This is a genomic window from Siccirubricoccus sp. G192 (assembly GCF_019084075.1).
GTDB lineage: Bacteria > Pseudomonadota > Alphaproteobacteria > Acetobacterales > Acetobacteraceae > G192.
Genome location: NZ_JAHREN010000001.1, coordinates 3,258,982 through 3,482,103, shown reverse-complemented (window position 1 = coordinate 3,482,103; position 223,122 = coordinate 3,258,982). Strand labels below are relative to the sequence as shown.

The following is a 223,122-nucleotide window of genomic DNA, read 5'->3' as shown; positions in this document are numbered from 1 at the left end:
CCGGTCAATACCGCAATCAAGCGTTGGCCCTGCGCCGCCATGGCGCCGGCCATGCGGACCGGGAAGGCGCCATGACCAGGCCGCCCCGGTGATGTAGCCTTGCCGCCGCAGGGCGCGGCTCCCGGACCCGCCGCGAGAGGAAACGATGATGCAGACCACGCGCCGCGGCCTGGCCGCTTTCGGGCTTTCTCTTGCCGCCATGCCGGCCAGGGCCGAGACATTCCCTGACCGGACCGTGCGGCTGGTGGTGCCCTTCCCGCCGGGCGGGCCGGTGGATACCGCGGCCCGCATCATGGCGCAGGCGCTGGCCGGGCCGCTCGGCCAGGCCGTGGTGGTGGAGAACCGCTCCGGCGCCGGCGGCAATATCGGCGTGGATGCGGTGGCGAAGGCATCGCCGGATGGCTATACCCTGGCCTTCGCCAGCACCGGCGCGGTGGCGGTGAATACCAGCCTGGTGCCGAACATGCCCTATGATCCCGTGCGGGACTTCGCGCCGGTCGGCATTCTGGTGGCGACCCCCCTCGGTGCTGGTGGTGCGGCCGGGCGGGCCGGCGACGCTGGAAGCGCTGCTGGCCGAGGCGCGACGCCGGCCGGGGCGGCTGAGCTTCGCCTCCACCGGCCCCGGTGGCACGCCGCACTTGGCCGCGGAATTGCTGAAGCTGCGCGCCGGGGTGGACATCACCCATGTCGCCTATCGTGGCGCCGCGCCCACCATCACCGCCATGCTGGCCGGCGAGATCGACATGACCTTCCTGGATGTGCCGGTGCTGCTGCCGCATATCCGCGACGGCAAGCTGCGCCCGCTCTGCGTCACCGCGCGGGAGCGTGCCGCCGTGCTGCCGGAGGTGCCGACCACGGCGGAGGCGGGGCTGCCCGGCGTCGAGGTGGAGAACTGGTACAGCATGCTCGCCCCCGCCGGCACGCCGACGGGCAGGGTCACGCGGCTGGCCTGGGCGGTGCGCGACGTGCTGGCCCCCGAAAGCGAGACGGCGCGCCGCTTCGTCGAAATGGGTTCCCGCATCGTCAATGCCGGGCCGGAGGAGGCGGGTGCCTTCATCCAGGCCGAGATCGCCAAATGGGCCGAGGTGATCCGGGTCGCCAATATCAGGCCGGATTAGGGTCGGGGTCGGTTCCGCCGGCCGTCACCCCATGATCCGCCGGACGATGGGCGGAAAGTGGATGGCAATTATCCGGCAACCCGCCCCATGCAGTGCGCGACGTCACCGGCCAGCGGATGCAAGGGCCTCGACGGCGGTGACCAGCATTGTCGGGTCGAAGGGCTTGTACAGGATCGGCGCCGCTGGATGGCCCCCCGTATCGCAGCCCTCCATGTAGCCCGTGGCGAACAGGAACGGCACGCCAAGCGCGGCCAGCCTGTCGGCGACTGGCGCCACCGCTTCGCCATTCAGATTGATATCGAGCACGGCGGCACTCAGCCCGCCATCGGAGGCCGCCCGCTCGATGAGTTGCAGTGCCTCACCAACCGAGGAAGCGGGCCCCAGGACCTTGGCTCCCGCATCGAGCAGGCCGTCCTCAACCAGCATGGCCACGATGGCCTCGTCCTCAACGACGAGAATCCGCTTGTCCCGGAGCGTGGTTTGACAACCCGGGAACATCCCCAAGCCCATGATGACGGCGCTCCTATGATGCATTGATGCCCAAAACCGATCCGGCATCCCTGAAAAAGCTCGTATTAGGAAGCGTCCTACATCAAGCACGGCCGGAGCGCCCTTGTCGGTTTGATTCCGAACGGCAGGCGCGAGAAACCCGAAGCCTAGCCGGGCGGCGTCGCCGCGCCGGGACCGAGCAGCCGCGCGAATTCGTGCCGGACAATGTGGTAGCATTCGCAGGAGGCGGCTTCGAGGCCCGGTTGGTCGAGAATTTCCATCCGGCCCCGCGCGTAATGGATCAGGCCGGCCTTGTGCAGGATGCCGGCAGCGATGGTCACGCTGGGACGGCGCACGCCGAGCATCATCGAGATGAACTCATGGGTCATGGGGAACTCGTCCTGCCCGGCGCGGTCATGCGCGATGAGCAGCCAGCGGGCGAGGCGGTTCTCCACCGCGTGTCGCGCATTGCAGGCGGCGGTCAGCGACACCTGGGCGTGGAAGGCCAGGGCGTAGCGCAGCAGCGGCGCCCGGAACGCGGCGCTGCGGTCCATCTCGGCGCGGAACGCCGCAGCCTCGATCCGGAGCGCGGTGCCCTCCATCTGCACCCGGGCGTCGGTGACGGAATGGCTGTTCCCATAGACGAGGGGAAGACCCACCAGGCCCTCCGATCCGGCGACCCCGGCTTCGACCTGCTCCCCGTCCTCCAGCGTGACGATCAGGGACACCATGCCGGTCTCGACGAAGAACACCGCATCAACGGGGCCACCGGCCGCATGGATCGTCTGGTCGAAGGGGAGTTCAACGCGTTCCAGATGCGGCTCCAGGTGAGCCCAATCCTCGGGTGACAGGGCCGCGAGGAGGCCATTGCGGACGGAAGGGCGGTGCTGGGTGGGATGGGCCATTCGGCTCTCCTGCGCGTAATGCGGCGGGAGCACTGACCTCTCTCTGTCGCCTACGGCCTGGGTCCGTTGCGGGCGATTGACCGAGGATGGGCCTTGCCGGGGGCCTTAACAAGCAGGAGGCACCGGCTTTGCGCTGATATCCTTCCCGGTCTTGGGCGGTCGAAATCCGCAGCGGCAAGATCTCGGCCGGCCTTTGTTCGATTTCGAACGCACGAATACCTCGCTGCCGCGTTGTCCGCACTTCCCCCTGAATGCGTCAGTGGGCAGCACGGGGCGCGTCCGATGCGGATTCTGATTGTCGAGGACGAGGCATTGATCGCCATGCTGCTGACCGAGAGCCTGGAGAGCGCGGGGCATCAGGTGATGGGGCCTGCCGCCACGGCAACGGAAGCCCTGGCGCTGTGCGAGGCGGCGCGACCGGACCTGGCGTTGCTCGACATCAACCTCCGGGACGGCAGCAGCGGCCTGGATGTGGCGCGCGCGCTCCTTCCGCGGTGGGGTGTGCTGGCGATTTTCACCAGTGCGCAGATCATGGAGGCGTGCCAGGCACGGGACATCGCGCTCGGCTACATCCGCAAGCACTACCAGCCCGAGACGGTGCTGAGCAGCATCGAGGTGGCGCGCGTGGTGATGGACGGCGGAAAGCCAGGCAATATCCCGGCGGGATTCAGGCCGTTCTTCGCAACGGAATAGGCTGGTGCCACAAACCCCCGCCCACGGGCCGGGGGATAGCGACCCTGGCATTCTGGCTACAGGACAAGCGGAAAGCGGATGGTGATGCTGGTGCCGCGCTCCGGTGTCCCCTGCTCGATGTCGCCGCCGAGTTGCCGGGCCAGGTGCCGCAGCAGTTCGAAACCCTGCCCGCCACCGGCGCGGCGTGCCGCCACCTTGGCGGGATCGGTGCCCCGGCCCTCATCGGCGACAGTGAGTGCCGCCTCGGCCCGAAGCTCGTCGGTCTGGAGCGCGACCCGCACGATGCCCTCCTCGCCCTCCGGATAGGCATGCTTGGCGGCGTTGGTGACCAGTTCGTTCACCACGAGGCCCGCCGCGACGGCCTTGTCGAATGGCAGCACGCAGCTATCCAGTTCGACCTCGAACACCACCCTGCCGCCGAGGCTGAGATCGAGGCTGCCGAGGAGGGCACGCAGATAGCCCGCAAGATCGGTGCCGGTGCCGTCCGCAGTGCCGCCGCCCTCCACGCCGGAGAGGCGATCCTGCGCCAGGGCGACGGCGGTGACCCGCTGCATCAGCCTGCCGAGCCGCTCGGCCGCCCGCGTATCCTGCTCCGTGGTGGCGGTGCGGCGCTCGCGCGCGAGCATGGCGGCTACCAGGGCCAGGTTGTTCTTGGCCCGGTGCTGCAACTCGCGGAGCAGCACCCCCCGCCGCTCGGCGCGCACCGCCACCTCGGCGGCGGCGGCTTCGGCCCGGGCAACCGCATCGCGGCGCTGCAAGGCACCTGCGACAAGGGCCGCCATCGCTTCGAGGAACTAGACGTCAAGCTCGTCGAAATGGCCGGGCTGTTCACTGTCCGCCTCCAGCGTGCCCCAGATGATCCCGTCGAACCGGATGGGAACATTCAGGAGCGAGACGAGGCCGTGTTCGGCGATGACCGGTTCGAGGCGGAACTCGGGATGGTCGCGGATATCGTCGATCATCACCGGCTGCCCGATTTGCAGGGCACGCCCCGCAGGTGAAGCGGCATCGATCCCGAACCGAGCCTTGCCGATCAGGCCCGGCCGCCAGCCGAAGCCGGCCTCGGCCAGCAGGTCGCCCTGCTCGGTCCGGTAGCGCATGATCTTGGTGTGGCGGACGCCGGTGGCGCGGGCGGCCTGCGCCACGGCGCGCTGGAGCAGCGGCCCGATCTCCAGGTCTTCCAACGCGATCCGGCCGAAATCCCGCAGGATGCGCTGGTGGAGACGCAGGCGCTGCGCCTCCTTCACTGGATCGGGGCTGGCAGGGTCGTCTCGGGAGGTCCGGAATGGCATGGGGGTTCAACGGGCTCGGCCGCCGAATGTTCAATCGTCAAGTGGGGCGGCTGGTGCCCCCGGGCCGCGCCACCGGCCCGGGGGTGGCCAGACCCTCAATCCGGCTTCACCCCGGCGCGGCGGATCACCTCGCCCCAGCGGGCCGTCTCGCTGCGGATGAAGGCGGTGAATTCCTGGCGGCTGGTCGGGCTCGGGATGGCGCCCTGCTCGCGCAGCAGCCGGGCCGTCTCGGGGTCCTGCAAGGCGGCGACCGCGGCGCGGTGCAGCAGGGCCAGCGCCGGCTCCGGCGTGCGGGCCGGCGCCACCAGCCCGTGCCAATTGTTGGTCAGCACTCCCGGCAGGCCAGCCTCCGCCATGGTCGGCACCTCCGGCAGCAGCGGGTAGCGTTCCTCGGCGCCGATCGCCAGGGCCCGCAGGGTCCCGGCGCGCAGATGCGGCAGCAGGATCGGCAGGTCGGCCAGCCCCATCTGGATCTCCCCCGCGAGCAGCGCCGTGGTGAGCGGCGCGCCGCCGCGATAGGGCACATGGGTGATGTCCACCCCGGCGGTGAGCTTGATGAGCTCGCCCGCCAGATGCGGCATGCTGCCCGGCCCGGTGGAGCCGTATTCAGCCGCCCCGGCTCCGCCTTCGCCGCCGCCAGGAATTCCGCCAGCGTGCGGTAGGGCAGGTTGGCCGGCACCACCACCGGTTCATGCACGATCACCGCCAGCGTCAGCGGCGCCAGGTCGCGCAGCGTGTCATAGGGCATGTTGGGTTGCAGCCCGGGCGAGATCGCCAGGCCTCCGGCGCTGCCGATCGCGATGGTATGGCCATCCGGCGCCGCCTTGGCCGCGGCATCGACGCCGGTGACGCCGCCGGCACCCGGCCGCGATTCCACCACCACTGTCTGGCCGAGCACCTGCGACATGCGGGGCGCCATCAGGCGGGCCACGATGTCGCTGGGGCCGCCAGTGGCGAAGGGCACGATCAGCCGCACCGGCCGGTTGGGAAAGGGCTCCTGCGCCGCGGCGGGCCGAATGGCCGGCAGGGCGGCGATGAGGGCGGCGAGCAGCGCGCCCGGCAGGCTGCGGATCATGGCGGCATCTCCTCCGATTTGGCCGGGGCTTTTGCCGCCCGGCCTTGCCTGCGAGTATCACCCATGCCCCGCCGCCCTCCAAGCGGCCCGGGGGCTGGATCGGGAGGCACCATGCGCATCACCGCCGTCACCACGCATATCCTGAGCAGCGCCTTCAGTTACGGCAATCCGGCGGCGGCGCATGGCAGCGGCGGCGGCAACCTGCACCTGCGCAACATGGACACATTGCTGCTGCGGGTGGAGACCGATGCCGGCCTCGTCGGCTGGGGCGAGGGCTTCGGCTTCACCCTGGCGGAGACCACCCGCGACGCGGTGGACCGGCTGATCGCGCCGGCCTGCATCGGCCAGGAGGCGGGCGACATCGCCGGGCTGATGCGCAGCTTGCAGCGGCGCTTCCATAATTTCGGCCGCAACGGCGCCCTGACCTTCGGGCTTTCGGGGCTCGACATCGCGCTCTGGGACCTCGCCGGCAAGGCGGCGGGCAAGCCGCTGCATGCGCTGCTCGGCGGGGCGAAGCGCAGGCGCGTGCCGGCCTATGCCAGCCTGCTGCGCTACGGCGCGCCGGAATTGGTGGCGAGCAATACTGCGGCGGCGGTGGCGCAGGGCTATCGCCGGATCAAGCTGCATGAGGTGAGCCTCGACTGCATCCGCGCGGCGCGCGAGGCCGCGCCGGCCGAGGTGCCGCTGATGCTCGACATCAACTGTCACTGGGATACGGTGGCGCAGGCGGTGGGCTTCGCCGAGGCGGTGGCCGGCCAGGGCATCGGCTGGATCGAGGAGCCGGTCTGGCCACCGGAGGATTTCGCCTCCATCGCCGAGGTGCGGAAGGAGGCCGGCCTGCCGATCGCGGCCGGGGAGAATTGCGGCGGCGTCGAGGAATTCCGGCGCATGGTCGAGGCCGGCGCGGTGGATGTCCTGCAGCCCAGCGTCACCAAGGTCGGCGGCATCAGCGCCATGCGGGAGGTGCTGGCGCTGGCCGCGGCGGCCGGGCTCCGCCTGGTGCCGCATTCACCCTATTACGGCCCGGGCCTGCTGGCGACGCTGCACCTGCTCGCTGCCTGCGAGACGGAGGAGCCGCTGGAATACTACTTCGCCGAACTCGACCAGACGCCCTTCCCGGCGCTGATCCCGCAGGGCGGTTTCGTCGCGGTGCCTGACGGGCCGGGCCTCGGGCTGGAGCCGGACCCGGCCTTGCTGGCGGCGCCGTAGCGGCACCGCCCCCGGCGGTTGCGCCGGGAGCCACGCTGTTGCAGGCCATGCTCCCGGGCATTGCCGGGATGACCAACCTCTCCGCCGCAACCGGAAGCGTCAGGGTTTCCCGTCAGGGCGGTGTTGGACCAGCGGCCTTGCGCGGCGGCTCAGGGGCCGCCGCTCTTGCCGCGCTGGCGATGATCGGGATCGGCGCCGAGGTAATAATTCGTGTTCTGCGCGCGGCCATCACCGGCCGATGTGCCCTGGTATGCGGCACCTCGGGGCGTCGGCGTGGGGTTGCACCCGGCCAGTGCAAGAGGGGTTGCGAGCATGACGAAGACAAGCAGGGGCCGACCGATATTCATCGAAGCCTCCTCAATGGTCATGACGATCCTGGCGCGAGGCCATGGCCGCTTCAGCATCATGCGCCGAAACGCATGTTAATACATGCAAAATTGCAAACGGCAGCCTGCAAATTCTACGTAAATTTCAGCATCGGTTCCGGCTGCCGCTAATCCTGGTGCGCCACGCCATCCACCAGGCCGCAGAAATGCAGCAGGGTCCGGGCGCAGGCGGCCGGCATCAGCACCTGGATGGCGTGGTAGGGTGTCGGCAGATGCACCAGGCGGAGATGCGGAATCCCCCGGCGCAAGGCGGCCTCATGCGGGCCGGTGACCAGGCCGGCGCTGGGATAGAGGCCAAGCGCCGGCACCGTCACCCCGGCCAAGTCGCCCGTGACATCGAGGCTTGAGGCGAATTCCGCCACCGCGACCATCGCCTCCACATCCGCCTTGCCGGATTCCTCGGCATACCAGCGCAGCAGGGCGGGATCGGTGCCGGGCGGGAAGCGCGTCGCCGCGCCGACCCGCTCCGCCCAGCCACGGCTGCCGAGGCTGCGCAGGGCCGCCGTCCAGCTCGGGAAGCCGCAGGCGAAGACCTCCCGCGTCGGCGCCGGGAAGGAGAGGGGGGAGGAGAGCAGGGCCAGGCTGCGCAGCCGCTCCGGCCGGCGGCCGGCGAAGCGGATGCCGATCATGCCGGCCAGGGATTCGCCGAGGTAATGCACCGGCTCGCCCAGCATGGCGGTGATGGCGTCGAGGTCATCGAGCAGACCCTCGGGATGCAGCCCTGCATGCGGGTCGAAATCCAGCGGCGACTGGCCGAAGCCGCGCAGATCCGGCCGGATCACCCGGTAGTGGCGCGAGAGGTAGGGCACCCAGGCGCGGAAGAACCGGCCGGAGCGCGCATAGCCGTGCTGCAGCACCAGCCAGGGCGCCTGGCGCCAGGGATCGGTATGGTCGTCCACCACATAGTGCAGCCGCGGCTGGCCGGGGCGGTCGAGGAAGGGCATGCGCGGCTAATCCGTCCTGATGCCGGCGCTCTCCGCGATGCGCCGCCACTTCTCCGACTCGCGGGCGACCAGCGCCGTGAATTCCGCCGGGGTGGTGAAGACCGCCTCGGCACCCTGGGCCTGGAAGGCGGCGCGCAGGGCCGGGTCCTGGCTGGCCTGCCGCAGGACCGCCGAAAGCCGCGCCACCACCGGCTCCGGCAGCCGCGCCGGGCCGACCACCGCATACCAGTTGTCGGCCAGCAGATCGGGGTAGCCCGCCTCGCCGGTCGTAGACACCTCGGGCAGGGAGGGGCTGCGCTGGCCGCTTGCCATCGCCAGCGCCACCATCGCGCCGCCGCGGAGCTGCGGCAGCAGCACCGGCAGATCGGCGAAGAGCAGGTCGATATTGCCGGCCACCAGGTCCGTCACCGCCGGGGCGGCGCCGCGATAGGGCACCACCACGATCTCCACCCCCGCCTGCACCCGCAGCAATTCCGCCGCGAGATGCGAGATCCCGGCGGCCCCGGCGGTGCCGATATTCAGCTTCCCCGGTTCCCGCTTCGCCCGCGCCACCAGCTCGGGCAGGGTCCGCAGGCCGAGCCGCGGATGCGCGACCAGCGCCTCCGGCACGCGGGAGACCACGCTCAGCAGCGTGAAATCCTCCGGCACGCGATAGGGCACGTTGCCGCTGACATGCGGGCTGATGACCAGCGAGCCGCCATTGGTGATCGCCAGGACATACCCGTCCGGCGTCGCCTTGGCCGCGGCATCGGTGCCGGTGACGCCGCCGCCGCCGGCACGGTTCTCCACCACCACGGGCTGGTGCAGCGCGGCGGAATAGAGCGGCGCGAGAAGGCGGGCGAAGATGTCGCTCGGCCCGCCAGGCGGGAAGGGGACGATCAGCCGCACCGGCCGGTTCGGCCACTCCGCGGTCTGCGCCCGGGCGCGGGGTGCCGTGGCGGCAAGGCTGGCGGTGGCCAGCAGCAGGCTGCGGCGCTGCATCGGCGTCTCCTTCCTCCCCTGCGGCGCGGGCCGCGTCATTCCAGCGAGATGTTCAGCCGGCGCAGCAGCGGCGGCCAGGTGGCGGTGTCACGGGCAAGCTGCTCGCGGAAGCCCGCCGTGCCGGTGCCGCCCTGCAGGCCCGCCGTGGCGAGGCGCTCCGCCACCTCCGGCCGGGCCATGCTGGCCAGGATGGCGCCTTCCAGCGCCGCCCGCCGCGCCGTCGGCACGCCGGAGGGGGCCAGCACGCCATACCAGTTCTCCATCACCAGGCCGGGCTGGCCGAGTTCCGGCGCGGTCGGCACCTCAGGCAGCAATGGCGTGCGGGCATTGCCGAAGACCGCCAGCGCCCGCATTCGCACGGCCCGCACCTGCGGCACCAGCACCGGGGTATCGGCGATCATCAGGTCGACATTGCCGGCGAGCATGTCCGTCACCGCCGGGCCGGCGCCGCGATAGGGCACATGCGTCATCTCGAGCCCGGTCGCCAGCCGCACCATCTCGCCCGCGATATGCATGGTGGTGCCGGGCCCGGCCGAGGCATAGGTCAGCGGCCGGCCCAGCTTCCGCGCCGCTTCCGCCAGCCCGGCCAGGCTCTCCGCCAGGTCAGGCCGCACCACCAGCAGGGAGGGGACGCGGCCGAACAGCGCCACCGGCTCGAAGTCGCGCTGTGGGTCATAGGGCAGGCGGGGTTGCAGGGTGGCGCCCAGCACCACCACGCCGAGGCTGCCGAGCAGCAGGGTCTGGCCGTCCGGCGCGGATTTGGCGACGATCTCGCTGGCCAGCACGCCGCCGGCGCCGCCGCGATTGTCCACCACGACAGGCTGGCCCAGCACCTGCGCCATTCCCGGCGCCACCAGCCGCGCGAGCTGGTCGGCCGGGCCGCCGGCGGCAAAGGGGATCACCAGCCGCACCCCCTGCGCCTGCGCCCGGGCTGGCCCGGTGGCGCGCGCCGTGGCGGCGAGCAGCAGTAGGGCCAGCGGCCTGCGCGGCAAGCCTTGCATGACGTTTCCTCTCCTTCTCCCCGGCGCGCATCATGGCGCCGCTTGCGGCTGCCGGCAAAGCCGGGGCGTGCGGCCAGGGGAAAGCGGGAATTCCGACACCGACCGAATCGTGGTCGCGGGCGGGTTGCGCGGCAGCTGAACCCTGGCGCGCCGACGCGCTGGCCGGAAGCACGGCAGCCAGGGTCAGCCCGGCCGGGAGGGGGCCCCGTCTTCGTGCCCGGGCGCAGGTGCGGCGAGGGTGGTTCCCGCTCAATACCGGTAATCGGTTGGCGGATAGGCCGGGTAGGCCGGTGGCGCATGGTATTGGGGCGCATAGCTTGGCGGTGCATAGCCCTGGGGCGCATAGGCCGGCGGCGGTTGGTACCCGTAGCCCTGTGCTGCCGCCGCGGCCGCCGCATTGTTCTGATCGACCGCGCCGCCGATCAGTCCGCCCACCAGCGCCCCGGCCGCCGCGCCGCCCACCGCGCCGAGGCCGCGGTCATAGGGCCCCGAGGCCGCCGCGCCCAGCAATCCACCGGCCACTCCGCCTGCCACCACCCCGGCGCCCGCATTCGGGCCGATCGGCGCAGCCGGGGCGTAATAGCCGTAATAGGGAACCGGCTGCACCTGCACGCAACCTGCCGCCGGCAGGGCGAGCAGCGCCAGCAAGCCGAGCCGCAAACCCCTGGAACCCCTTTGCCGCATGATGCCGGTCTCCGTGCTTCGCCATTGTAACGCGCGGCGGCGCCGATCCGTCGCCAGCGTATCATTTCCAGGCGGTGAGCGCGTCCATTGCATGGCTCCGGCGTGGCGGCGGCAAGGCGGCCTGCCCTCGACAGCGCCGGGCCTTTGCCGGAAAACCCGGGGCAGGCGAGGGGCAGCGGCGGCGTGATGGTGGCGGAAGGCGGCAGGCCGCAGCCTGGGCTCGGCGAGATCCTGGGCGTATTCGCCCGGCTCGGCATGGCCAGCTTCGGCGGTGGCCTTTCCGGCTGGATGCACCGGGAGGTGGTGCGCCGGCGGCAATGGATGACGGAGGAGGGGTTCCTCGCCGGCATCGCCCTCGGCCAGGTGCTGCCGGGGCCGAACAGCGTCAACCTCGCGCTCTATATCGGGCAGCACCTGCGCGGCTGGCAGGGCGCGGCGGCGGCCTTCGCCGGCATCCTCGGCCCGCCCTTCCTCTTCATTCTGCTGTTGGCGCTGCTCTATGCCGGGGCGGCGGGGATCGCCTGGCTGGGCCCGGTGCTGGTGGGCGTGGCCGCGGCGGGGCTGGCGAACAGTTGCACGGTCGGGCTGCGCACCGCGCGGCGGCTGCGGGGCCTTGGCCCCTGGGCCGTGCTGGTGGCCACCTTCCTGGCGATCGGCGTGCTGCGGCTGCCGATGATCCCGGTGGTGCTGGTGCTGGCGCCGGTGAGCGTCGGGCTGGCCTGGTGGGCGGGGCGGCGCGATGCTGCCTGACCGGCTTTTCGCCCTGGTGCTGGTCTTCGCGCCGCTGTCGCTGGTTTCGCTCGGCGGCGGCCCCTCGATCTTCGCGGAGATGCAGCGCCAGGCGGTGGAGGTGCATGGCTGGCTGACCGATGCGGAATTCGTGGAGCTCTTCGCGATCTCCCGCGCCGCGCCGGGGCCGGGCTCGCTGATCTCGGCGCTGGTCGGCTGGCGGGCGGCCGGCTTCGCCGGCGCGCTGGTGGCGGCACTGGCGCTCTATGTGCCCTCCTCGCTGCTGCTGCTCGGCGTCGGCCATTGGTGGCGGCGGCGCGGCGACAGCCCGGTGCGGCGGATGATCGAGCTTGGCCTGGCGCCGATCGCCGCCGGGTTGATCTTCGCCGGCGTGCTGACGCTGTTGCAGGCGGATGGCGCCGGCTGGCTGGAAGTGGCGACGATGGCGCTCTGCACCCTGGCGCTGCTCCGCGATGCCAGCCCTTATCTGGTCATGCTGCTGGTGGCCCTGGCCTATGGCGGCATGCAGTGGGCGGGCTGGATCGGCGGCTGATTCGGCGCCCGGCAAGGGCCGGCTGCCGCGGTTGACACGGCATGGAACCCGGCCGAAGGATGCCCCCCGATGGCGCCCCAAGCGTCGCCCAGGCACCGGAGAGGACCGTCCATGGCCAATGAGCCGCGCTATGTCGAGCACGATCGCGATGGGGACGTGCATGTCCTCCGAATCGCCAATGCCCCGGTCAATACGCTGCGCACCGAGGTGCGTGCCGGGCTTCTCGAAGGATTGAAGGCGGCCGCGGCGGCGGGGGCGCGCGCCATCGTGCTGATCGGCTCCGGCCGCAATTTCAGCGCTGGCGCCGAGATGACCGAATTCGGCAAGCCGCGGAAGCCGCCCTCGCTGCCCGAGGTCTTCGACGCCATCGAGCAGTCCAAGGTCCCGGTCGTGGCCGCGATCCACGGCAATGCGCTGGGCGGCGGGCTGGAACTGGCGCTGGCCTGCCATGCCCGCGTCGCCTCCCCCGGCGCGCAGGTGGGGCTGCCCGAGGTGAAGCGCGGCTTCGTGCCCGGCGCCGGCGGCACCCAGCGGCTGCCGCGGCTGATCGGGCTGGAGGCGCTGCGCATCATCGTCAGCGGTGAGCCGGTCCCGGCCGAGGAGGCGGTGCGGCTCGGCTTCATCGATGCCGTGCTGCCGGGAGAGCTGGAGAAGGCCGCCGTGGCCTGGGCGCGGGAGAATGCCGGCCGGCAATTCACCCTGGCGCGCAACCGCACGGACAAGATCCAAGGCCAGGACATGGCCGCTTTCGACGAGGCGGCGAAGAAGCTGACCGCGCGCTCGCGCGGCCAGGAAAGCCCCAAGGGCTGCGTCGAGGCGGTGCGCGCCGCCTTCACCAGGCCCTTCGAGGAGGGGCTGCAGGTGGAGCGCGAGCAGTTCCAGCGCCTGGTTGCCGGCGAGCAGAGCCAGGCGCTGCGGCACATCTTCTTCGGCGAGCGCGAGGCGCAGCGCATCCCCGGCATGCCGGCGGAGACCAAGCCCCTGCCGGTGAACAAGGTGGTGGTGATCGGCGGCGGCACGATGGGCGGCGGCATCGCCATGAGCTGCGCCAATTTCGGCATGCCGGTGACCATCGTGGAAACCAGCGAGGAGGCGCTGCAGAAGGGCCTTGCCCGCTGCCAGGCGAATTGGAAGCGCACGGTGGACAGCGGCCGCCTTTCCCAGGCGGAGATGGACAAGCGCGCCGCGCGGCTCAAGGGCACCACGGATTTCGACGCCGCGGTACGCGAGGCCGACCTGGTGATCGAGGCGGTCTTCGAGGATATGGGCGTGAAGAAGGAGATCTTCGCCCGTCTCGACAAGGTGGCGCGGCCGGGGATCGTGCTCGCTTCCAATACCTCGACGCTGGATATCGACCAGATCGCCAGCGCGACGAAGCGGCCGGAACTGGTCTGCGGCATGCACTTCTTCAGCCCGGCCAATGTCATGCGGCTGCTGGAGATCGTGCGCGGCAAGGCCACCAGCTTCCAGACCATCGCGACCGCCATGGATGTCGGCCGGCGCATCGGCAAGCTGAACGTCGTGGTCGGCAATTGCGATGGCTTCGTCGGCAACCGCATGACCGGCAAGCGCGGCCCGCAGATCGAGAAGCTGCTGCTGGAGGGTTGCCTGCCGCAGGATATCGACCGGGTGATGGAGGGCTATGGCATGGCCATGGGCCCGCTCGCCACCGGCGACCTGGCGGGGCTCGACATCGGTGCCGCGGTGCGCAAGGCGCGCGGCACGGTGGCGCCGATCGCCGATGCCATCGTCGCCGCCGGGCGCTTCGGCCAGAAGACCGGCAAGGGCTATTACCTGTATGACGAGAACCGCAAGCGCCAGCCCGACCCGGAGGTGGAGCGGATCATCCTGGAAACCGCGGAGAAGATGCAGGTGCGCCGCCGCAAGATCCCGGATGAGGAAATCCTGGAACGGCTGCTGCTGCCCATGGTGAACGAGGGTGCCCGCATCCTGGAGGAGGGCGTTGCCTCCCGCCCCGTCGATATCGACGTGATCTTCGCCAATGGCTTCGGCTGGCCGGCCTGGCGCGGCGGTCCGATGTTCTGGGCCGACCGCATGGGTCTGCCGGCGGTGCGCGACAAGCTGACCCAATACGCCGAGGCGACGGGCGACCAGAACCTGCGGCCCGCCTCGCTGATCGTGCGGCTGGCCGAGACCGGCGGCAGCTTCGCCACCATGAAGTCGCCGGACAAGGCGGCCTGACCGAACATACGGAGAGAGACAGATGGAACTCCGCTTTTCCGAGGCCGAGCGCGCCTTCCGCCAGGAGGTCCGCGACTTCATCGCAAAGGAACTGCCGGCCGAGACGCGCGAGCGCATGGTTGCCGGCAAGTCGCCGACCAAGGACCAGGTCGTGGACTGGCAGCGCAAGCTGAACGCCCGCGGCTGGGCCGCGCCGGAATGGTCCAAGGAATATGGCGGCCCCGGCTGGTCACTGGCGCAGCGCTACATCTTCCGCGAGGAGTTGCAGCAGGCGCCCGCGCCTTCGCCGCTCGGCTTCAACATCAACATGTGCGGGCCGGTCATCATCGAATTCGGCACCGAGGAGCAGAAGAGGCGGTTCCTGCCGCGCATGCTCAACCTCGACGACTGGTGGTGCCAGGGCTTCTCCGAGCCTGGCGCGGGCTCCGACCTCGCCGGCCTCAAGACCCGCGCGGTGCGCGAAGGCGACCACTATGTCGTCAATGGCCAGAAGACCTGGACGACGCTGGCGCAGCATGCCGACTGGATCTTTCTGCTGGTCCGCACCGACCCGAACGCCAAGAAGCAGGAGGGGATCAGCTTCCTGCTCTGCGACATGAAGACTCCGGGGATCACCGTCCGCCCGATCATCACCATCGAGGGCGGGCACGAGGTGAACGAGGTCTTCTTCGACGACGTGAAGGTGCCGGCGGAGAACCTGGTCGGCCAGGAGAACCGCGGCTGGGACTGCGCCAAATTCCTGCTCGGCAACGAGCGTTTCGGCCAGGCGCGCGTGGGCGCCTCGCGCGAGCGCATCCGCCGGCTGAAGGTCATCGCCTCCACGGAAGCGATGGATGGCGGCAAGCCGCTGATGGAGGACCCCGACTTCCGCCGCAAGGTCACGGAGATCGAGGTGGGATTGCAGGCGCTGGAGATGACCGTGATGCGCGTCATCGCCACCGAGACCAAGCGGAAGGACAAGAAGCCCGACCCCGCGACCTCCGTGCTCAAGATCAAGGGCACCGAGATCCAGCAGATGTGCTCCGAACTGCTGATGCAGGCGGCCGGGCCCTATGCCTGGGTGGATGGCGACCCGGACGAGGAAGGCGCGAACGAGGTGGATGTGGCGCCCGACTGGGCCTTCGGCCTTGCCGGCGTCTATTTCAACTGGCGCAAGCAGTCGATCTACGGTGGGTCCAACGAGATCCAGCGGAACATCATGGCCAAGGCCTTTCTGGGACTCTGACGCAACATGGATTTCGACCTGACGGAGGAGCAACGGCTCCTCCAGGACAGCCTGGCCCGGCTGCTCGGCGACAAATACGGCTTCGAGCAGCGCAAGGCCTATATGAACACGCCGGAGGGCTGGAGCCGCGAGGTCTGGTCGCAATATGCCGAGCTTGGCCTGCTCGGCCTGCCCTTCGCCGAGGATGAGGGCGGCTTCGGCGGCGGCCCGGTGGAGACCATGCTGGTCGCCGAGCAGATGGGCCGCGCCATCACCCTGGAACCCTGGCTCACCACCGTGGTGCTGGGCGGCGGCTTCCTCCGCCACGGCGCCACGGCGGCGCAGCGGAGCGAACTGGTGCCGCAGGTGGCCGCCGGCGAATTGCTGCTCGCCTTCGCGCATACCGAGCGCCAGTCCCGCTACGACCTGAACGACGTGGCGAGCACGGCGAAGCGCGACGGCAGCGGCTGGGTGATCGAGGGCCGCAAGGGCATGGTGGTGCATGGCGACAGCGCCGACCGGCTGATCGTCACCGCCCGCGTGGCCGGCGGCCAGCGCGACCGCAAGGGGATCGGCGTCTTCCTGGTGGATGCGAAATCGCCCGGCGTCACCCGGCGCGGCTATCGCACGGTGGATGGCCAGCGCGCGGCGGAGGTGGAGTTCTCCGGCGTGCGGGTCGGCGGCGATGCGGTGCTCGGCAATGCCGAGGACGGGCTGCCGCTGGTCGACCAGGTGGTGGACGAGGCCATCGCGGCGCTGGCCGCGGAGGCGGTGGGCGCCATGCAGGTCGCGCATGACATGACGCTCGACTACATGAAGACGCGGCAGCAATTCGGCCGGCCGATCGGCAGCTTCCAGGCGCTGCAGCACCGCGCCGCGGATATGCTGGTGCAGTTGGAACAGGCGCGCAGCATGTCCTATTTCGCCGCGATGGCGGTGGAGGAGCGCGACCCGGCGGCGCGGCGCAAATCCATGGCCTCGGTCAAGGTGCAGATCGGCCGTTCCGGGCGCTTCGTCGGCCAGCAATCGATCCAGCTGCATGGCGGCATCGCCATGACGATGGAATATGCCTGCGGCCATTACTTCAAGCGGCTGACGGTGAACAACAGCATGTTCGGTGATGCCGACCACCACATCCGCAACCTGGCGGATACGGGCGGCCTGGTCGCGGCGGCATGATCCAAGGGCCCCGCCATGAAAGTGACGGGGCCTTTCCACATCAGGATTGACCGGGCGCTGCATGGCATGATTCCCTGCGCGCATCAAAACCGAGGGAGGAACACATGATCCAGCTTGGCCAGGTTGCGCCGGATTTCGAGGCTGAGACGACGCAGGGCCGCATCCGCTTCCATGACTGGCTGGGCGGGTCCTGGGGCGTGCTGTTCAGCCACCCCAAGGACTTCACCCCGGTCTGCACCACGGAACTCGGCGAGACGGCCCGCCTCAAGCCCGAATTCGACCGGCGCGGGGTGAAGGTGATCGGCCTCTCGGTTGACCCGGTGGCCAGCCACCAGGGCTGGGAGGCGGATATCGCCGAGACCCAGGGCCATGCCGTGAACTTCCCGATGATCGCCGACCCGGAGAAGAAGGTTTCCAACCTCTACGGCATGGTGCACCCCGAGGCCGATCCGGCGATCACGGTGCGCACCGTCTATGTGATCGACCCGCAGAAGAAGGTGCGGCTGATGCTGGTCTATCCGCCGAGCACCGGGCGGAACTTCCAGGAGATCCTGCGGGTGATCGACAGCCTGCAACTGACGGATCGCGCCAAGGTGGCGACGCCGGTGAACTGGCAGCCCGGCGAGCGCGCCATCATCCCGCCCTCGATCCCGGACGAGCAGGCCAAGGGGATGTTCCCGCAGGGTTGGGAAGCCAAGAAGCCCTATCTGCGCTATGTCGAGGTGAAGTAGCGCCGGGCCCGCGCCGCGGCGGCCACGCTTTTCGTTTGCGCGTGCCGCCGCGTTGCGGTTCCATCCCCCGGCGATATCAGCAAGCGTGACCGGGGACGATATGACGGAACAGGCGATCAGGCGCCGCCAGCTTCTGGCGGGCGCCGGCGTTTCGGTTTTGGCGGCGCCATGGATCGCCAGCGCCCAAGGGAACGCGAACCAGGGTGACGCGATCCGCATCGGCGAGATCAACAGCTACACCGCGCAGCCGGCCTTCCTGCAACCCTACCGCAATGCCTGGCTGCTGGCGCAGGAACAGGTGAATGCCGCCGGCGGCATCAACGGGCGCCGCATCGAAACCATTTTCCGCGACGATGGCGGCCGCCCGGAAGACGCGGTCCGCATGGCGGGCGAGCTGGTGAATGCCGAGCGCGTGGCGCTGCTGTCCGGCGGCTATCTCTCCAATGTCGGCCTCGCCATCGCCGATTTCGCCAACCAGAACCGGCGGCTCTTCGTGGCGAGCGAGCCGCTCACCGATGCGCTGGTCTGGTCGCGCGGCAACCGCTTCACCTTCCGGCTGCGCGCCAGCACCTACATGCAATCGGCGATGCTGGTGGAGGAGGCGGCGAAGCTGCCTGCCAAGCGCTGGGCGACCGTCGCGCCCAATTACGAATACGGCCAGTCCGCCGTCCGCTGGTTCAAGGAATTGCTGCAAAGGGCCCGGCCCGATGTGCAATTCGTGGCCGAGCAATTCCCCGCCCTCGGCCGGATCGATGCCGGCGCCACGGTGCAGGCGCTTGCCGCCGCCAATCCGGAGGCGATCTTCAATGTCACCTTCGCCGCCGATCTCACCAATTTCGTCCGCCAGGGCCTGACCCGCGGGCTGTTCGAGCGCCGCCGTGTCGTCTCCCTCCTGACCGGCGAGCCGGAATACCTCGAACCGCTGCAGGACGAGGCGCCGGAGGACTGGATCGTCACCGGCTATCCCTGGGACCAGATCAACACCCCGGAACACACGGCCTTCCGCGATGCCTATCAGCAGCGCTGGAACGCGCATCCCTATCTCGGCAGCGTGGTGGGCTACAGCACTGTCCAGGCGATCGTCGCCATGCTGAAGAAGGCCGCCGCGGTCGAGACGGAGCCGATGCTGGAGGCAATGCGCGGCCTGCAATTCCCCACGCCCTTTGGCCAGGTGGAGTTCCGCGCCATCGACCAGCAATCCACCATGGGCGCCTTTATCGGCCGCACCGTGCTGCGCGGCGGCAAGGGCGCCATGGCCGATTGGCGCTATGCCGATGGCCGCGACTACCTGCCGCCGGATGACGTGGTGCGACAACTTCGCCCGCAGACCTGACCGCGCCCTGCCTTGGAGAACCTGACCCTCCAGGCCCTGAGCGGCCTGGCCAGCGCCTCCTCGCTGTTCCTGGTGGCTTCCGGCCTGACGGTGATCTTCGGCGTCAGCCGCATCGTGAATTTCGCGCATGGCTCGCTCTACATGCTGGGCGCCTATCTCGCCTGGACGCTGGTGACGACCCTGCCGCGCGGGTATCTCGGCTTCTGGGGCGGCGTGCTGGGCGCCGCGCTGCTGGTCGGGCTGATCGGCGTGGTGGTGGAGGTGCTGCTGCTCCGGCGCATCTACCGCGCGCCGGAATTGTTCCACTGCTGGCCACCTTCGGCGTGCTGCTCATCGTGCAGGACCTGGCCCTGCTGGCCTGGGGGCCGCAGGACCTGCTCGGGCCACGGGCGCCGGGCCTGCGCGGCAGCATCGAGATCCTGGGGATGCGCTTCCCGCTCTATGAGCTGTTCCTGATCGGGGTCGGGCCGGTCGTGCTCGGCCTGCTCTGGCTGCTCTTCCAGCGGACCCACTGGGGCAGGCTGGTGCGGGCGGCGACGCAGGACCGTGAGATGCTGGGTGCCCTTGGCGTCGACCAGCGTCGCCTCTTCACCAGCGTGTTCTTCCTCGGCAGCCTGCTCGCCGGCCTCGGCGGCGCGCTGCAATTGCCGCGGGAGAGCGTGAACCTGCACATGGACCTCGCCATCATCGCCGAGGCTTTCGTGGTGGTGGTGGTGGGCGGCCTCGGCAGCCTTGGCGGCGCTGCCCTCGCGGCGCTGCTGATCGGCGAGCTGCACGCCTTCGGTATCCTGATCGCGCCGCGCATCACCCTGGTGCTGGCCTTCCTGGTGATGGCGGTGGTGCTGGTGCTGCGCCCGCACGGGCTGCTCGGCCGGCCCGCGGAGCCTGCGCGCGGCGGCCTGGCGGAGACGCCCATTGGCCCGGCGCCGCCGGCGCTGAAGTGGCTGGGCCTCGCCGCCCTGGCCGCCGCCATCATGCTGCCGCCCTTCGCTGGCGACTACACCCTGACGGTGCTGACCGATCTCGCGGTCTTCGTGCTGTTTGCCGCCAGCCTGCATTTCATCATGGGGCCGGGCGGCATGGCGAGTTTCGGCCATGCCGCCTATTTCGGCCTTGGCGCCTATGGCGCGGCGCTGGCGGCGAAGTGGCTGGGCGGCTCGATGGCGCTCGGCCTGGTGCTGGCGCCCTTCGCCGCCGGGCTGTTCGGCCTGGTCTTCGGCTGGTTCTGCGTGCGCCTCTCCGGCGTCTATGCGGCGATGCTGACCCTGGCCTTCGCGCAGATCGCCTGGTCCGTCGCCTTCCAATGGGTGGAGGTGACGGGGGGCGACAACGGCATCCTCGGCGTCTGGCCGGACCCTTGGGCGGCGGGAAAGCTCACCTACTACTACCTGGCGCTCGCCTTCTGCCTCGGCGCCACGCTGCTGCTGCGGCGGATCATCCACGCGCCCTTCGGCCATGCGCTGCGGGCCCAGCGCGACAGCCCGCTGCGGGCGGAGGCGATCGGCATCGATGGCTTCCGCGTCCGCTGGCTCGCCTTCGCGCTCGCCGCCGGCATGGCGGGCATTGCGGGCGGCTTCTTCGCCTATGGCAAGGGCAGCGTCTTCCCGACCTTCATGGCCATCCCGCGCAGCGTGGACGTGCTGCTGATGGTGCTGCTGGGCGGCGTGCAGACCCTCTCCGGCCCGATCATCGGCGCGCTCGCCTTCGCCGGGTTGCAGGAGCAATTGGCGCGCTTCACCGAATACTGGCGGCTGGTGCTCGGCTGCGTCATCGTCGCGCTGGTGCTGTTCTTCCCGCAGGGCCTGGCTGGCGCCGCGCGGCGATGGTGGGAGGATCGCCATGGCAGCGCCGGTGCTTGAGGTCGAGGGCCTGCGCAAATCCTTCGGCGGGGTCGAGGCGGTGGCGGGCGTCTCCTTCGCGGTGCATCCCGGCGAGATGCTGGCGCTGATCGGCCCCAACGGCGCCGGCAAGAGCACCTGCTTCAACATGCTGAACGGCCAGCTCCGGCCGGATGCGGGCCGGGTGCGGCTGGCGGGCCGCGACATCACCGGCCTGCCGCCGCGCCGAGTGTGGCGGATGGGGGTCGGCCGCACCTTCCAGGTCACCGCCACCTTCGGCTCCATGACGGTGCGGGAGAACGTGCAGATGGCGCTGCTTTCGCACCGGCGCCGGCTCGGCGGGCTGTGGCGGCCGGTGGCGGGGCTGGAGGCGGGGGAGGCGGAGGCGCTGCTCGCGCGGCTCGGCATGGCGGAGCAGGCGGGTCGCCCCTGTGGCATCCTCGCCTATGGCGACCTGAAGCGGGTGGAACTGGCGGTGGCGCTGGCCAACGACCCGCGGCTGCTGCTGATGGACGAACCCACCGCCGGCATGGCGCCGCCGGAGCGGGTGGCGCTGATGGCGCTCGCCGCCGGCATCGCCCGCGAACGCGGCATCGCCGTGCTGTTCACCGAGCATGACATGGATGTGGTCTTCGGCCATGCCAGCCGCATCCTGGTGCTCGACCGCGGCCGGCTGATCGCCGCGGGGACGCCGGAGGCGGTGCGCGCCGACCCGCGGGTGCAGGCGGTCTATCTGGGAAGCGAATTGCCGTCTGACACTGGGGGCATCATTCCTGATTGAACTATGCAGACATAGCGCAGCACGAGCCATAAGCCAGGAGGAGCAATGACGACCGCCATCTACATCGACAGCAACGTCTGGAACTGGCTCTTTGAGAGTAATATTGACTTGTGGGAAGAATTTCCGGCGGATAGCTATGAGGTTTGCATAACTAATGAAATAATATTGGAGGTAGACAGCATACCGGAAGATAAGAACCTGCTGCGGGAGTTTGCTGAGCGTACAATCAAAAATGCTGGCGCCGTCAACCGACCGTACTTTGGTTTCTGCAATCCTGATTATCAATTAGGGCAGCAGAGAGCAGGAGGGTTCGGCTCCGGTGTCCTTGCCAAGGCTGATGAGGTCGCTTTCAAGCACATGAGGAGTCACCCCGCTGGAGCTGCCAGACCCACAGGATTGGAAAAACACGAAGCTGATGACGCACTTTGTATGCGCTCCCTGCACAATGTCGTACTCACTCTTAACATGAAGAACCCCTTCAAGGCGGCATATGAGAAAGGCGGAAATGTCGTGTTCCTCAACGGCTTCGAATCCTGCAACATATCCTTGAGAGAATTTGTCGAAGCACATCTCAAATCGAGGCCGCAGATAGGTATGCCTCCGACCTGATCCGGCACAACGAAATCACTGTGCTCTCCGTCACCGGCCTGCACGCGCATTATGGCCGCGCGCATATCCTGGCCGATGTGGCGCTGGAGGTGGCGGCGGGGGAGGTGCTGGTGCTGCTCGGCCGCAACGGCGCCGGCAAGAGCACGACCCTGAAGGCCATCATGGGTCTGGTCCCGCCGAGCGCCGGGCGCGTGGCATTCCTCGGCCGGGACATTACCGGCCGCGAACCCTTCGAGATCGCCCGGCTCGGCCTCGGCTATGTGCCGGAGGAGCGGCGGATCTTCACCGAACTGACCGTGCTGGAGAATCTGGAGGTCGGCCGCCGGCCCGCCCCCGCCGGCGCCCGGGCCTGGACGCCGGAGCGGCTGTTCGAGCTTTTCCCCGGCCTCGCCCCGCTGCGCGACCGGCCGGCCGGGCGGATGAGCGGCGGCGAGCAGCAGATGCTCACCATCGCCCGCACCCTGATGGGCAATCCCCGGCTGGTGCTGCTGGACGAGCCGAGCGAGGGGCTGGCGCCGGTGGTGGTGAGCCGCATGGCGGCGGCGATCGGCGTGCTGAAGGCGGAGGGGCTCTCGATCCTGCTCTCCGAGCAGAACCTGCGTTTCGCGGAACAGGTCGCCGACCGCGCCGCCATCATCGAGCGCGGCCGCATCCGCTGGCAGGGCGACATGGTGGCGCTGATGCGGGATGCGGCCAGCCGCATGAAATACCTCTCGATCTGACCATATTCGCCGCTGGCGCCGCCGCATGGTAACCGAGGGCATGGATACCCGGACTTTACCCATCGCGACCGAGGACCCCGCCGCGCTGGCGCGGGCGCCCTGGTGGCGGCGCGGCCTGCGGAACGGCGTGCTGATGGGGCTGCTGGCCCTGGCGGCGATCCTGCTGCTGGCCCAGGGGGGAGTTGCCCGGCCTCGGCCGCGTGCTGGCGGACCTGCCATCCGGGGTGGCGATCTCGGTGGCGGTGCACCTGCCGCAGATCCTGCTGACCGCCATGGCCTGGCGGGTGCTGCTGCCCCCTGGCCGGCGCCCCGGCCTGGCGGCCATGGCGCAGCTTCGCTGGTTCCGGGAATCCGCCAATGCGCTGCTGCCGGCCGGCGCGCTGGTCGGCCAGGCGGCGGCGGCAAGGCTGCTGGCGCGGCGCGGCGTTCCAGGGGAGATGGCCGGCGCGACGGCGACGGTGGACCTGACCCTGGAGGCGGTCTCGCAGCTGGTCTTCACCCTGGCCGGGATCGGGCTCCTGCTGGCCGGTGGCGCCGACCGCGCCATGGCCAGCCTCGCCGTGGCCGGGCTCGGGGTGGCGGCGCTCGGGGCCTTCGCCATGGTGCTGGCGCAGCGGCATCTCGGGCCGCTGGAGGCGCTGCTCCGGCTGCTGGCGCGGCGCTGGCCGGCGCTCAGGCCGGAATGGATCGGGGAATTGCAGCAGGCGGTGCGGCGGCTGCACACGGACCGCGGAGCGCTGGTGGCGGCGCTGCTCTGGCATGGCGCCGCCTGGGTGCTGGGGGCGGTCGAGATCATGGGCGTGCTCGGGCTGCTCGGGCATCCCGTTTCGCTGGCCGATGCGCTGGTCATCGAGAGCCTGGCGCAGGCGCTGCGGAATGTCGGTTTCATGCTGCCCGGCGCCCTGGCGGTGCAGGAGGGGGCGATCATCGGCGCCGCCGCCCTGGTTGGCGTCCCGCCGGCCGCGGCGCTGGCGGCGGCCCTGATTCGCCGAACCCGTGAAGTGGCTTTCGGCCTGCCGGGGCTGGTGGCCTGGCACCGATCCGAGGTAACGGGGGCGCGGGCACGGATTGCCCGAAGGGGACCCGGATGACCAAGCCACGCTCGGGCGCGCTCGATCTGCTGCGGCTGCTGCCCAAGGGCGGGCCGGCGATCTGTAACGTCTCCGTCACGAATGCCTGCAACGCCACCTGCGATTTCTGCAATTTCGCGCATGACAAGGGCTTCGTCACGCACCGGACCTGGCTGGATGCCGGCCGCTTCGTGGAGGCGCTGTCCCTGCTGCGGGCGCGGGCGGGGGTGCGCTTCGTCACCTTCATGGGCGGCGAACCGCTGCTGCACCCGCGCATCGCCGAGATGGCGCGGGCGGCGACCGACATGGGCGTCCAGCCGACCCTGGTGACCAATGGCTGGCTGCTGCCCGGCAAGCTGGACGCGCTGGCGGAGACCGGCATCACCACGCTCTTCGTCTCGATCGATTCCGCCGATCCCGCGCTGCATGAGAAGAACCGCGGCCTGAAGGGCGTCTGCGAGCGCATCCGCGGCGCCAATGCGCGGATGGCGGAACGCGGCATGACCCCGATCGCCTCGGTGGCGATGAGCCGGCTGGTCACCGACTACCCGGCGCTGGGCCGCTTCCTGCGGGAACTCGGCTTCGCCGCCGTGACCTTCTCCTATCCGCGCAAGGCGCCGCTCGGCTCCTCCTCCATGGTCTGGTCGGAGGACAGCGACCTGGTCGATCTCTCGCCGGCGGAGCTGCTGGCGGCCTTCGATGCGGTGGACCAGGTGCGCGAGATCATTCCCGTGCATAATCCGCGCGCCTCCATCGCCGATATGCGGCGGCGGCTGCGCGGCGAGGCGGAGCGGTTCCATTGCCTCGCCGGCTACAAGTATTTCTATCTCGACTGGAATTACGACCTCTGGCGCTGCGAGGACTGGAAGGAGCCACTCTGCCCGGTCTGGGAGTTCGAGCCGGGCAGGACGGTGCGCGACGGCTGCCAGGCCTGCACCACGGATTGCTACCGGGATGCCAGCGTGATGCTGCATTTCGCGGTGGCGCTCGGCGATGCCTTCGCCCGCCTCTCGGAGGGCCGGCCCGGGGCCGCCGCGGCGGCGCTGGCGGATGGGCGGAACGCCGCCTCGCTCGGCGCGGTCATGGCGCATGGCAGCCGCCTGGCGCGGCTCGCCGGTATCGGCTGAGCCGCCCGGTCGTCCGGAGGCGCAGCCGGAGCGCGTGAACCGGCCGGCAGGATACAAGCCGGGCCGCACGCGGAGGTTTGCTGCGGTCTCCCTTGCATCCGGCCGGAGGCCCGGCCATACCTAGTCGCAACGACAGTTCCGGATACGGGGCTGCAGGGACGGCAAGGACGGGAGAGCGTTCCGGGTGACAGACACCATCCTGGAGACGGAAGGTCTGACGAAGGAATTCCGGGGCTTCGTCGCGGTCAGCGACGTGGCCCTGAAGGTCCGGCGCGGTACCATCCATGGGCTGATCGGGCCGAATGGCGCCGGCAAGACCACCTGCTTCAACCTTCTCACCAAATTCCTGCCGCCGACGCGCGGCACGATCCGATCTGACGGGCGCGACATCACCGGCCGGAAGCCGGCGGAGGTGGCGCGCCTCGGCCTGGTGCGGAGCTTCCAGATCTCGGCGGTCTTCCCGCATCTGAGCCTGCTGGAGAATGTGCGGGTGGCGCTGCAGCGGCAGCGGGGCGGCAGCTATGATTTCTGGCGTTCCGACTCGCTCCTGCGGCGCTATGACGACCGCGCCATGGCCCTGCTCGAGGACGTGGGCCTCACGCCCTATGCCCAGCTTACCGCAGGCGAGCTTCCCTATGGCCGCAAGCGGGCACTGGAGATCGCCACCACCCTGGCGCTCGACCCCGTCATGATGCTGCTCGATGAGCCCACCGCGGGCATGGCGCATGAGGATGTGGACCGCATCGTGGCGCTGGTGCGGCGCGCCTCCTCCGGGCGGACGGTGCTGCTGGTGGAGCACAACCTGAAGGTGGTAGCCGGGCTCTGCGACACCATTACCGTGCTGGCGCGCGGCAGCGTGCTCGCCGAGGGCGATTATGCCAGCGTCTCCCGCAATCCCGAGGTTGTCGCCGCCTATCTCGGCACCGAGGCGGGCGAGCAGCAACAAAGCACCGAGGGAGTGCCGGCGCATGGCTGAGGCGATGGTGGCGGCACGGCCGGCGGCACCGGGGGCGGCGGGCACGGCCCTGCTGGAGGTGCGCGGGCTCGAAGCCTGGTATGGCGAGAGCCATGTCCTGCACGGCGTCGACCTGGAGGTGCGGCAGGGCGAAGTGGTGACCCTGCTCGGCCGCAACGGCGTCGGCAAGACCACGACGCTCCGCTCGATCATGAGCCTGGTGGGGCGCCGCGCCGGCAGCATCCGCTTCGAGGGGCGCGAGATCATCCATGACCGCTCCGACCGCATCGCCCGCGCCGGCATCGCCTATTGCCCGGAGGAGCGCGGCATCTTCGCCAGCCTGAACGTCACCGAGAACCTGATGCTGCCGCCGGTGGTGCAGGATGGCGGGCTGGACCTGGATACGATCTACGCGCTGTTTCCCAACCTGAAGGAACGCGCCGGCAGCCAGGGCACCAAGCTTTCCGGTGGCGAGCAGCAGATGCTGGCCATCGCGCGCATCCTGCGCACCGGCGCCAAGCTGCTGCTGCTGGATGAGCCAACCGAGGGCCTGGCCCCGGTGATCGTGCAGCAGATCGGCCGCACCATCCGGGAGATCAAGGCGCGCGGCTTCACCGTGTTGCTGGTGGAGCAGAATTTCCGCTTCGCCCAGACCGTCGCCGACCGGCACTACGTGATGGAGCACGGGCGGGTGGTGGACATGGTGCCGAACGACCAGATGACCGCCTCGCTGGACCGGCTGCACCAGTATCTCGGCGTCTAGCACGATGGCGGCGCGGCCGCCGCGGAAAGAGAGAAAGACCATGACCCTCGATCGCCGCAGCCTTCTGACCGGCGCCGCCGCCGCGGCCGCGCTGCCCATGCTCGGCGGCCTGCCGCGCCCCGCCCGTGCCCAGGGCAATACGCTGAAGATCGGCGTGCTGACGGATATGTCCGGCCTCTACCGCGACCTCGCCGGGCCCGGCTCGGTCGCCTGCGCGCGCCAGGCGGTGCAGGATTTCGGCAACCAGGCCGGGCTGACGGTGGAGATCCTCTCGGCCGACCACCAGAACAAGCCCGATGTCGGCTCCAACATCGCCCGGCAATGGATCGACCGGGACGGGGTGGACGTGATCCTGGACGTGCCGACCTCCTCGGTGGCGCTCGCGGTCAATGGCGTGGTGCGGGAGAAGAACAAGGTCTTCCTGGATTCCGGCGCCGCCACCACGGACCTGACCGGCCCGCAATGCTCGCCGAACACGGTGCACTGGACCTATGACACCTTCATGCTGTCGCGCTCCACCGGCGGCGCCATGGTGAAGGCGGGCGGCGATACCTGGTTCTTCATCACCGCCGACTACGCCTTCGGGCATGCGCTGGAACGCGACACCGGCAACTTCGTGAAGGCCCAGGGCGGGCGGGTGCTGGGCCAGGTGCGTACGCCCTTCCCAGGCACCTCGGACTTCTCCTCCTACCTCGTGCAGGCGCAGGCGAGCCGCGCCAAGGTGATCGGCCTGGCCAATGCCGGGGGCGACACCATCAACTGCGTGAAGCAGGCGGCGGAATTCGGCATTACCCGGCGTGGCACCAAGCTGGCGGCGCTGCTGATGTTCATCTCGGATGTGCATGCGCTCGGCTTGCAGACGGCGCAGGGGCTGGTCTGCACCGAGAGCTTCTACTGGGACCTGAACGATCGCACGCGCGCCCTCACCGATCGCGTCCGGCCGCAGATGAACGGCGCCATGCCGACCATGGTGCAGGCTGGCTGCTACAGCGCCGTGCTGCACTACCTGAAGACGGCGCGCGACATGGGCGTGGCGGCGGCCAAGGCGGATGGCGCCGCGACGGTCGCCCGCATGAAGGCGATGCCGACCGACGATGATGCCTTCGGCCAGGGCAGCATCCGCGCGGATGGGCGGAAGATCCACCCCTCCTACCTCTTCGAGGTCAAGGCGCCGGCCGAGAGCCACGCCCCCTGGGACTACTACAAGCTGCTGCAGACCACCCCGGCGGAAGAGGCCTTCCGGCCGCTGAACGAGGGGGGCTGCCCGCTGGTCCGCAGCTAGAAGGGATACCGCATGGGCCGGGCGGCGCCGTGCCGGCCCCAATCATCGCAACTGGGAGACGGATGGGATGGAACTGGGACGACGCTCATTGCTGGCCACGGGTGCGGCCGCTGCCGCGGCCACCTCGCTGCCGCGCCCCTTGCGCGCCCAGGCCGCCAATACCATCCGCATTGGCGTGCTGAACGACCAGTCCGGGCTCTACCGCGACATCACGGGCCCCACCGCGGTCGCCTGCACGCGGCAGGCGGTCCAGGATTTCGGCCCGCGCGGCATGCAGGTGGAGATCCTGGTCGCCGACCACCAGAACCGGCCAGATGTCGGCGTGGCGGTGGCGCGGCAATGGTTCGACCGTGAAGGCGTCGACATGATCGTGGATGTGCCGAACAGCGCGGTGGCGCTGGCGGTCTCCGGCGTGGCGCGGGAGAAGAACAAGGTCTGCCTGAACACCTCCGCCGCGACCGCGGACCTGACGGGGCCGCAATGCAGCCCGAATACGGTGCATTGGACCTTCGACACCTGGATGCTGGCCCAGTCCACCGGCGGCGCCATGGTGAAGGCGGGCGGCGACACCTGGTTCTTCATCACCGCCGATTACGCCTTCGGCCATGCGCTGGAGCGGGACACGACGAATTTCGTCAAGGCGAATGGCGGCCGGGTGCTCGGCAGCGTGCGCACGCCCTTCCCGGGCACCACCGACTTCTCCTCCTTCCTGCTGCAGGCGCAGGCGAGCCGGGCCAAGGTGATCGGCCTGGCGAATGCCGGCGGTGACACCATCAACACCATCAAGCAGGCGGCCGAATCGGCCTGACCCGGCGCGGCGTGAAGCTGGCGGCGCTGCTGATGTTCATCAACGACGTGCATGGGCTGGGTTTGGGGACGGCGCAGGGCCTGATCTGCACCGAGACCTTCTACTGGGACCTCAATGACCGCACCCGCGCCTTCACCAACCGCGTCCGGCCAAAGACGCCGGACAACCTGCCCTGTATGAACCAGGCCGGCAATTACTCGGCGACGCTGCACTATCTGAAGGCGGTGGCCGAGATGGGCGTCGCGGCCGCCAAGGCCTCGGGCGCCGAGACGGTGGCCCGGATGAAGGCGATGCCGACGGATGACGATGCCTTCGGCCCGGGCCGCATTCGGGAGGATGGCCGCAAGCTCCACCCCGCCTATCTCTTCGAGGTGAAATCGCCGGAGGAGAGCAAGGGAGCCTGGGACTACTACAAGCTGTTGCAGACCACCCCGGCGGAGGAAGCCTTCCGGCCTCTCAGCGAAGGCAATTGCCCGCTGGTGCGGAGCTAGCACATGCATGGGCCGGGCGGCGGCGCCGCGCCGGCCCCAAGCATCCATAGGGAGACGCGCAAGATGGAACTGGGTCGCCGTTCACTGCTCGCCAGCGGGGCCGCTGCCGCCGCCGTCACTTCGCTGCCGCGCCTCTCGCGCGCCCAGGCCGCGAATACCATCCGCATCGGCGTGCTGAACGACCAGTCCGGCACCTACAAGGACAATACCGGGCCGGGATCGGTGGCCTGCGCGCAGCAGGCCATCACCGAATTCGGCAACCGCGGCTTCAATGTCGAGCTGATCTTCGCCGACCACCAGAACCGGCCGGATATCGGCGTGAACCTGGCGCGGCAATGGTACGACCAGGGCGTCGACATGATCCTGGACGTGCCGACCTCCTCCGTCGGGCTCGCGGTGAACAATGTCGCGCGGGAGAAGAACCGGGCCTGCATCAATGTCGGCTCCGCCACCTCGGACCTGACCGGGGCGCAATGCGCGCCGACCATGATCCATTGGGCCTATGACACCTACATGCTGGCGCGGTCCACTGGCGGCGCCATGGTGAAGGCGGGCGGCGATACCTGGTTCTTCATCACCGCGGACTACGCCTTCGGCCATGCCCTGGAACGCGACACCGGGAATTTCGTGAAGGCGGCCGGCGGCCGGGTGCTCGGCCAGGTGCGCACGCCCTTCCCGGCGACCACGGATTTCTCGGCCTTCCTGGTGCAGGCCCAGGCCAGCCGGGCCAAGGTGATCGGCTTCGCCAATGCCGGTTCCGACACCATCAATTGCGTGAAGCAGGCAGCGGAGTTCGGCATCACCCGGCGCGGCGTGAAGCTGGCGGCGCTGCTGATGTTCATCACCGACGTGCATTCCATCGGGCTGGAGACCGGCCAGGGCCTGGTCTGCACCGAGAGCTTCTACTGGAACCTCAATGACAGGACCCGCGCCTTCACCCGCCGGGTGCTGCCGCGGATGCCGAACCTCTATCCGAACCAGATCCATGCCGGCTGCTATTCCGCCACGCTGCACTACCTGAAGGCGGTGGCGGATATGGGGGTCGCGGCCTCCAAGGCTTCCGGCACCGAGGTCATCAACCGGATGAAGGCGATGCCGACCGAGGATGACGCCTTCGGCGCCGGCAGCATCCGCGCGGATGGGCGCAAGCTCTGCCCCTCCTACCTGCTCGAAGTGAAGTCTCCGGCGGAGAGCACCGCCCCCCTGGGATTACTACAAGGTGCTGCAGACCACCGCGGCCGAGGAGGCGTTCCGGCCGCTGAACGAGGGCGGCTGCCCGCTGGTGCGGAGCTAGCCCGGAAGGCGCAGGGGCGGGGGGATTCCCCGCCCGAAATTAGGACAGGGACAATTCCATGCAGACCACCCGCCGCACCCTGATGACCGCCAGCCTCGGCACCGCCCTGGCCCCGATGCTGCCGCGGCTTTCGCGCGCCCAGGCCGCCAATACCATCCGCATCGGCGTGCTGAACGACCAGTCCGGGCCCTATCGCGACATCAGCGGACCCTACGGGGTCACCTGCACGCAGCAGGCGGTGCAGGAATCCGGCAACAAGGGCTTCACCGTCGAGGTGGTCTCCGCCGACCACCAGAACAAGCCGGATGTCGGCGCCAATATCGCCCGGCAGTGGTATGACCGCGACGGCGTGGACATGATCCTGGACGTGCCGACCTCCTCGGTCGGGCTGGCGGTCAACCAGGTCGCGAAGGAGAAGAACAAGGCCTACATCAACTGCGGCGCCGCGACCTCCGACCTGACGGGGCCGCAATGCACGCCGGTCACCATCTGCTGGATGTACGACACCTACATGCTGGCGAAGTCCACCGGCGGCGCCATGGTGAAGGCGGGCGGCGACAGCTGGTTCTTCATCACCGCCGACTACGCCTTCGGTCATGCGCTGGAACGCGACACGACCACCTTCGTGAAGGCGCAGGGCGGCAAGGTGCTGGGCAGTGTGAAGTATCCCTTCCCCTCGACCAGCGACTTCTCCTCCTTCCTGCTGCAGGCCCAGGCCAGCCGCGCCAAGGTGATCGGCATGGCCAATGCCGGCGCGGATACCATCAACTGCATCAAGCAGGCGGCCGAGTTCGGCATCACCAAGCGCGACGTGAAGCTGGCGGCGCTGCTGATGTTCCTCTCCGATGTCCATGCCCTTGGCCTGGAAACCGCGCAGGGGCTGGTGCTGACCGAGAGCTTCTACTGGGACCTCAACGACCGCACCCGCGCCTTCACCCAGCGCGTCCTGCCGAAGCTCAACGGCACCTATCCCAACATGAACTCCGCCGCGAACTATTCCGCGACGCTGCATTTCCTGAAGGTGGTGGCCGATATGGGCGTGCCGGCGGCGAAGGCTTCCGGTGTCGCGATCATCGACCGCATGAAGGCCATGCCGACCGATGACGACGCCTTCGGCCCCGGCACGATCCGGGCCGATGGGCGCAAGCTCTGCCCCGCCTACCTGTTCCAGGTGAAGACGCCTGCCGAGAGCCGCGCGCCCTGGGACTACTACAAGCTGCTGCAGACGACGCCGGCCGATGAGGCTTTCCGGCCGATGAGCGAGGGCGGCTGCCCGCTGGTGCGGAGCTAGCGGCGGGCTCCAGGACAAGGCGGGGGCGCGATCCCCGCCCGGGAATCGATAAGGGAGTGCCTCCATGCAGATCACCCGCCGCAGCCTGATGGCCGCCAGCGCCGGCGCCGCGCTGATGCCGATGGCGCCGCGCCTGAGCCGCGCGCAGGCCGCCGATACCATCCGCATCGGGGTACTCAACGACCAGTCCGGGCTCTACAGCTATATCGGCGGCCTGAACGGCGTGGCGCTGGCCCAGGCGGCGGCGCAGGAATTCGGCAATCGCGGCTTCCAGGTGGAGGTGCTGCGCGCCGACCACCAGAACCGGCCCGATGTGGGGTCGAACATCGCGCGGCAATGGATCGACCGCGACGGCGTGGACATGATCCTGGACGTGCCCACCTCCTCCGTGGGGCTGGCGGTGGCCGGGGTCTGCCGCGAGAAGAACAAGGCCTATATCAATGTGGGCTCCGCCACATCGGACCTCACGGGCGCGCAATGCGCACCGACGACAGCGCATTGGGTCTACGACACCTATATGCTGGCGAAATCCACCGGCGGGGCGACGGTGAAGGCGGGCGGCGACACCTGGTTCTTCATCACCGCCGACTACGCCTTCGGCCATGCGCTGGAACGCGACACCTCGGGCTTCGTCCGTGCCGCGGGCGGCCGCGTCCTGGGCGGCGTGCGCACGCCCTTCCCGGGCACGAGCGATTTCTCCTCCTTCCTGGTGCAGGCGCAGGCCAGCCGCGCCAAGGTGGTCGGCCTGGCGAATGCCGGGCAGGACACGACCAATTGCATCAAGCAGGCGGCGGAATTCGGCCTCACCCGGCGCGGCGTGAAGCTGGCGGCCCTGCTGATGTTCGTGGATGACGTGCATGCGCTCGGCCTGCCCACCGCGCAGGGCCTGGTGATGACGGAGAGCTTCTACTGGGACCTCAACGACCGCACCCGCGCCTTCACCCAGCGGGTCCGCTCGCGCCTCAGCAACAACCAGGTGCCCAATATGGTCACGGCCGGCAACTACTCGGCGGTGACGCATTATCTCAAGGCCGTGGCGGATATGGGCGTGCCGGCGGCCAAGGCTTCCGGCACCGAGGTCATCAACCGGATGAAGGCGATGCCGACCGAGGATGATGCCTTCGGCAAGGGCACCCTGCGCGCGGATGGCCGGCACATCATCCCCTCCTACCTCTTCGAGGTGAAGACGCCGGAGGAGAGCAAGGGCGCCTGGGACTACCTGAAGCTGCTGCAGACCACTCCGGCGGAAGAGGCCTGGCGCCCGCTGAGCGAGGGCAACTGCCCCCTGGTGCGAAGCTGAGCCGGGGGGAGGGGAGAAGCCATGACCATCAAGCGCCGCGCAATCCTCGCCGCCGGGGCGGCCACCGCGGCTCTCGGTGGGTTGCCGCCGGCACGGGCGCAGCAGGCCACGATCCGGCTCGGCGTGCTGACGGACATGTCCGGCCCCTATCGGGATTCGACAGGGCCGAGCAGCCTCGCCTGCACCCAGCAGGCGGCGGCCGAATTCGCCAATCGCGGCTTCGCCATCGAGGTGCTGCAGGCCGACCACCAGAACAAGCCGGATGTCGGCGCCAATATCGCCCGGCAGTGGTACGACCAGGGCGTGGACGTGGTGGTGGACGTGCCAACCTCCTCCGTCGCCCTCGCCATCGCCGGCATCGCGCGGGAGAAGAACAAGGTCTTCCTGAATTCGGGCGCCGCGACCTCGGACCTCACCGGGCCGCAATGCAGCCCGAATACGGTGCACTGGACCTACGACACCTACATGCTCGCCAAGGGCACCGGCGCGGCGGTGGTGCGCAATGGCGGCGACACCTGGTTCTTCCTCACCGCCGATTATGCCTTCGGCCATGCGTTGCAGCGCGACGTCACCCGTTTCGTCGAGGAGGCAGGGGGCAAGGTGCTGGGCGCCGCCCGCTATCCCTTCCCGGCGACCACCGACTTCTCCGCCTTCCTGCTCCAGGCCCAGGCCAGCCGCGCCAAGGTGCTCGGGCTCGCCAATGCCTCTGCCGATACGGTGAACAGCATCAAGCAGGCGCGCGAATCGGCCTGCACCGCAGCATGAAATTCGCCGCCCTGCTGATGGGGCTGGTGGATGTGCATGCCCTCGGCCTCGAAACCGGGCAGGGGCTGCTGCTGACCGAGAGCTTCTACTGGAACCTGAACGACCGCACCCGTGCCTTCACCGAACGCATCCGGCCGAGGAATGGCGGGCGGCCGGTCGGCATGGTGCCGGCCGGCTGCTATGGCGCCACCGTCCACTACCTGAAGGCGGTGGCGGATATGGGTGCCGCGGCGGCCAAGGCGGATGGCGCCGCAGCGGTCGCCCGCATGAAGGCGATGCCGACCGATGACGACGCCTTCGGCAAGAACCGCATCCGGGAGGATGGCCGCAATCTCTGCCCCGTCTACCTCTTCGAGGTGAAGACGCCCCAGGAATCCAGCGGCCCCTGGGACTACTACAAGGTGGCGGCCACCACGCCGGGGGAGGAGGCCTTCCGCCCCCTGGCGGAGGGCGGCTGCCCGCTGGTGCGCAGCTGATGCGCTCGTTCTAAGGATAGCAGGACCGCATGTTCGACATCCTCGGCATCCCCGCGCCGCTGCTCTTTGGGCAGTTGCTGCTCGGCCTCATCAACGGCGCCTTCTACGCGATGCTGTCGCTCGGCCTCGCGGTGATCTTCGGCCTGCTGAACATCATCAACTTCGCCCATGGCGCCCAGTTCATGATGGGCGCCTTCGCGGCCTGGATGCTGCTGGAATGGCTGGGCCTCGGCTATTGGTGGGCGCTGCTGCTGGCGCCCATCATCGTGGGCTTCACCGGCGTGGTGCTGGAACGCACGATGATCCGGCAGCTCTACAAGCTCGACCATCTCTATGGCCTGCTGCTGACCTTCGGCCTCGGCCTCATCATCGAGGGCGTCTTCCGCAACGAATTCGGCTCCTCCGGCCTGCCCTACCGCATCCCGCCGGAGCTTTCGGGCGCCTGGGACCTCGGCTTCATGTTCCTGCCGGTCTATCGCGGCTGGGTGGTGGTGGCGGCGCTGATCCTCTGCCTGGCCACCTGGCTGCTGATCGAGAAGACCCGGCTTGGCGCCTATCTCCGCGCCGCCACCGAGAACGCGGCGCTGGTCCAGGCCTTCGGCGTGAACGTGCCGCGGATGGTGACGCTGACCTATGGCGCCGGCGTCGCCCTGGCGGCGATCGGCGGCGTGCTGGCGGCGCCGATCTATTCGGTGAACCCGCAGATGGGCACCAACCTCATCATCGTGGTCTTCGCGGTGGTGGTGATCGGCGGCATGGGCTCGATCCTGGGTTCGATCGTCACCGGCTTCGGCCTCGGCATCATCGAGGGGCTGACCAAGGTCTTCTGGCCGGAAGCCTCCGCCACCGTGATCTTCGTCATCATGGCCATCGTGCTGCTCGCGCGGCCCGCCGGCCTGTTCGGGAGGGCCTGACCATGGCCGATACTGCCATCACCGCCGGCACCCTGCAGGGCGAGCCGGCCGCTGCGGCGGGTTTCTGGGGCTTCTCCCGCGCCCAGCTCGCGGCGCTGCTGGTGATGATCGTCTTCCTGGCGGTCGCGCCCTTCTTCCTCTACCCCGTCTTCCTGATGAAGCTGCTCTGCTTCGCCCTGTTTGCCTGCGCCTTCAACCTGCTGATCGGCTATGTCGGGCTGCTGAGCTTCGGCCATGCCGCCTATTTCGGCATGGGCGGGTATCTTGCCGGGCATGCCGCCAAGGTCTGGGGGCTGAGCCCGGAACTCGCCATCATCACCGGCGGGCTGGTGGCGGCGGCACTCGGCGTGGTGGCCGGCTGGATCGCCATCCGCCGCCAGGGCATCTATTTCGCCATGATTACCCTGGCCCTGGCGCAGATGATCTATTTCTTCTGCGTCCAGGCCCCCTTCACCGGCGGCGAGGACGGCATCCAGGCCATCCCGCGCGGCAGCCTCTTCGGCCTGATCCCGCTCGACCGCGACATGTCGATGTACTGGCTCGTGGCCGGCGTCTTCCTGGCCGGCTTCCTGATGATCCAGCGCGTGGTGCATTCGCCCTTCGGCCAGGTGATGAAGGCGATCCGTGAGAACGAGCCGCGCGCCACCTCGCTCGGCTACCGGACGGACGACTACAAGCTGGTGACCTTCATTCTCTCCGCCGGCCTCTCGGGCGTGGCGGGGGCGACCAAATCCCTGGTCTTCGGCATCGCCACCCTGACCGACGTGCATTGGTCCATGAGCGGCGAGGTGGTGCTGATGACCCTGGTAGGCGGCCTCGGCACCCTCTTCGGCCCGGTGGTGGGGGCGGCAGTGGTCGTGACGATGCAGAACTACCTGGCCGAGATGGGCGCCTGGGTCACGGTGATCCAGGGCGGGATCTTCGTCGTGGTGGTGCTGGCCTTCCGGCGCGGCATCCTGGGCGAGATCGCCAACCTGCTCAGGGTGAAGCTGTAGGGCGGGGCGGGTCGGCCCAGGGGCCGGGAGGGCATGGCTTCCCTCCGGAAGGAGGAAGGGCCGATGCCCATCCCCGGCCACCGCTTCCGGGCCCTTCGCCCGAACTGGCCCGTCCTCCTCCTCGCCATGGCCGCGGCGCTGCCCGCGCGGGCACGATACAGCCCGGATGCCTCGGCCTCGCTCGGCGCGGGCTACGGCGCCATGGCGCTGGGGCGGAGCCATCATGGATGGCACGCGCAGCCTGGACCGCTCCGGGACGGGTGCGCAGGAGAGCCTCTCGCCGACCATGCGCCGCTACTGCGCCCAATGGCCATTGGAGGGCGTCTGCCGCGCTGACCGCGCGCGGCGCGGCGCCAGCCAGCCGGACCCGGCGGCCAGGGACGCGGCCTTCAGGCAAATTGCCCTCGAATATCGCCGGCGGGTAGCCCAGGACGGCAAGGCGAGCGCCGATGCCTGGTAGCAGCGCAGGGCGCGCGCCATGGGCGAGCGTGCCGGCCGGGAGGCAAGGCGTGCCCAGCCGTAACGGCATCAGGCAAGGAGCGCCTGCCACCCCGCCGCGCGGCCGGGCCGGAAACCTGCGGCAGCCGGGGCAGGGGGCTGCGCAGACCATGGCGCATTGCTCCCGTGCAGCCGCCCCATCGCGGATGGCCCCGGGCGTCTCCAGTGCCGCCTCGGCGCAACCCGCAACCCGGCTTGCAGAACGCTTGATTTCTTCATAACGTTCCTGATATGTTCCTGGCTGCTGTCCACCACCAGGAGGCCCCGGCATGCCGCACTTCACCCCTCGCCGCGCCTGGGCGCCGCTCGGCGATACGGAATGGGCGGTGCTGGCGCCCTTCCTGCGGCGGGAGGGCAGCGCCGGACGGCCGCTCGGCGATGCAGGGCGAAGCCGCCTCGACGCCATGCTGTGGATCGCCGTCTCCGGCCAGCCCTGGCATGCCCTGCCGGAGCAGTTCGGCAAGCCCGATACCGTCAGCCGCCACTTCCGCCGCCTCGCCCATGCCGGGCTCTGGTCCCGCCTGCTGGTGGCGCTCACCCTGCCGCAGTGCCCGCCGGCGCTGCGCGGCATCGAATACTGGCTCTGCCGGGCCGCGCGGCGGGCCATGCGGCTCTTGCGCATGGGCGGGCTGATGCTGGCCCGCCGCCTCGGCCTCTACAGCGCGCTGCCGATGCTGCCCTGCTACATGCCGAACCGGGATTTGTCCGAAGCGCTGCACCGCTTCCAGGCCAGGCTGCTGGATCGGCTGTTTTCCGACCCGCCATCGCCCGGCACCCTCACCCGGCTCGGCCGCCTGCTCGCCTATGCCGGCGGCCGCAGGGTCTGGTCGAAGAAATTCGCACCGCCATGAGGGCGGCCTGACCCCGCCGAGCCTCAGGCCGCCAGCATCTCCTGGCTGCGGTCCCAGAGATTGGGCACGGTGCTATTGGTATAGCCCGAGATGAAGCGCCGCTGCGCGCCCGTCTCCGGGGCGAAGACGCTACGGGCGATGGCGCCGATATTGCCGCCATAGACATGGATGCTGATGCTCGTGCGGTCGCGATAGGCATTCTCGACCACGTGGATGTCATAGGTATTGGCGCTCACCGCCACGACCTCGCCAGGATGCAGCCGGTCCACCTGGCCGGGCAGCATCGGCCCGCCGGCGGGGCTGGGTCGCATCTCGGTGGAGATTTCCTCGCCCCTGAGCATCCCGACCAGGCCCCAGACGGTATGGTTGTGCACCGGGGTGCGCTGGCCCGGGCCCCAGACGAAGCTCACCAGGCAGAAGCGTTCCGTCGGGTCGCAATGCAGCAGGTATTGCCGATAGGTCGGCCCGGCGACGGCGCATTCCTCCGGCAGCCAGTCATCCTGCGCGATCAGGCCGCGCAGCAGCCCGGCACCCTCGGTGAGCCAGCGCGGCTCCGTCGCCCCCCGCATCCGCCAGCCTGGTCATGTCCCGCACGAATTCGCGCAGACGCCGGATTCCTGACATGTCGCTGCCTCCCTCAAGAAATGGCAGCCTAGCGCGCCCGCGGGCCGAATGGGAACGGCCAAGGACGCGCCCCGTTAAGGGGCATGGCCATGACGGAACCCGAAACCCTGGCCTTCGCCGATGACGGCGAGGTGCCGAACAACCCGCGGCTGCCGGCGCTGCTGTTCCGCGGCGTGCTGCCCGCCGATGATCCGGCGGCGGCGGAGGCGCTGTTTGCGCGCAATGCCTGGCCGCCGGCCTGGCGGAACGGCATCCACCCCTGGCACCACTACCATCCGAATGCGCATGAGGCGCTGGCCATCGCCCGCGGCACGGCTCGCGTGCAGCTCGGGGGCGAGGGCGGCCAAGCGCTTGATCTCACGGCGGGCGATGTGGTGGTGCTGCCGGCCGGCACCGGCCACAGGAAGCTCGGCGCCAGCCCGGACCTGCTGGTGGTCGGCGCCTATCCCGCTGGCCCGGCGCCCGAGCAATGCCGCGCCGGCCGCGCCGGGCACGACCAGGCCCTGGCCCGCATCGCCGCGACGCCCGACCCGCCGGGCGACCCGGTGCGCGGCCTGCCCTGGCCGATCCGGCCGCGCTAGGGCGCTTTCCCTTCGCCCTGGTTCACGGGAGCGCCGCACGCTCCCGCTCTCCCTTGCGCGGCCCGGGACCTCACCCCCGGCGGCGCTGCGCGGAATCGAGATAGACGATCGTCGCGTTGTCGCTGCCGCCGAGCAGCATGGCGTCCCGGCCATGGGCGCCCAGCGGCAGGGGGTCGAGGTAGATGATCTCGGTCTCGCCACCCACTCCCGCCAGCCGCGCCGCGCGTCCGGCCTGCACCGGCCCGCCTGGCTCATGCTGCACGAGGCTGTTGTCGCCGCCGCCGAGCAGGCGTGCCGCGCTGCCGCCCACCACATTGCCGATCCCGGGCGGCAGGTAGGCCGTCGCATCGGCCTCGGGCATGGATTGCGCCCCGGCCGTTCCGGCGATGCCGAACACCAGCAGCGAGGCGAGGATCGTGGTCCGTGTCATAGCGTCCTGTCCCTTGCATTCTCCGGGCGGGGCCCGATGCCCCGTCCGACGGATGCCAGGTCTAGGACCACCCTGTTTCCGGCCGATGCCGCGGCACGCGAAAACCGGTTCCGCCTGTTGCGGCCGGATGTCGCGCGTTGCGCGGCGCCGGCCTTGTATCTTCGGCCCGATTCAGACCTTCGGGCCATGCGGCCCTGCGGTCATCGGGCCGCCTTGCATCTTCGGCCCGATTCAGACCTTCGGGCCATGCGGCCCTGCGGTCATCGGGCCGAGTCAGGCCGTGTCGGAGGTCAGCACCACGCGGCCGACGATCTTGCCCTCGCGCAGCCGGTTCAGCACCGCATCCGCATTGCGCAGCGGCTCCCTGGCCACCGGGATGCCCGGGATCTTGCCCGCCTTGGCGATGTCGATGAGCGAGCGCAGCTCCTTCACATTTCCCACATAGCTGCCCTGCACCGTCAGCGCCCGGATCGGCATCAGCGGCAGCGGGATCGACATCTCGCCGCCGAAGAGCCCGACCTGCACCAGCTTGCCGCCCTTGCGCAGCGCGTCGAAGGCGAAGCGCGCGGTCTGGGTGCCGTTCACCAGGTCGACCACCCCGGCCACCGGGCCGCCGCAGGCCTCGATGATGCGCTGCGTCGTGCCCTCGGCGCTGGCCAGCACCGTCTCGGTCGCGCCCTGTTCGCGCGCCGCCGCCAGCTTGTCCTCCGCGACGTCCACCACGCAGATCCGCCGGTGGCCGAGCGCCTTCAGCACCGCGATGGCGTTGAGCCCGAGCCCGCCGGCGCCCACCACCACGATGGCTTCGTCGGGATCGAGCGGCAGCAGCTTGTTGATGGCCGAATAGACCGTGACGCCGGAACAGGCATAGGTGGCGGCCAGCGCCGGATCGACGCCCTCGATATCGATCAGGTGCTTCACATGCGTGGCCAGCACATGCGTGGCATAGCCGCCATTCTGGTAGACACCAAGCGAGCGCGGCGTGAGGCACATGTTCTCTTCATCCGCCTGGCAGGCCTTGCACTTGCCGCAGCCGACCCAGGGATAGACCAGGCGCAGGTCGCCGACCTTGGAGCCCTGGCCCGCGGCATCCGGCCCCAGCTTCACGACGCGGCCGACGATCTCATGCCCCATCGCCAGCGGCAGCACCACGCCGCGGTCGGTCAGCCGCATCTTGCCGCGGCTACCGAGGTCGTATTCGCCCTCCCAGATATGCAGGTCGGAATGGCAGACGCCGGCATGGGTGACTTCCAGCAGCACCTCGGCGCCCTTCGGCTCCGGCGTCGGCAGTTCGATCTCCTTGAGCGGCTTTCCCGTCTCGATCACGGCCCAGGCGCGCATGTCCGTCCTCCCCGATTGGATGCTGTGGCGGCGATGGGACAGCGGGCGCGGGCTGCGGTCAAGGCGGGGCATCGGCCCCTGCCATCGCCCCTTGGCAAAGGTGCCTCGCCGGCGGCGTTCCAGCCGGGAACCGGAGGGGGCAGCGATGAGCGAATTCCTGTCGCGGCTCGGCGACGCCAGCCCGCCGGGGCTGAACTCCGCGCCGCGTGGCCGGCGGCCTCAATCCGCCCGGATGTTCCGCTCCCGCACGACCCGGCCCCATTGCTCCATCTGCCGGTCGAGGAAGGCACCGAATTCCTCGGGGGAGGAGGCGACGATATCCACCCCCTGGCCCTCCACCAGGCGCTGGCGCAGCGTGGCCTCGCGGAGTGCCGCCACCAGCGCGGCATGGAAGCGCCGGATCACCGGCTGCGGCACGCCGGCCGGGCCCAGCATCCCCCAGAAAGCCTCGGCGGCCACGCCGGGGAAGCCGGCCTCCTGCATGGTCGGCAGATCCGGCAGGGCGGGGGAGCGTCGGGCGCCGCTCTGCGCCAGGGCCCGCAGCCGATGCCCGACCTGGCCGCCCAGTCCGACGCGCGAGGCGATGGCGAGGTCGATCTCGCCCGCCGCCGCGGCGGTGGCGAGCGGCCCGCCGCCGCGATAGGGCACATGCACCAGGCGGAAATCGCCGCGCTGCTGCAACACCTCCATGGTGAGGTGGCTCAGGCTGCCGGCGCCGACCGTGCCATAGGTGAGCGTCTCCGGCCTCGCCCGCGCGGCCGCGACCACCTGCTCCAGGCTCTGCCAGGGGCGGGAGAGCGGCGTGGTCAGCAGCATGGGCGCGGTCGCCACCAGCATCACCGGGGCGAAGTCCCGCCGCGGATCGAAGCCGAGATTGGGATTCAGCGCCGCCATGGTGGCGTGGCTGTCGAAGACCAGCACCCAGCTCTGGCCATCCGGCGCCGCCCGCGCCACCGCCGCGGTGCCCAGCGCGCCGGCGGCGCCGGAGCGGTTCTCCACCACGACAGGCACCCCGAGCGCCTGTTGCAGCGAGGGCGCCATCAGCCGCGCGATGGTATCCACGCTGCCGCCGGGCGGGAAGGGCGCCATGATGCGGATGGGGCCGTTCGGCCAAGCGGGCTGGGCGCGCGCTGCCAGGGGCGCGGCCAGGGCGGCGGTGAGCGCCGTGCGACGTGTCAGCATGGGAATTCCCCCGGTTCAGCGCCTTGCCTCACATAGGCCGGCGCACCTCCGTCCGGGAAGCCCTGGTCGCGGTGAGCGCGCGGCGGATCTCGGCCTCGGCCTTCTCCAACTCCTTGGAGGCCGCAGCGCGTTGCACCTGGGCGTCCTGGGCGATGCGGAGGCTGTCCTCGATGGTTGCCACCAGCGAGGCATTGGCCTTCTTCACCGCCTCGATGTCGAAGACGCCGCGCTCAAGCTGGGTGCGGGCCTCCAGGTTGCCCTCGCGCAGCCGCTCGGCATTGGCGGTGAGGAGTTCGTTGGTGAGGTCGGTCGCCTCCTTCAGCGTCCGCCCGGCCTCGCGCATGTTCTGGATGGCCAGCGCCTGGGCAAGCTGCTGCCGCCAGAGCGGCACGGTATTGGCGATCACGCTCTGGATCTTGGAGGCGAGCGCCTTGTCATTCTCCTGGATCAGCCGGATCGAGGGCAGGGCCTGCATCGCCACCTGACGGGTGAGCTTGAGGTCATGCACGCGCCGCTCCAGCTCGTCCCGCGCGGCGCGGAGGTCGCGCAGCCGCTGCGCCGCCACCGCGTCGCCGCCCTCGACTTCCCGCGTCACCGCCGGGATGGCCTCGGTATCGACGCGCCGCAGCACCACGTCGCCGGCGGCGATATGGTCACCGAGGGCATGGAACCAGTCGAGCGTCGCGCCATAGAGGCGCTCCAGCTTCTCGACATCCTCCAGCAGCCGGGTGCGGTGGCTATCGAGCCGGTCGCCCACCTCCTCGACCTGGCCCTTGATGGTTTCGTAGCGTTGCAGCACCCGCGCCGCATCGGCCCCGGCGCGGTTGAAGATGCGGGCGAAGAATCCGCGCTTCGCCGCCAGCCCGCTCATGTCGAAGCCGCGGAGCGTGCCGAGCAGGCTGGAGAGGGTCTGCCCGGCCTCGCCGGCCTCGCGGTTGCGGGCGCCTTCCAGCATGGCATCGGCGGCGGCGGTGGCGCGGCTCTGCGCCTCCTGGCCGAAGCGCAGGATGCTGCCGGGATCGGCGATGTCGAGCTGCGCGGCAAGCTGTTCCACCTGCGGATCATGCTCGGCGGGGGGGCGAGGCGACCGCCGCCTGCAGCGCCGCGGCGGTGGCATCGCGCACCGAGACGGCCTGCTGGCTGGCCGGGGTCTCGTTCAGGCTCTGGCTCATCGATAACCCTCCTCGCGCAGCCGGTCGGACAGGACCTTCACCTGGATGTCCAGGGCTTCGGTTTCCTCACGCCGCAACCGCTCCCGCAGTTCCCCGGCGGTGCGGCTGAGTTCCTCCAGCAGGGCCGGCAGTTTCTCGGGCGGGGCGGCGCCGGCTTCCAGCCTGGTGGTGATCCGCTCCAGCCCATCGAGATGCACGGCCAGGAAGCGCCGCGCCAGGGGCAGACGGTCCGGCCGGGCGGTGAGGTCGTCCAGCACCTCCTCCATGGCCTGGGCCACGCCCATGACGCGGGGGTCGGCCAGCCGGTCCGCCACGCCCTCGATCCGGGCCAGGCGGGCACGGGCCTCCTCGATCGGGCCGGGGGGCGGGGGTGGTGGGGGAGGCGGCGGCGGTGGCGCGGCCTCGGGGAGGGCCTGGTACATCATGCGGGTGCCGAGCTGGGCGCCGCCGGCCATCAGGAAGGGCAGGACATGGCCCATATCCGCTGCCAGCCAGGCGGTCAGCCCGGTCGCCACGGCCATGATCCAGGCGGCGCGGTTCGCATCGCCCCGCCGGCCGCGCCGCAGCACCCGCGCCGCCAACAGGCTGAGGCCGAAGCCCAGCGCGCAGCCGAGCACGATCCGGTCATCCCGGCCGATCGCCGCGATCAGGGCCGCCGGCAGGAGGGGCCAGGCGAAGAAGGGCAGGCCAAGCCCGCGCGCCCGGGCGCGCAGCCCGATCCAGCCGCCGAGGAACCGGTCCAGCATCAGTGGAACAGGCTGGCGAGGGCGCGGAACAGCCCGATCATGCTGCTGAGCCACAGGGTCAGGGTCAGCAGCAGCCCGCCCCCGGCCCAGACCAGGGGGGGTCGAGAGCGCGGGGGGCGGTTCGGGGGTGGCGTCGTTGCGCGGATTCATGGGCGGCCGTTAGATCGCCCCCTGGCCGCCCGCGATCAAGCGGCGGCGTGGTAACATTGCATCACAGGGAAGGGCGCGGGATGAGCCAGGCAGGGGAACGCATCGCGGTGGTGGGGGCGGGGCTGATCGGCCGGGCCTGGGCCATGGTCTTCGCCCGGGCGGGGCTTACGGTCTCGCTCTGGGACAAGATGCCGGGCGTGGCGGAGGCGGCGATGGGCCGGATCGCCGAAAGCCTAGCCGACCTCCAGGCCGCCGGGCTGGTGCGCGAGGCACCGGAAGTAATCGCCGCGCGCATCACCCCCGCCGCCACCCTGGCGGACTGCGTCGCCGGCGCCACTCATGTGCAGGAGAACGGGCCGGAGCGGCTGGAGCCCAAGCGCGATCTCTTCGCCGAACTCGACCGGCTCTGCCCGCCCGGGGTGGTGCTGGCCTCCTCCACCAGCGGCATCCCGGCCAGCGACTTCACCGGGAATCTTGCCGGGCGCGGCCGCTGCCTGGTCGCCCATCCCGTGAACCCGCCCTATCTGGTGCCGCTGGTGGAACTGGTCGGCGCGCCCTGGACCGATCCCGCCGTGGTGGAACGGACCCGGGCGCTGATGCGGCGGGTGGGGCAGGTGCCGGTGACGGCGCTGAAGGAGACGCGCGGCTTCGTGCTGAACCGGTTGCAGGCGGCGCTGGTGGCCGAGGCCTTCCGGCTGGTGCGCGACGGAGTGATGAGCGTCGAGGATGTGGATGCCTGCGTGAAGGACGGCCTCGGCCTCCGCTGGTCCTTCATGGGGCCCTTCGAGACCATCGACCTCAATGCCCCCGGCGGCGTCGCGGATTATGCCGAACGCTTCGGCCCGCTGATGGGCGGCATCACCGAGGAGCAGGCGCCCTATGACTATGATGCGCCGACGGTCGGCCGGGTGGCCGCGGAACGCCGCGCGGCGCTGCCGCTGGAGCGCATCGAGGAGCGCAGCGCCTGGCGCGACCGGCGGCTGATGGCGCTGGTGGCGCATAAGCGGGGGCAGGCGGGGTAGGGCGCCGGCCGGCCTTGCATCTTCGGCCCGATTCAGACCTCCGGGCCATGCGGCCATGCGGCCATGCGGCCATGCGGCCCTGCGGTCATCGGGCTGCCTCAGCGCCGCTCGCTTCGCGGATCGAGCGCATCCCGCAGCCCGTCACCCACCAGGTTGAAGGCCAGCACCACCAGGAAGATCGCAAGGCCCGGAAAAACCGCCAGCCAGGGCGCCTGGGTCAGGAAGCGCTGCGCGCTGTTCAGCATGGAGCCCCAGGAGGGGGCGGGCGGCTGCTGGCCGAGACCCAGGAAGCTCAGCGACGCCTCGGCGATGATGGCCTCGGCGATGGCGAGGGTCGCCTGCACCAGCAGCGGTGGGACGATGTTCGGCAGCACATGCAGCAGGCCGAGCCGCCAGGGCGGATTGCCGAGCGCCCGCGCCGCCTCCACCCAGTCCGTCGCCCGCGCATCCAGCGCCATGCCGCGCGAGAGGCGCACGAAGATGGGGCTGGCGGTGATGGCGATGGCGAGCATCGCGTTCTCCAGCGCCGGGCCGAGGAAGGCGGCCAGCGCGATCGCCAGGATCAGGAAGGGCACGGAGAGCATCGCATCGGCAATGCGGGAGATGACGGTATCCGTCCACCCCCCGGTCAGCCCCGCCAGCAGCCCGACCGGCACGCCGATCAGCAGCGCCACCAGCACGGAGATGACGCCGGCCAGCAGCGAGGCCCGCGCGCCCCAGATGACGCGGGAGAGCACGTCCCGCCCGTTCTCATCCGTGCCGAACCAATGCGCGGCCGAGGGCGCACGGCGGATGGCGGTCCAGGAGGTCTGCACCGGGTCGGCCGGCGCGACGAAGGGCGCCAGCGCCGCCACCAGCACGAAGAGCACCACCACCGCCAGGCCGAAGACCGCCAGCCGGTGCCGCAGGAAGCGGCGCAGCGCGCGGCGGGCGGGGCTTTGGCCGCGCGCGACGGGGAGGGCGGCCGCGGTGCTGCTCATGCCTGGCGCAGCCTCGGGTTGATCGCCATGTAGAGCATATCGGCCACCAGGGAGAGGGAGACGAAGATGAGCGCCGTCGCCAGCACCACGCCCTGCACCACCGGGTAGTCGCGGTTGAACACCGCATCCACGATCAGCTTGCCGAAGCCGGGGATGGTGAAGATCTGCTCGGTCAGCACCGCGCCGGCCAGCAGCCGGCCGAATCCGATGGTGCCGAGCGTCACCACCGGGATCAGCGCATTGCGCAGCGCATGCTTCGTCACCACCACCCGTTCCGGCAGCCCCTTGGCGCGGGCCGTGCGGACGTAGTCCTGGCTGAGCGCCGTCAGCATCGCCGCCCTGGTGTGGCGCATCAGCACGCCGGCGATGCCGCTGCCGAGCACGAAGGCGGGCATGATGGTGGTGGCCAGCGACTGCACGGGGTCCTCGGTCAGCGGCACGTAGCCGGAGGGCGGCAGCCAGCCGAGTTGCACGCTGAACAGCAGGATCATCATGATCCCGAGCCAGAAATTCGGCATCGAGATGCCAAACAGCGCCACCGCATTGGCCGCCCAGTCCACCGGCCGGTCCCGCCGCATGGCGGAAATGACGCCGGCCGGCACGCCGATCAGCACCGCGATGACGAAGCTCATGCTGGCAAGCTGGAAGGTGACGGGCAGCTTCTGCAGGATCAGTTCCGAGACCGGCATGCGGATGCGCCAGGAGAAGCCGAAATCGCCCTGCACCACATGCGAGATCCAGCGCAGGTATTGCTGCCAGAGCGGCCGGTCGAGGAAGAGTTCCGCCCGGATCTGCGCCAGCACCTCCGGGTCGCCGCGCTCCTCGCCGGCCAGGATCAGCGCCGGGTCGCCCGGCATGAGCTGCTGCAGGCCGAAGATCAGCACCGAGAGAATGAGCAGCGTGGGCAGGATCTGCCCGAGCCGCCGCAGCAGCCAGATCGCCATTATTGCAGCCGCATGTCCTGGAGCCGGATCAGCCCGTCCGGCACCGGCCGGTAGCCGCTGAGCCGCGCCACATGCCCCATGATGTTCTTCCGGTGCCAGAGATAGATCCGCGCGTGGTCCTGGCCGAAGGCAAGGCGCATCGCCTGCTCATAGAGGTCGCGGCGCTTCTCGAAATCGGTTTCCGCCCGCGCGGCGTCGAGCAGGCGGTCCACCTCGGGATTGGAATAGCGGCCGTCATTCTGCGCGCCGCCGGTGCGGGTGAAGCTGTAGATATTGCCGTCCGGGTCGGTGCGGCCGGACCAGCCGACCAGGAAGGTCTCGAATTCCCCCCGGGTCGCCGCCTGGAGGGAGGAGGCGACTCGGTGGCGCGCAGGCGCAGATCGAAGCCGGCCTCCTGCACCATGGCCTGGATCACCTCGCCCACCTGGCGGAGATCGGGGTTGTTCGGCACCGTCATTTCCACGGTGAGCGGCGTGGTGACGCCGGCCTCGCGGAGCAGGGCACGGGCGCGCGCCACATCGCGCGGCTCCGGCTGGAAGTCGCGGGCATGGTAGGGGCTGGCAGGCGGGATGGGCTGGCGCGTCGGCGTGTATTTGCCCTCATAGACCACCTGGTTGATCGCGGCGCGGTCGATCGCCAGTTCGAAGGCGGCGCGCACCCGGGCATCGCGGCCGAAGGGCGTATCGGCGCGCGGGCCATTGTTGATGTTGATGGTGATGCCCTGGTAGCCAAGCTCATCCACGGCCACCACGCGGAGGTTGCGGTTGCCCTGGATGGCCTGCATGTCGTCGGGTTCCATGCGCTCGGCGAATTCCACCGCGCCGGATTGCAGGTTGGCGAGCCGCACCGTGTTGTCGGGAATCGGCAGGTAGGTCACGCGGTTCAGATGCACCCGGCCGGCATCCCAGTAGTCCGGGAAGCGTTCCACCACGATGCGCTCCTGCGCCACCCGCTCGACGAAGCGGAAGGGGCCGGCGCAGACCGGATGGGTGCCGAAGTTGCGGCCCGCGGCCTCGGCCGCCTTGGGGCTCAGGATCATCCCGGCGCGGTCGGTCAGCGCCGCCAGGAAGGCGCCGGAGGGGCCCTTCAGCCGGATGCGGACGGTACGGGGGTCCACCACCTCCACCGCCTGCACATCGCCCATCTCGCTGCGGCGGAAGCTGCCCGGCAGGGTGAGGTGGCGGTTGAGCGAATAGCGCACCGCCTCCGCATCCATCACCTCGCCGTCATGGAAGCGCACGCCGTCGCGCAGCGTGATGAGCAGCGTCTTCGGGTCTTCCCAGCGATGCGCCGTGGCAAGCTGCGGCACGATCTCCAGCTTCTCGTTGATGTCGAAGAGCTTGTCGCAGATCGCGGCATAGACGATGCGGCCGACATAGGTGCGCGACAGGGTCGGGTCCAGGATGTCCGGGTCTTCCCGCAGCGCCAGGCGGAGGTGCTGCGCCTGGGCCGAGGCGCCGATGGCGCAGGCGGCGAGCAGCGCGGCGAACACGGTCTTGCGGATCATGCGGAGGCTCCGGTCGGTTCGTGTTGCGGGTCGGGCACATGAGGCGTGCCGAAATAGGCTTGCAGGCGGCGGAGCCGCAGCCCGCCGGGGTCATGCTCGCGCAATGTTGCCGGTGGCGGCAGGCGGTCCTGCAGGTGGCAGGCGGCGAGATGCGTGCTGCCCAGCAGCTCCGGCACCTGCTCCCGGCAGATCGCTTCGGCATAGGGGCAGCGGGTGTGGAAGCGGCAGCCGGGGGGGCGGCGCGATCGGACTCGGCACATCGCCTTCCAGCGGCGGCGCCTTGGCGCCGGTGCCGGGCACGGCGGCGAGCAGCGCGCGGGTATAGGGATGCCGCGGCCTGCCGAAGACCGCGGCCGCCGGCCCATCCTCGACGATGCGGCCGAGATACATCACCGCCACCCGGTCGGCGATATGGCGCACCACGCCGAGGTCATGGCTGATCAGCACGAAGGTCAGGCCGAGGTCGCGGATCAGGTCGGCCAGCAGGTTCACCACCTGCGCCTGCACCGAGACATCCAGCGCGCTCACCGGCTCGTCGCCGATGATAAGGCGCGGTTCGCTGGCCAGCGCCCGGGCGATGGCGATGCGCTGGCGCTGCCCGCCGCTGAACTCATGCGGCCAGCGCCGCGCCGCCTCCGGCCGCAGCCCGACCCGTTCCAGCAGGGCCGCCACCCGGCCCCGTTCCTGCGCGCGCGGCACGATGCCGTGCAGGCGCAGCGGCTCCGCCACCGCCTGCTCCACGGTCATGCGCGGGTCGAGGCTGGCGAAGGGGTCCTGGAAGATCAGTTGCATGTCCCGGCGGCGGGCGCGAAGCGCGGCGGCGGAGAGGGCGCCGAGATCCTCGCCGGCGAAATGCACGCTGCCGGCATCGGGCTCGATCAGGCGCAGCGCCAGGCGGCCCAGGGTGGACTTGCCGCAGCCGCTCTCGCCCACGATCGCCAGCACCGAGCCCTGCGGCACCGCGAGCGAAACTCCGTCCACCGCCCGCACCGCGCCGCGGCGCCGGCCGAGCGCATCCCGCACCGGGAAATGCTTCACGACATCGCGCAATTCCAGCAGCGACGCGGTCATGCCGCCGCCTCCAGCACGCCATCCAGCGGCGCCCGCCAGCAGGCGGCGGCATGGCCGGGGGCAAGCTCCGCCAACGGCGGCTGGGTTTCGCAGGCGGCGATGCGGAAGGGGCAGCGGGGTGCGAAGCGGCAGCCCGGGGGCGGGTGCAGCAGGTCCGGCACCGTGCCCTCGATGCTGGCCAGCCGTTGCGCGCCGCCCTCCAGCCGCGGCGCGGCGCCGAGCAGCCCGACGGTATAGGGATGCTCCGGCCGGGCAAAGAGCGCGGCGGCGGGCGCCCGTTCCGCCACCCTGCCGGCATACATCACCACCACCGCATCGGCATGGTCGGCGACCACGCCGAGATCGTGGGTGATGAGCACCACCGCCGTCCCCGTCTCCCGCTTCATCTCGTCCAGCAGCCCCAGGATCTGCGCCTGCACGGTGACATCGAGCGCGGTTGTGGGCTCATCGGCAATCAGCAGCCGCGGCTTGCAGGCGAGCGCCATGGCGATCATCACCCGCTGCCGCATGCCGCCGGAAAGCTGGTGCGGATATTGCCGGGCGCGGCGCGCGGCTTCGGGGATGCGGACGCGGTCCAGCATCTCCACCGCGCGCGCGGCGGCGCGGGCATGGTCGAGGCCCTCATGCAGGCGCAGCGCCTCCGCCACCTGCTCGCCGGCGGTGAAGGCGGGGTTCAGGCTGGTCATCGGCTCCTGGAAGACCATCGCCAGGTCGCGCCCGCGGCGGCCGCGCCATTCCTCCGGCGTCAGCGTCGACATCTCCCGCCCGAGCAGGTGGATCGAGCCGGAGAGCCGCACCTCCGGCGGCAGCAGCCCCATCACCGCCAAAGCCGTGACGGACTTGCCGCAGCCGCTCTCGCCCACGATCGCCAGGGTGCGCCCGGGCGCCACCTGGAAGGAGATGCCGTCCACCGCACGGAGCCTGCCGCGGTCGGTGGCGAATTCCCACGGCCAGATCGCGCACTTCGAGGACCGGCAGGCTCATGCCGCCGCGGCCCGGGAAGGTGCCCCGCCGGGAGCCGGGTGGGCGATGCGGCGATGGCCGCTGCCGGCCAGGCCGGCTGCCGCTGCGTCACTCCCCTCGACATTGCGGGCCAGGACCAACCATGCCATCCAACATAACTGCCATGCTGCTTGCGCAATGCAGGCTGCCACGCGTCACCGGCTGCATGCAAATCGCGCCGCCCGGCCAGTCGGGTCATCACCACGGTCGGTTGCGACAGAGGCCGGGCAATGCGCGACCGGATCAGCCAGAGGGCGCCGAGCAGCACGAGCGCCGCGCCGCCGCCGTTGGCGGCCGGCAGGGTGGTCGCCAGCACCGCTCCCCTTTCACGCACCGCGGCGGCACCGCTGTCGGCGGCCACCATCGAAGCCGCGGAAACCGCGAGCAGCGCCTGGTTCAGGGCGGCTTGCCGCTTGGCGCGGCTGGCCTCGTTGTTGCCCATCGCATCGGCGGCGGCGGCACCCTGCTCGACGCCGGCGCGCGCCAGCTCGGCACGGAAGCGCAGGAAGTCGGCAATCGCTCGGGACAGTTCCGCGGCGGCCGGATCACCGGCCGGCACCAGGATGCCGTGGCTTTCGCTCACCGTGGCATGGACCAGGCCATTCATGCGCTCGGCGAGGCGGGCCTGCTCCTGCAGGCTGGCCAGCATCGCCACTTCCTTGTTGTAGCCGCGTGGCGCCTGCACCGTGGCCAGGGCACCTCCGCGAGCCAGCGTCGCCATGCCGGCGACGATGATCTGGATGCAGAAGGTGATCGAGAGGGGGGACTCACGGCATGTGCGGGAGCCCGGCCTTGTTGCGTCCGGGCTTGCTTGCACCGCCTCGGGTAACGGACCGTCAGGCCCCGCGCGGCGCCGGGCCGTTCAGCGGCGGGAAGAGGCCGCCCGCTGCCGCGCCGGGCTCTCCTCGGGGAAGGGGACCGGCCGCCCGCCCGCCGGCATCTCGGCCACCTGCTCCAGGCGCATGCTCCGGCGCAGCGGCAGGCCGGCGAAGGCGGTGCCGCCGGCGGGGGAATCGTCGGGCCGGTTGTAGATGAAGCCGTAGGTCGGATAGGTGCGGCCGAAGGTTCCGGGATCATGGCCGACCTGCACGCGGACCGCGGTCCAGTCATTCTCCGGCGAGACATCGACCACGCTGACATTCCGCATCACCGAGCCGCGGCGGATGCCGGGGCCGGCCCAATTGGCATGGTCGATCAGCACATGCCTGGAGCCCAGGACGCGGCTCACCACCGCGACATGGCCGCGTGCCATGCCGCCCGAGGAGCGGAAGTTGAGGACCGAGCCGGGTTCCGGCCGCTGGCCGCGGGAATAGAGGCCGGCGGCATTGCGCCACCACTGCCAGCCATCGCCGGTGATCGCCATGCCGGTGACCATGCGGGCATAGGGCACGCAGGAAATGCCGCGGCTGATGCTCACGGCGTTGTGGCGATACAGGCTGGCGCGGTCAGGTGCCGGTTCGCCGTTCTCCACCGCACCCGGTCGGTGCAGGATCGCCTGCTGCTGGCCGGCCTGGCTGGCCTCATCCGCGGATTTGCCCGGGGATCGCTGCCGGTGCCGTTCCACCTGCGTCGCGGCCGAGTCAGACGCGGCCCCCACCGCGCCGAACAGGACACAACAAGCCAGCATCGCCCCCGTAACCCGCATGCCGCCCCCGTTTTGGTTGATAGGCCGAAAGCCCCCTCGCGAGGCAGTGACGCCCCGCGACCGGGTCTGGCCTATCAACGGAGGATGCGGAGCGGCAACCCGGCCTGGCGAAACAAATCGAAACCTGGGGTGATTTGTCGGATGGGGCTGTCTTAACGGCGCCGTGAACGGAACATCATCCTAGAGAAAGTCTCTGAACTGAGACACGCCACAGTGTGGCGGCAGAAATGCAACGGCGGCGCCTCCTTTCGGAAGCGCCGCCGACGGATCGAAATCTGCCGAATCAGCGACAGGCGTTGATCATGATTTCAACCAGATGGCGCGGATCGGCCATATTGGCTTGCACACAGGCGCGCGCCGGGGCGCCGCCCTCTGGCAGCCAGGCCGTCCAGAGCTTGTTCATGGCGTCGCGGTCGCGGATGTCCTTCAGCCAGATCTGGGCATTCAGCAGCCGGGTCTTGTCGGTGCCGTTGGCCTCCAGCGCCGCATCGATCTTGGCCAGGACCTGCCGGGTCTGCCCGGTGATGTCCTGGGACAGGTCGTCGGCGGTCATGCCCGCCAGGAAGACGAAGTTATGGTACTCGACCGAATTCGAAAGGATGGCATTGCTGCCCATCCGGGTGATCTTCGCCATTGGACCAGGTCCCTCCGTTGCAGGAAGCCGCGCTTCTAGACCAAGCGTGGCCTGACGGGAACCGCGCAGGCGGTCCTCGGCCGGGCGCGGCAGCCTGCCCGCCGGGGAAATCCTGGCCCAGCCGGCCTCAGGGCACGGCGTAGCGGCTGCCCGAGGCGGCGGCGCCGATCATCGTCTCGAAGACCGAAACCCCGTGGACCGCCTCCTCCAGCGGCAGCGGATAGGCTGGCCCGCCGGCGGCGGCCACGGCGAATGCCTGCAACTCGGCATGTTCGATATCGGTCTTCGGGAAATCCCGCGTCCAGGCTTCGCCTTCGATCGGCGCGAAGCCCAGCCGCTCCTGCCCCTGCATCTCCAGCAGGCCCTTGGTGCCGAACAGCGCCACCCGCCAGTAGCGGGGCGCCAGCGACAGCGTGGCAAAGGTGCCGGTGGCGCCGGAGGCGAAGCGCGCCAGCATCGCCGTGGTGTCATCGACATGCGCCGAGACGCGGGGGAAGGAACTGACCGTCACCTCGGCGATCGGGCCCATCAGGTGGATCAGCATGTCCACCATGTGGATGCCCATGCCGCCCATGCCGCCGAGCGGGCTCTCCTCCCGGTCCGCCCGCCACATCCCCTCCCGCCAGGCTGCGGCGGCGGGGCCGCTCATCTGGCCCTCCGCGTGCAGCACGGTGCCGAGCGCGCCCTCGGCCAGCAGCCGCCGCATCTCGATCACCGCCGGGAGGAAGCGCCGGTTGTGGCCGAGCGCCAGCACCACGCCGGCCCTGCGGCAGGCCGCGACGGCCGCCTCGGCGCTGGCCTTGCTGAGGGTGAAGGGCTTCTCGACGAAGACATGCTTGCCGTGCCCGGCGGCCGCGATCACCTGCTCTGCATGCTGGCTGTGCGGCGTGGCCAGCACCACCGCCTGCACCGCCGGGTCCGCCAGCACGGCCTGGTAGTCCGGCAGCAGCCGGATGCCCCGCTCTGCCGCCCAGCCCGCCGCCTTCCCGGGCGTGCGGGTGCTGCCAGCGACGAAGCGGAGCCCCGCATCGTTCCGCCCTTGCACGCCCTCCACCAGGGTCTGGCCCCAGCGCCCCATGCCTATGATCGCCGCGTTCAGCATCCTGTCCGTCCCTTGAAATCTAGCGCCTGCTCAGCGCCGGTTCCGTGCTGCCTTCCAGCGCCGCGGCCATGCGCGGCAGCCGCCGCAGGCCCCAGGCCACCACCAGCAGCGAGAGCAGCATCGCCACGAAGGTCGGCAGCCGCAGCCCGAAAATCTCCCCCGCCGTGCCCAGCACCAGCGCGCCACTGGCGGGGCAGGCGCGGGTGATCATGCCCCAGAGGCTCAGCACCCGCCCGCGCATGGCGGGGTCGGAGGCATTCTGCACCAGGGTCTGCACCGAGATCCCATGCACCGACCCCGCCGCCCCCATCAGCGCGGCACAGACCAGGGCCAGCGGAAAGAAGCCGGTGGCGATGAAGCCGATGGTGAAGATCGCCTGGCACCCCACCGCCCCCACCGCCAGCGCCACCGCCCCCGTCAGCCGCCCTCGGCTTGCGACCCAGAGCCCGGAGATCAGGGCACCGATGCCGATGCTGGCGGTGAGCATGGCCAGCCCATCCGGGCCGCGGTCGAAGAGCCGCTCCACGAAGGGCGGCAGGATCTCCTGCACGCCGCGCATCAGCACCGAGGCGATGGCCGCGAAGAGCAGGAGTGGCCCGATCCCCGGATGCCGGCCGGCATAGCGGAACCCGGCCGCCGTCTCGGCCCAGACGCCGGCCTCCGGCGCATGGCCACGCCGCTCCGCATCGTCCAGGCGGAGCAGCGGCATGGTCAACGTCGCCATGACATAGGCGAGGCAATTGAAGCCCACCGCCGGCACCACCCCCAGGTGGCGATCAGCGGCCCGGCGATGGCCGGCCCGACGAAGCGCGCCACGTTGAAGCACAACGAATTGCAGGCCACCGCCGCCGGCAGGTCGGCGCGCGGCACCAGCGCCGGTATCAGGCTCTGCCGGGCGGGCTGGGAGAAGCTGGCGGCGATGCCGCTCGCCACCTCCAGCACCAGCAGCAGACCGATGGTGAGGTTGCCGGTGGCGATCAGCACCGCGACCGTCCCGGCCTGCACCGCGATGGCGGCCTGCGAGAGCATGGTCAGCCGCACCCGGTCCATGCGGTCCGCGACGGCGCCGGCGATCGGGCTGAACACCACCGCCGGCGCCAGGTCGCAGAAGGCGACCATGCCCACCCAGAAGGCGCTGCGGGTCATTTCCCAGGCCAGCCAGGTCACTGCGATGCGATGCACCCAGAGACCGGTCCAGGACACCACGGAGGCAAAGAAGAACAGCCGCGCATCGCGATGCGACAGGGCACGGCCAAGCGCGCCGAAGGAGGCGAGGCCAAGACGGGCCAGGGAAGCCTCCCGGCGCTAGAGCAGATCCCCTTCGGGCGGATGCGCCCGAAGGGGTGGGGACATCCGTGGGACCATGCCGCCGGCCCTAGCGCGGCAGCGGCGCGCTGTGGGTGTTCTGCTGCACGCAGTCCGCGGCGATCCGGTCGCGCTCGAAGATGCGGCCGAGCCGGTCGGTTTCCATGCGGCGGGCGTAGATGCTTGCATCGGTGCCGACCCGCGAGTCGCGCTCATCCTCCCGCATCAATTGGCCGCGGTCGCGGTAGAGCACGATGCGGTCGGCATCCTGGCGGCAGGCGGCGGCGACCGCGGCCTGCTCGCGCGCCGCCTGGCCGGGGGCCGGGGCGCTGAAGACCTGGCCGGGACCGGGGGCCGCGGGGGGCACCGGCGGCGGCAGCGGCGTGCCGCCGCGGGCGGTGGCGCGGGGTAGGGCTGCGGGCAGCCCGGGCGAGCCTGGCAAGGCGAGCGGCGGCCGCGCCGTTGCGATGGGCGAGGGCGGCGCCACCGCCGGGTCCGGCCCGGTGCAGGCGATCAGGCCGATGGCGAGGCTGCCGAGCAAGGGAAGCGCCAATGCCGGGAACAGGGGGCGGGTCATGCGGGTCTCGATCACTCTGTGCGGCTCAGGCGGAGAGGCGCGACTCGCCGCCGGGCGGCGGCAGGCGGGACAATAGCCGACGAAGGCCAGCTTCGTCGAACCGGGCGCCGGCGTCGAGCGGCATGCTGGCCGCGGCATCGAGCAGGGAGGGATGCAGGTCGATCCCGCCCGGGGTCACGTCGAACAGGGGGCCGAGCCAGCTTGCCCGCGCCAGCACCTCGACCAGCGCCAGCAGCCGCAGGCAGAGGGCCAGGCCGCCCAGCGTGTCCAGCCCGATGGCGGCATCGATCGCCTCGGCCCAGGCACCGGCATCGCGGTCGGCGATGGCGATCCGGGTCGCCTCGCCATCCTGCCGGGGGAAGAGCAGGACCCGGGGCGGGCCCCAAAGGCGGCGGGCCGCTGCCTGTCGCGCCAGGGCCCAGGCGGCCATGAGCTCGCCCGGCGGCACCGCAGGCAGGCCCTCGGGCGGGATCGGCACGGCATAGGTGAGCGCGCCATCGGGCGCGCGGGCAACGCGGATGGTGTCCGGCATCGGCGCAATCTGGGGTGTGGGCGGCGCTGCGACCAGCGGCTTCGCAAATCGATCTTGACCGGCCTAAGCTTCCCAGCATGACCGACCCCTCCCTCCTCCCCGCCACCGAGGCCGCCCGCCGCCTGCGCGCCGGCAGCCTTTCCGCAACCGCGCTGATGGAGGCGCTGCTGGCCCGGATCGCGGCGCGGGAGGGGGAGATCCGGGCCTTCACCTGGTTCGACCCGGCCGCCGCGCTGCGGGCGGCGGCACGGGCCGATGCGGCGGCGAAGGCCGGGCGGGCGCAAGGCGCGCTGCACGGCCTCAGCCTCGGCGTGAAGGACGTGCTCGATACCGCTGACATGCCTTCGCAATATGGCTCACCGATCTGGGCCGGGCACCGGCCGCGCGTGGATGCCTCGGCGGTGGCGCTGGCGCGGCGCGCGGGGGCCATCGTCCTCGGCAAGACGGTGACGACGGAATCCGCGACGCGGCATCCCGGCCCCACTGCGAATCCGCATAATCAGGGACATACGCCGGGCGGTTCATCCTCTGGATCTGCCGCTGGGGCGGCGGCGGGGTTCTTCCATGCCGGGTTCGGCACCCAGACGGCGGGCAGCGTGATCCGGCCGGCAGCCTATTGCGGGGCGGTTGGCTTCAAGCCGAGCTTCGGCAGATTCCACAGGGCTGGCATGAAAGTCATGTCGGAATCACTTGATACGATTGGATTCATCGCCCGCACGACCGGCGATTGCGGGCTCTTCATGGCCGCCGCCACCGGCCGCGACCATGGCGACCCGGAGGCGAAGCCCGGCCGTGCGCCGCACCTCGCCCTCTGCATGGGGCCGACCGCCGACCAGGCGGCGCCGGAGACCCGGGCACTGCTGGACCGGGCCGCCGCGGCAGCTGCGCGGGCCGGCGCCAAGGTGACGGCGCTGGACCTGCCGCCCGCCATGGCGGCGGCGGTGGAGGCGCATCCCTTCGTCATGAACATGGAAAGCGCCGAGGCCCTGGCCTGGGAGATCGACCATGCCGCGGCCCTGCTCTCGCCGGTGCTGCGGGAGCGGATGGAATGGGCCGCCGCGCAGCCGCCCGCCAGGCTGGCCGAGGCGCGCGCCGCCTTCGCCACTGCCCGCGCCGCCTTCGCCGATGCCATCGCCCCCTTCGACGCGATCCTGACCCCGAGCGCGCCGGGCGAGGCGCCGGAGGGATTGGGCTGGACCGGCGACCCGGCCTTCAACACGCTCTGGACCCTGCTGCATGTGCCCTGCGTGACGGTGCCGGCGGGCACCGGGCCGAAGGGCCTGCCGCTCGGCGTGCAGGTCGTCACGGCGGCCGGGCGGGACCGGGAGGCGCTGGCCTGGGCGGAATGGGTGCGGCAGGCGGTGGGATAGAGCGGATCGCGGGCGGACGTGAACGTCCGGGAGCGTGAATCTGCTCTGCAAAAAAAAGCTACAGCGGATTGGCGTTCAGGAATGAACGCCAATCCACTGTAGAGGGGGCTTACCGCACCCCCGCGAAGCCCGGCGCCTTCTTCAGGGCTTCCGCGGTATCGAAGTCGCGCAGCACGGCGTCATCCGCCATCTCCACTTCCGCCACCCGGTCCGCGTGCTGCCCGGCCAGGTGGCGGGCGCCGACATCGCCGGTGATCTGCATCATCTCCGGCAGGAACTCCTTCGCCCAAAGCATTGGATTTCCCTGCTTTCCTCGGAAGGTCGGCATGACGATGGAACGGCCCTCCTCGGGGTCGAAGGCGGCGATCAGCCGGTCCACCATGGGGCCGGCCACCAGCGGCATGTCGCCGAGGCAGATCACCACCCCCTCGATATCTGGCGGCAGGGCTGCTAGCCCGGCCTTGAGGCTGGCCGAGAGCCCCTCCGCGTAATCCTCGGCATGGGCGAACAAAACCGGGCGGCTGCCCAGCGCGGCCTCCACCCGCTCCCGCTCATAGCCGGTGACGACCACCACCGGCCTGGCATGGGAGGCGAGGACATTCTCCACCACGCGCGCCACCATGGGCAGGCCCTTGTCATCCGGCACCAGCAGCTTGTTCAGCGGCGCCATGCGGCGGGACCGGCCCGCCGCCAGCACCAGCGCCGCCACCTTCCGGCCGCGTCGCGGCACCTGTGCGGGGGCGGGGGCGCTGGCCGCCTGCTCGCGCGGCAGGGGGCGGGCCTCTATCTCCTTCAGCAGCCCGCCGACGCCCATGCGCATCACGTCCTGCGGGCCCACCTTCAGCCCGGCGAAGAGGCGCTGCAGCACCCAGTCGATGCCGTTCAGCCTCGGGGATTTGGCGCAGCCGGGCAGCACCAGGGCCGGGATGCCGTCGATATGGCCGAGGCAGATGAGGTTGCCCGGGTCCACCGGCATGCCGAAATGGTCGATGGCGCCACCGGCCCGGACGATGGCGGCCGGCCCGACATCCCGCCGGTCCACCACCGCGGAGGCGCCGGCCACCAGCAGCACCTGCGCGCCCGCGCGGCGCAGGCGGCCCAGCGCATCGGCCACCGCCGGCGTCTCATGGCGCACCCGTTCATGCGGCAGCAGCGTGCCGCAGAGCGCCTCGACTCGGTCCCGCGTCGCTTCCACGGCGCCTTCCATGACGCCTTCCTTCACCCCGGGCAGTTCAGTCAGCACCAAGCCGACCTTCAGCGGACGGAAGGAATGGATGGAGAGCGGCGGCGGCCCCTGCCGCGCCAGGGCCTCGGCCACCTGCAGCACGCTGCCGGGCACCGAGAAGGGGATGACCTTGATCGTCGCCACCATCTCCTTGGCGGAAACCGGCACATAGCCGGGCAGGGTGGCGACGGTGAGGGATTCGTCGAGCAGGTTCAGCCCGTCGATGGCGCCGGGATTCACCACCAGCAGCCCGGCGGCATCGGCCAGCAGGTTCACCCGCCCGGTCGAGGCCCGGCTACGGGCCAGCAGCGGCCCCATCAGCGCATTCGCCAGCCGGTCCGCCGCCTCGTTCTCCGGCACGTCGCCGGGCTCCAGCCGCGCGGCCACCACTTCCCGATGGCCGCCGGCCTGCAAGGCGGCGATCGCCGCCTGGTCCAGCACCGTGCCCTTCTTCAGCACCCGGCCGGTGAGGCGCATGGTATGGGCGAGAATGGCGCCCTGCGCCTCCTCCAGCGGGGTCGGGCCGAAGATCATGCCGTCGCCGGCTCGGCCGCCGGGACACGGCGGGCCAGGGCGGCGCCGCGCCGGGCGGCCACGATCTCGGCCAGGATGGAGAGCGCGATCTCGGGCGCCGTCACCGCCTCGATATCGAGGCCGATCGGCGCGCGGATGCGGGCGATGGCAGCCTCGCCATGCCCCATTTCCTTGAGGCGCGCCACCCGCTTGCCATGGGTGCGCCGGCTGCCGAGGGCGCCGATATAGAAGCAGGGCGCTTTCAGGGCGACATCCAGCGCCGGGTCGTCCAGCTTCGGGTCATGCGTCAGGGTGACGACCGCGGTGCGGCCATCCGGCCGGAGCGCCGCCATGGCCTCGTCCGGCCATTCGCCGATGAGGGTGACGCCGGTGAAGCGCTCCTCCGTGGCGAAGGCGCGGCGCGGGTCGATGACCGTGACCGCGAAGCCGAGCGGCAGCGCCATCGGCACCAGCGACTGCGCGACATGCACCGCGCCCACCACGATCAGCCGCAGCGGCGGGTTCTGCGGATGCACGAACCAGGCCTCGCCATCCAGGGTCACGGTGCGGGCGGCATCGTCGCGGAGCGCGGTCTCTGCCGCCTCGGCGAGCGCGCCCGGCGCGGAATCCTCGGGCCAGAGGCACTGGTGGCCATCCGAAAGCCGGGTCAGCAATGCCACCGGCTGCAACGCGGCGCGCGCCGATTGCAGCCGGGCGAGCAGATCGGGCGTCACGAGAGCGCCTCCACGAAGACCTTGAGCTTGCCTCCGCAGGCCAGCCCCACCTCCCAGGCGCGCTCATCCGAAATGCCGAAATCGAGCAATTGCGGCGTGCCGCTGGCCATGGTCTGCTTCGCCGCATCGGCGACCGCGCCCTCGATGCAGCCGCCCGAGACGCTGCCGGCCATCCGGCCGGAGGCGGTGACGGCCAATCGTGATCCGGCGGGCCGGGGCGAACTGCCCCAGGTTTCCACCACGGTCGCCAGCGCCACCGTCTCGCCGGCCGCGCGCCAGCTTGCGGCAGTGGCCAGGACGTCTTCGGAATCGCTCATGCGGCCATCCTCCTTGCGGGCTGCGGGCCGCTCAGCGTCGCGATGAGCGACCGCAGGCTTGCCAGATTATGCACCGGGCGGAACTCGTCGACCTGCGGCAGCATCGCCCGGATACCCTGGGATCTGGGCTGGAAGCCATCGAAGCGCAACAGGGGGTTCAGCCAGATCAGCCGGCGGCAGGACCGGCGCAGGCGGCCGGTGGCCTCGGCCAGGCCCCTGGCGCCTTCGCGGTCCAGCCCGTCGGTGATGAGCAGCACCACGGCGCCCTGGCCCAGCACGCGGCGTGCCCAGAGCCGGTTGAACAATTCCAGCGACTCGCCGATGCGGGTGCCGCCGGACCAGTCCGGCACGACATGCGAGACCAGCTCGAAGGCCACTTCCGCATCGCGATGGCGAAGCTGGCGCGTGACATTGGTGAGGCGGGTGCCGAAGAGGAAGCTGTGCACGCGGTCCCGGTCATTGGTGACGGCATGCAGGAAATGCAGCAGCACCTGCGCATAGCGGGACATGCTGCCGGAGATGTCGCAGAGTGCCACCAGGGGCGGGGGCCGCGTCACCCGGCGGCGGCGCTCCAGGCTCAACACCTCGCCGCCGGTGCGCAGGCTCTGCCGCAGGGTGGCGCGCAGGTCGGTGCCGGGGCCGGAGGGGTCGTGGCGGAAGCGGCGGGTCGGGCGTGCATCCAGCGGCAGGACCAGGCGGCGGATCTCCTGCTTGGCGGCGGCGATCTCGGTGGCGGACATCGCCTCGAAATCCATGGTCTGGAGGCGCTCGCGCTCGCTGACCGTGAGGGTCATGTCCTGCGGCGGGCGCTCCGCCTCCGGCCTTGGCGGCGGCTGGGGGGCGGGGGAGGCCAGCGCCTCGGCGACGCGGCGGCTGGCGGGCGGCGCCTTCGCCTGCTCCTTCATGCCGTCCATCATGGCCATGGCGGCGGCGTTCCGGCCGGCCTCGGGGTCGTGCCAGAACAGCAGGAAAGCCTGGTCGAAGATCTCGAAATGCTCGCGCCGGTGCACCATCACGGCGCGCAAGGCAGCATGCACCTGGCGGCGGTCGCCGATATCGACCTGACTCAGGGCCTCCAGCGCCGGCAGCGTCTCCGAGGTGCCGACCGGCAACCCCGCCCGCCGCAAGAGCCGCCCGAAGGCCAGCACATTCGCCGCCAGCGCGCCACCAGGGGAGGCGGAGGACAGGGCCGCAAGGCCGGCCATGGCGGTGAGGTCGCTCACCGAAGGCCGGCAGGGGGCGCTGCCCCCCTGCACCCCCGCCGGAGGACAGGGTGTCCCCCGGACCCCGCCATTCCATGATCCGGCGGCAGGTCCCGCAAGGGGACCTGCCGCCGGATCATATAACGGGTTCCAAGGGCCTTGTTGCTCTTGGCAGGGTGCAGGGGCAGAGCCCCTGCGGCCTCTGACGGCCAGCCCCGCCGTCACGCCGCCGCGGCCTGTTTCGCCTCGGCGACCAGCTTCGCCGCCTCGGCGCCGCGCAGCCTGGCGATGTCGTCCTGGTATTTCAGCAGCACGCCGAGGGTTTCGTCGACCGAGCCCGGTTCCAGCTCCTTGGCATCGAGTGCCGAGAGCGCCGCGGCCCAGTCGATGGTCTCGGCGACGCCGGGCAGCTTGAAATAGTCGCCGCCGCGCAGGCGCTGCACGAAGGCCACCACCTCGGCCGAGAGGCGTTCCGGCACGCCGGGCGCGCGGATCTTCAGGATGGCGCGCTCGCGGGCCGCATCCGGGTAGTCGACCCAGTGATAGAGGCAGCGGCGGCGGATCGCGTCATGCACCTCCCGTGTGCGGTTGGAGGTGATGACCACCACCGGCGGCACCCTGGCCGCGATGGTGCCGAGCTCCGGCACGGTGATCTGGAAATCCGCCAGGATCTCCAGCAGGAAGGCCTCGAAAGGCTCGTCCGCGCGGTCGAGCTCGTCGATCAGCAGCACCGCCGGCCCGCCCTCGGGCGAAAGCGCCTGCAATAGTGGCCGCTCCTGCAGGAAGCGGCGGTCGTAGATGCCGCGTTCCAGCGCCTCGCGGTCGGTTTCACCGCTCGCCTCGGCCAGCCGGATCGCCATTAACTGCCGCGCATGGTTCCACTCATAGGCCGCGGCGGAGAGATCGAGCCCGTCATAGCATTGCAGCCGCACCAGGCGGCGCGGCAGTTCCCTGGCGAGCACCTTGGCGATCTCGGTCTTGCCGGTGCCGGGCTCGCCCTCCAGGAAGAGCGGCCGGCCCATCCTGAGGGCCAGGTGCACCGTGGTCGCCAGCGCCCGGTCCGCCACATAGCCGCCGCGGGCGAGCAGGCGCTGCGTCGCCTCGACGGTGTCCGGCAAAGGCGCGTCCATGCCTTCCGCCTGCGGCGTGACGCTGCCTTGCTCCACGGCGGGACCGCTCACAGGAACATCAGCGCCAGGATGATGAGCATCAGCACGCAGCCGATCCAGAATTGCAGCGGCAGGCCGAAGGGCTCGATCATGGTGATGAGGCGCAGCGGGCGGAAATCCTCCGGCCGCGAAGGCGGCGGGCTGATTTCGCCGCCATGGGCGGCATCGGTGCGCCCGGTCACCGGCGGCACGCCATGATGCGTGACGGGGCTGGTCCTCAGCCGCTCCGGGTCGCCGAGATACTCGGTATCGGTGCCAGGCACCGGGGTGACGCCAGGGATGGGTTGGGCCATGTCGGCGGCTCCTGTCATGGAGCCATTGTCAACCGGCGCGGCAGGGGTCAGTTGCGCGGCGAAGCGGTCGAAGAACTGGTCGGCCATCTGCTTCGCGGTGCTATCGATCAGGCGGGCGCCCAATTGCGCCATCTTGCCGCCGACCTGCGCCTTCACCTGGTAGCGCAGGATGGTCTCGGCCGGGCCGGCTTCCTCCAGCGCCACATCGGCGCCGCCCTTGGCGAAGCCCATGGCGCCGCCATTGCCCTCTCCCGAGATCGTGTAGCTGGCCGGTGGGTTCAGGTTCTCCAGCTTCACCTTGCCGCCAAGTTGGCCGCCATCGGGCCGAGCTTCACCGCGACCCTGGCCTGGAACTGGTCCTCGCCCACCCGCTCGACTGACTCGCAGCCGGGAATGGCGGTGCGCAGCGCCTCCGGGTCGTTCAGCGCTTCCCAGACCTGCTGGCGCGGCGCGGGGATGCGCCGCTCGCCTGACATCTCCATGGCATGCTCCCGAATTCGATCCGGACCTTACGGGCGGGGGGCGGGGAGGGGAACCCCCGGGCGGCCGGCAGCCGCGAGCGCCGGTGCCTCGCGGCCTCGTGACGGCGCTGGTCTTCCTGTAGAACGACGGCGACTGGGCGGAGGGAAATGCCGTTGGCGGAATGGAAGGAAACCCTGCGGGCCGCGCCGCTCGCCTTGCCTGCCATCCTTGCCGCGGGACCGGCAACGGCGGCCGGCCTGATGGACCCGCGGCAGATCTCGCTGCTCTGGGGGCTGCCCTTCGCCGGCCTGCTGCTGTCGATCGCGCTGCTGCCGCTGCTGGCTGGGCGCCTCTGGCACCATCACTACGGCAAGATCGCCGCCGGCTGGGTGGTGGCGCTGCTGCTGCCCCTCGCCGCGGTTTTCGGGCCGGAGATGGCGGCGCGGGAGGCCTGGCATATCCTTGCACAGGAATATATCCCTTTCACCGCCCTGCTGCTGGCGCTCTATACCACCGGGGGCGGGGTGCTGCTGCGCGGCTCGCTGGTGGGGACGCCCGCGACCAATACGGCGCTGCTGGCGGTGGGCACCATGATTGCCAGCATCATGGGTACCACGGGGGCCTCGATGCTGCTGATCCGGCCGGTGCTGCGGGCCAATGCCTTCCGCCGCCGGAAGGTCCATACCTTCGTCTTCTTCATCTTCCTGGTGAGCAATATCGGCGGCAGCCTGACGCCGCTGGGCGATCCGCCGCTCTATCTCGGCTTCCTGAAGGGGGTATCCTTCTTCTGGACCACCAGCCATCTGTTCCTGGAATTCGCCTTCTGCGCCGTGCTGCTGCTGCTGGCCTACTGGCTGCTGGACAGTTGGATCTGGGCGAAGGAGCAACCAAGCCCGCCCGTGCTCGCGGTGCGGGAACGGCCGGGCATCGAGGGTGGGGTGAACGTGGCGCTGCTCGGCGCCGTGCTGGGCTGCGTGCTGCTGCAGGGCGTCTGGCAGCCGGGCGAGGTCGTGATCCTGGGCGAGCATCTGGGGATCGAGCGGCTCTGCGCCGTCGGCGCCTTCCTGGCCGTCACCCTGGCCTCCATCCGCCTCACCTCGCCCCAGTTGCGGGAGGCCAATGGCTTCGCCTGGGGTGCGATGGCGGAGGTGGCCAAGCTCTTTGCCGCCATCTTCGTCTGCATGGCGCCGCTGCTGGCCATCCTGAGGGCGGGACCGGAGGGGGCGGCGGCGGCGCTGGTCGGGCTTACCTCGGATGCAGCGGGGCAGCCGATCCCCTGGGTCTATTTCTGGCTGACCGGGGCGCTCTCCTCCTTCCTCGACAATGCACCGACCTATCTGGTCTTCTTCAACCTGGCGGGCGGCGATGCCGGGGTGCTGATGCGGGAGGGAGCGCTGACGCTGGCCGCCATCTCCTGCGGCGCGGTCTTCATGGGCGCCAATAGCTATATCGGCAATGCGCCCAATTTCATGGTCAAGGCGATCGTGGAGGAGCAGGGGGTGCGCATGCCGGGCTTCTTCGGCTATTGCGGCTGGGCCCTTGCCATCCTGATCCCGCTTTTCATCCTGCTGACCCTCGTCTTCTTCCGCTGAGGCTTGCAGCCGCACCGAACAGGAGCCCCCCGATGCCCTATGTGATCGCCGCCGATGTGCCGGATGAGCCCGCGGGGCTCCGCTTCCGCCGCCTGCTGGACCGGCCGGAAATCCTGCAGATGCCGGGCGCGCATCTCGGCATCTCCGCCCTGCTGGCGAAGCGGGCGGGGTTCGAGGCGCTCTATCTCTCGGGCGCGGCGATGACCGCGACCATGGGCCTGCCCGATCTCGGCATGATCACGGTGGACGAGGTCTGCTTCTACATCCGCCAAGTCTCCCGCGCCGCCGGGCTGCCCATGCTGGTGGATGGCGATACCGGCTATGGCGAGGCGCTGAACGTCATGCACATGGTCCGCGCCTTCGAGGAGGCCGGGGCCGGCGCCGTGCACCTGGAAGACCAGTTGCTGCCCAAGAAATGCGGCCATCTCAACGACAAGAAGCTGGCCGATGCGCATGACATGGCGGCCAAGGTGGCGGCGGCGCGCAAGGCGCGGAAGCACCTCTATATCATCGCGCGCACCGATGCGGCGGCGAGCGAGGGGATGGACGGTGCGGTGGCCCGGGCGAAGCTTTATCTGGAGGCCGGCGCCGATGCGATCTTCCCGGAAGCGCTGAACACCGCCGAGATGTTCACCGAATTCGCCCGCCGGATGCCGGGGGTGAAGCTGCTGGCCAACATGACCGAATTCGGCCGCACGCCCTTCTTCACCGCAGCCGAGTTCCAGGCGATGGGCTATGCCATGGTAATCTGGCCGGTCTCGCATCTGCGGGTGGCGGCCCGCGCGATGGAGGAGCTCTATGCCGTCATCCGCCGCGACGGCGGCACCCATGGCATGGTGGACCGCATGCAGACCCGCGCCGAACTCTACGAGACCATCGGCTATCACGCCTATGAGTCGCTCGACGCCACGCTGGTGAAGACGGTGGTGCCGGAGGCGATGCCGCAGCGCGGGTAGGGCCGCACCCCGGCAGGATCGGCATGCCCTTCGTCGAACGGCTTGTTTCCTGCCGGCCGGCTCACGTCTCCCGGCTACGCCTCCGGACGACTCAGACGGTCCAGCGCTGGTGTGAGATGAGGCCGAGGGCGCGCCCCAGGAGAAGAAGGTCGGTTCGCAGCGACGGGCTGTGCCCATAGGCGGCATCCAACCCGATACGGGCCCTGTCGCTGAGTCCGGCGTCGCTGATCTGCGCGGGCCCCACCAGGCCCGGGCGCACCGCGATGTAGTCCTGAACCAGGCCAAGCGGGGCATGGAACCGGTCCAGCTCCTCCCTCGTCGCCGGCCGCGGCCCAACCAGGCTCATGTCGCCCCGCAGCACATTGAGCAACTGCGGCAATTCATCCAGCCGGAGCATGCACAACAACTCGCCCAGCCCTGTGGTCTCCGGCCGGGGATGGGGCGCCGCCGGTTGGCTGGCCCGAAGCGTGGTGCGGAACCGCAGGCGATTGAACTCGCGACCGCCGCAGCCGACGTGGCGCAGCCGGCAGAACACGGGTCCACCGTCAAGGACGACAGCCAGGGCAACCAGGAGGAATGTCGGCGCCACGAGAATCAGCAGCATCGTCGCGACTGCCACATCGATGGACCGCTTGGCTTTGGGCCGCAGCGCTTCCCAGCTGGGCCTGCGCCAGCGAGGTGCCAGGGGAGGACCGGGGACGCCATTCGAACCGCGAGCGATCAGACCAGACATCGTATTCGGCCCATGGCGAGTGGAGCCACTGCGAATACATCCGTTGACATAGTGCGGCGAAGTAAATTGAAGTTCAGAGGGTCCGCGGGCGCGATAACCTTACCGTGCCCTTATTGAGCCCGCAATGATTGCCACAGGCTTCTTCGCACTTCTTCAACCAGTGGGCGCAAAATACAGCCAGCGGTGGTATTGTGGCGCAGTCGGAACAAGGGCGCGGCGCATCCCCCGAAGAAGCGCCCGTAACGCGCGAGGCGAAGCGAAGCGATCTCGCTCCCTTTCAGGGCGTTGCCGTGGCTATCGTGGTGTCGATCTTGCTGTGGTGCCTTGTGGGGCTCCTCCTCTGGTTGTTCTGGTGAGCACGCCCTGATCCTGCTCTGGCCCCGCCTCAACCGCGGATCACGCTGCGGATGGCGAAGCTGGACTGGATGCGCGCGACGCCGGGCATCCGCGAGAGCTGCTCCTTGTGGATGCGCTCATAATCCGCGGCGTCGCGCGCCTCCACCCGCAGCAGGTAGTCGGCGATACCGGTCATCAGGTAGCATTCGCGCACCTCGGGGCAGCGGCGCACCGCATCCTCGAAGCGGCGGAGATGCTCGTCGGTCTGGCGTTCCAGGGTGATCTGCACGATCACCACCACCAGATCGCGCGGCGCCGGCTCATCCAGGATGACGGTATAGCCGCGGATCACCCCGCGCCGTTCCAGCAGCCGCAGCCGGCGCAGGCAGGCGGAGGGCGAGAGGCCCACCGCCTCCGCCAGCGCGGCATTGCTCATGCGGCCATCGGCGCGCAGCAGGCGAATGATGGCGCGGTCGGGCTCGTCCAAGGCGTGCACGCAATTTCCTGCGAATTGACGCTGGATCATGCGAATAAACCATGCCGGACCGCAAGGAATTCAAGCATGCGGCGTGAAATGCGCAGGCCCAGCCGATTAGCCTGATGGTCGGAACGGGACGGCGAGGGAGGCTTCCATGCGGGTGATCGTGCTGGGCAGCGGCGTGGTCGGCGTGACCAGCGCCTGGTATCTGGCCCGCGCTGGCCATGAGGTCACGGTGCTGGACCGCCAGCCCGCCGCCGGCATGGAGACCAGCTTCGCCAATGCCGGCCAGGTCTCGCCCGGCTATTCCGCCCCCTGGGCCGGACCGGGCATTCCGGTGAAGGCGCTGAAATGGCTGATGATGCGCCACCGGCCGCTGGTGCTCTGGCCGCAGGCGGATGGCGGGCTCTATCGCTGGCTGGCGCAGATGCTGGCCAATTGCACCGAGGCCGCCTATGCGCTGAACAAGTCGCGCATGGTGCGGCTCGCCGAATACAGCCGCGACTGCCTGCGCGACCTGCGCACCGAGACCGGCATCGCCTATGACCAGCGCAGCAAGGGCACCCTGCAGCTCTTCCGCACCCAGAAGCAGTTGGATGCGGTCGGCGGCGATACCGCCGTGCTGGATGCCTTCCGGGTGCCCTACGAACTGCTCGACCCTGCCGGCTGCGTGGCGGCGGAGCCGGCGCTTGGGCTGGTGCCGGGCAAGTTCGTGGGGGGCCTGCGCCTGCCGGGCGACGAGACCGGCGACGCGCATCTCTTCACCCAGCGCCTGGCCGCCTTGGCCACGGCCGCCGGGGTGCGCTTCCGCTACGGCGTGACGGTGCAGGGGCTGGAGGCAGAGGGCGACCGCATCACCGGCGTCGTCACCGACCAGGGGCGCCTCAGCGCCGACAGCTACGTGGTGGCGATGGGCAGCTATTCCCCGGCGCTGCTGCGGCCACTCGGGGTGAAGGTGCCGGTCTATCCGGTGAAGGGCTATTCCCTGACCCTGCCGGTGACGGATGCGAAGGCCGCGCCCGTCTCCACCGTGATGGACGAGACCTATAAAGTGGCCATCACCCGGCTCGGCGACCGCATCCGCGTCGGTGGCACGGCGGAGCTGGCCGGCTTCTCGCTCCGCCTGCGGGCGCCGCGGCGGGAGACGCTGGCGCATTCCGTGCGCGACCTTTTCCCGCGCGGCGGCGACCTGGCGCAGGCCACCTTCTGGACCGGGCTCCGGCCGATGACGCCGGATGGCACGCCGGTGGTGGGGCCGACGCGGCTCCGCAACCTGCATCTCAATACCGGGCATGGCACCCTGGGCTGGACCATGGCCTGCGGCTCCGGGCGGCTGCTCGCGGATCTCGTCACTGGCCGGAAGCCGGAGATCGACCACCAGGACCTGGCGCTCTCCCGCTACGCCGCGGTCTGAGCCTCCGGCACGAGGTTGCTCCGGGCATCGACGCCTGCCGCGCCGGGACGGGGCTACAAGCCCGGGCCTCCGGGTGCTACCCCTTCGCCGAGGGTTGCCGGGCAGGGGAGAGAGGCATGGAATACCGCGTATTGGGCCGCAGCGGGCTGCAGGTCAGCCGGCTCTGCCTGGGGACCATGATGTTCGGCGGCGCCACCGATGCCGCCACCAGCCAACGCCTGATCGCCCGTGCAGCCGAGGCCGGCTTCAATTTCCTCGACACCGCCGATGCCTATAATGGCGGCCGGTCCGAGGAGGTGGTGGGGGAAGCCATCGCCCCGCAGCGCAACGCCTGGGTGCTGGCGACGAAGATTGCCAACCCGATGGGGCGCGGCCCGAATGAGCGCGGCCTGTCGCGGAAATGGGTCATCCAGGGCGCCGAGGCCAGCCTGCGCCGGCTGCGGACCGATTTCATCGATATCCTCTACCTGCACAAGGAGGATCACGAGACGCCGCTGGAAGTGACGGTGCGGGCGCTTGGCGACCTGGTGCGCGCCGGCAAGATCCGGCATTTCGGCGTCTCCAACTACCGCTCCTGGCGGATCGCGGAGATCTGCAACCTCTGCGACCGGATGGGGATCGACCGGCCGGTGGTCTCGCAGCCCTACTACAACGCCATGAACCGCCAGCCGGAGGTGGAGCAGATCCCGGCCGCGGTGCATTACGGCCTCGGCCTCGTGCCCTATAGCCCGCTGGCGCGCGGCGTGCTGACGGCGAAATACGCGCCGGGCGCGGCGCCGCCGGCGGAAAGCCGCGCTGCGCGTGGTGACAGGCGCATGCTGGAGACGGAGCTTCGCGCCGAATCGCTGGAGATCGCCCAGACCATCCGCGCCCATGCCGAGGCTGCCGGCACCAGCCCGGCGCATTTCGCCATCGCCTGGGTGCTGAACAATGCGCTGATCACCGGCACCATCGTCGGCCCGCGCACCGAGGCGCATCTGGAGGACTACATCGCCGCGCTCGGCACCCGCTTCACCGCGGCGGATGAGGCGCTGGTGAACCGCCTGGTCTCGCCCGGGCATCCCTCCACACCCGGCTACAACGACCCGCAATATCCGATCGAGGGGCGCGTTCCCGTCACCGGCTAGGCCAACGCCGCCTTGGCTGGAAACGTCAGGCGCTTCCGGCCAGGGCGGCGAAGTTGGCCGCATGAGGAAAACCTGGATCACAGTCCGGAAGACCGTGATCTAGTGGTGCGTGCCAGACGGTTGTTACCGCCTGGCACGCACCACTAGCCGTTGATTTTGTGGGCCGATTCACCTGACACTTGGGAACCAAGTGTCAGGATCGGACCACTAGGGCGCGGCGAGTCCGGCGGTGAGGAAGGGCAGGATCTCCGCCACCGCGCGGTCGAAGTCGCCGCTGTCGCAGGCGCCGCCGGACATCGCCTCCAGCCGCCCGGTGCGGAGCAGCGTGTAGCGATAGGCGCCCATCATGAAATACAGGCGCCAGCAGAGCGTCTCGTGACTCAGATGCGGCAGGCTGCGCCGGAAGGCCGCGACATAGGCAAGCGTGGTCTCGTCATAGACCAGGCTCAGCACCTCCTTCGAGATGTCGCCCGGTTCGGTGTGCAACCTGGCATGCATCCGCATGGTGGCGCGGCCCTCGGGCGTCGCGCCATTGAGCATGAAGGGGGTGACGAAGCTGCGGACCAGCTCCTCCAGTGGCACGACGCCTTCCGGGTGACGTGCCAGGGCCTCGGCCAGGGCCCTTTGCCGTGCCTCCGTGACCTGCACCGCGCCGCGCAGATAGGCGGCCTTGAACAGGTCCCGCTTGGCGCCGAAGTGGTAGTGCAACTGCGCCAGGTTGACCCGCGCGCCTTCCGCGATGGCGCGGGTGGAGGTGGCGGCATAGCCATGCTCGGCAAAGAGTTCCTGCGCCACATCGAGGATGCGGGTCGGCACGGCCGGCGCGGATTCGACGCCGGCGGTTGGCTGGACTGTCTCGGAAACCGCGATGCCTCGGCTCATTCCCTCTCCTTGGGGCGCAGGCATCAGGCTTGACATGCCGGAGCCCCTCTGTCGAGATTTGGTCGGTCGACCGATTTTCCGGAACAGGGGATGGACCATGAGCGCGGCGCTGGACATCACCGAGAGCAGCCCCGCGCGGGGCCGCGCCGAGGCGCAGGAGCGGACCGACCCGGTCGCCCGCGCCAGGGCGCTCGCCCCGCTGATCGCCGCCGCCGCCCCGCGGATCGAAGCCGGGCGCTGTCTGCCGCCCGATGTGCTGGATGCGCTGCATGGCGCGGCGCTGTTCCGCACCCTGCTGCCCCGCGCCTATGGCGGCGAGGAGGTCACGCCCGCCAGTTTCGTCCGCATGCAGGAGGTGATCGCCGCCGCCGATGCCAGCACCGCCTGGTGCCTCGGCCAAGCTTCCGGCTGTTCCATGGCGGCGGCCTATATGGCGCCGGAGGTGGCCTGGGAGATCTGGGGCAGCGACCCGCGCGCCGCCACCGCCTGGGGCATGGGCAATGGGCTCGCCGAGGTGGTGGAGGGCGGCTATCGCGTCACCGGCACCTGGCGCTTCGCCAGCGGCGGCAGGCACGCCACCTGGATCGGCGGCCATTGCCGGGTGCAGGAACCCGGCGGCACGCTGCGCGCCGGGCCCGACGGCAAGCCGATCGAGCGCACCATGATGTTCCGGCGCGACCAGGTGACGATGGTGGAAGCCTGGGATGTGGTCGGGCTGCGCGGCACCGGCAGCGACACCTATTCCGTCCAGGCGCTCTTCGTGCCCGACCGGTACACCGTGCAGCGCGACATCGACGCCGAGCGCCGGCTGCCAGGCACACTCTACCAATTCTCCACCACGCATATCTATGCCTCCGGCTTCGCCGGCGTCTCGCTGGGCATCGCCCGCGGCATGCTGGAGGAGTTCAAGTCCATGGCCGTGAAGAAGACGCCGGCCGCGACCACGCGCATGCTGCGCGACAGCGAGGTGATCCAGAACGGCACCGCCCAGGCCGAGGCCAAGCTCCGCTCCGCCCGCGCCTTCCTGCTGGAAGTGCTGGAGGAAAGCTGGGAGGCGGCGGCACGGCGCGGCCAGGTGACGATGGAGGAGAAGGTGCTGATCCGCCTCGCCTCCACCTCCGCGATACACCGCGCGAAGGAGGTGGTGGAATGGGCCTATCACGAGGCCGGCGCCACCGCGATCTTCGAGAGCGAGCCCTTCGAGCGCCGCATGCGCGACATCCACGCCTCCGGCCAGCAGGTGCAGGGGCGCAGCGCGCATCTGGAGGTCTGCGGCCAGCATTTCCTTGGGCTGCAGCCGCATGCGCGGTTCATCTGACAGCGGGGGGAGGGAATGGGCCATGGGCCTCAACGGGCTGAACCACTACACCATCAAGCCGGTCGATCTTGAGGCGACCAAGGATTTCTACGTGGATGTCCTGGGGCTGGAGATCGGCTACCGGCCGCCGCTGGGCTTCGCGGGCTATTGGCTCTATTGCGGCGGCCAGCCCACGGTCCACCTGATCGGCCCGCGCGAGCGCGATGCGCATATCCCGCGCGTCAAGGGCGGGACCGGCCAGCTCGACCACATCGCCTTCGCCTGCACCGGCCTCGCCGAGATGCGGGAGCGGCTGGCGCGGCACCGCGTCGAGCATGAGGAACGGGTGATCCCGCGCGACCGGCAGACCCAGATCTTCCTGCATGACCCGGACGGGGTGGCGGTGGAACTGAACTACCCGCCGGAAGAAACCACCGCCTGACCCTGCCACGGGGCACCCGGGTGGCGAGGGGCGCGAAGCCGCGCTAGAAAGGCGGCGACGGGCGACCAGCAAGGCCCGCGCGGAGGACATGTGCCCCAGGATCACAGCCAGCGCCGGCCGGGCCGGCGCGCCTTCATCGCGGGCGCGACGGCCGCCGGCCTCGCGCCGGCCGGCCTTCGGGCGCAGGGTGCCTGGCCGGAGCGGACGATCACCATCGTCGTCTCCTTCGCGCCCGGTGGTTCCTCCGACATCTCGGCGCGGCTGATCGCGCCTTCGCTCACCGAGCTTCTGGGGCGCCCGGTGGTGGTGGAGAACCGCGGCGGCGCTGGGGGCAATATCGGCATCGGCTATGTCGCGCGGGCGCAGCCGGATGGTTATATGCTGCTCGCCACCTCCAGCGCCTTCGTGGTCAACCCGAGCCTCTACAAGCGGGCGCCCTATGATCCCTTCCGGGACTTCCAGCCGATCGCCACGCTCGGCGCCTCGCCCAATGTCATTGCGGTGCGGCCGGACAGCCCCTTCCGCACATTGCCGGAGCTCGTCGCTTTCGCGAAAGCCAATCCCGACCGGCTGAACTACGCCAGCCCCGGCAGCGGCACCACGCCGCATCTGGCGGGCGAGGTGCTGAAGGCGCGCGCCGGCATCGCCATGCAGCATGTCTCCTTCGTGGGCGCCGGGCCGGCGGTGCAGGCGGCGATCGCCGGCACCGTGGACCTGGTGGTGGCGCATCAGGGCTCGGTGGAGGCGCAGCTTCGCTCCGGCCAATTGCGGCCGCTGGCGCATACCGGCGAGGGCCGCCAGCCCGACTGGCCGGACCTGCCGAGCCTCGGCGAGCTTGGCATCCAGGACGCGGTCTCGGAAACCTTCCTCGCTCTGTTTGCACCCGACGGCGTGCCGGAGCCGGTGATGGAGCGGCTGAACGCGGCGGTTTCCGAGACGCTGCGCCGGCCGGAGATCCAGCAGCGCTTCCGCCAGGCCGGGATGCCGGTGGTGGGTGGCGGCGCCGCCGAGCTGCGGGCGCGGGTTGCGCGCGAGGTGCCGCTCTGGCGCCAGGTGGTGCAGCAGGCCGGCATCACGGCCGATTAGCAGGGGAAGAGAATGCAGAAGGATCCCGCGCCGCCGCGCGCCTGGCACGAGATCGTGCTGGATGTGCTCAAGGCGAATGACATCAGGCTGGTGCCCTATGTGCCGGACAACGTGCTGAAGCCGCTGATCAACGCCATCCACGCCGATCCCTTCTTCACCACCTTCACCACGGCGCGGGAGGAGGAGGCGATCGGCATCGTCTCCGGCGCCTGGATGGCCGGCAGGCGCGGCATCGTGCTGATGCAGACCAGCGGCTTCGCGACCCTCGCCAATGTGCTGGCCTCGCTGCCCTGCGCCTTCCAGATTCCGGCGCTGATGATGGTGAGCGAGCGCGGCACTTTAGGCGAGTTCAACATCGGCCAGGCGATGGTCTGGCGCACCATGCGGCCGGTGCTGGAGAGCCTCGGGATGGAGCATCATGTGGTCAGCCGGCTCGACGAATGCGAGTTCCTCTGCGACCGCACCATCAAGCAGGCCCTGATGACGCAGCAGCCGGCGGCGCTGATCCTGTCGCCGCTGCTGACCGGCGGCAAGATCGTGACCCCGAAGGCGTGAGGCGGCCATGTCCCAATCCCTGACCACCGCGCATAACGCCAAGCGCATGTACCGCTTCGACCTGACGCAGCGCCTGGTGGCGCGGCTGCGGAACGACGAAGCGGTGATCGGCGGCATCGGCAACAGCAATTTCGACCTCTGGTCGGCCGGGCACCGGGCGCAGAATTTCTACATGCTCGGCAGCATGGGCCTGGCCATCCCGATCGCGCTCGGCGTGGCGCTGGCGCAGCCGCGGCGGAAGGTCTTCGCGCTGGAGGGCGACGGGTCGCTGCTGATGCAGCTTGGCTGCCTCTCCACCGTCGCCGCCCTGGCGCCGAAGAACCTGGCGATCCTGGTCTTCGACAACGGCGTCTACCAGATCACCGGCGGCCAGCCGACCCCGGCTTCCGGCGGCACGGATTACGCCGCCATCGCCCGCGCCTGCGGCCTGCCGGGCGCGGTCTGGGCCGCGGATGAGGCGGATTTCGAGCGGCTGGTGCAGCATTGCCTGGAGACGGACGGGCCGCATTTCATCGGCCTCAAGCTGGACGACCAGCCGCCGGTGTCCCAGACCGAGCGCGACCCGGCGCAGATCCGCGATCGCTTCATGCGCGGCATGGGGGCGAAGAAGTCGAAACTGCCGGGGTAAGGCAGGGAAAGGCGCCGCGCTTGACAGGCAGAAGCGCGGCTCGCCACCCTGCAAGGCACCAGCCGTCCGGCAGAGACGGCGGCGAGGCGAGGACCAGCCCAAGATGCCAGACCGCGCGCCATGCGGGATACTCCGGGGCCGCCGCGCCCTGCTCGCCGCCGGCCTCGGCTTCGCGGCGGGCGGCGCCATGGCGCAGCCGGCGGATTACCCGAACCGGCCGATCCGCCTGGTGGTGCCCTTCGCGCCGGGCGGCCTCACGGACATCCCCGCCCGCCTGCTGGCGGCGCAGATGACCCGGACCCTCGGCCAGAGCGTGGTCGTGGAGAACCGCGCCGGCGCCACCGGCACCATCGGTGCCGAACTGGTCCGGGCCGCCGCGCCGGATGGCTACATGCTGCTGCAGGCCAATGCCGCCAGCAATGCGCAGGCGCCGGCGCTGCGGCGCAATGTTGGCTACAATCCGGTCGAGGATTTCGCCCCGGTCATGCTGGGCGTGGTCTCGCCCTTCGCGCTGGTGGTGCGCTCGGACCGCGGCATCCGCAGCATGGCCGACATGGTCGCGCTGGCACACCGCGAGGGCCGCATCACCTTCGGCACCACCGGCCCCGGCGGCACCGGCCATATCCTGGCGCTGATGCTGACCCAGGCGACCGGCGCCACCTTCGAGCCCATCCACTTCCCCGGCGACGCGCCAGCGATCCAGGAAGTGCTGGCCGGCCGCCTCGATACCCATTACGCCGCCGCCGCCCGCCCGCATGTGGAGGCCGGCCGGCTGTTTCCGGTCGCCACCACCGGCGCCGAACGCTGGTCCATCTTCCCTGACGCCCCGACCCTGGTGGAGCTTGGTTATCGCGGCATGGACCTGTTCGGCTGGAACGGCATCGCGGCGCCGCGCGGCACCCCGGCCGACGTGGTCGAAAGGCTGAACGCCGCTGCCAACCTCGCGCTCCGGGATCCCGAGGTGAAGCAGCGCCTCGCCACCATCGGGCTGGAGCCCCGGGGCGGCACGGCCGCGCAATTCGGCGCCTTCATCGCCAGCGAATATGCCCGCTATCGCCGCATCGCCCAGGAGTTCAACCTGTATCTGGATTGAAGCCAGGCCTGCCCGAAACACGGAGGAGACCAGGACCATGCCCGCTCCCTTCCCCGATTTCATCCCGCAGGGCGTCATCCCGGCCTGCCTGCTGCCCTTCCAGGAGGATCTCTCGATCGACCGCGCCGCCTACCGCCGGCATCTGCGCGATGTCGGCGGCACGCGCGGCATCACCGCCATCACCACCAATGCCCATGCCTCGGAGGTCAGTTCCTGCGACCCCGAGGAACAGCGCGAGGTGATGGCGCTGACCATGGAGGAGATCGGCGGCCGCCTGCCCGTGGTGGCCGGCGTCTATGCCGATGGCACGATGCAGGCGGTGCGGCTGGCCCGGGCGGCGGCGGCGGATGGCGCCTCCTGCCTGTTGGTCTTTCCGCCGAACATCCTGGCGCGCGGCCATACGGCGCGGCCGGACTGCCTGGCCGACCATGTGCGCGCCATCGCCGCGGCCACCGACCTGCCGCTGATCCTGTTCCAGTATGCGCTGGCGACCGGCCTCACCTATCCGCTGGCGACTCTGCGGGAACTGGCGGCCGAGATGCCGAGCATCCGTGCCATCAAGGACGGCAGCGGCGACCCGGCGCTGGCGGAGCGTCATGTGGCGGCGCTGGGCGCGCTGCCCCGGCCGGTGAATGTGCTCAGCACCCACAGCGCCTGGCTGATGGCCTCGCTGGTCACGGGCTGCCAGGGGCTGCTGTCGGGCTCGGGCAGCGTCATCGCCGAGCTGCATGTGGAGTTGTTCGAGGCGGTGCGGCGCGGCGACCTGGCGGCGGCGCAGGCGGTGAATGCTCGCATCCGCCCAACCGCCGAGGTCTTCTACGCGGAGCCTTCCTTCGACATGCACAACCGGATGAAGGAGGCGCTGGTGCTGCTTGGCCGGCTGCCCCGCGCGGTTGTGCGTCCGCCCCTGAAGCGCCTGCCGCCCGCGGAGGTCGCCCGCATTGCACAGGCGATCGATGCCGCCGGTCTGCAGCCAAGGGTGGATATTGCCGCGGAATAGCCGGCGTTCCAGAACGGCTTCCACACGTATCCTGCCCCGCCAAGCCGCGGAAGAAGGCCGAAGCACCAGCAACCGGCCGCGGCCAGGACGCTGCATGAAGGGTGGGAGGCGGGTATGGCCAGGAGCCTGACCGTCAACGGGCGCAACCAGGCGCTCGATGTTGCGCCGGAAATGCCGCTGCACCGTGCTGATCGACGGAGCGCCGGTGCGCTCCTGCGCCACCAGGGCGGGTGATCCCGGCGGGAATTGTTTGCCCATGATCCGCGGACGCTGCGGGTCATCAATATCGCGGCGGGGAGGGCCGGCCGGTGCATCCGCTGCCTGTCACCGGTGGATGCGTTGACGGTCTGAGCTACGGCCCGGCGCGCGCTGGCCTCAGACCTGCCAGGCCACGCCCAGGATGGTGGTCAGTTCTTCTGTGCTGTCCAGCGCCTCGAAGCCGGCGACCAGCGCCACCACCCGGTCCGTCTCGCGACCAGGCAGGCAGGCGGCGACATTGGCGCGGAACTTCGCCTCGACCTCGGCGGCGCTCACTGGGTTTTCCGGGCTGCCGCGGCGGTTGAGGACCTCATGCCGGAAGCTGCCGCCGCCCCTGGTATGCACCAGCATGCGGCAGGCATGGCGGAAGGCGGCGCCCTTCGCCTCCAACTCCGGGTCCTCCGCCACGGCGATGCGGGGAATGAAGCCGAGGATCGCCGGGTCCTCCAGGTAATCCTCGGCGTAGTATGCCGCCGTCGCCTCGCCATGCAACGCCGTCACCGCCAAGCCATAGAAGATGTTCATCTGCGCCGCGGTGACGCCGGCCGGGCGATAGGGCCAGGCGGTGTGGACGTAGGTCATGTGGCCGCAGCCCACCTCGATCCGCTCGATATCGGCGGCGGCCAGGCGCTCCGTCGCCATGATGTGGCGCAGCGCGTCCAGCGCGCTGTGGATGCTGGTGACGCTGGGATACATCTTGAAGCCGGTATTCAGCACCTCCCAGGTCTCGCCAAACCCGGCGGTCAGCTTGGCCGGGATGGGCGTGCGCGACAGCGCGCTGAGGAAGCCGCCATAGGGCGCCTCCAGGATATCCGTGATGCCGGTGAAGCCGCGTGCGGCGAGCTGCGCCGCCCGCAGGCCGCTTTCCGCCGCGCGGCCGGCATGCAGGCGCTTCACCATCGCCCCTTCCTGCGCCGCCATCAGCCCCGCCGCCATGGAGCCGGCGATGCCGAGCGCATGCTGCATCCGCCCCGCATCCAGGCCGAGCAGCCGCCCGGCGGTGGCGGCCGCGGTGAAGCTGCCGCTGGTGCCCTGCGGGTGGAAGCCGTTCAGGAACAGCGCGGTGGTTGCCGCATTGCCGATGCGCGTGCCGACCTCATAGCCGGCGACGATGGCGGTGAGCAGATCCCGCCCCGGCAACCCGCCCTGGGTTTCCGCGAAGCCGAGCGCGATTGGCGTGGTGAGCGAATCGGATGCAGGACCGACTCCTTGTGGATGTCGTCCATCTCGAATCCATGCCCGGCGGAGCCATTCACCAGCACCGCCTGCGCCAGCGACCCGCGCTGCCCGGTGCCCCAGAAGGAGGCCGCGGGCGTCGCGCCCTCCTCCAGCACCATCGCCTGGATGTGCCGTGTCCAGGGCAGGCGCGCCCCATGCAGGCAAACGCCGATGCCATCCAGCAGGCAGAGCTTCGCCTGCGCAACGGCCGGCGCCGGAAGATCCTCGAAGCGGAGCGCCGCGGCGAAGCGGGCCAGGTTGCGCGTGGCGTGGGGCAGGAGCGGCTGGGCGGTGGCATCCATGCTTGAGGTGTTTCCTGTCAGGGTATCCGGCCGGAACCTGCGCGGCCCGGCCTTGGATCATTCCGGCTTGATCCCGGCAAGTTGCGCGGCCTGGCGGGAAAGCTCCAGCTCCCGCCGCAGCAGCGCCGCGAATCCCTCAGGCGTCACATCCGCGCCGCTGGCGATGACGCTGCCCATGCCCCCGATCCGGCTCCGCAGCGCGGGGTCGGCCAGCGCGCCGGCGAAAGCGTCGCGCAGCCGCGCCACCGCATCCGGCGGCGTCGCGGCCGGCGCCAGCAGGCCGATGAAGGCGACCAGCCCGCCATCCGGCAGCCCTACCTCCGCGAAGGTCGGCACATCAGGCAGCAGCGGGCTCCGTTGCGGCAGGCCGATGCCGATGATCCGCACCTGCCCGTCCCGATGCAGCGGCAGGGCGGTGGTGATCTGGTCCATGCTCGCCGCCAGGGTGCCGGCCAGCAGGTCCGGGGCGGAACCACCGCTGGAGCGGTAGGGCACATGGACCAGCCCGGCGCCGGTCGCGGCATTGAACAACTCGATGATGAGGTGGTTGGAGGTGCCCGAGCCCGGTGAGGCGCAGGCCACCTGGCCCGGCCGCGCCTTGGCATAGGCGATGAACCCGGCCAGCGTCTCCACCGGCAGCTTGCGGCTCGCCACCAGCACGTTCGGCGTGCGGAAGCCGAGGCCGATCGGCGCGAAGTCTCGCACCGGATCATAGGGGACGCGGGCCATGATGACCGGGTTGATGGTCAGCGCGCCGTTCGAGCCCACCAGCACGGTATAGCCATCCGGCTGAGACCGCGCGACCATCTCGGTTCCGACATTGCCGCCGGCCCCGGCGCGGTTCTCGATCACCACCGGCTGGCCCAGCCGCTGCGACATCCCGGGCGCCACGATCCGCGCCAGGGTGTCGAGGTTGCCGCCGGCGGCGAAGGGCACGACCAGTCGCACCGGCCGGTCCGGGAACTGCGCCAGGGCGGGGCAGGGCAGGGCAAGGCCGAGGGCCGCCGCCCCCAGCGCGCCGCGGCGCGTCAACATCAGGCTTCCTCCCGCCTCCTTCTGCCGCCTGAGCCTGCGCGGCGCCGCGCCCGGTGGCAAGGTGCCCGGTGGCAAGGTGCCCGGTGGCAAGCCCGGCCGGCCCGGTGCAGCATGCGGGCAGCATGGGAAGGAAGGCGCGCATGGGCCAATCTCCATTCGATCTCACCGGCAAGGTGGCGCTGGTCACCGGCGGCAATGGCGGCATAGGACTCGGCATGGCGATGGCGTTGGCGGAAGCCGGCGCGGATATCGCCATCTGGGGCACCAATGAAGCCAAGAACGCGGCGGCGCGGGCGGCGCTGGAGGCCACCGGGCGGCGCGTGCTGGCGCTCCGCTGCGATGTCGGCGACGAGGCGGCGGTCGAGGCCGCTTTCGCCGAAACGCTGCGGGTGCTCGGCCGGGTCGATGGCTGTTTCGCCAATGCCGGCATCTCCGGCGGTCGGCAGCAGCCCTTCCTGGAGCACAGCACGGAGACCTGGAACCGCGTGCTGCGGGTGAACCTCACCGGCGCCTTCCACTGCTTCCAGGCCGCCGCGCGGCACATGGTGGAGCGGGCCAAGGCGGGCGATGCCGGCGGCGTGCTGGTCGGCACCGCCTCCCTCGCCGCCATCGAGGGCGCGGCGCGGAACGAGCACTACGCCGCCAGCAAGGGCGGGATGGTCTCGATGATCCGGGCGCTAGCGGTGGAACTCGCCCGCCATGGCATCCGCGCCAATGCCATCCTGCCCGGCTGGATCGAGACCGAGATGACGGCGAAATCCACGGCGGACGAGAAATTCCGCGGCAATGTCATGCCCCGCATCCCGATGCGCCGCTGGGGCAAGGGCGAGGATTTCGGCGGCATCGCCGTCTATCTGATGAGCAGCGCCAGCGCCTACCATACCGGCGACACGCTGGTGATCGATGGTGGCTACGCGCTGTTCTGATGCCGCCCGATGACCGAAGGGCCGTGAGGCCCGTTGGTCTGAATCGGCCGGCATAGGGCACCGCCGCGCTTCCTTGCCTGGCCGGCGCGGCCGGTGCAGGCTCCGCCGCAAATCCGCTTGCCCGAAGGGAGGAACGGCCCGTGGCCGAGCTCAACGCAACCCATGACCCGGCGCGCCGCGCCTGGCTCGACATCGCCAACCAGCCCGGCTGCGACTTCCCCATCCAGAACCTGCCGCATGGCGTCTTCCGCCGCGCCGGCCAGTCGGCGCGCGGGGGTGTCGCGATCGGCGACCGCATCCTCGACATGCAGGCGGCGGTGGCGGCTGGACTCTTCGCCGGTGCGCCGGCCGAGGCGGCGCGGGCGGCGGCAGAGCCCAGCCTCAACCGGCTGATGGCCATGGGCAATGGCGCGGCCGCCGCGCTGCGGGCGCGCCTCTCCGACCTGCTGCGGGCCGAGGGGCCGGAAGCCACGCGCATCGCGGCCATGGCGGACCGGCTGCTGGTGCCGATGACCGAGGCGGAGATGCTGCTGCCGGCGGAGATCGGCGCCTTCACCGATTTCCTCACCAGCCTCTATCACACCGAGCGCGGCGGCCGGCAGCGCAACCCGGAGAACCCGCTGCCGCCCGCCTTCCGGCATCTGCCCGTCGCCTATAACAGCCGCGCCAGTTCCGTGCGGATGAGCGGCGAGGCGGTCCGGCGCCCGAATGGCCAATGGCAGCGGCCGGATGGCAGCGTGCAGTTCGGCCCGAGCGAGGCGCAGGATTTCGAGCTGGAGGTCGGCTTCTTCGTCGGCCCCGGCAACCCGATCGGCGAGCCGATCCCAATCAGCGCGGCGCCCGACCATATCTGGGGCTTCTGCCTGGTGAACGACTGGTCGGCGCGGGACATCCAGCGCTGGGAGAGCGTACCGCTCGGCCCCTTCCTGTCGAAGAGCCTCTCCACCAGCATCTCGCCCTGGATCGTCACGGCGGAGGCGATGGCGCCTTTCCGCGCCCCCGCCCCGGCGCGGCTGCCGGGCGACCCGGCACCGCTGCCGCACCTCACCGGCGTGCGCGACCAGGCGGAGGGCGGTTTCGACATCACGCTGGAAGCCTTCCTGCTGACGCCGCGCATGCGGGAGACCGGCGCCGGCCCCGCCCGCATCACCAGCACGAATTTCCTGCATATGTACTGGACCTTCGGGCAGATGCTGACGCATCACGCCAGCAATGGCTGCAACCTGCGGCCGGGCGACCTGATCGCCAGCGGCACAACGTCCGGCCCCACGGATGCGAGCCGCGCCTGCCTCTCCGAGATCACCAGGGGCCGTGACCCGCTTACTCTGCCGAATGGCGAGACGCGGCTCTGGCTGCAGGATGGCGACGAGGTGATCCTCCGCGGCCGGGCGGAGCGCACCGGCCATGTCGCGATCGGCCTCGGCGAATGCCGCGGCCGCATCGACCCCGCCCCCGCCTGGCCTGCCTGAGCCACGCATTCACGCAGAAGGACACCGCCATGGCCCGCCGCTTCATCGACATCTCCGTGCCGCTCAAGGCGGGCATCGCCAGCGACCCGCCGGCCAGCCTGCCGCATATCGAGTATCTCGACCACCACCAGACCGCCGCCCGCATGGCGGAATACATGGGCGTGCCCATCGACGCGTTGCCCGAGGGCGAATACGCGGCAGTGGAGCGGGTGCAGATCAGCACCCATAACGGCACCCATCTCGACGCGCCCTACCACTATTTCTCGCGCATGAACGAGCGGCTGAAGCCGGGCGGCGAGCCTTCCTGGCGGATCGACGAGGTGCCGCTCGAATGGTGCCACCAGCCGGCGGTGAAGCTCGATTTCCGGCATTTCGAGGATGGCTACGTGGTGCAGCCCGGCGATGTCGAGGCCGAGCTGAAGCGCATCGGCCACACGCTGAAGCCGCTGGAGATCGTGGTGGTCAATACCCGCGCCGGCAGCCGCTACGGCCAGGACGACTATGTGGAGTCCGGCTGCGGCATGGGCAAGGCCGCGACCCTCTGGATGCTGGAGCGCGGCATCCGCGTGGTCGGCACCGATGGCTGGTCCTGGGATGCGCCCTTCAGCTTCACGAAGCGCCGCATCGCGGAAGGCGGCGACCCGTCGCTGATCTGGGAAGGCCACCGGGCCGGGCGGGAGATCGGCTATTCGCATATCGAGAAGCTGCACAACCTGGAAGCGCTGCCCTCCAGCGGCTTCCAGGTTGTGTGCTTCCCGGTGAAGGTGCATCGCGGCTCCGCCGGCTGGACGCGGGCAGTGGCGATCATCGACGATTGAGGATCGGCTTCAGAAAGCCTCCTCCAGCAGCGCCCGCACACCGGCCAGGTCGAGCGGGCGCGGATTGGTCGGGATCCAGCGGTCGTGCATCGCTGCCTCGGCGATCATGTCGAGCTGTTCGTGCCGCACGCCGCAATCGCGCAGCCGCCCCGGCAGGCCAAGCTCCGCGACCAGACCGGCGGCGAGGTCGGCGGCAGTTACGCCCGGCTGGCCGAAAGCCTCGCTCACCAGCGCCTGCTGCGCGGCATTGACGGAGTGATTGTAGCGCAGCACCGGCGGCAGCATGACGCAGGAGGTATAGCCATGCGGCATGCCGGCCGCGCCGCCCAGCGCATGGCCGATGCCGTGGCTAGCGCCCTTCTCCACCCCGGATTGCGAACCCACCATGGACATCCAGGCCCCCCAGCAGGCAGTCGAGCCGCGCCGCCTGGTCCTCCGGCCGCATCTTCGTGCCCCGCAACCCGCGCGAGAGCAGCCGCAGCGCCTGCATCGAGGCGCCCTCGGAGAAGGGGTTGCCGGAGATCGAGCAGATATCCTCTACCGCATGGTCGACGGCGCGGATGCCGGTGGAGAGGAACAGCCATTCCGGCGTCCGCAGCGTCACCGCCGGATCCAGCACCACCGCCGTCGCCATCATGCGCGGATGCGCATAGCTCTGCTTCAGGCCGCGCGACACATCGGTGCAGCCGGCGGTGGCAGAGAAATCGCCGGCCGAGAGCGTGGTCGGCACGCAGACCTGCGGCGGGGCAGGGGCCTGCTTCGGCGGGATGACGCGGCGGCTGCCCTCGAAGATGCTGGCCAGGGGTTCGAGCTGCGCTTCCTCGGTCACGCCATTGGCCAGGCACATCCGCACCATCTTGCCGGCATCGGTGACGGAGCCGCCGCCCAGCGTGACCAGCAGCTCCGCCCCTGCCTCCCGCGCCGCCGCCGTCGCCACGATCACGTCGCTACGCGGGGTATGCGAGGCCATGCGGTCCCACTGCCCGGTGAGGCGGGCCCTGCCGCCTTCGGCCAGGCGCCGCGCCAGCCGGTCCGGCCAGTCCGTCTCGCGGCTGATGGTGCCGCCAACCATGAGGAAGATGCGCGTGGCACCGGCCCGCGCGGCCTCATCGGCCACCGCTTCCTCGAAACCGGTTCCGATATGCACCCGCTCCATGGCGGGGTAGGTGAAAATGCGGCCCATCCTGCGTCTCCTCCGGATGCCTGGATTGCGCGCCCTCCGGGCGCGGGACTCAAGGGGGGAAGGCGATTCACAGCGAAGATGATCCTGGAGGCGCGGGAGGCCGGCCACGACTCGGCCCGACTTGCGGCGCGGCCCGCCGCGTTCCAGGCTGCCGCGACGCAACAGGGGCCAGGGCCATGCCGAAGATCGATGCCGCGCATTTCCTGCGGGACCTGAACGAGCTCCGCCAGATCGGCCGCTATCGGACCGGCGTGCACCGGCCGACCTATTCGCCGGAGGACATGGAAAGCCGGCGCTGGCTGATGCAGCGCCTGGCGGAATGCGGACTGGAACCCTCGATCGACGGCATCGGCAATGTCCATGGCCGGCACCGGGGGCCCGGGCCGCGTCTGCTGGTCGGCAGCCATATCGAAAGCCAGAACCAGGCTGGCTGGCTGGATGGCGCGCTCGGCGTGGTGGCGGGCGTGGCCCTGGCCCGGGCCGGGCTGCCGGTGGATGTCTGCGCCTTCGCCGATGAGGAGGGGCATTTCGAGGGCGGCTTCCTCGGCAGCAAATCCATCATCGGCGAGTTGTCGGAAGCCGAGATCGACCGCAGCCGCAGCCGCAACGACGGCACCCCGCTGCGCGACGCGCTGGCGGCGGCCGGGCTTGCGGGGAAGCCGCGGATGCAGCTCGAAGCCGGACGCCACAAGGGCTTCTTCGAGATGCATATCGAGCAGGGCACGCAGTTGGAAAAGGCGGGGCTGCGCCTCGGCGTGGTGACCGGCATCGTCGCCATCTGGCAGTGGAGGATCGAGATCGTGGGGCAGCAGGACCATGCTGGCGGCACCACCATGGCGGAGCGGCGCGATGCCGGCCTGGCGGCGGTGCGGCTGCTGGCTGCCATCGACCGCGAATTCCCTAAAGTCTGCGGCGAGCGCAGCACCTGGACCACCGGCCGCATCACCCTGGAACCCGGCGCGCCCAGCATCATCCCCGGCAGCGCCGATGTGCTGTTCCAGTTCCGCGATGTCGGCCTGCCGGTGCTGGAGCGGATGGAGGCGATGCTCCGCTCCCTGGTACGGGAGAGCAACCGCAATGAGCGCTGCACGGCGAAGCTCACGCAGGTCAGCCGCGCCCTGCCGGCGCTCTGCGATCCGGCGATGATGGCGGCGCTGGACCAGGCGGCTGAGCGGCACGCGCCCGGCTTATGGCAGCGGATGCCGAGCGGCGCCGGGCATGATGCGCAATACATCGCCCGGCGCATGCCCGCCGCCATGCTCTTCGTCCCCAGCATCGGCGGCATCAGCCACCACTGGGCGGAGGACACCAAGGAGGAGGACCTGGCGCTGGGCTGCCAGGTCCTGGCCGATGCCGCGGAGGCTTTCCTGCGCGGCTGACTACGGCGGATTGCGTTCATTCCTGAACGCCAATCCGCCGTAGCTCCTTGTTTGCAGAGCGGATTCACGCTCCCGGACGTTTACATCCGTCCGCGATCCGCTCTATCCCGGCCGCAATTCCCGCACCGGCCTGCCGTCCAGGTAGCCCTGCACCGCCTCCACCGCGCCGGCGAAATAGGTGCGGTAGTTCTCCTCCGTGACATAGCCGAGATGCGGCGTCAGCACGGTATTGGGCGCCGCCAGGATCGGGTGGTCCGGCGGCAGCGGTTCCTGGTCGAAGACATCGATGCCGGCGCCGGCGATCCGCCCTTCCTTGAGCGCGGCGATCAGCGCCGCCTGGTCGATCAGCGGCCCGCGGCTGGTATTCACCACCACGGCGCCCGGCTGCATCTGCGCCAATTCCGCGGCGCCCAGGATGCCGCGCGAGCGCTCCGACAGGATCAGGTGCAGGGTGAGCACATCGGCCTCCCGCAGCAGCGTGGGTTTGTCCACGCGGGTGGCGCCGGCGGCGGCGGCGCGTTCCTCGGTGAGGTTCTGGCTCCAGGCGATGGTGCGCATGCCGAAGGCCTGGCCGACCCGCGCCACCCGGCTGCCGAGGTTGCCGAGGCCCATCACGCCGAGCGTCCTGCCCTCCAGCGCATTGCCGAGCGCCACCTGCCAGCGCCCCTCCCGCAAGCCGCGTTCCTGCTCCGGGATGCGCCGCAGCAGTGACAGGATGAGGCCCCAGGTCAGGTCCACCGTCGGGTGCCCATGCGAGGGCGTGCCCGAAACCGTGATGCCCCGCTCGGCGCAGGCATCGAGATCGACGGAGCGATTGCGCGCCCCGGTCGTGATGAGCAGGCGCAGATTGGGCAGCCGCTCGATCAGCGCACGCGGGAAGGGGGTCCGCTCGCGCATGATGAGCAGCGCGTCGAAGGGGGCGAGCCTTGCGGCCAGCGCCTCCTGGTCCGTGATGGTGTCGCGGAACACCTGGATGCCGAGGGTTTTCGGCAGCCGGTCCCAGGGGCCCAGCGCGAGGGTGACCCCCTGGTAGTCGTCGAGGATTCCGAGGCGGTTCAGGTTCGGCATGCAACATCCTCTCTTGCGAAGTCAGCCGCGCAGCGCCCGGAGGGCATTCAGGATCACGGCAATATCGATGGCTTCCTGCAACACCGCCCCCTGCACCGGCGTCAAGTGCCCGAGGGCGGCGGCGAGCATCCCGGCAGTGGAAAGCCCGATTCCGGCGGCAACGCTCTGCAGCGCGATGGCCCGCGCGCGGTGGGCGATGCGCATGGCCTCCGCTACCCGGTCCAGCCGGTCCACCAGCAGCACAGCATCGGCGGCCTCGGCGCTGGCGGCGGCACCGCGCACCCCCATGGCCAGGCCTGCATCGGCTGCGGCGAGGGCAGGGGCATCGTTCACCCCATCGCCCAGCATCACCACCGGCCCATGCATCCGCTCCGCCCGCACCGCCGCGACTTTTCCCTCCGGCGAGAGGCCGGCCAGCACCGCGTCCAGGCCAAGCTCCCGACCCACCGCCTCCGCCACCGCCGGGCGGTCGCCGGAGAGCATCACCACGCGGCGGATGCCAGCCGCGCGCACCGACCGCAGCATGGCGCCGGCCTCCGGCCGCAGCGTATCGGCGAAGACCAGGATGCCGGCCGGCGCACCATCCACTGCCACGGCCACCTGCACCGCGCCTGGCCCGTAGGCGCCGGGCAGGGGCGCCGGATGCGGGCCGGGCGGATTCCCCCCGCGGCGGCCCGCCTGCCGGTTCCGTCACGAGATGCCGGGCAACGAAATCCAACCCACCGACGGCCACGATGCGGTCGCCAACACGGCCCGTGATGCCGGAACCCGCCTCCTCCCGCACCGCCTCCGGCGTCGCGAGCATCAGGCCGCGCCTCCGTGCCGCCTCCACCAGGTTGGCGGCGATGACATGGCCGGAGGCCTGGTCGAGCGAGGCCGCCAGCCGCAGGACTTCCCCGGCCTCCATCCCCAGGGCCGGATGCACCCCGACCAGCCGGGCCTTTCCCTCGGTGAGGGTGCCCGTCTTGTCCAGCAGCAGCACCCGGGCGCGGGCCAGCACCTCCAGCGCGGCGCCGCTTTTCACCAGCACCCCCGCCCTGGCTGCGCGCGACAGGCCGGCCATGATGGCCACCGGCACCGCCAGGATCAGCGGGCAGGGGGTGGCCACCACCAGGACCGCCAGCGCACGGCGGGGGTCACCAGAGAACAGCCAAGCGCCGCCCGCAAGCAGCAGGGTCAGTGCCAGGAAACCCAGCGCCCAACGGTCGGCGAGGCGGGCCATCGGCGCCTTGCTCGCCTGTGCCTGCTCCACCAGGCGCAGGATGCCGGCATAGGTGCTGCGGCCCGCATCCCGTTCGGCCAGCAGGTCGAAGGCTTCGCCGGCATTCACCGTGCCGGAGAGCACCGTGCCGCCCGGCGGCACCGCCACCGGCATCGCCTCCCCGGTCAGGGCGGCGGTATCCACCACCGCGGTGCCACCCAGGACCCTGCCATCCACCGGCACCACATCGCCCTGGCGGATCAGCACGCGATCGCCCGGCGCAAGGACCGAGAGCGGCACGGTTTCCAGGCCCCGCGGGCCGTGGCGGGTGGCCTCGCGCGGCTGGCGTGCCAGCAGCGCGGTCATCTCCCGGCGCGCCCGCATGCGGGAGAAGTCCTCCAGGAACTGCCCGCCGGCGAACATCAGCGCCACCACCGCCCCGGCCAGCGGCTCGCCCAGCATCAGCGCGCCGCCCATGGAGAGCGCCGCAATGAGGTCGAGCCCGGACCCGCCCTGCCGCAGGCCGCGCAGGATGTCGCGCAGCAGCGCCAGCAGCACCGGCAGGGTGGCGAGGGCGAAGACCCAGCCGGCCACCTCCGCCCGCCCGAGACCGAACAGCATCAGCCCGAGCGCCAGCCCGACCGCTGGCACTGCTGGCAGCCAGAGGCGACGCGGGCGGTCCGGCATGCGGCTCAGCCCGGCGGCAGCAGCAGGCGCGTCGCCGCCTCGCGAAGCCTGGCGGGCAGCGGCACGGCGCGGTCCTGCGTCGCGCGCTCGACATAGACATGCACGAAATGCCCCTCCGCGCTCGCCTGGTCCTCGGCGTTGCGGAACAGGCCGATCTCGTAGCGGATGGAGGAGGTGCCGAGCCGGCCGCAGCGCAGCCCGCAGGTCACCAGGTCCGGGAAGGTGACCGGCGCCGCATAGCGGCAGGCGGTTTCCACCACCAGCCCGACCGTGGTGCTGGAGCCGAGGTCCAGCACCCCGTTGGCGATCAGGAAGCGCGCCACGGCGGTGTCGAAGAAGCTGTAATAGGTGACATTGTTCACATGGCCATAGACGTCGTTGTCCATCCAGCGCGTGGGCATCTCCACGAACCACCGGTAGCCGGCGCGGGTGCCGATGCTCCGGCTCACGGTGCGAGCGCCTCCTCCACCAGCGCCTCCTCCACGCAATCCTCGAAGGGCGGCACATGGGTGATGGCACCGCAGGCGAGCATGGCGGCGCCCAGCCGGTCGAAGGCGGCACGCGGGAAGCGCGGGTCGGGCGACCAGAGATCGAGCGCCTGGTAGCGCGCGATGGCGCGGATGCGGTGCGCCTCCGGCATATCGGGGAAGCGCGGCGCGATGGCTGCGGCGATCTCGGGGGCGGCGGCGCCGCGCATGAAGGCCAGGGCCTCGGCCATGGCGCGGACCATGCCCTGCAATTCGGGCCGCCGGGCCGCGAGCCCGGCCTCGGTTGCATAGAAGGCCGTATAGGCGGTGAGCCCACGGCTGGCCTGGGCGTGCCAGACGGCGCAGCCGGCATCCTCGGCCTGGCAGGCGAAGGGTTCGAAAAGCTGCGCCACATCAAGCCCGCCCGCCACCACCGCGGCGGCATTCTCCGCCATGCCGCGATCCGTCACGGTGGCCAGCCACGCCGGGTTGATCCCAAGCCGGAGCAGGTCGCCCATCAGGCACCAGACCGGAGTCGGCACCTCCGAAACCAGGCCAAGCCTGAGCCTGGCCAGGTCCTGGAGCTGGAAATCCGGCCGCTCTCCCCGCCCCACAAGCAGGAAGGGGTCGCGCATCACCACGGCGCAGAAGCTTTTCAGGGTGCAGGCGGGGTCCTGGCTCCGCATGAGCATCGGTCGCATGGGACCGCTCCAGGCGAGGTCGGCCTCGCCGGCCAGCAGCTTCTCGGCCGCCGCGGTGGGGGTGCCGGCGGTCACCAGGCGCAGGTCGAGGCCCTGGCGGGCGAAGGCGCCGCGCGCCTCCGCGACATAGAAGGGCGCGTAGAACAGCGCCCGGAAGGGTTCGAGCAGGGTGATCGGGCGCAAGGGGCACTCCGGGGTTGGGCGCGCCTGGGCTGGCCGGCGCTGGTCGCCGCATTATGGGCCGCCCTGGCGGCAAGGCCAGCGCCGCCGTCGCGAACCGTTCCGCCTGTGGCGCAGCGCATTCGGGCTTCGCCGGGCAGCCCTTGGCCGCTATAGAGCATTCGTGATGGGCGGCGCCGGCCTGCCCAGCAACCACATTCCCCGGCCAGAGAGCGCCTTGAACAGCCAGACCCTTCCCGAAGCCTTCCGGCTCCGTGCCGGCAACTTCAACCTGCTGGTCCTTCGCCTGCTGGACCCGCGGCCGGAGGCGGTGCTGCCCGCGCTCGGCGACCAATTCCGCAAGGCCCCGGGTTTCCTGCGCTTCGCTCCCCTGGTGATCGGGCTGGCGGATCTGGAGGTGGCGCCGGAGGAAGTGGATTTCCGTGGCCTGGTGGAGGGGCTGCACCGGCTGGAGATCGTGCCGATCGGCACCACGGGCGGCAGCCCGGCGATGCGCCAGGCGGCGCAGGGGGCCGGATTGCCGCCGCTGCGCCCGGTCGGCGGCGCCGCCGGCGCCAAGGAAGCCGAGGAGGAGTTGCCGCCGCCACCCGCTGCCGTCGCCGCGCCCGAGGCGGCCCCGGCTACGCCGGCCGCCGACTTCAAGGGCACCGGCCGCTCCGCCATGCTGGTGACGGAGCCGGTCCGCTCCGGCCAGCGGATCTATGCCCAGGGCGCCGATCTGATCGTGACCGCCACGGTCAATCCGGGCGCCGAGGTGATCGCCGACGGCAATATCCATATCTATGGCGCCTTGCGCGGCCGGGCGGTGGCCGGCGCCGCGGATGACGCCGCGGCGCGGATCTTCGCGCAGAATTTCGACCCCGAGCTTGTCGCCATCGCCGGCTACTACGCGGTGCGCGAGGGGCTGGGGAACGCGCCGATCGGCCGCGCCGTGCAGGTGCGGCTGGACGGCGAGGAGATGCGGTTCGAACCTTTGGGCTAGACCGCGATCGGCCCGACCGCGGTCGGGCCGGCACGGGCCCGAGGGGTCGCAAGGGGACGGTCCGTTTCGGTATCAGGGGTTTCAGTCAGGGGGATCAGCGCAATGGCGCAAGTGATCGTCGTCACGTCCGGCAAGGGGGGCGTGGGCAAGACCACGACCAGCGCCGCCTTCGCCACCGGCCTCGCGCAGCGGGGCAAGAAGACGGTGGTGATCGACTTCGACGTGGGTTTGCGGAACCTCGACCTCATCATGGGGGTCGAGCGGCGGGTGGTGTTCGACATCGTCAATGTCATCCAGGGCGAGGCCAAGCTCAACCAGGCCCTGATCCGCGACAAGCGGGTGGATACGCTCTCCATCCTGCCGGCCAGCCAGACCCGGGACAAGGATGCGCTGACCCGCCAGGGCGTGCAGACCATCATCGATGAGCTGTCGGAGGATTTCGACTACATCCTCTGCGACAGCCCGGCCGGCATTGAGAAGGGCGCGCTGCTCGCGCTCTATTTCGCCGACCAGGCCATCGTGGTGACCAACCCGGAAGTCTCCTCGGTGCGCGACAGCGACCGTATCCTCGGCGTGCTGCAATCGAAGTCGAAGCGGTCGGAGGAGAAGCGGGACAAGGTGAAGGAACACCTCCTCGTCACCCGCTACGACCCGATCCGGGCCGATCGTGGCGAGATGCTGAAGCTCGAGGATGTGCGCGAGATCCTGGCCATCCCGCTGCTCGGCGTGGTGCCGGAGAGCGAGAGCGTGCTGCGCGCCTCCAATACCGGCACGCCTGTCATCATGGACCATGAGAGCGCGGCGGGGCACGCCTACAAGGATGCGGTCGGCCGCTTCCTCGGCGAGGACCTGCCGCACCGCTTCCTGGAGCCCGAGAGGAAGCCCGGGCTGTTCAGGCGCCTGTTCGGAGGGAGGGCGGCGTGATGAGCTGGCTCGACTATTTCCGCGCCCGCAAGCCGGAACCGACCGCAAGCGCGCCGCAGGCCAAGGAACGCCTGCAGATCGTGCTGGCGCATGAGCGCATCGGCCGCACGCGGGAGGACTTCCTGCCCAAGCTCCAGCAGGAGCTGGTGGCGGTGGTGGCGCGCTACGTCGCCATCGACCCGGGCAAGGTGAATGTCAACCTCGACCGCGGCGGCGACATGTCGACCCTGGCGATCGAGATCGAGCTGCCGGGGCCGAAGCCGGCGCGGATCGGGATGGGGCGCGCCGCGGCGGGGTGAGCCCGGCTCAGGCCGCCAGCGCGACGGCCCCGCCCTGCACCGAACCTCGCAGATCGGGCAGGGCGTGGTCCGGCGCAATCTGGCCGAGTAGAACCCAGGGCTGCGTTTCCGAATTGGTCTCGCCCGAATAGGGGCTGGTCAGGTGCTCGATCCCGGCCCCCCGTTCCCGGGTTGAGGCCCGCAGCAGAGAGGCGCAGAGATCGGTGAGGAAGCCTATCCGCTGGCGCTCCGCTTCCGTGAGTGCGAGGCCGCCGGAATCCCCTACGGCTTCCACCGCGTGCAAGGCCCGGAGCAGCAGGCCCAGCTTGTAGCTCCACAAGCCGCCGTCTTCCGCCCATTCGCCATTGCTGGCGCGATAGCGTACGGCGATTGTGTCGTGGGCGATCCGCGTGCCGCCGACCTCGGCCTCCACCGTCCCGAGCCGGATCGCGGCCAAGCCACGCCGCAGCGCCGGCGCGACCCGGGTATCGCAACCCGGCTGCGCGAGCCGCGCCAGGGCCAGCAGTGCGGCAGCCTGGCAATCGAGGAAGGCGCCGCCCGCGCCGGTGTCGACGAAGACACCATCGTTCGCCCCGGTCTGCTGGTGCGCCAGCAGGAGGTCGAGTGCCGCGCCGAGATGCGCCTGGTAGCGAGCATCACCGGTCGCGCGCAGCATGCAGTCCAGCGCCAGGATGACGAAGGCGAGGCCGCGCACGAAGGTTGCGGTGGCCGAGGCGTTGCAGGCCGGCGCAAGCGAGGCGAAGAACCCGGCGAGGTGCCGGTCGAACCAGTCCCGCAGCGCCTCGCACCGCGGCGCGGGGATCGGTTCCGCATAGGCTCCGGCGCGAGCGAAGAGGTAGTGCGTCGCCACCGCGTTCAGCTCGGTGCCATGATCGTAGCTGATGCTGGGATCAAGGCCGCGCAGCGCATCCGGGTCCGCAAGGAGCGCCGCATAGGCGGGTGCGTGGCTCCGTGAGCCGCCGCAGGTGAGCAACCTGTCCTCGGCGATGGAGAACTCCGCGCCTCGGGGCAGCGCATCAGCGCCATAGCGCGCAACCACCCAATGCGGGTGGCCGTCAGACCGGCAGGTTGCGCGCACCGAAACCAGCCGGTCCCGGTCACCCGGCCGGATATGCAGGCTGTGCGAGAAGCCGGGCAGACCATCCTCGTGGAAGCCGAGGTAATCGGCGGCGCCCTGGTGCAATATCGCTGCCGTTCCGGCATGAAGGCGGGCCGGCTGGAACTCGCCACCCGCGCCGATCGTGACGGCGTGCCGCGCCCGGCTCAGTTCGTCGCAAGCGGTGGTGACGCGCACCCTGGAGAGCGCGATGCCTGGCTCGGTCCTGAGAGTCACCCGGAGGCGGAGCACCGGGCTGTCGGCCGCGATGTCATACTGGTAGCGCAGGACGCCGATCTGCCGCTCGTGCCGACGGAGGAGCCGTGCGGGAAGGGTGATGCGGCTCTCGTGGAACAGGGTGATGCCGGCCGGTGTGCGGGTCAGGCCGAAATCGGTGATGGTGTCCTCGACATCGATGCAATGCCGCCGGCCTTGGTGGCGGAATCCCAACAGGTTGCCCGTATGGGTCGCCGCCACCCGTCCGCGCCCGTCATTGAACCGGCCGGACTGGTGGATCAGGCCCTTCGAGAGATCGCCGGACCAGGTATGGAATGCGCTGAGGATTCGAAAGGCCCGCGGGTCCGGGTCGAGGAGGCGCAATTGCGGCTCGGCGCATCGGCGGAAGATCAGGTCGCCGGGCGACATCGCCAGAACAAAGTCCAGGATGGCCCTGCCGAAGCCTGGGTCCGCGTCCCAGGCAGCCGGGAGGGCCAACAATTCCAGTGCCTTTGCATTATCATCGGTCCAGAACCAGCGGGAGTCGTCCAGCGGTTGGTCGGTCTCCGCCAGCGCCAGCATGGGCCTGCCGCAAAGTGGTGCCGGCTTGGCCAGCTTGGCCTTCAGGAAGGCGATGCCGTGTTGCGCTTCCGCATCCAGCAAAGGGCCCTGCGGGCGTGACGTCATGGGCCGGGTTCCCTGTGGTGCTGAGACACTGGCGAGGGTTTGCGAAGGCAATCGCCACCTCTAGCTTCTAGCGGGTCGCGCGCTTTTGGTGAAGCGTGTCCTGGGATTGGCGCGCAGCGCGTGCATGCCTTAGGGTCGTCGCATGCTTGATTCTACCATCCCTCCCGCCCATCCCGCCCCCTGGCCGCTGCCTCCTGCCGCCGCGGCCAGCTTCGACCCCGCCGCGCTCGCCGCCGCCGTCGCCCTGGCCGAGGCGCATGAAACCCCCTGGCCGCGCGACATCCGCGCCCATATCGAGGCCGGGCATTTCGAGGGGCCGCCGGACAATGCCATCCTCGGCCCCGTAGCGCCGCGCGGCGCGCCGAACGGGCTGATCCTGCACCGCGGCAAGCTGGTGGCACGCTGGGGCGATACGCGCCAGATCGACATGACCTTCAGCGTGGCGAAATCCTACCTGGCGATCCTGGCCGGCCTAGCGGTGGCGGATGGGCTGATCCCCGATCTCGATGCGCCGGTGCGGGACAGCGTGCAGGATGGCGGCTTCGAGGGGCCGCAGAACGCGGCCATCACTTGGTGGCACCTGCTGCAGAACACCTCCGAATGGGAGGGCAGCCTCTTCGGCAAGAGCGATGTCATCGACCGCGGCCGCAACCTCACCGTGGAGGGCAGGGGGCAGAAGGGCCTGCCCCGGCCGCTGCACCCGCCCGGCGAGTACTGGGAATACAACGACATCCGGGTGAACCGCCTCTCACTCGCCCTGCTGCGCCGTTTCGGCCGGCCCCTGCCGGAGGTCTTCGCCGAGCGGATCATGGTGCCGATCGGCGCCTCCACGGAATGGCGCTGGCATGGTTACGATACCTCCTGGGTGGAGGTCGGCGGCCGGCGCGTGCAGAGCGTCTCCGGCGGCGGCCATTGGGGTGGCGGCGTCTTCATCCATGCCGAGGACCAGGCACGCATCGGCCTGCTGGCGCTGCGGGGCGGCAACTGGGGCGGGCGGCAATTGCTGCCGGCGGAGTGGATCGCGGAGTGCCGCAGGCCTTGCGCGCTGAACCCAGCCTATGGGCTGCTCTGGTGGCTGAATACCGGGCGGGCGAAGTGGCCGGGTGCCAGCGCCGACTCGGTCTGCTTCGTCGGTGCCGGCGGCAACATCACCTGGATCGACCCGGCGCATGAACTGGTGGCGGTGCTGCGCTGGGTCGACCCGGCCGGCCTGGACGCCTTCATGGCGGCGGTGACGGCGGCGATGCGGGCCTGAGCCGGCCGCCTCAAACCCGCGGCGGTGAGACGGCGTGTTCGCGTAGCGTCGCGCCGCTGCCCGGCTCCACCTCCCGCAGCAGCACGTCATAGCCCCAGAGGCTAGCGAGGTGCCGCAGCACCTGCCGCGCCTCCTGCTCCTCCAGCAGGCGCCCGGCATGGGTGCGGTGTTCCAGGATCAGCCGCCGGTCGCCGGAGAGGTCCACATCCACCACCTGGATGTCGGGATCGGTCCAGGCGGGGTCGTAGGTGCGGGCGAGCGCGTGGCGCAGCCGGCGGTAGCCGCGCTCATCATGCACCGCCTCCACCCGCAGCACCGGCTCCGAGGCATCGTCCAGCACATGGAAGAGCCGCAGCTTCCGCATCAGCCGCGGGCTCAGGAATTGCAGGATGAAGCTCTCGTCGCGGTATTCGGCCCAGGCCTCGCGCAGCACCGGCATGGGTTCGCCGCAGCCGGCGAAATCCGGGAACCACTCGCGGTCCTCCGCGGTGGGCTCGCGGCAGATGCGCTCGATATCCTCCATCATGGCGAAGCCGAGCGCATAGGGGTTCAGGCCGGAATAGCGCGGGTCGTCGAATTCCGGCTGCAGCACGACGCTGGTATGGGAATGCAGCATCTCCAGCATCGAGCCGTCGCTGATCCGGCCCTGCTCGTGCAGGCGGTTCAGGATGCGGTGGTGGACATAGGTGGCGCAGCCCTCGTTCATCATCTTGGTCTGGCGCTGCGGATGGAAATACTGGGCGATGTTGCGGACGATCCGCAGGATCTCGCGCTGCCAGGGGGCCAGGCGGGGGGGCGCTTTTCTCCAGGAAATACAGGATGTTCTCCTGCGGCAGTTGCAGCAGGGCGCGGCGGCGGTCCTCCTCGCTTTTCGCCGCAGGCACCGCTGGCCGCTCCGGCAGGGTGCTCCAGAGCACGTTGAACATCTGCTCGTCGTGCTGGCGCCGCTCGCGCTCGCGCGTTTCCTCCGAGCGCAGGTCGGTGGTCCGGCGGCGGTGGCGGTGCACGCCGTAATTCATCAGGGCATGTGCGGAATCGAGCACGCGCTCCACCGCTGCCTCGCCATGCTGCTCCTCGGCGCGGGCGACATAGGCCTTGGCGAATTCCAGGTAGTCCAGGATGCCCTTGGCATCCGTCCAGTCGAGGAAGAGCCGGTTGTTGCGGAAGAAGTGGTTGTGGCCGAAGGCCGCATGGGCGATCACCAGCGCCTGCAATGTGGCGCTGTTCTCCTCCATCACATAGCTGACGCAGGGGTCCGAGTTGATGACGATCTCATAGGCCAAGCCACGCAGGCCCTTGCGGTAGAGCGCCTCGTGCTGCGCGAAATGCTTGCCGAAGGACCAGTGCCGGTAGAACAGCGGCAGCCCGACCGAGGCATAGGCGTCCAGCATCTGCTCGGAGCCGATCACCTCGATGCGGTTCGGATAGACGGTCAGGCCAAGCTCCTCGAGCGCGATCTCCTCGCAGGCGTCATGGATACGCTGGAGGGTGACGAAATCCCAGTCCGCGCCCTGGAACAGCAGCCGGTCGCCGGTTGCGGCCTCGCTCATGCACGCGCCTCCTCGCCTGGCGCACGGCGCTGGAACAACTCGCGGAACACCGGGAAGATGTCGCGCCGGTGGCGCACCTTCTTCATGGCCATCGGCGCGCCCTCAGCGACCAGCGCCTCATAGGTGCGCCAGAGGTCGGTCGGGCCGCGTGGGAAGCCGGGCATGCCGTGCTCGCCATCCCGCCCGACCTCGATATAGGCGTAGTACTGGCAGGCCGGCAGGATGGTGTCGATCAGCAGGTGCGCCGTCTTCTGGCTGTCGCCGGCCGCGTTGTCGCCATCCGAGGCCTGGGCTGCATATATGTTCCATTCGGCCGGCGGGAAGCGGGCCGCAACCACCTTGCGCATCTCCTCCAGCGCCGTGGAGACCAGCGTGCCGCCGGTCTCGCGCGAGTGGAAGAAGGTTTCCTCGTCCACCTCGGACGCTTCATGGGTGTGGCGGATGAAGACGATCTCCACATGCTTGTAGCGGCGCTGCAGGAAAATATAGAGCAGCGTATAGAAGCGCTTCGCCAGGTCCTTCATGTCCTCGGTCATGGAGCCCGAGACGTCCATGAGGCAGAACATCACCGCCTGCGCCACCGGCCGCGGCACCGGCTCGAAGCGCCGGTAGCGGACATCGATCGGGTCGATATAGGGGATGCGCTGCGTGCGGCGCTGCTGCCGCTCCAGCTCCGCCCTGAGCGCCAGCAGCTCCTCCGTCGCGCCGCCTTCGGCTTCCAGCAGGGCGATCGCCTCCTGCAACGCCTCCACCGCCTCCGGCTTCGGCCGGCGGAGCGCGATGCGGCGGCTCAGGCTGTTCCGCATGGTGCGCGACAGCGCCAGGTTGGCCGGCGAGCCGGCCACCGAATAGCCGGCCCGGTGCCAGGCCGGATCGGCACCCTCCACCAGCCGGCGCTTGGCGAGATCCGGCAGTTCGAGATCATCGAGGAAGAGGTCGAGGAACTCCTCGCGTGTCAGCACGAAGCGGAAGGCATCCTCGCCGCCGCCGTCGGGGCTGCCCTCGTCGCCGCCCCCGCCGCCACCGCCGCCAGGGGGGCGCGGAATCTCGTCGCCCTCTCGGTATTCCTTGTTTCCCGGCAGCACATGGTCGCGCAGGCCACCGCCGCCGTGGTGGAAGGTCGGCTCGCGGATGCCATGCAGCGGGATGGTCACCTCGCCGCCGGCATCGGCGCCGCGGATGTCCCGTTTCGCCGAGGCGTCGCGCACCGCTTCCTGCACCAGCGCCTTGGCACGGCGCAGGAAGCGCTGCCGGTTGGGGAGGCTCCGGCCGCTCGGATTGAGGCGGCGGTCGAGAATCTGCATCGCGGGGCGTGCCTTGCGACCGGGTTCCGGGTCTAGCCTGCCTGCTTGACCCGCATGTACCATTCAACCAATCGACGCACTTGGCGCTCTGTATAGCCCCGCCCGGTCATGCGGGCCACGAATTCGCTGTGCTTCTTTTCGGTTTCGCCATCCTTCTTGGAACCGAAACTGATTACCGGCAGAAGATCCTCCACCTGGCTGAACATGCGCCGCTCGATCACTTCCCTGATCTTTTCGTAGGACGTCCAGGACGGGTTACGGCCGCCACGGTTGGCTCGCGCCCGCAACGCGAATTTGACGACTTCGTTCCTGAAATCCTTGGGATTGGCGATGCCGGCCGGTTTCTCGATCTTGGTCAGCTCCTGGTTCAGCAATTCGCGGTTCAGCATCTGGCCGGTATCGGGGTCCTTGAAGTCCATGTCCTCGACCCAGGCATCGGCATAGGCCACGTAGCGGTCGAACAGGTTCTGGCCATAATCGGAATAACTCTCCAGATAAGCCTTCTGGATTTCGTTGCCGATGAATTCAGCATAGCGTGGCGCCAGTTCGGCCTTGATGAATTCCAGGTAACGCTTCTCGACCTCGTCCGCATACTGGTCGCGCCGGATCGCCTGTTCCAGCACATACATCAGATGCACCGGGTCAGCGGCGATTTCGGTCGTGTCATAGTTGAAGGTCGCCGCCAGGACCTTGAAGGCGAAGCGGGTGGAGGCGCCCTCCATGCCCTCATCCGGCCCCGCCGCGTCCCGGTATTCCTGCAGCGTCTTGGCGCGCGGGTCCGTCTCCTTCAGGCTCTCGCCGTCATAGACCCGCATCTTGGCGTAGAGGTTCGAGTTCTCGTGCTTCTTCAGGCGCGACAGCACGGTGAAGCGCGCCAGCATCTCGAGCGTCGCCGGGGCGCAGGGCGCCTCCGAGAGTTCCGAACTGCGCACCAGCTTGTCGTAGATCCGCTGCTCCTCCGTCACCCGCAGGCAATAGGGCACTTTGATGACGTAGATCCGGTCGATGAAGGCTTCGTTATTCCGGTTGTTGCGGAAGGTCTGCCATTCCGCCTCGTTGGAATGGGCCAGGATGATGCCCTGGAAGGGGATGGCGCCGATATTCTCGGTGCCCATGTAGTTCCCCTCCTGCGTTGCGGTCAGCAGGGGGTGCAGCATCTTGATCGGCGCCTTGAACATCTCGACGAATCCGAGGATGCCTTGGTTGGCGCGGTTGAGCCCGCCCGAGAAGCTGTAGGCATCCGGGTCGTTCTGTCCGAACAGCTCCAGCTTGCGGATATCGACCTTGCCGACGAGGGAGGAGATATCCTGGTTATTCTCGTCGCCGGGCTCGGTCTTGGCCACCGCGATCTGCCGCAGCCGGGAAGGCCGCAGCTTCGCCACCCGGAACTTCGAGATGTCGCCGCCGAACTCGTCGAGCCGCTTCAGCGCCCAGGGGCTCATCAGCCCGGTCAGCCGCCGGCGCGGCACGCGATAGCGTTCCTCCAGCAGCTCGCCCATGCGCTCGGGATCGAACAGGCCGAGCGGGGTTTCGAAGACCGGGCTCATCTGGTCGCCCGCCTTCAGCACATAGACCGGCTCCGCTTCCATCAGCGCCTTGAGCCGCTCGGCGAGCGACGACTTGCCGCCGCCAACGGGGCCGAGCAGATAGAGGATCTGCTTGCGCTCCTCGAGGCCCTGCGCGGCGTGGCGGAAGAAGCCGACGATCCGCTCGATCGTCTCCTCCATGCCGAAGAATTCGGAGAAGGCAGGGTAGATGCGGATCGTGCGGTTCAGGAAGATGCGGCCGAGCCGCGCATCCCTCGACGTATCCACCACCTCCGGCTCGCCGATCGCCCGGAGGATCCGTTCCGGCGCGGTCGCATAGGCGCCCGGATCGGCCCGGCACGTCTCGAGATACTCGGCAATCGACATGTCCGACTCGCGCCGCGCCTCATAGGCACGGGCATAGTCGGAAAAGATATCCTGCATGCTGTTCATCGGCCGCCCCTGAAGCACTGCCATCATCAGCGCAACGCCAACAGGATGCTCATTGCTCAGGGCCGCTGCGGTAAACTTTTATTGCTGCGGCGCACCGCGGTGCTGTATAAAGCAAATCGCTTGGGGGCAATGCGGCGCGCGGCAACGCGCAGGACCGCAAGGGGGCGTTCTGCACCGGTGTAACGTATCAGAGGGCGCGCGGTTGCCAATAATACCGCGCGGTGCCGCTGCTTGACCGGCTTCATGCGCCAGGAAGATGCACATTGATCCTTCGCACCACGGGATTGGCATCTTGCCCGAATGTCTTAAAATGTTTCATGGAAGGCGGAAGCGACCTCCGGCAGCACTGGGCAGGTGCGGTGAATCGGCTTTTCGCCGGTCTGAGCAGTGCCGGAACGGTGTTCGAAACCGCAGGCATTAGGCCCGCCACGGGTGCCTGCTCTGGCTGGAAACCGGCGGTGGCCTCCGCGCGGCGGGCAGCCGCCCTTCCGCAGGATCAGTCTGCCAGGCTCCCCGGGATTGCCGCCGCCGGGTATCGCCGCCTGGCTGGACAGGGCGCGCCGCGCCTCGGGCCGGATCAGGATGGCATGCCACCGCCCGGTTCAGCCACGCGATGACCGGCTCCGGCGTCCCGGCTGTTGCCGCCGGGATCGGGGGCACGGCCATATTCGGGACGGTGGCGATCAGCACAACCGGCGTGAAGGCCGTACGGCTGTCGAAGCGCATGGTGCGTTACGGCACGCGTCGAGCGCCAGCGGCCCTGCGGATCCCGGCAGCGCATGCCATCCGGCGTTGCTGGTCGGAACATGGATGATGGCGCCGGGCAGGTTCTCCGCTACCGCCGGATGGTCGAGCAACGGCCCTGGCTGCCCTGCCACAACCGGTTGGGCCAGGGACCTGGACTGGACATTGGGCAGCAGCCGGAGCCAGGGGCAGGGCGGCAAGTGCCGTGGCAGGTAGCCGCCGGCGCATTGCCCTGCCCATGGTCCTTCTCGGCCTGGCGAGGGATGCCGGGCTCAGTCGTCGGCGTTGGCAGGTGCGCCGGCCAGCACGCCGCCATCGATAATCATGCTCTGCCCGGTCATGAAGCTGCCCGCAGGGCTGGCCAGGAAGACCGCGGCGCCGGCGATCTCGTCCGGCTCGCCGATGCGCTTCAGCGGCGTGTCGCGCGTCCGCTTCTTGTAGTTCACCGGGTCCTCCCACAGCGCCCGGGCGAAATCGGTGCGGATCAGGCCGGGAGCGATGCAATTGACCCGGATGTTCTTCGGGCCCCACTCCACCGCCAGGTTCCGCGCCAATTGCAGATCCGCCGCCTTGGTGATGGCATAGGTCCCCAGATTGACCGAGCCCTTGTAGCCACCGATCGAGGAGACGATGACGATCGCGCCGCCGCCGCGCTTCTCCATGCTGGGGATGCACATATGGCTCAGCCACATGTTCGACTTCACATTGGTCGCCATCATCTTGTCGAAGATCTCGTCCGCGATGCCCATGGCGGGGCCGAAATGCGGATTGATGGCGGCGTTGCAGACCAGGATATCGACGCCGCCCCAGCGGGCCATGGCCGCGTCCGCCAGCGCCTGCAATTCCGGCTTGCGGCCGATGTTGCAGGCCATGGCCACGGCCTCGCCGCCCTTCGCGGCGATGGCATCCACCACCACCTGGCAGGCATCGAGCTTGCGGGAGGAGACGACCACCTTGGCGCCATGCTCCGCCAGGCGCTCGGCAATGGCGCGGCCGATCCCGCGGGAGCCGCCGGTGACGATGGCGACCTTGCCGGTCAGGTCGAACAGGGTTGCGGATGGCATGTCTCGGGAATCCTCCTGGAAGCCGGGTTGCGGCGCCGCCCGCAGGGAGCGGCACCGGTTGGCGGCGATTGTCCGCAGCGCATCCCCCCGCCGTCAAGGCGAGCGGGGGGGATTTTCGGGGCGACTCTGCCCTTGCGGAGATCCGGTGCTAGAAGCGGTTCTCTCTCGAGAAGGCCCATCGCCGTGCTCCCCAGCCCCTCCAGCCTGCCACATGCCATTCCGCTGGAGGGTGCCTCCAACCTCCGCGATCTCGGCGGCTGGCCGGCGCTGGACGGGCGGCGGGTCCGGCATGGCGTCGTCTTCCGTTCCGCCACCCTGGCGCAACTGACGCCGCGGGATGCGGAGATCGTGGCTGGGCTCGGGCTGCGCACCATCTGCGACCTGCGCGGGGAGCGCGAGGCGGCGCAGCACCCCTCCCGGCTGCCCGCCGGTGCCGAGCGGGTTTCGGTGGCGATCGAGCCCACCGTCGGCGCCTCGCTCCGCGACCTGATGCGGCGGGAGCAGTCCACCGGCGAGGATGTGGTCGATCTGCTGCGCCGCGCCTATCTCGACTACGCCATGCGCTTCCTCGGCGCCTATCGCCGCATGTTCGAACTGCTGCTGCAGCCGGAGAGGCATGCGTTGCTGCTGCATTGCTCCGCCGGCAAGGACCGCACCGGGCTCGGCGCGGCGCTGATCCTGACGGCGCTTGGCGCCAGCCGGGCCACGGTGCTGGAGGACTACACGGCAACGGACCGGTTGTGGCGGCGCGACTACGCCCTGCCGGACGCTACGCCCAAGCCCCTGGCGGAGGCGCTCTACGCGACGCATCCCGCCCTGCTGGAGGCGGCGCTCGATGCGGCGATCGAGAGCCACGGCTCGCTGCCCCTGCTGCTGGAACAGGGGCTCGGCCTCGATGCGCCTCGGCTGGCCGCGTTGCGCGACCTGCTGCTGGAATAGCGGCTTCCTCGTGGCGAGTTTGCCGGGCTTATCGGAACTGCCTGGTGGTCCCGGTAGGGCCTGGACCGCGCGGCGGGGTGCGCTAGTCTCCGCCCCATGAGCGGCTTTCATGGCGTCTTCCCCTATCTCGTCTCCCCCATCGCGCCCGATGGTTCGGTGCTCGAAGCGGGATTGCGGCGGCTGGTGGATCACCTGATCGCCAGCGGCGTGCATGGGCTGACACCGCTCGGCAGCACCGGCGAATTCGCCTATCTGGACGCATCCCAGCGCCGCCGCATCGTCGAGGTGGTGGTGGACCAGGCGGCGCGCCGGGTCCCGGTGGTGGCCGGGGTGGCCGCCACCACCACGGCGGATGCGGTGCGCCAGGTGCGGGACTACGCAGCGATCGGCGCGGATGGCATCCTGGCCATCATGGAAGCCTATTTCCCGGTGCCGGAAGCCGGGGTCATCAGCTATTTCCAGGCCATAGCGGAGGCGACGCCGCTGCCGGTGGTGCTCTACACCAACCCCATGTTCCAGCGCTCCGATCTCTCGCTGCCGGCGATCGAGGCGCTGTCGCGCCACCCCCGCATCGTCGGCATCAAGGACGCCTCGAACAATACCGGCCGGCTGCTCTCGATCCTGAACCGGGTGGAGGGCAGGCTGGAGGTCTTCGCCGCCTCCGCGCATATCCCGGCCGCCGTCATGCTGATCGGCGGCGTCGGCTGGATGGCCGGCCCTGCCTGCGTGATCCCGCGGGAGAGTGTGCGGCTCTACGAGCTTTGCAAGGCTGGGCGCTGGCCGGAGGCGATGGCGCTGCAGCGGGTGCTCTGGCGCCTGAACGAGTTGTTCGCCGCGCATTCCCTCGCCGCCTGCATCAAGGGCGCGCTGCAGATCCAGGGCTTCGCCGTAGGCGACCCGCTGCCGCCGCAGCCGCCGCTGTCGGAGGCCGGCAGGCAGGCCGTGGCGGCGGCGCTGGACAGCCTCAAGGGCCTTGCCTGAGGGGATGGGCGGCAGGCCCGGAAGCCTCTAGCCTGCGCTGGACCGACGGATGCCGCCCATGCCTGCACCCCTGATCCTGCCAGAGACGCCCAGCTTCCGGCTGGATGGCAGGCGGGCGCTGGTGACCGGCGCCGGGCGGGGGATCGGCCTGGCGGCGGCGGCTGCGCTGGCCGGATCGGGGGCGGCCGTGACCCTTGCGGCCCGCAGCGCCGGGGAAATCGAGGCAGTGGCCGAGGCCATCCAAGCGGCCGGCGGCGAGGCCGCAACACTGGTGCTCGATATCGGCGATGTCGAAGCGACGCGGCGGGCCATCGCCAGCCGGCCCGCCTTTCACGCGCTGATCAACAATGCCGGCACCAACCGCCCCGTGAGCTTCGCCGAGGTGACGCCCGAGGATTTCGACGCGGTGATGGGCCTCAACCTGCGTGGCGCCTTCTTCGCCGCCCAGGCCGTGGCGCGGCGGATGCGGGAGGAGGGAGTGCGCGGCTCCATCATCAACGTCTCCTCGCAGATGGGGCATGTCGGCGGGCCGAACCGCAGCGTCTACTGCGCCTCGAAATGGGCGATGGAGGGCTGGACCCGGGCGATGGCGCTCGACCTCGCGCCCCATGGCATCCGCGCCAATACGCTTTGCCCCACCTTCATCGAGACGCCGCTGACCCGGCCCTTCTTCGAGAAGCCGGAGTTCCGGGACTGGGTGCTGTCGAAGATCAAGCTCGGCCGCCTCGGCCAGGTGCAGGACCTGATGGGGCCGGTGGTGTTCCTGGCCTCGGACGCTTCGGCGCTGATGACCGGCGCCTCGCTGTTGGTGGATGGCGGCTGGACCGCGGAATAAGGGAGAGGCTCATGGCCAGGCATCTGAAATCCAGCATCCCCGCCGCCGACAAGGCCGCGGCCGATGCGAAGGTACGCGCCACCGTGGAGGCGCTGCTGGCCGATATCGCCAGGCGCGGCGATGTGGCGGTGCGCGAATACTCGGTGAAATTCGATGGCTGGGACCGCGAGGACTACCGGCTCACCGATGCCGAGATCCAGGACTGCCTGGGCCAGCTCACCGGCCAGGACCTGGAGGATATCCGCTTCGCCCAGGCGCAGGTGCGCAATTTCGCCGAGCACCAGAAGGCCGCGCTGCGCGACATCGAGGTGGAGACGCTGCCGGGCGTGGTGCTGGGGCACAGGAACATCCCGGTGAATTCCATCGGCTGCTACGTGCCGGGCGGGAAATATCCGTTGCTGGCCTCGGCGCATATGTCGGTGGTGACGGCCAAGGTGGCGGGCGTGCCGCGTATCATCACCTGCGCGCCGCCCTACCAGGGCAGGCCGGCGCCGGCCATCGTCGCGGCGCAGCATCTGGCGGGGGCCGACGTGATCTATTGCCTCGGCGGCGTGCAGGCGGTGGGGGCCATGGCGCTCGGCACCGCGAGCATTCCGGCGGTGGACATGCTGGTCGGCCCCGGCAATGCCTTCGTCGCGGAAGCGAAGCGGCAGCTCTATGGCCGTGTCGGCATCGACCTGTTTGCCGGCCCGACCGAGACATTGGTCATCGCCGACGACACCGTGGATGCCGAGCTTTGCGCCACCGACCTGCTCGGCCAGGCGGAGCATGGCCCGACCTCGCCCGCCATCCTGCTCACCGACAGCGAGAAGCTGGGGCGGGAGACCATGGCGGAGGTGGAGCGGCTGCTCGGCATCCTGCCCACCGCGGAGATCGCCCGCCAGTCCTGGCGCGACTATGGCGAGGTCATCCTCTGCGACGGGCTGGAGGAGATGCTGCACGAGGCCAACCGCATCGCCAGCGAGCATGTGCAGGTGATGACGCGGGACGATGACTTCTTCCTACGAGGCATGACGAATTATGGCGCGCTGTTCCTCGGGCCCCGCACCAATGTCGCCTTCGGCGACAAGGTCATCGGCACCAACCACACCCTGCCGACCCAGGGCGCGGCGCGCTATACCGGCGGGCTCTGGGTGGGCAAATTCCTGAAGACCGTCACCTACCAGCGGGTGCTGACCGATGCAGCCTCTGCCACGATCGGCAGCATCTGCTCCCGGCTCTGCATGCTGGAGGGCTTCGCGGGCCATGCGGAACAGGCCAATATCCGGGTGCGGCGCTATGGCGGCCGCAACGTGCCCTATGCAGGGGCGGTGGCGCCCGAGGGAGGGGAGGGCTGATGGCATTCGACCTGCTGCTGCGGAACGCCCGCCTGCCGGAAGGCGGCGAGGCGGTGGATATCGGCGTCAGCGCCGGCCGCATCGCCGCCATCGGCCCGGGCCTCGGCGCCGAAGCGGGTGAGGTGGTGGAGTGCGGCGGCCGGCTTGTCTCGCCCGGCCTGGTCGAGACGCATATCCACCTCGACAAGACCTGCACCATCGACCGCTGCGAGTGCGAGACCGCGCGCAACCCGCATCGCGCCATGGAACGCACCTCCGCCATCAAGCACACCTTCACGGTCGAGGATGTGAATGCCCGCGCCCGCCGCACGCTGGAGAAATGCATCCTGCACGGCACCACCCTGATGCGCACCCATGTGGAGGTGGACCCCAAGGTCGGGCTGCGCGGCTTCCAGGGGGTGAAGGCGCTGATCGAGGCCTATGCCTGGGCGATCGATATCGAGATCTGCGTCATGCCGCAGGAGGGGCTGCTCAACAATCCCGGCACCGAGGAACTGATGCTGGAGGCGCTGCGGAACGGCGCCCGTGTCGTTGGCGCCGCGCCGAATTACGACAGCGACCGCGCCGGCCAGATCCGGCGGGTCTTCGAGATGGCGCGGGAATTCGATATCGATATCGACATGCATCTCGACAGCGGCTCCTCCGCCAATGAGCTGGACACGCTGCTGGTCTGCGACCTGGCCGAGCAATACGGCTGGAGCGGGCGGGTGGCGATCGGCCATGTCACCAAGCTCACGGTGATGCCGCCAGCCGAATTCGACCGGGTGGCAAAGCGCATGGCCGATGCCGGCGTGGCGCTGACCGTGCTGCCGGCCACCGATCTCTATCTTGGTGGCCGTGACCGTGACCACCGGATCGAGCGCAGCGTGGTGGATGCCAACCGGCTGGTGCGCCAGGGCGTCACCTGCTCGATCTCCTCGAACAACATCCTCAATGCCTTCACGCCGATGGGCGACGGGCAGTTGATCCGCCAGGCCAATCTCTACGCCAATGTCGTGCAGCAGGGCATGCCGGACGCGCTGCGCGACACCTGGGGCATGTTCACCACTGGCTCGGCCAGGCTGATGCGGCGCAAGGATTACGGCATTGCCGTAGGGAACCCCGCTGATCTGGTGCTGGTGGATGCGCCCGACCCGGTGGCGGCGATCCGCGAGGTCGCGCCGGTGCTGGCGGCCTTCAAGCGTGGCCGCCGCAGCGTCACCCGCGCGCCGGCGGTGCTGCACCGGCCCTAAGTAGGTAGCCAAAAGTTTTCGACCAGTCTGATCTTGCTGGCACACTGGCTGGCATGCGTGGACATGCAAAGCGTGAGGTGCAGCGGTTTTTTCCGGCCGATCGGCGCCGCCTTGAGCGTGTGTTATCGGTGGCGCGCGAGGCACGGTTGTACCGCCGGGTCGAGGCGGTGCTGCTGGTCGCTGAAGGACAGCCAATCAGTGAGGTGGCCCGGCACGTGCGCGCCACACGGTTCAGTGTTCGCGGGTGGCTCGAACGCTACCTGGCGGCCCATGATGCCGCCGCCCTGGCGGACCGCCCGCGCCCCGGGCGACCGCACTCGGCCCCGCGGCTCACTCCGTGCCGCCTGGCGGCGGCCCTGGCACGCGACCCGCGCGGCTGCGGCTATCAGGCGACGAGTTGGACGGTGCCTCTGCTCAGGCAGTATCTGCACCGACGTCACGGCATCACGGTCGGCGCCCGAACGCTGCGCCGCCGCCTGCATGAGGCGAACTACCGCTGGAAGCGGCCCCGCTACGTCTACGTCGGACGGGCAGTACATCTGGCCCAGAAAAAAGGGGAATAATCCGGCGCCTGCGCGCTGGCTGGCGCGCCGGCGACGTGCTGCTGTGCTGCGACTGGACCTTGCTGCGGCTGTTTCCCCCGCTGCGCGCGGCCTGGGCTCTCAAGGGCACGCAGGCCACCGTGCCGATCACCGGCGCGAACGCCAAGCGAGTGCTGTTCGGCGCGATCGACCTGCGGACCGCGCACCGGGTCGTGCTCGTCCGTCCGCGTGCCGGCGCTGCCGATGCGCAGGTCTTCTTGCGCGAGGTGCGACGCCGCTACCGCGCCGCCGGCACGATTTGGCTCCTGGCCGACCGGGCCAGCGCACACACCGCCGCGCGCACCCAGATGCTGGCCGCGGCGCTTGGCATCCGGTTCCTTTGGCTGCCCAAGCAGGCTCCGGAACTGAACGCCATGGACCAACTCTGGCGCGAACTGAAGCGGCTCATCGCCGCCAATCGGCAGGCCACCTCGGTGAATGCTCTGGCCAGCGATGCCGCAGACTGGGTGCTGGGACTGACACCCCAGCAGGCGTGCCGCAAGGCCGGGATGGCTTCAAAGCACTTCTGGCTCAGGAACCTGATAGAAGACTTTTGGCCACCTACTTAGCCGCGGTCCAAGGAACAGGGAAACATCCATGAGCAGCATAACCGGGCGTCGCCAGCGCTTCCGTGCCATCCTGGGGGGGACGGGTCTGTGTCCATCCCGGCTCCGTCTATGATCCGATGTCGGCCCACATCGCCGAGGAATTGGGCTTTGAGGTCGGAATGTTCGCCGGCTCCACCGCCTCGCTCACCGTGCTCGGCGCGCCGGACCTCATCGTGCTGACGCTATCCGAATTCGCCGACCAGGCCCGCCGCATCTGCCGCGCGGTGAAGACCCTGCCACTGCTGGTCGATGCCGACCATGGCTATGGCAATGCGCTGAACGCCATGCGCACGGTGGAGGAGTTGGAGACCGCCGGCGTCGCCGCCATGACCCTGGAGGATACCGTGCTGCCGCGCCCCTATGGCGACGGCAAGGTCACGCTGATCTCGCTGGAGGAGGGGCTGGGCAAGGTGCGCGCGGCGCTCGCGGCGCGGGACGATCCCGCCTTCTGCATCGTCGCCCGCACCGGCGCCGTCTCCGTGACCGGGCTGGCGGATGCGGTGGAGCGGACCCGGGCCTATACCGAGAGCGGCGCCGATGCGATCTTCTACACCGGCATCAGGACCCGGGCGGAGCTGGATGCGGTATCCGCGGTCGCCACCATCCCGATCATTGTCGGCGGCGTCGAGGGGACCGAGATCAAGGACCGCGACTATCTTGCTGCCCGTGGCGTGCGCGTGGCATTGCAGGGCCATCAGCCGATCATGGCGGCGGTGCAGGCGGTGCATGCCACGCTCAAGGCGCTGCGCGACGGCACCCCGCCTTCGGAGTTGCAGGGCCTGCCGCAGGGCGGGCTGATGGGCCGCGCCACGCGCGAGGCGGACTACAAGCGCTGGACCCGGGAATTCCTGGGCGGTGCCTGAGACAGGGAAACGGACAATGGTCAGCGAAACCGAGGGCGAATTCCTCACCCTCCATGAATTCGTCAAGGCAGCGAAGGCCCGGCTCAGCCCCAATATCTGGGACTACCTGGTGGGCGCGACCGAGACCGAAACCACCATGCTGCGCAACCGCATGGCACTCGACAGCCTGGCCTTCCGGCCGCGCGTGCTGCGCGATGTCTCCAGCATCGACTGCACCGCACCCTTCCTCGGCCGCAAACTGGCCCTGCCGCTGGCCCTTGCCCCGGTCGGCGGGCTGGAGAGCTTCGACCCCGAAGGTGGCGCCCCCGCCGCCCGCGCCGCCGCAGCTTTCGGCGTGCCGATCATCGTCAGCTCGGTCAGCCATCCCGGGCTGGAGCCGATGGCGGAGGCCGCGGGCAGCGGCCCCAAGGTGTTCCAGCTCTATGTCCGCGGCGACAGCGCCTGGATCGACGAGGTGGTAAAGCGCGCCGTCGACCACGGCTACGACGCCTTCTGCCTGACGGTCGATACCGCCATCTACAGCCGCCGCGAGCGCGACATCGCCAAGCGCTTCGTGAAGCCCTGGCGGGCCCGGGCGCTGGGCCACAGCTTCCAGGCGGCGCTCGACTGGGATGAGGTGAAGCGCTTCAAGGACCGCCACCGCATCCCGCTGGTGCTGAAGGGCATCGCCACCGCCGAGGATGCCGCGCTCGCCTGCGAGCATGGCGCCGAGGTGGTCTATGTCTCGAACCACGGCGGCCGCCAGCTCGACCACGGGCGCGGTGCCCTGGATGTGTTGCCGGAGGTGGTGCGCGCCGTCGAGGGCCGCGCCAAGATCTGGATCGATGGAGGCATCAGCCGCGGCAGCGATGTGGTGAAGGCCATGGCGCTCGGCGCCGACCTGGTCGGCATCGGCCGGCTCTATTGCTACGCGCTGGCCGCGGCGGGCGAGGCCGGCGTCACCCGCATGCTGGAATTGCTGCAGACCGAGATCCATGAGGTACTCGGCCTGCTCGGCGTCACCGGCTTCGCGCAGCTCAATCCGAGCTACCTGCATGCCGCGCCGGTGCCGGTGCGGCCGCATGTCCACAGCGCCTTCCCGCTGACCAATCTGGACGACCCCGGCTACCGGTGATGCTGCAGGGGAGGGGCTACCTCCCCTGCCAGACCGGCTTCCGCTTCTCGGCGAAGGCGCGGGGTCCTTCCTTCGCGTCCTCGCTGGCATAAACCGGCTGGAACAGGTGCCGCGCCGCGCGGAGCGCCGCCGAGCGGCCCATCTCCTGGCTCATATGCACCAGCTCCCGGCAGGCGCGCACCGTCAGCGGCGCATTGGCGGCGATGCGCTCCGCCAGAACCAGCGCCGCCTCCATCAATTGCGGCCCCGGCACCACCTGGTTCACATAGCCAAGCTCCAGCAGGCGGCGCGCGCCGATGGGTTCGCCGGTCAGCAGCACCTCCATCGCGATGCGCTGCGGCAGCATGCCGATCAGGGGCGCCGCCCAGGGCGTACCGCGTCCGACCTTGGCTTCCGTGATGGCGAAGACGGCATGTTCCGCCGCGACGCAGAGGTCGCACATCTGGGCGAACATCCAGCCGCCCGCCATGGCGAAGCCGTTCACCGCGGCGATGGTCGGCTTGGTCATCTCCACCGTGTCGCCGATCACCGGCAGGAAGCCGCGCGGCATGACGCCGCGGCCCTCGGCGGCGGCTTCCTTCAGGTCCATGCCGGCGCAGAAGGCGCGATCACCGGCGCCGGTGAGGATCGCCACCTGCACCTCCGGTTCCGCCTCCACCCGGTGCAGCGCCGCGAACATCCCCTCCCGCACCGCGCGGTCGATGGCATTGCGGGCCTCCGGCCGGTTGATGGTAATGATTGCAACCTGGCCGCGCCGTTCATAGAGCACTGCTTCATTCATGGCGTGATCCTCAGTAGCTCTTGGGCAGGCCGAGCACACGCTCGGCGATGTAGCAGCAGATGAGGTTGGGGCTGACCGGCGCGATCCAGGGGATCAGCGCCTCCCGCAGGAAGCGCTCCACGTGGTATTCGCGGGCATAGCCGAAGCCGCCATGGGTCATGATGGCATTCTGGCAGGCTTTCATGCCGGCCTCGGCCGAGAGGTATTTCGCCGCATTCGCCTGCGCGCCGCAATCCAGCCCCTGGTCGTAGCGCCAGGCCGCGTTCATGCACATAAACCAAGCCGCCTCCAGCGCCATCCAATCCTGTGCCAGCGGGTGCTGCACCGCCTGGTTCTGGCCGATCGGGCGGCCGAAGACCACGCGCTCCTTCGCGTAGGATGCGGCGCGGTGCAGCGCGGCGCGGCCGATCCCGATCGCCTCCGCCGCGATCAGCACGCGTTCCGGGTTGAGGCCATGCAGGATATAGCGGAAGCCCTTGCCTTCCTCGCCGATCCGGTCCTCGACCGGCACCTCGAAATCGCTGAAGAAGATCTCGTTCGAATCGACCGCCTTGCGGCCCATCTTCTCGATCTCGCGCACCGTCGCATGGGCGCGGTTGAGTGGCGTGTAGAACAGGCTGATCCCATCCGCCGGGTTCCTGCACTGCTCGATCGGCGTGGTGCGTGCCAGCAGCAGAATGGTATCCGCCACCTGCGCCGTGCTGATCCAAACCTTCTGGCCATTCACGATGTAGCGGTCGCCACGCCGCTCCGCCCGGGTCTTGAGGCGGGTGGTGTCGAGGCCGGTGGTCGGCTCGGTGACGCCGAAACAGGCTTTCACCTCACCCCGCGCGATCGGCGGCAGCATGCGCCGCTGCTGTTCCGGCGAGCCATGCACCACCACCGGATGCAGTCCGAAGATATTCAGGTGCACCGCTGTCGCCCCCGACATCCCGGCCCCGGAGGCAGCGATCGCCTCCATCATGATGGCCGCCTCGGTGATGCCGAGGCCGGCACCGCCGAACTCCTCCGGGATGCAGATGCCGAGCCAGCCGGCCTCGGCGACGGCACGGTGGAATTCGTGGGGGAAGCCGCCTTCCTTGTCCTTCTTCAGCCAATAGGCGTCGTCGAAACGCGCGCAGATGGCGGCCACCGCCGCGCGGATCGCATCCTGTTCCGGCGTCAGCGCGAAATCCATCTTTCCTGCTCCCTGGCGGCGGGTGAGGGATGCTACAGGGCCGCCGCAGGGTCAACCGAACCCTCGCCCGGGGTGGCGGAATGGGGAATACTCCGGGTGGGGCTGGGCTGGCTCAGGGTTGCCGTCACGCCTCACAGGATGGTGACATCAACCCTGGCTGCCAGCCGGCGGAAATGCTGCAACGCCGGCTCCGGCCGAGGCCCTGAATCGGACCCGCGACACCAAACCGCCACTGGATTGCATCATGCCCGACAGCCAGCGCGACGCCGCCCCGCGGACCATCCGCCGCCAGGACTACCACCCGCCGGAATTCCTGGTGGATCATGTCGAACTGTATTTCGACCTCGATGCGGCCGCGACCACGGTGCGCGCGCGGCTGACCCTCCGCCGCAACTCAGCGGCGCCGCAGGCACCGCTTCGGCTGGATGGCGATGCGCTGACCCTGCTGGAGATCATGCTGGATGGCGTGCCGCTGCCCGCCGAACGCTACAGCATCGGCGAGGACGGGGCGCTGACGATCACCGAGGTGCCGGATGCCTGCCTGCTGGAAACCGTGGTGCGGATCGCGCCGGAGGCGAATACCGAACTCTCTGGCCTCTATACCTCCGGAGGCAATTTCTACACGCAGTGTGAGGCGGAAGGGTTCCGCCGCATCACCTTCTTCCCGGACCGGCCGGATGTGATGTCCCGCTATTCGGTCACGATCACCGCCGATCGCGCCAGTTGCCCCGTGCTGCTCTCCAATGGCAACCCGGACGGCAGCGGCCATGTCGGGGATAGCCGCCACTGGGTCCGCTGGGTCGATCCGCACCCGAAGCCCAGCTATCTTTTTGCCCTGGTCGCAGGCGACCTGATCGACGTGCATCAGACCTACGTCACCCGCTCCGGCCGCAGTGTCGCGCTCAATATCTGGGTGCGGCGCGGCGACGAGGAGCGCTGTGCCCATGCCATGGACAGCCTGACACGCGCCATGCGCTGGGACGAGGAGGTCTTCGGCCTCGAATACGACCTCGACGTGTTCAACATCGCCGCCGTTTCTGATTTCAACATGGGCGCGATGGAGAACAAGGGCCTCAACGTCTTCAACACCAAATACGTGCTGGCCAGCGCGGCGACGGCCACGGATGGCGACTACCAGGGGATCGAGACCGTCGTCGCGCATGAGTATTTCCACAATTGGACCGGCAACCGCGTCACCTGCCGCGACTGGTTCCAGCTCTCGCTGAAGGAAGGGCTGACCGTCTTCCGCGACCAGGAATTCAGCGCCGACCAGGGCAGCCGCGCGGTGAAGCGCATCCGCGACGTGCGCGGGTTGCGTGCCGCGCAATTCCCCGAGGATGCGGGGCCGATGGCGCATCCGGTGCGGCCGGACAGCTATATCGAGATCGACAATTTCTACACCCCCACCGTCTATCAGAAGGGCGCCGAGGTGGTGCGGCTGTTGCATACCCGCATCGGCTCCGCCGCCTTCCGCCGCGGCATGGACCTCTACATCGCCCGGCACGACAACCAGGCCGTCACCATCGAGGATTTCGTCGCCGCGATGCAGGACGCCTCCGGCATCGACCTCTCGCGCTTTGCGCGCTGGTACGACCAGGCCGGCACCCCGGAACTCGCCGCCGAGGATAGCTACGACCCCGCCACGCGCCGCTGGACCCTGACGCTCCGGCAACAGACGCCGGCCACGCCGGGCCAGACGGAGAAGCAGCCGCTGCCGATCCCGGTCGCCATGGGCCTGCTGGACGGGCAGGGCAGGGAACTACCGACCCGTCTTGCCGGCGAGAACGCCGCGCAGGCCGGAACTCGCCTGCTGCTGTTGCAGGAGAACGAGCAGGAATTCGTCTTCGAGGATGTGCCCTCCCCGCCGGTGCCGTCGCTGCTGCGCGGCTTCTCCGCCCCGGTGCGACTCAAGGGCATCCTGCGCGACCGGCTGCGCTTCCTCGCGGTGCATGACACGGATCCCTTCGTCCGCTGGGAATCGGGCCAGCAATACGCCACCGCGTTGATGCTCGATCTCGTCGCCGCCCATCGCCGCGGCGAGTCACTGGCTTTCGATCCGGCGCTTGCGGAGGCCATCCACAATACCCTGGCCGGTGCCGATGCCGATGCCGATCCGGCCTTCGCCGCCGAGGCGTTGGCGCTACCCGGCGAAACCTTCGTCGCCGACCAGATGCAGATCGCTGACCCGGAGGCGGTGCATCTTGTTCGCGAGTTCCTGCGTCGGGAGATCGGGCACCGCTGCGGTGACGCGCTGCACGCCACTTATGCCGCCCTGGCGGAATCCGGCCCCTACCGCATCGACGGGCGCAGCATCGGCCGCCGCAGCCTGCGCAATGCCTGCCTCGGCTATCTCGCCGCGGCGGGGGAGGAGGGTTTGCGCCTCGCCAGCGCGCAGTTCGACGGCGCCACCAACATGACCGACACGCTCGCCGCCCTGTCGCTGCTCGCGAATGCGGAGGCGCCGGCGCGCGATGCCGCGCTCGCCGCCTTCCATGCGCGCTGGCATGGCGACGACCTGGTGCTCGACAAGTGGTTCTCCATCCAGGCGATGTCGCGCCGTGCCGACACCATTGCGCAGGTCCGCGCCCTCTATACGCATCCGGATTTCGACCTGCGCAACCCGAACCGCGCGCGCTCGCTCATCGGCGCCTTCGCCAGCGGCAATCCGGTGCGCTTCCACGACGCCTCGGGCGAGGGCTACCGATTCCTGGGGGATGCGGTCATCGCGCTCGACCCGATCAACGGCTCGATGGCGGCGCGGCTGATCTCGCCGCTCGGCCTCTGGCGCCGCCAGTCGCCGGACCGCGCGGCCCTGATGCGGGCGGAGCTGGAACGCATCCTGGCCACGCCGAAGCTCAGCAAGGGCACCTTCGAGAAGGCCTCGAAGGGCCTCGCCTAGGTTTTCCGCACCGCGCCGGTGATGGCATCCAGCACCTGGTCCATGGCGCGCTGGAAGCCGAGGCCATCGAGATAGCCGTCGGTATCGCCGGCGCGCTCCAGGAAGGCGCGCCAGGTGGGGGTGCCCATGCCCTGGCGGAAGCGGTCGTGCAGGTAGCGCACCGCTTCATCCGGCGTGCTGGCCGGCACCAGCCAGCCCTTCATGTTCTCGAGGTCCATGTCGAGGCCAAGTTCCTTCAGCGTCGGCACCTCCGGGAAGCTCTCGGCGCGGTCGGCCGAGCAGCAGGCCAGCACCCGCAGCAGCCCGCCATCGGTCAGGCCGCGGAATTCCTCCGGCGAGGCCACCATCATGTCCACCTGGCCCGCCGCCACCGCCTGCAATCCCGGCGCGCCACCGGTGAAGGGCACATGCAGCAATTCTACCCCCGCGCGCTGCTCCAGCACCACGAAGACCGCGTGGTAGATCGAACCGACACCGGAGGAGCCGTGGCTCACCTGGCCCGGCTTGGCCCGCGCCTCGGCGATGACGTCCTGCATGGTGCGGAAGCGGCTATCCGCCTTGACCAGGATGAACATGCGCTGGCGCATCAGCCGCATCACCGCGCGGAAGCTGCGCCTCGCGTCATAGGGGAGCTGGCGGAACGCGGGGATGCTGGTGCTCTCGCTGCCGCCGCCCATCAGTAGGGTATGGCCGTCGCCGGCCAGCAACGCCACCTGCTGCGCCGCGATGGTGCCGCCGGCGCCCGGCCGGTTCACCACCACCAGCGGCTGCGGGATCAGCGGCTGCGTCGCCTCAATGATGGCGCGGGCGATGAGGTCGGCACCGCCACCGGGCGCGAAGCCGATGATGCATTGGATCGGCCGGGTCGGCTGCCAGCCCGCCTGCGCCAGTGCCGGGGACGCCAAGCCGGCCGCCATGCCCGCCAGCAATTGCCGTCGCTGCATCACCCTTGTCCTCCCCAGACCTTCCGCATCGGATCATAGGCCGTGGCGCGCGCTCTGGACAGCGCCGCCAGCCCCCGCTTCACTCCCGGCCACGGAGAGGAACAGGTCCATGACTGCCACGCCGCGCCTGCCGGTGCCGCCGGGCGCCTGCGACACGCATATGCATGTCTATGGACCGGCCGCACGCTATCTGCTGGCCGCCACCGCCGCCAAGCCACCGCCCGCGGGGGCCGACCTCGCCGCCTATCGCCAGGTGATGGTGCGGCTCGGGCTGGAACGGGTGGTGGTGGTGCAGCCCTCCGCCTATGGCGCCGACAATGCCTGCACCATGGATGCCGTGGCGGCGCTCGGCGAGGCCGGCCGCGCCGTAGTGGTGGTGACGCCAACCACACCGGAGGCGGAGATCGCCCGGCTGCACGCACTGGGCGCCCGCGGCGCGCGCTTCTACCTGATGCAGGGCGCGCCGCAGGGCTGGGAGGCGCTGGCCCCCGTCGCCGCCCGCATCGCGCCCTTCGGTTGGCATGCGCAACTGCAATTCGACGGCACCGAACTGCCGGCGCGCGAGGCCATGATCCGGGCGCTGCCCTGCCCGGTGGTGATCGACCATATCGGCCGCTTCCACGACCCCGTGCCGGTGGACCGGCCGCAGGTGCGGGCGCTGCTGCGCCTGCTGGAAGGCGGCCGGGCCTGGATGAAGGCTTCCGCGCCCTACAATACCTCGCTCTCCGGGCCCCCGGATTATGCGGATGTCGCGGCCATCGCCCGTGCCGCCATCCGCACGGCGCCGGACCGCGTGGTCTGGGCCAGCAATTGGCCGCATCCGAACCGGCCGGCCTATCCGCTGGAGGAAGCCGCGCTGCTAGACCTGCTTGGCGAATGGGCGCCGGACGAGGCGACGCGGCGCCGTATCCTGGCTGAGAATCCGGCCACGCTCTATGGCTGGTCGAAGGCGACGGGCGCGGGCTAGTCTCGCGCCAGAAATGGAGGAAACCCCATGCCGGAACTGGCGCGCCGAAGCCTGATGGCGGCTGGCCTCGCTGCCCTGCCGCTCGCGGCGCGCGGGCAGGCGGGCTGGCCATCCGAACGGCCGATCAGCTTCATCGTGCCCTTCCCGCCGGGCGGCGGCACCGATGTCATGGCCCGCGCCATGATCCCCCATATGGAGCGGCACCTGCCGGGTGCCCGCTTCGTCGTGCTGAACCGGCCGGGGGCAGGGGCGGAGGTGGGCTATACCGCGCTGGCCAGCGCCGCACCGGATGGACACACCATCGGCGTCGTCATCATCCCGAGCCTCCAGACCGTCACCATCGAGCGCACCCCGCGCTACCGGCTGGAGGACCTCGCCTATCTTGGCGGCGTGGTGGATGACCCGGGCGGATTCTTCGTGGCGCCGGACAGCCCGCTCCGCACCCCGGCCGACCTCGTGGCCCATGCCAAGGCCAATCCGGACAAGGTGGCGGTCGGCACCGCCGGCATCGGTTCGGACGACCACCTGCTGATGATGGGTTTCGACCGCGCGGCCGGGACACGGCTGGTGCATGTGCCCTTCGCCGGCCAGGCGCCGACCATCACCGCGCTGCTCGGCCGCCACATCACCGTGGCCGCCATGAATATCGGCGAGAGCCTGGAACTGGTGAAGCAGGGGCAGGTGCGGCCCCTAGCCCAGGCATCGCCCACGCGCAGCGCGCTGGCGCCCGATATCCCGACCTTCCGGGAACAGGGTCTCGACCTCACGGGCGGCGTGGTGCGCGGCATCGCCCTGCCTGCCGCCACGCCGGCGCCCATCCGCGCGCGGCTGGAGGCGGCGCTGCTCGCCACCATGGATGATCCGGCCTGGCAGGCCGAGGCCGCGCGCCTCTACCAGCCGCTGCGCCGCATGGATGGCGCGGCCTTCACGCAATTGGTCCACCAGGAAGCCGAGGCGCTGCGCCGGCTCTGGCAGGAACGGCCCTGGAAGGATTGAACCGATGGCACGCCGGCTGATCGACCTCTCCACCCCCGTAGCCACCGGCCATTTCCGCTGGCCGGTGGAGCGCCGCCTCTGGAAGAAGCACGAGGATGGCGGCGGCCAGGGCACCTGGGCCGGCTGGAATGTCCATAGCTTCACCCATATGGACAGCCCGCGGCATGTCGACCCGGAGGGCTTCACCACGGATGCCATCAGCCTCGACATGACGGTGGGCGATGCGGCAGTGCTCGACCTCTCCGACGTGCCGGAGAACAGCCCGATCAGCGGTGCCCGCATCGCCGCCGCCGGGGCGCATCTCCGGCGCGGCGACATCGCCATCCTGAAGACCCGCTGGGACGAGCGCGCCAGCATCGAGACGCCGGAATTCTGGGCGAAATCCCCCTGGATGACCGCCGAGGCCGCGATCTGGCTGCGCGAGGCCGGCATCAAGGCGGTGGGCTTCGACTTCCCGCAGGATCACTGCATCCGCTTCTTCATCACCGGCGAGAAGCGGCCGCCGCTGCCGGAGCATGTGACGCATTTCCACCTGCTGAAGCAGGGCGTGGTGATGTTCGAATACCTCCGCAACACCGGCGCGCTGCGGGCGCCGCGCAGCCTGGTCGTGGCGCTGCCCATCAAGCTGCCGGACAGCGACGGCGCCCCCGCCCGGGTCATCGCCATCGAGGAGGATGCGGCGTGAGGTTCGCCGGCCAGGCGGCGCTCGTCACCGGCGGCGGCGCCGGCATCGGCGAGGCGATTGCGCGGCGCCTGGCGCGGGAGGGCGCCGGCGTGCTGGTGGCCGACCTGGTCGCCGAGCGCGCGGCGGGCGTCGCCGCCGGCATCGCCGCAGCGGGCGGCCGGGCCGAGCCCTTCACCCTGGACGTGGCGGAGGAGGAGCAGACGGCTGCCGCCGTCGCGGCGGCCGAGCGGCATTTTGGCCCTCTCGGCATCGCCGTCTGCAATGCCGGCATCACCGACCGCGTGCCCGCGCTGGAGATGAGCCGCGCCGCTTTCGAACGGGTGATCCGCACCAACCTCACCGGCTGCTTCGTCACCGCCCAGGCGGCGGCGCGGGCCATGGTGGCGCATGGCGGGGGCGGGCGGATCGTCACCACCTCCTCCGTCTCGGGGCAGTTCGGCGGCACCGGGCGTGCCGCCTATGGCGCCAGCAAGGCGGGCATCATCAACCTCACCGAGGTGCTGGCGATGGAGCTGGCGCCGCATGGCATCCTGGTGAATTGCTTGGCGCCGGGCCCGACCCAGGTGGCGCGCACCGCGCATGGGCCGCGGCAGCGGGCCGCCTTCCTCGATCGCATGGCGCTGAAGCGCTACGCCACGCCGGAGGAGATCGCCGCCGCCGTCGCCTTCCTCTGCTCGGAGGATGCAGGCTTTGTCACGGGCCATGTGCTGAACGTGGATGGCGGCTTCCGCGCCGCGGGCGTGCTCTACGATCCCTCGGATGGAGCCTGACAGGGGGGGGGAACCATGCTGCGGCGCATCGTGCTTTGCCTTGGCCTTTGCTTCGTCGCACTTCCCGCCGGCGCGGCGGAACTCGACCCGGCCGCCGTGGCCTACAGGCTGCCGGACCAGATCCCCCTGGGGTCCGGTGACGCCGAACGGCAACCAGCAGGCGGTGCTGCTGGGCGATCCCTCAAAGCCCGGCCCCTACATCGTCATGGTCCGCTGGCTGCCGGGGCATATGAGCCGGCCGCATTCGCACCCGAACGACCGCTTCATCCAGGTCCTCTCCGGCACCTGGTGGATGGGCAGCGGCCCGCGCTTCGACCCGGAGAATACCGTGCCCGTCCCGGCCGGCACCTTCGTGACGCATTTCGGCCGCCAAGTGCATTACGACGGCGCCAAGGCGGAGCCCACGACCCTGCTCATCATGGGGGAGGGACCGGGCACCTCCACCCCGGCCGGGGCGCCGCGCTGAGCCCCGGCCAGAGCGTTTTCCGTTCGCATTGGCTCACGGAATCCGCTCTGGCCTTTTTGCTTTGGCGAGCAAATTACCCCGCCCGGGTGATTCCACCCGGACGGAGTTTGCTCTAGCGCGGCACCTCCACCGTCGCCAGCAGCCGTGCCTTGTCCGCAACATCGCGCCGCAGGGCGCGGCCGAATTCCTCGGTATCGGCGTAGTAGTCGAGCGGCTGGAAGCCGCGCCGCGCGGCCTCGGCATAGACCTCCTCCGCCGCCGCGCCGGCGCAGGCCCGGGCCAGCGTCTGGCGCACCGGCACCGGCAGTCCGGCAGGGGCGAGCAGCCCGCCGAAGCTGGTCGGCGCCACCGGGAAGCCCGCCTCCGGCACCGTCGGCACATCCGGAATCAGCGGGTGGCGCCGCTCCGCGAAGACCGCGAGCGGCCTGAGCGCCCCGCCACGCAGGGAGCCCAGCACCAGCGAGACGAATTCCACCCGCCCGGCCATGGCGTCCAGGATCGCCGCCGGCTCGCCGCGATAGGGCACGTCCTGCACCTGGATGCCCGCGGCCTGGGCCAGTTCGACCATCGCCAGATGCGGGATGGAGGCGATGCCCTGGTGCCCGAAGCGCAGGCTGCCCGGTTGCGCCCGTGCTGCCGCCACCAGATCGCCGAGGCTGGTGAAGGGGCTCTCCGGCCGTACCGCCAGCGCCATGGTATTCACGAAGGTGCGGCAGACCGGCTCGATCTGCTCGGCGCGGTAGCCCGCATCCGGCCGTGTCACCGGCAGGACGGAAAGCGTATAGGCCGCGGTGAAGAGCAGCGTGTAGCCATCCGGCGCCGCCCGCGCGACCGTGGCGGTGCCGAGCGCGCCGGAGGCGCCATCCCGGTTCACCACCGCCACCGGCTGGCCGAGCTTGGCCTGCAACCCCGGCGCCAAGGCGCGCAGCAGGGTGTCGCTGATGCTGCCGGCTGGTGCGGGATTCACGATCTGGATCGGCCGCGCCGGAAAGGCCGGCTGCGCATGCACCCTGCCGCCCGCCAGCAGCAGCGCGCCGAGCAGCATGGCCCACGCGGCTTCCCGTCCCGCCATCCTCATCGCCTCCCCGTCTCGCCCCGCAGCAAAGCCCGGTCTAGGATCACCGGCAAGAGCGGGCCGCGCTGGCGCGGGTCGCCATTCCCTGGGGAGGGGAGCGATGGTGGTGCAGGCTCTCGGCTATGTCGGCATCGAGGCGCGGTCGCCCGAGGACTGGGCCGGCTACGGCACCAATTTCCTCGGCCTGCAATTGGCGGAGCGCGCCGCCTCGCAGCTCGTCTTCCGCATGGATGATCGCCGGCAACGCCTGGTGGTGACGCCGGGCGAGCGCGACGGCGCCCGCTTCTTCGGCTGGGAACTCGCCGATGCCGCGGCGCTGGAGGCGATGGCGGCGCGGCTGGAGGCCGCCGGCATGACCTTCTCCCGAGGCGACCGGGCGCTGGCAGACCAGCGCCGCGTCACCGGGTTGATCGCGGTGCAGGACCCGATGGGCAACCGGGTCGAGCTGGTGCATGGCGCCGAGGTCACGGATGCGCCCTTCATCCCGGGCCGCCCGATCAGCGGCTTCCGCACCGGCGCGCTTGGCATGGGCCATGCCGTGCTGACTGTGCCGCGCATGGCGGAGGCGCTGGCCTTCTACCGCGACCTGCTGGGCTTCCGCGTCTCGGACTATGTGACCAATCCCTTCCACGCCTATTTCCTGCACGTGAATCCGCGCCACCATTCCCTTGCACTGATCGAGACCGGAAGTGCCGGCCTGCACCATCTGATGATCGAGCTGTTCAACCTGGACGATGTCGGCCAGGGCTATGACCTGGCCATGCTGGAGGAAGGGCGCGTCGCCACCACCCTCGGCCGCCATACCAATGATTTCATGACCAGCTTCTATGCCCGCACGCCGGGCGGCTTCATGCTGGAATATGGCTGGGGCGGCCGCGCCGTCGATCCCGCCACCTGGCAGCCGGTGGAAATGCATTCCGGCCCGAGCCTCTGGGGCCACGAGCGCAATTGGGGCTCGCCGGAGATGCAGGCCGAGGCGCGGCGGCTGAAGCTGCAGGCGGCACGGGACGGCGAGCGGCAACCGCTGCAAGTGCTGCCCGGCAATCACGCGCTGATCCCCGGCGAATGCGCCTGGTGGGACGCGGCGCTGCGCGGGCACTGAAGCGGTGGCGCATCCCCGCATCCCGGTCGCCGGCGGCGGCCGCCGCCACTACGAGAATACGCGACGCGAGTGCACCGCCGGCGTGGTGCGCGTCAGCAGCGTCAGGGAGCACCAGGAATGACTCCATTCCCACGATGCCACGGCGGCGTCGCTGTGATCCGCCGCCGGCACCTGCTCGGCGCGGCAGCGCTGGCTGCCACCGTACCCGCCGCGGCGCAGGAGGCGGCACGGCCGATCCGTATCCTGGTGGGCTTCACCCCCGGCGGCGGCACGGACCTTCTGGTGCGCTCCTTCTCCAACCGGCTGGCGGAGATTCTTGGCCAATCCGTGGTGGTGGAGAACCGGCCCGGCGCCGGCGGCAACATCGCGACCGAGGCGGCGGTGCGCGCCGCGCCCGATGGCCACACGCTGGTGCTCGGCACGGTCGGCTCGCTGATCGTCAACCCGGTGATCTTCCGCGACCTGCCCTATGATGTCGATGCGGACCTGGTGCCCGTGGCGCTGGCGGGCGACATCTTCAATGTGCTGGTGGTACCGGCGGCCCGGCCCTGGCGCAATCTCGGGGAGCTGATCGCGGCAGCCAAGGCACGGCCGGGCGGACTGAGCTGGTCGCATAGCGGCGTCGGCACCTCGCTGCACTTGGCGGGGTCGCTCTTCGACCGCGTCGCGGGGATCGAGACGGTGAGCGTCTCCTATCGCGGCGGCGCGCCGATGGCGACCGACCTGATGGCCGGGCGCATCGACTATTCCTTCGCCACCGCCGCCTCGGTCATGCCGGCGCTGCGGGAGGGACGGCTGCGGGCCCTGGCGGTGCCGGCGGCGACGCGGCGGCCCGGGCTCGAAGATGTTCCGACCGTGGCCGAAAGCGGCCTGCCTGGCTTCGCCGTGAACAATTGGGCGGGGCTGCTGGCGCCGCGCGGCACGCCGCAGCCGGCCATCGCGCGGCTCGATGCCGCCATACGCGAGACGCTGCGCGACCCGGCGACGCGGGAGAACCTCGCCCGCAACGGCATCGCGCCGCTCTCCGGCGGCCCGGCCGAATTCGCCACCCTCTGGCAGGATGACCGGCAGCGCTGGGAGCCAATCATCCGCGCCAGCGGCGCCCGGCCGAATTGATGTTCTACGATCCGAATGCCGGCCGCGACGCACATGGCCTGCCGCACGATCCCTTCAAGAGCTGCGTCATCCCGCGCCCGATCGGCTGGATCTCCAGCCTCTCGGCGGAGGGTGTGCCCAACCTCGCGCCCTTCAGCTTCTTCAACGCGGTCTGCTGGGCGCCTGCGATGGTGATCTTCGCCTGCCCCGGCCCGGATGCGGAAGGCAATGCCAAGGATAGCTTCCTGAACGTCGCCGCGACAGGCGAATTCGTGGTGAACATGGCTACCTGGGCGCAGCGCGAGGCGGTGAACCTCTCCTCCGCCGAATGCCCGCCGGAGGTGGATGAGATCGCGCTTCTGGGGCTGGAGACGCTGCCCTCGGTCAAGGTGAAGCCGCCCCGCATCGCCGGCTCGCCCATCCATCTCGAATGCCTCCACCACCAGACCGTGCTGCTGCCCTCGAAGAGCCGGCGGCGGGAGAATGCCGTGGTCTTCGGCCGCGTGGTCGGCGTGCATATCGACGATGCCGTCCTCCGCGACGGCCGGATCGATCTCGCCCTGGTGCGCCCCATCGCGCGGCTCGGCTATCGGGACTGGGCGGTCGTGGATAGTATCTTCCAACAGAACCCGCCCTCCTGGCCGCTCGACCGGCCCGATGAGGCCGGGCAGACGGGAAACCAACCATGAAGATTGCCAAATCCGGACTCTCCCGCCGCGCCATGCTGGCTGCCGCAGCCATGCTGGGCGCAGCGCGCGGCGCCGCGGCCCAGGCGACCTGGCCCTCGCGCGACATCACCTTCATCGTGCCCTATGCGCCCGGCGGCTCCACTGACCCGATCGGCCGCGCCTATTGCACGCAACTCGAAAAAAATCCTCGGCGTGACGACGGTGGTGGAGAACCGCCCCGGCGGCTCCGCCACCATCGGCACCGGCGCGGTCATCCGGGCGCGGCCGGATGGCTATACCATCGGCCTTGGCTCCAATTCCTCCATGCTGCTGCAGCCGCTGGTCAATCCGGGCCTCGGCTGGTCCACGGCGGAGGACTTCACCTCGGTGGTCAAGCTGGGCGACCTGCCCTGCGTATTGGCCGTGCGGGCCGATGCGCCCTGGCGGACCCTGGCCGAGTTCATCGAGCATGCGCGGGCCAATCCGCGGCGTGTCCGCGCCTCGAATTCCGGGCTGCGCACCACGCCGGACCTTGCCACGCATCAGTTGAACCGGAAGGCCGGCACGCAGATCGTCTCGGTGCCCTTCACCGGCGGTGGCGGCGAGGCATTGCTGGCGCTGCTCGGTGGCAGGGTGGAGGCGACGGTGGGCTTCGGCCCCACCACCAAGGGCCAGGTGGAGGCCGGCAAGGTCCGCATCCTCGCGGTCTTCGCGCGCGAACGCTACGAGTTGTTCCCGGACGCAGCCACCACGGTGGAATCCGGCTTCGACGTGACCCTGCCCACCTCCTACTACGTCATCGCCCCCAAGGGCCTGGCGCCGGAGGTGCTGGCACGGCTGACCGAGGCCTCGGTCCAGGCGGTGACGCAGCCTGATTTCATCAGCTTCGCCAAGGCCAATGGCTATATCCTGAACCCCATCACCGGCGATGCGGTGAAGGCGGAACTCACCGAGATGCAGGCCGAGTTGCGCGAGGTCCTTGCCTTCGTGCAGCAGCGCTCCTGATGCCGGCGGGAACCACGCCCAGCCTGCGCCAGGGCCGCCTCTGGCTCGGGATGATCGGGCTGGCCTTCACCGCCGGCTACCTCGCGCTCGCCCTGCAACTGCCGATGGGCGAACGGGAGATGCCGGGCGCCGCCGCCTTTCCGCTGCTGGTGGGCCTGATCCTCGGCGCCCTCAGCCTCGGCCTGGTGGTCGAGGCATGGCGGATGCGCGGGTCGCCGCCGCTCGACCTGCCCTCCCGCGCCGATGCGCGGCGGATGCTGGCGGTGCTGGCGGCGCTGCTGTTCTATATCCTGCTGGTGCCCTGGCTCGGCCAGATGCTCACCGCAACCTTGCTGACCACCCTGGTGGCACGGCTGCTGCGCGGCGGGTCCTGGTGGCCGGCGCTGCTGGCCGGGGTGGCAGTGGGCCTCGGCTCGCAATGGCTTTTCGTCGGCCTCTTCCAGGTGCCGCTGCCGCGCGGCGAACTCCTGCCGGCGCTGGGGTGGCACTGATGGGTGCGCTGGAGGGGCTGCTCTACGGGCTCAGCGTCGCCACCCTGCCGCACAACCTGCTGGCGGCGCTGGCCGGGGCACTGGCCGGCACCGCCATCGGTGTGCTGCCGGGCCTCGGCCCGGTGGCCGGGGTGGCGCTGGTGCTGCCGCTGACCTTCGCGCTGGAGCCGACCACCGGCCTCATCATGATGGCCGGCATCTTCTACGGCTCGATGTATGGCGGCTCCACCACCGCCATCCTGCTGAACATTCCGGGCGAGAGCGCCTCGGTCGTCACCGCCATCGACGGCTATCGGCTGACCCGCAAGGGCCGCGCCGGGGCGGTGCTGGCCGTGGTCGCGGTGGGCAGCTTCGTCGGGGGCACGCTCGCGGTGATCGGCGTGATGCTGGCGGCGCCGCTGCTTGCCTCCGCCGCGCTGCTCTTCGGCCCTTCGGAATTCCTGGCGCTCACTGCCGGCGGGCTGATCGTGCTGGCCCGCATCTCCGGTGGCAGCTTCGCCGCGGCGGGTTTCGCCTGCATGCTCGGCGTGCTGCTCGGCACGGTGGGGCAGGAGATGGTGACGGGGCTCAACCGCTTCACCTTCGGCAATCTGGAGCTGACCGAGGGCATCAACCTGGTGCCCGTGGTGGTCGGCCTCTATGGTGTGGCCGAGATCCTGCGCCTGGCGGAAGCCGCGCTGCGCCAGCCCGAACCCGTGCGGGTGCGGCTGCGCGACCTCTTCCCAAGCGGCGAGGAATGGCGCCGCGCCGTACCCTCCTGGCTGCGCGGCACCGCGCTCGGCTTCGGCTTCGGGCTGATCCCGGGGCCGGCGGCCACGCTCTCCTCCTTCGCCGCCTACCGGGTGGAACAGGCGGTCAGCCGCCACCGCGCCGAGATCGGCCAGGGCGCGATCGAGGGCGTGGCCGGGCCGGAAGCCGCCAACAATGCCGCCGCCACCTCGGCGCTGGTGCCGCTGCTCTCGCTGGGCCTGCCCTTCACGCCGATCGCGGCGCTGATGATCTCGGCCATGATGGTGCAGGGGGTGCAGCCGGGTCCGCTGCTGATCCAGCAGCATCCGCAGATCTTCTGGGGGCTGATCGCCAGCATCTATATCGGCAATGTCATGCTGCTGGTGCTGAACCTGCCATTGGTGGGCCTCTGGGTCTGGCTGCTGCGCATCCCTGTCTGGCTCTTCGTGCCGCTGCTCCTCGTCATCGCCTGCATCGGCGCCTATTCGGTCAGCAACTCCATGCTGGCGCTCTGGGTGCTGCTGGGCGCCGGGATGCTCGGCTACGTCCTCCAGAAGCTGGAGATCCCGCTGGCGCCGCTGGTGGTGGGGCTGATCCTCGGGCCGAATATCGAGAAGCATTTCCGCGAGGGCATGATCCTGGCGCAGGGGGACCTGCTCTATTTCCTGGAGGGTCCCATCTCGCCCACGATCTGGGCGCTGGCGGTGCTGGTCTCGCTGGCCGGGCTGCTGCGCCGGCGGCGGGCGCAACCGGTACCGGATGCCTTGTAGGAGAGGAAATATCCATGACCGAGACTCTCGCCACCCGCATCGGCGTCTTTGCCGCCCGCTTCACCTCAGCCGACCTCACCGCGGAGGAGGCGCGCCTCGCTCGCCGCGCCCTGCTGGATACCCTGGCCTGCGCGCTGGGCGGGCTGCGGGAGGCGCCGGTGGCGGCGGCACTCCGCTACGCGCAGCGGACCAGCGGCGCCGGGGTGGCACGCGTCTGGGGCACCGATATCAGGCTTGGGCTGGAACAGGCCGCCTTCGTCAATGCAGTGGCCGGCCATGTGCTGGACTACGACGATGTCACCACGCCGCTGCGTGGCCATCCCTCGATCGCCATGCTGCCGGCGCTGGTGGCGCTGGCCGAGGCGGAGGGCAGGGGGGATGCAGGACCTCGCCGCCGCCTATGTCGCGGGCTTCGAGGTGGCCGGCCGCATTGCCGAGGCGATCGGCGACGAGCACTACGCCAAGGGCTGGCACGCCACCGCCAGCATCGGCCTGCTCGGCGCCACGGTCGCCTGCGCCAACCTGCTGCGGCTGAGCGCGGAGCAGGCGAGGGACGCGATCGGTTTGGCGGTGGCCCAGGCGGCCGGCACGCGGGAGAATTTCGGCACCGATGCCAAGTCCTTCCAGGCCGGCCATGCCAACCGCGCGGCGCTGCAGGCCGTGCTGCTGGCGCGCGAGGGATTCTCCTCCACTCCCGCCGTGCTGGAAGGGCCGCGCGGCTACCTCGCGCTCTATGGCGCCGGCGAGGATCTGGCGGCCGCCCTGGCAGGGATTGGCGAGGCGCCGCGCCTGCTGGTCCGCGCCGGGCTGGAGGTGAAGAAATACCCGATGTGCTACGCCACCCACCGGGCGCTGGACGGACTGCTCGACCTCAAGGCGGAAACCGGGGTGGCACTCGCCGATGTCGCCAGGGTGGAGGTGGAGGGCAATGCCCGCTCCTTCGCGCCGCTGCTGCATGACCGACCGCAAACCGGGCTGGAGGCGAAATTCTCCATGCAATACGCGATCGCCGCCGCGCTGGCGGATGGCCGCGTCGCGCTGCCGAGCTTCGAGGACCAGGCGGTGCAGCGCGGCGCCATCCAGGATTTCCTGCCTCACGTGACAAAGCACGAGGCCGCCGGCCCGGCGCAGCCCCGCTATACCGCGGTCACGCTGCACCTGCATGATGGAAGCCGGCTGCACCGCCGGGTGGAGGCGCTGCGCGGCGGCGCCTCCCTGCCGCTCTCGGAGACCGAGCTTGTGGCCAAGCTGGCCGATTGCCTGGCCCATGCCGGGCTGGCGGTGGATGCGCCGTCGCTGGCGGCGACCATCCTCGACCCCGTCGACCGCAGGCTCTCCGACCTTCTGGCGCTGCTGCACCCGGTCCGGGCCGCGGCGGAATAGGGCAGCCCGCCAGCCCCGGTATCTCGCCGGGGCTGGCGCGCACCGCGTCCTATTCCACGCGGATGTTGTTGTCCTTGATGACCTTGCGGAACGCCTCGCTCTGCTCGCGCAGATAGGCGGTGAAGGCTTCCGGGCCGCGCGGGTCCACCTCGGAACCGATGGAGGCCAGGCGCTCCCGCACTTCCTGCGTTGCCAGCGCCTTTTCGCATTCCGCGGCCAGCCGGTCCACGATCGGCTTTGGCGTGCCGGTCGGCACCATGTAGCCGCCCCAGGCACCGACATCATAGCCGGGCAGGTTCGCGGCGGTTGCAAGCGGCGGACTATCCGGCGCCAGCGAGCTGCCCCGCGCCACCGAGATGCCAAGGCTGCGCAGCGCGTTCTGCCGCACCAGCGGGCCGGTCGCGGCGAGCGTGTCCACCGCGAAATCCACCTGGCCCGCCACCACGGCGGTCAAGGCCGGGCCGCTGCCCTGGAAGGGCACATGCACCGTGTCGAGTTCGGCCCGGCTCAGGAACATCAGGGTGATCAGATGCGCCGCCGCCCCGGTGCCGGAGGAGGCATAGGTGTACTTCCCGGGATTGGCCCGCACCTCGGCGATGAATTCCTGTGCATTGCGAGCCGGGAAATTGTTCCGCACCACCAGCAGGTAGGGGTTGACGATGAACATCGCCACCGGCTGCAGGTCGCGCTCCGGGTTGTAGGGGGTGCGCTGCACCAGCGGCGCCGTGGTGATCGGCCCGGTGGAGGCGGCCAGGATGGTGTAGCCATCCGGCACGGCCTTGGCGACCGCATCGGTGCCGATCATGCCGCCGGCGCCGGCCCGATTCTCCGGCACGACCGGCTGGCCGAACTGCTCGCTCAGGCGCTGCGCCATCACCCGCGCCATGAGGTCCGTCGCCTGGCCGGGCGGCCAGGGCACGATCATGCGGATCGGCCGGTTGGGATAGGCGGCCTGCGCCTCGGCGCGACCGGCGGCCGCAGCGGCCAGGCCGGTGGCGCCGAGAAGCATGTTTCTACGGTTCATGGTGTCATTTCCCCCAGCATTCTTTCGGTTCCGCGGAATTGTCTCCGCTTCCTCCCTTACACTTGGCCCTGGCCGCCGCCGCTGCCAAGTCAGAACGATATCATCGTTCCGCGCGCATCCTATTCCGTGCGCATCCCCGCGCGCCTTACCACCGGCGCCCAGCGCGCCCGGTCCTCGGTGACGAAGCGGGCGAAGGCTTCCGGGCTTTCGCTCGCCTCCACCTCGACGCCACCTTCCAGCAGCCGGCGCCGCACCTCGGGCTCCGCCAGCGTGGCATTCAACGCCGCATGCAGCCGGGAGATGCGCTCGGGCGGAGTGCCGCCGGTGGCCAGCAGGCCGAACCAGGTGGCGGCCTCGACCTGCGGGAAGCCCTGTTCCCCGGTGGTGGGCAGGTCCGGCATGGCCGCGCTGCGCTGCCGGCCGGCGATGGCGATGGGCCTGAGCGCGCCCGCCTGCACCTGCGGCAGCATCGGCGCCAGCGCATTGGTGAAGACCTGCACCCGCCCCGCCACCAGGTCGTTCAGCACCGGCCCGGTGCCGCGATAGGGGATGTGCTCCATCTCCACATCCAGCGCCTGGAGGATCATGGCGCCCGCCGCATGCCCGGTGCTGCCGACCCCCGGCGAGGCATAGCTGAGCGGCGGCCGCGCCTGGCGCGCATAAGCCTGCAATTCCTTCAGCGTCCGCACCGGCAGGCTGGGATGCACGACGATGACATTGGGGCCCTGGCCCATCAGGCCGATGGGCGCGAAATCGGTGACGATATCGAAGGGCACGCGCGCATGCACCAGGCTGACGATGGTCAGGCTGCCGCTGCCGCCGAGCAGCAGGGTATAGCCATCCGGCGCCGCCTTCGCCACCAGGTCGGAGCCCAGCATGCCGCCGGCGCCGCCGCGGTTCTCGATGACGATGGGCTGGCCGAGCCGCGCCGCCATCCCCTCCGTCACCAGCCTGCCCACGATGTCGTTGGTGCCGCCGGGGGTGAAGGGGATCACCAGCCGGATCGGCCGCTCGGGATAGGGCCGCTCGGGAGATTGGGCACGCGCCGGCATGGCAGCAGCGAGGGCGAGCAGCAACAATGCGAGGCGGCGCATCAAGGGGTTTCCTTCCCGGCTTTGCCCTCTATTGCCGCAGATCACAGCGCCATGCCACCGCTTCCCCGGTCGCCCGCTCCGCACCGGATCAGGTGCCCCCCGGCGGCCGGCGGATCCTGCCGCACCGGGCCGCTGCCGAAGACCAGGTCGCCGCGCTCCTCCAGCCCCAGCCCGTCCCAGAGCCGCCGGGCCTGCTCCGTATCCGAGGCCAGCGGCGGCTGGGCGCGGTGCATGCGGGATTCCACACGGCGGCGCTGGGCCGGTGTCAGTTCCTCCCAGAACCGGGTCAGCCAGCGGTTCCGCCGCACCCGTGCCTGGGTGCGGGAGGCCGGCGCCGGCACGGCCCCGGCGGCAGTCGCGGCCGCGGCCGGGACCGGCGGATTGGGCCGCGGTTCCATGGCACGGATCGGCCCCGGCCGCGGGTTGAGACTGTCGCAGCCCGTGCCGACCAGGGCGAGGGCGGCGAGGCAGAGCAGCGAGGCGCAAGGCAGGCGCATGGTCAGGCTCAGCGCCCGCCGGGCTCAACGCCCAACTGCATAGCCCTGCATCCCACGCGGATTGGCGCCGGCCAGGATCTGCCCATCCGGCTCCCGCCGCGCGCCGGTGAGGCGGCCTTCGGACCACTCGCCGCCGAGTTCCGCCTTGTGGCCGCGGGCGAGCAGGTCTTCCAGCACCGCGGGCGCGTAGCGGCCCTCCAGCACCAGCTTGCCGGGCCTGGCGCCGCGCGGCCAGAAGCTGCTGATCCAGTGCTCGGAATGGAAGCTCGGCAGGTCGATCGCCTGCTGGATGTTGAAGCGGTGGTCCACCATGCGCATCAGCATGATGGGCTGCCACTGGTCCTGCTGCTCCCCGCCCGGCGTGCCGAAGCTCATCCAGGGCTTGCCATCGCGCAGCACCATGCTGGGCGAGAGGGTGGTGCGGGGCCGCTTGCCCGGCAGCAGCCCATTCGGCAGCGACTCGTCCAGCCAGAACATCTGGCAGCGGGATCCCAGGCAGAAGCCCAATCCCGGGATCGCCGGCGAGGATTGCAGCCAGCCGGCCGAGGGCGTCGCGCTCACCATGTTGCCCCAGCGGTCGATGACGTCGATGTGGCAGGTATCGCCGCCCGAAGCGCCGAGGCGCGAGACGGTGGGCTCCCCGGTGCCGGCTGCCATGGCCAGTTCGGCGCCGCGCCGGATGGCGGCGGCGTAGTCGGTGCGCGGCGCCCTTCCATCCGGGCTGCCGGGGCGGAATTCCAGGCTGGCCCGCTCGCCGATCAGCCGGCGCCTCTCGTTGTTATAGGCGGGGGAGAGCAGGGTTTTCATCGGAACATCGGTGAAGGCGGGGTCGCCGTAGAAAGCCTCGCGGTCGGCGAAGGCGAGCTTCATCGCCTCGGCCACGGTATGGACGAATCCAGCGCCGACCGGGTCCATGGCGCCGATATCGAAGCCCTCCAGCAGGGCCAGGGTCTGCAGCATGGCGGGGCCCTGGCTCCAGGGGCCGCATTTCAGCACGGTGTGGCCGCGATAGGTGAAGGCCAGCGGCGCCTCCACCGTGGCCTGCCAACCGGCCATGTCCTCGGCGGTGAGCAGCCCGGTGTGGCGGCGGCCGGAGGTGTCCAGCGCCTCGAATTCACGGCAGAAGCGCCCGACCGCCTCGGCGACGAAGCCGCGGTACCAGGCATTGCGGGCTGCCTCGATCTGCTCCTCGCGGTCGCTGCCCGCCGCCTCGGCCTCCTGAAGCACCCGCTCATAGGTATCGGCGAGGGTCGGGTTGGCATAGAGCCCGCCCGGCTGCGGCCCGCCATTGCAGAGCCAGAGCGCGGCGGAGGTCGGCCAGGCGCTTTCAAACAGCGGCCGCACCGTCTCCACCGTGGCGCAGACGCGGGCCACCATATGGGCGCCGTTGCGGGCATAGCCGATGGCGTATTCCAGCACGTCGCGCAGCCGCCAGGTACCGTGGTCGCGCAGCATCAGCGCCCAGGCATCGAAGGCGCCGGGGATCGGCGCGGCGAGGAAGCCGGTGCCCGGCACGATCTCGAGCCCGAGCTCGCCCTTCAGCTTTGCCACCGTCATGGCGCGCGGTGCCGGCCCCTGGCCGCAGATCACCTGCTGCGTGCCGAGCCGCTCGCTGTGCAGGATGATCGGGCAGTCGCCGCCCGGGCCGTTCAGATGCGGCTCGACGATCTGCAGGGTGAAGCCCGCGGCGGTGGCGGCGTCGAAGGCATTGCCGCCTCGCTCCAGCACCGCCATGCCGACCTGGCTGGCGATCCAGTGGGTGGTGGCGACGGCGCCGAAGGTGCCGGCGATCTCGGGTCTGGTGGTGAACATGGCGGTTCCCTCTCGGCCGGTCCGGGCGCGCGTTGATCCTTGCGCCGAATTGGCGCAGGCAGAACCCGTGCGGTCAATCCGAAGGATGGCTTGATGCTCGTTGCCGTGGTCGGCCCCTCCGGGGCGGGCAAGGATACGCTGATGGAAGCGGTGCGGATGCGGCTGGGGGGCAGGCCCGGCTTCCGCTTCGTCCGCCGCGCCATCACCCGCCCCGCCGATGCCGGCGGCGAGGCGCATGAGGCCCTGGACCGTGCCGCCTTCCTGGCCCGGCGCGATGCCGGTGGCTTTGCTTTGTGGTGGGAGGCGCATGGGCTGTTCTACGGCATCTCGCGCGATATCGAGGCCGATCTGGCGGCGGAGGGCACCGTCATCGCCAACCTCTCCCGCACCGTCCTGGCGGAAGCCAATGCCGCCTATCGGCTGCTGGTGCTGGAAATCACCGCGCCGCCCGAGGTCCTGGCCGCCCGGCTGGCGGCGCGGGGGCGGGAGGATGCGGCGATGGTCGCCGCCCGCCTGGCCCGGCAGGCGCCGCTGCCAGCCGGGCTGCGGGTGGCGCGGGTGATGAATGACGGCACCGTGGAGGCGGGGGTCGCGCAGGTGCTGGCGGCGCTCGGCGCGTCCGATCAGGCGCCCGGGGTCGGGTGAAGCACGCCATTGGACTCGATCTCGGCCAGCGCCTCCGCCAGGGTCAGGCCCTCTTGCATCGGCCACCACTGGCCGGTGTGACGGAACCAGAACAGATCGAACCGGTCGGGGCCGCGATAGGTGATGCGGGTGAAGGGCTGCTCGAATTCCCCGGCAGGTCCGTGTTTCCCGCTGGTGCGCCAGCCCTGGATGAAGCGGTAGGCATTGCCGTGCCACTTGCCATAGAGGGCGATCGGGTAATTGAAATCGGATGGCCGGATTTCCGGCAGGAAACGTGGTACCAGAACGGAGGCGATGAAGGCGTCGCAGGTGGCCGCGATGGCCCGCTTCTCCGCCTCTGGCGGCTTGGCCGGAGCCGGCGCCCATACCCAGATGCGGGGCCGTTTTCCCACGGGATCAGCCTTGAAACCGCAAACGGTCCGCGATCAGGAAGGGCGCGCCCGGCGTGGCCTGGGTAAACAGGCAGATCGAAGCAACCCGCCGCGGTCGCGCCGCGGCCTCGCCCAGATACGCGGTGACGGCGGGCAGCACCGCCGCCTTCTCCTCCGGCCGCAGCCGGCGCGTCAGCGTCACATGGAAGCGCCATTCGCCGAAGACATAAGGGTAGCCCCAGCGCTCCAGCAGCGCCGCCTGCGCCGGGCTCAGCCCGGCCTTGCGGCGGCGGGCCAGTTCCGGCGCCTCAGGCGGGGCGCGGCAGGGATCGAGCGCCTCGACACAGGCATCGGCCAGGGATTGCAGGGCGGGGCAGGGTGCCGCTTCGCGCAGCGCCAGGAAGCCCTCCAGGTCCCGCACCGCCAGCGGCGGCAGCTCGAAGGGGGCAAGGCGCGCGGTCAGCGCCCGCGTCGCCGCCAGCGCCTCGGCATAAGGCAGGGCCAGGCGAAAGGGCGGCTTCAGCGTGGCGTGCAGCCCATAGCGGCGCGGATCGGCGGTGAGTTCGGCAATGCCGAGGCCAGGCAGCGCCGGCTGCGGCAGCGCGGCACCACTTTCCGCATCCCGCCCGAGCCAGGTGGAGCCCAGCGCGTGCAGCGGGTCATCCGGTTCCGGCGCCCAGTAGAGGGCGACGCGCGCCTCCGTCACGCCACCCGCTCCCCCGCACGCCAGACGCGGCGCACCACCGGCAGCCCCTCATGCGTGCGAATCTGCACGAGATCGGCCTGCAGCCCGGCCTCGATCCGGCCGCGGTCGGGCAGCAGCGCCATCCGGGCCGGGCGGTCGGTGACCATCGCCACCGCCTGCGGCAGGGTGAGGCCGGTCTCCGTCACGCAGCGCCAGGCGGCTTCCACCAGCGCCGCCGGCACGTAGTCGCTGGCCAGCGCATCCACCGCGCCCTGCCGCACCAGATCGGCCGCGGCGACATTGCCGGAATGGCTGCCGCCGCGGACGATGTTGGGCGCCCCGGCGATCACCTCCACCCCCAATCGCGGGCCGCCTGCGCCGCCGCCATCACGACGGGGAATTCGCTGATGCGGATGCCGTCGCGGGCATTGCGCGCCACCTCGGCCACATCGTCGTCGTCATGGCTGGCCAGCGGCAGGGCGCGATGCGCGATCCGCTCCAGCAGCCAGCGCCGCTGCGGCTCGCGCAGCCGCTCGCGCTGGTCCAGCAGGGCGGCGACCCGCGCTTCCACCTCGCGGTCTGTCATGCGGGTCTGGCGCTGCCGCATCGCGCGGTAGCGGGCGACATCGCGATACTGGCCGACACCGGGCGAGTGGTCCATCAGGCTCACCATGCGCACCCGCGGGTGGTCGGCTGTGGCCTCCAGTGCGGGCGGCATGTCCTGCGCCGGCAATTCGCAACGGAGATGCAGGAAATGCTCGCTCCTGAGCAACCCGGTTTCCGCCAGGGCGTCCAGGTCGCGCACCCCGTCCTCGAAGGTCTGGCCGCGGCCGGCATCGAAGCCGAGATCGCCGAGGCAGAGCGCATCCAGCACGGTGGTCACGCCGGCGGCGGCGGTCTGCGCGTCATGCGCCAGCATGGCGGAGCGGCTGGGCCAGCGCGCATTGGCGCGCGGCTGCACCTGGCGCTCCAGATTGTCGGTATGGACATCCACCACACCGGGAATCAGGTGGTCGCCGCCGAGATCCTCGGCGGCGGCAAGCTGGCTGCGGCCACGCTGCACCTCCACGATCCGACCCTCGCGCAGCACCACGGTGCCGGAGACCACCGCATCGGGCAGCACGAGCAGGGCATTGGTCAGGATGGTCTCGGGTGTCATGCGAAAGCCTGCTCCGGATGGACCTCGAAGAGCCGGTCGGCGACTCGGTCGCGGATCTCGGTGTCGTGGAAGATGCCGATGATGGCGGTGCCTTGCGCCTTCGCCGCCTCGATCAGGCCGAGCACCACGGCGCGGTTGGCGGCGTCGAGGCTGGCGGTGGGCTCGTCCAGCAGCAGCACGGGATAGCCGGGGGCGAAGCCGCGCGCCAGGTTCACCCGCTGCTGCTCGCCGCCCGAGAAGGTGGCCGGCGGCAGCGCGTGCAGCGCCGAGGGCAGGTTCAGCCGCGTGAGCAGCGCCGCGGCCCGTGCTCGCGCCGCCTCACGCGGCATGCCTCGCGCCACCAGCGGCTCGGCCACGATATCGAGGGTCGGCACGCGCGGGATCACCCGCAGGAACTGGCTGACATAGCCGAGCGTCTCCCGCCGCACCTCCCGCATCAGCCGCGCATCGGCACTGGCAAGGTCAAGCTCCGCGCCGCGATGGCGCAGCAGGATGCGGCCGGAGCCGGCACCGTAATTGCCATAGAGGCAGCGCATCAGGGTGGATTTGCCGGCCCCCGAGGGTCCCGCCAGGGCCACGCATTCGCCGGGTTCCACCGCGAGATCGACGCCGGAGAGCACCGGGATGCGCGTGCCGCCCTGGAGGTGCAGAGTGAAGCTCTTGCCCAGCGCCTCGGTGCGAATGGCGGGGCTCATGCCGCAAGCACCGAGGCGACCAATAGCTGGGTATATTCGTGCTGCGGATCGTCCAGCACGCGGTCGGTCAGTCCCTGCTCCACTACGCGCCCCTGCCGCATCACCAGCAGCCGATGCGCCAGCAGCCGCGCCGCGGCGATGTCATGCGTCACCAGCAGCACAGCGAGGCCGAGATCCGCCACCAATTCCCGGATCAGGTCGAGCAGCCGCGCCTGCACCGAGACATCGAGCCCGCCGGTCGGCTCATCCATGAAGACCAGCCGCGGCCGGGTCACCAGGGTGCGGGCGATCTGCAGGCGCTGCTGCATGCCGCCCGAGAATTGCTGCGGGGTATCGTCGATGCGCGCGGGGTCGATCTCGACGCGGCGCAGCCATTCCGTCGCCTCGGCGCGGATACCGCCGTAATGCCGGGCGCCCACCGCCATCAGCCGCTCGCCGACATTGCCGCCGGCGGAGACGCCCATGCGCAGCCCGTCGCGCGGGTTCTGGTGGACGAAGCCCCAATCGCTCCGCATCAGCCGCCGCAGCGCGGCTTCCCCCATGTCATGCACCGAATGGGTGGCGCCATCCGGCCCGCGATAGGCGACGCTGCCGGCATCCGGCCGCAGCAGCCCCGAAAGCACCCGCAGCAGCGTGGTCTTGCCGGAGCCGGATTCGCCGACGATGGCCACCACCTCGCCCGGCCAGATCTCCAGAGAGACGCCATCCAGCGCCGGGATGGTGCCGAAGCGGAGCCCGAGGCCATGCGCCTCAAGAAGCGGGGTTTCCATCATGCCGCGCCTACTCCGCTGCATCGCGTTGCACGGCGGCCTGGCGTTCGCCGCAGTAATCCGTGTCCGAGCAGAGGAACATCCGCCCGCCCCGGTCGTCCGTCACCACCTCGTCGAGGTAGCTCTCGCGCGAGCCGCAGAGCGCGCAGGCCGCCTTGGCGCGGACCGGCTCGAAGGGATGGTCCTCGAAGTCGAGCGAGCGCACCGCGGTATAGGGCGGCACGGCATAGATCCGCTTCTCGCGCCCGGCGCCGAATAATTGCAGCGCCGGCATGCGGTCCATCTTGGGGTTGTCGAAGGCCGGGATCGGAGAGGGCGCCATCAGGTAGCGGCCATTCACCATGACGGGGTAGTTGTAGGAGATCGCGATATGGCCGTGCCGCGCGATGTCCTCATAGAGCCTGACATGCATCAGCCCGTAATCGGCCATGGCATGCAGGCGCTTCGTTTCGGCCACGCGCGGCTCCAGCCGGAACAGCGGCTCCGGCATCGGCACTTGGTAGACCAGGATCTGGCCCTCCCGCAGCGGCGTTTCGGGGATGCGGTGGCGGGTCTGGATGATGCTGGCCTCGCTGGTGCGCTCGGTGGTCGGCACGCCGGCGACGCGGGCGAAGAAGCGGCGGATGGAGACAGCATTGGTGGTGTCGTCGGCCCCCTGGTCGATCACCTTCAGCCGGTCCTGGGGGCCAATGATGCTGGCCGTCACCTGGATGCCACCGGTGCCCCAGCCATAGGGTAGCGGCATCTCGCGCGAGCCGAAGGGCACCTGGTGCCCGGGGATCGCCACCGCCTTCAAGATGGCGCGGCGGATCATCCGCTTGGTGTCCTCGTCGAGATAGGCGAAGTTGTAGCCGGTGGCGGTGCTCATTCCGCGGCCTCCTGCATGGCGGTGGCGCGCAACTGCCGCAGCTTCTCCAGCTCGCTCTGGAAATCCACGTAATGCGGCAGCTTGAGGTGCTCGACGAAGCCGGTCGCCTCCACATTGTCGCAGTGGTAGAGCACGAATTCCTGGGATTGCGCCGGCGCCTCCGCGTCCTCGCCAAGCTCCGCCGCGCGCAGCGCCCGGTCCACCAGCGACATCGCCATCGCCTTCCGCTCGCCATGGCCGAAGACCAGGCCGTAGCCGCGGGTGAATTGCGGCGGCTCGGTCCGCGATCCCGCGAACTGGTTCACCATCTGGCATTCGGTCACGGTGAGATCGCCGATCTCGATGGCGAAGCCGAGTTCCGGCGGCACGATCTCCACCGCCACCTCGCCCAGCCGGATCTCGCCCACGAAGGGATGCGCATTGCCGTAGCCGCGCTGGGTGGAATAGCCGAGCCCCAGCAGGAATCCCTCATCGCCACGCGCCAGCGCCTGGAGGCGCAGCGGCCGGTCGGCGGGGAAGGCCAGCGGCTCGCGCGTCAGGTCGCCGGGCTCCGCTTCGGAATGCGGCTCGGCGGCCATCAGCCCCTCCTGCGCCAGGATGCCGGTGACGCGCGGCATGGCGGCGGCCTCCGCCGGGCTTTCCGGCGCGGGCGGCGGCGGCTCGCCCTCGGCGGCCAGGGCGAAATCCAGCAGCCGATGGGTATAGTCGAAGGTCGGGCCGAGCACCTGGCCGCCGGGCAGGTCCTTGTAGGTGGCGCTGATCCGGCGCCGCACCCGCATGGCGCCGGTATCGAGAGGCATGCTCGCGCCGAAGCGGGGCAGGGTGGTGCGGTAGGCGCGTAGCAGGAAGGCGGCCTCTATCAGGTCGCCGCGCGCCTGCTTCACCGCCAGCGCCGCCAGGCCACGGTCGAAACAGGCGCCTTCCGCCATCACCCGGTCCACCGCCAGCGACATCTGCTGTTCGACCTGCGCCACGGTGAGCTCCGGCAAGGCGGGGTCGCCCCGGCGTTCCTCGGCCAGCCAGGCATGCGCGTGCTCGATCGCCCGCTCGCCGCCTTTGACCGCGACATAGGCCATCTCAGCCCTCCTCGATCAGTACGGTGCGCGGCAGGGCGGCCAGCCGCTCCCCGGCGCAGAGCACCACATCCACGCCGCACGGGAAGCGGGCCCGGTTGGTCGCCCAGGCCACCAGGAAATCCGCCGGCAACCCTGCAACCCGCAGCCGGTGCGCAACCTCAATGCCCGGGCCGCTGAGCCGCCAGCCCGTGCCCTCCTCCAGCGCCGTGACCTGTAGAATCAGCGTGGCGGCGCGGTGCGGCTCCTCCTCCGTCCCGGCCTCCAGGGCGGGCGGGGACGGCGGGGCGCCACAGGCGAGCAGCAGGGCGGCGGCGCCGGGTTCCGCCACCAGCGGGCAGCCGGCGTGGAAGCGCAGCCAGGCTTCGGCATCGGCGCCGGCATCGGTCCAGACCGGGGTATCGGCATCGGCCAGGGTCAGCAGCGCGGCGGCGGCGGCGAGGTTGAGCGGTGCCGGTGGTGCCAGCGCGCCCGCCAAGCGCTGCACGCGGCCGGGCCGGCTCATGGCCTCCAGCAGCGCGCGGAAGCAGTGCTGCGCCTCCAGCACCGGGTCGGCGAAGCCGGCGGCGAGGGGCTGGGTCATCGCATGGTCGCCATGGTGAGGAACTCCACCCGTGTCGCCGCGGCACGGCGGGCATCCCGCGCCGCGCGCTCCGCCTGCGCCGCCGCCAGGGGCTCGATCACCGCCGTCAGCAACGCCGGTTGCAGCGCCGGGTCCTGCAAGGCTGCGTCCAGCGCCGCGGCAAGCTCCGCCTGGCGCGTATCGCGTCCCGCCACATAGGCATGGCCGACGATCCCCGCCGGCAGCCGCACGGTGCAGCGGGTGACAGTCATCTCACCGAGGTTGAAGGGCGCGCCATCGCCGCCCTGCCGGCCGCGCGCCATCACCAGTCCGGTTTCCGGGCCACGCAGCCGGGCATGGGCGGGCAAGGGAGGCGCTCGCTCCAGCCGGGATGTGATCTCGGCCGCGCTCGCGCGGGCGAGCACGGCCATCCAGCGGCGCCGTGCCGTGAAATCCGAGGGAGGGGTGGTTTCCGCCATGGCGGCATATAAAGGTCTAGACAAAGAGATGTCTACCCGTCTATTTCCTGTCGCCACACTGCCACGGCGAAACTTGGGCATGGTTGAATTTTCCATGACGGCATTGGCGCCTGGCCTGACCCACGGGCCTGCTGCTGGCTTGGCGCGCGGCCAGGGCATCGCCCTTTGGCGCCAGATCGCGGGCACGATCGAGCAGGAGATCGCCGGCGGCTCCCCCGCGCCGGGCGACCGGCTGCCGACTGAACAGGCCCTCTCCCAGCGCTTCGGCGTGAACCGCCACACCATCCGCCGGGCCATGGAGGAATTGCAGTCCCGCGGCCTCGTGCGGATCGAGCAGGGGCGCGGCAGCTTCGTCGCCGAGGATGTGCTGGACTACCCGGTCGGCCCCCGTACCCGCTTCTCCGAGGTGATCCGCCGGCAGAACCGCGAACCCCAGGGCCGCATCCTGCGGATCGAGGAAGTGCCGGCAGAGACGGCGGTGGCGGAGGCGCTCCGGCTCCGCCGCGGCCGCCCGGTGGTGATGGCCGAGAGACTCGGGCTGGTGGATGGACGCCCGGTGGTGATCGGGGCGCATTACTTCTCGGCCGCGCGCTTCCCCCCGCATCGCCGCGCTGCTGGATGCGAATCCCTCCATCACCGAGGCCCTGGCGGCCTCCGGCGTGCCGGATTACCGCCGGCTGGTGACACGCATCACCTCCCGGATGCCCACCCCGGAGGAGGCGGCACTGCTGCAGCAGTCCCGCAATCGGCCGGTGCTGGTGACCGAGGCGGTGAATGTGGACCCCGCCGGGCTGCCGGTGGAGGTCGGCTTCGGCCGCTACGCCGCCGGGCGCATGCAGATCGTGGTCGAGAGCTGAGCATGGGTTTCCGCATCGCGGGCGGCACCGTCCTGGTCGGCGAGCGCCTGGCGTCGGCCGAGATCGCCTTGGCCAATGGTCTGGTGGCAGAGACCGCGCCGCAGGATGCGCGGGTTTTCGACGCCAGGGGGCTGCTGGTCCTGCCGGGGCTGGTGGACCTGCATGGCGATGCGCATGAGCGGGCCTTGCAACCACGGCCGGGCATCGGTTTCCCGCCGGCGCTGGCGCTCCGCGATTCGGTGGCGCAGTTGCTCGCCAGCGGCATCACCACGGCCTTCCTCGGCATCACCCTGAGCTGGGAGCCGGGGCTGCGCTCGTTGGAAGCCTGGCGTGGGCTGATGGCGGCGCTGGACCAGGTGCGGCCACGCGCCGCCCTGGACCTTCGCGTGCACCTCCGCTTCGAGGCCGACAATCTGGAGGCGATGGAGGATGCGCTGGTCGGCATCGCCACCGGCCGGGTGCATCTGCTGGGTTTCAACGACCATACGCCGGCGATCCTGCGCCGGATGGGGGATGCGAAGCAGGTGGCGAAATATGCCGGCCGGGCCGGGGTCTCGCCCGAGGCCTACCGGGCGCTGATCGAGCGCGTCGCCGCCCGCCGGCCGGAGGTTCCGGCCGCCCGCGCCCGGCTGGCCGCCGCCGCTGCCACCGCCGGGCTGCCCATGCTGAGCCACGACGATGCCTCCCTGGAGGACCGCGCCCTCTATCGCGGCCTCGGCGCCCGGATCTGCGAATTCCCGATGGCCGAGGCGGTGGCGGAAGCTGCGCGCGCCGAGGGGGAGGCGGTGGTGATGGGGGCGCCGAATGTGGTGCGGGGCGGCAGCCATCTCGGCTGGGCCAGCGCCGCGCCGCTGGCCGAGCGCGGCCTGGTGACGGTGCTGGCGAGCGACTATCACTGGCCGGCCCTGCCGGAGGCGGCCTTCGCCATGGTCCGGCGCGGCCGCATGGCGCTGCCGGAAGCCTGGGCGCTGGTTTCCGCCAATCCGGCGGCGGCGGCAGGGCTGCACGACCGCGGGTCGCTGCTGCCCGGGAAGCGCGGGGATGTGGTGGTGTTGGACCCGGCGGGGCCGGAGGTCCTGGCGAGTTTCGCGGCGGGGCGGCTGGCACATCTCAGCGCCGCGGGGGCGGCGCGGCTGGGTTGATGGATGTGCCACTCGGAGGCGCGAAGGCGAAACCCGACCGGTCAGGCGTGCGTCTGGGCCGCTGAATGACCGGGCGAAGCAGAGTCAGGTGCGTTTCAGCCGAAACCGGAGGCCGAACCACCATGCCTGATTGCTCGAAGTGCCGGTGGCGCTTCTGGGCAGCAAATGAAGCTCCCACGGCCAGCCGGCAGCAAATGGCCGGTGGTCATTGCCTCTGGCCGTCCACCGTCGCGGGCAAAGTGGCCCGCAACGGGGATCTTGGCATGCCCTACCGGCCGGGGTGGTCCTGGGTCATGAACAGCGTTGCCGCATCTGGGCGGCCCGCTCCGTGGGCCGCCCTGTAAGGTTTTGCGACAGTGCGGCTCAGGCCGCCTTCGCAGCCTGGCGCCGCTTGGCCAGACCGAGGCCGAGCAGACCCATGCCGAACAGGGCCAGGGAGGCCGGCTCGGGGACAGGGGTGGAGTGGAAGGATTGCCCAATAGTGCTGATCTGAGCCCCCCCCCAGGACCGTCGCGGAGACGTTGATGTCCTTCTCCACATACAGGCTGGTGTAGCCGGCACCGAGCGGGATTATTTCGGACCGATCGCAGCCGAGCACGCTGCAGCTGACTTCCAACTGGCGGACGAAAGTCGACTTGGTGGCATCGGTCCAGATGGTCTCGGTGACCGAGGAGATGGCAAGGCCGAGGAAGCTGCCATTGAAGTTCAGGTCGACCTCGGTGATCGGGGTTGCGCTGGTCACCGTATAGGTGATCAGGGCATCGTCGAAGGCCCCGAAGGCGGCGGTGAAGCCGGAGGCGATGTTCAGGTTGCCGCCGGTGCTCGTGGCCTGGATCTGGTCGCAGTTATTCGGGAAGGCCAGGGTGCCGCCAAAGGTGAGGACGCAGCCGATATTCGAGAAGGTGTTGCCCCCCCGAGCTGATCGGACCCACCGTTATGGGCGTGTTGGCAAGCGGGATCGCCGCGGCGGAGCCCATGCCCAGGGTGAGGCTGAGTGCGGCCGCTGCGCAGGTCGCTAGCAGGGCAGATCTGATCTGCATGTCTTCCTCCTGATGAAGGGCGCCGGCCGGGAGCCAATCGCCATGCAGGGAGAAGCAAGCCGCGTGCCAAGTCTGGCCGCTTCCGCATCGGCCGCGCGGATCTTCGGCCCGGGTTCGTGCCCTTCGGCCTATCGCGCCGATTTATGCTGTTGAATCAAGGTGTTGCAGCGCCTATCGTGGCAGGGCGATCCATCACTGCCTGGTGCGCTACCGTCCGGCTGGGCTTGTCAGCGTCAGGATGACATCCGTTCCTTGAGCCGGGCCACAGGACTGTAAAGCCCGCCGACGCAAGATTATGAAACGAATCCACCGGCGCGGACTGGCCGGGATACCGTTCGACTCAGCGTGATTTATGGAAGTGCACCTGTATGAACCAACGGAGCGATATATTGACTGCTGTTTCTATTTTCAGCCTATTAATTTTCCGGTTTTCGGCCCTCTGCTCCTCGCTACTGGGACATTTGGCATCGCCACGGGCCGGACGGTACCGGCCAGGTGCCATGGGCGATCCGAACTGGGTTGAACTGCGCCGGAGCGGCGGCATGATGTCGAAGATTCTTACAGGTTAACGCTCCAGGCCAGAATGGCGGGCGGACCTGGGCGGCGATCCTGTCCCGGGTGGGTGGTGTAGAGCGGCACTCCTCGGCAGGCGGCTCATGACCGTGTGAGTCTCTGCGCCGCCGGGATGCCGCGAGGCCGGGCCGCCGCAACATGCCGTAGCAGGAAGGCGCCAGGATTTCCGCGAGAGCTACTCCTGTGCCTGCTCCAGCACCGACGCGCTCAATCCACAAGCGGCTACCAAAGCATCGACGTCTGTTCCGAAGCGGGTCGCAATCTCGCTGAGACGGGTACGGCCTGCACTCCGCTCGCCGGCTGTTTGCCCCCAAACGCAGAGCCACCACGTCTTGCGGGTATCGTGGTGCGTCTCGGCATCGACTCTCAGGCCGGCCTTGACCTTCGCCTGAAGGCCGCTTCCAACCTTATCCAAGGTGCTCGCCGTCTGGCGGATGCCAGCCTCCAGGTCGATGCAGGGCGAAATCGCGTTCATGCGCCTGCTCCCGCCCCAAATATGGATGCGGCGGTGGCGGCGGAAGCAGCTTCGGGGACGGTGGCGCTCATGACGGCTTCCCAGGGGCCCCAACAGGATTGCGGGACTCCGCAAGTATCACGCCACAGGCGCTTTCACGCAAGGTTGATATAACTAACGGTTGTAAGAAACCGCCATTCAGACTGTCCCCCAACTGGCCATGAAGTTGACCCGCTTCTTTGGGCGTCCCGATGCTCGGAGGAGGAGGTGCCCGAGAGATCGAGGCTCACTGTCACGTCGCGCATGCCACTTGGGGCAAGCGCCTATGCAAGTGGAGATGCGTCGGTTTGGCGTGATGCGGGGACGAAACACGCAATCGCGGCTTTCGCTTTGACCGTGTAGGACTACTCGCGGTTTCAAATGCTTCGGGCGCAAATGGCTCCGGCGGTTGGATTCGAACCAACGACCAACGGATTAACAGTCCGCTGCGCTACCGCTGCGCCACGCCGGATCAGCCATGCCGGGCGGGGCTATAGCAACATGCCGCCGCCGAAGGAAGGGGCCGATTTCAACCAGCCCTCCCTAGCCGCTGGAGGTCCGGGGCGGAATTGAACCGCCGTAGAGGGTTTTGCAGACCCTTGCCTGACCACTCGGCCACCGGACCACCCTGCGGCGGGGCCCCTCTATCGGGCCGGCGCGGCGTGAGGTCAAGCGCGGCACCCATCCGCCCGCTTGGCGCCGGGCCGGCTCGGCCCCTATAACGCCACCGCCTCCGGAGGTTTGGCTTCATGGACTACGCAGATGCGCGGCAGCGCATGGTGGATGGGCAGTTGCGTCCGAACAAGGTGAGCGACCCGCGCGTGCTGGACGCGATGCGGGAATTGCCGCGGGAGCGATTCCTGCCGCCCTCGCTGCGCGCCCGTGCCTATACCGATGAGGATGTCCCGCTCTCCGGCGGCCGGGCGATGCTGGAGCCGATGGTGCTCGGCCGCCTGGCGCAGCTTGCCGCGGTGCGGCCGGGCGACCGGGCACTGGTGGTCTGCGCCGGCACCGGCTACGGCGCCGCCGTGCTTGCCCATGCCGGTGCCCGGGTGACGGCGCTGGAGGAGGATGCGGCGCTGGCCACCCTGGCCCGCGAGGCGCTGGCCGCCTGCCTGCCGGCTGGCGCCGTGCGGCTGGAAGCCGGACGCTGCGCCGAGGGCTTCGCCGCGGCCGCACCCTTCGACATCGTGCTGATCGAGGGCGAGGTGCCGGAAGTGCCGGAAACCCTCTCCGCCCAGCTCGCGGAAGGCGGCAGGCTGGTTGCCGTGCTCGGCCGCGGCAACCGTCAGGGATCGGCGGTGCTCGGCCGCCGGATCGGCTGCAGCTTCACCGTTACGCCGGTCTTCGACTGTGCCACCCCCGCCCTGCCGGCCTTCGCCCCGGCCCCGGGTTTTGTCTTCTGAAGCGCCTGCATGATCCGGCAGGGCGCCGTGTTCCATGGAGCACGGCGGCCGGGTATGTAATGGCCGCCTGTCAATGAAGGCGTTGGCGCGGGCCGGGGACGCGCTATTCTCCCCCTGAGAAGTTGAAGCGCGGAGCCGCCCCGGCACCGCCAGCCTCGCCACGGACCGGCTTCCGGCCCGGCAGGGGGGGTAGGCGTGCCATGGTGCGGGCTCCGTCGCGACGGAAGGACCTGGCCAAGATGACGTTGTTTCACCTCGCCCTGGCCCGCCCCTGGAGCGTCGGCCTCGCCCTGGCGGTCCCGGTTGCCCTGTTCGCGGCCGCCCCCCGGGCCCATTCGCAGTCGCTGGCGGAGGCGATGTCCCAGGCTTATGCCAACAACCCCTCGCTGCTGGCGGCCCGCGCCCAATTGCGCGCAGTGGACGAGAACGTGCCGCAGGCGCTTGCCGGCTGGCGCCCGACCGTCTCCATCGCCAGCAGCGCCGGCGCCGCCGATTCCCGCACCAGGCAGTTGGCCCGCGACCAGTTCGGGCAGCAATTCGGTGTCACCACCCACACCGAGCGCGGCACCTTCCAGAACAGCGTCACCATCACCCAGCCGGTCTTCCGCGGCGGCCGCACGGTGGCCTCCACCCGCCGGGCGGAGAACCAGGTGCTCTCGCAGCGCGCCCGGCTGCTGGCGAGCGAGCAGCAGGTGCTGGGGGACACCGTCAATGCCTATGTCGCGGTCATCCGGGACCAGGAGCTGCTGCGGCTCAACATCAACAACGAGCAGGTGCTGACCGAGCAGTTGCGCGCCACCAATGAGCGCTTCCGGGTGGGCGAGATCACCCGCACCGATGTGGCGCAGGCGGAAAGCCGGCTGGCCGGCGCCCGGTCCGCCCGCTCCCAGGCCGAGGGCAACCTGCAGATTTCGCGCGCCACCTTCCAGCGGCTGGTCGGCCTGGCGCCGCAGCGGCTGGTGGCGCCGCAGCCGCTCCGCCCGCCGGTGCGGAACGGGGTGGAGGCCGGGCAGCTCGCCGCCGCCAACAACCCCAATGTGGTGGCCGCGCTGTTCGACGAGGCCAGCGCCCGCGACCTTATCGATGTCCAGATGTCGCAGTTGCTGCCGCAGGTGAGCGTGCAGGGTCAGGCCTTCCGCAACGACAATGCCTTGCAGCAGCATACCCGCCAGACCGGCGGCCAGGTCATCGCCAGCCTGACGGTGCCGATCTACCAGGGCGGCGCCGAATATTCCGCGGTGCGGCAGGCGCGGCAGTCGGCACAGCAGGCCCGGCAGGTGGTGGATGACCAGCGCCGCACCGCGACCCAGCAGGCCACCCAGGCCTGGGAGCAATTGCAAAGCTCCAAGGCGCAGGTCGATTCGGCCCGCTCCCAGATCCGTGCCGCCGAGATCGCGCTCGATGGCGTGCAGCGGGAAGCGATCGTCGGCAGCCGCACCACGCTCGATGTGCTGAACGCCGAGCAGGAATTGCTGAACGCCCGCACCAGCCTGGTGCAGGCGCTGGCGACGGTGGTGTCCCAGTCCTATATCCTGGCCTCGGCCATCGGTCGGCTGACCGCGCAGGATCTTGGCCTGGCGGTCGATGCCTATGACATGCGGGCCTATTACAACGCGGTGCGGAACCGCTGGGTCGGGCTTGGCGATTATTCGAATGTCGCGGAGCGGCGCTGATGGCCGAGGAACGCCCACAGCCGCCGGCCACCGGCGCGCCCGCACCGGTCGGCGGCGACCCGAGCATGGAGGATATCCTGGCCTCCATCCGGCGAATCCTGAACGAGGACGAGCCCGGCGCCACGCCCGCCAGCGGCAGCCCTGGCCCGGACCCCGCCGCCGATGCCGAGCCGCTGCAACTGACCGACGAGATGCTGATCGGCGGCGGCCCGCCGCCAGCGCCCGAGCCGGCCGCGCCTGACGCGGCCCCACCCGAGCCGCCGCCCCGGGCCGTGGCGATCGCTCCGCCGCCGGCCCCACCATCGGCCCCACCATCATCCCCAACGGCAATCCCCTCGCCGCCGGAGACCGCCGCGCCGCTGGTCCCGGACACGCTGCTGGCCCCCGCCGTGGCGGCCGCCGCCAGCGCTGCGGTCGGGCATCTGCTGCGGACCGTCGCGGCGGAACGCGGCAGCGCCGTCAGCCGCGGCGGCCCGACCATCGAGGACGTGGTGCGAGAGGAGTTGCGGCCGCTGCTCAAGGACTGGCTCGACCAGCATCTGCCGGCCCTGGTGGAGCGCCTGGTCCGCGCCGAGATCGAGCGGGTGGTGGGCCGGGCGCTGTCCTGACGCCCGGCGCCCCCCCTTGACGGGGCGGGGGCCGCGGGGGACGGATGCGCCCATGCTGGACAAAACTCTTTCCCCGGGCAGCTTCGAGACACGGCTCTATCAGGGCTGGGAGCAATCAGGCGCCTTCGCCGCCGATCCCGGCAGCGCCGCCAGGCCCTTCACCATCATGATCCCGCCACCGAACGTGACGGGCAGCCTGCATATCGGCCATGCGCTGGACAACACCTTGCAGGACACGTTGGTCCGCTGGCGACGGATGCAGGGCCGCGATGTGCTCTGGCAGCCCGGCACGGACCATGCCGGCATCGCCACGCAGATGGTGGTGGAGCGGCTGCTGGCCGCCGAGGGCAACCAGGACCGGCGCGGCATGGGCCGCCAGGCCTTCCTCGACCGGGTCTGGGCCTGGAAGGCGGAATCGGGTGGCACCATCACCCGCCAGTTGCGCCGCCTCGGCGCCTCGCTCGACTGGCAGCGTGAGCGCTTCACCATGGATGAGGGGCTTTCCGCCGCGGTGCGGGAGGTCTTCGTCACCCTCCACCGGCAGGGGCTGATCTATCGCGACCGGCGCCTGGTGAATTGGGACCCCAAGCTGCAGACCGCGATCTCCGACCTCGAGGTGGAGAGCCGCGAGGTGAAGGGCAGCCTCTGGCATCTGCGCTACCCGGTGGAGGGCAAGCCCGGCCGCTTCCTGGTGGTGGCCACCACCCGGCCGGAGACGATGCTGGGCGATACCGCCGTCGCCGTTCACCCGGAGGATGCGCGATTCGCCGATCTGGTGGGCAAGCGGGTGATCCTGCCGCTGGTCGGGCGCAGCATCCCGGTGGTCGCGGATGCCTATTCGGACCCGGAGAAGGGCTCGGGCGCGGTCAAGATCACCCCGGCGCATGACTTCAACGATTTCGAGGTCGGCCGGCGGCACGGGCTGGAAATGCCCTCGGTGCTGGATGCCGAGGCGCGGGTCTGGCTGGAGGAGATCGCGCCCGCGCTCCGCGCCGTGGAGGGCGTGGCGGAGCCCGGTTTCGTGCATGGCCTGGCCGGCCAGGACCGCTTCGCCGCGCGCCGCGCCATCGTCGCGCGGCTGCAGGAACTCGGGCTGATCGAGGCGATCGAGCCGCATACCCATCAGGTGCCGCATGGCGACCGCGGCGGCGTGCCGCTGGAGCCGCGCCTCACCATCCAGTGGTATGCCGATGCCGCGACGCTGGCGGAGCCCGCCATCGAGGCTGTCGAGACCGGCCGCACCGTCTTCGTGCCGAAGCAATGGGAGAACACCTTCTTCGCCTGGATGCGCGACATCCAGCCCTGGTGCATCTCCCGCCAATTGTGGTGGGGCCACCAGATCCCGGCCTGGTACGGGCCGGAGGGCAGCGTCTTCGTCGAGCGGACCGAGGCCGAGGCCCGGGCCGCCGCGCGCGCGCAATCTGGCCACGAGGTGGAACTCACCCGCGACGAGGACGTGCTCGATACCTGGTTCAGCAGCGCCCTCTGGCCCTTCAGCACGCTCGGCTGGCCGGAGCAGACGCCCGAACTCGCCAAATACTACCCGACCGACGTGCTGGTGACGGGCTTCGACATCATCTTCTTCTGGGTCGCCCGGATGATGATGATGGGCCTGCATTTCATGGGCGAGGTGCCCTTCCGCACGGTCTGCATTCATGGCCTGGTCCGCGACGAGCGCGGCCAGAAGATGTCGAAATCCAAGGGGAACGTCATGGACCCCCCTGGAACTGGTCGATGCCTATGGCGCGGATGCGCTGCGCTTCACCATCTGCGCGCTGAGCGGCCCGGGCCGCGACGTGAAGCTCGGCCGCAATAGGGTGGAGAGCTACCGCAGCTTCGTCACCAAGCTCTGGAACGCGGCGCGCTTCTGCGAGGTGAATGGCATCGCCCCGCAGCCGGGCTTCGACCCCGGGCAGGTGCAGGCGCCGCTGGCCCGCTGGATCATCGATGCGGCCAACCGCGCGGTGGCGGAGGCGGATGCGGCGCTGGAAGCCTTCCGCTTCGACGAATACGCGGGGGCCTGCTACCGCTTCGTCTGGAATGTCTTCTGCGACTGGTTCCTGGAATCGCGAAGCCGATGCTGAACGGCCCGGACGGGGCGGAGAAGGACGAGATCCGCGGCGCGGCGCAGCATGTGCTGGGCGTGATCCTGCGGCTGCTGCACCCTTCCATGCCCTTCGTGACCGAGGAGCTTTGGGGGCGCTTCGGCTATGGGCCGGAAGGCAGCCTGATCCGCGCGGAGTGGCCGCAGCCGGTGGCGGTGCCGGGGGCGGAGGCGGCGCGGGAGGAACTGGACTGGGTGGTGCGCCTGATCTCCGAGGTGCGCGCCGTGCGCTCCGAGGTGAATGTGCCGCCCTCCATCACCACGCCGCTGCTGGTGAAGGACGCGGCGCCGGAGAGCCTGGCACGCGCCGGCCGCTGGATCGACGCCATCCGTCGCCTCGGTCGCATCACCGGGATCACGCCGCTGGCCGGCGAGGCGCCGAAAGGCGTGCTGCAGGCCGTGGTGGGCGAGGCAACGGTGATGCTGCCGCTGGCCGAGGTGATCGACCTCGGCGCCGAACGCGCGCGGCTGGCCAGGGAACGCGCCAAGGCGGCGGCCGAGGCCGAGAAGATCGCCGCCAAGCTGGCCAATGCCGATTTCGTCACCCGCGCGAAGGAGGAAGTGGTGGAGGAGAACCGCGAGCGGCTTGCCGCGGCCCGGGCCGAGATGGCGCGGCTCGACGCGGCACTGGCCCGGATCGCGGGTTAATCATGGCCATCATCAAGAACTACGGACTTCGCTGGGTGCGGGAGAAGGTCGACTGGGGCGGACCTGGAAATCGCGGATCGTTGGGTGGCAAGCGCGCAACTGCTCGTTCGTCCGACTCGGTTGACTTCCGGGAACAAATTGGAATCTACGTCCTCTACGAACCCGGGTTCGTCCCTGTGTATATCGGGCAGGCAGGCTTCGGGGCGGCCGACCTGTTCACCCGCCTCCGCAATCACCGAAACGACCATCTGCGCGATCGTTGGACCCATTTCTCTTGGTTCGGCTTCCGAGATGTCAATGCCAACTGCACGCTTTCGGCAAGACAGAATCCGGATGCGCGCACGTCATTATCCTATATAGAGGCGCTGGATGAAGTCGAAGGCGTATTGATCCAGGTGCTGGAACCGCGGCTGAACAAGCAGGGCGCCAAATGGCAGCAGACAGCCGATGAATACGTTCAGGACGCGCTTCCGCCCGAAGCGGATCGGATCGCCGCCATCGAGAGCACGCTCAACGCGATCCTCTTGAAGTTGCCTAAGCCGTAGCCCATGCGAGGGCAACGTCGGTTACGAAAAATAGAGGCAATCCGAGGCCGCCCGCGACGAGATGGTACGGCTCGGAGAGTAGGGGCAGGGTGCGGCGCCGCCCACTCTACGCCCCGAACAGCGCCTCCGCCATGATGGTGATGCCGGGTGGGTCCAGTCCGACTGGTCCCGCCCCGATCAGCCGCGTCTCGAGGCTCCCGTCCTCCCGCCGCCAATGGTGGATCACGCGGCGCTGCTCGGCCAGCAGGATGAGGTAGTGCCGGATGGAGGGCACGCGGAAATAGTCGGTGAGCTTGATGCCGCTATCCACCGCGCGCGTGCCCGGCGACACCACCTCCACCACGATCACCGGATTGGGCACGGCGGTAGCGGTCCGGTCGCTCGCCGCAATTCACCAGGGCGCCCGGCTCGTAGACGGTGGCGTCGTCCATTACCACCGTCACCCTGTCCGGCAGGGCCTGGCAGGACAGCCCAGCAGCGGCGATGGCCTGCCGCAGCAGCAGCCAGGCCATGGCCTTTGTTTCGGCATGCCCAACCCGTTCCGGCGCCATCGCCACGACCTCGCCGGCCACCAGTTCGAACCGCCCGTGCGGCTGGGCCTCGGCCCAGCGATGATACATCTCGCGGGTCATCTTCCCGGGGGGGGCCGGAAGTGGCTCTGCCCTGGCGAGACCGATATAGGGGTGCCGGGCCATGCTACGCCACGCCACCCCCTGTCCCGCAAGCCCGGTCCATGCCATTCACCGAGGTGCGGGGCCGCCCAAAGGGACGGATGCCGACCCGCCCGATGCAGGGAAGACGCCAGATGACGACCAACTGGGACAAGTCGCGGCTGCCGAGCCGCCATGTGACCGTCGGGCCGGAGCGGGCGCCGCACCGCTCCTACTACTACGCCATGGGCCTGACCGAGGCCGAGATCGACCAGCCCTTCGTCGGCGTCGCCACCTGCTGGAACGAGGCCGCGCCCTGCAACATCGCGCTGCACCGCCAGGCGCAGAGCGTGAAGGAAGGCGTGAAGCACGCCGGCGGCACGCCGCGCGAGTTCACCACCATCACCGTGACCGATGGCATCGCCATGGGCCATCAGGGCATGAAGTCCTCGCTGGCCTCGCGCGACGCGATCGCCGATACGGTGGAACTCACCATGCGCGGCCATTGCTACGACGCGCTGGTGGGGCTCGCGGGCTGCGACAAGTCGCTGCCCGGCATGATGATGGCGATGCTGCGGCTCAATGTGCCGAGCGTCTTCATGTATGGCGGCTCGATCCTGCCCGGCAAGTTCAAGGGCCGCGACGTCACCGTGGTGGATGTCTTCGAGGCGGTCGGCCAGCACGCCGCCGGCAACATGTCCGACGAGGATCTGCACGAGCTGGAATGCGTCGCCTGCCCGAGCGCGGGCGCCTGCGGCGGCCAGTTTACCGCCAATACCATGGCGACGGTTTCCGAGGCGATCGGGCTCGCGCTGCCCGGCTCCGCCGGTGCCCCCGCGCCCTATGAGGACCGCGACCGCTGGGCCGTGGAATCCGGCAAGGCGGTGATGGAGCTGATCCGCCGCAACCTCCGCCCGCGCGACATCGTCACCCGCCGCGCGCTGGAGAATGCCGCCGTGGTGGTGGGTGCCACTGGCGGTTCCACCAATGCCGGGCTGCACCTGCCCGCCATCGCGCATGAGGCGGGCATCCGCTTCACCATGGACGACGTGGTGGAGATCATGCGGCGCACGCCCTATATCGCCGACCTCAAGCCGGGCGGGAAATACGTCGCCTATGACGTCTACCGGGTCGGCGGCATCCCGGTCATCATCAAGGCGCTGCTGGATGCCGGGTTGATGCATGGGGACTGCATGACCGTCACCGGCCAGACCCTGGCCGAGAACCACAAGGGCGTGATCTTCCCGCTGGACCAGGACGTGATCTACCCGGTCTCCAAGGCGATCTCGACCACCGGCGGCGTGGTGGGCCTCAAGGGCAACCTAGCGCCGGAGGGCGGCATCGTGAAGATCGCCGGCATGAAGAATCTCCGCTTTGAAGGCACCGCGCTCTGCTTCGACTGCGAGGAGGATGCCTTCGCCGCCGTGGAGGCGCGCGCCTACAAGCCGGGCGATGTCATCGTCATCCGCTATGAGGGGCCGAAGGGCGGGCCGGGCATGCGCGAGATGCTCTCCACCACCGCCGCCATCTATGGCCAGGGCATGGGCGAATCCGTGGCGCTGATCACCGATGGCCGCTTCTCCGGCGCCACCCGCGGCTTCTGCGTCGGCCATGTCGGCCCGGAAGCCGCGGTGGGCGGCCCGATCGCGCTGCTGCGGAATGGCGACCGCATCGTGATTGATGCGGCGAAGGGCAGCATCGAGATGCTGGTGCCAGAGGCGGAACTGGCCGCGCGCCGCGCCGCCTGGCAGCCCCGCAGGACCGACTACAACTCGGGCGCACTCTGGAAATACGCCCAGACCGTCGGCCCGGCCTATCTCGGCGCCGTGACCCAGCCGGGCGCGGCGGCGGAGACGCATTGCTATGCCGATCAGTAGCCCCCTGGCCTGATCGGTCCGGTCGGCCGGAGGCGAAGCCGCCCCATCCCCGCCATCGGGGACGGGGCCACCGTCGCGGCCATGTCACGGCCTGGTGCCGCCGCCTCGCGCTTGCTGCCCGCGTTTCGTCACAGAGATGGTGCTGCATTGGTGCAGCGATGGAGGCACCCCATGCGACGGCTGCGTTTCCTGCTCCTGCTGCCCCTGCTGGCTGCGCTCGGCGGCTGCGTCGCCTATCCGGCAGGGCCGGGCTATTACGGCCCGCCGGCGGCCAGCGTCTATGTCGCCCCGAGGCCCTATTACTACCGACCCTATGGCTACGGCTATGCGCCGCGCCCCTATGGGTACGGCTATGGCTGGCGGCGCTGGTAGCATGGCGCGCAACCCTGGCCGGCGCGGCCTGCTGCTGGCCCTGCTGGGCGTCGCGGCCTCGCCGGCGGCGGCACAACCCCGCATGCCGCCGCCGCCACCGCCGCTGCGGCTCGAACCGAGACCCGGCCGCCCGCCCGGCCCGCGCCTGGTGTGGGAACCCGGCCACTGGCACTGGAATGGCCGCGCCTATGTCTGGGTCGCCGGCCGTTGGGTCCGCCAGCGCCGGGGCCGCTGGGAGCATGGGCGGTGGGTGCCGCGCCGCGGCGGCTGGGTCTGGGTGCCGGGCGGCTGGCACTGACGCCCCGTGATACGAAGTCACGCAAGCGTCACCTGCCGGCCGCGCGACGATCGGGGCGCGTGAATGTTGTTGCGCAGTATCGGTCCACAACAGGAGGAAGACCGCGATGCGTATCCTGCCCGCCCTTGCCGTGCTCGGCCTCGCCATGGCCGTTTCGGCCTGCACCTATGTCGAGCGCCAGCCCGCGCAGCCCACGGTCGTGACCCCGGCGCCCACCATCGTCCAGCCCCAGGCCGCGCCGCCGACCGTCACGGTGCGCCCGAGCTACTGATCGGCGCGATCCCTGCCGGCCCTTCCCTGCCTCGGCAGGGGAGGGCCTCGCGGCTCAGGACAGGTCGCACCAGACCGGGGCGTGGTCACTCGGCTGCTCCTCCGACCTGGCCTTGAGGTCCACGCCGCAATTCGCCAGCCGCTCCGCCAGTTCCGGGCTCAGCAGGATGTGGTCGATGCGGAGCCCTCGGTTGGATTCGAAGGCCGGGCCGTAATCCCAATAGGTATAGGGCGCATCGGCCGGATGCAGCGCCTGTAGCGCATCGGTCATGCCGGCATGGAGCAGCGCCCGGAACCGCGCGCGGCTTTCCGGCCGGACCAGCGCATCCGTGGGCGGCAGCGCGCCCGGCGCGAAGTCGGCATCGGTCGGGCAGACATTGAAGTCGCCCAGCACGGCGCAGGGCTCGAAGGCATCGAGCCGGTCCCGCACCCAGGCCCCCAGCCGCTCCATCCAGCGCAGCTTGTAGGCAAAGCCGTCATCGCCGCCGGAATTGCCATTCGGCAGGTAGATGCCGGCGAGCCGGATGCCCGCCGCCGCCACCTCCAGGAATCGCGCCTGATTGTCCTCGGCTTCGCCGGGCAGGGCCTCGGCCGTGACCTCGAAGGGAATGCGGCCGAGCACCGCCACGCCATTGCGCCCGCCCTGCTGGCCAAGCGGATGCACCCGGTAGCCGGTATCGGCGAAATCGAGCTGCGGGAATTCCTCGCTCCGGCACTTGGTCTCCTGCAGGAAGACCAGGTCCGGCCCGTGCCGTTGCAGGAACCGCCGGAGATGCGGCACCCGCCGGCGGACTGAGTTCACGTTGAAGGTAGCAATCCGCATGCCTGCCAGGTCCGTTCCGGGTCGCGGCAGTGTAGCGGAGGCTCAGCCGATCGCGAAGGAGGCACCACAGCCGCAGCCGGAGACCGCCTGCGGGTTCCGGATGGCGAAATGCGCGGCGATCAGCGCCTCGTTCCAATCGAGCTCGGACCCGGCCAGCAGGTCCAGCGAGACCGGGTCGACGAAGACCTTCGCCGCACCTTCCTCGATCACCAGGTCATCGGGCTGGGGCTGGTCGTCCAGCACGAAGCCGTACTGGAAGCCCGAGCAGCCGCCGGCGCTGACAGAGACGCGCAGCCCGGCGCCCGGCTTGCCCTCGCGTGCGGCGATATCTGCCACCTCCGCGGCGGCGCGGGGGGTGACGCGGAAGCTCGGCATGGTCGATCCATCGGGCATCGGGACTCTCCTGGCCCTGGAAGATAGGCGGCCCAGGGCCGGGATCCCAATCGCCTTGACGTTGCGGCGCGGGGGGAGGGGCTGGTAAGCGCCGCGGATGCCCCAGGATCGCGCCCCTTGGGCCGTGAGGCCCGAAGACTCCCGCGGCCGGCTGCATCCGGAGCCGGGCGGCGATGCGCGCTCCCCCTTCCAGCGGGACCGCGACCGGATCATCCATTCCCGGGCCTTCCGCCGGCTGCAATACAAGACCCAGGTCTTCGTCTTCCATGAGGGCGACTATTTCCGCACCCGGCTCACCCACAGCATCGAGGTGGCGCAGATCGCCCGCTCCATCGCCCGGCGACTCCGGCTGGACGAGGATCTGGCGGAGGCGCTGGCGCTCGCCCACGACCTCGGCCACCCGCCCTTTGGCCATGCCGGGGAGGAGGCGCTCGATTCGCAGATGCGCCCCTATGGCGGCTTCGACCACAATGCCCAGAGCCTCAAGGTCGTCACGCTGCTGGAACACCGCTACGCCGCCTTCGACGGGCTGAACCTCACCTGGGAGACGCTGGAGGGCCTGGCCAAGCACAACGGCCCGCTGCGGCGTCCCTCCCGCGATATCGTGGAATACGACCGGCTGCACCCGCTGGAACTCACCTCCCACGCTTCGGCCGAGGCGCAGGTGGCGGCGCTCTCAGACGACATCGCCTACAACAACCACGACCTCGACGACGGCATCCGCGCCGGGCTCTTCACCCTGGAGGAAGCGGCCGCCCTGCCGCTGATCGGCGAGGCCTATGCCGAGGCGCGGTCGCATCACCCGGGCCTGGCGCCGGACCGGATGGTGGCGGAGACGGTGCGGCGGGTCATCAATGTCATGGTGAACGACGTGGTGGCCGAGGCCGGGCGCCGGATCGCCGCGCTGGCGCCGGACAGCGCCGCCGCCATCCGCGCCGCCGGCCAGCCGGTGATCGCCTTCTCCGATGCCATGGCGGAGGCCAACCAGGGCGTGCGGGAATTCCTGTTCCAGCGCATGTATCGCCATTGGCGGGTGAACCGCGCCATGCAGAAATCCAAGCGGGTGAGCCAGTTGCTGTTCCAGATGCTGCATGGCGGGCCGCAGATGCTGCCCGATGCCTGGGCCGCCCGCGCCGGCGAGGCCGGCTCCCCCCGGCTGCGCCCTGGTGGTCTGCGACTATATCGCCGGCATGACCGACCGTTTCGCGCTGGAGGAGCACCGGCGCCTGACCGACCCGAACATTCCGGGATAGGCCGGGGTAGCCTTTTGTTTTCACGGGCGTCTTCACCCCCTCCGGTGGTTCCACCGGAGGGGGATCTGCTTTAGGACGCCGCCATGACCCAGGATATCTTTGCCGCGCTGCGCGCCCGCGCCGTGGAGGCGATGCGGAATCTCCTCCCCGATCTGCCGGAGGAGGCCTTCGCCCGCGTGCAGATGGAGCCGCCACGCGACCTCACGCATGGCGACATGGCAACCAATGCGGCGCTGGTCGTGGCCAAGCCGGCGCGGCAGCCGCCGCCGAAGCTCGCCGCCGCCCTGGCCGAGCGGCTGGCGGCGCTGCCGGAAGTGGAAAGCGCCGCCCCGGCCGGCCCCGGCTTCGTCAACCTGCGCCTGCGCGAGGGCTTCCTGCGCGCCCAGGTGCCGGCGATCCTGGCGGCGGGGGAGGGCTATGGCGACAGCACCCTCGGTGCCGGCCGCCGGGTCGATGTCGAATACGTCTCCGCCAATCCCACCGGACCGATGCATGTCGGCCATTGCCGTGGCGCGGTGGTGGGGGATGCGCTGGCCAACCTGCTCGGCAAGGCCGGCTGGGACGTGACCAAGGAATACTACATCAACGATGCCGGGGCGCAGGTCCTGGCGCTGGCCCATGCCGCCTATTGGCGCTACCTCCAGGCGCTCGGCACGAAGCTGACCGAGGAGGAATACGCTCAGTCCATCCAGGGCGGGCTGCAATACCGCGGCGACTACCTGGTGCCGGTGGGGGAGGCGCTGCGGGCCCGCTATGGCGAGAGCCTGGCCGAGCCCGGCGGGATGCCGGCCGGCCCCTCGCATTGGCTCGATACCGTGCGCGATGTGACGGTCGAGCTGATGATGCAGGCCATCCGCGAGGATCTCGCCGCGCTCGGCGTCCGCCAGGACGTGTTCGTCTCGGAGCGCGCGCTGGTCGCGGCGGGCAAGCTCGAAGAGGCGGAGGCGCTGCTGGCGGCACGGGGCCTGATCTATCACGGCGTGCTGGAGCCGCCGAAGGGCAAGACCCTCGATGATTGGGAACCGCGCGAGCAGGAACTGTTCCGCGCCACCCAGTTCGGCGACGAGGTGGACCGGCCGCTGCGCAAGTCGGATGGGTCAGGCACCTATTTCGCGAATGACATCGCCAACCACCTGCACAAGATCGAGCGCGGCTTCTCCGAACTGGTGCATGTCTGGGGTGCCGACCATGGCGGCTATGTGAAGCGGATGCAGGCCGCGGTCGCCGCGCTCTCGGATGGCAAGGTCTCGCTGGATGTGGTGCTGGCGCAGATCGTCCATGTGGTGAAGGACGGCCAGCCTGTGCGCATGAGCAAGCGCGCCGGCACCTATGTGACCTTGCGCGACCTGATCGACGAGGTCGGGCGCGATGCCGTCCGCTTCACCATGCTGACGCGCAAATCCGATGCGCAGATGGAATTCGACCTCGACAAGGTGGTGGAGCAGTCGCGCGAGAACCCGGTCTTCTACGTGCAATACGCGCATGCCCGCTGCCGCAGCGTGCTGCGCGGGGCCGGAGACCCAACGGCTGCCGATCTCGCCGCCGCGCCGCTCGAGTCGCTGGCGGATCCGGCGGAGTTGGCGCTGATCCGCCGCCTGACCGCCTGGCCGCGCACCGTGGAAGCGGCCGCAACCGCCCGCGAACCGCACCGGATCGCCTTTTTCTCCATGACTTGGCGAGCGACTTTCATGTATTGTGGAACAAGGGCCGCGAGGACGCGACCCTGCGATTCATTCGGGGGGATGAACCGGAAGCCACAAGGGCCCGGCTGGCCCTGGTGGCTGCGACGGCGACGGTCATCCGCTCGGGCCTCGCGGTGATGGGGGTTACGCCGGCCGAGGAGATGCGGTGAGCGACATCACGGTTCCATCCTGGCGCCAGCGCCCGGAAAAGTCGGCTGTGTCCGGGCGCATGCTCGTGGTGGCGGGCGGGCTGCTCGGCGTCGCGGCATTGGGCGGAGCGGTGGCCTGGGGCATTTCCCGCATGGGGCCGCGCCCGGTGCCGGTGATCGAGGCGGATTCGCGCCCGCTGAAGATCCGGCCGGAGAATCCAGGCGGGCTGCTGGTGCCGAACCAGGATCAGCTCGTGCTGGAACCGCCCTCGGTCCGCCGCGCGGCGGAGCGCAGCCAGAGCGCCACGGCACGGCTGGATGCCGGCCCGGAGATGCCGGCGCTGGACGTCCTGCGCCAGCAGGCGGCGCCACCCGCGCCTGCGGTGGTGGCGCCGCCGGCCGCGCCCCTGCCGGCGCCGGTGGCCTTCGCGCCGGAGGAGCCGGCCGTGCCTCCCACCGCGCCTGCCCAGCCGGCACCACGCCTGGCCCAGGCGGTTCCCGCACAGCCCGCGGCGGCGCCGGCCGCCGTGGAGCCTGCCGCGCCCGCACTCCAGCCGGTGGCGGGTGGCCGCCAGCAGATCCAGCTTGGCGCCCTGTCCTCCGAGGCCGCGGCGAAGACGGAATGGGAGCGGCTGCAGCGCCGGGTGCCGGAACTCGCCGGCTTCCAGCCCCGCATCACACGGCTGGAGCGTGAGGGCCAGGCAACGCTGTACCGCCTCCGCACCGGCGGCCTCGCCGACCAGGCCGCGGCGCGGGCACTCTGCGAGGCGGTGCGCGACAAGGGCGGCAACTGCGCCGTCCTGGGCTCCTGACCCCCTCCATGGCGCAACCGAGGGCGGCAATCGTCGGGCTTTCGGGCCCGGCCCTGACGGCGGAGGAGGCGGCGTCCTGGCGCCTGGCGCCGCCACTCGGCGCTATCCTCTTTGCCCGAAACATCCAGGACCCGGAGCAGCTTCGCCGCCTCACCGCCGATATCCGCGCCGAATTGGGGGAGGGGGCGCCGATCCTGGTGGACCAGGAGGGTGGCCGTGTCGCCCGGCTGCGGCCGCCGCATTGGCCGACCTTCCCTCCCGCTGCTGCCTTCGAGGGCCTGCCAGAGGAAGCGGTGCGCGCCAATGCCGCGCTGCTCGGCCTCGCCTGCCACGATGCCGGCTTCGATGTGGTCTGCGCCCCGGTGCTGGACCTGCGCCTGCCCGGCCAGCACGACATCATCGGCGACCGCGCCTTCGCGGAAGATCCGGCGGAGGTGGCGCGGCTGGCCCGCGCCTGGGTGCTGGGCCTGCAGGAGGCCGGCTGCGTGCCGGTGGTCAAGCACATCCCCGGCCATGGCCGCGCCACGGTGGACAGCCATCTGGGATTGCCGCGCGTGGCCGCGGGGCGCGACCTGCTGGCGCTCGATTGCGGCCCCTTCGCCGCCCTGGCCGATAGCGGCGCCTGGGCCATGACCGCGCATATATTATACGGGGCGCTGGATCCGGAGCGGCCGGCGACCCTCTCCCCCGGCGTCATCGGCCGGGTCATCCGTGGCGCCATCGGCTTCGACGGCGTGCTGGTGAGCGACGATCTCTGCATGAAGGCGCTGCGCGGGGAGCCTGGGGCATTGGCGCGGCAGGCCATCGCCGCCGGCTGCGACCTGGTGCTGCATTGCAACGGCGACCCCGCCGAGACCGCCGCGTTGCTGGAGGAATGCCCGGCCCTTTCGGCGATGGCGCAATCCCGGTTGGCCGAGGCGCGGGCGCGGATGGAGGGGCAGCTCCGGCCGCTCGACCCCGTTGCGCTGGTGGCGGCGCGCGATGCGCATCTCGCGGCGGCGGCGTGAATTTCGACCTCGCCTGGCTGCCGGAGCTGCTGGCGGCCGTTCTTGCCACGGTGCTGGCGATTACCCTGCATGAGGCGGCGCATGGCTATGCCGCGCTCGGCCTCGGCGATGACACGGCGAAGCGGGCGGGGCGGCTGAGCCTCAATCCGCTGCGGCATGTGGACCGGGTGGGCACGGTGCTGGTGCCGGGGGTGCTGCTGCTCGGGCAGTTGATTACCCCGGGCGGAGTCCAGTTCATGTTCGGCTGGGCCAAGCCGGTTCCGGTGAATATCTGGGCGCTGCGGCATCCCCGGCAGGGCATGATGCTGGTGGCGGCGGCCGGGCCTGCCATGAATTTCGCGCTGGCCTGGCTGGCGGGGCTGCTGGTGCATCCGCTGGTGGCCTGGGGCGGCTTTCTTCCTGGCGGCCAACCTGACTGGGCCTACCGGTTCCTGGCCCTGTCGATCCTGGCGAATTTGGTGCTTGGCCTGTTCAACCTGTTGCCGATCCCGCCGCTCGATGGCGGGCGAATCGTTGCCGGTTTGCTGCCGCGCTCGCTGGCGCTGCCCTATATGCGGCTGGAGCGCTGGGGCATCCTGATCGTGCTTGTCGGCCTTTTCCTGCTGCCGCGGCTTGCCGAGGGGTTCGACCCCATGGGCTGGGCGCTACGGCATGTTGTGGCGGAGGCCTTCGACTTGGTGCTGCTGCTCTCCGGCAATGGGCGGGGCGCATGACCGCCCCGGTGCCCGTGCTGCATCTCCGGCTGGATGGGTTCGAGGGGCCGCTCGACCTGCTGCTGGAGTTGGCCCGCGCCCAGAAGGTGGATCTCGAGCGGATTTCCATCCTGGCCTTGGTCGACCAGTTCCTGGCCGTGCTGGAACAGGCGCGGCGGGTGCGGCTGGAGCTTGCGGCCGATTGGCTGGTCATGGCCGCCTGGCTCGCCTGGCTGAAATCCCGCCTGCTGGTGCCGGAGGAAGCCGCCCCGGACGAGGATGCCGAGGCCCTGGCCGAAGCCCTGGCCGACCGGCTGCGCGAGTTGGAACGCATCCGTGCCGCCGCCGCCTGGCTGTCGGGGCGGTTGCAGCTTGGGCGGGACATCTTCGGCCGCGGCGCGCCCGAATCGCTGAAGATCGAGGATCGCTCGGCCATCGCCGCCGACCTGCCCTCGCTGCTGCAGGCCTATGCCGCCGCCCGCCGCCGGGCGCTGGCCCGCCGCCCCTATACGCCGAAGCCGCGCAAGCTCTGGACTGTGCAGGACGCGCTGGCACGGCTCGGCCAACTGGTCGGTGCATTGCCGGACTGGGCGGTGCTGGCCCGCTTCCTGCCCGACGGCCTGGCCGACCCCGTGGAGCGCCGCGCCGCCCTGGCCAGCACCCTGGTGGCGGCGCTGGAGACGGCGCGCGGCGGCGGCATCGAATTGCGCCAGGAACGCGCCTTCGGCCCCATCCTGATCCGCCGCCGCCCCGAGGGGCAGGCGGAGCTGCAAACGGAGGAGCCCGATGTCCGAGCCGCTTGAGACGGAGCTCTACGGTCCGCCGGCGCCCGAACCCGATCCGGCGCTGTTCGAGCATGCGCTGCGCATTGCCGAGGCGCTGGTCTTCGCCGGCGACCGCCCCGTCACCCCCGCCCGGCTGCAACAGGCCCTGCCGGAAGGCACCGAGGCGCGCGCCGTGCTGACCGCGCTCGCCGCCCGCTGCGCCGGCCGCGCGGTGGAACTGGTGGAGGTGGCCGGCGGCTTCGCCTTCCGCACCGCCCCGGAACTCGCCCCGGCGCTCACCCGCGTGGTGGAGGTGCCGCGCCGGCTGCCGCGGGCGGCGATGGAGACGCTGGCCATCATCGCCTACCACCAGCCGGTGACACGGGCCGAGATCGAGGAGATCCGCGGCGCCAGCCTCTCCCAGACCACGTTGGAATCGCTGCTGGAACTCGGGCTGGTCGCGCCGCGCGGCCGCCGCGAGGTGCCCGGCCGCCCCAGCCTCTGGGGCACCACGCCGCGCTTCCTGGAGCAATTCGGCCTGAAGACCCTCGCCGACCTGCCGCGGCGGGAGGAGTTGGTGAACGAGCCCGGCCTGCCCTTCGGCGCGCCGCCCAGCCCCCCGGGGGCCGGCGAATCGGGTCCCGCGCCCCAGGCCGCATGAGCCTCCGCCTTACCGGCCTCCGCCATGCCTATGGCCCGCGGGAGGTGCTGCGCGGCATCGATCTTGCCGTCGGGCGTGGCGAGATCCTCTGCCTGCTCGGCCCCTCCGGCGACGGCAAGACCACGCTGCTGCGGCTGGTGGCAGGGCTGGAGCCCCTGCAGACCGGGCGGATCGAGCTTGGCGGCCAGACCATCGCCGAGCCGGGCAGGGAGGTGCCGCCGGAGCAGCGGCATGTCGGCTTCGTCTTCCAGGACTACGCCCTGTTCCCGCATCTGACCGTGGCCGAGAACGTCGCCTTCGGCCTGCACCAGGTCCCGCGCGGCGAGCGTGCCTGGCAGGTGGCGGAGGCCCTGGCCCGGGTCGGGCTGGAGACCTATGCCAATGCCTATCCGCACATGCTCTCGGGCGGCCAGCAGCAGCGGGTGGCACTCGCCCGCGCCCTGGCCCCGCGCCCCCAGGTGCTGCTGCTGGACGAGGCTTTCGCCAGCCTCGACGCCCGGCTGCGGGAACAGGTGCGGGACGATACGCTGCATGTGCTGCAGACCGCCGGCATCCCGGCGCTGATCGTCACCCATGACGCCGAGGAGGCCATGTTCATGGCCGACCGCATCGCGCTGATGCGGGCCGGCCAGGTGGTCCAGCTCGGCACGCCGGAGGAGCTCTATCTGCACCCCTGCGACCCCTTCGTGGCCACCTTCCTCGGCGAGGTGAACCGGATGCCGGCTAGGGTCCGGGACGGCCGGGCCGAGACCGCCATCGGCAGCATCGCCTGCGCCCTGCCGGACGGCCCGGCCGAGGTGCTGCTGCGCCCGGAGGGGCTGCGGCTGCTGCCGCCCGGAGCGGCCCCGAACGATACCACCCCGGCCGAGGTCCAGGCCTGCCGCCTGCTCGGCGCCACCACGCTGGTGCATCTGGCGGTGGCGGATGGTGCCGGCGGCCGGCTGCACCTGCATGCCCGGATGCCGCCCGGGGCGGCGCTGGCGCGTGGCCAGGAAGTTACCGTCGCGATGGACCGCGAGCGTGCCTTCGTATTCCCGGGCCCGGCTCCCTAGATTATCGGCGGGGAGTTTCGGCGCCGGCCGCGTCGACACCCCTTGGTGTTCCTGCTAACGGAGGCGACCTTGCGGCGGAAGCCTGCCCATCGGACGGTCCCGGTGGGGCGTCCCGCGCCGCGGTCGGAGACGGAATGTTCGACCTCGCCTGGTCCGAGATTGCGCTGATCGGTGTGGTGGCGCTTGTCGTCATCGGGCCGAAGGATCTGCCGGAAGCCGTGCGCGGGCTCGCCCGCGGCGTCCAGAAGCTGCGCCGCATGGCCGGGGAGTTCCAGCAGCACGCGGACGACTTGGTGAAGGAAGCGAATCTCGACGAGGTGCGCCAGCAGATCAACGAGATCCGCAACTTCAACATCCGCAATGAATTCGAGAAGACCGTCGACCGGGACGGCACCCTGCGGAAGACCTTCACCGAGGACCCGCTGCGCACCGACTATTCGGCACCCCCCCGCCGCCGCCATGGAGGGCGCTGGCGCGCCCGCCGGCAGCGCCGAGATGATGGGGCCGCCCGCCCCCGCCGCCACGGCCCCCGCCTTCATCCCGCCGGCCGAGGCGCACGCCCCGACGTCTTCCCCGATGCCTTCCGCCCCGGCACCAGCCGCAGAGGCGGTGCCTGCCGGAGCCCCGCCCTTCGTGCCGCCCGCCGAGCCGCCGCCTGACCTTCCGCCCGCCGCCAGCGCCACGCCGGCCCTCAAGGCATGAGCAACACCACCATGCCCCGCGACCAGGACGATCCGATCGACGACAAGCCGATGCCGTTGATCGACCACCTGCTGGAGCTGCGCCAGCGGCTGCTGTGGTCGGCTGGCGCTTTCGCCATCGCCTTCCTGCTCTGCTACTACTTCTCCTCCCAGATCTACGGTTTCCTGGCGCGGCCGCTGGCCGATATCCTGCAGCAGCAGGGTGGCGGCGAGCGGCGGATGATCTTCACCGCGCTCTACGAAGCCTTCTTCACCTACCTGAAGGTGGCCTTCTTCGGCGCCGTCTTCTTCAGCTTCCCGGTCTGGGCGACCCAGCTCTGGCTGTTCGTGGCGCCCGGCCTCTACCGCAGCGAGAAGCGGGCGATAACGCCCTTCCTGGTGGCCAGCCCCTTCCTTTTCGTGGCCGGGGCGGCGCTGGCCTACTACTTCATCTTCCCGCTGGCCTGGCGCTTCTTCATCACCTTCGAGACGCCGCCGGGCGAGGGTGCCCTGCCGATCCAGCTGGAAGCCAAGGTCAGCGAATATCTCTCGCTGGTCATGCAGATGATCCTGGCCTTCGGCGTGGCCTTCCAGTTGCCGGTGCTGCTGACCCTGCTCTGCCGGGTCGGCATCCTGAGCGTGGACACGCTGCGGAAGGGCCGGCGCTACGCCATCGTCGGCATGTTCGTGGTGGCGGCGGTGCTGACGCCGCCCGATGTCATCAGCCAGGTGGGCTTGGCCGTGCCGATGCTGGTGCTCTACGAATTGTCGATCCTGGCGGCGACCTGGATGACGCCGAAGCCGCCCAAGGACGAGACGAAAGCCTGAGCCATGCATGATATTCGGGTGGTCCGCGCCGATCCGGCGGGCTTCGACGCGGCGATGGCGCGGCGTGGGCTGGCGCCGGTGGCCCCGACTCTTCTCATCCTCGATGAAGCCTGTCGTCGAGCACAAGCACTTAGGGAGGGAGCCCTTGCAAAGCGAAATGCTCTCTCAAAGGAAATTGGTCAGGCTCTCAAGCAAAACGACTTTGCGTTGGTTGACCATCTGAAAAAGCACGTCGAGGAAGTTAGCGAACACGCGCGTAATGAAGACCCCGATCAATATCTACGGGCTATTCGCCAAAACCTTGAGTCCCTCCCCAACATCCTTGACCCCGAAGTCCCCGAAGGCCGGGACGAATCGGCAAATATCGTGCTCCACCAGCACGGTGAACCACCGCGCCTGGATTTCACCCCGAAGCAGCATTTCGAGCTGGGCGAGGCGCTCGGCCTCATGGATTTCGCCGCCGCCGCCAAGCTCGCCGGCAGCCGCTTCACCGTGCTGAAGGGCGCCCTGGCCCGGTTGGAACGGGCGCTCGGCCAATGGATGCTGACGCTGCACACCGAGCAGCACGGCTACACCGAGGTCTCGCCGCCGCTGCTCGTCAACGAGGCCACCATCTACGGCGTCGGCCAGCTTCCGAAATTCGCCGAGGATCTGTTCCGCACCACAGATGGCCGCTGGCTGATCCCGACCGCCGAGGCGCCGTTGACCAACCTCGCCGCCGGCGAGATCCTGGCCGAAGCTGGCCTGCCGCAGCGCTATACCGCGCTCACCCCCTGCTTCCGCTCCGAGGCCGGCAGCGCCGGGCGGGATACCCGCGGCATGCTCCGCCAACACCAGTTCCAGAAGGTGGAGCTGGTCTCCATCACGCGCCCCTCGGACAGCGACGCCGAGCATGAGCGCATGACCCGCTGCGCCGAGCGGGTGCTGACCGAACTCGGCCTGGTCTGGCGCCGCGTCTTCCTCTGCGCCGGCGATACCGGCTTCAGCGCCGCCCGCACCTATGACCTGGAGGTCTGGCTGCCGGGGCAGGGGGCCTGGCGGGAGATCTCCTCCTGCTCCAATTGCCGCGACTTCCAGGCGCGCCGCATGAATGCCCGCTACCGGCCGGCGGAAGGGAAGGGCACCAGCTTCGTCCATACCCTCAATGGCAGCGGCGTAGCGGTCGGGCGCGCCCTGATCGCGGTGTTGGAGACGCATCAGCAGGCTGACGGCTCCATCCTGGTGCCGGAAGTGCTGCGGCCCTGGATGGGCGGGGCCGAGCGCATCGCGCGCTGAGCCGGACACGCTGCCGCGACCAGCCACCCTTCCGCCCCATCTGCCGCAAAATCGCCCGCTGACCGCAAGACGCTGCCCTTGGCGCCCGGGGCGTCAAGGATCGGGAATCCCATGCCTTTGCATCTCTTCTTTTCGCCGGCCCAGAGACCGCCGAAGCATCAGCGGGCCCCCGGTCAGTGAGCCCGCTCGATCTCGGGGGCGGTGCCCCGCCGGTCCTGGCCCGGCCGCAGGTTGCGGTGCGGCTCGACCTGGATGCCGTGCTGGGGAATGCGGCGCCCGACCGGCTGCGCATCGCGGTGCTGGCCTATCTGCTGCTGCCCGGCCTGCTGTTCCTCGCCGGCTGGGCGGCGCCCTGGGCGGGGCTCCTGGCTGGGGCGATGGGCGTCGCGGCGCTGCTGCTGGCGCCGGGCTGGCGGCGGGCCTGGCCGCTCGGCCGAGGCATGACGGCGCTCTGCCTGACTCTCGGGTTGATCTGGGCGGGGGCTACCGGGGCGCATCACTTGGTCTACAGCACGGCGGACTGGCAGATCCGGGATGCGGTGCTGCGCGACTTGGCGGCGGGCCCCTGGCCGGTAGCCTATGCCAATGCCCGGGGGGGATGACCTCCATTGGCTGCTGCGCGCGCCGCTCGGCTTCTTCCTGCCGGCGGGGTTGGTGGGGCGTCTGGCGGGTTTCGGCATGGCGCAGGCGGCGCTCTGGGCCTGGGCGGGGATCGGCTTCGGGCTCGCGCTGGCGCTGCTGGCGAGCCTGGCGCGCGCTGCGGCACCGGCCCGGCCAGGGCGCGCCTTCGCCGTAATGGCGGGGGTCTTCGCCTTGTTCCATGGCCTCGATATCCTGCCCAATGCCTGGCTCGACTGGCAGGCGGGCATCGGCGCGCTGGGAAGCTGGGGGCGCGGCGGCGAGTGGTGGTCGCGGATGTTCCAGTATACCGGCCATGTCACGGGGCTGCTCTGGGCGCCGAACCATGCCCTTCCAGCCTGGCTGGTGACGCTGCTGCTTCTGCGCCACTGGCAGGCGCCGGGCTATGCGCGGGGCGTGGCCCTGCCGCTGGCGGCCTGCGCCTTCTGGAGCCCGGTGGGCGCGGCCGGGACGGCACTGCTTGCCCTGGCGGCGCTGCTGCGGCAGGCCCCCGGGTTGCAAGCCTTCCGGCGCGCGGCCCTGGCGCCGGGCAATCTGCTTGCTGCTGGATTCGCCGTGCCGATCTGCCTCTATCTGGTCGCGGGGGCGGAGGCGGTACCCCATGGAGCGTTGCTTTCCGCCCATCCCGCGGCACAGGCACTCGGGACCTGGGCGCTGTTCCTGGCAGTCGAGGTGCTGTGCTGGGCTGTTGCGGCCGCGGCCCTGGTGCGGGGCTGGCTCTTCGGAGCGGCGGTGGCGATGCTCTGCCTGCTGCCGGCCTATGTCTTCGGTCCCGGCAACGAAATGACCTCGCGCGGCGGCCTGGCACCGCTGACGGTGCTGGCGGTGGTGGTCGCGACGGCGCTGCTGGTCCCGGCGCTCGGGCGCGCGCAGCGCCTGGGCCGCGCCGGGCTGCTGGCCTGCGCCGTGCTGGCTTTGGTGGGCTCGGCCATGGAGGGCAGCCTTCTGGTCACCAAATCACCCTGGCCGGCGAGCCGGGAATGTTCGGTGCCCGAGGCGGCGCGGCAATCGGTGTTCCGGGGCACCACGGACTGGTCGCATTACCTGGCGCCCTGGCCGGAGCCGCTGCTGAAGGGCTGGATGCGGAGGCCGGTTCTCCGCCCGGTGCCGCCGCCGGGCGGAGAGCCCAATTGCTGGCCGAATGGAGGGGTTTGAGGCTGCGCAGCTTGCGCAGCTCGCCGAATACGTATCAGGAATGATGCCGCCAAGGGGGTGAGATGCGCCCAATCCCCCCGATCTTCCGATTTATGCCTGGAATTCCTAAAATTCCCCAAGGCATCCTGGCAGAATCCCGCTGCTTTTTCAAAAGCTTGGGCGGCCCTGCCGGGGCAGGTGTCCCACCCCGGCCTCAGGCACTTCAATCCTCAATTCCAAAATTCACGCCGCCACGCCCATCCGCCCGGCCAGGTCCTGGATGAACTGCCAGGCCACGCGCCCGGACCGGCCGCCCCGGGTCACCGACCATTCATTGGCCTGGCGGCGCAATTCCTCCACCGGCAGGCCGAGGCCGAGCGCCCCGGCATAGCCCTCGACCATGGCGAAATAGGTGGGCTGGTCGCAATTGTGGAAGCCGATCCACAGGCCGAAGCGGTCGCTGAGCGAGACCTTCTCCTCCACCGCCTCCTGGCCATGGATGGCGGTGCTGCGCTCGTTCTCGATCATGTCGCGGGACATCAGATGGCGGCGGTTGGAGGTGGCGTAGAACAGCACGTTCGGCGGCCGCCCCTCGATGCCGCCATCCAGCACGGATTTCAGTGCCTTGTAGTCGCTGTCCTCCTTCTCGAAGGAGAGGTCGTCGCAGAAGACCAGGCAGCGGCGGGGCCGGCCCTGCGCCTGCGAATGGTCCTGCCGCAGGATGTTCAGCAGGTCCGGCAGGGTGCGGATGTCCTCGCGCTGGATCTCCACCAGCGCCAGGCTGCCGGGCGCCTCGGCATTGGCGGCGGCATGGGCGGCCTTCACCAGGGAGGACTTGCCCATGCCCCGGGCACCCCAGAGCATGACGTTGTTGGCGGGCAGGCCGCTGGCGAAGCGCTGGGTGTTCTGCAGCAGGATGTCCCGCTGCCGGTCGATGCCCTGCAGCAGCCCGATCTCGACGCGGGAGACGCGGGGCACCGGCACCAGGTGCGGCAGCGGCGCGGGGTGCCAGACGAAGGCATCGGCGCCGGTCAGGCGCGGCACCTCGGGCAGGGCGGGCGCCAGGCGCTCCAGCGCCTCGGCGATGCGGGTGAGGGCGGGCAGCAGGGCATGGTCCATGATCGGGTCCGGAACGGGTGGGTGCCTTCGGTGAGCCGATTCACTGACGCCTGGCTTCCAGGCGTCAGGACCGGACCACTATTGACGCGGAGGGGCGGGAAGCTAGTTTGCCGCCACCTTGCCCCGCAAGCCGGAACCATAAGGAAAAGCCGGGATGTTCATCTCCCCCCGCCTATGCGCAGGATGCCGCCGGCGGCGGCATGGCGCTCGTCATGCAGATGGCGCCGCTGCTGCTGATCTTCGCCGTCTTCTATTTCCTGCTGATCCGCCCGCAGCAGAAGAAGCAGAAGGAACACCGCGCGCTGCTCCAGGCGCTGAAGCGCGGCGACCGGGTGCTGACGTCGGGCGGCATCATCGCCCAGGTGACCCGGGTGAAGGAGGGCGTGGACGAGGTCGAGGTCGAGATCGCCCCCAACGTCCGCGTGAACGTGCTGCGCCAGACCATCACCGACATCTTCAAGCCGGTGGCGGCAAATGACGCCAAGGCCGAGGCGGCGAAGAGCTGAACGCTCCGCCATTTCGGCCCGAATTGCCGGGGGCACCGGGGGAGACCCCGGCGCCCCTTTCCTCTGCGGCCTAGGCGGTCTGGCCTAGGCAGTCTGGCCGGACTTCATACCGCCGGAGGAGAGCAGGCCGTTCACCGCCTCCCAGTCCACCAGCTTGTCCAGGAAGTTCTGCAGGTAGTTCGGCCGCACATTGCGGAAGTCGAGGTAATAGGCGTGTTCCCACACGTCGCAGCCAAGGATCGGCGTGCCCTCGCCGGTGGCGAGCGGGTTGGAGCCGTTCGGGGTTTTCGTCACCTTCAGCTTGCCGTCGGTGCCGACCACCAGCCAGGCCCAGCCGGAGCCGAACTGCGTCACGCCGGCCTGCTTGAAGGCCTCCTTGAACTGCGCGAGGCCGCCGAGGTCCTGGTCGATCTTGGCCGCGAGCGCGCCCGGCAGCTTGTCGCCGCCACCCTTGGGCGACATCACCTGCCAGAACAGGCAATGGTTCCAATGCTGCCCGGCCTGGTTCAGCACCGGCAGGCCCTCCGCACCCTGCTTGCCGGCCTCGGCGACGATGGTCTCAAGCGACTTGCCGCCGAGCTTCTTGCTTTCGATGAGGCCGTTCAGGGCCACGACATAGGCGTTGTGGTGCTTGTCGTGGTGCAGCTCGAGCGTCTCCTGGCACATGCCCTGGGCGGCGAGCGCATTGGAGGAATACGGCAGCGCAGGCAGGCTGAAGGCCATGGGGTTCTCTCCCGGTTATGGATGACGGCAGGGCGCATGGTCCCGGAAGATGCCCGGGGCGCGTCCGAGAGCTAGGCGGGGTGCCAGGACTCGTCAAGCAAGGGGGGCATGGTTTGCGGCGGCGCGGGGTGCGGGCATAAGGCCGGAAATGGCGGATGCACCACTCCTGTCGCCCCTGGCCGCGCTGGCCCGGACGCATGATCCCGATCGCTTCCTTTGCGCCCTCTTCGCGCCGGCGGAGCGGCGTGAGGCACTGTTCACTCTCATCGCCTTCAATCACGAACTCGCGCGCGCACGGGAGGCGGCGCGGACGCCGCTGCTCGCGCTCATGCGCCTGCAATGGTGGCGCGAGGCGGTGGAGCAGGCGGCGGCCGGCAAGCCACCCCGCCGGCATGAGGTGGCGGCGCCGCTGCATGCGGCCATCGCCGCTGGCGCCCTGGACCCGGCCGATCTCCTGGCCATGGCGGATGCGCGCGAGGCGGAGGCGGAGGAGGGCGGCATCCCGACCGCGGCGGCCTTCCGGGCCTATCTGCGCGGCAGCGCCGGCGGCTTCGCGGTGGCGGCGGGGCGGCTGCTCGGCGCGCCCCCTGCGACCCTGCCCGCGCTGCAACAGGCAGGCGCCGCCTACGGCCTGGCCGGCGTGCTGCGCAGCGTGCCGGCGCTGGCGGCGCAGGGCCGTTGCCTGTTGCCGGAGGATGCGCTGACGGCGGCCGGGCTGACCGCGGAGGCGGTGCTGGCCGCGCCGGACTCGGTGGCGGTCCGCCAGGTGATTGCGGAATTAGCCCAGGCCGGGCAAGCGCGGTTGCGGGAAACCATCGCGCCGCTGCATGGCCTGCCGCGTGGCGCAATCTCTGCGGCGCTGCCGCTGATACTGGCGCGGCGTGACCTCGCACGGCTCGCGGCAGGGCGCACCGTGCCCGCAATACGCGGTTTCGGCGACCGGCTGGCGGTCAGCTTGGCGGGGTTGCTCGGTCGCCTATGGTAGGATCGAGGCAGGGCTGGAGACACTCGGCCAGCTTCGCGATCACTCCGCGACGATCTGGAGTATAGGGAGTGTAACGACTGAGGTTGGGAGTCCCCACAAGGCGCACGTCGCGGCCATCAATCCGCAGCGCCGTAGCACGACATACCCATCCGCCCCACCCGGCATCGAAGGATTCGACATTTGGCGAGCACGCGAACCTGCTACGCAGATCGTCGAAAGTTTCATTATCGATGGCAAGGATGCCGCGCGGCTGGATGAGCCTGAGCATGAACTCATGGATTTTCCAGCAGGCTTTCTTCAGATCTTCCTTTTCGCGGCCGAGCGCATTCTTGTCCCGCGAGCGAGCGAAGATAAGGTTGGAGGCGCATACATCGCGGGGATCAAGACCCACACTTCCAAGGATGGCGCGAACCCCTTTTTGCATCTTCGCTTCACCTGGGCCGCACCACCGTCCGGCAGGACGCCACGACGCGCAGGTGTACTCACTCCAACGCCCGGGCAGCGACGCCAAGTGCTCGATGCAAGTCGTGGTCTCGACGTCCGAGTCGCCGCCTGGATTGAAGCCAAGCACATAAAGCGGCCCACGGCGCAAAGTATTGGTGCCGCTATAAAGAAGCTTGCCGCTGCGATCGCCAACGCCGGATTCGTGGAGGAGGCGGAGTAGTTCCTTTGGCGCTTGGTTGTCCGGCAACGTCACCTCTGGCATGCCCCAAGCCTCGGTAGAATTCCCCCCGAATTGCGCATTATCTCCGAAGAAAATCAACTCTGATTTGCATAATCACGCCCGCTTCCGCCGCTTCGCCGGCACCGCCTCCCGCGCCAGCAGCGGCGCCAGGAAGCGCCCGGTATGGCTTCCCGGCACCGCCGCCACATCCTCCGGCGTGCCGGAGGCGACGATGCGGCCACCGCCATCGCCGCCTTCCGGTCCGAGGTCGAGGAGCCAGTCCGCAGTCTTGATGACTTCGAGGTTGTGCTCGATCACCACCACCGTGTTGCCGGCCTCAACCAGCGCGTGCAGCACCTCCAGCAGCTTCCGCACATCCTCGAAATGCAGGCCGGTGGTGGGCTCGTCCAGGATATACAGGGTGCGGCCGGTGGCGCGGCGGGCGAGTTCCTTGGAGAGCTTGATCCGCTGCGCCTCGCCACCTGACAGCGTGGTGGCCTGCTGGCCGAGATGGATGTAGCCGAGCCCGACCTCGCGCAGCACCCGCAACTTCTCGTGGATGGAGGGGACGGCGCTGAAGAAGGCGACACCCTCCTCCACCGTCATCTCCAGCACATCGGCGATGGACTTGCCGCGGAACTTCACCTCCAGCGTCTCGCGGTTGTAGCGCTTGCCCTTGCAGGCATCGCAAGTGACGTAGACATCCGGCAGGAAGTGCATCTCGATCTTGATGACGCCGTCGCCCTGGCAGGCTTCGCAGCGGCCGCCCTTCACGTTGAAGCTGAAGCGGCCGGGCTTGTAGCCGCGGGCGCGGCTCTCCGGCAGTTCGGCGAACCAGTCGCGGATCGGCGCGAAGAGGCCGGTATAGGTGGCGGGGTTGCTGCGCGGCGTGCGGCCGATCGGCGACTGGTCGATGTCGATGATCTTGTCGAGATGCTCCAGCCCCTCGATCCGCTCATGCGGCGCCGGCACCGTGCCCGCGCCCATCAGCCGCCGCGCCGCGGCCTTGTAGAGCGTCTCGATCACCAGGGTCGATTTGCCGCCGCCGGACACCCCGGTGACGCAGGTGAAGGTGCCGAGCGGGAATTCCGCCACATCGCCCTTGAGGTTGTTGCCCGTGGCACCCAGCACCCGCAGCAGGCGTTTCGGGTCCCGCGCGCGGCGCGCTTCCGGCAGCGCGATGCGGCGGCGGCCGGAGAGGTAGTCGCCGGTCAGGCTGGCCGGATTGGCCGCGACCTCGGCCGGCGTGCCCTGCGCCACCACGCGGCCGCCGCCAGCTCCGGCCGCGGGGCCGATATCCACCAGGTGGTCGGCGGCGCGGATCGCATCCTCGTCATGCTCCACCACCAGCACGGTATTGCCGAGGTCGCGCAACCGCCGCAGCGTGCCCAGCAGCCGCTCGTTGTCCCGCTGGTGCAGGCCGATCGAGGGTTCGTCCAGCACATAGAGCACGCCGGTGAGGCCGGAGCCGATCTGCGAGGCCAGCCGGATACGCTGCGACTCGCCGCCCGAGAGCGTGGCCGAGGACCGGCCGAGCGAGAGGTAGTCGAGCCCGACATCGACCAGGAATTGCAGCCTCTCGCCGATTTCCTTCAGGATGCGCCGCGCGATCTCCTGCCGCTGCGGCGTGAGGGTGGCGAAGACCCCGGCGAACCAGGCCTCCGCCTCGCGGATCGCCAGCGCGCTGGCCTCGCCGATATGGCGGCCGGCCACCTTCACCGACAGCGCCTCGGGCTTCAGCCGGTAGCCGGAACAGGCGGGGCAGGGCTTCGCCGCCTGGTAGCGTGTGAGATCCTCGCGCACCCAGGGGTTGTCGGTTTCACGGTAGCGGCGTTCGAGGTTCGGCAGCACGCCCTCGAAGGGCTTTTCGATGTTGTAGGCGCGGAGGCCATCCTTGTAGCGGAGCGTCACCGCCTCGCTGCCGGTGCCGTGCAGGATGGCGTCGCGCACCTTGGCCGGCAATTCGGCCCAGGGCGTCGTGGTATTGACCTTGTAGTGCCGCGCCAGGCTTTCCAGCGTCTGGTCGTAATAGGGCGAGGAGGCGCCGCTCCAGGGCGCCACCGCGCCCTCGGCGAGGCTGCGGAGGTCGTCCGGCACCACCAGCATCGGGTCGAAGAAGGTCTGGGTGCCGAGCCCGTCGCAACTCGGGCAGGCGCCCTGCGGGCTGTTGAAGGAAAACAGCCGCGGCTCAATCTCCTCGATGGTGAAGCCGGATTCCGGGCAGGCGAATTTGGCGCTGAAGACGGTGCGGGCGCCACTATCGGCGTCCTCGGCATAGGCGATGCCCTCGGCCAGGGCGAGCGCCGTCTCGAAACTGTCGGCCAGCCGCGGTGCGATGCCGGCGCGCACCACGATGCGGTCCACCACCACCTCGATATCGTGCTTGAGGCGCTTGTCGAGCTTCGGTGCCTCGGTGATGAGCACCAGCTTGCCGTCCACCTTCACCCGCTCGAAGCCGCGGCGCTGGTATTCGGCCAGTTCCTTCCGGTATTCGCCCTTCTTGCCGCGGGCGACGGGCGCCAGGATCAGCAGGCGGGTGCCTTCCGGCATGGCCAGCACGCGATCCACCATCTGCGATACCGTCTGCGCCTCGATCGGCAGGCCGGTGGCCGGCGAATAGGGCACGCCGACGCGGGCCCAGAGCAGCCGCATGTAGTCGTGGATTTCCGTGACCGTGCCGACGGTGCTGCGCGGATTGTGCGAGGTGGTCTTCTGCTCGATGGAGATCGCCGGCGAGAGGCCCTCGATCGAGTCGACGTCCGGCTTCTGCATGAGTTGCAGGAATTGCCGCGCATAGGCCGAGAGCGATTCGACATAGCGGCGCTGGCCCTCGGCATAGATCGTGTCGAAGGCGAGAGAGGATTTGCCGGAGCCGGAAAGCCCGGTGATGACGGTCAGCGTGCCGCGTGGCAGGTCGAGGTCGAGATCCTTCAGGTTATGGGTCCGGGCGCCGCGGATGCGGATCTGGCCGGCATTCGGCGGGGTCTGGGGGCTGGCCATGAGGGGCGCTCCACGGGGCCGGAATCTGCCCACGTTCGCATTGTGTTCCGGGGGTAATGCCACCATATTGGGGAGACGGGAAGGGGCGATCACCCCTCCGCGCCGCGCGCCGGGACTGGCCCTCAGGCTGCCCTGCCGCTATGGTGTTTCATCGTATTCGAGGGTCGGGACGGCATGGCCGGCAGCGTCAACAAGGTGATTCTGGTGGGCAATCTGGGGCGCGACCCCGAGGCCCGCAACATGCCCTCGGGTGGCAAGGTGGTCAGTTTCTCGGTCGCAACCAGTGAGACCTGGAACGATCGCGCCTCGGGCGAGCGCAAGGAAAAGACCCAGTGGCACCGCGTCGCGATCTTCAATGAGAAGCTCGGGGAGATCGCCGAGAAATATCTGCGCAAGGGCAGCAAGGTCTATCTCGAAGGCCAGATCGAGAGCCGCAAATACACCGACAAGGAAGGCCAGGAGCGGGAGACCACGGAAATCGTGATCGGCCGCTTCAAGGGTGAACTGACCCTGCTGGATGGCCGCGGCGGCGGTGGCGAGGGTGGTGAAGGAGGCGGTGGCTATGGCGGCGGCGGCCGTTCCGGCGGCTATGGCGGCGACCGCGGCGGGGATCGTGGTTCCTCCGGCGGTGGCGGCCGTGCTGGCGGCTGGGAGAAGCCCAAGGGCGGCGACCTCGACGACGATATTCCGTTCTGAGCGGAGCATCGTCTGCCTGCGTCCCGGCCTCGGCCCATAAGGAAGACAGAGAAGCGTGAGCGAGACCGATAGCGGCGCCGATGACGGGCGGCCGGGTAGTGCCATTGCCATAGGGCTCGAGGAGGAGATGCGGCGCTCCTACCTCGACTATGCGATGAGCGTGATCGTCGCGCGCGCCCTGCCGGATGCGCGCGATGGGCTGAAGCCGGTGCATCGCCGCATCCTCTATGCCATGCAGGAAAGCGGCTATGCCGCCGACAAGCCGCACCGCAAATCCGCCCGCGTGGTCGGCGACGTCATGGGCAAATACCACCCGCATGGCGACGCCTCGATCTACGACGCCATGGTGCGCATGGCGCAGACCTTTTCCATGCGGGTGCCGCTGGTCGATGGCCAGGGCAATTTCGGCAGCATGGACGGCGATCCGCCGGCGCAGATGCGCTACACCGAAGTCCGGCTTGCGAAATCCGCCGCCGCGCTGCTCGCCGATATCGACGAGGACACGGTCGAGTTCCAGCCGAATTACGACGAGTCGGAAAGTGAGCCGCGGGTCCTGCCCGCCGCCTTCCCGAACCTGCTGGTCAATGGCGCCAATGGCATTGCCGTCGGCATGGCGACCAATATCCCGCCGCATAATCCGGGCGAGGTCATCGATGCCGCGCTGGCGCTGATCGCGGAGCCGGCGACCACGCTCGAGCAACTGATGCAGATCGTCCCCGGGCCGGATTTCCCGACCGGCGGGCTGATCCTCGGCCGCAGCGGTATCCGTTCGGCCTTCGAGACGGGGCGCGGCTCGATCCCGCTGCGCGCCAAATGCGAGATCGAGGAGATGCGCGGCGGCCGCCAGGCCATCGTCGCCACCGAGATCCCCTATCAGGTCAACAAATCCACCCTGATGGAGCGCATCGCCGAGCTGGTGCGGAGCAAGCAGGTCGAGGGCATCAGCGACCTCCGAGACGAGAGCGACCGCGACGGGCTGCGCGTGGTGATCGAGCTGAAGCGGGACGCGACGGCGGAGGTGGTGCTGAACCAGCTCTACCGCATGACGCAATTGCAGACCTCCTTCCCGGTGAATTTCCTGGCCCTCGACAATGGCCGGCCACGGCAGATGGGGCTGATCGACGCGCTGCGCGCCTTCATCGCCTTCCGTGAGGAGGTGATCCTCCGCCGCAGCCGCTACCGCCTGGCCAAGGCGCGGGAGCGCGGGCATCTGCTGATCGGCCTCGGCATCGCGGTGGCCAATATCGACGAGGTGATCCGGGTCATCCGCGCCAGCCGCGACCCCGCCGAGGCGCGGGGCGCGCTGATGACGCGGGAATGGCCGGCCGGCGATGTCGGCGTGCTGCTGGCGCTGGTCGAGGATGCCGGCAATGTGGTCACGCCCGAGAACACCGTGCGACTGACCGAGGCGCAGGCGCGCGGCATCCTGGCCATCACCCTGCAACGGCTGACCGGGCTTGAGCGCGAGAAGATCGCGACGGAGCTGGAGGAGGTTGGCGGCCGTATCCGCGAATTGCTGGAGATCCTCGGCAGCCATCCCCGCCGCATGGAGGTGATGTCCGAGGAACTGCGCGCGGTGCGCGCCCAGGTTGCTTCGCCGCGCCTGACCGAGATCATGGACGGCATCGCCGATCTCGACGACGAGAGCCTGATCGAGCCGGGGATGATGGTCGTCACCCTGACCCGGGATGGCTATGTGAAGCGCACCTCGCTGGAGACCTTCCGGGCCCAGCATCGCGGCGGCCGCGGCCGCAGCGCGGCCTCGACCCGGCAAGACGATGTGGTGGTGCGGAGCTTCATCGCGCATACCCATCAGTGGGTGTTGTTCTTCACCAGCCGCGGCATCGCCTTCCGCGAGAAGGTCTGGCAGTTGCCGGAGGGCGGCGCGCAGGGGAAGGGCAGGTCGCTGCGCCAGGTGCTGGCGCTGCAGGATGGTGAGCAGATCACCGCCGTGCTGCCGCTGCCGCAGGATGAGGGCCTGTGGGAAGGGCTGCACCTGGTCTTTGCCACCGCGTCAGGCAATGTCCGCCGCAACCGGCTTTCCGACTTCCGCAATGTCCGGGCCGCCGGGCTCATTGCCATGAAGCTCGAGGAAGGCGACGCGCTGATCGGCGTGCAGACCTGCCGAGAGGGCGATGACGTGCTGCTGGCGACGCGCAAGGGCCGCGCCATCCGGTTCCAGGCGAACGAGGATGTGCTTCGGGTCTTTGCCGGGCGCGGCTCGGACGGTGTTCGCGGTATCCGGCTGGCCAAGGGCGATGCGGTCATCGCGCTTTCCGTGCTGCGGCACGTCACGGCCACGCCGGCCGAACGCATGGCCTATCTCAAGGCCGCTGCGCAGAAACGCCGCGCCGCGGGCGAGGAGATGGAGGCATCCCCGCCGCCCCTGGCGGAGGAAGGCGAGGAGGCCGATGCCGAGATCGCCCTGTCGCCGGAGCGCTTCGACGACCTGGAAGCGGCGGAGGAGGTCATCCTCTCGGTCACCGATGGCGGCTTCGGCAAGCGCAGCTCCGCCTATGAGTACCGGGTCACCGGCCGTGGCGGCCAGGGTATCACCGGCATAGAACTGCGGGCCCGCAACGGCCGGGAGGTGATTGCCACCTTCCCAGTTCGGCCGGGCGATGATGTGATGCTCATCACCGATGGCGGGCGCCTGATCCGCCTGCCGGCCGACCAGGTGCGAATCACCGGCCGGCAGGCAATGGGGGTGACCCTGTTGCGCCTGGATGAGGGGGAACGCGTGACCAGTTGCTTCCCGGTGGTGGATGACGGACAGCATGAGGATGCCGCCGCGGCGGCATCTGATGAAGGCATGACCGAGAACGAGCCCGAAGGCGGGCCGGGCGACCAATGACCCGGCATGTCGGCGTCTATCCGGGCACCTTCGATCCGGTGACCAATGGGCATCTCGATGTGATCGGCCGGGCGGCCCGCATCCTGGACCGCTTGGTGGTTGGCGTGGCGATGAACGCCGGGAAGGGGCCGCTGTTCCCGCTTGAGGAACGGGTGGATCTGGTGCGCGCCGAAACCGCCGCCATCGCCACCCGCACCGGCGCGGTGATTGAGGTGGTGCCCTTCGAGGGGCTGCTGGTCGGCTTCGCCCGCCAGGTCGGCGCGGATGTGATCATCCGGGGCCTGCGCGCCGTCTCCGACTTCGACTACGAGTTCCAGATGGCCGGCATGAACCGCCGCCTCGACCAGGAGATCGAGACGGTGTTCCTGATGGCCAGCGAAACGAACCAATTCATCTCCTCGCGCTTCGTGAAGGAGATCGCCCGGCTCGGCGGCAACATTACCAGTTTCGTGCCGAAGCTGACGCTGGAGCGGACGCTGGTGCGGGTAGGCCAGCCGGCGCAGGACTGACCAGGCAGGAGGAACAAGCGCATGCGGCGACGCGATATCGCCGGGCTGGCCCTTGCGGCCGGCTCGGTGCCCATGCTGGGCCGTGCCCAGGCCCCTGAGGAGCGGCTGGTGCTGCAGTTGAAGGATGGCCCCGTCACCATCCAGTTCCTGCCGGATGTGGCACCCCGGCATGTGGAGCGGATCAAGACCCTGACACGCCGCGGCTTCTATGACGGCACCGTGTTCCACCGGGTAATCGAGGGCTTCATGGCCCAGGGCGGCGACCCGCGTGGCACCGGCACCGGCGGCAGCGACCTGCCGAACCTGCCGGCCGAATTCACCAACCGCTACCGCTTCGTCCGCGGCATCTGCGGCATGGCCCGCTCCGGCGATCCCAATAGCGCGAACAGCCAGTTCTTCATCATGTTCGCGCCGGCCCCGAGCCTCGATGGCCAGTATACCATCTGGGGCCGCGTCATCGCGGGCATGGAAGCGGTGGACAAGATCAAGCGCGGCTCCGGCCCCAGCGGCATGGTGCAAAATCCGGACAAGCTGATTCGCGCCACCATCACCACCGCCTGACCACAAAGGATTCCCTCCATGAGCGATGAGACCCCGGCCCCAGGCCAGACCCCCGAGCCCGCGGCCGCCCCCACCAATGCCGGCGGCGAGGACACGCTGATCCTGGAATTGAAGGACGGCAATGTCACGATCGAGCTGCTGCCCGATCTGGCACCTCGGCATGTCGAGCGCATCAAGACCCTGGTCCGCGCCGGTTTCTATGATGGCACGGTGTTCCACCGGGTGATCGAGGGCTTCATGGCGCAGGGTGGCGATCCCACCGGCACCGGCACCGGCGGCGCGCGCGAGCAGGGCCATGCCGACCTGCCGGCGGAATTCTCGCCGCCGAGCAAGGCTCGCTTCCAGCGCGGCACCTGCGGCATGGCGCGGGCCCAGAACCCGGACAGCGCGAACAGCCAGTTCTTCATCATGTTCGCGCCGGCACCGAGCCTCGATGGCCAGTACACCATCTGGGGCCGGGTGGTGTCCGGCATGGAAGCGGTGGACAAGATCAAGCGCGGCTCCGGCGGCAATGGCATCGTGCAGGGTCCGGACAAGCTGTTGCGCGCCCGCATCGCGGCCGATGCGGCGGCAGCCTGAGGCGACCTCGGAAGCCGCTTCGGCGAAGCCACCCGCGGCATTGATCCGCAAGGGTTGACAGACCGGCGCCCCCGGGCTTTTGGGGGCGCCGGGCAGCGCCTGTGAGCCGGTAGCTCAGTCGGTAGAGCACGGGACTTTTAATCTCGTGGCCGTGGGTTCGAGTCCCACCCGGCTCACCATCCTTGAAGCATCCGGCATTTTTTGCTGACCGCCCATCTTCTCTGGCCGGCCATCCCGGTCCGTGCCGCATTGCGTGCCATCGGGATTGTTCCAGGGCAAAGCCACGAGAGTGAACAGGGTCGGCACATCGGCCGCCAGCGCCGCCGCGACGGCGGCCCCGCACTGCCGGAGCAGCGGCGCTTGGAAATTCGCGTGACCATGCCACAATGGCCAGGGGAGGAGCCGCATGCCACCTGCCGCAGCGCCCACCGCCAGCCCGTCCGGCCTGCCGTCCAACCGTAGCTGGCTGGAGCGGCTCTGGACCGGCATCGCCGACCGCGGCCGCGCCTATGCCGATGTGCCAGCCGCCGGCTTGCCGCCGCTCGACCGCGCCCGCCGCCTGGCTGAGGCCATGCTCTCCGAGCGCGGCGAGGCTTCCGGCGCCGCCGTCGCGCGCGAGTTGCTCGAGAGCCTGGCCGCCCTGCAAGGCGAGGATCGCCTCGCCTTCTTCCGCTTTCTCGCCGATGGCTTCGCCCCGAATCCGGACCGTCTGCGCGAGGCGGCTGAAGCCTGGCTTGCCGGGCCGACGATCGAGTCCGCTGCCCGCCTCGCCGACGCCGCCGAGCCGCCGCGGCAGGAACTGCTCCGGCGGATGAACATGGCGCCCGGCGGCACCGCCGCCCTCGTCAAGCTGCGGGAAGAACTGCTCGGCCTGCTGCGCGCCGAGCCGACGCTCCGTTTCCTGGATGCAGATCTGCGTCATCTTTTCGCCTCATGGTTCAACCGGGGCTTCCTGGAGTTGCGGCGGATCGACTGGCAGACCCCGGCCGCGGTGCTGGAGAAGCTGATTGCCTATGAGGCGGTGCACGAGATCCAGGGCTGGGAAGACCTCCGCCGCCGATTGGCCGCGGACCGCCGCTGCCTCGCCTTCTTCCATCCGGCCCTGCCAGGGGAACCGCTGATCTTCGTCGAGGTCGCGCTGGTCCAGGGCCTCGCCTCGGCAGTGCAGCCATTGCTGTCGCGCGGCGACCCGATAGACGACCCGGCACGTGCCGATACGGCGATCTTCTATTCCATCTCCAACTGCCAGGAGGGGCTGCGCGGCATTTCCTTCGGCAACTTCCTCATCAAGCAGGTGGTGGAGGAACTGAAGGCGGAATTGCCGCAGCTTACCCAATCGCGACCCTCTCTCCTGTGCCTGGCCTTCGCCGGTGGTTGGAGCGGCAACTGGCCGCGCCGCCCGAGGGCGGGCTCTTCCGGCCGGAGGAAGCGGCGGCGCTGACCGTGGCCGCGGGACTGCCTGGTCCGGTGGAGGCTTTCGCCGCCCTGACGGCCGAGGGGTGGTGGCGGGAGGAGACATCGCGGGAGGCGCTGCGCGCGCCGCTGCTGCGCCTCACCGCCACCTATCTGACGCGGCCGAATACCGGCAGGCCCGGCATCGACCCGGTGGCGCGGTTCCATCTCGGCAATGGCGCGCGGCTCGAGCGGATCAACTGGCTCGGCAATACCTCGGCGCGAGGCATGCGCGAGAGTTTCGGCGTGATGGTGAACTACCTCTATGACCGCGAGGCGATCGAGGCGAACCACGAGGCGTTCGTTCATTCCGGCCAGGTGATGCGCTCCACCGCCGTCGATGCGCTGCTGCATCCGCCGCGCGGTGCCGCCTTGCCGCCATCGCGTTCCGCCCTCGCGCGCCTGCTCGGCGGAGAGGAGAAGACCGGCCCCAAACCCGGCTGACCGGGCGAGACGACGAGGACCCCCCCCTTACGAGGAAACCCCGATGTCCCCGCAGGCCGCCTCCATCCTGGGGCTGGTAGCGATGTTCGTCATCGCCACGGCGCTGCCGATCAACATGGGCGCACTGGCCTTCGCCATGGCCTTCCTGATCGGCACGACCTATGTCGGCATGCCGGCCGACCGCATCATAGCTGGTTTTCCCGGCGATCTCTTCGTGACGCTGGCCGGCATCACCTATCTCTTCGCCATAGCGCAGAAGAACGGCACCATCGACTGGCTGGTGCGCCAGGCGGTCCGTGCCGTGCGGGGGCATATCGCCGCCATCCCCTGGGTGATGTTCGCGGTTGCCGCGACGCTGACCGGCGTCGGCGCCGTGAGTCCGGCGGCCTGCGCCATCCTGGCCCCCATCGCGCTGCAATTCGCCAGGGCCTATGGCATCAGCCCGCTGATGATGGGGCTGCTGGTGATCCATGGCGCGCAGGGCGGCGGCTTCTCCCCTATCAGCATCTATGGCGGCATCACCAACCAGATCGTCGTCCGTTCCGGCCTGCCGCTGAACGAGACGGCCCTTTTCCTCGCAAGCCTCGGCTACAACCTGCTGGTCGCGATCGGCGTATTCCTCGCTTTCGGCGGCCTTACCCTACTGTCCCGCCGGGCCGTGGAGCCGGCAGCGGAGGGCGGCGGCAGCGTGGTCACCGACCTGCCCCTCGAGGGTCATGGGACGGCGGCCGATGCCAGCCTCACCCCGCCGACCGTCCCGGCGGCGGAACGGCTGAGCTTCCAGCAATTGGCGACGCTGCTGGGCCTCGCGGCCGTCGCCATCGGCGCGCTGGCCTTCAACCTGAATGTCGGCCTGGTTGCGGTGACGGTCGCGGTGGCGCTGACGCTGCTCGCCCCCAATGAGCAGAAGGGCGCGGTGGACAAGATTGCCTGGTCCACCATCCTGCTGGTCGGCGGCGTCATCACCTATGTCGGGGTGCTGCAGAAATCCGGCGCGATCGATGCGGTGGGGCAGGGCGTCTCGGATATCGGCGCGCCGCTGCTGGCCGCGCTCCTGCTCTGCTATATCGGCGGGATCGTTTCGGCCTTCGCCTCCTCGGTCGGGGTCCTGGGGGCCACCATCCCGCTGGCGGTGCCCTTCCTGTTGCAGGGGCATATCGGCCCGGTGGGGATGATCGCGGCACTCGCCATTTCCTCCACCGTCGTGGATGTCAGCCCCTTTTCCACCAACGGGGCCCTGGTGGTGGCGAATGCCCAGCCGGAGGAGCGGGAGGAGATCTACCGCCGCTTCCTGCTCTACAGCATCCTGGTGGTGCTGGCGGGCCCGCCGCTGGCCTGGCTGATGTTCATCGTGCCGGGTTGGCTATGACGCCGTGGCCAGAGAGGCGGGGTGGCGCACGCTCGTTCGGCGCCCAACGACTCCTTCACCGTGATCTCCCCGCGCGGCGCGGTCTTCGTGCCATGGCCTTCTTCTGGTCGGCCCCGGAAACGACTCCCCGGTAGGGATCGGGCTCGAAACGAGCGGAACCGCAAGCCCCTGTAGAGGTTCAGGGGAAGTTGTTTGATCCCCGAAAGCCTCGTGCGCCATGCCCTTCGACGACAACGCCACCACCGGCCATGCCATCGCTGACCGGCCGGGGTGGAAGCTGAGTGAGCGCCTCGATGCCAGGCTTCGCCTTGCTTCACCGCGGCGGTCCCGCCCGGCAAACCATTCATTCCAAGGAGGCCGGCGCGAACCACCGCCTTGTGGTGGCCAGGTCGGGGAGGCGCGAGCCTGATGAAGCTTGTCGTATTCGGCCTGACCATCACCTCCTCCTGGGGCAACGGCCATGCAACCTTGTGGCGGTCGCTGTGCCGGGGGCTGGCGCGGCGTGGGCACCGGGTCACCTTCTTCGAGCGTGACACATCCTGGTATGCCGGGGCGCGCGACCTGGCGGAAATGCCCGGCCTGGAGACGGTGCTCTATCCCGATTGGGACAGCGTGCGGCGGCGCGCCGAACAGGAGCTGAATGGGGCGGATGTGGGGATGGTGACGTCCTATTGCCCGGACGGTATCGCGGCCTCCGCGCTGCTGTTGTCCTCCACCTTGCCGGCGCGGCTGTTCTACGATCTCGACACACCCGTCACCCTGGATCGCCTGGCGGCGGGCGAGCGGGTGGCCTATCTGCCACCCGAGGGTCTCTCAGGCTTCGACCTGGTGCTGAGCTTCACCGGCGGCGCGGCGCTGCAGCGGCTGCGCTCGGAACTCGGCGCCCGCGAGGCCGTGCCGCTCTATGGCAGCGTGGACCCCGCATCGCACCATCCGGTGCCGCCGGTGGAGGACTTCCGTGGCGATCTCTCCTATCTCGGCACCTATGCCGCCGACCGGCAGCCAGCGTTGGAGCGGCTCTTCGTCGAAGCGGCGCGGCGCCTGCCGGACCGGCGCTTCGTCATCGGCGGCGCGCTGTATCCGCAGGATTTCCCCTGGGCGGAGAACATCTTCTTCCTCCGCCACATGCCGCCGCCGCAGCACCCGGCCTTCTTCTCCTCCTCGCGCCTGACGCTGAACGTGACGCGGCGCGCGATGGCGGCGCTGGGCTGGTGCCCCTCCGGCCGCATCTTCGAAGCCGCCGCCTGCGGCACTCCGATCCTGAGCGACTGGTGGGAAGGGCTGGACCATTTCTACACGCCTGGCGAGGAGATCCTGATCGCCCGCAGCACCGGGGACACCATCGCCGCCCTGGACCTGAGCAATGCGGAACTGCACCGGATCGCCACGCGGGCACGGCAGCGCACACTCGAGGAGCATGGCTGCGACCGACGCGCCGCCGAGTTGGAAGCCGTGCTCGGCCGGATCGGCTCATCCGCGGCGGAATTGGAGGCTTGAGCATGTGGGGCATCATCCCGGCGGCCGGCATCGGCAGCCGCATCCAGCCTCTGGCCTTCTCGAAGGAGTTGCTGCCGGTCGGCAGCCGCCTCGATGGCGGGGTGGAGCGCCCGCGCGCCGTCAGCGAACACCTGATCGAACGCATGATCGCCGGCGGCGTGGACAAGATCTGTTTCGTCATCGCCCCGGGCAAGAGCGATATCATCAACTACTATGGTGCGCGGATCGGCTCTGCGCAGATCGCCTATGTGGTGCAGGCGGAGCCCGCCGGGCTTTGCGATGCGATCTTCTGCGCCAGCCCCTTCATCGGCAGCGGGGAGCCGGTGGCGATCGGCCTGCCCGACACGATCTGGTTCCCGGAGAATGGCCTGGCGCTGCTTCCCGATGATGTCCTGTCCTTCCTCCTTTTTCCGGTCGAGCATCCGGAATTCTTCGACGCGGTCGTGACCGATGCCGGCGGCCGGGTGGAGGAGATCCAGGTGAAGCGGCGGGACACCCGCTCCCATTGGGTCTGGGGCGCCTTCAAGATGCCCGGCCAGGTCCTGCATGACCTGCATGCGCTGTGGCGCGAGCCCGGGCGCGGCGACGAGTATTTCGGCACGCTGGTCAATGCCTGGCTCGCCCGCGGCGGGGTGGCGCAGGGTATCCGTGCCGGCGAAACCTATGTGGATGTGGGCACCATGCATGGCTACCGCGAGGCCGTGGCGCTCCTCAGCACCCGGCCCTGCGGCGAGCATCGGGAGGTGCTGCCCTTCCGGGCCCTGCAGCAGCGCGCAGCCTTGCGCAGCGCGGCGGCGCGCCCGGATCAGGCGCCGGCCGCGAACGGGGATTGAGCCCGGACGCCATGGCGGAAGCCGCAGCCCTCCTCGCCTGGCTCGCTTCGGGGGCAGGCACGACGGACCTTCCCCTGCTGGTCGTCGCCGCGCATCCGGATGACGAGGTGATCGGGCTCGGCGCGCAATTGCCGCGGTTCCGCAATGCGACGCTCCTGCATGTGACGGATGGGGCGCCGCGCGACGGGCGGGACGCGGCCATACATGGCTTTGCCGATCCCGGCGCCTATGCCGCCGCACGGCGCGGCGAGCTGCTGGCCGCCCTGCGCCTGGTGGGCATCGGCGCCGACCGGGCGCTGGATTTCGGCATTCCCGACCAGCAGGCCGCGCTTGACCTGCCGGGCCTCACCCGCCGGATTGCCGATCTGGTCGGGGAGAGGCGCCCCGCGGTACTCGTCACCCATCCCTATGAGGGCGGCCATCCCGACCATGACGCGACGGCCTTCGCGGTGCAGGCGGCGTTGCGGCTGCTCCGCCCTCCGCGCCCGGTGCTTCTGGAGATGGCGTGCTATCATGCCGGGCAGGGCGGTATCGCGGTCGGCTGCTTCCTTCCCGCGGTGGGCTGCGAGCCGGTGACGATCACGCTTTCCCCGCAGGACTGCGCCCTCAAGCGGAGCATGATCGGTTGCTTCACCACGCAACGGCAGGTCCTGGCGGGTTTCCCGATCGGCACCGAGAGCCTGCGCCCGGCGCCGCGCCACGACTTTACGCAGCCGCCGCATCCGGGCCGGCTCCACTATGAGAATTTCCCCTGGGGCATGACCGGGGCGCGCTTCCGCTGCCTTGCCGCGCAGGCCCTGCGGGATCTCGGCATGGGAGGCGTGCCCTGAGCCTCACCATCCTGCAGGTCGCCTATCCCTTCGCACCCACCGGCCCGGATGCCGTGGGCGGCGCGGAGCAAGTGCTGAGCCTGCTCGACCACGCCCTGGCAGGAATGGGGCATGCCTCTGTCGTGGTCGCCTGCGAGGGCTCGGCGACCGCCGGCCCGCTGCTTGCCACGCCGCTGCCGGCCGGCCCCCTGCCGGATGCGGCGCGCCAAGCCGTGCAGGCGGCGCATCGCCGCAACGTCGAATGCGCGCTGGATCGGCATGCGATCGACCTCGTGCATATGCATGGCCTGGACTTCCACGCCTATCTACCGCCGCCCGGCGTGCCGGTGCTGGCCACCCTGCACCTGCCGCCCGCCTGGTATCCGCGGGATATCTTCCGGCTGGCGCGGCCGGAGACCTGGCTGCATTGCGTGTCCTGGACGCAGCACCGCGCCTGCCCGCCCTCCGCCGCGCTACTGCCGCCGGTCGGCAACGGCGTGGTGGTGGAGGAATTGCCGGCCCGGGTCTCGCGGCGCGGCTTCGCCCTCAGCCTCGGCCGGATCTGCCCGGAGAAGAACCAGCACCAGGCGCTGGAGGCCGGCAGCCTGGCCGGTGTCCCGGTGCTGCTCGGCGGCCAGGTTTTCCCCTATGCCGAGCACGAGCGCTATTGGCGTGACGCCGTCGCGCCGTTGCTGGCGCAGGGACCGCATCGCTTCCTCGGCGTGGTGGGCTTTGCGCGCAAGCGCCGCCTGCTGAGCGCGGCGCGCTGCCTCGTCTCCACCAGCCTGGCACCGGAGACCAGCTCGCTGGTGGCAATGGAGGCGCTGGCTTGCGGCACGCCGGTCGTCGCCTTCCCCTCGGGCGCCTTGCCCGAGATTGTCGAGCATGGCGTGACCGGCTTCCTCGTACGGAATCCCCGGGAGATGGCAGAGGCGATCCGGGAGGCTGCGACGCTGGACCCGGAAGCCTGCCGCGCCACTGCGCGCCGGCGCTTCTCGGCCGCGGCGATGGTGGCGCGCTACGCCGATCTCTATGCGCGGCTGGCCCGCCCGGGACAGATCCATGCCGAGATCGCCTGACGCGCCGCTGCATGTCGAGGAGGCAACCGGGACGGCCGGGCTGGAGCAGTTGCGGCCGGATTGGGCCAGGCTTTGGGCAATAGTGCCCTCCGCCACCCCCTTCCAGTCGCCGGACTGGCTGATCCCGTGGTGGCGGCATATCGGCGAGGGCGAGCTGCTAACCCTGGCCATCCGGGAGAGCGGCGAGCTTGTCGGGCTGCTGCCCTTCTATATCTACACCCAGCCCGGGGACGGTGGGCGCCGTCTCTTTCCGCTTGGCATCGGCACCACGGATTATCTGGATGCGCTGGTCGCGCCGGGGCGCGAGCGCGAGGTGATGGCGCTCGGCTTCCAGCATCTCGCCGCGCGGCGCGGCCGGTTCGAATTCGGTGAATGGCCGCAGCTCCGCCCCGGCTCGCCGCTGCTGGAAGTGCCGGCGCCGGCCGGCTGGTCGGACCGGACCGAACCCGCCGAGCCCTGTCCGATCCTGCATCTGCCGCAGGACTTCGAGGCGCTTGGCGATACCGTCTCGCGCAAGACGCTGCGCGACCTGCGGACCCATCGCAAACGCGCCGAACTGGCGGGCGCGACGCGCTGGGAAAGCGCGAGTGCGCAGAATTTGGAAGAACTCTTCGAGGCCCTGCTGCGCCTGCATGCAGCACGCTGGGCGACCCGGGAGGAAGCCGGCGTCCTCGCCTCTCCCGCCGTCCAGGCGGCCCACCGAGCGGCGCTGCCGGGGCTGCTGCGCAGCGGCATGTTGCGGTTCCATGCCCTGCGCCTGGAGGGTGCGGTCGTGGCGGTGCTCTATGCCCTGGCGGACCCTCCCGGCCGTGCGGAGCGGCGGCTCTATTTCTATCTCAGCGGCTTCGACCCGGCGCTCGAACGGCTCAGCCCCGGGATGCTGCTGGTCGGCCATGCGATCGAGCAGGCGATTGATGAGGGCATAGCCATCGCCGATTTCCTGCGCGGGCAGGAACGCTACAAGTATTTCTGGGGCGCGCAGGACTCCCCCACCTTCCGCCGCGTCCTGGCGCCACCTGCTGAAGGAGTGCCGTGATGCGCGCCCTGCTGATCGTGCTGGACAGCGTCGGCGTCGGCGGAGCACCGGATGCGGCGCAATACGGGGATGCAGGGGCCGATACGCTTGGCCATATCCGGCAGCACACCGGGCTGCACCTGCCAACGCTCTGCTCGCTCGGTCTCGACCGCATCATGGGGGCGGAGGGTGATGGCGAGCCGCGCGCGAGCCATGGCCGCATGCGGGAATGCTCCGCCGGCAAGGACAGCACCACCGGGCATTGGGAAATCGCCGGCGTCGTGCTCGACCAACCCTTCGCGGTTTTCGAACGCTTCCCGGATGCGCTGGTCCAGGCGATCGAGCGTGAGGCCGGCACCCGCTTCCTCGGCAACCTTCCCGCCAGCGGCACGCAGATCATCGCTGACATGGGGGAGGAGCATCTACGGACAGGCTGCCCCATCCTCTACACGTCAGCCGATTCGGTGCTGCAGATCGCGGCGCATGAGGAGGTGGTGCCGATCGGCCGCCTCTATGCGATCTGCGAGGTGGCGCGTCGGCATGCGGATGCCTGGGGCGTCGGCCGGGTCATCGCCCGCCCCTTCATCGGCGGGCCCGGCGCCTTCACCCGCACGCCCCGCCGGCACGATTTCTCCATGCGGCCGCCGCCGACCGTGCTGGACGCGATCAGCGCGGCGGGATTGCCGGTGAAATCCATCGGCAAGGTCGCGGACCTCTTTGCCGGCCAGGGAATCACCGAGGCGCATCCGACGGAGTCGAATGCTGAGGGCATGCGCCTCACCCGGGCGGTGTGGCGCGACACGGAGGCGGGCCTCGTCTTCACCAATCTGGTGGATTTCGACACGGTCTATGGGCACCGGCGCGATGCGGCGGGCTATGCAGGCGCGCTGCTCGAATTCGACGCCTGGCTGGGCGGCTTCCTGCCGGATTGCGAGGAGGACGACCTTATCATCATCACCGCCGACCACGGCAATGACCCGACCTTCCGCGGCACGGACCATACACGGGAGGAGGTGCCGCTGATCGTCCTCCACAAATCCCGCCGCGACGCGCTCGGCACACGTGCGAGCTTCGCCGATATTGCCGCCAGCCTGGCGGAATTCTTCGGGGTCGGGCCGTGGCGGACCGGTACCTCCTTCCTGGCCTGACCGACAGGGGCCTCCATGAGCGATGATCCGGCCGGGGGGTTGGTTGTCGCGGGCGCCCGCTGCCATGCGCCCGGTCCTGGAGGAATGCCTGCACGGCAGCATCTCCGCGCCGGTCGCGCTCATGCGGCTGCTGTTGGCGGGAATGTCGGCGGCAGCGGTAGCCGCCGGCCTCGAAGCGCTCCAGGGCCCGGACCTGCCGGCCCGGCTGGCGGAACTGGTGGCCCTGGCGCGGCGGCAGCACGATGGCCTGGCGCTGCTGGAACGGATGGTCAGGGCCGGTTCGGATCACCGCCCGGCGCCCACCGCCGAGGCCGGCATCACCGCCAGCCGCGCAATGTTCGACCAGCTCGTCCGCATCAGCCCGGAGGCGAGCGTCGCCGCCTATTCCCTCGGCGATCCGCGGCTGCTGGAGGAGGCGACGCGCGAGGTCCTGGACTGGCTGCGCGGCCACGGGCTGCTGCAAGGGCATCCGGATGTGCTGGATCTCGGCTGCGGCATCGGGCGGTTTGCTGCGGTGCTCGCGCCACATGCCCGGAGCGTGCTCGGGCTGGATGTCTCGCCCGGCATGATCGAGGCGGCACGGGTGCGCTGCGCAGGGATTGGCGGGCTCCGCTTCGAGACCTGCGCCGGCCACGATCTCCTGGCATGGGCCGACGCCTCCTTCGACCTCGCGCTCGCCGTCGATGTCTTCCCCTATCTTGTCCAGGCCGGCCTGGACCTTGCGGAGCGGCATGTGGCGGAGGCGGCCCGCATCCTGCGGCCGGGCGGCAGCCTGGTGATCCTGAATTTCAGCTATCGCGGCGAGGCGGCCGACCGGTCCGACCTGGCCCGCATGGCGGCACGGGCCGGCCTTGCCGTGCTCCGGAATGGGACGCGGGAGTTGTCCCTTTGGGATGGCCTGGCATTCTGGCTGAGGCGGCCCTGATACCCGGCCTTCCGGCCGGTCAGACGATCTGGTTCTTCAGCGCGTTCTCGCCGCGCCAGAGTCGGCCCAGATTCTCCAGCAGCAGGTCGATGACGTTATCCTCGTAGCGTCGGGTCTCGCCGGCCGTATGCGGCGTGATCAGCACGTTCGGCATCGCCCAGAGCGGGCTGTCGGCAGCCAGCGGCTCGACTTCGGTGCAGTCGAGGGCTGCGCCGGCGATACGGCCCTGGGCCAGCGCCTCGATCACCGCCGCTTCCACGCAGACACGGCCACGCGCGACATTGATCAGATGGGCGGAGGGTTTCATCAGCGCCAGGGCTTCGGCGCCGATCAGCCCCTCGGTTTCCGGCGTAAGCGGGCAGGTGAGGGCGACGACATCCGCCTGCGGCAGCAGCACCTTCAGCCGGTCCAGCCCATGCACCTCATCGGCGCCGTTGCGGCCGCCACTGGGATCGCGGCGGATGCCGATCACCTTGAGGTCGAAGGCCTTCGCAAGCTGCGCCAGCCGCCCACCAATGCGGCCGAGGCCAACGATCAGCAGCGTCTTGCCGCCGAGTTCATCCTCGCGGCGCGCCAGGTCGCCGATCATGCCGCGCCAGACGCGCTTCGCCTGGTTGTCACGCGCCTCCGGCAGCAAGCGGCTGAGCGCCAGGATCAACGCCATGGCGTGTTCCGAGACCGCCCGCGCATTCGCCCCCTGGGCGCTGGCCAGGCGGATGCCGGCGGCACGCAGCGCATCCTTGCCGTACTGGTCGACACCGGCACTGATCGACTGGATGAAGCGCAATTTCGGCGCCCGCTGGATCAGCGCGTCGTTCCAGAGGCCGGAGACGACCAGGACATCCGCCTCGGCGAGGCCGGCATCCAGCGCGGCGCGGTCGCGCACCTCGATGCTGCGGATACCGGTGCCGCGCAGCGCGAAGCGGTCCTGCATGCGGTAGGCCGCATGGGCGAAGCAGATGGTCAGCGCGTCCTTTGCCGGCAGCATGGCTCAACCTTTTCGGGGGTAGCGGATGATTGCCGGACGGATCGGCCCGGCGCAAGCGGGGCCGTCAGCGACGGCAGGCAAGATCAGCCCTGTGCCGGCTCCGTCTGGTCAGCGCCATGAGACGCAGCCGTCGCGAATGTGCATCATCTCGCCATAGGACAGGCTTGCACCCTGCTGGTACCGGAAAACGGCGTCGCTGCAGCGGCGATCGATCGCAAAGGAGGTTCGCGCCGTGCGGCGGGCCGGATGGGCCGGGGCGCCAACTCCGATCTCCGGTCCTGGCGGGATCTCGGCGCCGACCAATGGCGCCGGGGTCGCCTGGCCGGCCGATGAGGGGGCGATGGGTGGCAAGGGCGCTGCCGGTGGCGTCCATGCGGCGAAGTTGCTGGCCGGCGGCTGCACGGCTGCGGGTGCCTGGGTGGCGGGCGTATCGGCCGCCGTTCCCGCCTGGACGGGTGGCGGCGCCTGAGGAGCGGCGTGGAGCACCGGCCCCGCGGCTGCGGGTGTCGCGCCGGCGATGGATGAGGGCCGAGGCATGGGCGATTGCATGGCGCTGTCCGGTCGCGGCATCCAGAGGATGCCGGTCGCCAGGCCGAGCCCGAAGGTGCTGACCAATACCAGCGCCGCCAAGCCGGTTCGCGCGGCGGCTCTGCCTCCCGGCAGCGACAGGATGCCACCGTCGGATCGGCGCGGCGGCGGCCTGCCGGTTCCCAACGCCTCCCAGGTCACGCCGCTGTCCAGGGCGCTGTGCAGGGCGGAAATCCAGGCTTCGCCACCGGAAACGCGCAATGGGAGTTCGACCGCAAAAGCCTGATCCAGCATCCATTGCAGGCCGTGGATTTCCTCATGGCCGATCCTGCAATGGACGATCGGCAGGAAGCCACGGCAGGAGGATGAGAAATCGGCGGCATTCAGCATCCGCCGCAGCCGCGCCTCCGCATCGAAAGTCTCGCCAGGCTCCAGGTCGATCAGCGCAACGCCGATATCCGGATGCGCGAGGACGAAGCAGCCCCCCGCATCCCCTGGCTCCTCCACATTGGAGCGGCAACGGCCGACCAGGGTCCAATCCTCGCGCAGCACCGACAGGAGATGGGATAGAACGTCGGGAGCCCTGTGCCGTGCGGCGGGCCCGATGCTGCCCAGAGGCTGCCGATCAGTGTCCACGCTGTCCTCATTGATAGTCATCGTCGTCATAATAAGCCCTGGCTGGCCTTTGGTCCGAAAACATGCGCGTCAGCAGCCAAGAAAAGCAGGGTTGACGGCGGCTTCCGATGCTGCCACCTCAAAAACTGAGGCAGACCCGCAAGGGCAGGCCATCTGCGGCAGCGACCAGATCCTCACGTTGCACCCAAGGACCGATGCAGTTTGTTGTTTCAACGGCCGGTTATAAGAATTTTGCGTAGATTACTTTTCATGCTCTAGAAATGTACCTGGGAGGGAGCCCAAAGAGGCTTCCGCATGTGGTTGGTTCATTCTGCAACCGCCGGTATGACTACAGGATGGGAATACCGCGTCAAAGCCTAGGTGGCCCTGGGGCGAACCTGGCCAACCGGCCTTGCGGGGCAGCTCCGCATTGCGCCGCTGCTGCTACTTATGGCGCGACTCCAGCGCTCATGACGAGGCGCTTTGGGCATGAATCCAGCGCGCCGACTCCGCCCGCCATCTTGCGCGGCTTGGCGAAGCGGCCCTGGCCGCAGCCGTCGGGCAGGGCGGCACCGCCCGTTGACCGGCGCCGGAGAGTATGCGGCACTCCCGCCGAAGCCCGCCCCATGGCGGGAGTGGGGAGGGACACCATGTTCGTCGAACAGCGCATGTACACGGCGCATCCGGGCAAGATCGCAGCCTGGCTGAAGCTGTATGAGGAGATCGGCGGCCCCTGCTCGGCGCGCCATGTCGGTCCGCTGCTCGGCTTCTTCACGACGGAATTCGGCCCCCTGAACCGCGCCGTCTTCCTGCGCGGCTTCGACGACATCGACGACCGCGAGCGCGGCCTGGCGGCGCGCGAGGCCGATCCGGAATGGGCACGCTTCCGCGGCGAGAGCGCCAAGACCGGCGCGCTGGCGCAGCAGGAGAACAAGCTCCTGAAGACGGTGGGCTTCTCGCCCATCCAGAAGGCCGGGCAGGGCTTCACCCGCAAGATCGGCGGCACCGGCATGGTGGTGGACCACCGCACCTACGATTTCCATCCCGGCAAGATCGGCGGCTGGCTCGATGCCTATGAAAAGATGGCCCTGCCGGTGCAGAACAAGCATCTCGGCCAGTTGCTGCTCTTCACGGTGACGGAATGCGGGCCGATCAACCAGGCGGTCTTCCTGTGGGCCTATGAGGGCCTCGGTGACCGCGACCGCCGCCGCACGGCCATGGCCGCCGATCCTGCCTGGGGCGAGTTCGGCCGTGCCACCGCCGCCCTCGGCGCCCTGAAGCAGCAGACGACGATGGTGCTGAAGCCCACCGCCTTCTCGCCCATCCGGTAGGTCGAAAATGCCGGTTTCGGAGGGAATCCGATCCGGGGCCGGCATTTTCCCCCTTCACCGGGGCGCCGTGAACCGCTCCCATGCGCTGGTGCCCCCGCCGCTGAGGGGGCGCCAACCAATGGGGAGCTTTCCATGTCCTTGCGACGCATCGCCGCCGCCGCGCTTGCGGCCATCGGCCTCACCGCCGGCGCGGCGGAGGCCGGCCAGACCTTCGACAATGTGCGGCAACGCGGCACGCTCCATTGCGGCGTGAATGTCGGCGTCGCCGGCTTCTCGCTGCCGGACAGCCAGGGCGTCTGGCGCGGCCTCGATGCCGATCTCTGCCGCGGATTGGCGGCGGCGCTCTACGGCGATCCCTCCAAGGTGCGCTTCGTGCCGCTCACCGCGGTGCAGCGCTTCACCGCACTGCAATCCGGCGAGATCGATGTGCTGATCCGCCAGACCACGCTCACCTTGACGCGCGACACCACGCTCGGTCTGCGCATGGTGATCGCCAATCTCTATGACGGCCACGGCTTCATGGTGCGGAAGGACGCCAATGTCGCCGACCCGAAGGGGATGGATGGCATGACCATCTGCCTCTCGCCCGGCACCACGAATGAACTGGTCACGGCCGACTGGTTCAGGGCCAACAATCTCCGCTTCACGCCGCTGCTGCAGGAGCGGATGCAGGACAGCGCGACCTCGCTGCAGAACGGCCGCTGCGACGCCATCGGCACGGATGCGACGCAATTGGCCGCGCTGCGCAGTCAGTTCACCCAGCCGGCGGATTTCGTCATCCTGCCGCAGCGTTTCTCCAAGGAGCCCTATGGTCCGGTCGTGCGGCGGGACGACCAGGAGTGGTTCGACGTGGTGCGCTGGACCGTCTCCGCGCTGATCCAAGCGGAAGAACTGGGCGTCACCAGCCAGAACGCCGAACAACTGCGGCGGAGCAGCCCGAATCCGGAGATCCGACGGCTGCTCGGGTCGGATCCGCTGCTCGGCAATGCGCTGAAGCTTGATCCGGCCTGGGCCTATAACGCCATCCGTGCCATCGGCAATTACGGCGAGTTGTTCGACCGCAATATCGGCCCCAGCACGCCGATCGGGCTGGATCGCGGCCTGAACCGGCTCTGGACCGATGGCGGGCTGATGTATTCCTGGCCGATGCGTTGACCGATCCGGGCCGGGCCGGCGCTACAGCCGGCCGGCCAGTGCCGGGCCGCGTCCGGCCAAGGGGATCGGCTGGGTGCGATAGGCATCCAGCCCGCGCCCGGCGCCGGCACCGGCTGGGTTGGGCAGCAGCGGCGCCCGCTCCATCCGGTTCGAAAGCATGAAACCGCCACCGGCCTGGCTGGGCTGGAAGCCTGACTGGACGGCGGGTGGGGTGCGGAGCGCAGCCAGGGCCGTGGCCGCGGGTTCCGGCCCGCCCTGTTCCGCGGCCAGGGCGCTGACGATCCGCGCCCGATAGGCTTCCGCGAATTCCGGGGTCTGGGAGTGATAATGCGCGGCGCTGCGCATCCAGTCGTTCCGGGTGGCCTGCAATTCGGACAGGAAGCGGGCGGCGTAGCGGACATTGGCCAGCGGGTCGAAGGCCTCCTCCAGGCTGGCGAAGGCCCGCGGATGGTGGCGCAGGTTGATCTGCATGCAGCCGACATCCATCGACCTTATCCCCTGTGCCTGCATCTCCCGCAGGGCGGCAATTGCTGCCGCCTTGCTCGGGTAGAAGCTGCCGCGTCCCTCGGCATTGATCGTCCAGGGCCAGGGGTGGAAGCCGCCAGTCGCCGGGTCCCGGCGGCCGGATTCCACCCGGGCGATGGCGGCGAGCAGCCGAGGCGGCAGGCCGGCCTCGCGCTCCACCGCCGCCGCCGCGGCGCGGCAGAGCAGCCCGGGCTCCGGGCCAGCGGGGAGGGGGGCATGGTTCTGCGCCTGGGCGGCGAGGCTGCCGGCAAGGATGCCGAGCAGCAGGATGCAAAGGCGAAGGTGGTGGCGCATGGTCCGGCTTCCGGCGACCGCGGAAGGCGGATCGCCCAAGCCTCAAAGCAAGCGCCGTGCCAGGGGAGGCGGGCGCTCAGGCTCCCGCGGCAACCAGGCCGGCCCGCCGGACCCAGCCCCGCGGTGCCGGTTCCGCCATATCCGGCAGCAGCGCCTCCCGCGCCGCCGCAACCGCATCGGCCGAAGGCTCGAACAGCACATGGCCGCGGCCCCAGACGGTGCGGATCATCTCCGCCGCGCCGCAGGCCGCCAGCTTGCGGCGAAGCTTGCAGACGAAGACATCGACGATCTTCAGGTCGGGCGCCTCGGAATCCGCATAGAGGCTGCTCATGAAGCGCTCCTTGGTGAGGAGCACGCCCTTGTGCAGCATCAGGGTCTGGAGGAAGTCGAATTCGCGGGCGGTGAGCGGAACCCGGCGCCCATCCACCGTCACCGCATGCTGCTCCTGGTCGAGCGTGACATTACCGCAGGCCAGGCGGGCGGAGGCATAGCCGCGGGCCCGCCGCATCAGCGCCTGCATCCTGGCATGCAGCACCGGCAGCCGGACGGGGTGGAGCACGACGTCATCGGCCCCGGCATGCAGGATCGCCTCCTCGGCCATGGCGTCCGGCCGGGCACACAGGATGATGACGGGATGGACGCAGCCCTCCCGGCGGAGGCCGCGGACCGCTGCCTGCACCTCGCGATCCGGGGTCGCCACATCCAGGATCACCATGTCGTAGGGTCCGCTCAGGGAGAGGACCGAGGCGAGGTCCTGGAGCCCCTCGGCCGTGTCGCAGACGCAGCCATGATCCGCCAACCCGTTCTGCAGGGTGGTGGGATTCGCGGCGTGGGAGGCAAGGAGAACCCGCATGGACGGCTCCACTTCAAGCGATGTTTCGGCGCGGAAGGTCAGGGAATCGCGCGCTCACGAAATCGGGATATCAACTCTTCGTATACACTAATGGCCGCAACTAAAAGTTGTCAATCCGTGAACAGCCATCCAATTGCAGGATTGCGGTGGGCATAACGCGGCCCTCGTAACCGGTGTCCGACCCAGATCGAATGGGAGAGGAGCAGGAGATGGAAGGCGGCAGGTTGACCAGTGGCCGCCACGCCCCTTCTTCGGAGTGAACAACGGAGGCTAGCGATGCTGATCCGCAATCCGCGCGGCTGGGAACTCCCCGAACGGGAGGCGACTCCGGAAGCCCTGGTCCTCGGCCGTCGCACCGTGCTGAAAGCCGCAGCCGGCATCGCCGCCGCCGGAAGTCTCGCCTGGCCGGAAGCTGCGGGAGCAGCCGATCTGCCGGCAGTGATGCGGAACCCGCGCTATCGGCCGGAGCGCGACATCACCGCGGAGCGGGAGGCCACCACCTACAACAACTACTATGAGTTCGGTAGCCAGAAGACCATCTCCCAGGCCGCGCAGCGCCTGCCCTTGCGGCCCTGGACGCTGCGGGTGGACGGCATGGTGGACCAGCCGCGGGACTTCGCGCTGGAGGATCTGCTGCGCCAGGTGCAGCTTGAGGAAAGGCTCTATCGCCTCCGTTGCGTCGAGGCCTGGTCCATGGTGGTGCCCTGGACCGGCTTCATGCTGTCCGACCTGCTGAAGCTGGTCGGCCCGCAGGGCTCCGCGAAATATGTCCGGTTCGAGACGGCGGCGATCCAGGGCGTCATGCCCGGCCTGCGCCAGAGCTGGTATCCCTGGCCCTATATCGAGGGCTGCACCATCGAGGAAGCGGCGAACGAACTGTCCTTCATGGTGGTCGGCGCCTATGGCAAGCCGCTGCCGCCCCAGAATGGCGGGCCGATCCGCTTCCACCAGCCCTGGAAATACGGATTCAAGGCCGGCAAGTCGCTGGTACGGATGACGCTGACCGATCAGCGGCCGAAGACCTTCTGGGAACAGATTCAGCCCGCCGAATATGGCTTCTGGGCCAATGTGAATCCGGAGGTGCCGCATCCGCGCTGGAGCCAGGCGAGCGAGCGTGTGCTGGGCAGCAGGGAGCGGGTGCCGACCCGCCTGTTCAACGGCTATGGTGAGTTCGTCGCCAATCTCTACACCGGCCTCCAGCGGGAACGGCTCTGGACCTGAGCGCCGCGATGCGCCGGGCCGCCTTGATCCTGCTGGCCCTGGCGGCCGGCGCCATTGCCTGGGCCGGCTGGTCGGAGCCGCTGGGCGGAGCGCTGTTCCGGCTTGATCCGGCTTTGCTCAATACCGCCCAGGCCGGTATCCAGCGCCACCTCTCGCCCTGGATCTGGGACGATGTGGCGCTGCCGGTGCTGGAACAGCCGGCTTGGCTGGTGCCGGCAATCCTCGGTTTCGGGCTGCTGGTGCTGCGCCTGTTGCGGCGCTGATTCCCGCGCTCAGTCCAGTTGGGCGCCCGAGATCTGCACCAGCCGCTGCCAGCGTGGCGTCTCTTCCCGGAGGCGCGCGGCCAGTGCGGCAGGGCTTTCACTGGTAATGATCGTATAGCCGATCGGCCGCAGCCGCTCCGCGAATTCGGGCTGCGCCGCTACGGCCCGCACCGCCTCGAACAGCCGCTGCACCACCGGCGCCGGTGTTCCGGCCGCCGCCATGACCGCACTCCAGGTCTGGATATCGATGTCGCCGAGGCCGAGCGTCTGGAATTCGGCAAGGCCCGGCACGTCCGGCAGGATCGGCAGGCGCTTTGCGCTGCTGACCGCCAGTGGCTTGAACTTGCCGCTCTCCACATGCGGCATCAGCGCCGGCATGACATCGAACATCATCTCGATCGTGCCGGCGAGCAGGTCATTGATGGCCGGGCCGCCGCCGCGATAGGGGACATGCAGGATGCGTGCGCCGGTAGCGCGGTTCACCGCCTCGATGGTGAGATGGCTGGTGGTGCCGGTGCCGGAGGAACCCATGCGGACCTGCTCCGGATGCGCCTTCGACCAGGCCACGAGGCTCGGGAAATCGGTCCAGCCATTCTTCGCCGCCGCCTCGGCATTCACCACGCAGAGCACCGCGCCGGTGGTAATGGCCGAAATCGGCGCCAGGTCCCGTTGCGGGCTGAAGGACATGTTGCGGTAAAGAAAGGGCGCCGCGCAGAGGGTGGTCACGCCGATGATGCCGAGCGTGGTGCCATCCGGGGAGGATTTGGCCACCGCATCGGCGCCGATATTGCCGCCCGCACCGCTGCGGTTCTCCACCACGACATTTTGGCCAAGCGCCGGGCCCAACCGCTCCGCCACCAGCCGGCCTAGGATGTCCACCGCACCACCCGGCGGAAAGGGCACGATGAGCCGGATCGGCCGGCCACCGGCGATGGGCTGCGCCCTCCCGAGGGAAGGGGCGGCGATCAGCCCGGCGGTGCCCAGCAGGATATGGCGGCGTCCCGGCATGGTCTGGTCTCCTGTGCTGCCCCAGCCTGTCGCCGCGGCGGTGGTATGACAAGCGGCCGCACCGCCCCGGGTTCAGAGTCGGGCGCGGGCAAAGGCGATGACCCGCAGCACGTCCGGGGTCAGGTCGAAGACCGGCAATTCCTCCGGCAGCGCCCAGGCGACCGCGGCGACATCATCGCCCGGCCGCGCCTCGCCCGCCGTCCAGCGGCCGCAGTAATCGACGATAGTGTAGTGGAAGCGAACGGCGTCGGCCTCGTCCCGGCTGATCGCATCGACGACGGCGGCGAGCTCCAGGGCGCCGACCTCGATGCCCGTCTCCTCGAACAATTCGCGCCGGGCTGCGGCCTCGGCCCGCTCGCCCAGGTGCTGGGCCCCGCCGGGCAGGGACCACAGGCCGAGTCGCGGCGGCTTGCCCCGCTGCACCAGCAGCACGCGTTCTGCGCCCGGCGGCCCGTCGAAGGCGATGACGCCGATGCCGACCCAGGGCCGATCCGGATATTCGCGGCTGCTCAACGCGGCGTGCCGGGCGAGGCAGGGGAAGGCGGCTCAGCGGCTTCGGCGGCGGGCGCGCGGGCCGCAAGGTCCCCAGGCCGCGGGAGGAATGCCTTCTCCTTCCAGACCCCCACCTGATAGGCCCAGCCCGCCCAGCGCTGCTCCAGCCGTGTCGCCTCCGGCCCGTCGCCCGCGGCACTGAGGCGGATCCAGAGCGTCTCGGCGTCCTTGTTCGGAAGGACCGTGATGGCAAGGCCCTCGGTGAGTTCGAATCGGGCCTCGCCCAGCATCTCGCCGGGAATCTCCGCTGCCGGCTTCACATCCAGGAAGGTGAGGAATTCGAAGGCGCGGCCCACCTCGTCCAGGGCCACATCATCGACGGGAGGCATATCGGGCGGCTCGACTAGGCGGAGCTTCGCCTCCGGCTCCTCGCCGCGGGTGAGCACCAGCTCCGGCTCGCCCGGCCGGTGGACCACCACCCGGCGGATGCGGTCATGCTGCAGGTTGGCGATGTCGCGGTCGAGCCAGAGCTGCGGGTCGGCATCCACCGGCAGCCGGCCCTCGGCCAGCCAGGCCTGGTTCTCCGTGGGGCGGCGGACATAGATGCTTTCCGGCACATTGCCGCCGGTGCGGACGCGACGGCGGCCGGTGATCAGCTCGACCAGAGCATTCCCCTCGCCATCCAGCACGCGCAGCAGCACCGCCGTGCTGCCGGGTCGCATCGGGTCGTCGACGCCCAGCCGCTCGAATTGGGAGGGATCGGTGGTGCGGGCCTCGGTGAGGCGCAATTCGGTCAGGCCGACCAGCAATTCCCGCACCTTCTCCGGCCGCACGGGATAGCCGCCCTTCTCGGGCAGCACCCAGGCCTCGCCCTGGCGCAGCAGCACCAGGCTGGCGTCGTGCTTGCGGATCTCGATCCGGGCGGCGGCCTGCAAACGGGTGGCCAGCCCCTCGAAGGCCATGCCGCCCTCGGCCGGTGGCAGGCCGCGCTGGTCGATGCCTTTCGGGGTCAGCAGCACCACCGCGCCGACCGAGACGGCGGCGGCGGTGCCGAGTAGCAGCAGCGTGCGGCGCCTCATCCCAGGCCCTCCCTCAGGCCCGCGCCGCGGCGCGCCGGCGGGAACGCACCACCGCGAGGCCGATGGCGAAGGCGGTGATCAGCGCCGGCACCAGCACGATGTTGAGCACGCGCAGCAGCGTCTCCAGCCCCTCGATATCCCGCCGCAACTCCAGTTGCACGCCGCGCAATCCACGCCGCGTCCGCAGGATCTCCTCCCGCGCCTGGTCGATCTCCACCCGCTGCTCCGGGGTGATGACCGCCTGGGCCTGGCCGCGCTCGGCACCCGCGCCGCTGCTGCCGGGGCCGGTGCTGCCTTGGCGCAATTCGCGCAGCCGCCGCTCCGTCTCCTCCAGCTTCTGGGTGAGCTGGCGCTCGGTCTGGCGGTACTCCGCATCGGCGTTGCGGCGGATATCCTCCACCATCTCGAAGGGCCGCAGCGACTCGCCGCGGGAGCGGAGCGAGATCAGCGCATCGCTGCCCGCCAGCGTATCCGCCAGGTTAACGATCAGGGAGCCGTTGCCGCTGAAGGGCGTCGCTACCTGTTGCCCGAAGAAGTCCTGCACCCGCACCCAGAAGCGGTCCTCCAGGATATCGGTGTCATTGGCGATGACGATATTGGCCGGCCCGTCGCTGGCGGCGCGATGGGCCGGGAAATCCGCCGGCCGGGTCTGGCCCTCGGCCGGAGCAGGCGGACCGTCCGGGAAGGCGGTGGCGAGTTGGCCGCGCAGCCGCGCCGCCAGCACGCGGCGCTGGCCATCGGCCTGGAAATCGGCCAGCAGCCTGGTCGGGTTCGGGTCCTGCCGGACGCGGGCGGCATCGACCAGCATGGACTGGGCGGAACTGGTCAGCAGCGGCACGAATTCCACCGCCGCGCCCTCGCGCCGCCGCAACTCGCCGGCCGAGGCCACGGTCACCTGCTCAAGCCCCGCCAATGCCACCTCGGCGCGGTTCAGGCTGTCGCCCGTCAGGTTGTACCAGGCGACGTAGTCCACCGCCTGCACCCGGTCCTGCGGATTGGCCCGCACCCGCCAGGCGCCGCGCAGATCCAGCACCACCTGGTTGGAAGGCGCCTCCACCCCCCAGGCATTGACCAGCCGGTCGAGCGAGGAGGCGGTATTGCTCGGCGGCTGGCCGCCGGGGCCCGGCCGGCTGGCCTGGGCCTCCGAATGCGGGTCGAGCATCAGCAGCAGCTTGCCGCCGCGCATCACGAATTGGTCGAGGGCGTATTGCGTGCCCTCGACCAGGTTCTGCGGGTGGGCCACCAGCAGGACCTGGATCTCCGGCTCGATCACCTGGGCATCCAGCGCCACCTCCTTCACGGTGAAGAATTGGCGGAGCTGGTTCATCACCACGGCGGGCTGGGCCAATTGCGGCTGGCGCAGCATCATCGCCCGCGGGTCGCCATTCAGCGGCAGGGGCGTCATCACGCCGATGGTCGGGCGCTGCGGGTTGGAGAGTTCGTAGACCAGCCGCGTCAGGTCGTATTCCAGGAAGCGCTCGCGGTCCGGCTGGAAGAAGCCGATGGTCCGCTCGTCATCCACCAGGTTGGTGCCGACAAGCCCGAAGAACACCCGCTCGCCGGACTGGTCCACCGGCACGCCCTGCAACCCATAGGCCAGGGCGCGGTCCTCGATCTCGCTGAAGGGTTCGGGGTCATAGACCTCCAGCCGCAGCTTGCCGCCGGAGAGGGCGACATATTCGGCCAGCATCTCCCGCACCCGGTCGGCATAGGCGCCGAAGACCGGAATCTCGGCACCCAGCTTGCGCGAATAGAAGAGCCGCAGCGTGATCGGGTCCTGGAGGCCCGAGAGCACCTGCCTGGTGCCCTCCGCCAGGGTGTAGAGGCGCTGTTCGGTGAGGTCGATCCGCGCCCGGGGCAGGGCGCGCTCCGCCAGCATGTTCACGCCAACCGCCAGCACGGCGGCGGCGAGCAGCCCGAGGGCCGAGGACCAGAGGTGCCGGCTGCCGCGCCGGGGAGGAGCGGGGGGCTGGCGCCGGAGAGGTGGCGGTCTCGCTCATGCGCCTAATCCGCCTTGCGGTGGTCGAGGATGACGGCATTCACGAAGAGGAAGAAGGCCATGAAGCTGCCGAAGAAGATGATATCGCGGGCCGAGACGACGCCGCGGGTGAAGCCCCCAAAGCGGTCGGCCACCGAGATGCCGCGGGCGACCTCCGCCAATTCCCGGGATGCGGGCATCGAGGAATTCCCCCACCACCGGGCTGCCGGCGGCGGTGAAGACGAAGCAGATCGCCACCGCCAGCACGAAGGCCACCACCTGATTCCGGGTCAGCGCCGAGACCGCGGCGCCCACGGCCAGATAGGCGCCCGCCACCAGCAGGCAGCCGATATAGCCCGAGAGGATCACCCCGTTATCCGGCTCGCCCAGCACATTCACCGTGATCCAGAGCGGGAAGGTCAGCGCGAGCGCGATGCCGCAGAAGGCCCAGGCCGCCAGGAACTTCCCGAGCACTGCCTGCCACTGCGGCAGCGGCAGGGTCAGCAGCAACTCGATCGTGCCAAGGCGCCGTTCCTCCGCCCAGAGCCGCATGGTGAGCGCCGGCACCAGGAACAGGAAAAGCCAGGGCACGAAGGAGAAGAAGGGAATTAGGTCGGCCTGGCCGCGGGCGAAGAAATTGCCCAGCGTGAAGGTCAGCGCCCCCGACAGCACCAGGAAGATGACGATGAAGACATAGGCGACGGGCGTGGCGAAATAGGCCGCCAGCTCGCGGCGCGCGACGATCAGGGCAGGAGCCATCAGGCTGCCTCCTGCTTCGGGGCGCCGAGTGTGAGTTCGCGGAACACTTCCTCCAGGCTCCGCCCCTCCCGTTCCAGCACCGAGGGCGCGGCATCGACGATCACCCGGCCGCGGGCGATGATGATGGCCCGGGTACAGACCGCATCCACCTCCTCCAGGATATGGGTGGAGATCACGATGGCCTTCTCCGGTGCCATGCGGCGGATCAACTCGCGCACCTCATGCTTCTGGTTGGGGTCGAGCCCATCCGTCGGTTCGTCCAGCACCAGCACCGGCGGGTCGTGCAGCAGGGCCTGGGCCAGGCCAACGCGGCGCTTGAAGCCCTTTGAAAGCGTCTCGATCGATTGCAGCCGGACGCCTTCGAGCTGGGTCATGCGCATGGCCCTGGCCACCCGATCATCCGCCTCCGAGCTCCGGAAGCCGCGGATGCGGGCGGTGAAGCCGAGGAAGCCGGTGACGGTCATCTCCGGATAGGTCGGCGCACCCTCGGGCAGGAAGCCGAGGCTGCGCTTGGCCGCCACGGGCTGGTCCACCACATCGGCACCGCAGATGCGCGCGGTGCCGGAGGTGGGCGGCATGAAGCCGGCCAGCATCCGCATGGTGGTGGATTTCCCGGCACCATTGGGGCCGAGGAAGCCCAGCACCTCACCGCGGTCCACGGTGAAGGAAACATCATCCACGGCGGTGAAGCCGCCGAAGCGTTTGGTAAGGCGCTCGATCTCGATCAGCGCGGCCAAGGCCGTGTCCCCCCCGGGAGTGTCCGCGATGGCTGCCGGGTGTACAAGGTAGCGTCGTCTTTGCAAGGCCCCCCGGCAGGGTCAGCCCGCCCGGAGCGTCCCCATCGCCTCCGCCTTGCCGAACAGCCGCAGCAGCAGCCGTGCCGCCCGGCCGCGCTCACCGGCCAGCGCCGGGTCCTTTTCCAGCAGCAGCGCGGCGTCGCGATTGGCCATGATGATGAGCCCCTCCTGTGCCTCGGCCTCCTCCAGCCCAAGCCGGAAGACCGGGGCGCCGGATTGCCGGGTGCCCAGCGCCTCGCCGCTGCCGCGCAGGCGGAAATCGGCATCAGCGATGGCGAAGCCGTCCTCCGTGTCGCGCAGGATCAGCAGCCGCTCGCGCGAGGCCTGGCCCAGCCCCTCGTCATACAGGAGCATGCAGTAGGAAGCCGCCGCGCCGCGCCCGACCCGGCCGCGCAACTGGTGCAACTGCGCAAGGCCGAAGGCATCGGCATGTTCCACCACCATCACGGTGGCCTCCGGCACATCGACGCCGACCTCGATCACCGTGGTCGCCACCAGGATCCGGGTGCGGCCGGCGGCAAAGTCGCGGATCGCCGCCTCCCGCACCTCCGGGTCCAGCCGGCCATGCGCCAGGCCGACGATCGGCCCGAAACGCGCGGTCAGCTCCGCGAAACGGGTTTCGGCGGCGGCGATGTCCATGGACTCGCTCTCGGCCACATGCGGGCAGACCCAATAGACCCGGGCACCGCGCTCCAGCGCCCGGGCGATGCCGGCCACCACCTCGGGCAATTGCCGCAGCCCGTGCAGGGTGGTGGTGATGGGCTGCCGCCCGGCCGGCTTGCCGTGCAGCCGGCTGACAGCCATCTCGCCCCATTGGGTGAGCAGCAGGGTGCGCGGGATGGGCGTCGCGGTCATCACCAGCATATCCGCGGAGTCGCCCTTCTCGGCCAGCATCAGGCGTTGCGCCACGCCGAAGCGGTGCTGCTCATCCACCACCGCCAGGCCGAGGTCGCGGAACTGCACCCCCTCCTGGAACAGCGCATGGGTGCCGACCACGACCTTGACCGAGCCCTCCGCCAGCCCGGCCAACACCCGCCGCCGCTGCGCCCCCTTCACGCTGCCGGCCAGCAATCCCACCCGCACCCCGGCCGGCACGCAGAGCCGCGCCACCACCCGCAGATGCTGCCGGGCCAGCAACTCGGTCGGCGCCATCAGCGCCGCCTGGACGCCGGATTCCACGGCCCGCAACATGGCCAGCACCGCCACCAGGGTCTTGCCGGAGCCGACATCGCCCTGGAGCAGCCGCAGCATCCGGGCGGGGGCGGCCAAATCGGTATCGATTTCCGCCAGGGCATGCGCCTGGGCGGGGGTGAGGGGGTGGCCGAAAGCGGCCAGCGCTTGGTCCCGGAGATGCCCATCCCCGGTCAGCGGCCGCCCCGGCCGGTGCCGCACCCGCCGCCGCACCAGGGCCAGCGCCAATTGCTCGGCCAGCGCCTCGTCATAGGCGAGCCGGGTGCGGGTGGGGGGGGAGGGCGGCTCCTGCGGGGCCTGCACCGCCCGGAGCGCCGCGGGGAAGCTCGGCCAGCCCTCGCGCCGGAGCAGCGCCGCATCGTGCCATTCCGGAAGGTCCGGGACCAAGGCCAGCGCTGCCGCCATGGCCTTCGCCACCTGCGAAAGCCGGAGATCCTTCACCAGCGGCCAGACCGGTTCCAGCAGCGGCAGCCCCTCTGGCCCGGTGGCGGAGAGGGGATTCATCATGGAATGGACGCCGCCCTCGGCCTTCACCTTGCCGGCAAAGAGCCGCTCCGTGCCCGGCGGCAGCAGCTTCTGCAGCCATTCCACGCGGCCGTTGATATAGCGGATCAGCAGCCGCTTGCCGCCCGATTCGGCCCGCACTTCCACATAGGGCCGGCCGGATTTTGACCTGGCGCCGCGCAGCGAGACCACCTCCGCCCGCAGGATCACCTCGGCGTCCGCCGGCGCCTCGGCCGGGCCGGAGACCGGGATGCGGCTGGCATAGCGTTCCGGCAGGTGGAAAAGCAGGTCGAGCACCCGGTCCCCGCCCACCGCCTCCGTCAGGCGCCGGGCGAGGGCAGGACCGACCCCGGGCAAGGTGGCGAGGGGCGCCATCAATGGCGCCAGGCAGGTTTCGCTGGCCGCCGCAGGCGCTGCGGCGCCTGGGCTGTGTTCGGGCAAGGTCACGCGCAACCTTTCTGCCGGATGCCGCGTCGGGCTGACAAGATTCCCATGCACCTCTATATGCCAGCACCCGTGCAAAGCAGCGACATGCCAGCCGAACCAGAAACCCTCGACCCCCGCCGCCGCCGCCTGGTCTTCCGCGCCCGCCACCGCGGCACCAAGGAAGGCGACCTGATGATCGGCGGCTTCGTGACCCGCCACATCGCCACCCTGACCGATGCCGAGGTCGAGGCGTTGGAGGCGGTGCTGGACTTCCCGGATGTGGACCTGGCGGATTGGCTTTCCGGCCGCCGCCCGGTGCCCGAGGAGTGTCGTAGCCCCATGCTGGACCGCCTGGTGGTGGAATGCGCCACTCCGGGCGCCGGCATCCCGGAGGAATTGCGCCGCCCATGAATGATGTGAGCGAGGCGCCCACCGGCCTGGCAGGCCTCACCCCCGGCCTCACCGTCCATGGTGCGCCGGAGGGCTTCGATGCCCTGCTGCTGGCCCGCCGCCGGGCCGAGACCGAGGCCCCGGTCCTGCATGTCTGCCGCGACGATGCCCGCACCGCCCGGTTGATCGAGGCACTGGGCTTCTTCGCCCCCGAGGTGGAGGTGCTACGCTTCCCGGCCTGGGACTGCCTGCCCTATGACCGCGTCTCCCCCAACCCGGAGATCGTGGCTGAGCGGGTTGCGACCCTAACCCGCCTGCTGGAGCCGGGGCCGCGGCCACGCATCATCGTCACCACGGTGAATGCCCTGGTGCAGAAGGTGCCGCCGCGGGAGGTCTTCCAGGGCGCCACCATGCTGCTGCAACGGGGCGGGCGGGTGCCGCCGGAACGGCTCACCGCCTTCCTGGAGGCCAATGGCTATGGCCGCACCGGCACCGTCATGGAGCCCGGGGAATATGCGGTGCGCGGTGGCATCCTCGATCTCTACCCGGCCGGGGAGCCGGACCCGGTGCGCCTCGACCTCTTCGGTGACGAGATCGAGAGCATGCGCCGCTTCGACACCGGCACGCAACGAAGCGGCGAGGCGCTGACGGAACTCTGGCTGCGGCCGGTGGGCGAGGTCTTCCTCGACGAAGCCTCGATCGCCCGCTTCCGCACCGGCTACCGCGAGCTGTTCGGCGCCGCGGCGGCGGAGGACCCGCTCTATGCCTCGGTCAGCGCCGGCCGCAAGCATCCAGGCATGGAGCATTGGGCCGGGCTGTTCCATGAGCGCATGGAAACCCTGCTCGATTACCTCCCTGGCGCCTCGGTCAGCCTGGACAACCAGACGGAGGAGGTGCTCGCGGCCCGGCTGGAGATGATCGCCGACCATTACCAGGCCCGCCGTGCCCCGGTCCGTACGCATGAGGGCGAGGTGCCCTACCGCCCGGCCCCGCCCGGCAGCCTCTATCTGACGCGCCGCGGCTGGGACGCCATGCTGGGGCAGGGGCCTCTCTTCCGCTTCAGCCCCTTCGCCCAGGCCGAAGGGGCCGAGGGGATCAAGGCAGGTGGCCGTCCCGGCCGCCTCTTCACCGAGGCCCGCGCCGCCGGCCAGAACGTCTTCGCCGCCTATGCCGAGCATGCCGAGGCCATGGCCAGGCAGGGGCGCCGGCCGGTGGTCGCGGCCTGGACGCGCGGCTCCCGCGAGCGACTGGCCAATCTGCTGCGCGAGAACCGGGTGGCGGCCAGCCCGGTGGAGGACTGGGCCGGGCTCAGGGCGCTCAAGCCTGGCGTGGTCGGGCTGGCGGTGCTCGGCCTGGAACGCGGCTTCACCGTACCGAAGGAGGCGACCGGCGCCGGCTTCGGCCTTTCCGTGGTGGGCGAGCAGGACCTGCTCGGCGAGCGCATCGCCCGGCCGCCGCGCCGGCGGAAGCGCGCCGACCAGTTCATCGCCGACGCCACGGGGATCGAGCAGGGCGACCTGGTGGTGCACCAGGACCACGGCATCGGCCGCTATGACGGGCTTGAGACCATCGATGTGAATGCCGCGCCGCATGACTGCCTGCGGCTGATCTATGATGGCGGCGACAAGCTGTTTCTGCCGGTCGAGAATATCGAGGTGCTGTCGCGCTTCGGCAGTGAGGGGCAGGGGGTCGCGCTCGACAAGCTCGGCGGGGTGTCCTGGCAGAACCGCAAGGCCAAGGCCAAGCAGCGCATCCAGGACATGGCGGCGCAGCTCATCCGCATCGCCGCCGAGCGCCGCGTCAAGGAAGGCGTGCTGGCAACCCCGCCGGAGGGGGCCTGGGACGAGTTCTGCGCCCGCTTCCCCTTCGCCGAGACCGAGGACCAGACCCGCGCCATCGCCGATGTGCTGGAGGACCTCGCCGCCGGCCGCCCGATGGACCGCCTGATCTGCGGCGATGTCGGCTTCGGCAAGACCGAGGTGGCCCTGCGCGCGGCCTTCGTGGTGGCCATGAGCGGCGCGCAGGTGGCGGTGGTGGTGCCGACCACCCTGCTGGCGCGGCAGCACCATCGTAGCTTCACCGCGCGCTTCGAGGGCCTGCCGGTGAAGGTCGCGCAGCTCTCGCGCATGGTGACGGCCAAGGACGCGGCGAAGGTGCGGGAGGGGCTGAAGGACGGTTCCGTCAACATCGTCGTCGGCACCCATGCGCTGCTGGCCAAGAGCGTGGAATTCGCCGATCTGGGGCTGGTGATCGTCGATGAGGAACAGCATTTCGGCGTGGCCCACAAGGAGCGGCTGAAGGCCCTCAAGACCGATGTGCATGTGCTGACGCTCACCGCCACGCCCATCCCGCGCACCCTGCAATTGGCGCTCACCGGCGTGCGGGAGATGAGCATCATCGCCACGCCCCCGGTGGATCGGCTGGCGGTCCGCACCTTCATCATGCCCTGGGACGGGGTGGTGTTGCGGGAAGCGATCCAGCGCGAGCGGTTCCGCGGCGGCCAGGTCTTCTGCGTGGTGCCGCGGCTGGAGGACATGCCGAAGGTCTCGGAACGCCTGCGTGAGATCGTGCCCGAGGCGCGCATCGTCGAGGCGCATGGCCGGCTCTCGCCGACCGAGCTGGAGCGGGTGATGACCGAGTTCGGCGACGGCAAGGCGGATGTGCTGCTCTCCACCAATATCGTGGAAAGCGGCCTCGACATGCCGGCGGTGAATACCCTGCTGATCCACCGCGCCGACATGTTCGGCCTGGCGCAGCTCTATCAGCTTCGCGGCCGGGTCGGGCGCGGCAAGCAGCGGGGTTATGCCTATCTCACCTGGCCGCCCAGCCACCGGCTCTCCGCCGCGGCGCAGAAGCGCCTGGAGGTGATGCAGACGCTGGACAACCTTGGCGCCGGCTTCACCCTCGCATCCCACGACCTCGATATCCGCGGCGCCGGCAACCTGCTGGGCGACGAGCAATCCGGGCATATCCGCGAGGTCGGCATCGAGCTGTATCAGCAGATGCTGGAAGACGCGGTGGCGGATATCAAGGCGGGGCATGGCCGGCGCAAATCCGAGGCCGATTACGCCCGCGACTGGACGCCGAACATCAATCTCGGCCTGCCGGTGCTGATCCCGGAGGAATACGTGCGGGACCTGCCCGTGCGCCTCGGTCTCTATCGCCGCATCGGCGCGCTGGCGACCGAGGCCGAGATCGAGGCCATGGCGGCGGAACTCGCCGACCGCTTCGGGCCGTTGCCGCAGGAGGTGGAGAACCTGTTGCAGGTGGTGGCCATCAAGCGCCTCTGCCGGGAGGCCGGGGTCGAGAAGCTGGATGCCGGGCCGAAGGGTGTGGTCTTGAGCTTCCATCGCAACCAGTTCCGCAACCCCGGCGGGCTGGTCTCCTGGGTTTCGGCGCAAAAGGGCCTGGTACGGCTCCGCCCCGACCACAAGCTGGCCATGCTGCGGGAGATGGAGTTGCCACAGCGGGTGCGGGTGGCGAAGGAATTGCTGGGCGCGCTGGCCAAGGTGGCGGGCCAGGCCAGGGCGGCCTGACGGCGGGGTATCCACGGGCCGATTCACGGCTTCGGGCGCGCGCCCTCCGGCGATCGGGCCGTCAGCCCTCCGGCGCGCGGAAGACGAAGAAGGCGTCGTCGCCGCGATCAGCCATGTCGAAGCCGAGCGCCGCCAGCCCGGCCATCAGCGCCGTCCGGTCGATATCGGGATGCGAGTTCCAGGCGAAAAAGGTATCGGCGCGTTCCACCAGGAATCCGGCCTTCCGCGCGAGGGCCACGACCTCCGCCGGCGGGTATTCGCGGACATGCGGCGGGTAGTGGAAAGGGTGACGCCGCCGCAGCACATTGCCCAGCACATCGATCGAGCCGGCATTGGGGGTGGTGAGGGCCAGCCGTCCGCCCGGCCGCAGCATGCGCCGGCATTCGCGGAACATGTTGCGGGCGCCGGAATGGGCGAACATGGCGATTTCGCCGATGCTGGCACCGGGCAGGTGCGCGTCGTTCAGGTGTTCCAGTACCTCCAGGCAGAGTACCAGCTCCGCGCTGCCATCCGGGACGGGATAGGCATAGCGGAGATCGCATTCCACCGTCGCCACCCGCGCCCCGCAGCAATCCCGCAGGAAGCCCCCGATGGGCGAGAGGGCGCCGAGTTCCAGGACCTCCCCCGCGCCCGCGGCCAGGTCGTGCAGCCGCGCCCAGGTTTCCTGGTAGCGGAGCCGGTGGGTTTCCAGATACTCGTCCTGCGGCAGCCGATCGAGATAGGCGTCGAAGCCCGGCGGCACCGGACTCAGCCCTCCACCAGCGCCACATCCAGCAGCCGCTCCAGCACCTCCGGCTCCTGCGCGCCGGCGATGGCGTGGCGCCCGGCCACCACGAAGCAGGGCACGCCGTTGATACCGAGCCGGTGGGCGCGGAGGTTGTCCGCATGCACCGCCTCGACCTCCGCGACCGTGGCCAGGAAGCGGCGGGCAGCGATGGCGTCCAGCCCCTGCTGGCCGGCGATCGCGGCCAGCACACCGGCATCGCCGATCTCGGCGCCTTCGGCGAAATAGGCGTGGAAGATCGCCTCCACCATCGTGTCGGCGGCGCCGAAGCGGCCAGCCCAGCGAACCAGCCGGTGCGCGTCCAGCGAATGCGGCACCCGGCGGATGCGATCGAAACGGAAGTCGATCCCCTCCGTCCGGCCGAGTTCGGCGATGGTGCCGTGCAGCCGGCGGGCACGTTCCTCGCCGCCGAATTTGCGCATGATGTAGTCCTGCCGCGCTACCCCATGCGGTGCCAGGTCCGGGTTCAGCAGGAAGGGTCGCCAGATCAGCTCGGCCCCGATATCCGGGCGGCCGCGCAGCATCCGGCGCAGGCGCCGGATGCCAAGGAAACACCAGGGGCAGACCAGGTCGAAGACCACCTCGATCGGCAGCCTGGCGCGGGGCGGGGCGAGCAGGTTCACGCCGGCATGATAGGACGAAGCGCCACCCGCCCGCCATCCATGCCGCCGGTTTCTGCCTCCTGCGGGTCGATTCACGGCTTCGGGCAGATGCCCTCCGCCGATCGGGCCGCTAGTCAGCCGCCACCACGCGGTCGCCGCCATTCAGTTGGGCTTCCAGCAGGGCCAGCCTTGCCTGCGCCAGCAGCGCGGCGGCACCGGAGAATGGTCCATGCGCAAGCGCCAAGCCGATGCTGCAGGTGACACCAAGCTCCCCCGCTGGTGTCGGTACCGGCGCCCCCGCCAGGGCCCGCCGCAGCCGCTCCGCCGCGCCGCGCGCCTGGGCGGGCAGCAGGTCGGGCATGCAGATGCCGAAGCCGTCGCCGACCCGCCCCACCAGGTCATGCCCGCGTACCCCCTCATGCAGCCGGTCGGCGATGCCGAGCAGCACCGCCTCGGTGGCCGCGGCGCCGAGATGCGCGGTGATCTCCGCCAAGCCATCGATGTCGATATGCAGGAAGCCAACCGGCGGGCCCGGATGCTGGGCGAGCTCGAGCACCGCCTCGGTGAAGCGGAGCAACGCTGCTTCGCTCGCCGCGCCGGTCAGCGCATCGCGATTGCTGGGTTCGAGATTCCTCATCATCGGCGCCACCCTGCTGCCGTCCATCCTTTTCTTGCTTGAAGCGCGTCCGGCTTGCCGGAGGGTTAACATTGCACCGGAAAAGTCGGACGCTTCCGGAGTATTTTCGAAACGAACCGCCGCTACCCCGGCTCCGGCCCAGGGGACGCCTCGCCCGGCACCTTGGCGGGCTCGCCCAGGGTCTGCCGGACATAAAGCTTCTGCACCGCGACATAGCCCACCACCGTGAGCGGCGCGGCGAGAACGACGCCGGCCAGGCCGAAGACGGAGCCGATGGCCACCACGGCAAACAGCAGCAGCACCGGCGGCACCTCGGCCATGCGCCGCTGGATCAGCGGGGCGATCAGGTTCGATTCGACCTGCTGCACGACCAGGAAGAGCAGCGCCGTCCCGAACACCGCATGGCCGCCCAGCCAGCCTCCATTGGCGCTGCCACTCTGGCCCAGCGCCAGCAGCAGGGCCGGGACTGCGCCGACAAAGGGGCCGATGATGGGCACGAACTCGGTCACCGCCGCAAACAGCCCGAGCGCCACCGGCGCCGGCAGCCCGATCATCCAGGTCCCGAGGCCGACCAGGACGCCCACCGCAGCCATCGATATCAGCGTGGCCAGCAGCCAGCCATGCAGCGCCCGGCCGCAGGTCTCAAACAGATCCTCCAGGCGGCCCTGCTGCGCCTTCGGCACCAGCGCGACCAGGCCGCGTCGGTTGAAGTTGGGGCTGGCGGCCAAGTAGATGCCGCCCACCAGCGCCAGCACGAGCGCCGAGGCGGCATCGATCAGCAACACGCTGAAGGCGGCGATCTGCTGCACCGCATCACTGAGATCGGACACGCCGATGGGACCGTTTGCGGGAGGTGCTTCCTGCCGGCTGGCGCTGTCCCCGGCCTCCTCCGCGGATGCCTGACCGAGATCGGGCAGGTTGATACCCAGGCGGCGCTCCAAGGACCGGGCGGCATCCGGCAGTCGGGCGCCGAGATCCGTGACCTGTGAGCGCACCTCGCCACCGACCAGCGCGCCGATGAGCAGGAGCACCCCCAGCACCGTCCCGCCGCCAGCCAGCAATGACCAGCCTCGGGACAGGCCGAGATGCCGTTGGAATGGCCTGGACGCGGCAAGCAGCAGCACCGCGACGACGGTGGCGCCGAAGGCCAGGAGCACGGCGCCACGCGCTGCCCAGAGGAATAGCCCGGTCACGACCACGGCAGCCAGGATCAGCACGCGGCGGAGGAAGCGGATTTCAGCGCGGCGCTCGCGCCCTTCCGCCGCGGGCGGAATTCGGTCGTCCATGGATTGCCGGACCTCCGTGGGATTGGGAAAGGCGGGACGGCGGACTGTCCCGCTGGCGCAACGCTTGTGTGGCGGCGTGGTTCGCAGCGGCGGATGGGGTGGGATTCGAACCCACGGTGGGCGTGAACCCACGTCGGTTTTCAAGACCGATGCAATCGACCGCTCTGCCACCCATCCGTGGGGGCGGCGCGGCCCAGGCTAGACCAGATCGCGCCGGAGTGAAATCGGCCGGGCCGCGGCACCGCTGCATTGCCGTGCCAATCGATCTAGGCAAGGCTGGCACGCTCCGATTGCGCCTGGAAGCTCCTCATGCAGCGAATGCTTATTACGGTCCTGCCTGCCATTCTGCTCGCCACCGGCCCGGCTGCGGCGCAGATGCTGCCGCCGCCGGACCCCCGTGCCGTCGTCAGCCTGCTCACCGAGAACGATACCTACGCCGCCCAGACTGACCGCTGGTACACGAACGGCTTCCGGCTCGGCTACAGCTCCGCCGAGGGCAGCCTGCCCGCGCCGCTTGCCTGGGTCGACCGCGGCCTCGGCGGATTGCTGGGCCCGGCGCAGACGCGCTGGGGCCTGGCGCTTGGGCAGAACATGTACACGCCCGTCGACAAGCGCCTCTCCAACCCCGACCCGCGCGACCGGCCCTATGCCGGCTACCTGTACGGTGAGATCAGCCTGGACCGGCGGACCGAGACGACGCTCGACCGCCTCAGCCTGCAAGTGGGCGTGGTTGGCCCTTCCTCCCTGGCGCGGCCGACGCAGGACGTGGTCCACAACATGCTCAGCGACCGGCAGGCGCGCGGCTGGCATTACCAGTTGCAGGACGAGCCGGTCTTCAATCTCGGCTGGGACCGCACCTGGCGGGTGCCGGCTTTCACGCTGCCGGCCGGGCTGGCTGTGGATGCGCTGCCGACCCTGGGCGTCGCGGCCGGCACGGTGCAGATCTATGCCGCGGCCGGGGCGCGGGTGCGGCTGGGGCAGGGGCTCAATCGGGATTTCGGCCCGCCGCGCATCCGCCCGACCATCAGCGATGCGCCGGCGCCGGTTGGCGAGGGCTTCGGCTGGTATGTCTTCGCCGGCGCCGGCGGCCGGGCCGTGGCGCGCGACATCTTCCTGGATGGCAATACCTGGCGCGACAGCCGTTCGGTGGACCACCGGCCCTTCGTGGGGGACCTGGAGTTGGGCGTCGCGGTATTCTGGCACAATATCCGGCTCAGCTACACGCAGGACTGGCGCAGCAAGGAATTCGTGGGCCAGTCCAAAAGCTTCCACTTCGGCGCCCTGTCGCTCTCCGTGGCTTTCTGAACCGCGGGCTGGGCCGCCGCACCAAGCTGGGGTGCGGCGGGCAGTGCCCTATTCGCCCGCCAGGCGCGCCGCCAGCATCGGCGCGCCGAGCCGCATCAGCGTCCCCACATCGGCGGCGCGGTCGAGCCCGATCACGGCATCCGCCAGTTGCGTCGCGCGCTCCCGGCCCAGCACGGCATCGGCCAGGCCGTGGGATTTGGCGCGAAGCTCGGCCTCGGTCAGGAAGTTCGCGGGCTCGCCCTTCGCCACCACGACCTTCTTCACGAATTCCTGGCCACGGGCGCGGATGGTGAGCTTGCCGGACATGTTCTCCGGGAACAGCGCCTGGATCTCCGGATCCTCGACGCATTGCACCAGCGGCAGCAGGCGGCGCACCGCGGGATCCTGCAGCAGCGCGTAGCTGTCCCAGCCCATATGCCCGGTGGCGAGGGCGCAGGAGACGACGAAGGGGCCGCTGAACTGGCCATCCACCACATTCTGCGGGTTCTGCTTGTAGGCCAGCGGCGCGCCCACCAACAGCATGCCCTTGTTGGGCAGGCCCATGGTCACCGCCTCGATCTCCTCGGGCTTCAGCCCATGCTCGGCGCGCAGCGCGATGGCGGCATCCACCGAGGCATGGCCGTAGCGGCAGGAGGGATAGGGCTTCACCGCCGTGTTCATCAGCTCGAATTCGGTGCCAAGGCCCTGCAAGGCACGCTCCGGCGTCGGCTTCGGCGCATAGGCGCGCAGGAAGCCGGCCTTGCCCTCGAAGGCTTCGGCCGCGCCGCGGAAGCCCTCGCGCGCCAGGGTGGCTGCGGCCAGGCCGTTCATGGCGCTCCAGCCCACCTGGAAGCGCTTGGTCCAGGCGCCATTGGCCAGGAATTGCAGGCTGCCGGCGGCCTGGCTCAGCGCAATGCCGAAGGCGTCCTGCATCGCTTCCCTGGACAGGCCGAAGACCCGCCCGGCCGCCGCCGCCGCGCCAAACGCGCCGCAGGTGGCAGTAGGATGGTAGCCGCGGTCATAATGGTCGCCGCCCGGCAAGGCGAGGGCCAGGCGGCAGGTCACCTCATAGCCTGCGACGATGGCCGAGAGCACGGTTCGGCCATTGGCCCCCACCATCTCCGCCGCCGCCAGCGCCGCCGGGATCACCGGGGCGCCGGGATGCAGCGTGCCGGCCGCATGGGTGTCGTCGAAATCAAGGCTATGGGCGAGGGCGCCGTTCAGCAGCGCCGCGCCCGCCGGGGTATAGCGCGCGCTGTCCCCGAACACCGCCGAGCCGCCGGCCGCCAGCCCCAGCGCCCGCACCATGGCCAGCAGCGCCGGCGTGCTTTCCGCGTCATGCCGGCCGCGCACGATATTGCCGACCAGGTCGAGGAGCAGGAACCGGGTCCGCTCCTGCACCGCCGGCGGCAGGGTGGCAAAGTCCAGCGCGGCGCTATAGGCGGCGAGTTCGGCGGTGACGGCGGCCATGATGCTTCCTCCTTGGTTGGCGCGGAGATTAGATCAAGCCCGGCCCGACTGGAACCTGGCCCGGATGGAATGGGCCGGGCTGGAATTTCCCGGCTCGGTTGCGCCACGACATGCAGGATCACGTTGCGATTGTCGGCCGGGCATGGCACCTCTCCGCCATGCTGACCAGGCGCCTGATCCTCGGCCGAGCCGCCGCACTCCCCGGCCTCTCCGCCAGCCTTGCCGCCGGCTTCACCGCCGGCCTCACCCTTGGCATGCCCGGCCGGGCAAGCGCCGCCGGCAGCTTCGACGCCTTCCTCGACGGGGTACGCGCCGATGCCCGCCGTGCCGGCGTTTCACCGGGCACGCTGAACCGCGCCTTCGCCGGCCTCAGGCCGAATGACCGGGTCCTGGAGCTTGACCGCCGGCAGCCGGAAAGCGCGATGAGCTGGGAGCAGTATCGCGACCGCATCGTCTCCCAGACCCGCATCGACAATGGCCGCCGCGCCGTGGCCGAGAGCCGCAGCCTGCTGGAGGCGATCGGCACCCGCTACCGTGTCTCACCGCGGGTGGTGGTGGCGATCTGGGGCATGGAGACGAATTACGGCACCAATACCGGCGGCTTCGGCGTGGTGGAGGCCTTGGCGACCCTGGCCTGGGAAGGCCGCCGCGCCAGCTACTTCCGCAGCGAGCTGCTGGCGGCGCTGCGGGTGCTGGAAGGCGGCCATGTCAGGCCCGAGCGGATGCGCGGCAGTTGGGCCGGGGCAATGGGGCAGCCGCAATTCATGCCCTCCAATTTCGAGCGGCTGGCGGTGGATTTCGATGGCGACGGCCGCCGCGACATCTGGGACAGCCGCGCCGACGCGCTCGCCTCCATCGCCAATTACCTGGCGCGGCATGGTTGGCGGGAGGGCGAGCCCTGGGGCTTCGAGGTGCTGCCGCCATCCGGCTTCATCCTTGATGGCGCCGATACCGAAACGCGGCGGCCTGCCCGGGAGTGGGCCCGGTTCGGCTTCCGTAACCTCAATGGCGGGCCGCTGCCGGCTTCGGAGCTTGAAATGACGGTGGTGGTGCCGAACCGCTCCGGCGGCCAGGTATTTCTCGGCGCGCATAACCTCCGGGCGATCCGCCGCTACAATCCGCCGGTGAATTACGGGCTGGCGGTGGGGCTGCTCTCGGACCAGGTGGCGTGAGGCTGCCGGCACTCCTGATTGCCGCCGCACTTGCCGCCTGTGCCCGCACGCCGCCGCCACCGCAGCCCGAGGCCCGCTATACCGTCGGCAAGCCCTATGCGATGGGAGGCGTCTGGTCCTATCCGCGCGAGGATTTCGCGCTCAGCGAAACCGGCATTGCCAGCGTCCTGCCGGATGCCCGGCCAGGCCGGCGTACCGCGAATGGCGAAATCCACGACCCCGCCCTGCCGAGCGGCGCGCACCGCACCCTGCAACTGCCGGTGATCCTGACGGTCCGCAACCTGGAGAATGGCAGGGAGATCCGGCTGCGGGTGAATGACCGCGGTCCGGCGCGGCCCGGCCGCATCCTTGGCCTGTCGCGCCGCGCGGCGGAATTGCTCGGGGTGCCAGCGGGCGGCGCGGCGCAGGTGCGGATCACGGTGGAGGAGGGGCCGAGCCGGGCGCTCGCCCGCGCCTTGCCAGGCACGGAGAATGCCGCCTTGCCCATCAGCACCGCCCCCCGGGGTGTGGTCGAAGCCGAGTCGCTCGCCCCGCCGCCCGGGGCGCGCAGTGCGGAGCGGGTGCGGCAGGCCATGCGCGCGCCGGTGGTGCAGGCGGAAATACCTGAGCATGCACCGCCGCCGGAGCGTCTGCCGGAGACGGTGGCGCAGCACCCGGTCACGCCGGGGCACTTGCTGATCGAGGCCGGGACCTTCTTCCGCCGCGACCTGGCGCAGCGTCAGGCAGCGCGGCTGGCCGCCTTCGGCGGACGGGTTGAGGCCACCGGCAGTGACCGGCAGCCGCAATTCAGGGTCAAGGCCGGCCCCTTCGCCAGCCTGGCCGCGGCCGATCAGGCCGTCGAGGGTGCCCTGGCCGCGGGCCTGCCCGAGGTGAAATTGGTCGTCGAATGAAATGGCCATTCGCGGCGCTTGAGCCGGGACCGTCCAACAGCGTATCCCGCAACAGCGCTTCCCGATCGGGAATGCCCGCAGGAGCCCCACTCGCCATGCCGCCTCGCGCCAAAAACCCGGGCGCCACCCGCCGCAACCTGCTGCTGCCCGCCGCGGCGACGCTTGCCGCCGCAACCCTGCCGGCCGCCTTGGCGCGGCCGGCCCTGGCACAGCCCCGCTCGCAATCCCGCGCTGGCCGGCCGGCCGCGCCGCCGCCCGGCTCGCCGGCCACCACGCCGCTCGGCCCGCTGGATACCGTGGCGCGGCAGGCGCTGATTGTCGATTTCGACACCGATGCCGTGCTGCTGGAGAAGAATGCCGAGGAGCGGATGCCGCCCTCCTCGATGTCGAAGCTGATGACCATGTACATGGTCTTCGACATGCTGAAGCAGGGCCGGCTGAAGCTCGACCAGGAATTGCCGGTGAGCGAGCGCGCCTGGCGCATGGGCGGCAGCAAGATGTTCGTGCAGATCGGCTCCACCGTGCCGGTCGAGGCGCTGATGCGCGGCGTCATCGTGCAGTCTGGCAACGATGCCTGCATCGTCTTTGCCGAGGCGATCTCGGGCAGCGAGAGCCAGTTCGCCGAGGCCATGAACGAGAAGGCGCGGGAGATCGGGCTCACCAACAGCAACTTCCGCAATGCCACCGGCTGGCCCGACCCCGAGCACCGCATGACCTGCCGCGACCTGGCGCGGCTGGCGAAGCGGATCATCGCCGATTTCCCGGAATACTACCGCTACTACAACGAACGCAGCTTCCGCTGGAACGACATCAGCCAGGACAACCGGAACCCGGCGCTCGCCCGTGTCTCGGGCGCCGACGGGCTGAAGACCGGGCATACCGAGGAGGCCGGCTATGGCCTCACCGCCAGCGCCAAGCGGGGCGAGCGGCGGCTGATCCTGGTCTTCAACGGCCTGCCCACCATGCGCGCCCGTGCCGAGGAGAGCGAGCGGCTGCTGGAATGGGGCTTCCGCGAATTCGAGAACGTGGTGCTGTTCCGTGCCGATGATGTGGTGCAGGAGGTGCCGGTGCATCTCGGCGATCGCCGCACCGTGCCGCTGGTCGGTGGGCGCGACGTGGTGGTGACCCTGCCGCGGCAATGGCGCCGCAACCTGCAGGCCCGGCTCCGCTATGAGGCACCGGTGGCCGCACCGGTGCAGAAAGGGCAGGAGCTTGGCCGGCTGGATGTATCCGGGCAGGGCGTGCCGAACATGTCGCTGCCGCTGCTGGCCGGCGCGGACGTCGATCGGCTGGGCCTGATCCCCCGCATTCCGGCGGTGATGGGCCGCTGGTTCTCGGGTAGCTGAGGCCCGCCATGCGCGGCCGGTTCATCACGCTGGAAGGCGGCGAGGGGGCGGGGAAATCCACCCAGGCCCGCCGCTTGGCGGATGCCCTGGCGGCGCAGGGCCTGCCGGTTCTCCGCACCCGCGAGCCGGGCGGCGCGCCGGGGGCGGAGGCGGTGCGCGATGTGCTGCTGGGCGCCGGCCCCTGGGATGGGGTGGCGGAATGCATGCTGCATTTCGCGGCCCGGCGGGAGCATGTGGCGCGCAGCATCACGCCGGCTCTGGCGGCCGGGATCTGGGTGGTCTGCGATCGTTTCGCGGATTCGACGCTGGCCTACCAGTGCTTCGGCCAGGGCGTGCCGCGCGCGGTCTGGGATGGGCTGGCGGAGATCGCGCTGGACGGCTTGCGGCCGGACCTCACCCTGGTGCTCGACCTGGCGCCCGAGGAGGGGCTCGCCCGTGCCGCGGCGCGTGGCGAGACCAATCGCTATGAACGCATGGGGCTTGGCTTCCATGCCCGGGTGCGGGACGGCTTCCGCGCCATCGCCGCCGCCGAGCCGGCGCGCTGCACCGTGCTCGATGCCACCGACACGCCGGAAGGCGTGGCCGCGGCCATCCTCGCCACGGTGCGAAGCCGCCTCTCACCAAGCTGATGCTGCCACCCGAGCCCCGTGCCAACCCGGAGCTGGTTGGCCATGACGAAGCGGCGCGGGCGCTGGAGGAAGCGGCGCGATCCGGCCGGATGCATCATGCCTGGCTGATCGCCGGGCCGGCGGGGGTGGGCAAGTCCACGCTCGGCTGGCGCTTCGCCCGCTGGCTGCTGGCCGGCATGCCGCCGCCGGCGCCGGGCCAGGCGCCGCTGTTCCTGCCGCCGGAGGATCCGGTGTTCCGCCGCGTTGCCTCCGGGGCGCATGCCGATCTCTTTACCCTGGCGCCCAGCACCGGGAATGGCGGCAAGAAGGAGGTGCCGCGGGCCGAGGATGCCCGCGCCGCCGTGCGCTTCATGGCCCATACCGCAGCCGAAGGCGGCTGGCGGGTGGTGGTGATCGAGGACCTCGACCGGGCCGAGCGCGAGGTGGTGCCGAACATCCTGCTGAAGACGCTGGAGGAGCCGCCGCCGCGCACCGTGCTGCTGATCCTGACCAGCCAGCCGGACCGGCTGCTGCCCACCATCCGCAGCCGCTGCCGCCGGCTCGACCTGTTCCCGCTGCCGGAAGACGCGATGGCGGGGCTGCTGGCGCGCTGGCTTCCCGACATGCCGGAGGCCGAGCGACGCGCCCTGGCCCGCATCGCCGATGGCTGTCCTGGCCGGGCGCTGACCCTGGCGGAGGGCGAGGGGCTTGCCTTGCAGGCCATGGTGGAGGAGGTGCTGGCCGGGCTGCCGCACCTCGATCCGCGCAAGACGCATGAGCTCGCGGACCGGGTGGCGGGGCGGCGGGACGCGGCGGCCATGCCCTTGTTCATGGCGCTGCTGCGCCGGGCACTGGCGGCCGCGCTGCGCCAGGCGGGGCGAGGGGAGGGCGCCGCCGCCTGGATCGGCGCCCGTTCGCTTGCCGATTGGTCCACCTTGTGGGACAAGCTCGGCCGCCTCGCGGAGGAGACGGAGCGGTTGAACCTCGACCGCAAGCAGGCCGTTCTGACAGGGCTCTCCTGGCTCGGGTCACGCTGAAGAAGAAGCCGGACATGCCGCGGACCTACCTGACCACGCCGATCTATTACGTGAACGACCGGCCGCATATCGGCCATGCCTATACCTCGCTCGCGACCGATGTGCTGGCGCGCTGGAAGCGGCTGGACGGGCATGAGGTGTTCTTCCTCACCGGCACCGATGAGCATGGCCAGAAGGTGGAGAAGGCGGCGCAGGATGCGGGCATGGACCCGCAGAGCTTCACCGACCAGGTCAGCCAGCATTTCCGTGACTTGGCCGTGCGCATGGGTTTCTCCAACGACGATTTCATCCGCACCACGGAGGAGCGCCATAAGCGCGCCTGCACCGCCCTATGGGAGGTGCTGGCGGCCCGGGGCGAGATCTATCTCGGCCATTACGAGGGTTGGTACGCGGTGCGCGACGAAGCCTTCTATGGCCCGGACGAGCTGGTGGAGCGGGATGGCGTGAAATACGCCCCCTCCGGCGCGCCGGTGGAGTGGGTGAGGGAGCCCTCCTATTTCTTCCGCCTCTCGGCTTGGCAGGACCGGCTGCTGGAATTCTACCAGAGGAACCCGGATTTCATCGCACCGGCCTCCCGCCGGAACGAGGTGCTGAGCTTCGTCAGATCCGGCTTGCAGGATCTTTCGGTCAGCCGCACCAGCTTCCGCTGGGGCGTGAAGGTGCCGGGCGACGATGCGCATGTCATGTATGTCTGGCTG

Annotated in this window: 207 protein-coding genes, 4 tRNA genes and 18 pseudogenes (1 of these 229 only partly in view); 131 read left to right on the top strand and 98 right to left on the bottom strand. The window is 70.1% G+C overall.

Annotated features, from left to right (window positions below):
* Positions 1-145 precede the first annotated feature (145 nt).
* Positions 146-466, top strand: a pseudogene (locus KSF81_RS32225) (Bug family tripartite tricarboxylate transporter substrate binding protein); the annotation flags it as partial.
* Positions 467-524: 58 nt separating this feature from the next.
* Positions 525-1,118 carry a tripartite tricarboxylate transporter substrate-binding protein gene (locus KSF81_RS16740; protein WP_309139589.1) on the top strand — a complete coding sequence of 198 codons (594 nt, stop codon included), beginning with the start codon at positions 525-527 and terminating at the stop codon, positions 1,116-1,118.
* A 102-nt stretch (positions 1,119-1,220) separates the two neighbouring features.
* Here the strand turns inward: KSF81_RS16740 and KSF81_RS16735 are convergent, their stop codons facing one another.
* Together KSF81_RS16735 and KSF81_RS16730 are read right to left on the bottom strand one after the other, a co-directional pair.
* On the bottom strand, positions 1,221-1,628 hold the full coding sequence (locus tag KSF81_RS16735) for a response regulator (RefSeq protein ID WP_254453568.1): 408 nt from the start codon (positions 1,626-1,628) through the stop codon (positions 1,221-1,223).
* A 146-nt stretch (positions 1,629-1,774) separates the two neighbouring features.
* Positions 1,775-2,512 carry a Crp/Fnr family transcriptional regulator gene (locus KSF81_RS16730; protein WP_217379952.1) on the bottom strand — a complete coding sequence of 246 codons (738 nt, stop codon included), beginning with the start codon at positions 2,510-2,512 and terminating at the stop codon, positions 1,775-1,777.
* Positions 2,513-2,794: 282 nt separating this feature from the next.
* Between KSF81_RS16730 and KSF81_RS16725 the strand changes: the two genes are divergently transcribed.
* Positions 2,795-3,205, top strand: a complete 411-nt coding sequence (locus KSF81_RS16725; RefSeq protein ID WP_217379951.1) for a response regulator — start codon at positions 2,795-2,797, stop codon at positions 3,203-3,205.
* 56 nt (positions 3,206-3,261) lie between these two features.
* Here KSF81_RS16725 and KSF81_RS16720 read toward each other — a convergent pair whose 3' ends face one another.
* From KSF81_RS16720 to KSF81_RS16710, 3 genes and pseudogenes are all read right to left on the bottom strand, one after another.
* Positions 3,262-3,987 (bottom strand): sensor histidine kinase, encoded by a 726-nt coding sequence (locus KSF81_RS16720; protein ID WP_217379950.1) that lies wholly within the window; start codon positions 3,985-3,987, stop codon positions 3,262-3,264.
* A gap of 12 nt (positions 3,988-3,999) precedes the next feature.
* Positions 4,000-4,497 (bottom strand): GAF domain-containing protein, encoded by a 498-nt coding sequence (locus tag KSF81_RS16715; protein ID WP_217379949.1) that lies wholly within the window; start codon positions 4,495-4,497, stop codon positions 4,000-4,002.
* Between the two features lie 95 nt (positions 4,498-4,592).
* Positions 4,593-5,404 (bottom strand): annotated as a pseudogene (locus KSF81_RS16710) (Bug family tripartite tricarboxylate transporter substrate binding protein).
* Between the two features lie 279 nt (positions 5,405-5,683).
* Here KSF81_RS16710 and KSF81_RS16705 point away from each other — a divergent pair.
* Positions 5,684-6,781, top strand: coding sequence for a mandelate racemase/muconate lactonizing enzyme family protein (locus KSF81_RS16705; protein ID WP_217379948.1), 1,098 nt, complete (start codon positions 5,684-5,686; stop codon positions 6,779-6,781).
* Between the two features lie 149 nt (positions 6,782-6,930).
* Here KSF81_RS16705 and KSF81_RS16700 read toward each other — a convergent pair whose 3' ends face one another.
* The 5 genes from KSF81_RS16700 to KSF81_RS16680 form a co-directional block, all read right to left on the bottom strand.
* The gene (locus KSF81_RS16700) at positions 6,931-7,149 is read right to left on the bottom strand and encodes a hypothetical protein (protein ID WP_217379947.1); all 219 of its coding nucleotides are present in this window, start codon (positions 7,147-7,149) and stop codon (positions 6,931-6,933) included.
* 125 nt (positions 7,150-7,274) lie between these two features.
* A complete protein-coding gene (locus KSF81_RS16695) occupies positions 7,275-8,111 on the bottom strand; it encodes an alpha/beta fold hydrolase (RefSeq protein WP_217379946.1) in 837 nt (278 codons plus the stop codon).
* Positions 8,112-8,117: 6 nt separating this feature from the next.
* The gene (locus KSF81_RS16690) at positions 8,118-9,092 is read right to left on the bottom strand and encodes a tripartite tricarboxylate transporter substrate binding protein (protein ID WP_217379945.1); all 975 of its coding nucleotides are present in this window, start codon (positions 9,090-9,092) and stop codon (positions 8,118-8,120) included.
* 35 nt (positions 9,093-9,127) lie between these two features.
* Positions 9,128-10,093, bottom strand: coding sequence for a tripartite tricarboxylate transporter substrate binding protein (locus tag KSF81_RS16685; protein WP_217379944.1), 966 nt, complete (start codon positions 10,091-10,093; stop codon positions 9,128-9,130).
* 249 nt (positions 10,094-10,342) lie between these two features.
* Positions 10,343-10,777 carry a glycine zipper 2TM domain-containing protein gene (locus KSF81_RS16680; protein WP_217379943.1) on the bottom strand — a complete coding sequence of 145 codons (435 nt, stop codon included), beginning with the start codon at positions 10,775-10,777 and terminating at the stop codon, positions 10,343-10,345.
* A gap of 102 nt (positions 10,778-10,879) precedes the next feature.
* On the opposite strand from KSF81_RS16680, the gene KSF81_RS16675 reads away from it, so the two are divergent.
* The 25 genes and pseudogenes from KSF81_RS16675 (at position 10,880) to KSF81_RS16555 (ending at position 37,538) form a co-directional block, all read left to right on the top strand.
* Complete coding sequence (locus KSF81_RS16675; RefSeq protein ID WP_217379942.1) at positions 10,880-11,527, top strand: chromate transporter; 648 nt, start codon at positions 10,880-10,882, stop codon at positions 11,525-11,527.
* Positions 11,517-12,059 carry a chromate transporter gene (locus tag KSF81_RS16670; RefSeq protein WP_217379941.1) on the top strand — a complete coding sequence of 181 codons (543 nt, stop codon included), beginning with the start codon at positions 11,517-11,519 and terminating at the stop codon, positions 12,057-12,059. Before KSF81_RS16675 ends, KSF81_RS16670 begins: the two co-directional genes overlap by 11 nt.
* A gap of 111 nt (positions 12,060-12,170) precedes the next feature.
* A complete protein-coding gene (locus KSF81_RS16665; protein WP_217379940.1) occupies positions 12,171-14,261 on the top strand; it encodes a 3-hydroxyacyl-CoA dehydrogenase NAD-binding domain-containing protein in 2,091 nt (696 codons plus the stop codon).
* Positions 14,262-14,283: 22 nt separating this feature from the next.
* Entirely contained in the window at positions 14,284-15,486 is a 1,203-nt protein-coding gene (locus tag KSF81_RS16660; RefSeq protein ID WP_217379939.1) for an acyl-CoA dehydrogenase family protein, read from the top strand.
* Positions 15,487-15,492: 6 nt separating this feature from the next.
* Entirely contained in the window at positions 15,493-16,644 is a 1,152-nt protein-coding gene (locus tag KSF81_RS16655; protein ID WP_217379938.1) for an acyl-CoA dehydrogenase family protein, read from the top strand.
* Positions 16,645-16,748: 104 nt separating this feature from the next.
* A complete protein-coding gene (locus tag KSF81_RS16650) occupies positions 16,749-17,375 on the top strand; it encodes a peroxiredoxin (protein WP_217379937.1) in 627 nt (208 codons plus the stop codon).
* A gap of 100 nt (positions 17,376-17,475) precedes the next feature.
* Complete coding sequence (locus KSF81_RS16645) at positions 17,476-18,708, top strand: ABC transporter substrate-binding protein (RefSeq protein ID WP_217381738.1); 1,233 nt, start codon at positions 17,476-17,478, stop codon at positions 18,706-18,708.
* A 12-nt stretch (positions 18,709-18,720) separates the two neighbouring features.
* A pseudogene (locus KSF81_RS16640) lies at positions 18,721-20,567 on the top strand (ABC transporter permease).
* Positions 20,548-21,327: an ABC transporter ATP-binding protein gene (locus KSF81_RS16635; protein WP_217379936.1), complete on the top strand. Its 780-nt coding sequence runs from the start codon at positions 20,548-20,550 to the stop codon at positions 21,325-21,327. The pseudogene KSF81_RS16640 and the gene KSF81_RS16635 overlap by 20 nt, the downstream one beginning before the upstream one ends.
* Before the next feature lie 45 nt (positions 21,328-21,372).
* A complete protein-coding gene (locus tag KSF81_RS16630) occupies positions 21,373-21,936 on the top strand; it encodes a hypothetical protein (protein WP_217379935.1) in 564 nt (187 codons plus the stop codon).
* A gap of 20 nt (positions 21,937-21,956) precedes the next feature.
* The gene (locus tag KSF81_RS16625) at positions 21,957-22,658 is read left to right on the top strand and encodes an ABC transporter ATP-binding protein (protein WP_217379934.1); all 702 of its coding nucleotides are present in this window, start codon (positions 21,957-21,959) and stop codon (positions 22,656-22,658) included.
* A gap of 182 nt (positions 22,659-22,840) precedes the next feature.
* Positions 22,841-23,749 (top strand): lysylphosphatidylglycerol synthase domain-containing protein, encoded by a 909-nt coding sequence (locus KSF81_RS16620; protein ID WP_217379933.1) that lies wholly within the window; start codon positions 22,841-22,843, stop codon positions 23,747-23,749.
* Complete coding sequence (locus tag KSF81_RS16615; protein ID WP_217379932.1) at positions 23,746-24,855, top strand: radical SAM protein; 1,110 nt, start codon at positions 23,746-23,748, stop codon at positions 24,853-24,855. The genes KSF81_RS16620 and KSF81_RS16615 overlap by 4 nt, the downstream gene beginning before the upstream one ends.
* Positions 24,856-25,039: 184 nt before the next feature.
* Entirely contained in the window at positions 25,040-25,831 is a 792-nt protein-coding gene (locus tag KSF81_RS16610; protein WP_217379931.1) for an ABC transporter ATP-binding protein, read from the top strand.
* Positions 25,824-26,573, top strand: a complete 750-nt coding sequence (locus tag KSF81_RS16605) for an ABC transporter ATP-binding protein (RefSeq protein WP_254453567.1) — start codon at positions 25,824-25,826, stop codon at positions 26,571-26,573. The genes KSF81_RS16610 and KSF81_RS16605 overlap by 8 nt, the downstream gene beginning before the upstream one ends.
* A gap of 40 nt (positions 26,574-26,613) precedes the next feature.
* Entirely contained in the window at positions 26,614-27,855 is a 1,242-nt protein-coding gene (locus KSF81_RS16600) for an ABC transporter substrate-binding protein (protein WP_217379930.1), read from the top strand.
* Between the two features lie 67 nt (positions 27,856-27,922).
* Positions 27,923-29,154: pseudogene (locus tag KSF81_RS32220) on the top strand (ABC transporter substrate-binding protein).
* A gap of 63 nt (positions 29,155-29,217) precedes the next feature.
* Complete coding sequence (locus KSF81_RS16590; RefSeq protein ID WP_309139586.1) at positions 29,218-30,531, top strand: ABC transporter substrate-binding protein; 1,314 nt, start codon at positions 29,218-29,220, stop codon at positions 30,529-30,531.
* Positions 30,507-31,739 (top strand): ABC transporter substrate-binding protein, encoded by a 1,233-nt coding sequence (locus KSF81_RS16585; protein WP_217379929.1) that lies wholly within the window; start codon positions 30,507-30,509, stop codon positions 31,737-31,739. The genes KSF81_RS16590 and KSF81_RS16585 overlap by 25 nt, the downstream gene beginning before the upstream one ends.
* Positions 31,740-31,803: 64 nt before the next feature.
* On the top strand, positions 31,804-33,039 hold the full coding sequence (locus KSF81_RS16580; protein WP_217379928.1) for an ABC transporter substrate-binding protein: 1,236 nt from the start codon (positions 31,804-31,806) through the stop codon (positions 33,037-33,039).
* A gap of 21 nt (positions 33,040-33,060) precedes the next feature.
* A pseudogene (locus KSF81_RS32215) lies at positions 33,061-34,280 on the top strand (ABC transporter substrate-binding protein).
* A 29-nt stretch (positions 34,281-34,309) separates the two neighbouring features.
* Complete coding sequence (locus tag KSF81_RS16570; RefSeq protein WP_217379927.1) at positions 34,310-35,194, top strand: branched-chain amino acid ABC transporter permease; 885 nt, start codon at positions 34,310-34,312, stop codon at positions 35,192-35,194.
* Between the two features lie 104 nt (positions 35,195-35,298).
* Positions 35,299-36,189, top strand: coding sequence for a branched-chain amino acid ABC transporter permease (locus KSF81_RS16565; protein WP_254454081.1), 891 nt, complete (start codon positions 35,299-35,301; stop codon positions 36,187-36,189).
* A gap of 223 nt (positions 36,190-36,412) precedes the next feature.
* The gene (locus KSF81_RS16560; RefSeq protein ID WP_217379925.1) at positions 36,413-36,649 is read left to right on the top strand and encodes a hypothetical protein; all 237 of its coding nucleotides are present in this window, start codon (positions 36,413-36,415) and stop codon (positions 36,647-36,649) included.
* A gap of 307 nt (positions 36,650-36,956) precedes the next feature.
* Positions 36,957-37,538, top strand: a complete 582-nt coding sequence (locus KSF81_RS16555) for a transposase (protein WP_217379924.1) — start codon at positions 36,957-36,959, stop codon at positions 37,536-37,538.
* A gap of 23 nt (positions 37,539-37,561) precedes the next feature.
* Here KSF81_RS16555 and KSF81_RS16550 read toward each other — a convergent pair whose 3' ends face one another.
* Positions 37,562-38,107 (bottom strand): cysteine dioxygenase, encoded by a 546-nt coding sequence (locus KSF81_RS16550; protein WP_254453566.1) that lies wholly within the window; start codon positions 38,105-38,107, stop codon positions 37,562-37,564.
* Positions 38,108-38,251: 144 nt separating this feature from the next.
* Between KSF81_RS16550 and KSF81_RS16545 the strand changes: the two genes are divergently transcribed.
* Entirely contained in the window at positions 38,252-38,743 is a 492-nt protein-coding gene (locus KSF81_RS16545) for a cupin domain-containing protein (RefSeq protein ID WP_217379923.1), read from the top strand.
* A gap of 70 nt (positions 38,744-38,813) precedes the next feature.
* On the opposite strand, the gene KSF81_RS16540 is transcribed toward KSF81_RS16545, so the two are convergent.
* From KSF81_RS16540 to KSF81_RS16520, 5 genes are all read right to left on the bottom strand, one after another.
* Entirely contained in the window at positions 38,814-39,173 is a 360-nt protein-coding gene (locus KSF81_RS16540; protein ID WP_217379922.1) for a hypothetical protein, read from the bottom strand.
* 273 nt (positions 39,174-39,446) lie between these two features.
* A complete protein-coding gene (locus KSF81_RS16535; protein ID WP_217379921.1) occupies positions 39,447-40,514 on the bottom strand; it encodes an alcohol dehydrogenase in 1,068 nt (355 codons plus the stop codon).
* A 219-nt stretch (positions 40,515-40,733) separates the two neighbouring features.
* Positions 40,734-41,696 carry a tripartite tricarboxylate transporter substrate-binding protein gene (locus KSF81_RS16530; RefSeq protein WP_217379920.1) on the bottom strand — a complete coding sequence of 321 codons (963 nt, stop codon included), beginning with the start codon at positions 41,694-41,696 and terminating at the stop codon, positions 40,734-40,736.
* Positions 41,697-41,724: 28 nt separating this feature from the next.
* Positions 41,725-42,750, bottom strand: a complete 1,026-nt coding sequence (locus KSF81_RS16525) for a toxic anion resistance protein (protein ID WP_309139583.1) — start codon at positions 42,748-42,750, stop codon at positions 41,725-41,727.
* A gap of 114 nt (positions 42,751-42,864) precedes the next feature.
* Positions 42,865-43,614: a 5-bromo-4-chloroindolyl phosphate hydrolysis family protein gene (locus KSF81_RS16520; protein WP_217379918.1), complete on the bottom strand. Its 750-nt coding sequence runs from the start codon at positions 43,612-43,614 to the stop codon at positions 42,865-42,867.
* Between the two features lie 230 nt (positions 43,615-43,844).
* Between KSF81_RS16520 and KSF81_RS16515 the strand changes: the two genes are divergently transcribed.
* Positions 43,845-44,786, top strand: a complete 942-nt coding sequence (locus KSF81_RS16515) for a 3-hydroxyacyl-CoA dehydrogenase (RefSeq protein ID WP_217379917.1) — start codon at positions 43,845-43,847, stop codon at positions 44,784-44,786.
* A 98-nt stretch (positions 44,787-44,884) separates the two neighbouring features.
* Here KSF81_RS16515 and KSF81_RS16510 read toward each other — a convergent pair whose 3' ends face one another.
* The 12 genes and pseudogenes from KSF81_RS16510 to KSF81_RS16455 all read right to left on the bottom strand — a co-directional run bounded on the left by KSF81_RS16510 (position 44,885) and on the right by KSF81_RS16455 (position 56,085).
* A complete protein-coding gene (locus KSF81_RS16510) occupies positions 44,885-45,766 on the bottom strand; it encodes an ABC transporter permease (RefSeq protein WP_217379916.1) in 882 nt (293 codons plus the stop codon).
* A complete protein-coding gene (locus tag KSF81_RS16505; protein ID WP_217379915.1) occupies positions 45,763-46,710 on the bottom strand; it encodes an ABC transporter permease in 948 nt (315 codons plus the stop codon). The genes KSF81_RS16510 and KSF81_RS16505 overlap by 4 nt, the downstream gene beginning before the upstream one ends.
* A gap of 28 nt (positions 46,711-46,738) precedes the next feature.
* The gene (locus tag KSF81_RS16500) at positions 46,739-48,217 is read right to left on the bottom strand and encodes an ABC transporter substrate-binding protein (RefSeq protein ID WP_217379914.1); all 1,479 of its coding nucleotides are present in this window, start codon (positions 48,215-48,217) and stop codon (positions 46,739-46,741) included.
* Positions 48,214-49,288: pseudogene (locus tag KSF81_RS16495) on the bottom strand (ABC transporter ATP-binding protein). The gene KSF81_RS16500 and the pseudogene KSF81_RS16495 overlap by 4 nt, the downstream one beginning before the upstream one ends.
* Entirely contained in the window at positions 49,285-50,199 is a 915-nt protein-coding gene (locus tag KSF81_RS16490; RefSeq protein WP_309139582.1) for an ABC transporter ATP-binding protein, read from the bottom strand. Before KSF81_RS16490 ends, KSF81_RS16495 begins: the two are co-directional and overlap by 4 nt.
* A complete protein-coding gene (locus tag KSF81_RS31515) occupies positions 50,106-50,939 on the bottom strand; it encodes a hypothetical protein (RefSeq protein ID WP_309139581.1) in 834 nt (277 codons plus the stop codon). Before KSF81_RS31515 ends, KSF81_RS16490 begins: the two co-directional genes overlap by 94 nt.
* A 213-nt stretch (positions 50,940-51,152) precedes the next feature.
* Positions 51,153-51,935 (bottom strand): CHAP domain-containing protein, encoded by a 783-nt coding sequence (locus KSF81_RS16480; protein ID WP_217379912.1) that lies wholly within the window; start codon positions 51,933-51,935, stop codon positions 51,153-51,155.
* A gap of 283 nt (positions 51,936-52,218) precedes the next feature.
* A complete protein-coding gene (locus tag KSF81_RS16475) occupies positions 52,219-52,569 on the bottom strand; it encodes a RidA family protein (protein WP_217379911.1) in 351 nt (116 codons plus the stop codon).
* A 127-nt stretch (positions 52,570-52,696) separates the two neighbouring features.
* A complete protein-coding gene (locus KSF81_RS16470) occupies positions 52,697-53,671 on the bottom strand; it encodes a Gfo/Idh/MocA family protein (RefSeq protein ID WP_217379910.1) in 975 nt (324 codons plus the stop codon).
* 19 nt (positions 53,672-53,690) lie between these two features.
* Positions 53,691-54,895, bottom strand: a pseudogene (locus KSF81_RS16465) (MFS transporter).
* A 151-nt stretch (positions 54,896-55,046) separates the two neighbouring features.
* Complete coding sequence (locus KSF81_RS16460; RefSeq protein WP_217379909.1) at positions 55,047-55,553, bottom strand: hypothetical protein; 507 nt, start codon at positions 55,551-55,553, stop codon at positions 55,047-55,049.
* A gap of 25 nt (positions 55,554-55,578) precedes the next feature.
* The gene (locus KSF81_RS16455) at positions 55,579-56,085 is read right to left on the bottom strand and encodes a hypothetical protein (RefSeq protein ID WP_254453565.1); all 507 of its coding nucleotides are present in this window, start codon (positions 56,083-56,085) and stop codon (positions 55,579-55,581) included.
* A 77-nt stretch (positions 56,086-56,162) separates the two neighbouring features.
* Here KSF81_RS16455 and KSF81_RS16450 point away from each other — a divergent pair, with 77 nt between their 5' ends.
* Complete coding sequence (locus tag KSF81_RS16450) at positions 56,163-57,455, top strand: amidase (RefSeq protein WP_217379908.1); 1,293 nt, start codon at positions 56,163-56,165, stop codon at positions 57,453-57,455.
* Positions 57,456-57,564: 109 nt separating this feature from the next.
* Here the strand turns inward: KSF81_RS16450 and KSF81_RS16445 are convergent, their stop codons facing one another.
* The 6 genes and pseudogenes from KSF81_RS16445 to KSF81_RS16420 form a co-directional block, all read right to left on the bottom strand.
* Positions 57,565-59,214 (bottom strand): NTP transferase domain-containing protein, encoded by a 1,650-nt coding sequence (locus KSF81_RS16445; RefSeq protein WP_217379907.1) that lies wholly within the window; start codon positions 59,212-59,214, stop codon positions 57,565-57,567.
* The gene (locus tag KSF81_RS16440) at positions 59,211-59,927 is read right to left on the bottom strand and encodes an XdhC family protein (RefSeq protein WP_217379906.1); all 717 of its coding nucleotides are present in this window, start codon (positions 59,925-59,927) and stop codon (positions 59,211-59,213) included. The genes KSF81_RS16445 and KSF81_RS16440 overlap by 4 nt, the downstream gene beginning before the upstream one ends.
* Positions 59,924-60,244 (bottom strand): XdhC family protein, encoded by a 321-nt coding sequence (locus KSF81_RS16435; protein WP_217379905.1) that lies wholly within the window; start codon positions 60,242-60,244, stop codon positions 59,924-59,926. The genes KSF81_RS16440 and KSF81_RS16435 overlap by 4 nt, the downstream gene beginning before the upstream one ends.
* The gene (locus KSF81_RS16430; RefSeq protein ID WP_217381735.1) at positions 60,241-61,449 is read right to left on the bottom strand and encodes a VWA domain-containing protein; all 1,209 of its coding nucleotides are present in this window, start codon (positions 61,447-61,449) and stop codon (positions 60,241-60,243) included. Before KSF81_RS16430 ends, KSF81_RS16435 begins: the two co-directional genes overlap by 4 nt.
* 218 nt (positions 61,450-61,667) lie before the next feature.
* Entirely contained in the window at positions 61,668-62,576 is a 909-nt protein-coding gene (locus KSF81_RS16425; RefSeq protein WP_217381734.1) for a MoxR family ATPase, read from the bottom strand.
* A gap of 47 nt (positions 62,577-62,623) precedes the next feature.
* Positions 62,624-63,384, bottom strand: a pseudogene (locus KSF81_RS16420) (SRPBCC family protein).
* A gap of 159 nt (positions 63,385-63,543) precedes the next feature.
* Here KSF81_RS16420 and KSF81_RS16415 point away from each other — a divergent pair.
* Both KSF81_RS16415 and prpB read left to right on the top strand, forming a co-directional pair.
* Entirely contained in the window at positions 63,544-64,962 is a 1,419-nt protein-coding gene (locus KSF81_RS16415) for a sodium:proton antiporter (protein ID WP_254453564.1), read from the top strand.
* 32 nt (positions 64,963-64,994) lie between these two features.
* Positions 64,995-65,918, top strand: a complete 924-nt coding sequence (gene prpB, locus KSF81_RS16410) for a methylisocitrate lyase (RefSeq protein ID WP_217379903.1) — start codon at positions 64,995-64,997, stop codon at positions 65,916-65,918.
* 91 nt (positions 65,919-66,009) lie between these two features.
* On the opposite strand, the gene KSF81_RS16405 is transcribed toward prpB, so the two are convergent.
* The gene (locus KSF81_RS16405; protein ID WP_256444264.1) at positions 66,010-66,651 is read right to left on the bottom strand and encodes a sugar transferase; all 642 of its coding nucleotides are present in this window, start codon (positions 66,649-66,651) and stop codon (positions 66,010-66,012) included.
* Between the two features lie 385 nt (positions 66,652-67,036).
* The gene (locus KSF81_RS16400; RefSeq protein ID WP_217379901.1) at positions 67,037-67,513 is read right to left on the bottom strand and encodes an Lrp/AsnC family transcriptional regulator; all 477 of its coding nucleotides are present in this window, start codon (positions 67,511-67,513) and stop codon (positions 67,037-67,039) included.
* A gap of 106 nt (positions 67,514-67,619) precedes the next feature.
* Between KSF81_RS16400 and KSF81_RS16395 the strand changes: the two genes are divergently transcribed.
* Both KSF81_RS16395 and KSF81_RS16390 read left to right on the top strand, forming a co-directional pair.
* On the top strand, positions 67,620-68,879 hold the full coding sequence (locus tag KSF81_RS16395; protein WP_217379900.1) for a D-amino acid dehydrogenase: 1,260 nt from the start codon (positions 67,620-67,622) through the stop codon (positions 68,877-68,879).
* Positions 68,880-68,995: 116 nt separating this feature from the next.
* Positions 68,996-70,006: an aldo/keto reductase gene (locus KSF81_RS16390; protein ID WP_217379899.1), complete on the top strand. Its 1,011-nt coding sequence runs from the start codon at positions 68,996-68,998 to the stop codon at positions 70,004-70,006.
* A 207-nt stretch (positions 70,007-70,213) separates the two neighbouring features.
* Here KSF81_RS16390 and KSF81_RS16385 read toward each other — a convergent pair whose 3' ends face one another.
* On the bottom strand, positions 70,214-70,888 hold the full coding sequence (locus KSF81_RS16385) for a TetR/AcrR family transcriptional regulator (RefSeq protein WP_217379898.1): 675 nt from the start codon (positions 70,886-70,888) through the stop codon (positions 70,214-70,216).
* A gap of 97 nt (positions 70,889-70,985) precedes the next feature.
* Here KSF81_RS16385 and KSF81_RS16380 point away from each other — a divergent pair, with 97 nt between their 5' ends.
* The 7 genes from KSF81_RS16380 to KSF81_RS16350 all read left to right on the top strand — a co-directional run bounded on the left by KSF81_RS16380 (position 70,986) and on the right by KSF81_RS16350 (position 76,989).
* On the top strand, positions 70,986-72,206 hold the full coding sequence (locus KSF81_RS16380) for an acyl-CoA dehydrogenase family protein (RefSeq protein ID WP_217379897.1): 1,221 nt from the start codon (positions 70,986-70,988) through the stop codon (positions 72,204-72,206).
* Between the two features lie 22 nt (positions 72,207-72,228).
* Complete coding sequence (locus KSF81_RS16375) at positions 72,229-72,627, top strand: VOC family protein (RefSeq protein WP_217379896.1); 399 nt, start codon at positions 72,229-72,231, stop codon at positions 72,625-72,627.
* 90 nt (positions 72,628-72,717) lie between these two features.
* Complete coding sequence (locus KSF81_RS16370) at positions 72,718-73,713, top strand: tripartite tricarboxylate transporter substrate binding protein (RefSeq protein WP_217379895.1); 996 nt, start codon at positions 72,718-72,720, stop codon at positions 73,711-73,713.
* Between the two features lie 12 nt (positions 73,714-73,725).
* Positions 73,726-74,268 carry a thiamine pyrophosphate-binding protein gene (locus KSF81_RS16365; protein WP_217379894.1) on the top strand — a complete coding sequence of 181 codons (543 nt, stop codon included), beginning with the start codon at positions 73,726-73,728 and terminating at the stop codon, positions 74,266-74,268.
* Positions 74,269-74,275: 7 nt separating this feature from the next.
* Complete coding sequence (locus KSF81_RS16360) at positions 74,276-74,896, top strand: thiamine pyrophosphate-dependent enzyme (RefSeq protein WP_254453563.1); 621 nt, start codon at positions 74,276-74,278, stop codon at positions 74,894-74,896.
* A gap of 103 nt (positions 74,897-74,999) precedes the next feature.
* A complete protein-coding gene (locus tag KSF81_RS16355) occupies positions 75,000-75,989 on the top strand; it encodes a tripartite tricarboxylate transporter substrate binding protein (RefSeq protein ID WP_217379893.1) in 990 nt (329 codons plus the stop codon).
* A 37-nt stretch (positions 75,990-76,026) separates the two neighbouring features.
* Entirely contained in the window at positions 76,027-76,989 is a 963-nt protein-coding gene (locus KSF81_RS16350) for a dihydrodipicolinate synthase family protein (RefSeq protein ID WP_217379892.1), read from the top strand.
* A gap of 375 nt (positions 76,990-77,364) precedes the next feature.
* Here the strand turns inward: KSF81_RS16350 and KSF81_RS29815 are convergent, their stop codons facing one another.
* The 3 genes and pseudogenes from KSF81_RS29815 to KSF81_RS16335 all read right to left on the bottom strand — a co-directional run bounded on the left by KSF81_RS29815 (position 77,365) and on the right by KSF81_RS16335 (position 79,802).
* Complete coding sequence (locus KSF81_RS29815) at positions 77,365-77,943, bottom strand: MmgE/PrpD family protein (protein ID WP_256444339.1); 579 nt, start codon at positions 77,941-77,943, stop codon at positions 77,365-77,367.
* A gap of 126 nt (positions 77,944-78,069) precedes the next feature.
* A pseudogene (locus tag KSF81_RS16340) lies at positions 78,070-78,767 on the bottom strand (MmgE/PrpD family protein); the annotation flags it as partial.
* Between the two features lie 57 nt (positions 78,768-78,824).
* Complete coding sequence (locus KSF81_RS16335; RefSeq protein ID WP_217379889.1) at positions 78,825-79,802, bottom strand: tripartite tricarboxylate transporter substrate binding protein; 978 nt, start codon at positions 79,800-79,802, stop codon at positions 78,825-78,827.
* A 140-nt stretch (positions 79,803-79,942) separates the two neighbouring features.
* Between KSF81_RS16335 and KSF81_RS16330 the strand changes: the two genes are divergently transcribed.
* From KSF81_RS16330 to KSF81_RS16320, 3 genes are all read left to right on the top strand, one after another.
* The gene (locus KSF81_RS16330; RefSeq protein ID WP_217379888.1) at positions 79,943-80,728 is read left to right on the top strand and encodes an SDR family NAD(P)-dependent oxidoreductase; all 786 of its coding nucleotides are present in this window, start codon (positions 79,943-79,945) and stop codon (positions 80,726-80,728) included.
* Positions 80,729-80,868: 140 nt separating this feature from the next.
* On the top strand, positions 80,869-82,197 hold the full coding sequence (fahA, locus tag KSF81_RS16325) for a fumarylacetoacetase (RefSeq protein WP_217379887.1): 1,329 nt from the start codon (positions 80,869-80,871) through the stop codon (positions 82,195-82,197).
* Between the two features lie 29 nt (positions 82,198-82,226).
* The gene (locus KSF81_RS16320; protein ID WP_217379886.1) at positions 82,227-83,015 is read left to right on the top strand and encodes a cyclase family protein; all 789 of its coding nucleotides are present in this window, start codon (positions 82,227-82,229) and stop codon (positions 83,013-83,015) included.
* Positions 83,016-83,024: 9 nt separating this feature from the next.
* Here the strand turns inward: KSF81_RS16320 and KSF81_RS16315 are convergent, their stop codons facing one another.
* Positions 83,025-83,399: an iron-containing alcohol dehydrogenase gene (locus tag KSF81_RS16315; protein WP_217379885.1), complete on the bottom strand. Its 375-nt coding sequence runs from the start codon at positions 83,397-83,399 to the stop codon at positions 83,025-83,027.
* Positions 83,365-84,198 carry an iron-containing alcohol dehydrogenase gene (locus KSF81_RS16310; protein ID WP_217379884.1) on the bottom strand — a complete coding sequence of 278 codons (834 nt, stop codon included), beginning with the start codon at positions 84,196-84,198 and terminating at the stop codon, positions 83,365-83,367. The genes KSF81_RS16315 and KSF81_RS16310 overlap by 35 nt, the downstream gene beginning before the upstream one ends.
* Positions 84,199-84,374: 176 nt before the next feature.
* Between KSF81_RS16310 and KSF81_RS16305 the strand changes: the two genes are divergently transcribed.
* Positions 84,375-85,577 carry a Zn-dependent hydrolase gene (locus KSF81_RS16305; protein WP_217379883.1) on the top strand — a complete coding sequence of 401 codons (1,203 nt, stop codon included), beginning with the start codon at positions 84,375-84,377 and terminating at the stop codon, positions 85,575-85,577.
* A 102-nt stretch (positions 85,578-85,679) separates the two neighbouring features.
* On the opposite strand, the gene KSF81_RS16300 is transcribed toward KSF81_RS16305, so the two are convergent.
* From KSF81_RS16300 to KSF81_RS16280, 5 genes and pseudogenes are all read right to left on the bottom strand, one after another.
* Positions 85,680-86,645 carry a D-2-hydroxyacid dehydrogenase family protein gene (locus tag KSF81_RS16300; RefSeq protein ID WP_217379882.1) on the bottom strand — a complete coding sequence of 322 codons (966 nt, stop codon included), beginning with the start codon at positions 86,643-86,645 and terminating at the stop codon, positions 85,680-85,682.
* A gap of 21 nt (positions 86,646-86,666) precedes the next feature.
* Entirely contained in the window at positions 86,667-87,245 is a 579-nt protein-coding gene (locus KSF81_RS16295) for an HAD-IC family P-type ATPase (RefSeq protein ID WP_217379881.1), read from the bottom strand.
* Positions 87,246-87,588: 343 nt separating this feature from the next.
* Positions 87,589-88,230 (bottom strand): annotated as a pseudogene (locus KSF81_RS32210) (HAD-IC family P-type ATPase); the annotation flags it as partial.
* A 308-nt stretch (positions 88,231-88,538) separates the two neighbouring features.
* Positions 88,539-88,982 (bottom strand): thioesterase family protein, encoded by a 444-nt coding sequence (locus KSF81_RS16285; protein ID WP_309139579.1) that lies wholly within the window; start codon positions 88,980-88,982, stop codon positions 88,539-88,541.
* On the bottom strand, positions 88,979-89,884 hold the full coding sequence (locus tag KSF81_RS16280) for an ABC transporter substrate-binding protein (protein ID WP_217379880.1): 906 nt from the start codon (positions 89,882-89,884) through the stop codon (positions 88,979-88,981). Before KSF81_RS16280 ends, KSF81_RS16285 begins: the two co-directional genes overlap by 4 nt.
* Positions 89,885-90,098: 214 nt before the next feature.
* Between KSF81_RS16280 and minC the strand changes: the two genes are divergently transcribed.
* From minC to minE, 3 genes are all read left to right on the top strand, one after another.
* Positions 90,099-90,863: a septum site-determining protein MinC gene (gene minC, locus KSF81_RS16275; protein ID WP_254453561.1), complete on the top strand. Its 765-nt coding sequence runs from the start codon at positions 90,099-90,101 to the stop codon at positions 90,861-90,863.
* A gap of 102 nt (positions 90,864-90,965) precedes the next feature.
* Positions 90,966-91,787 carry a septum site-determining protein MinD gene (gene minD / locus KSF81_RS16270; RefSeq protein WP_217379878.1) on the top strand — a complete coding sequence of 274 codons (822 nt, stop codon included), beginning with the start codon at positions 90,966-90,968 and terminating at the stop codon, positions 91,785-91,787.
* Positions 91,787-92,086 carry a cell division topological specificity factor MinE gene (minE, locus tag KSF81_RS16265; protein ID WP_217379877.1) on the top strand — a complete coding sequence of 100 codons (300 nt, stop codon included), beginning with the start codon at positions 91,787-91,789 and terminating at the stop codon, positions 92,084-92,086. The genes minD and minE overlap by 1 nt, the downstream gene beginning before the upstream one ends.
* Before the next feature lie 7 nt (positions 92,087-92,093).
* Here the strand turns inward: minE and KSF81_RS16260 are convergent, their stop codons facing one another.
* A complete protein-coding gene (locus KSF81_RS16260) occupies positions 92,094-94,085 on the bottom strand; it encodes a hypothetical protein (RefSeq protein WP_217379876.1) in 1,992 nt (663 codons plus the stop codon).
* A gap of 142 nt (positions 94,086-94,227) precedes the next feature.
* Between KSF81_RS16260 and KSF81_RS16255 the strand changes: the two genes are divergently transcribed.
* Positions 94,228-95,340, top strand: coding sequence for a serine hydrolase (locus KSF81_RS16255; RefSeq protein ID WP_217379875.1), 1,113 nt, complete (start codon positions 94,228-94,230; stop codon positions 95,338-95,340).
* 10 nt (positions 95,341-95,350) lie between these two features.
* Here the strand turns inward: KSF81_RS16255 and KSF81_RS16250 are convergent.
* The 4 genes and pseudogenes from KSF81_RS16250 to KSF81_RS16235 form a co-directional block, all read right to left on the bottom strand.
* Positions 95,351-96,890 (bottom strand): annotated as a pseudogene (locus KSF81_RS16250) (SpoVR family protein).
* A complete protein-coding gene (locus tag KSF81_RS16245; RefSeq protein ID WP_217379874.1) occupies positions 96,887-98,194 on the bottom strand; it encodes a YeaH/YhbH family protein in 1,308 nt (435 codons plus the stop codon). The pseudogene KSF81_RS16250 and the gene KSF81_RS16245 overlap by 4 nt, the downstream one beginning before the upstream one ends.
* A gap of 32 nt (positions 98,195-98,226) precedes the next feature.
* Entirely contained in the window at positions 98,227-100,173 is a 1,947-nt protein-coding gene (locus tag KSF81_RS16240) for a PrkA family serine protein kinase (RefSeq protein WP_217381731.1), read from the bottom strand.
* A gap of 1,016 nt (positions 100,174-101,189) precedes the next feature.
* The gene (locus KSF81_RS16235; protein ID WP_217379873.1) at positions 101,190-101,981 is read right to left on the bottom strand and encodes an SDR family NAD(P)-dependent oxidoreductase; all 792 of its coding nucleotides are present in this window, start codon (positions 101,979-101,981) and stop codon (positions 101,190-101,192) included.
* 183 nt (positions 101,982-102,164) lie between these two features.
* Here KSF81_RS16235 and KSF81_RS16230 point away from each other — a divergent pair, with 183 nt between their 5' ends.
* The 9 genes from KSF81_RS16230 to KSF81_RS16190 all read left to right on the top strand — a co-directional run bounded on the left by KSF81_RS16230 (position 102,165) and on the right by KSF81_RS16190 (position 110,471).
* Positions 102,165-102,920 carry a tyrosine-protein phosphatase gene (locus KSF81_RS16230; protein ID WP_217379872.1) on the top strand — a complete coding sequence of 252 codons (756 nt, stop codon included), beginning with the start codon at positions 102,165-102,167 and terminating at the stop codon, positions 102,918-102,920.
* Positions 102,921-103,016: 96 nt separating this feature from the next.
* Positions 103,017-103,901, top strand: coding sequence for a dihydrodipicolinate synthase family protein (locus KSF81_RS16225; protein WP_217379871.1), 885 nt, complete (start codon positions 103,017-103,019; stop codon positions 103,899-103,901).
* Positions 103,902-103,959: 58 nt separating this feature from the next.
* Complete coding sequence (locus KSF81_RS16220; protein ID WP_217379870.1) at positions 103,960-104,736, top strand: SDR family NAD(P)-dependent oxidoreductase; 777 nt, start codon at positions 103,960-103,962, stop codon at positions 104,734-104,736.
* Positions 104,737-104,747: 11 nt separating this feature from the next.
* Positions 104,748-106,073 (top strand): histidinol dehydrogenase, encoded by a 1,326-nt coding sequence (gene hisD, locus KSF81_RS16215; protein WP_217379869.1) that lies wholly within the window; start codon positions 104,748-104,750, stop codon positions 106,071-106,073.
* Positions 106,073-107,305: an amidohydrolase family protein gene (locus KSF81_RS16210; protein ID WP_217379868.1), complete on the top strand. Its 1,233-nt coding sequence runs from the start codon at positions 106,073-106,075 to the stop codon at positions 107,303-107,305. The genes hisD and KSF81_RS16210 overlap by 1 nt, the downstream gene beginning before the upstream one ends.
* Before the next feature lie 53 nt (positions 107,306-107,358).
* A complete protein-coding gene (locus KSF81_RS16205) occupies positions 107,359-107,868 on the top strand; it encodes a helix-turn-helix domain-containing protein (protein ID WP_217377316.1) in 510 nt (169 codons plus the stop codon).
* Positions 107,869-107,903: 35 nt separating this feature from the next.
* A complete protein-coding gene (locus tag KSF81_RS16200; protein WP_217377317.1) occupies positions 107,904-108,455 on the top strand; it encodes a transposase in 552 nt (183 codons plus the stop codon).
* Positions 108,456-108,571: 116 nt separating this feature from the next.
* Positions 108,572-109,357, top strand: a complete 786-nt coding sequence (locus KSF81_RS16195; RefSeq protein WP_217379867.1) for an oxaloacetate decarboxylase — start codon at positions 108,572-108,574, stop codon at positions 109,355-109,357.
* 16 nt (positions 109,358-109,373) lie between these two features.
* Entirely contained in the window at positions 109,374-110,471 is a 1,098-nt protein-coding gene (locus tag KSF81_RS16190; protein ID WP_217379866.1) for an alpha-hydroxy acid oxidase, read from the top strand.
* A 16-nt stretch (positions 110,472-110,487) separates the two neighbouring features.
* Here KSF81_RS16190 and KSF81_RS16185 read toward each other — a convergent pair whose 3' ends face one another.
* Together KSF81_RS16185 and KSF81_RS16180 are read right to left on the bottom strand one after the other, a co-directional pair.
* Positions 110,488-111,252 (bottom strand): enoyl-CoA hydratase-related protein, encoded by a 765-nt coding sequence (locus KSF81_RS16185; protein ID WP_217379865.1) that lies wholly within the window; start codon positions 111,250-111,252, stop codon positions 110,488-110,490.
* 10 nt (positions 111,253-111,262) lie between these two features.
* Positions 111,263-112,429: an acyl-CoA dehydrogenase family protein gene (locus KSF81_RS16180; RefSeq protein WP_217379864.1), complete on the bottom strand. Its 1,167-nt coding sequence runs from the start codon at positions 112,427-112,429 to the stop codon at positions 111,263-111,265.
* A gap of 244 nt (positions 112,430-112,673) precedes the next feature.
* On the opposite strand from KSF81_RS16180, the gene pepN reads away from it, so the two are divergent.
* Complete coding sequence (gene pepN, locus KSF81_RS16175; RefSeq protein WP_217379863.1) at positions 112,674-115,328, top strand: aminopeptidase N; 2,655 nt, start codon at positions 112,674-112,676, stop codon at positions 115,326-115,328.
* On the opposite strand, the gene KSF81_RS16170 is transcribed toward pepN, so the two are convergent.
* Positions 115,325-116,272, bottom strand: a complete 948-nt coding sequence (locus KSF81_RS16170) for a tripartite tricarboxylate transporter substrate binding protein (protein ID WP_254454074.1) — start codon at positions 116,270-116,272, stop codon at positions 115,325-115,327. The genes pepN and KSF81_RS16170 overlap by 4 nt on opposite strands.
* A gap of 109 nt (positions 116,273-116,381) precedes the next feature.
* On the opposite strand from KSF81_RS16170, the gene KSF81_RS16165 reads away from it, so the two are divergent.
* From KSF81_RS16165 to KSF81_RS16145, 5 genes are all read left to right on the top strand, one after another.
* Entirely contained in the window at positions 116,382-117,239 is an 858-nt protein-coding gene (locus KSF81_RS16165) for an amidohydrolase family protein (RefSeq protein WP_217379861.1), read from the top strand.
* Between the two features lie 27 nt (positions 117,240-117,266).
* Entirely contained in the window at positions 117,267-118,235 is a 969-nt protein-coding gene (locus tag KSF81_RS16160; protein WP_217379860.1) for a tripartite tricarboxylate transporter substrate binding protein, read from the top strand.
* A 4-nt stretch (positions 118,236-118,239) separates the two neighbouring features.
* Complete coding sequence (locus KSF81_RS16155; protein ID WP_217379859.1) at positions 118,240-118,920, top strand: cyclase family protein; 681 nt, start codon at positions 118,240-118,242, stop codon at positions 118,918-118,920.
* Complete coding sequence (locus tag KSF81_RS16150) at positions 118,917-119,690, top strand: SDR family NAD(P)-dependent oxidoreductase (protein ID WP_217379858.1); 774 nt, start codon at positions 118,917-118,919, stop codon at positions 119,688-119,690. The genes KSF81_RS16155 and KSF81_RS16150 overlap by 4 nt, the downstream gene beginning before the upstream one ends.
* Positions 119,691-119,826: 136 nt before the next feature.
* Positions 119,827-120,156 carry a cupin domain-containing protein gene (locus tag KSF81_RS16145; RefSeq protein WP_217379857.1) on the top strand — a complete coding sequence of 110 codons (330 nt, stop codon included), beginning with the start codon at positions 119,827-119,829 and terminating at the stop codon, positions 120,154-120,156.
* A gap of 112 nt (positions 120,157-120,268) precedes the next feature.
* On the opposite strand, the gene KSF81_RS16140 is transcribed toward KSF81_RS16145, so the two are convergent.
* On the bottom strand, positions 120,269-121,228 hold the full coding sequence (locus KSF81_RS16140; protein ID WP_217379856.1) for a tripartite tricarboxylate transporter substrate binding protein: 960 nt from the start codon (positions 121,226-121,228) through the stop codon (positions 120,269-120,271).
* A 103-nt stretch (positions 121,229-121,331) separates the two neighbouring features.
* Here KSF81_RS16140 and KSF81_RS16135 point away from each other — a divergent pair, with 103 nt between their 5' ends.
* The 8 genes and pseudogenes from KSF81_RS16135 (at position 121,332) to KSF81_RS32200 (ending at position 128,474) form a co-directional block, all read left to right on the top strand.
* Complete coding sequence (locus KSF81_RS16135) at positions 121,332-122,333, top strand: VOC family protein (protein WP_217379855.1); 1,002 nt, start codon at positions 121,332-121,334, stop codon at positions 122,331-122,333.
* Between the two features lie 117 nt (positions 122,334-122,450).
* On the top strand, positions 122,451-123,449 hold the full coding sequence (locus KSF81_RS16130; protein WP_217379854.1) for a tripartite tricarboxylate transporter substrate binding protein: 999 nt from the start codon (positions 122,451-122,453) through the stop codon (positions 123,447-123,449).
* The gene (locus KSF81_RS16125) at positions 123,449-124,117 is read left to right on the top strand and encodes a flavin reductase family protein (RefSeq protein ID WP_217379853.1); all 669 of its coding nucleotides are present in this window, start codon (positions 123,449-123,451) and stop codon (positions 124,115-124,117) included. Before KSF81_RS16130 ends, KSF81_RS16125 begins: the two co-directional genes overlap by 1 nt.
* Before the next feature lie 123 nt (positions 124,118-124,240).
* The gene (locus tag KSF81_RS16120; RefSeq protein ID WP_254453559.1) at positions 124,241-125,101 is read left to right on the top strand and encodes a tripartite tricarboxylate transporter substrate binding protein; all 861 of its coding nucleotides are present in this window, start codon (positions 124,241-124,243) and stop codon (positions 125,099-125,101) included.
* Positions 125,101-125,592, top strand: a complete 492-nt coding sequence (locus tag KSF81_RS16115) for a tripartite tricarboxylate transporter TctB family protein (protein ID WP_217379851.1) — start codon at positions 125,101-125,103, stop codon at positions 125,590-125,592. The genes KSF81_RS16120 and KSF81_RS16115 overlap by 1 nt, the downstream gene beginning before the upstream one ends.
* Positions 125,592-127,091: a tripartite tricarboxylate transporter permease gene (locus tag KSF81_RS16110; protein WP_217379850.1), complete on the top strand. Its 1,500-nt coding sequence runs from the start codon at positions 125,592-125,594 to the stop codon at positions 127,089-127,091. Before KSF81_RS16115 ends, KSF81_RS16110 begins: the two co-directional genes overlap by 1 nt.
* Positions 127,092-127,105: 14 nt before the next feature.
* Positions 127,106-127,784 (top strand): annotated as a pseudogene (locus tag KSF81_RS32205) (MmgE/PrpD family protein); the annotation flags it as partial.
* Between the two features lie 135 nt (positions 127,785-127,919).
* Positions 127,920-128,474, top strand: coding sequence for a hypothetical protein (locus tag KSF81_RS32200; RefSeq protein ID WP_375293372.1), 555 nt, complete (start codon positions 127,920-127,922; stop codon positions 128,472-128,474).
* Between the two features lie 49 nt (positions 128,475-128,523).
* Here the strand turns inward: KSF81_RS32200 and KSF81_RS16095 are convergent, their stop codons facing one another.
* The 4 genes from KSF81_RS16095 to KSF81_RS16080 form a co-directional block, all read right to left on the bottom strand.
* Positions 128,524-129,498: a tripartite tricarboxylate transporter substrate binding protein gene (locus tag KSF81_RS16095; protein ID WP_217379848.1), complete on the bottom strand. Its 975-nt coding sequence runs from the start codon at positions 129,496-129,498 to the stop codon at positions 128,524-128,526.
* 119 nt (positions 129,499-129,617) lie between these two features.
* Positions 129,618-130,592, bottom strand: coding sequence for a tripartite tricarboxylate transporter substrate binding protein (locus KSF81_RS16090; protein WP_217379847.1), 975 nt, complete (start codon positions 130,590-130,592; stop codon positions 129,618-129,620).
* 41 nt (positions 130,593-130,633) lie between these two features.
* A complete protein-coding gene (locus KSF81_RS16085; RefSeq protein ID WP_217379846.1) occupies positions 130,634-131,089 on the bottom strand; it encodes a hypothetical protein in 456 nt (151 codons plus the stop codon).
* Between the two features lie 24 nt (positions 131,090-131,113).
* The gene (locus KSF81_RS16080; protein ID WP_217379845.1) at positions 131,114-132,901 is read right to left on the bottom strand and encodes a gamma-glutamyltransferase family protein; all 1,788 of its coding nucleotides are present in this window, start codon (positions 132,899-132,901) and stop codon (positions 131,114-131,116) included.
* A gap of 93 nt (positions 132,902-132,994) precedes the next feature.
* Here KSF81_RS16080 and phnN point away from each other — a divergent pair, with 93 nt between their 5' ends.
* On the top strand, positions 132,995-133,546 hold the full coding sequence (gene phnN, locus KSF81_RS16075; RefSeq protein ID WP_217379844.1) for a phosphonate metabolism protein/1,5-bisphosphokinase (PRPP-forming) PhnN: 552 nt from the start codon (positions 132,995-132,997) through the stop codon (positions 133,544-133,546).
* Here phnN and KSF81_RS16070 read toward each other — a convergent pair.
* From KSF81_RS16070 to phnG, 10 genes are read right to left on the bottom strand one after another with little or no spacing between them, the layout of a single operon-like run.
* The gene (locus KSF81_RS16070) at positions 133,525-133,938 is read right to left on the bottom strand and encodes a hypothetical protein (protein WP_254453558.1); all 414 of its coding nucleotides are present in this window, start codon (positions 133,936-133,938) and stop codon (positions 133,525-133,527) included. The genes phnN and KSF81_RS16070 overlap by 22 nt on opposite strands.
* Before the next feature lie 4 nt (positions 133,939-133,942).
* The gene (locus KSF81_RS16065; protein WP_309139578.1) at positions 133,943-134,623 is read right to left on the bottom strand and encodes a DUF1045 domain-containing protein; all 681 of its coding nucleotides are present in this window, start codon (positions 134,621-134,623) and stop codon (positions 133,943-133,945) included.
* Positions 134,620-134,958 carry an amidohydrolase family protein gene (locus KSF81_RS31510; RefSeq protein WP_309139728.1) on the bottom strand — a complete coding sequence of 113 codons (339 nt, stop codon included), beginning with the start codon at positions 134,956-134,958 and terminating at the stop codon, positions 134,620-134,622. The genes KSF81_RS16065 and KSF81_RS31510 overlap by 4 nt, the downstream gene beginning before the upstream one ends.
* Positions 134,949-135,761, bottom strand: a complete 813-nt coding sequence (locus KSF81_RS16060; RefSeq protein WP_309139577.1) for an alpha-D-ribose 1-methylphosphonate 5-triphosphate diphosphatase — start codon at positions 135,759-135,761, stop codon at positions 134,949-134,951. Before KSF81_RS16060 ends, KSF81_RS31510 begins: the two co-directional genes overlap by 10 nt.
* Complete coding sequence (gene phnL / locus KSF81_RS16055; protein WP_217379843.1) at positions 135,758-136,456, bottom strand: phosphonate C-P lyase system protein PhnL; 699 nt, start codon at positions 136,454-136,456, stop codon at positions 135,758-135,760. Before phnL ends, KSF81_RS16060 begins: the two co-directional genes overlap by 4 nt.
* Positions 136,453-137,226 carry a phosphonate C-P lyase system protein PhnK gene (gene phnK / locus KSF81_RS16050; protein ID WP_217381728.1) on the bottom strand — a complete coding sequence of 258 codons (774 nt, stop codon included), beginning with the start codon at positions 137,224-137,226 and terminating at the stop codon, positions 136,453-136,455. Before phnK ends, phnL begins: the two co-directional genes overlap by 4 nt.
* Before the next feature lie 10 nt (positions 137,227-137,236).
* Entirely contained in the window at positions 137,237-138,094 is an 858-nt protein-coding gene (locus KSF81_RS16045) for an alpha-D-ribose 1-methylphosphonate 5-phosphate C-P-lyase PhnJ (protein WP_217379842.1), read from the bottom strand.
* Positions 138,091-139,170: a carbon-phosphorus lyase complex subunit PhnI gene (locus tag KSF81_RS16040; RefSeq protein WP_217379841.1), complete on the bottom strand. Its 1,080-nt coding sequence runs from the start codon at positions 139,168-139,170 to the stop codon at positions 138,091-138,093. The genes KSF81_RS16045 and KSF81_RS16040 overlap by 4 nt, the downstream gene beginning before the upstream one ends.
* 1 nt (position 139,171) lies before the next feature.
* Positions 139,172-139,750, bottom strand: a complete 579-nt coding sequence (gene phnH / locus KSF81_RS16035) for a phosphonate C-P lyase system protein PhnH (protein ID WP_217379840.1) — start codon at positions 139,748-139,750, stop codon at positions 139,172-139,174.
* Positions 139,747-140,208 carry a phosphonate C-P lyase system protein PhnG gene (phnG, locus tag KSF81_RS16030; RefSeq protein ID WP_256444263.1) on the bottom strand — a complete coding sequence of 154 codons (462 nt, stop codon included), beginning with the start codon at positions 140,206-140,208 and terminating at the stop codon, positions 139,747-139,749. Before phnG ends, phnH begins: the two co-directional genes overlap by 4 nt.
* Here phnG and KSF81_RS29810 point away from each other — a divergent pair.
* The 3 genes and pseudogenes from KSF81_RS29810 to KSF81_RS16020 all read left to right on the top strand — a co-directional run.
* Positions 140,207-140,755 (top strand): annotated as a pseudogene (locus tag KSF81_RS29810) (GntR family transcriptional regulator); the annotation flags it as partial. The gene phnG and the pseudogene KSF81_RS29810 overlap by 2 nt on opposite strands.
* A gap of 112 nt (positions 140,756-140,867) precedes the next feature.
* On the top strand, positions 140,868-141,065 hold the full coding sequence (locus tag KSF81_RS29805; protein ID WP_309139727.1) for a UTRA domain-containing protein: 198 nt from the start codon (positions 140,868-140,870) through the stop codon (positions 141,063-141,065).
* Positions 141,066-141,067: 2 nt separating this feature from the next.
* Positions 141,068-142,207, top strand: a complete 1,140-nt coding sequence (locus KSF81_RS16020) for an alpha-D-ribose 1-methylphosphonate 5-triphosphate diphosphatase (protein WP_217379839.1) — start codon at positions 141,068-141,070, stop codon at positions 142,205-142,207.
* 363 nt (positions 142,208-142,570) lie between these two features.
* Here KSF81_RS16020 and KSF81_RS32195 read toward each other — a convergent pair.
* The 4 genes and pseudogenes from KSF81_RS32195 to KSF81_RS16000 form a co-directional block, all read right to left on the bottom strand.
* Positions 142,571-142,660: pseudogene (locus tag KSF81_RS32195) on the bottom strand (PEP-CTERM sorting domain-containing protein); the annotation flags it as partial.
* A 1,335-nt stretch (positions 142,661-143,995) separates the two neighbouring features.
* The gene (locus tag KSF81_RS16010; RefSeq protein ID WP_217379837.1) at positions 143,996-144,295 is read right to left on the bottom strand and encodes a hypothetical protein; all 300 of its coding nucleotides are present in this window, start codon (positions 144,293-144,295) and stop codon (positions 143,996-143,998) included.
* Between the two features lie 415 nt (positions 144,296-144,710).
* Positions 144,711-144,785, bottom strand: a tRNA-Asn gene (locus tag KSF81_RS16005).
* A 79-nt stretch (positions 144,786-144,864) separates the two neighbouring features.
* Positions 144,865-144,938: transfer RNA gene (locus KSF81_RS16000), tRNA-Cys, on the bottom strand.
* Positions 144,939-145,062: 124 nt separating this feature from the next.
* On the opposite strand from KSF81_RS16000, the gene KSF81_RS15995 reads away from it, so the two are divergent.
* From KSF81_RS15995 to KSF81_RS15975, 5 genes and pseudogenes are all read left to right on the top strand, one after another.
* Positions 145,063-145,719: a protein-L-isoaspartate O-methyltransferase gene (locus KSF81_RS15995; RefSeq protein ID WP_217379836.1), complete on the top strand. Its 657-nt coding sequence runs from the start codon at positions 145,063-145,065 to the stop codon at positions 145,717-145,719.
* Between the two features lie 239 nt (positions 145,720-145,958).
* Positions 145,959-147,392 (top strand): TolC family outer membrane protein, encoded by a 1,434-nt coding sequence (locus tag KSF81_RS15990; protein ID WP_254453557.1) that lies wholly within the window; start codon positions 145,959-145,961, stop codon positions 147,390-147,392.
* Positions 147,392-148,000, top strand: a complete 609-nt coding sequence (locus KSF81_RS15985) for a DUF2497 domain-containing protein (RefSeq protein ID WP_217379835.1) — start codon at positions 147,392-147,394, stop codon at positions 147,998-148,000. Before KSF81_RS15990 ends, KSF81_RS15985 begins: the two co-directional genes overlap by 1 nt.
* A 52-nt stretch (positions 148,001-148,052) precedes the next feature.
* Positions 148,053-150,752, top strand: a pseudogene (locus KSF81_RS15980) (valine--tRNA ligase).
* Between the two features lie 2 nt (positions 150,753-150,754).
* Positions 150,755-151,297 (top strand): GIY-YIG nuclease family protein, encoded by a 543-nt coding sequence (locus tag KSF81_RS15975; protein ID WP_217379834.1) that lies wholly within the window; start codon positions 150,755-150,757, stop codon positions 151,295-151,297.
* 106 nt (positions 151,298-151,403) lie between these two features.
* On the opposite strand, the pseudogene KSF81_RS29800 reads toward KSF81_RS15975, so the two are convergent.
* Positions 151,404-151,917: pseudogene (locus KSF81_RS29800) on the bottom strand (Uma2 family endonuclease).
* Positions 151,918-152,102: 185 nt separating this feature from the next.
* Between KSF81_RS29800 and ilvD the strand changes: the two are divergent.
* The 4 genes from ilvD (at position 152,103) to KSF81_RS15945 (ending at position 154,765) form a co-directional block, all read left to right on the top strand.
* The gene (ilvD, locus tag KSF81_RS15960; protein ID WP_217379831.1) at positions 152,103-153,824 is read left to right on the top strand and encodes a dihydroxy-acid dehydratase; all 1,722 of its coding nucleotides are present in this window, start codon (positions 152,103-152,105) and stop codon (positions 153,822-153,824) included.
* 171 nt (positions 153,825-153,995) lie between these two features.
* Positions 153,996-154,196, top strand: coding sequence for a hypothetical protein (locus tag KSF81_RS15955; RefSeq protein ID WP_217379830.1), 201 nt, complete (start codon positions 153,996-153,998; stop codon positions 154,194-154,196).
* Position 154,197: 1 nt separating this feature from the next.
* Positions 154,198-154,494, top strand: coding sequence for a YXWGXW repeat-containing protein (locus KSF81_RS15950; protein ID WP_217379829.1), 297 nt, complete (start codon positions 154,198-154,200; stop codon positions 154,492-154,494).
* A gap of 106 nt (positions 154,495-154,600) precedes the next feature.
* Complete coding sequence (locus tag KSF81_RS15945; protein ID WP_217379828.1) at positions 154,601-154,765, top strand: hypothetical protein; 165 nt, start codon at positions 154,601-154,603, stop codon at positions 154,763-154,765.
* A 54-nt stretch (positions 154,766-154,819) separates the two neighbouring features.
* Here the strand turns inward: KSF81_RS15945 and xth are convergent, their stop codons facing one another.
* Entirely contained in the window at positions 154,820-155,587 is a 768-nt protein-coding gene (xth, locus tag KSF81_RS15940; RefSeq protein ID WP_217379827.1) for an exodeoxyribonuclease III, read from the bottom strand.
* A 42-nt stretch (positions 155,588-155,629) separates the two neighbouring features.
* Entirely contained in the window at positions 155,630-155,980 is a 351-nt protein-coding gene (locus tag KSF81_RS15935; protein WP_217379826.1) for an iron-sulfur cluster assembly accessory protein, read from the bottom strand.
* Positions 155,981-156,077: 97 nt separating this feature from the next.
* On the opposite strand from KSF81_RS15935, the pseudogene KSF81_RS15930 reads away from it, so the two are divergent.
* The 13 genes and pseudogenes from KSF81_RS15930 (at position 156,078) to KSF81_RS15870 (ending at position 168,629) form a co-directional block, all read left to right on the top strand.
* A pseudogene (locus KSF81_RS15930) lies at positions 156,078-157,233 on the top strand (deoxyguanosinetriphosphate triphosphohydrolase).
* Positions 157,234-157,316: 83 nt separating this feature from the next.
* Positions 157,317-159,085 (top strand): annotated as a pseudogene (argS, locus tag KSF81_RS15925) (arginine--tRNA ligase).
* 47 nt (positions 159,086-159,132) lie between these two features.
* Positions 159,133-159,876, top strand: coding sequence for an SPOR domain-containing protein (locus tag KSF81_RS31505; RefSeq protein WP_217379825.1), 744 nt, complete (start codon positions 159,133-159,135; stop codon positions 159,874-159,876).
* An 8-nt stretch (positions 159,877-159,884) separates the two neighbouring features.
* Entirely contained in the window at positions 159,885-160,883 is a 999-nt protein-coding gene (gene nagZ, locus KSF81_RS15915) for a beta-N-acetylhexosaminidase (protein WP_217379824.1), read from the top strand.
* Positions 160,880-161,596, top strand: coding sequence for a site-2 protease family protein (locus KSF81_RS15910; RefSeq protein ID WP_217379823.1), 717 nt, complete (start codon positions 160,880-160,882; stop codon positions 161,594-161,596). The genes nagZ and KSF81_RS15910 overlap by 4 nt, the downstream gene beginning before the upstream one ends.
* Complete coding sequence (locus KSF81_RS15905) at positions 161,593-162,378, top strand: ScpA family protein (protein ID WP_217379822.1); 786 nt, start codon at positions 161,593-161,595, stop codon at positions 162,376-162,378. Before KSF81_RS15910 ends, KSF81_RS15905 begins: the two co-directional genes overlap by 4 nt.
* Positions 162,362-163,000 carry an SMC-Scp complex subunit ScpB gene (gene scpB, locus KSF81_RS15900; RefSeq protein ID WP_217379821.1) on the top strand — a complete coding sequence of 213 codons (639 nt, stop codon included), beginning with the start codon at positions 162,362-162,364 and terminating at the stop codon, positions 162,998-163,000. Before KSF81_RS15905 ends, scpB begins: the two co-directional genes overlap by 17 nt.
* Positions 162,997-164,052 (top strand): ABC transporter ATP-binding protein, encoded by a 1,056-nt coding sequence (locus KSF81_RS15895; RefSeq protein WP_217379820.1) that lies wholly within the window; start codon positions 162,997-162,999, stop codon positions 164,050-164,052. Before scpB ends, KSF81_RS15895 begins: the two co-directional genes overlap by 4 nt.
* A gap of 134 nt (positions 164,053-164,186) precedes the next feature.
* Complete coding sequence (gene tatB / locus KSF81_RS15890) at positions 164,187-164,711, top strand: Sec-independent protein translocase protein TatB (RefSeq protein WP_217379819.1); 525 nt, start codon at positions 164,187-164,189, stop codon at positions 164,709-164,711.
* A gap of 54 nt (positions 164,712-164,765) precedes the next feature.
* Positions 164,766-165,560 carry a twin-arginine translocase subunit TatC gene (gene tatC, locus KSF81_RS15885; RefSeq protein ID WP_217381725.1) on the top strand — a complete coding sequence of 265 codons (795 nt, stop codon included), beginning with the start codon at positions 164,766-164,768 and terminating at the stop codon, positions 165,558-165,560.
* A 3-nt stretch (positions 165,561-165,563) separates the two neighbouring features.
* Entirely contained in the window at positions 165,564-166,835 is a 1,272-nt protein-coding gene (gene serS / locus KSF81_RS15880; RefSeq protein WP_217379818.1) for a serine--tRNA ligase, read from the top strand.
* Positions 166,836-167,011: 176 nt separating this feature from the next.
* Entirely contained in the window at positions 167,012-167,437 is a 426-nt protein-coding gene (locus KSF81_RS15875; protein WP_217379817.1) for a hypothetical protein, read from the top strand.
* On the top strand, positions 167,421-168,629 hold the full coding sequence (locus tag KSF81_RS15870; RefSeq protein WP_217379816.1) for a hypothetical protein: 1,209 nt from the start codon (positions 167,421-167,423) through the stop codon (positions 168,627-168,629). Before KSF81_RS15875 ends, KSF81_RS15870 begins: the two co-directional genes overlap by 17 nt.
* Positions 168,630-168,851: 222 nt before the next feature.
* On the opposite strand, the gene KSF81_RS15865 is transcribed toward KSF81_RS15870, so the two are convergent.
* Positions 168,852-169,727, bottom strand: a complete 876-nt coding sequence (locus KSF81_RS15865; protein ID WP_217379815.1) for an ATP-binding protein — start codon at positions 169,725-169,727, stop codon at positions 168,852-168,854.
* A gap of 200 nt (positions 169,728-169,927) precedes the next feature.
* Here KSF81_RS15865 and yajC point away from each other — a divergent pair, with 200 nt between their 5' ends.
* On the top strand, positions 169,928-170,233 hold the full coding sequence (gene yajC / locus KSF81_RS15860) for a preprotein translocase subunit YajC (RefSeq protein ID WP_217379814.1): 306 nt from the start codon (positions 169,928-169,930) through the stop codon (positions 170,231-170,233).
* A gap of 84 nt (positions 170,234-170,317) precedes the next feature.
* Here the strand turns inward: yajC and KSF81_RS15855 are convergent, their stop codons facing one another.
* Complete coding sequence (locus KSF81_RS15855; RefSeq protein ID WP_217379813.1) at positions 170,318-170,956, bottom strand: superoxide dismutase; 639 nt, start codon at positions 170,954-170,956, stop codon at positions 170,318-170,320.
* Between the two features lie 148 nt (positions 170,957-171,104).
* Here KSF81_RS15855 and KSF81_RS15850 point away from each other — a divergent pair, with 148 nt between their 5' ends.
* On the top strand, positions 171,105-171,941 hold the full coding sequence (locus tag KSF81_RS15850; RefSeq protein WP_217379812.1) for a squalene/phytoene synthase family protein: 837 nt from the start codon (positions 171,105-171,107) through the stop codon (positions 171,939-171,941).
* Here the strand turns inward: KSF81_RS15850 and KSF81_RS15845 are convergent.
* Together KSF81_RS15845 and uvrA are read right to left on the bottom strand one after the other, a co-directional pair.
* Positions 171,907-172,647 carry a hypothetical protein gene (locus KSF81_RS15845; RefSeq protein WP_217379811.1) on the bottom strand — a complete coding sequence of 247 codons (741 nt, stop codon included), beginning with the start codon at positions 172,645-172,647 and terminating at the stop codon, positions 171,907-171,909. The genes KSF81_RS15850 and KSF81_RS15845 overlap by 35 nt on opposite strands.
* A 72-nt stretch (positions 172,648-172,719) precedes the next feature.
* The gene (uvrA, locus tag KSF81_RS15840; RefSeq protein WP_217379810.1) at positions 172,720-175,605 is read right to left on the bottom strand and encodes an excinuclease ABC subunit UvrA; all 2,886 of its coding nucleotides are present in this window, start codon (positions 175,603-175,605) and stop codon (positions 172,720-172,722) included.
* A 174-nt stretch (positions 175,606-175,779) separates the two neighbouring features.
* Between uvrA and ssb the strand changes: the two genes are divergently transcribed.
* The 16 genes from ssb to KSF81_RS15765 all read left to right on the top strand — a co-directional run bounded on the left by ssb (position 175,780) and on the right by KSF81_RS15765 (position 191,375).
* The gene (gene ssb, locus KSF81_RS15835) at positions 175,780-176,301 is read left to right on the top strand and encodes a single-stranded DNA-binding protein (RefSeq protein ID WP_217379809.1); all 522 of its coding nucleotides are present in this window, start codon (positions 175,780-175,782) and stop codon (positions 176,299-176,301) included.
* Between the two features lie 127 nt (positions 176,302-176,428).
* Entirely contained in the window at positions 176,429-179,155 is a 2,727-nt protein-coding gene (gene gyrA, locus KSF81_RS15830) for a DNA gyrase subunit A (RefSeq protein ID WP_217381724.1), read from the top strand.
* Positions 179,152-179,664 carry a pantetheine-phosphate adenylyltransferase gene (coaD, locus tag KSF81_RS15825; RefSeq protein ID WP_217379808.1) on the top strand — a complete coding sequence of 171 codons (513 nt, stop codon included), beginning with the start codon at positions 179,152-179,154 and terminating at the stop codon, positions 179,662-179,664. The genes gyrA and coaD overlap by 4 nt, the downstream gene beginning before the upstream one ends.
* A 21-nt stretch (positions 179,665-179,685) precedes the next feature.
* Positions 179,686-180,225, top strand: coding sequence for a peptidylprolyl isomerase (locus KSF81_RS15820; protein ID WP_217379807.1), 540 nt, complete (start codon positions 179,686-179,688; stop codon positions 180,223-180,225).
* A gap of 18 nt (positions 180,226-180,243) precedes the next feature.
* Positions 180,244-180,804, top strand: a complete 561-nt coding sequence (locus tag KSF81_RS15815; protein WP_217379806.1) for a peptidylprolyl isomerase — start codon at positions 180,244-180,246, stop codon at positions 180,802-180,804.
* A gap of 103 nt (positions 180,805-180,907) precedes the next feature.
* Positions 180,908-180,983: transfer RNA gene (locus KSF81_RS15810), tRNA-Lys, on the top strand.
* A gap of 227 nt (positions 180,984-181,210) precedes the next feature.
* Positions 181,211-182,245 (top strand): malonyl-CoA decarboxylase domain-containing protein, encoded by a 1,035-nt coding sequence (locus KSF81_RS15805; RefSeq protein ID WP_254453556.1) that lies wholly within the window; start codon positions 181,211-181,213, stop codon positions 182,243-182,245.
* On the top strand, positions 182,179-182,700 hold the full coding sequence (locus KSF81_RS29790) for a malonyl-CoA decarboxylase domain-containing protein (RefSeq protein ID WP_254453555.1): 522 nt from the start codon (positions 182,179-182,181) through the stop codon (positions 182,698-182,700). The genes KSF81_RS15805 and KSF81_RS29790 overlap by 67 nt, the downstream gene beginning before the upstream one ends.
* A gap of 43 nt (positions 182,701-182,743) precedes the next feature.
* A complete protein-coding gene (locus KSF81_RS15800; protein WP_217379805.1) occupies positions 182,744-184,069 on the top strand; it encodes an SLC13 family permease in 1,326 nt (441 codons plus the stop codon).
* A 408-nt stretch (positions 184,070-184,477) separates the two neighbouring features.
* Positions 184,478-185,566 carry a glycosyltransferase gene (locus tag KSF81_RS15795; RefSeq protein ID WP_217379804.1) on the top strand — a complete coding sequence of 363 codons (1,089 nt, stop codon included), beginning with the start codon at positions 184,478-184,480 and terminating at the stop codon, positions 185,564-185,566.
* 2 nt (positions 185,567-185,568) lie between these two features.
* Positions 185,569-186,399 carry a nucleotidyltransferase family protein gene (locus KSF81_RS15790; protein ID WP_217379803.1) on the top strand — a complete coding sequence of 277 codons (831 nt, stop codon included), beginning with the start codon at positions 185,569-185,571 and terminating at the stop codon, positions 186,397-186,399.
* An 11-nt stretch (positions 186,400-186,410) separates the two neighbouring features.
* Entirely contained in the window at positions 186,411-187,229 is an 819-nt protein-coding gene (locus KSF81_RS15785) for a PIG-L deacetylase family protein (protein ID WP_217379802.1), read from the top strand.
* Between the two features lie 53 nt (positions 187,230-187,282).
* Positions 187,283-188,287 carry a glycosyltransferase gene (locus KSF81_RS15780; RefSeq protein WP_217379801.1) on the top strand — a complete coding sequence of 335 codons (1,005 nt, stop codon included), beginning with the start codon at positions 187,283-187,285 and terminating at the stop codon, positions 188,285-188,287.
* Positions 188,271-189,323: a GNAT family N-acetyltransferase gene (locus KSF81_RS15775; RefSeq protein ID WP_217379800.1), complete on the top strand. Its 1,053-nt coding sequence runs from the start codon at positions 188,271-188,273 to the stop codon at positions 189,321-189,323. The genes KSF81_RS15780 and KSF81_RS15775 overlap by 17 nt, the downstream gene beginning before the upstream one ends.
* Positions 189,323-190,450: a phosphopentomutase gene (locus KSF81_RS15770; protein ID WP_217379799.1), complete on the top strand. Its 1,128-nt coding sequence runs from the start codon at positions 189,323-189,325 to the stop codon at positions 190,448-190,450. Before KSF81_RS15775 ends, KSF81_RS15770 begins: the two co-directional genes overlap by 1 nt.
* Positions 190,451-190,514: 64 nt before the next feature.
* Positions 190,515-191,375, top strand: coding sequence for a class I SAM-dependent methyltransferase (locus KSF81_RS15765; RefSeq protein ID WP_217379798.1), 861 nt, complete (start codon positions 190,515-190,517; stop codon positions 191,373-191,375).
* Positions 191,376-191,394: 19 nt separating this feature from the next.
* Here the strand turns inward: KSF81_RS15765 and KSF81_RS15760 are convergent, their stop codons facing one another.
* Both KSF81_RS15760 and KSF81_RS15755 read right to left on the bottom strand, forming a co-directional pair.
* Positions 191,395-192,363, bottom strand: coding sequence for a D-2-hydroxyacid dehydrogenase (locus tag KSF81_RS15760; RefSeq protein WP_217379797.1), 969 nt, complete (start codon positions 192,361-192,363; stop codon positions 191,395-191,397).
* A 108-nt stretch (positions 192,364-192,471) separates the two neighbouring features.
* Positions 192,472-193,557, bottom strand: a complete 1,086-nt coding sequence (locus tag KSF81_RS15755; protein ID WP_217379796.1) for a hypothetical protein — start codon at positions 193,555-193,557, stop codon at positions 192,472-192,474.
* A 599-nt stretch (positions 193,558-194,156) separates the two neighbouring features.
* On the opposite strand from KSF81_RS15755, the gene KSF81_RS15750 reads away from it, so the two are divergent.
* Positions 194,157-194,837, top strand: coding sequence for an NIPSNAP family protein (locus tag KSF81_RS15750; RefSeq protein WP_217379795.1), 681 nt, complete (start codon positions 194,157-194,159; stop codon positions 194,835-194,837).
* A gap of 132 nt (positions 194,838-194,969) precedes the next feature.
* A complete protein-coding gene (locus KSF81_RS15745; protein WP_217379794.1) occupies positions 194,970-195,992 on the top strand; it encodes an amino acid ABC transporter substrate-binding protein in 1,023 nt (340 codons plus the stop codon).
* 21 nt (positions 195,993-196,013) lie between these two features.
* On the opposite strand, the gene KSF81_RS15740 is transcribed toward KSF81_RS15745, so the two are convergent.
* Positions 196,014-196,811 (bottom strand): lytic transglycosylase domain-containing protein, encoded by a 798-nt coding sequence (locus KSF81_RS15740; protein ID WP_217379793.1) that lies wholly within the window; start codon positions 196,809-196,811, stop codon positions 196,014-196,016.
* Positions 196,812-196,887: 76 nt separating this feature from the next.
* On the bottom strand, positions 196,888-197,664 hold the full coding sequence (locus KSF81_RS15735; protein WP_217379792.1) for a response regulator transcription factor: 777 nt from the start codon (positions 197,662-197,664) through the stop codon (positions 196,888-196,890).
* A 276-nt stretch (positions 197,665-197,940) separates the two neighbouring features.
* Between KSF81_RS15735 and msrP the strand changes: the two genes are divergently transcribed.
* Both msrP and KSF81_RS15725 read left to right on the top strand, forming a co-directional pair.
* Complete coding sequence (gene msrP / locus KSF81_RS15730) at positions 197,941-198,885, top strand: protein-methionine-sulfoxide reductase catalytic subunit MsrP (RefSeq protein ID WP_217379791.1); 945 nt, start codon at positions 197,941-197,943, stop codon at positions 198,883-198,885.
* A gap of 8 nt (positions 198,886-198,893) precedes the next feature.
* A complete protein-coding gene (locus tag KSF81_RS15725) occupies positions 198,894-199,148 on the top strand; it encodes a hypothetical protein (RefSeq protein ID WP_217379790.1) in 255 nt (84 codons plus the stop codon).
* Between the two features lie 9 nt (positions 199,149-199,157).
* Here KSF81_RS15725 and KSF81_RS15720 read toward each other — a convergent pair whose 3' ends face one another.
* From KSF81_RS15720 to recG, 7 genes are all read right to left on the bottom strand, one after another.
* Entirely contained in the window at positions 199,158-200,156 is a 999-nt protein-coding gene (locus KSF81_RS15720) for a tripartite tricarboxylate transporter substrate binding protein (RefSeq protein ID WP_217379789.1), read from the bottom strand.
* A 72-nt stretch (positions 200,157-200,228) separates the two neighbouring features.
* Positions 200,229-200,669: an NUDIX hydrolase gene (locus KSF81_RS15715; RefSeq protein ID WP_217379788.1), complete on the bottom strand. Its 441-nt coding sequence runs from the start codon at positions 200,667-200,669 to the stop codon at positions 200,229-200,231.
* Positions 200,666-201,727: a DUF4340 domain-containing protein gene (locus KSF81_RS15710; protein ID WP_217379787.1), complete on the bottom strand. Its 1,062-nt coding sequence runs from the start codon at positions 201,725-201,727 to the stop codon at positions 200,666-200,668. The genes KSF81_RS15715 and KSF81_RS15710 overlap by 4 nt, the downstream gene beginning before the upstream one ends.
* 13 nt (positions 201,728-201,740) lie before the next feature.
* The gene (locus tag KSF81_RS15705; RefSeq protein WP_309139575.1) at positions 201,741-203,627 is read right to left on the bottom strand and encodes a Gldg family protein; all 1,887 of its coding nucleotides are present in this window, start codon (positions 203,625-203,627) and stop codon (positions 201,741-201,743) included.
* Positions 203,628-203,723: 96 nt separating this feature from the next.
* Positions 203,724-204,464 (bottom strand): ABC transporter permease, encoded by a 741-nt coding sequence (locus KSF81_RS15700; RefSeq protein ID WP_254453554.1) that lies wholly within the window; start codon positions 204,462-204,464, stop codon positions 203,724-203,726.
* Positions 204,464-205,201 (bottom strand): ABC transporter ATP-binding protein, encoded by a 738-nt coding sequence (locus KSF81_RS15695; protein ID WP_217379786.1) that lies wholly within the window; start codon positions 205,199-205,201, stop codon positions 204,464-204,466. Before KSF81_RS15695 ends, KSF81_RS15700 begins: the two co-directional genes overlap by 1 nt.
* A gap of 81 nt (positions 205,202-205,282) precedes the next feature.
* Positions 205,283-207,403 carry an ATP-dependent DNA helicase RecG gene (gene recG, locus KSF81_RS15690; protein ID WP_375293334.1) on the bottom strand — a complete coding sequence of 707 codons (2,121 nt, stop codon included), beginning with the start codon at positions 207,401-207,403 and terminating at the stop codon, positions 205,283-205,285.
* A gap of 84 nt (positions 207,404-207,487) precedes the next feature.
* Here recG and KSF81_RS15685 point away from each other — a divergent pair, with 84 nt between their 5' ends.
* Positions 207,488-207,793 (top strand): succinate dehydrogenase assembly factor 2, encoded by a 306-nt coding sequence (locus KSF81_RS15685; RefSeq protein WP_217379784.1) that lies wholly within the window; start codon positions 207,488-207,490, stop codon positions 207,791-207,793.
* A complete protein-coding gene (mfd, locus tag KSF81_RS15680) occupies positions 207,790-211,308 on the top strand; it encodes a transcription-repair coupling factor (RefSeq protein ID WP_217379783.1) in 3,519 nt (1,172 codons plus the stop codon). Before KSF81_RS15685 ends, mfd begins: the two co-directional genes overlap by 4 nt.
* A gap of 61 nt (positions 211,309-211,369) precedes the next feature.
* Here mfd and KSF81_RS29785 read toward each other — a convergent pair whose 3' ends face one another.
* The 5 genes from KSF81_RS29785 to KSF81_RS15655 form a co-directional block, all read right to left on the bottom strand.
* The gene (locus KSF81_RS29785) at positions 211,370-212,050 is read right to left on the bottom strand and encodes a methyltransferase domain-containing protein (protein WP_217379782.1); all 681 of its coding nucleotides are present in this window, start codon (positions 212,048-212,050) and stop codon (positions 211,370-211,372) included.
* Positions 212,051-212,055: 5 nt separating this feature from the next.
* Positions 212,056-212,715 (bottom strand): DsbA family oxidoreductase, encoded by a 660-nt coding sequence (locus tag KSF81_RS15670; protein ID WP_309139574.1) that lies wholly within the window; start codon positions 212,713-212,715, stop codon positions 212,056-212,058.
* A gap of 109 nt (positions 212,716-212,824) precedes the next feature.
* Positions 212,825-213,358 carry a GGDEF domain-containing protein gene (locus KSF81_RS15665; protein WP_217379780.1) on the bottom strand — a complete coding sequence of 178 codons (534 nt, stop codon included), beginning with the start codon at positions 213,356-213,358 and terminating at the stop codon, positions 212,825-212,827.
* A gap of 95 nt (positions 213,359-213,453) precedes the next feature.
* A complete protein-coding gene (locus tag KSF81_RS15660; protein WP_217379779.1) occupies positions 213,454-214,617 on the bottom strand; it encodes an AI-2E family transporter in 1,164 nt (387 codons plus the stop codon).
* A gap of 90 nt (positions 214,618-214,707) precedes the next feature.
* Positions 214,708-214,794, bottom strand: a tRNA-Ser gene (locus tag KSF81_RS15655).
* 132 nt (positions 214,795-214,926) lie between these two features.
* On the opposite strand from KSF81_RS15655, the gene KSF81_RS15650 reads away from it, so the two are divergent.
* Complete coding sequence (locus tag KSF81_RS15650; RefSeq protein ID WP_217379778.1) at positions 214,927-215,922, top strand: lipid A deacylase LpxR family protein; 996 nt, start codon at positions 214,927-214,929, stop codon at positions 215,920-215,922.
* 48 nt (positions 215,923-215,970) lie between these two features.
* Here the strand turns inward: KSF81_RS15650 and KSF81_RS15645 are convergent, their stop codons facing one another.
* Positions 215,971-217,371, bottom strand: a complete 1,401-nt coding sequence (locus KSF81_RS15645; RefSeq protein ID WP_217379777.1) for an MmgE/PrpD family protein — start codon at positions 217,369-217,371, stop codon at positions 215,971-215,973.
* Positions 217,372-217,481: 110 nt separating this feature from the next.
* On the opposite strand from KSF81_RS15645, the gene KSF81_RS15640 reads away from it, so the two are divergent.
* From KSF81_RS15640 to metG, 6 genes are all read left to right on the top strand, one after another.
* The gene (locus KSF81_RS15640; RefSeq protein WP_254453553.1) at positions 217,482-218,543 is read left to right on the top strand and encodes a lytic transglycosylase domain-containing protein; all 1,062 of its coding nucleotides are present in this window, start codon (positions 217,482-217,484) and stop codon (positions 218,541-218,543) included.
* Entirely contained in the window at positions 218,540-219,433 is an 894-nt protein-coding gene (locus KSF81_RS15635) for a septal ring lytic transglycosylase RlpA family protein (protein ID WP_217379776.1), read from the top strand. The genes KSF81_RS15640 and KSF81_RS15635 overlap by 4 nt, the downstream gene beginning before the upstream one ends.
* 95 nt (positions 219,434-219,528) lie before the next feature.
* Entirely contained in the window at positions 219,529-220,779 is a 1,251-nt protein-coding gene (locus tag KSF81_RS15630) for a D-alanyl-D-alanine carboxypeptidase family protein (RefSeq protein WP_217379775.1), read from the top strand.
* An 8-nt stretch (positions 220,780-220,787) separates the two neighbouring features.
* Complete coding sequence (gene tmk, locus KSF81_RS15625; RefSeq protein ID WP_217379774.1) at positions 220,788-221,408, top strand: dTMP kinase; 621 nt, start codon at positions 220,788-220,790, stop codon at positions 221,406-221,408.
* Positions 221,408-222,424 (top strand): DNA polymerase III subunit delta', encoded by a 1,017-nt coding sequence (locus KSF81_RS15620; RefSeq protein ID WP_217379773.1) that lies wholly within the window; start codon positions 221,408-221,410, stop codon positions 222,422-222,424. Before tmk ends, KSF81_RS15620 begins: the two co-directional genes overlap by 1 nt.
* A 14-nt stretch (positions 222,425-222,438) precedes the next feature.
* Positions 222,439-223,122, top strand: the beginning of a protein-coding gene (metG, locus tag KSF81_RS15615) for a methionine--tRNA ligase (RefSeq protein ID WP_217379772.1). It continues 843 nt past the right edge of the window; the window shows 684 of its 1,527 coding nt (coding positions 1-684); its start codon is at positions 222,439-222,441; its stop codon lies beyond the right edge, outside the window.

Bases quoted from the DNA above. Each gene is read 5' to 3' on its own strand.
- phnG (WP_256444263.1), bottom strand. From the start codon at position 140,208: ATGGCGGAAACCACCCCTCCCTCGGATTTCACGGCACGGCGCCGCTGG.
- KSF81_RS16335 (WP_217379889.1), bottom strand. From the start codon at position 79,802: ATGTTGACGCGCCGCGGCGCGCTGGGGGCGGCGGCCCTCGGCCTTGCC.
- KSF81_RS15700 (WP_254453554.1), bottom strand. From the start codon at position 204,464: ATGGCTCCTGCCCTGATCGTCGCGCGCCGCGAGCTGGCGGCCTATTTC.
- mfd (WP_217379783.1), top strand. From the start codon at position 207,790: ATGAATGATGTGAGCGAGGCGCCCACCGGCCTGGCAGGCCTCACCCCC.
- phnN (WP_217379844.1), top strand. From the start codon at position 132,995: ATGCTCGTTGCCGTGGTCGGCCCCTCCGGGGCGGGCAAGGATACGCTG.
- KSF81_RS15870 (WP_217379816.1), top strand. From the start codon at position 167,421: ATGCCCGGGGGGGATGACCTCCATTGGCTGCTGCGCGCGCCGCTCGGC.
- KSF81_RS16245 (WP_217379874.1), bottom strand. From the start codon at position 98,194: ATGCAGATTCTCGACCGCCGCCTCAATCCGAGCGGCCGGAGCCTCCCC.
- KSF81_RS16375 (WP_217379896.1), top strand. From the start codon at position 72,229: ATGGGCCTCAACGGGCTGAACCACTACACCATCAAGCCGGTCGATCTT.
- KSF81_RS16205 (WP_217377316.1), top strand. From the start codon at position 107,359: ATGCGTGGACATGCAAAGCGTGAGGTGCAGCGGTTTTTTCCGGCCGAT.
- KSF81_RS16190 (WP_217379866.1), top strand. From the start codon at position 109,374: ATGGTCAGCGAAACCGAGGGCGAATTCCTCACCCTCCATGAATTCGTC.
- KSF81_RS16600 (WP_217379930.1), top strand. From the start codon at position 26,614: ATGACCCTCGATCGCCGCAGCCTTCTGACCGGCGCCGCCGCCGCGGCC.
- KSF81_RS16135 (WP_217379855.1), top strand. From the start codon at position 121,332: ATGGTGGTGCAGGCTCTCGGCTATGTCGGCATCGAGGCGCGGTCGCCC.
- KSF81_RS15865 (WP_217379815.1), bottom strand. From the start codon at position 169,727: ATGGACCATGCCCTGCTGCCCGCCCTCACCCGCATCGCCGAGGCGCTG.
- KSF81_RS16460 (WP_217379909.1), bottom strand. From the start codon at position 55,553: ATGACCCGCCCCCTGTTCCCGGCATTGGCGCTTCCCTTGCTCGGCAGC.
- KSF81_RS16195 (WP_217379867.1), top strand. From the start codon at position 108,572: ATGTCGGCCCACATCGCCGAGGAATTGGGCTTTGAGGTCGGAATGTTC.
- KSF81_RS16445 (WP_217379907.1), bottom strand. From the start codon at position 59,214: ATGATCTTCGGCCCGACCCCGCTGGAGGAGGCGCAGGGCGCCATTCTC.
- minD (WP_217379878.1), top strand. From the start codon at position 90,966: ATGGCGCAAGTGATCGTCGTCACGTCCGGCAAGGGGGGCGTGGGCAAG.
- KSF81_RS16185 (WP_217379865.1), bottom strand. From the start codon at position 111,252: ATGAATGAAGCAGTGCTCTATGAACGGCGCGGCCAGGTTGCAATCATT.
- KSF81_RS16130 (WP_217379854.1), top strand. From the start codon at position 122,451: ATGACTCCATTCCCACGATGCCACGGCGGCGTCGCTGTGATCCGCCGC.
- KSF81_RS16400 (WP_217379901.1), bottom strand. From the start codon at position 67,513: ATGATCCAGCGTCAATTCGCAGGAAATTGCGTGCACGCCTTGGACGAG.
- KSF81_RS15620 (WP_217379773.1), top strand. From the start codon at position 221,408: ATGCTGCCACCCGAGCCCCGTGCCAACCCGGAGCTGGTTGGCCATGAC.
- KSF81_RS16585 (WP_217379929.1), top strand. From the start codon at position 30,507: ATGCAGACCACCCGCCGCACCCTGATGACCGCCAGCCTCGGCACCGCC.
- KSF81_RS16635 (WP_217379936.1), top strand. From the start codon at position 20,548: ATGGCAGCGCCGGTGCTTGAGGTCGAGGGCCTGCGCAAATCCTTCGGC.
- KSF81_RS15800 (WP_217379805.1), top strand. From the start codon at position 182,744: ATGTCCCCGCAGGCCGCCTCCATCCTGGGGCTGGTAGCGATGTTCGTC.
- KSF81_RS16450 (WP_217379908.1), top strand. From the start codon at position 56,163: ATGACCGACCCCTCCCTCCTCCCCGCCACCGAGGCCGCCCGCCGCCTG.
- KSF81_RS16225 (WP_217379871.1), top strand. From the start codon at position 103,017: ATGAGCGGCTTTCATGGCGTCTTCCCCTATCTCGTCTCCCCCATCGCG.
- KSF81_RS16360 (WP_254453563.1), top strand. From the start codon at position 74,276: ATGTCCCAATCCCTGACCACCGCGCATAACGCCAAGCGCATGTACCGC.
- KSF81_RS16555 (WP_217379924.1), top strand. From the start codon at position 36,957: ATGCCGCACTTCACCCCTCGCCGCGCCTGGGCGCCGCTCGGCGATACG.
- KSF81_RS16530 (WP_217379920.1), bottom strand. From the start codon at position 41,696: ATGCTGACACGTCGCACGGCGCTCACCGCCGCCCTGGCCGCGCCCCTG.
- serS (WP_217379818.1), top strand. From the start codon at position 165,564: ATGCATGATATTCGGGTGGTCCGCGCCGATCCGGCGGGCTTCGACGCG.
- gyrA (WP_217381724.1), top strand. From the start codon at position 176,429: ATGCGGCGCTCCTACCTCGACTATGCGATGAGCGTGATCGTCGCGCGC.
- KSF81_RS16690 (WP_217379945.1), bottom strand. From the start codon at position 9,092: ATGCAGCGCCGCAGCCTGCTGCTGGCCACCGCCAGCCTTGCCGCCACG.
- KSF81_RS16545 (WP_217379923.1), top strand. From the start codon at position 38,252: ATGACGGAACCCGAAACCCTGGCCTTCGCCGATGACGGCGAGGTGCCG.
- KSF81_RS15760 (WP_217379797.1), bottom strand. From the start codon at position 192,363: ATGCTGCCGGCAAAGGACGCGCTGACCATCTGCTTCGCCCATGCGGCC.
- KSF81_RS16580 (WP_217379928.1), top strand. From the start codon at position 31,804: ATGCAGATCACCCGCCGCAGCCTGATGGCCGCCAGCGCCGGCGCCGCG.
- KSF81_RS16220 (WP_217379870.1), top strand. From the start codon at position 103,960: ATGCCTGCACCCCTGATCCTGCCAGAGACGCCCAGCTTCCGGCTGGAT.
- scpB (WP_217379821.1), top strand. From the start codon at position 162,362: ATGTCCGAGCCGCTTGAGACGGAGCTCTACGGTCCGCCGGCGCCCGAA.
- KSF81_RS32200 (WP_375293372.1), top strand. From the start codon at position 127,920: ATGTGCTACGCCACCCACCGGGCGCTGGACGGACTGCTCGACCTCAAG.
- coaD (WP_217379808.1), top strand. From the start codon at position 179,152: ATGACCCGGCATGTCGGCGTCTATCCGGGCACCTTCGATCCGGTGACC.
- KSF81_RS16700 (WP_217379947.1), bottom strand. From the start codon at position 7,149: ATGACCATTGAGGAGGCTTCGATGAATATCGGTCGGCCCCTGCTTGTC.
- KSF81_RS15855 (WP_217379813.1), bottom strand. From the start codon at position 170,956: ATGGCCTTCAGCCTGCCTGCGCTGCCGTATTCCTCCAATGCGCTCGCC.
- KSF81_RS16010 (WP_217379837.1), bottom strand. From the start codon at position 144,295: ATGAACGCGATTTCGCCCTGCATCGACCTGGAGGCTGGCATCCGCCAG.
- KSF81_RS15665 (WP_217379780.1), bottom strand. From the start codon at position 213,358: ATGGACGGCAGCAGGGTGGCGCCGATGATGAGGAATCTCGAACCCAGC.
- KSF81_RS29815 (WP_256444339.1), bottom strand. From the start codon at position 77,943: ATGTATCCCAGCGTCACCAGCATCCACAGCGCGCTGGACGCGCTGCGC.
- KSF81_RS16705 (WP_217379948.1), top strand. From the start codon at position 5,684: ATGCGCATCACCGCCGTCACCACGCATATCCTGAGCAGCGCCTTCAGT.
- KSF81_RS16735 (WP_254453568.1), bottom strand. From the start codon at position 1,628: ATGGGCTTGGGGATGTTCCCGGGTTGTCAAACCACGCTCCGGGACAAG.
- KSF81_RS16115 (WP_217379851.1), top strand. From the start codon at position 125,101: ATGCCGGCGGGAACCACGCCCAGCCTGCGCCAGGGCCGCCTCTGGCTC.
- hisD (WP_217379869.1), top strand. From the start codon at position 104,748: ATGGCCAGGCATCTGAAATCCAGCATCCCCGCCGCCGACAAGGCCGCG.
- KSF81_RS15945 (WP_217379828.1), top strand. From the start codon at position 154,601: ATGCGTATCCTGCCCGCCCTTGCCGTGCTCGGCCTCGCCATGGCCGTT.
- KSF81_RS16260 (WP_217379876.1), bottom strand. From the start codon at position 94,085: ATGACGTCACGCCCGCAGGGCCCTTTGCTGGATGCGGAAGCGCAACAC.
- KSF81_RS16645 (WP_217381738.1), top strand. From the start codon at position 17,476: ATGACGGAACAGGCGATCAGGCGCCGCCAGCTTCTGGCGGGCGCCGGC.
- nagZ (WP_217379824.1), top strand. From the start codon at position 159,885: ATGGCGCAACCGAGGGCGGCAATCGTCGGGCTTTCGGGCCCGGCCCTG.
- KSF81_RS16240 (WP_217381731.1), bottom strand. From the start codon at position 100,173: ATGAACAGCATGCAGGATATCTTTTCCGACTATGCCCGTGCCTATGAG.
- KSF81_RS16540 (WP_217379922.1), bottom strand. From the start codon at position 39,173: ATGACACGGACCACGATCCTCGCCTCGCTGCTGGTGTTCGGCATCGCC.
- prpB (WP_217379903.1), top strand. From the start codon at position 64,995: ATGCCCTATGTGATCGCCGCCGATGTGCCGGATGAGCCCGCGGGGCTC.
- KSF81_RS16655 (WP_217379938.1), top strand. From the start codon at position 15,493: ATGGATTTCGACCTGACGGAGGAGCAACGGCTCCTCCAGGACAGCCTG.
- KSF81_RS15660 (WP_217379779.1), bottom strand. From the start codon at position 214,617: ATGGACGACCGAATTCCGCCCGCGGCGGAAGGGCGCGAGCGCCGCGCT.
- KSF81_RS16515 (WP_217379917.1), top strand. From the start codon at position 43,845: ATGAGCCAGGCAGGGGAACGCATCGCGGTGGTGGGGGCGGGGCTGATC.
- KSF81_RS16110 (WP_217379850.1), top strand. From the start codon at position 125,592: ATGGGTGCGCTGGAGGGGCTGCTCTACGGGCTCAGCGTCGCCACCCTG.
- KSF81_RS15845 (WP_217379811.1), bottom strand. From the start codon at position 172,647: ATGCCAGAGGTGACGTTGCCGGACAACCAAGCGCCAAAGGAACTACTC.
- ssb (WP_217379809.1), top strand. From the start codon at position 175,780: ATGGCCGGCAGCGTCAACAAGGTGATTCTGGTGGGCAATCTGGGGCGC.
- KSF81_RS16045 (WP_217379842.1), bottom strand. From the start codon at position 138,094: ATGAGCACCGCCACCGGCTACAACTTCGCCTATCTCGACGAGGACACC.
- KSF81_RS16355 (WP_217379893.1), top strand. From the start codon at position 75,000: ATGCCAGACCGCGCGCCATGCGGGATACTCCGGGGCCGCCGCGCCCTG.
- KSF81_RS15750 (WP_217379795.1), top strand. From the start codon at position 194,157: ATGTTCGTCGAACAGCGCATGTACACGGCGCATCCGGGCAAGATCGCA.
- KSF81_RS15795 (WP_217379804.1), top strand. From the start codon at position 184,478: ATGAAGCTTGTCGTATTCGGCCTGACCATCACCTCCTCCTGGGGCAAC.
- tatC (WP_217381725.1), top strand. From the start codon at position 164,766: ATGCCCCGCGACCAGGACGATCCGATCGACGACAAGCCGATGCCGTTG.
- KSF81_RS16535 (WP_217379921.1), bottom strand. From the start codon at position 40,514: ATGCGCGCCTGGGCCGTGATCGAGACGGGAAAGCCGCTCAAGGAGATC.
- KSF81_RS16405 (WP_256444264.1), bottom strand. From the start codon at position 66,651: ATGTCTGGTCTGATCGCTCGCGGTTCGAATGGCGTCCCCGGTCCTCCC.
- KSF81_RS16140 (WP_217379856.1), bottom strand. From the start codon at position 121,228: ATGGCGGGACGGGAAGCCGCGTGGGCCATGCTGCTCGGCGCGCTGCTG.
- KSF81_RS16060 (WP_309139577.1), bottom strand. From the start codon at position 135,761: ATGACACCCGAGACCATCCTGACCAATGCCCTGCTCGTGCTGCCCGAT.
- KSF81_RS16210 (WP_217379868.1), top strand. From the start codon at position 106,073: ATGGCATTCGACCTGCTGCTGCGGAACGCCCGCCTGCCGGAAGGCGGC.
- KSF81_RS15740 (WP_217379793.1), bottom strand. From the start codon at position 196,811: ATGCGCCACCACCTTCGCCTTTGCATCCTGCTGCTCGGCATCCTTGCC.
- KSF81_RS16125 (WP_217379853.1), top strand. From the start codon at position 123,449: ATGTTCTACGATCCGAATGCCGGCCGCGACGCACATGGCCTGCCGCAC.
- xth (WP_217379827.1), bottom strand. From the start codon at position 155,587: ATGCGGATTGCTACCTTCAACGTGAACTCAGTCCGCCGGCGGGTGCCG.
- KSF81_RS15805 (WP_254453556.1), top strand. From the start codon at position 181,211: ATGCCACCTGCCGCAGCGCCCACCGCCAGCCCGTCCGGCCTGCCGTCC.
- tmk (WP_217379774.1), top strand. From the start codon at position 220,788: ATGCGCGGCCGGTTCATCACGCTGGAAGGCGGCGAGGGGGCGGGGAAA.
- KSF81_RS16080 (WP_217379845.1), bottom strand. From the start codon at position 132,901: ATGTTCACCACCAGACCCGAGATCGCCGGCACCTTCGGCGCCGTCGCC.
- KSF81_RS16715 (WP_217379949.1), bottom strand. From the start codon at position 4,497: ATGCCATTCCGGACCTCCCGAGACGACCCTGCCAGCCCCGATCCAGTG.
- KSF81_RS16380 (WP_217379897.1), top strand. From the start codon at position 70,986: ATGAGCGCGGCGCTGGACATCACCGAGAGCAGCCCCGCGCGGGGCCGC.
- KSF81_RS16505 (WP_217379915.1), bottom strand. From the start codon at position 46,710: ATGGCGATCTGGCTGCTGCGGCGGCTCGGGCAGATCCTGCCCACGCTG.
- KSF81_RS16470 (WP_217379910.1), bottom strand. From the start codon at position 53,671: ATGCTGAACGCGGCGATCATAGGCATGGGGCGCTGGGGCCAGACCCTG.
- ilvD (WP_217379831.1), top strand. From the start codon at position 152,103: ATGACGACCAACTGGGACAAGTCGCGGCTGCCGAGCCGCCATGTGACC.
- KSF81_RS16605 (WP_254453567.1), top strand. From the start codon at position 25,824: ATGGCTGAGGCGATGGTGGCGGCACGGCCGGCGGCACCGGGGGCGGCG.
- tatB (WP_217379819.1), top strand. From the start codon at position 164,187: ATGTTCGACCTCGCCTGGTCCGAGATTGCGCTGATCGGTGTGGTGGCG.
- KSF81_RS16730 (WP_217379952.1), bottom strand. From the start codon at position 2,512: ATGGCCCATCCCACCCAGCACCGCCCTTCCGTCCGCAATGGCCTCCTC.
- KSF81_RS15895 (WP_217379820.1), top strand. From the start codon at position 162,997: ATGAGCCTCCGCCTTACCGGCCTCCGCCATGCCTATGGCCCGCGGGAG.
- KSF81_RS16670 (WP_217379941.1), top strand. From the start codon at position 11,517: ATGCTGCCTGACCGGCTTTTCGCCCTGGTGCTGGTCTTCGCGCCGCTG.
- KSF81_RS16235 (WP_217379873.1), bottom strand. From the start codon at position 101,981: ATGCCATCCGCAACCCTGTTCGACCTGACCGGCAAGGTCGCCATCGTC.
- KSF81_RS16510 (WP_217379916.1), bottom strand. From the start codon at position 45,766: ATGAGCAGCACCGCGGCCGCCCTCCCCGTCGCGCGCGGCCAAAGCCCC.
- KSF81_RS16720 (WP_217379950.1), bottom strand. From the start codon at position 3,987: ATGGCGGCCCTTGTCGCAGGTGCCTTGCAGCGCCGCGATGCGGTTGCC.
- minE (WP_217379877.1), top strand. From the start codon at position 91,787: ATGAGCTGGCTCGACTATTTCCGCGCCCGCAAGCCGGAACCGACCGCA.
- KSF81_RS15820 (WP_217379807.1), top strand. From the start codon at position 179,686: ATGCGGCGACGCGATATCGCCGGGCTGGCCCTTGCGGCCGGCTCGGTG.
- KSF81_RS16435 (WP_217379905.1), bottom strand. From the start codon at position 60,244: ATGAGCGATTCCGAAGACGTCCTGGCCACTGCCGCAAGCTGGCGCGCG.
- KSF81_RS16305 (WP_217379883.1), top strand. From the start codon at position 84,375: ATGCCGAAGATCGATGCCGCGCATTTCCTGCGGGACCTGAACGAGCTC.
- KSF81_RS16455 (WP_254453565.1), bottom strand. From the start codon at position 56,085: ATGCCGGACACCATCCGCGTTGCCCGCGCGCCCGATGGCGCGCTCACC.
- KSF81_RS16570 (WP_217379927.1), top strand. From the start codon at position 34,310: ATGTTCGACATCCTCGGCATCCCCGCGCCGCTGCTCTTTGGGCAGTTG.
- KSF81_RS15735 (WP_217379792.1), bottom strand. From the start codon at position 197,664: ATGCGGGTTCTCCTTGCCTCCCACGCCGCGAATCCCACCACCCTGCAG.
- KSF81_RS16395 (WP_217379900.1), top strand. From the start codon at position 67,620: ATGCGGGTGATCGTGCTGGGCAGCGGCGTGGTCGGCGTGACCAGCGCC.
- KSF81_RS15640 (WP_254453553.1), top strand. From the start codon at position 217,482: ATGCAGGATCACGTTGCGATTGTCGGCCGGGCATGGCACCTCTCCGCC.
- msrP (WP_217379791.1), top strand. From the start codon at position 197,941: ATGCTGATCCGCAATCCGCGCGGCTGGGAACTCCCCGAACGGGAGGCG.
- KSF81_RS15955 (WP_217379830.1), top strand. From the start codon at position 153,996: ATGCGACGGCTGCGTTTCCTGCTCCTGCTGCCCCTGCTGGCTGCGCTC.
- KSF81_RS15745 (WP_217379794.1), top strand. From the start codon at position 194,970: ATGTCCTTGCGACGCATCGCCGCCGCCGCGCTTGCGGCCATCGGCCTC.
- KSF81_RS15850 (WP_217379812.1), top strand. From the start codon at position 171,105: ATGGCGGATGCACCACTCCTGTCGCCCCTGGCCGCGCTGGCCCGGACG.
- KSF81_RS16660 (WP_217379939.1), top strand. From the start codon at position 14,284: ATGGAACTCCGCTTTTCCGAGGCCGAGCGCGCCTTCCGCCAGGAGGTC.
- KSF81_RS15790 (WP_217379803.1), top strand. From the start codon at position 185,569: ATGTGGGGCATCATCCCGGCGGCCGGCATCGGCAGCCGCATCCAGCCT.
- KSF81_RS15755 (WP_217379796.1), bottom strand. From the start codon at position 193,557: ATGACGACGATGACTATCAATGAGGACAGCGTGGACACTGATCGGCAG.
- KSF81_RS15645 (WP_217379777.1), bottom strand. From the start codon at position 217,371: ATGGCCGCCGTCACCGCCGAACTCGCCGCCTATAGCGCCGCGCTGGAC.
- KSF81_RS16385 (WP_217379898.1), bottom strand. From the start codon at position 70,888: ATGAGCCGAGGCATCGCGGTTTCCGAGACAGTCCAGCCAACCGCCGGC.
- KSF81_RS16520 (WP_217379918.1), bottom strand. From the start codon at position 43,614: ATGCTGGACCGGTTCCTCGGCGGCTGGATCGGGCTGCGCGCCCGGGCG.
- KSF81_RS16120 (WP_254453559.1), top strand. From the start codon at position 124,241: ATGCGCCCGGCGGCTCCACTGACCCGATCGGCCGCGCCTATTGCACGC.
- KSF81_RS15995 (WP_217379836.1), top strand. From the start codon at position 145,063: ATGGACTACGCAGATGCGCGGCAGCGCATGGTGGATGGGCAGTTGCGT.
- KSF81_RS16020 (WP_217379839.1), top strand. From the start codon at position 141,068: ATGGGTTTCCGCATCGCGGGCGGCACCGTCCTGGTCGGCGAGCGCCTG.
- KSF81_RS15725 (WP_217379790.1), top strand. From the start codon at position 198,894: ATGCGCCGGGCCGCCTTGATCCTGCTGGCCCTGGCGGCCGGCGCCATT.
- KSF81_RS16300 (WP_217379882.1), bottom strand. From the start codon at position 86,645: ATGCCGAACCTGAACCGCCTCGGAATCCTCGACGACTACCAGGGGGTC.
- KSF81_RS16680 (WP_217379943.1), bottom strand. From the start codon at position 10,777: ATGCGGCAAAGGGGTTCCAGGGGTTTGCGGCTCGGCTTGCTGGCGCTG.
- KSF81_RS16650 (WP_217379937.1), top strand. From the start codon at position 16,749: ATGATCCAGCTTGGCCAGGTTGCGCCGGATTTCGAGGCTGAGACGACG.
- KSF81_RS16665 (WP_217379940.1), top strand. From the start codon at position 12,171: ATGGCCAATGAGCCGCGCTATGTCGAGCACGATCGCGATGGGGACGTG.
- KSF81_RS15935 (WP_217379826.1), bottom strand. From the start codon at position 155,980: ATGCCCGATGGATCGACCATGCCGAGCTTCCGCGTCACCCCCCGCGCC.
- KSF81_RS15905 (WP_217379822.1), top strand. From the start codon at position 161,593: ATGACCGCCCCGGTGCCCGTGCTGCATCTCCGGCTGGATGGGTTCGAG.
- KSF81_RS16480 (WP_217379912.1), bottom strand. From the start codon at position 51,935: ATGCGGGTTACGGGGGCGATGCTGGCTTGTTGTGTCCTGTTCGGCGCG.
- KSF81_RS16560 (WP_217379925.1), top strand. From the start codon at position 36,413: ATGGATGGCACGCGCAGCCTGGACCGCTCCGGGACGGGTGCGCAGGAG.
- KSF81_RS16090 (WP_217379847.1), bottom strand. From the start codon at position 130,592: ATGCGCCGCCTCGCATTGTTGCTGCTCGCCCTCGCTGCTGCCATGCCG.
- KSF81_RS16630 (WP_217379935.1), top strand. From the start codon at position 21,373: ATGACGACCGCCATCTACATCGACAGCAACGTCTGGAACTGGCTCTTT.
- KSF81_RS16155 (WP_217379859.1), top strand. From the start codon at position 118,240: ATGGCACGCCGGCTGATCGACCTCTCCACCCCCGTAGCCACCGGCCAT.
- KSF81_RS16475 (WP_217379911.1), bottom strand. From the start codon at position 52,569: ATGGCGAAGATCACCCGGATGGGCAGCAATGCCATCCTTTCGAATTCG.
- KSF81_RS16330 (WP_217379888.1), top strand. From the start codon at position 79,943: ATGGGCCAATCTCCATTCGATCTCACCGGCAAGGTGGCGCTGGTCACC.
- KSF81_RS16695 (WP_217379946.1), bottom strand. From the start codon at position 8,111: ATGCCCTTCCTCGACCGCCCCGGCCAGCCGCGGCTGCACTATGTGGTG.
- KSF81_RS16425 (WP_217381734.1), bottom strand. From the start codon at position 62,576: ATGGACGCGCCTTTGCCGGACACCGTCGAGGCGACGCAGCGCCTGCTC.
- phnL (WP_217379843.1), bottom strand. From the start codon at position 136,456: ATGAGCCCCGCCATTCGCACCGAGGCGCTGGGCAAGAGCTTCACTCTG.
- KSF81_RS16095 (WP_217379848.1), bottom strand. From the start codon at position 129,498: ATGAACCGTAGAAACATGCTTCTCGGCGCCACCGGCCTGGCCGCTGCG.
- KSF81_RS31515 (WP_309139581.1), bottom strand. From the start codon at position 50,939: ATGCTGGCCAGCCTGCAGGAGCAGGCCCGCCTCGCCGAGCGCATGAAT.
- KSF81_RS16310 (WP_217379884.1), bottom strand. From the start codon at position 84,198: ATGGGCCGCATTTTCACCTACCCCGCCATGGAGCGGGTGCATATCGGA.
- KSF81_RS15765 (WP_217379798.1), top strand. From the start codon at position 190,515: ATGCGCCCGGTCCTGGAGGAATGCCTGCACGGCAGCATCTCCGCGCCG.
- KSF81_RS16565 (WP_254454081.1), top strand. From the start codon at position 35,299: ATGATCGTCTTCCTGGCGGTCGCGCCCTTCTTCCTCTACCCCGTCTTC.
- uvrA (WP_217379810.1), bottom strand. From the start codon at position 175,605: ATGGCCAGCCCCCAGACCCCGCCGAATGCCGGCCAGATCCGCATCCGC.
- KSF81_RS15785 (WP_217379802.1), top strand. From the start codon at position 186,411: ATGGCGGAAGCCGCAGCCCTCCTCGCCTGGCTCGCTTCGGGGGCAGGC.
- phnH (WP_217379840.1), bottom strand. From the start codon at position 139,750: ATGACCCAGCCCCTCGCCGCCGGCTTCGCCGACCCGGTGCTGGAGGCG.
- yajC (WP_217379814.1), top strand. From the start codon at position 169,928: ATGGCGCTCGTCATGCAGATGGCGCCGCTGCTGCTGATCTTCGCCGTC.
- KSF81_RS16725 (WP_217379951.1), top strand. From the start codon at position 2,795: ATGCGGATTCTGATTGTCGAGGACGAGGCATTGATCGCCATGCTGCTG.
- KSF81_RS16320 (WP_217379886.1), top strand. From the start codon at position 82,227: ATGGCCCGCCGCTTCATCGACATCTCCGTGCCGCTCAAGGCGGGCATC.
- KSF81_RS16365 (WP_217379894.1), top strand. From the start codon at position 73,726: ATGCAGAAGGATCCCGCGCCGCCGCGCGCCTGGCACGAGATCGTGCTG.
- KSF81_RS15650 (WP_217379778.1), top strand. From the start codon at position 214,927: ATGCAGCGAATGCTTATTACGGTCCTGCCTGCCATTCTGCTCGCCACC.
- KSF81_RS16550 (WP_254453566.1), bottom strand. From the start codon at position 38,107: ATGCGGGGGGCGACGGAGCCGCGCTGGCTCACCGAGGGTGCCGGGCTG.
- KSF81_RS16500 (WP_217379914.1), bottom strand. From the start codon at position 48,217: ATGATCCGCAAGACCGTGTTCGCCGCGCTGCTCGCCGCCTGCGCCATC.
- KSF81_RS15990 (WP_254453557.1), top strand. From the start codon at position 145,959: ATGACGTTGTTTCACCTCGCCCTGGCCCGCCCCTGGAGCGTCGGCCTC.
- KSF81_RS16085 (WP_217379846.1), bottom strand. From the start codon at position 131,089: ATGCGCCTGCCTTGCGCCTCGCTGCTCTGCCTCGCCGCCCTCGCCCTG.
- KSF81_RS15815 (WP_217379806.1), top strand. From the start codon at position 180,244: ATGAGCGATGAGACCCCGGCCCCAGGCCAGACCCCCGAGCCCGCGGCC.
- KSF81_RS16255 (WP_217379875.1), top strand. From the start codon at position 94,228: ATGCTTGATTCTACCATCCCTCCCGCCCATCCCGCCCCCTGGCCGCTG.
- KSF81_RS15775 (WP_217379800.1), top strand. From the start codon at position 188,271: ATGCCGAGATCGCCTGACGCGCCGCTGCATGTCGAGGAGGCAACCGGG.
- KSF81_RS15985 (WP_217379835.1), top strand. From the start codon at position 147,392: ATGGCCGAGGAACGCCCACAGCCGCCGGCCACCGGCGCGCCCGCACCG.
- KSF81_RS15710 (WP_217379787.1), bottom strand. From the start codon at position 201,727: ATGAGGCGCCGCACGCTGCTGCTACTCGGCACCGCCGCCGCCGTCTCG.
- KSF81_RS16350 (WP_217379892.1), top strand. From the start codon at position 76,027: ATGCCCGCTCCCTTCCCCGATTTCATCCCGCAGGGCGTCATCCCGGCC.
- KSF81_RS16590 (WP_309139586.1), top strand. From the start codon at position 29,218: ATGGAACTGGGTCGCCGTTCACTGCTCGCCAGCGGGGCCGCTGCCGCC.
- KSF81_RS16430 (WP_217381735.1), bottom strand. From the start codon at position 61,449: ATGGCCGGCCTTGCGGCCCTGTCCTCCGCCTCCCCTGGTGGCGCGCTG.
- KSF81_RS15975 (WP_217379834.1), top strand. From the start codon at position 150,755: ATGGCCATCATCAAGAACTACGGACTTCGCTGGGTGCGGGAGAAGGTC.
- KSF81_RS16170 (WP_254454074.1), bottom strand. From the start codon at position 116,272: ATGCAGCGACGGCAATTGCTGGCGGGCATGGCGGCCGGCTTGGCGTCC.
- KSF81_RS16615 (WP_217379932.1), top strand. From the start codon at position 23,746: ATGACCAAGCCACGCTCGGGCGCGCTCGATCTGCTGCGGCTGCTGCCC.
- KSF81_RS16165 (WP_217379861.1), top strand. From the start codon at position 116,382: ATGACTGCCACGCCGCGCCTGCCGGTGCCGCCGGGCGCCTGCGACACG.
- phnK (WP_217381728.1), bottom strand. From the start codon at position 137,226: ATGGAAACCCCGCTTCTTGAGGCGCATGGCCTCGGGCTCCGCTTCGGC.
- KSF81_RS16180 (WP_217379864.1), bottom strand. From the start codon at position 112,429: ATGGATTTCGCGCTGACGCCGGAACAGGATGCGATCCGCGCGGCGGTG.
- KSF81_RS15685 (WP_217379784.1), top strand. From the start codon at position 207,488: ATGCCAGCCGAACCAGAAACCCTCGACCCCCGCCGCCGCCGCCTGGTC.
- KSF81_RS16685 (WP_217379944.1), bottom strand. From the start codon at position 10,093: ATGCAAGGCTTGCCGCGCAGGCCGCTGGCCCTACTGCTGCTCGCCGCC.
- KSF81_RS15720 (WP_217379789.1), bottom strand. From the start codon at position 200,156: ATGCCGGGACGCCGCCATATCCTGCTGGGCACCGCCGGGCTGATCGCC.
- KSF81_RS15950 (WP_217379829.1), top strand. From the start codon at position 154,198: ATGGCGCGCAACCCTGGCCGGCGCGGCCTGCTGCTGGCCCTGCTGGGC.
- KSF81_RS16390 (WP_217379899.1), top strand. From the start codon at position 68,996: ATGGAATACCGCGTATTGGGCCGCAGCGGGCTGCAGGTCAGCCGGCTC.
- KSF81_RS16160 (WP_217379860.1), top strand. From the start codon at position 117,267: ATGCCGGAACTGGCGCGCCGAAGCCTGATGGCGGCTGGCCTCGCTGCC.
- KSF81_RS15630 (WP_217379775.1), top strand. From the start codon at position 219,529: ATGCCGCCTCGCGCCAAAAACCCGGGCGCCACCCGCCGCAACCTGCTG.
- pepN (WP_217379863.1), top strand. From the start codon at position 112,674: ATGCCCGACAGCCAGCGCGACGCCGCCCCGCGGACCATCCGCCGCCAG.
- KSF81_RS15770 (WP_217379799.1), top strand. From the start codon at position 189,323: ATGCGCGCCCTGCTGATCGTGCTGGACAGCGTCGGCGTCGGCGGAGCA.
- KSF81_RS16040 (WP_217379841.1), bottom strand. From the start codon at position 139,170: ATGGCCTATGTCGCGGTCAAAGGCGGCGAGCGGGCGATCGAGCACGCG.